150 protein-coding genes, 1 tRNA gene and 1 pseudogene are annotated in these 173,913 nt (G+C 49.8%); 100 read left to right on the top strand and 52 right to left on the bottom strand.

Translation table 11 applies throughout. The annotated features are described in order from the left end of the window. The 3 genes from J3B89_RS16980 to J3B89_RS16970 all read left to right on the top strand — a co-directional run. Positions 1-620 (top strand): copper resistance D family protein (locus J3B89_RS16980; protein WP_215398804.1); only part of this gene is annotated, 620 nt, incomplete at its 5' end. 38 nt (positions 621-658) lie between these two features. Continuing rightward, complete coding sequence (locus J3B89_RS16975; RefSeq protein WP_215398802.1) at positions 659-1,144, top strand: YybH family protein; 486 nt, start codon at positions 659-661, stop codon at positions 1,142-1,144. Between the two features lie 20 nt (positions 1,145-1,164). Further along, the gene (locus J3B89_RS16970) at positions 1,165-1,680 is read left to right on the top strand and encodes a DUF411 domain-containing protein (RefSeq protein ID WP_215398801.1); all 516 of its coding nucleotides are present in this window, start codon (positions 1,165-1,167) and stop codon (positions 1,678-1,680) included. A 66-nt stretch (positions 1,681-1,746) separates the two neighbouring features. Here the strand turns inward: J3B89_RS16970 and cueR are convergent, their stop codons facing one another. The 3 genes from cueR to J3B89_RS16955 form a co-directional block, all read right to left on the bottom strand. Further along, on the bottom strand, positions 1,747-2,151 hold the full coding sequence (gene cueR / locus J3B89_RS16965; protein ID WP_215398800.1) for a Cu(I)-responsive transcriptional regulator: 405 nt from the start codon (positions 2,149-2,151) through the stop codon (positions 1,747-1,749). Positions 2,152-2,164: 13 nt separating this feature from the next. Next, the gene (locus tag J3B89_RS16960) at positions 2,165-4,336 is read right to left on the bottom strand and encodes a heavy metal translocating P-type ATPase (protein WP_215398799.1); all 2,172 of its coding nucleotides are present in this window, start codon (positions 4,334-4,336) and stop codon (positions 2,165-2,167) included. 137 nt (positions 4,337-4,473) lie between these two features. After that, complete coding sequence (locus J3B89_RS16955; RefSeq protein ID WP_215398798.1) at positions 4,474-5,376, bottom strand: bacteriophage abortive infection AbiH family protein; 903 nt, start codon at positions 5,374-5,376, stop codon at positions 4,474-4,476. Positions 5,377-5,534: 158 nt separating this feature from the next. On the opposite strand from J3B89_RS16955, the gene avs1a reads away from it, so the two are divergent. The 10 genes from avs1a (at position 5,535) to J3B89_RS16910 (ending at position 22,325) form a co-directional block, all read left to right on the top strand. After that, positions 5,535-6,719 carry an AVAST type 1 anti-phage system MBL fold metallo-hydrolase Avs1a gene (gene avs1a, locus J3B89_RS16950; RefSeq protein ID WP_215398797.1) on the top strand — a complete coding sequence of 395 codons (1,185 nt, stop codon included), beginning with the start codon at positions 5,535-5,537 and terminating at the stop codon, positions 6,717-6,719. Between the two features lie 4 nt (positions 6,720-6,723). Further along, positions 6,724-12,507, top strand: a complete 5,784-nt coding sequence (avs1b, locus tag J3B89_RS16945; RefSeq protein ID WP_215398796.1) for an AVAST type 1 anti-phage system protease Avs1b — start codon at positions 6,724-6,726, stop codon at positions 12,505-12,507. Between the two features lie 9 nt (positions 12,508-12,516). Then, positions 12,517-12,795: an AVAST type 1 anti-phage system protein Avs1c gene (gene avs1c, locus J3B89_RS21535; protein WP_349814232.1), complete on the top strand. Its 279-nt coding sequence runs from the start codon at positions 12,517-12,519 to the stop codon at positions 12,793-12,795. Positions 12,796-12,861: 66 nt separating this feature from the next. After that, a complete protein-coding gene (locus J3B89_RS16940) occupies positions 12,862-14,082 on the top strand; it encodes an RES family NAD+ phosphorylase (protein WP_215398794.1) in 1,221 nt (406 codons plus the stop codon). Between the two features lie 241 nt (positions 14,083-14,323). Next, a complete protein-coding gene (locus tag J3B89_RS16935) occupies positions 14,324-15,238 on the top strand; it encodes a DUF4238 domain-containing protein (RefSeq protein ID WP_215398793.1) in 915 nt (304 codons plus the stop codon). 607 nt (positions 15,239-15,845) lie between these two features. Beyond that, positions 15,846-16,496, top strand: coding sequence for a TetR/AcrR family transcriptional regulator (locus J3B89_RS16930; RefSeq protein WP_215398792.1), 651 nt, complete (start codon positions 15,846-15,848; stop codon positions 16,494-16,496). 147 nt (positions 16,497-16,643) lie between these two features. Further along, the gene (locus tag J3B89_RS16925; protein WP_215398791.1) at positions 16,644-17,486 is read left to right on the top strand and encodes an alpha/beta fold hydrolase; all 843 of its coding nucleotides are present in this window, start codon (positions 16,644-16,646) and stop codon (positions 17,484-17,486) included. Then, complete coding sequence (locus J3B89_RS16920; RefSeq protein WP_215398790.1) at positions 17,479-19,734, top strand: TonB-dependent receptor; 2,256 nt, start codon at positions 17,479-17,481, stop codon at positions 19,732-19,734. Before J3B89_RS16925 ends, J3B89_RS16920 begins: the two co-directional genes overlap by 8 nt. A gap of 34 nt (positions 19,735-19,768) precedes the next feature. Further along, entirely contained in the window at positions 19,769-21,136 is a 1,368-nt protein-coding gene (locus J3B89_RS16915) for a GntP family permease (RefSeq protein WP_215398789.1), read from the top strand. 202 nt (positions 21,137-21,338) lie between these two features. Beyond that, positions 21,339-22,325, top strand: a complete 987-nt coding sequence (locus tag J3B89_RS16910) for an LLM class flavin-dependent oxidoreductase (protein ID WP_215398788.1) — start codon at positions 21,339-21,341, stop codon at positions 22,323-22,325. A 61-nt stretch (positions 22,326-22,386) separates the two neighbouring features. On the opposite strand, the gene J3B89_RS16905 is transcribed toward J3B89_RS16910, so the two are convergent. From J3B89_RS16905 to J3B89_RS21270, 5 genes are all read right to left on the bottom strand, one after another. Further along, complete coding sequence (locus J3B89_RS16905; RefSeq protein ID WP_215398787.1) at positions 22,387-24,504, bottom strand: TonB-dependent siderophore receptor; 2,118 nt, start codon at positions 24,502-24,504, stop codon at positions 22,387-22,389. A 184-nt stretch (positions 24,505-24,688) separates the two neighbouring features. Then, complete coding sequence (locus J3B89_RS16900) at positions 24,689-25,645, bottom strand: glycoside hydrolase family 16 protein (protein ID WP_215398786.1); 957 nt, start codon at positions 25,643-25,645, stop codon at positions 24,689-24,691. 150 nt (positions 25,646-25,795) lie between these two features. After that, positions 25,796-26,623 (bottom strand): kinase, encoded by an 828-nt coding sequence (locus J3B89_RS16895; RefSeq protein WP_215398785.1) that lies wholly within the window; start codon positions 26,621-26,623, stop codon positions 25,796-25,798. Further along, a complete protein-coding gene (locus tag J3B89_RS16890) occupies positions 26,620-27,990 on the bottom strand; it encodes a sigma-54-dependent transcriptional regulator (RefSeq protein ID WP_215398784.1) in 1,371 nt (456 codons plus the stop codon). The genes J3B89_RS16895 and J3B89_RS16890 overlap by 4 nt, the downstream gene beginning before the upstream one ends. After that, positions 27,987-29,486, bottom strand: coding sequence for a sensor histidine kinase (locus J3B89_RS21270; RefSeq protein ID WP_215398783.1), 1,500 nt, complete (start codon positions 29,484-29,486; stop codon positions 27,987-27,989). Before J3B89_RS21270 ends, J3B89_RS16890 begins: the two co-directional genes overlap by 4 nt. 155 nt (positions 29,487-29,641) lie before the next feature. Here J3B89_RS21270 and J3B89_RS16880 point away from each other — a divergent pair, with 155 nt between their 5' ends. The 5 genes from J3B89_RS16880 (at position 29,642) to J3B89_RS16860 (ending at position 34,633) form a co-directional block, all read left to right on the top strand. Then, complete coding sequence (locus J3B89_RS16880) at positions 29,642-30,037, top strand: DUF4168 domain-containing protein (protein WP_215398782.1); 396 nt, start codon at positions 29,642-29,644, stop codon at positions 30,035-30,037. A 117-nt stretch (positions 30,038-30,154) separates the two neighbouring features. Then, positions 30,155-31,462 carry a short-chain fatty acid transporter gene (locus tag J3B89_RS16875; protein ID WP_215398781.1) on the top strand — a complete coding sequence of 436 codons (1,308 nt, stop codon included), beginning with the start codon at positions 30,155-30,157 and terminating at the stop codon, positions 31,460-31,462. Between the two features lie 138 nt (positions 31,463-31,600). Then, positions 31,601-32,749 (top strand): PepSY-associated TM helix domain-containing protein, encoded by a 1,149-nt coding sequence (locus J3B89_RS16870; RefSeq protein WP_215398780.1) that lies wholly within the window; start codon positions 31,601-31,603, stop codon positions 32,747-32,749. Then, entirely contained in the window at positions 32,739-33,209 is a 471-nt protein-coding gene (locus J3B89_RS16865) for a PA2404 family protein (protein WP_215398779.1), read from the top strand. The genes J3B89_RS16870 and J3B89_RS16865 overlap by 11 nt, the downstream gene beginning before the upstream one ends. Before the next feature lie 167 nt (positions 33,210-33,376). Continuing rightward, the gene (locus J3B89_RS16860) at positions 33,377-34,633 is read left to right on the top strand and encodes a T6SS phospholipase effector Tle1-like catalytic domain-containing protein (RefSeq protein WP_215398778.1); all 1,257 of its coding nucleotides are present in this window, start codon (positions 33,377-33,379) and stop codon (positions 34,631-34,633) included. A gap of 17 nt (positions 34,634-34,650) precedes the next feature. On the opposite strand, the pseudogene J3B89_RS16855 reads toward J3B89_RS16860, so the two are convergent. Next, positions 34,651-35,790, bottom strand: a pseudogene (locus tag J3B89_RS16855) (acetyltransferase domain-containing protein). Between the two features lie 10 nt (positions 35,791-35,800). Beyond that, positions 35,801-37,909 (bottom strand): TonB-dependent siderophore receptor, encoded by a 2,109-nt coding sequence (locus tag J3B89_RS16845; RefSeq protein WP_215398775.1) that lies wholly within the window; start codon positions 37,907-37,909, stop codon positions 35,801-35,803. 190 nt (positions 37,910-38,099) lie between these two features. Between J3B89_RS16845 and dgt the strand changes: the two genes are divergently transcribed. Beyond that, the gene (dgt, locus tag J3B89_RS16840; protein ID WP_215398774.1) at positions 38,100-39,557 is read left to right on the top strand and encodes a dGTPase; all 1,458 of its coding nucleotides are present in this window, start codon (positions 38,100-38,102) and stop codon (positions 39,555-39,557) included. Here the strand turns inward: dgt and J3B89_RS16835 are convergent. Further along, positions 39,554-41,368 (bottom strand): alpha/beta hydrolase, encoded by a 1,815-nt coding sequence (locus J3B89_RS16835; protein WP_215398773.1) that lies wholly within the window; start codon positions 41,366-41,368, stop codon positions 39,554-39,556. The genes dgt and J3B89_RS16835 overlap by 4 nt on opposite strands. Before the next feature lie 107 nt (positions 41,369-41,475). On the opposite strand from J3B89_RS16835, the gene J3B89_RS16830 reads away from it, so the two are divergent. Continuing rightward, positions 41,476-43,545: a winged helix-turn-helix domain-containing protein gene (locus tag J3B89_RS16830; protein ID WP_215398772.1), complete on the top strand. Its 2,070-nt coding sequence runs from the start codon at positions 41,476-41,478 to the stop codon at positions 43,543-43,545. On the opposite strand, the gene J3B89_RS16825 is transcribed toward J3B89_RS16830, so the two are convergent. The 4 genes from J3B89_RS16825 to J3B89_RS16810 are packed head-to-tail and all read right to left on the bottom strand — an operon-like array spanning position 43,529 to position 48,793. Then, positions 43,529-44,983 carry a coniferyl aldehyde dehydrogenase gene (locus J3B89_RS16825; protein WP_215398771.1) on the bottom strand — a complete coding sequence of 485 codons (1,455 nt, stop codon included), beginning with the start codon at positions 44,981-44,983 and terminating at the stop codon, positions 43,529-43,531. The two genes, J3B89_RS16830 and J3B89_RS16825, sit on opposite strands and share 17 nt — an antisense overlap. Positions 44,984-45,040: 57 nt before the next feature. After that, positions 45,041-46,048 (bottom strand): LacI family DNA-binding transcriptional regulator, encoded by a 1,008-nt coding sequence (locus J3B89_RS16820; protein ID WP_215398769.1) that lies wholly within the window; start codon positions 46,046-46,048, stop codon positions 45,041-45,043. A gap of 21 nt (positions 46,049-46,069) precedes the next feature. Next, a complete protein-coding gene (locus tag J3B89_RS16815; protein WP_215398768.1) occupies positions 46,070-47,431 on the bottom strand; it encodes a glycoside-pentoside-hexuronide (GPH):cation symporter in 1,362 nt (453 codons plus the stop codon). A gap of 27 nt (positions 47,432-47,458) precedes the next feature. Then, positions 47,459-48,793, bottom strand: coding sequence for a GH1 family beta-glucosidase (locus J3B89_RS16810; RefSeq protein WP_215398767.1), 1,335 nt, complete (start codon positions 48,791-48,793; stop codon positions 47,459-47,461). Between the two features lie 157 nt (positions 48,794-48,950). Between J3B89_RS16810 and J3B89_RS16805 the strand changes: the two genes are divergently transcribed. The 3 genes from J3B89_RS16805 to J3B89_RS16795 are packed head-to-tail and all read left to right on the top strand — an operon-like array spanning position 48,951 to position 53,720. Next, positions 48,951-50,201, top strand: a complete 1,251-nt coding sequence (locus J3B89_RS16805) for a sugar MFS transporter (RefSeq protein WP_215398766.1) — start codon at positions 48,951-48,953, stop codon at positions 50,199-50,201. A 12-nt stretch (positions 50,202-50,213) separates the two neighbouring features. After that, the gene (locus J3B89_RS16800) at positions 50,214-52,739 is read left to right on the top strand and encodes a glycoside hydrolase family 3 N-terminal domain-containing protein (protein ID WP_215398765.1); all 2,526 of its coding nucleotides are present in this window, start codon (positions 50,214-50,216) and stop codon (positions 52,737-52,739) included. A gap of 3 nt (positions 52,740-52,742) precedes the next feature. After that, positions 52,743-53,720, top strand: coding sequence for a glycoside hydrolase family 16 protein (locus J3B89_RS16795; protein WP_215398764.1), 978 nt, complete (start codon positions 52,743-52,745; stop codon positions 53,718-53,720). Here J3B89_RS16795 and J3B89_RS16790 read toward each other — a convergent pair. The 4 genes from J3B89_RS16790 to J3B89_RS16775 form a co-directional block, all read right to left on the bottom strand. Continuing rightward, the gene (locus tag J3B89_RS16790) at positions 53,717-54,715 is read right to left on the bottom strand and encodes a cupin-like domain-containing protein (protein ID WP_215398763.1); all 999 of its coding nucleotides are present in this window, start codon (positions 54,713-54,715) and stop codon (positions 53,717-53,719) included. The two genes, J3B89_RS16795 and J3B89_RS16790, sit on opposite strands and share 4 nt — an antisense overlap. A 15-nt stretch (positions 54,716-54,730) precedes the next feature. Continuing rightward, positions 54,731-55,444, bottom strand: coding sequence for a SapC family protein (locus J3B89_RS16785; protein WP_215398762.1), 714 nt, complete (start codon positions 55,442-55,444; stop codon positions 54,731-54,733). Between the two features lie 83 nt (positions 55,445-55,527). After that, a complete protein-coding gene (locus J3B89_RS16780) occupies positions 55,528-58,473 on the bottom strand; it encodes a TonB-dependent receptor (protein ID WP_215398761.1) in 2,946 nt (981 codons plus the stop codon). A 420-nt stretch (positions 58,474-58,893) separates the two neighbouring features. After that, entirely contained in the window at positions 58,894-59,892 is a 999-nt protein-coding gene (locus J3B89_RS16775; protein ID WP_215398760.1) for an alpha/beta fold hydrolase, read from the bottom strand. A 218-nt stretch (positions 59,893-60,110) separates the two neighbouring features. Between J3B89_RS16775 and J3B89_RS16770 the strand changes: the two genes are divergently transcribed. From J3B89_RS16770 to J3B89_RS16745, 6 genes are all read left to right on the top strand, one after another. Then, positions 60,111-61,265 (top strand): efflux RND transporter periplasmic adaptor subunit, encoded by a 1,155-nt coding sequence (locus J3B89_RS16770; protein WP_215398759.1) that lies wholly within the window; start codon positions 60,111-60,113, stop codon positions 61,263-61,265. Between the two features lie 9 nt (positions 61,266-61,274). Continuing rightward, a complete protein-coding gene (locus J3B89_RS16765) occupies positions 61,275-64,358 on the top strand; it encodes a multidrug efflux RND transporter permease subunit (RefSeq protein WP_215398758.1) in 3,084 nt (1,027 codons plus the stop codon). Then, positions 64,355-67,423, top strand: coding sequence for an efflux RND transporter permease subunit (locus J3B89_RS16760; protein ID WP_215398757.1), 3,069 nt, complete (start codon positions 64,355-64,357; stop codon positions 67,421-67,423). Before J3B89_RS16765 ends, J3B89_RS16760 begins: the two co-directional genes overlap by 4 nt. Before the next feature lie 216 nt (positions 67,424-67,639). Next, on the top strand, positions 67,640-67,816 hold the full coding sequence (locus J3B89_RS16755; RefSeq protein WP_082694821.1) for a DUF1328 domain-containing protein: 177 nt from the start codon (positions 67,640-67,642) through the stop codon (positions 67,814-67,816). A gap of 23 nt (positions 67,817-67,839) precedes the next feature. Next, positions 67,840-68,034, top strand: a complete 195-nt coding sequence (locus J3B89_RS16750) for a hypothetical protein (RefSeq protein WP_215398756.1) — start codon at positions 67,840-67,842, stop codon at positions 68,032-68,034. Between the two features lie 79 nt (positions 68,035-68,113). Then, positions 68,114-69,763 (top strand): diacylglycerol kinase family protein, encoded by a 1,650-nt coding sequence (locus J3B89_RS16745; protein WP_215398755.1) that lies wholly within the window; start codon positions 68,114-68,116, stop codon positions 69,761-69,763. 5 nt (positions 69,764-69,768) lie between these two features. Here the strand turns inward: J3B89_RS16745 and J3B89_RS16740 are convergent, their stop codons facing one another. After that, on the bottom strand, positions 69,769-71,115 hold the full coding sequence (locus J3B89_RS16740) for a sigma-54 interaction domain-containing protein (RefSeq protein ID WP_215398754.1): 1,347 nt from the start codon (positions 71,113-71,115) through the stop codon (positions 69,769-69,771). A 195-nt stretch (positions 71,116-71,310) separates the two neighbouring features. Here J3B89_RS16740 and J3B89_RS16735 point away from each other — a divergent pair, with 195 nt between their 5' ends. The 4 genes from J3B89_RS16735 to sbcC all read left to right on the top strand — a co-directional run bounded on the left by J3B89_RS16735 (position 71,311) and on the right by sbcC (position 76,769). Further along, complete coding sequence (locus J3B89_RS16735) at positions 71,311-71,808, top strand: hypothetical protein (RefSeq protein ID WP_215398753.1); 498 nt, start codon at positions 71,311-71,313, stop codon at positions 71,806-71,808. A gap of 101 nt (positions 71,809-71,909) precedes the next feature. Next, complete coding sequence (locus J3B89_RS16730) at positions 71,910-72,449, top strand: BON domain-containing protein (protein WP_215398752.1); 540 nt, start codon at positions 71,910-71,912, stop codon at positions 72,447-72,449. A 115-nt stretch (positions 72,450-72,564) separates the two neighbouring features. Continuing rightward, entirely contained in the window at positions 72,565-73,782 is a 1,218-nt protein-coding gene (gene sbcD / locus J3B89_RS16725; RefSeq protein WP_215398751.1) for an exonuclease subunit SbcD, read from the top strand. Continuing rightward, on the top strand, positions 73,779-76,769 hold the full coding sequence (gene sbcC / locus J3B89_RS16720; protein ID WP_215398750.1) for an exonuclease subunit SbcC: 2,991 nt from the start codon (positions 73,779-73,781) through the stop codon (positions 76,767-76,769). Before sbcD ends, sbcC begins: the two co-directional genes overlap by 4 nt. A gap of 45 nt (positions 76,770-76,814) precedes the next feature. Here the strand turns inward: sbcC and J3B89_RS16715 are convergent, their stop codons facing one another. Beyond that, positions 76,815-77,561, bottom strand: a complete 747-nt coding sequence (locus J3B89_RS16715; protein WP_215398749.1) for a DUF481 domain-containing protein — start codon at positions 77,559-77,561, stop codon at positions 76,815-76,817. A gap of 2 nt (positions 77,562-77,563) precedes the next feature. Further along, the gene (locus tag J3B89_RS16710) at positions 77,564-78,388 is read right to left on the bottom strand and encodes a mechanosensitive ion channel domain-containing protein (protein WP_215398748.1); all 825 of its coding nucleotides are present in this window, start codon (positions 78,386-78,388) and stop codon (positions 77,564-77,566) included. Between the two features lie 156 nt (positions 78,389-78,544). Between J3B89_RS16710 and J3B89_RS16705 the strand changes: the two genes are divergently transcribed. From J3B89_RS16705 to J3B89_RS16695, 3 genes are all read left to right on the top strand, one after another. Beyond that, positions 78,545-78,620: transfer RNA gene (locus J3B89_RS16705), tRNA-His, on the top strand. 59 nt (positions 78,621-78,679) lie between these two features. Then, positions 78,680-79,222, top strand: coding sequence for a DUF1285 domain-containing protein (locus J3B89_RS16700; RefSeq protein WP_215398747.1), 543 nt, complete (start codon positions 78,680-78,682; stop codon positions 79,220-79,222). Positions 79,223-79,328: 106 nt separating this feature from the next. Continuing rightward, the gene (locus J3B89_RS16695) at positions 79,329-80,612 is read left to right on the top strand and encodes a metal-dependent hydrolase family protein (RefSeq protein WP_215398746.1); all 1,284 of its coding nucleotides are present in this window, start codon (positions 79,329-79,331) and stop codon (positions 80,610-80,612) included. A 30-nt stretch (positions 80,613-80,642) separates the two neighbouring features. Here the strand turns inward: J3B89_RS16695 and J3B89_RS16690 are convergent, their stop codons facing one another. The 4 genes from J3B89_RS16690 to J3B89_RS16675 all read right to left on the bottom strand — a co-directional run bounded on the left by J3B89_RS16690 (position 80,643) and on the right by J3B89_RS16675 (position 83,578). Next, the gene (locus tag J3B89_RS16690; RefSeq protein WP_215398745.1) at positions 80,643-81,098 is read right to left on the bottom strand and encodes a DUF2489 domain-containing protein; all 456 of its coding nucleotides are present in this window, start codon (positions 81,096-81,098) and stop codon (positions 80,643-80,645) included. Positions 81,099-81,100: 2 nt separating this feature from the next. Beyond that, the gene (yihI, locus tag J3B89_RS16685) at positions 81,101-81,655 is read right to left on the bottom strand and encodes a Der GTPase-activating protein YihI (RefSeq protein ID WP_215398744.1); all 555 of its coding nucleotides are present in this window, start codon (positions 81,653-81,655) and stop codon (positions 81,101-81,103) included. A gap of 53 nt (positions 81,656-81,708) precedes the next feature. Then, positions 81,709-82,359: a class I SAM-dependent methyltransferase gene (locus J3B89_RS16680; protein ID WP_215398743.1), complete on the bottom strand. Its 651-nt coding sequence runs from the start codon at positions 82,357-82,359 to the stop codon at positions 81,709-81,711. A 592-nt stretch (positions 82,360-82,951) separates the two neighbouring features. Further along, a complete protein-coding gene (locus tag J3B89_RS16675) occupies positions 82,952-83,578 on the bottom strand; it encodes a c-type cytochrome (protein WP_215398742.1) in 627 nt (208 codons plus the stop codon). A 181-nt stretch (positions 83,579-83,759) separates the two neighbouring features. Between J3B89_RS16675 and yihA the strand changes: the two genes are divergently transcribed. Continuing rightward, a complete protein-coding gene (gene yihA, locus J3B89_RS16670; RefSeq protein ID WP_215398741.1) occupies positions 83,760-84,392 on the top strand; it encodes a ribosome biogenesis GTP-binding protein YihA/YsxC in 633 nt (210 codons plus the stop codon). Between the two features lie 589 nt (positions 84,393-84,981). On the opposite strand, the gene polA is transcribed toward yihA, so the two are convergent. Next, positions 84,982-87,774: a DNA polymerase I gene (gene polA, locus J3B89_RS16665; protein WP_215398740.1), complete on the bottom strand. Its 2,793-nt coding sequence runs from the start codon at positions 87,772-87,774 to the stop codon at positions 84,982-84,984. 560 nt (positions 87,775-88,334) lie between these two features. Here polA and J3B89_RS16660 point away from each other — a divergent pair. Together J3B89_RS16660 and J3B89_RS16655 are read left to right on the top strand one after the other, a co-directional pair. Further along, positions 88,335-88,730, top strand: a complete 396-nt coding sequence (locus J3B89_RS16660) for a c-type cytochrome (RefSeq protein WP_215398739.1) — start codon at positions 88,335-88,337, stop codon at positions 88,728-88,730. Between the two features lie 261 nt (positions 88,731-88,991). Further along, positions 88,992-91,535, top strand: coding sequence for a bifunctional diguanylate cyclase/phosphodiesterase (locus J3B89_RS16655; protein WP_251372508.1), 2,544 nt, complete (start codon positions 88,992-88,994; stop codon positions 91,533-91,535). On the opposite strand, the gene rep is transcribed toward J3B89_RS16655, so the two are convergent. Continuing rightward, a complete protein-coding gene (gene rep, locus J3B89_RS16650) occupies positions 91,509-93,524 on the bottom strand; it encodes a DNA helicase Rep (RefSeq protein WP_215398737.1) in 2,016 nt (671 codons plus the stop codon). The genes J3B89_RS16655 and rep overlap by 27 nt on opposite strands. Before the next feature lie 140 nt (positions 93,525-93,664). Here rep and ubiK point away from each other — a divergent pair, with 140 nt between their 5' ends. The 5 genes from ubiK to J3B89_RS16625 all read left to right on the top strand — a co-directional run bounded on the left by ubiK (position 93,665) and on the right by J3B89_RS16625 (position 97,018). Then, the gene (ubiK, locus tag J3B89_RS16645) at positions 93,665-93,952 is read left to right on the top strand and encodes a ubiquinone biosynthesis accessory factor UbiK (protein ID WP_215398736.1); all 288 of its coding nucleotides are present in this window, start codon (positions 93,665-93,667) and stop codon (positions 93,950-93,952) included. Positions 93,953-94,192: 240 nt separating this feature from the next. After that, positions 94,193-94,648 carry a Tse2 family ADP-ribosyltransferase toxin gene (locus J3B89_RS16640; RefSeq protein WP_215398735.1) on the top strand — a complete coding sequence of 152 codons (456 nt, stop codon included), beginning with the start codon at positions 94,193-94,195 and terminating at the stop codon, positions 94,646-94,648. Continuing rightward, positions 94,645-94,860: a hypothetical protein gene (locus J3B89_RS16635; RefSeq protein WP_215398734.1), complete on the top strand. Its 216-nt coding sequence runs from the start codon at positions 94,645-94,647 to the stop codon at positions 94,858-94,860. Before J3B89_RS16640 ends, J3B89_RS16635 begins: the two co-directional genes overlap by 4 nt. A gap of 22 nt (positions 94,861-94,882) precedes the next feature. Continuing rightward, the gene (locus tag J3B89_RS16630; RefSeq protein WP_251372506.1) at positions 94,883-95,803 is read left to right on the top strand and encodes an arginase family protein; all 921 of its coding nucleotides are present in this window, start codon (positions 94,883-94,885) and stop codon (positions 95,801-95,803) included. A gap of 798 nt (positions 95,804-96,601) precedes the next feature. Beyond that, positions 96,602-97,018: a hypothetical protein gene (locus J3B89_RS16625; RefSeq protein WP_215398733.1), complete on the top strand. Its 417-nt coding sequence runs from the start codon at positions 96,602-96,604 to the stop codon at positions 97,016-97,018. Positions 97,019-97,045: 27 nt separating this feature from the next. On the opposite strand, the gene J3B89_RS16620 is transcribed toward J3B89_RS16625, so the two are convergent. The 7 genes from J3B89_RS16620 to J3B89_RS16590 form a co-directional block, all read right to left on the bottom strand. Next, entirely contained in the window at positions 97,046-97,399 is a 354-nt protein-coding gene (locus J3B89_RS16620) for a hypothetical protein (protein WP_215398732.1), read from the bottom strand. A gap of 35 nt (positions 97,400-97,434) precedes the next feature. Next, on the bottom strand, positions 97,435-98,370 hold the full coding sequence (locus J3B89_RS16615; protein WP_215398731.1) for an SPFH domain-containing protein: 936 nt from the start codon (positions 98,368-98,370) through the stop codon (positions 97,435-97,437). A gap of 37 nt (positions 98,371-98,407) precedes the next feature. After that, entirely contained in the window at positions 98,408-98,854 is a 447-nt protein-coding gene (locus J3B89_RS16610; RefSeq protein ID WP_215398730.1) for an NfeD family protein, read from the bottom strand. Between the two features lie 144 nt (positions 98,855-98,998). Then, a complete protein-coding gene (locus J3B89_RS16605; protein ID WP_215398729.1) occupies positions 98,999-99,910 on the bottom strand; it encodes an ABC transporter ATP-binding protein in 912 nt (303 codons plus the stop codon). Then, entirely contained in the window at positions 99,907-100,734 is an 828-nt protein-coding gene (locus J3B89_RS16600; RefSeq protein ID WP_215398728.1) for an ABC transporter permease subunit, read from the bottom strand. Before J3B89_RS16600 ends, J3B89_RS16605 begins: the two co-directional genes overlap by 4 nt. A 197-nt stretch (positions 100,735-100,931) precedes the next feature. Next, a complete protein-coding gene (locus J3B89_RS16595; protein WP_215398727.1) occupies positions 100,932-101,279 on the bottom strand; it encodes a RidA family protein in 348 nt (115 codons plus the stop codon). 166 nt (positions 101,280-101,445) lie between these two features. Next, positions 101,446-102,261: a YggN family protein gene (locus tag J3B89_RS16590; protein ID WP_215398726.1), complete on the bottom strand. Its 816-nt coding sequence runs from the start codon at positions 102,259-102,261 to the stop codon at positions 101,446-101,448. Positions 102,262-102,578: 317 nt separating this feature from the next. On the opposite strand from J3B89_RS16590, the gene J3B89_RS16585 reads away from it, so the two are divergent. From J3B89_RS16585 to J3B89_RS16570, 4 genes are all read left to right on the top strand, one after another. Beyond that, positions 102,579-104,420 carry an assimilatory sulfite reductase (NADPH) flavoprotein subunit gene (locus tag J3B89_RS16585; RefSeq protein WP_215398725.1) on the top strand — a complete coding sequence of 614 codons (1,842 nt, stop codon included), beginning with the start codon at positions 102,579-102,581 and terminating at the stop codon, positions 104,418-104,420. Beyond that, a complete protein-coding gene (cysI, locus tag J3B89_RS16580; protein ID WP_215398724.1) occupies positions 104,420-106,141 on the top strand; it encodes an assimilatory sulfite reductase (NADPH) hemoprotein subunit in 1,722 nt (573 codons plus the stop codon). Before J3B89_RS16585 ends, cysI begins: the two co-directional genes overlap by 1 nt. Continuing rightward, positions 106,125-106,886: a phosphoadenylyl-sulfate reductase gene (locus J3B89_RS16575; RefSeq protein ID WP_215398723.1), complete on the top strand. Its 762-nt coding sequence runs from the start codon at positions 106,125-106,127 to the stop codon at positions 106,884-106,886. The genes cysI and J3B89_RS16575 overlap by 17 nt, the downstream gene beginning before the upstream one ends. Before the next feature lie 86 nt (positions 106,887-106,972). After that, on the top strand, positions 106,973-107,731 hold the full coding sequence (locus tag J3B89_RS16570; protein ID WP_215398722.1) for a substrate-binding periplasmic protein: 759 nt from the start codon (positions 106,973-106,975) through the stop codon (positions 107,729-107,731). Here the strand turns inward: J3B89_RS16570 and J3B89_RS16565 are convergent. Further along, a complete protein-coding gene (locus J3B89_RS16565; protein ID WP_215398721.1) occupies positions 107,713-108,096 on the bottom strand; it encodes an META domain-containing protein in 384 nt (127 codons plus the stop codon). The two genes, J3B89_RS16570 and J3B89_RS16565, sit on opposite strands and share 19 nt — an antisense overlap. 201 nt (positions 108,097-108,297) lie before the next feature. On the opposite strand from J3B89_RS16565, the gene ahpC reads away from it, so the two are divergent. From ahpC to J3B89_RS16515, 10 genes are all read left to right on the top strand, one after another. After that, entirely contained in the window at positions 108,298-108,864 is a 567-nt protein-coding gene (gene ahpC, locus J3B89_RS16560) for an alkyl hydroperoxide reductase subunit C (RefSeq protein ID WP_215398720.1), read from the top strand. A 227-nt stretch (positions 108,865-109,091) separates the two neighbouring features. Continuing rightward, positions 109,092-110,636: an alkyl hydroperoxide reductase subunit F gene (gene ahpF, locus J3B89_RS16555; protein ID WP_215398719.1), complete on the top strand. Its 1,545-nt coding sequence runs from the start codon at positions 109,092-109,094 to the stop codon at positions 110,634-110,636. A gap of 230 nt (positions 110,637-110,866) precedes the next feature. Beyond that, the gene (gene cysG / locus J3B89_RS16550; RefSeq protein ID WP_215398718.1) at positions 110,867-112,288 is read left to right on the top strand and encodes a siroheme synthase CysG; all 1,422 of its coding nucleotides are present in this window, start codon (positions 110,867-110,869) and stop codon (positions 112,286-112,288) included. A gap of 11 nt (positions 112,289-112,299) precedes the next feature. Further along, entirely contained in the window at positions 112,300-113,211 is a 912-nt protein-coding gene (gene cysD / locus J3B89_RS16545) for a sulfate adenylyltransferase subunit CysD (protein WP_215398717.1), read from the top strand. Further along, positions 113,211-114,665, top strand: coding sequence for a sulfate adenylyltransferase subunit CysN (cysN, locus tag J3B89_RS16540; RefSeq protein ID WP_215398716.1), 1,455 nt, complete (start codon positions 113,211-113,213; stop codon positions 114,663-114,665). Before cysD ends, cysN begins: the two co-directional genes overlap by 1 nt. Continuing rightward, positions 114,665-116,386: an SLC13 family permease gene (locus J3B89_RS16535; RefSeq protein WP_215398715.1), complete on the top strand. Its 1,722-nt coding sequence runs from the start codon at positions 114,665-114,667 to the stop codon at positions 116,384-116,386. Before cysN ends, J3B89_RS16535 begins: the two co-directional genes overlap by 1 nt. 13 nt (positions 116,387-116,399) lie before the next feature. Next, a complete protein-coding gene (cysC, locus tag J3B89_RS16530) occupies positions 116,400-116,999 on the top strand; it encodes an adenylyl-sulfate kinase (RefSeq protein ID WP_215398714.1) in 600 nt (199 codons plus the stop codon). Continuing rightward, positions 116,996-117,757, top strand: a complete 762-nt coding sequence (cysQ, locus tag J3B89_RS16525) for a 3'(2'),5'-bisphosphate nucleotidase CysQ (protein ID WP_215398713.1) — start codon at positions 116,996-116,998, stop codon at positions 117,755-117,757. Before cysC ends, cysQ (J3B89_RS16525) begins: the two co-directional genes overlap by 4 nt. 45 nt (positions 117,758-117,802) lie before the next feature. Further along, on the top strand, positions 117,803-118,498 hold the full coding sequence (gene rsuA / locus J3B89_RS16520) for a 16S rRNA pseudouridine(516) synthase RsuA (RefSeq protein ID WP_215398712.1): 696 nt from the start codon (positions 117,803-117,805) through the stop codon (positions 118,496-118,498). Positions 118,499-118,644: 146 nt separating this feature from the next. After that, positions 118,645-119,631, top strand: a complete 987-nt coding sequence (locus J3B89_RS16515; RefSeq protein ID WP_215398711.1) for a catalase family peroxidase — start codon at positions 118,645-118,647, stop codon at positions 119,629-119,631. A 137-nt stretch (positions 119,632-119,768) separates the two neighbouring features. Here the strand turns inward: J3B89_RS16515 and J3B89_RS16510 are convergent, their stop codons facing one another. Further along, positions 119,769-120,011, bottom strand: coding sequence for a DUF1289 domain-containing protein (locus tag J3B89_RS16510; protein ID WP_215398710.1), 243 nt, complete (start codon positions 120,009-120,011; stop codon positions 119,769-119,771). A gap of 608 nt (positions 120,012-120,619) precedes the next feature. On the opposite strand from J3B89_RS16510, the gene ilvG reads away from it, so the two are divergent. The 13 genes from ilvG (at position 120,620) to J3B89_RS16445 (ending at position 135,076) form a co-directional block, all read left to right on the top strand. Beyond that, positions 120,620-122,275: an acetolactate synthase 2 catalytic subunit gene (gene ilvG, locus J3B89_RS16505; RefSeq protein WP_215398709.1), complete on the top strand. Its 1,656-nt coding sequence runs from the start codon at positions 120,620-120,622 to the stop codon at positions 122,273-122,275. Next, a complete protein-coding gene (ilvM, locus tag J3B89_RS16500) occupies positions 122,272-122,526 on the top strand; it encodes an acetolactate synthase 2 small subunit (protein WP_215398708.1) in 255 nt (84 codons plus the stop codon). Before ilvG ends, ilvM begins: the two co-directional genes overlap by 4 nt. A gap of 51 nt (positions 122,527-122,577) precedes the next feature. After that, on the top strand, positions 122,578-124,428 hold the full coding sequence (gene ilvD / locus J3B89_RS16495) for a dihydroxy-acid dehydratase (RefSeq protein ID WP_215398707.1): 1,851 nt from the start codon (positions 122,578-122,580) through the stop codon (positions 124,426-124,428). Positions 124,429-124,618: 190 nt separating this feature from the next. Next, positions 124,619-126,187 (top strand): threonine ammonia-lyase, biosynthetic, encoded by a 1,569-nt coding sequence (gene ilvA / locus J3B89_RS16490; RefSeq protein WP_215398706.1) that lies wholly within the window; start codon positions 124,619-124,621, stop codon positions 126,185-126,187. A 206-nt stretch (positions 126,188-126,393) separates the two neighbouring features. After that, the gene (locus J3B89_RS16485) at positions 126,394-127,602 is read left to right on the top strand and encodes a methyl-accepting chemotaxis protein (RefSeq protein ID WP_215398705.1); all 1,209 of its coding nucleotides are present in this window, start codon (positions 126,394-126,396) and stop codon (positions 127,600-127,602) included. An 11-nt stretch (positions 127,603-127,613) separates the two neighbouring features. Beyond that, on the top strand, positions 127,614-127,982 hold the full coding sequence (locus tag J3B89_RS16480) for a response regulator (protein WP_215398704.1): 369 nt from the start codon (positions 127,614-127,616) through the stop codon (positions 127,980-127,982). Positions 127,983-127,993: 11 nt separating this feature from the next. Beyond that, entirely contained in the window at positions 127,994-128,320 is a 327-nt protein-coding gene (locus J3B89_RS16475; protein ID WP_215398703.1) for an STAS domain-containing protein, read from the top strand. A gap of 18 nt (positions 128,321-128,338) precedes the next feature. Further along, entirely contained in the window at positions 128,339-130,525 is a 2,187-nt protein-coding gene (locus tag J3B89_RS16470; protein ID WP_215398702.1) for a chemotaxis protein CheA, read from the top strand. 13 nt (positions 130,526-130,538) lie between these two features. Continuing rightward, entirely contained in the window at positions 130,539-132,164 is a 1,626-nt protein-coding gene (locus J3B89_RS21415; RefSeq protein ID WP_215398701.1) for a methyl-accepting chemotaxis protein, read from the top strand. Between the two features lie 12 nt (positions 132,165-132,176). Next, positions 132,177-132,683: a chemotaxis protein CheW gene (locus J3B89_RS16460; RefSeq protein ID WP_251372505.1), complete on the top strand. Its 507-nt coding sequence runs from the start codon at positions 132,177-132,179 to the stop codon at positions 132,681-132,683. A 36-nt stretch (positions 132,684-132,719) separates the two neighbouring features. Then, entirely contained in the window at positions 132,720-133,520 is an 801-nt protein-coding gene (locus J3B89_RS16455; protein ID WP_215398700.1) for a CheR family methyltransferase, read from the top strand. After that, a complete protein-coding gene (locus J3B89_RS16450) occupies positions 133,517-134,005 on the top strand; it encodes a chemotaxis protein CheD (protein ID WP_215398699.1) in 489 nt (162 codons plus the stop codon). The genes J3B89_RS16455 and J3B89_RS16450 overlap by 4 nt, the downstream gene beginning before the upstream one ends. Then, the gene (locus J3B89_RS16445; RefSeq protein ID WP_215398698.1) at positions 134,006-135,076 is read left to right on the top strand and encodes a protein-glutamate methylesterase/protein-glutamine glutaminase; all 1,071 of its coding nucleotides are present in this window, start codon (positions 134,006-134,008) and stop codon (positions 135,074-135,076) included. Here J3B89_RS16445 and J3B89_RS16440 read toward each other — a convergent pair. Both J3B89_RS16440 and J3B89_RS16435 read right to left on the bottom strand, forming a co-directional pair. Continuing rightward, entirely contained in the window at positions 135,061-135,390 is a 330-nt protein-coding gene (locus tag J3B89_RS16440; protein WP_215398697.1) for a nucleotidyltransferase domain-containing protein, read from the bottom strand. The two genes, J3B89_RS16445 and J3B89_RS16440, sit on opposite strands and share 16 nt — an antisense overlap. Next, the gene (locus J3B89_RS16435) at positions 135,368-135,784 is read right to left on the bottom strand and encodes a nucleotidyltransferase substrate binding protein (protein ID WP_215398696.1); all 417 of its coding nucleotides are present in this window, start codon (positions 135,782-135,784) and stop codon (positions 135,368-135,370) included. Before J3B89_RS16435 ends, J3B89_RS16440 begins: the two co-directional genes overlap by 23 nt. Before the next feature lie 138 nt (positions 135,785-135,922). On the opposite strand from J3B89_RS16435, the gene J3B89_RS16430 reads away from it, so the two are divergent. Both J3B89_RS16430 and J3B89_RS16425 read left to right on the top strand, forming a co-directional pair. Further along, complete coding sequence (locus J3B89_RS16430; RefSeq protein ID WP_215398695.1) at positions 135,923-136,573, top strand: hypothetical protein; 651 nt, start codon at positions 135,923-135,925, stop codon at positions 136,571-136,573. After that, the gene (locus tag J3B89_RS16425) at positions 136,557-137,042 is read left to right on the top strand and encodes a DUF2269 domain-containing protein (RefSeq protein WP_215398694.1); all 486 of its coding nucleotides are present in this window, start codon (positions 136,557-136,559) and stop codon (positions 137,040-137,042) included. The genes J3B89_RS16430 and J3B89_RS16425 overlap by 17 nt, the downstream gene beginning before the upstream one ends. 39 nt (positions 137,043-137,081) lie before the next feature. On the opposite strand, the gene J3B89_RS16420 is transcribed toward J3B89_RS16425, so the two are convergent. Together J3B89_RS16420 and J3B89_RS16415 are read right to left on the bottom strand one after the other, a co-directional pair. Then, a complete protein-coding gene (locus J3B89_RS16420) occupies positions 137,082-137,378 on the bottom strand; it encodes a type II toxin-antitoxin system RelE/ParE family toxin (RefSeq protein ID WP_215398693.1) in 297 nt (98 codons plus the stop codon). Further along, the gene (locus J3B89_RS16415; protein ID WP_215398692.1) at positions 137,368-137,622 is read right to left on the bottom strand and encodes a type II toxin-antitoxin system ParD family antitoxin; all 255 of its coding nucleotides are present in this window, start codon (positions 137,620-137,622) and stop codon (positions 137,368-137,370) included. Before J3B89_RS16415 ends, J3B89_RS16420 begins: the two co-directional genes overlap by 11 nt. A 162-nt stretch (positions 137,623-137,784) precedes the next feature. Here J3B89_RS16415 and J3B89_RS16410 point away from each other — a divergent pair, with 162 nt between their 5' ends. The 5 genes from J3B89_RS16410 (at position 137,785) to J3B89_RS16390 (ending at position 139,620) form a co-directional block, all read left to right on the top strand. Then, entirely contained in the window at positions 137,785-137,994 is a 210-nt protein-coding gene (locus J3B89_RS16410) for an alternative ribosome-rescue factor A (RefSeq protein ID WP_215398691.1), read from the top strand. A gap of 53 nt (positions 137,995-138,047) precedes the next feature. Further along, positions 138,048-138,236, top strand: a complete 189-nt coding sequence (locus J3B89_RS16405) for a hypothetical protein (protein WP_215398690.1) — start codon at positions 138,048-138,050, stop codon at positions 138,234-138,236. Positions 138,237-138,247: 11 nt separating this feature from the next. Next, the gene (locus tag J3B89_RS16400) at positions 138,248-138,547 is read left to right on the top strand and encodes a type II toxin-antitoxin system RelE/ParE family toxin (RefSeq protein ID WP_215398689.1); all 300 of its coding nucleotides are present in this window, start codon (positions 138,248-138,250) and stop codon (positions 138,545-138,547) included. Next, complete coding sequence (locus J3B89_RS16395) at positions 138,525-139,112, top strand: DUF1240 domain-containing protein (RefSeq protein WP_215398688.1); 588 nt, start codon at positions 138,525-138,527, stop codon at positions 139,110-139,112. The genes J3B89_RS16400 and J3B89_RS16395 overlap by 23 nt, the downstream gene beginning before the upstream one ends. A gap of 166 nt (positions 139,113-139,278) precedes the next feature. After that, entirely contained in the window at positions 139,279-139,620 is a 342-nt protein-coding gene (locus tag J3B89_RS16390) for an FKBP-type peptidyl-prolyl cis-trans isomerase (RefSeq protein ID WP_215398687.1), read from the top strand. Between the two features lie 57 nt (positions 139,621-139,677). On the opposite strand, the gene hslO is transcribed toward J3B89_RS16390, so the two are convergent. Beyond that, the gene (hslO, locus tag J3B89_RS16385) at positions 139,678-140,526 is read right to left on the bottom strand and encodes an Hsp33 family molecular chaperone HslO (RefSeq protein WP_215398686.1); all 849 of its coding nucleotides are present in this window, start codon (positions 140,524-140,526) and stop codon (positions 139,678-139,680) included. Between the two features lie 9 nt (positions 140,527-140,535). Then, positions 140,536-140,949, bottom strand: a complete 414-nt coding sequence (gene hslR / locus J3B89_RS16380; protein WP_215398685.1) for a ribosome-associated heat shock protein Hsp15 — start codon at positions 140,947-140,949, stop codon at positions 140,536-140,538. Positions 140,950-141,118: 169 nt separating this feature from the next. Between hslR and gspC the strand changes: the two genes are divergently transcribed. From gspC to J3B89_RS16320, 12 genes are read left to right on the top strand one after another with little or no spacing between them, the layout of a single operon-like run. Next, entirely contained in the window at positions 141,119-142,063 is a 945-nt protein-coding gene (gene gspC / locus J3B89_RS16375) for a type II secretion system protein GspC (protein WP_215398684.1), read from the top strand. Positions 142,064-142,090: 27 nt separating this feature from the next. Beyond that, positions 142,091-144,208 (top strand): type II secretion system secretin GspD, encoded by a 2,118-nt coding sequence (gene gspD, locus J3B89_RS16370; protein WP_215398683.1) that lies wholly within the window; start codon positions 142,091-142,093, stop codon positions 144,206-144,208. After that, complete coding sequence (gene gspE, locus J3B89_RS16365; RefSeq protein ID WP_215398682.1) at positions 144,208-145,719, top strand: type II secretion system ATPase GspE; 1,512 nt, start codon at positions 144,208-144,210, stop codon at positions 145,717-145,719. The genes gspD and gspE overlap by 1 nt, the downstream gene beginning before the upstream one ends. Then, positions 145,719-146,942 carry a type II secretion system inner membrane protein GspF gene (gene gspF, locus J3B89_RS16360; RefSeq protein ID WP_215398681.1) on the top strand — a complete coding sequence of 408 codons (1,224 nt, stop codon included), beginning with the start codon at positions 145,719-145,721 and terminating at the stop codon, positions 146,940-146,942. The genes gspE and gspF overlap by 1 nt, the downstream gene beginning before the upstream one ends. Before the next feature lies 1 nt (position 146,943). Continuing rightward, positions 146,944-147,399, top strand: a complete 456-nt coding sequence (gene gspG, locus J3B89_RS16355; protein WP_215398680.1) for a type II secretion system major pseudopilin GspG — start codon at positions 146,944-146,946, stop codon at positions 147,397-147,399. Continuing rightward, on the top strand, positions 147,399-147,998 hold the full coding sequence (gene gspH, locus J3B89_RS16350) for a type II secretion system minor pseudopilin GspH (RefSeq protein ID WP_215398679.1): 600 nt from the start codon (positions 147,399-147,401) through the stop codon (positions 147,996-147,998). The genes gspG and gspH overlap by 1 nt, the downstream gene beginning before the upstream one ends. Beyond that, positions 147,995-148,363, top strand: a complete 369-nt coding sequence (gene gspI / locus J3B89_RS16345; protein ID WP_215398678.1) for a type II secretion system minor pseudopilin GspI — start codon at positions 147,995-147,997, stop codon at positions 148,361-148,363. The genes gspH and gspI overlap by 4 nt, the downstream gene beginning before the upstream one ends. Further along, positions 148,356-148,979, top strand: coding sequence for a type II secretion system minor pseudopilin GspJ (gene gspJ, locus J3B89_RS16340; RefSeq protein ID WP_215398677.1), 624 nt, complete (start codon positions 148,356-148,358; stop codon positions 148,977-148,979). The genes gspI and gspJ overlap by 8 nt, the downstream gene beginning before the upstream one ends. Beyond that, complete coding sequence (gene gspK, locus J3B89_RS16335; RefSeq protein WP_215398676.1) at positions 148,976-149,962, top strand: type II secretion system minor pseudopilin GspK; 987 nt, start codon at positions 148,976-148,978, stop codon at positions 149,960-149,962. The genes gspJ and gspK overlap by 4 nt, the downstream gene beginning before the upstream one ends. Then, positions 149,959-151,146 (top strand): type II secretion system protein GspL, encoded by a 1,188-nt coding sequence (gspL, locus tag J3B89_RS16330; protein ID WP_215398675.1) that lies wholly within the window; start codon positions 149,959-149,961, stop codon positions 151,144-151,146. The genes gspK and gspL overlap by 4 nt, the downstream gene beginning before the upstream one ends. After that, positions 151,143-151,613, top strand: a complete 471-nt coding sequence (locus tag J3B89_RS16325) for a type II secretion system protein M (protein ID WP_215398674.1) — start codon at positions 151,143-151,145, stop codon at positions 151,611-151,613. The genes gspL and J3B89_RS16325 overlap by 4 nt, the downstream gene beginning before the upstream one ends. A gap of 8 nt (positions 151,614-151,621) precedes the next feature. Next, positions 151,622-152,365 (top strand): type II secretion system protein N, encoded by a 744-nt coding sequence (locus J3B89_RS16320; protein WP_215398673.1) that lies wholly within the window; start codon positions 151,622-151,624, stop codon positions 152,363-152,365. A 17-nt stretch (positions 152,366-152,382) separates the two neighbouring features. Here the strand turns inward: J3B89_RS16320 and yrfG are convergent, their stop codons facing one another. Then, a complete protein-coding gene (gene yrfG, locus J3B89_RS16315; RefSeq protein ID WP_215398672.1) occupies positions 152,383-153,054 on the bottom strand; it encodes a GMP/IMP nucleotidase in 672 nt (223 codons plus the stop codon). Positions 153,055-153,113: 59 nt separating this feature from the next. On the opposite strand from yrfG, the gene nudE reads away from it, so the two are divergent. The 4 genes from nudE (at position 153,114) to J3B89_RS16295 (ending at position 158,183) form a co-directional block, all read left to right on the top strand. Beyond that, positions 153,114-153,713 (top strand): ADP compounds hydrolase NudE, encoded by a 600-nt coding sequence (gene nudE, locus J3B89_RS16310; RefSeq protein ID WP_215398671.1) that lies wholly within the window; start codon positions 153,114-153,116, stop codon positions 153,711-153,713. Then, the gene (gene cysQ / locus J3B89_RS16305) at positions 153,691-154,521 is read left to right on the top strand and encodes a 3'(2'),5'-bisphosphate nucleotidase CysQ (protein WP_215398670.1); all 831 of its coding nucleotides are present in this window, start codon (positions 153,691-153,693) and stop codon (positions 154,519-154,521) included. The genes nudE and cysQ (J3B89_RS16305) overlap by 23 nt, the downstream gene beginning before the upstream one ends. 252 nt (positions 154,522-154,773) lie before the next feature. Continuing rightward, positions 154,774-156,375: a phosphoenolpyruvate carboxykinase (ATP) gene (gene pckA / locus J3B89_RS16300; RefSeq protein ID WP_215398669.1), complete on the top strand. Its 1,602-nt coding sequence runs from the start codon at positions 154,774-154,776 to the stop codon at positions 156,373-156,375. A gap of 188 nt (positions 156,376-156,563) precedes the next feature. After that, a complete protein-coding gene (locus J3B89_RS16295) occupies positions 156,564-158,183 on the top strand; it encodes a methyl-accepting chemotaxis protein (RefSeq protein WP_215398668.1) in 1,620 nt (539 codons plus the stop codon). Positions 158,184-158,243: 60 nt separating this feature from the next. On the opposite strand, the gene J3B89_RS16290 is transcribed toward J3B89_RS16295, so the two are convergent. The 4 genes from J3B89_RS16290 to J3B89_RS16275 form a co-directional block, all read right to left on the bottom strand. Next, the gene (locus J3B89_RS16290; protein WP_215398667.1) at positions 158,244-159,266 is read right to left on the bottom strand and encodes a CNNM domain-containing protein; all 1,023 of its coding nucleotides are present in this window, start codon (positions 159,264-159,266) and stop codon (positions 158,244-158,246) included. A gap of 121 nt (positions 159,267-159,387) precedes the next feature. Beyond that, positions 159,388-161,238: a choice-of-anchor I family protein gene (locus J3B89_RS16285; RefSeq protein ID WP_215398666.1), complete on the bottom strand. Its 1,851-nt coding sequence runs from the start codon at positions 161,236-161,238 to the stop codon at positions 159,388-159,390. An 85-nt stretch (positions 161,239-161,323) separates the two neighbouring features. Continuing rightward, positions 161,324-161,563, bottom strand: a complete 240-nt coding sequence (locus J3B89_RS16280; RefSeq protein ID WP_215398665.1) for a YheU family protein — start codon at positions 161,561-161,563, stop codon at positions 161,324-161,326. Beyond that, positions 161,560-162,561 carry a hydrolase gene (locus J3B89_RS16275; RefSeq protein WP_215398664.1) on the bottom strand — a complete coding sequence of 334 codons (1,002 nt, stop codon included), beginning with the start codon at positions 162,559-162,561 and terminating at the stop codon, positions 161,560-161,562. Before J3B89_RS16275 ends, J3B89_RS16280 begins: the two co-directional genes overlap by 4 nt. A 52-nt stretch (positions 162,562-162,613) precedes the next feature. Here J3B89_RS16275 and J3B89_RS16270 point away from each other — a divergent pair, with 52 nt between their 5' ends. The 4 genes from J3B89_RS16270 (at position 162,614) to J3B89_RS16255 (ending at position 168,459) form a co-directional block, all read left to right on the top strand. After that, positions 162,614-163,114, top strand: coding sequence for a hypothetical protein (locus J3B89_RS16270; protein WP_215398663.1), 501 nt, complete (start codon positions 162,614-162,616; stop codon positions 163,112-163,114). Between the two features lie 157 nt (positions 163,115-163,271). Continuing rightward, entirely contained in the window at positions 163,272-164,843 is a 1,572-nt protein-coding gene (locus J3B89_RS16265) for a GMC family oxidoreductase (RefSeq protein ID WP_215398662.1), read from the top strand. Positions 164,844-164,904: 61 nt separating this feature from the next. After that, positions 164,905-166,923 (top strand): amidohydrolase family protein, encoded by a 2,019-nt coding sequence (locus tag J3B89_RS16260; protein WP_215398661.1) that lies wholly within the window; start codon positions 164,905-164,907, stop codon positions 166,921-166,923. A gap of 138 nt (positions 166,924-167,061) precedes the next feature. Then, positions 167,062-168,459, top strand: coding sequence for a sensor domain-containing protein (locus J3B89_RS16255; protein WP_215398660.1), 1,398 nt, complete (start codon positions 167,062-167,064; stop codon positions 168,457-168,459). Here the strand turns inward: J3B89_RS16255 and J3B89_RS16250 are convergent. Further along, a complete protein-coding gene (locus J3B89_RS16250) occupies positions 168,456-170,057 on the bottom strand; it encodes an NAD(P)/FAD-dependent oxidoreductase (RefSeq protein ID WP_215398659.1) in 1,602 nt (533 codons plus the stop codon). The two genes, J3B89_RS16255 and J3B89_RS16250, sit on opposite strands and share 4 nt — an antisense overlap. A gap of 393 nt (positions 170,058-170,450) precedes the next feature. Here J3B89_RS16250 and fdxA point away from each other — a divergent pair, with 393 nt between their 5' ends. Beyond that, on the top strand, positions 170,451-170,777 hold the full coding sequence (fdxA, locus tag J3B89_RS16245; RefSeq protein ID WP_215398658.1) for a ferredoxin FdxA: 327 nt from the start codon (positions 170,451-170,453) through the stop codon (positions 170,775-170,777). 9 nt (positions 170,778-170,786) lie between these two features. Here the strand turns inward: fdxA and J3B89_RS16240 are convergent, their stop codons facing one another. The 3 genes from J3B89_RS16240 to J3B89_RS16230 form a co-directional block, all read right to left on the bottom strand. Continuing rightward, positions 170,787-170,927: a DUF3149 domain-containing protein gene (locus tag J3B89_RS16240; protein WP_215398657.1), complete on the bottom strand. Its 141-nt coding sequence runs from the start codon at positions 170,925-170,927 to the stop codon at positions 170,787-170,789. 100 nt (positions 170,928-171,027) lie between these two features. Then, a complete protein-coding gene (locus tag J3B89_RS16235) occupies positions 171,028-171,504 on the bottom strand; it encodes a TIGR02444 family protein (protein WP_215398656.1) in 477 nt (158 codons plus the stop codon). A 14-nt stretch (positions 171,505-171,518) separates the two neighbouring features. Continuing rightward, entirely contained in the window at positions 171,519-173,426 is a 1,908-nt protein-coding gene (locus tag J3B89_RS16230) for an ABC transporter ATP-binding protein (RefSeq protein WP_215398655.1), read from the bottom strand. A 103-nt stretch (positions 173,427-173,529) separates the two neighbouring features. Between J3B89_RS16230 and J3B89_RS16225 the strand changes: the two genes are divergently transcribed. After that, the gene (locus J3B89_RS16225) at positions 173,530-173,736 is read left to right on the top strand and encodes a YheV family putative zinc ribbon protein (RefSeq protein ID WP_092790180.1); all 207 of its coding nucleotides are present in this window, start codon (positions 173,530-173,532) and stop codon (positions 173,734-173,736) included. Positions 173,737-173,913 lie beyond the last annotated feature (177 nt).

Genomic DNA, 173,913 nt, shown 5'->3' with positions numbered 1-173,913 from the left:
AGATGGTTTGGCAATCGGCAATGCGCACCCAGCTGCTTTTATGGTTATGCGGTTATGCAGCGCTGTGGCTTTGGGCCCGGCGCGTTAAACACAGCGGCAACACGGTGAGCATTGCGCTTGTTAGCCTGGCTGCGTTTTTGCTGGCCGGCAGTTTCAGCCAAACCGGCCATGTGGCCAGTTTGGCAGGCCTGTGGCAGTTGTTACTGACGCTGCATGTGCTGGCAATAGCGGCCTGGGTAGGCTCCTTGCTGCCGCTGTGGCAAAGCTGTTACCGCTTGGCACCAGACAGGCTGCTGGCGCTGATGCAGCAGTTCGGTCAGGTTGCGCTTTATCTGCTGGTATTGCTTATCAGCTGTGGCGTGTTGATCTTACTGCAACTGCTTGACCCACTTAGCCAGTTGTTTGTAACCGATTATGGCCGTTTGCTGCTGTTTAAGCTGATGTTGGTCGCGGCCATGTTACTGCTGGCCGCCTGGCATAAATTTAAGCTGGTCAACGCGCTGGCGAAGCATCAGAACAGCCGCTTGCTGGCACGGTCTATTTTTATCGAAATGCTGTTGGCGCTATTGGTTCTGGCAACCAGCAGCAGCTTTACCACTGTGGTGGGCTTAGCACATTAAGCCTGCTTTATTCTAATAATTACAACAGGATACCTAATATGTTTCGCAATAAAATTCAAACCTTTTCTGCCATCAGCCTGGGCCTGGCGTTGCTATGCCCCGTTAGTGTGCAGGCGCACGGCAATGAAAAGCATGCCGCCCCGGCCTTGTTTGTCGGCGAAAGCACCGCTGCCGCTCAGGCGGTAAAAGCGTTTCATCAGGCGTTACGCGCTGGTGATGCCAATGCTGCCCGCGCCATGCTGGCAGATGACGTACTGATTGTCGAAGGTAATGGCGTAGAGCGCTCGGCAGATGAGTATGCCAGTCACCATATGCTGGCCGATATGAAATTTATGGCGGCGGTACAGGTAGAGGCGCTGGAACATCAGACCAAGGTGCTGGGCAAGGTGGCCTATTCGGTTAGCCGCAGCCAACTGACTGGCGACTATAAAGGCAAGCCGGTTGACGTTATCAGTAAAGAAACGCTGGTGCTGGTAGATAACGGCGACGGTTGGAAGATCGTGCATGTGCACTGGTCGCACTAAGGCAACAGCGGGAGAGCACTATGAAGTTAACTCTGATAGCGGCAATGCTGGCAGCCACTGCGCTATTGGCTGGTTGTAAAGACGCCGGCCCGGCTAAACCGGAAACTACAGCTTTGTCCGACAGTGCTGGCAATGCGGCAGCACTAACCCTCACGGTATACAAAACGCCAAGCTGCGGTTGCTGTAAAAAGTGGGTATTGCACCTTGAACAGCAGGGAGTGGTTGCACACACGAAAAATTATGATGATTTAAGTGGCATTAAAGCCCGCTACGGTATCTCACCACAGTATTATTCCTGTCACACCGCCGTATCGGAGCAGGGCTATGCTTTTGAAGGCCATATCCCTGCTAAATACATCCGGCAATTCCTCGCTGAGTCGCATCCGGATGCGATTGGCCTGAGTGTACCGGCGATGCCGCTCGGCTCACCGGGCATGGAGGTCGAAGACCGCTTTATGCCGTACGACATTCTGCTGCTAAACAAAGATGGCAGCGCCAGCGTCTACGCCCACATCAGCGATGCTTCGATGCAGTAGCCAATAATAGGCGCTTAAAAAAACACCACTTTTAAAGTGGTGTTTTTTTATTGAAGCACGATAATGTCAGCCGGGTTTCGCCAGTTGCTGCAAGATATGGCAATGTGGGCTGCCATCGCCCCGGCAGCTGTCGGCCAGCGCCGTCAGCACCTGCTGCATATGCTGCAGCTCGGCAATTTTGCCGGCAATTTCATCCAGGTGTTGCTGAGCCAGCTGTTTTACCACCCGGCTTTCACGCTGTGGGTCTTGCCATAATGCCAGCAGCGACTGGATATCGTGTAACGAAAACCCCAGGTTGCGTGCCTGACGAATAAAACGTAGCTGGTTAATTTGCTCACTGTTGTAAAGCCGGTAACCGGCATCAGTGCGTGGTGATTTTCTCAGCAAACCGGATTGCTCATAGTGCCGGATCATTTTGGCGCTTAAGCCACTCTCTTTTGCCGCATCACCAATGGTCAGTAAGGTCGCCATTTGCTGCTCCTTGTTAAAAAGACATGCGTTGCAAACGCAGGGCATTGGTTACCACCAGCACACTGCTACAGGCCATGGCAGCACCGGCGATAACCGGGTTTAAAAAACCCAGTGCGGCCAGTGGAATACCAATGGTGTTAAAGGCAAAAGCCCAGAACAAATTTTGCTGAATATTACGGTAGGTTGCACTGGCGAGCAGCAGTGCTGTCGCAACCAGTTCCGGGTCGCCACGCATCAGCGTAAATGCAGACGCACTGACCGCAACATCGGTACCTGTTGCCATCGCGATACCTAAGTCAGCTTGAGCCAAAGCAGGGGCATCATTAATGCCATCGCCCACCATCGCTACTTTATAGCCTTGCTGCTGATAGGCCGCTACGGCTTGTGCTTTACCCTGCGGCAGCACTTCGGCGTTAAAGTTATCCAGCCCCAGCTCTTTGGCAACATACTCGGCGCTGGCCGCTGAATCACCCGTTAACATGGCAACCTGAATACCGGCAGCTTGTAATTTATGTACCGCATTTTTTGCCTGGGCTTTGGCTTTATCGGCAAAACACAGCAAACCGAGTAATGTCGTGCCCTGAGCAGTTTTCTCTGCCAGCCAGGATACCGAGGCGCCCGGCACTGCGATAAGGTCTTGCGGTAATGTCAGCCCCATCTCTCTCATCCAGCTACCTGAGCCCAGCATTACCGCACGGCCTTTGACGTTAGCTTTCACGCCTTTTCCGGCCACTACAGCAAAATCCGATACTGCCAATAAATCGACATTGTGGTTGATAGCATAGCTAACAATTGCTTTGGCCAGTGGGTGTTCGCTGTACTGTGATAACGCATAGGCCAGTGCGGCCAACTCAGTTTCGTTGTTAAGCGCATTCAGCTGCGTTAATACGGGTTTACCCTCGGTGAGGGTGCCGGTTTTATCAAACACCACATAATCAATTTTTGTCGCCTGCTCCAGCGCGACAGCATCTTTCACCAAAATACCCTGGCGCGCCGCTGTGCCGGTACCGGCCATAATGGCCGCCGGAGTGGCCAGACCCAAAGCACAGGGACAGGCTATAACCAATACCGCTACTGCATTAAGAATACCTTGCTGCCAATCGGCAAACGCCAGACCCCAAATCAGCACGGTGGCTAAGGCGACCAGTAATACTACCGGTACAAAGATACTGCTTATCTTATCCACCAGGGCTTGCACTGGTGCTTTCGCGCCCTGAGCCTGCTCTACCAGGCGGATAATTTTTGACAAGGTGGATTCTGCACCTAAGGCGCTGGCCTCGAACTCCAGCCGACCATCGAGATTAACCGAGCCGCCCGTCACTTTATCGCCAGAGGTTTTATGCAGCGGCACACTTTCGCCGCTGATTAGTGCCTCATCCACGTGGCTGCTGCCCTCTGTCACTATGCCGTCGGCCGGTATCCGTTCTCCTGGCAGCACCTGAATGCGATCACCTTTGAGCAGCTCAGCCGCTGCAATACTGTGCCAGCTATTATTGCGCCAGACCCTTGCTGATGTCGGTTTTAAGTTTTCCAGTGCTTGCAGCGCATCGGTCGTACGCCGCTTGGCGCGTTTCTCCAGTAACTTACCCAGCAGTACCAGGGTTAATACTGCCGCGCCACTTTCAAAGTACAGGTGTGGTGCGCCATGATGCCCATCAAAGCTGTACCACAGATAGAGCGATAAGCCATAAGCGGCACTGGTACCCATTGATACCAGCAGGTCCATATTGCCGGTGCCCGCTTTCAGTGCATGCCAGCCGGCTTTGTAAAAGCGCGCGCCAAAGTAAAATTGTACCGGTGTTGCTAACAGCCATTGCCACAAGGCAGGCAACATCCAGTCGGCACCGAACAGCATGCCCACCATCGGCAATACTAACGGCAGGGTGAGTAAGGCAGCACCGATCACTGGCCAGCTGTCACGCTGATAAAAACGTCGTGGTTGAGCAGGGGAATTTTGAGCCTCAGGCGAAGCCTGGCTGAGGATCAGCTCATACCCGGCATCGGCAACGGCCTGTTTCAGGGCGCGGTCTTCTGTGGCGGGTAACAGGGTCAGGCTTACCTGCTCTGTAGCCAGGTTTACTGAAGCGCTTAGCACACCAGACACCTTTAACAGGCTTTTTTCCACCCGGCCGGCGCAAGACGCACAGGTCATACCCTTTACCGCAAGTTGTATTGTTGCTGCCATATCCGTAACTCCGGGTTGAGAAATGTTATCAGGCATAACAAGGCTAAACCTTACCATTATGGCAAGGTCAAACAACTTTCAAAAAAATTTTTCCATGTAAAAATATGGGGTATATGCCTTGCTAAAAGAAACTATCGTCAAAGATTCTCCCACTGCACAGGTGTTACTCTGTTTGCTTCGACCCCAAAAGACGTAAGCAACTGATGTTTTTCTGCCCACTCCTCAGGTGTGCGCACAGCAATATACCATTGTGCAACAGCGATAGACGGTTGCTCACGCAATGCTTGGAAATAAGCACCATCGACTGTTGATAATGAGTGTCCGAGTACAATTACTTGGTCAATCGAGTTCAGTGCATCAAAAGACCGACTGTGCTGTGAAATAATCTCTTCAGAGTTTTTGAATGTAGCTGAGAAATAGTCGTCGATAATACTATTAGCCTCGATCTGTCTGGTATCTACTTCTTCGATGTCCGAACGATCATTCAGCGAGCGTCGTAACTGAGGGGACCATGCGTGTCCTAAGACAAGTTCATCCTGTGGCTTTGCAGCGCAACCATGAATGAACAGTACTTGTTCAGTGTTAATACCATAGAGTGTACTTAAGGTATCAGTGTAATTGAATGTGAGGTATAGCGCTTGTTGCTCTAGTTCCAATAGACGACGAGTGAAATTGTCGCGTGTCGGGATAGGTAGTTTACGTACCCATATAGAGAACTGCCTTTGCAGATCGGCTGATAGTCTTTGAACAACATTACCCACCTCATACTGAAAATCGTGGTGCCCAGAGTCGCTCCAGTCATCAGCTCCATAGGAAGCCATGAAGTGTCCAAGGTTTTCTGTCAACATGTCTGCATCCAGCTTAGCCAGAGCATTCTCGAGATCACACCAATTTTCCCCAACAGGTAAATACTCCTCCACATCTCTGTATACATCCAGATCGGCTGATTGCATGTAGTGCCTGAATTCCGCCAGGCTGGATGGGATTCCGTGCCACAGGTCAAAACCATTACCGATCACATAGAGTTTGGAAGAAGGCATTGCGGATTCTCTCGGTTTTGCTAGGTTATGTGTATTATTTGTCAGAGGCAGCGTGCATTTTTAGATGCCTTATTTCAACTGTGCTGTTTGGTCTGGATTTTTTCTTAAAACAAAACATGTTAAACATGCAGTAACAAATGGTAGTAAGCGGGAAGTTAATGATGAAAATTAAGATGTATCCTGCCTGCAATGGAGATGCGTTTCTGATTAAAGCTGCTAGGTCAAATATACTTGTTGACGCAGGTTATGCACAGACATTCGACAACTATATCTCGACTGATCTTCTGGACCTTTCATATAAAGGAGAGAAATTAGACCTTGTCATCGTTAGCCATATAGACGCAGATCATATTTCCGGAATCATAAAGTTTCTTTCGATCAATGGAACTTCTGCAGTTCCCAAATTAATATCTATTGGCGATGTTTGGCACAACAGTTTGCGCAGCTTGAGCTCAGCGGAGCGTTCTGAAATCAACGCTTCCGATCGAGCCATATTGAAAGCGATATGTCAGCGCGGGCACCCCATCCCAAACATGTTGCCAAAGCCAGGGGCTACAGAAATTAGTGCACGACAAGGCAGTTCGCTTGCTTCGTTGATCCATCAAGGAGGCTATAAATGGAATTGTGGTGATGGGACCTCACGCATCAAGCAAGATTTTACAAAGGTACACCATTTTTCAGGAGGCTCGGTACGTGTGATTGGCCCCCGACAAGAACGACTTGATGGACTCCTTAAGTGGTGGAAAAGACGTTTACTACAGATAGGTTATAACGGCCCCACAGGACCTGGTGAAATAATTGACGATGCATTTGAATTCATCTGTGAACATGCTGCCGAAGCTACGGTGTTATCTCCCACACCTCTTTCCGCAGGCGGTCGCAAACTGCTGGAGGATGTCTATGAGCCGGATGTGTCAATCACTAATGGTAGTTCTATCACAGTTATTGTTGAGCTTGACGGTGTTCGCGTGTTAATGCTGGCTGATGCTTGGGCAGAAGACGTCATTGACGCTCTTCGTGTTCTTCAATCACAAGGAGACTCGATGATGTTTGACGCTATCAAAATCTCGCATCACGGTAGCCTACGTAACACCAGTCCAGAGTTACTGAAACTTATTGACGCCCCTGTTTACATGGTTTCCTCAAATGGCACTGGACATGGACATCCTAATGTTGAAGTCCTTACAGCGATTGTTGATCGGCCTGCAGCATTTTCTCGCACAGTCTACTTGAATTATTCAACGGACGCCTCGAGTATCCTTTTAAAGCACCAGTCTCGGAGTAAAACACCATTTACTGTGCATGAGAACATGACGGATTGGATCCCTATCGGAAGGACCTAAAAGAATGATGGACGCTCAAATTAAAAATGCTACATGTCAGATTAAATGTGGCGAAGCGTCGGGGACCGGTTGGCTGATCTCTGCCTCTCAAGTAGTCACAGCTCGCCACTGCATCGATGAGGCTATCGATGGCGATATACAAATTGAGGTTCAGTTTGAGATTGGTGGCGTTGCACAGCATCTCACTGCTGCATTGGTCGATGATGACAAAGCTCTTGATGTATGTCTACTGCTGCTGGAACGTGAAGTAGATATTGCGCCAATGGTAGTGGATGCGGCCATCCCGGTTGAAGGAAGTAGGTTCTCTTCGTTCGGTTTTCCGGTGGCGAAACTTTCCGTGGGACACAGGTTTGAAGGGGAAATTTCGCGAATTCTTGAAAGCCCAAAATTAGGAATAGATCTTGATCTCCAGGTTGAAGGTCCCGGGCAGCTTAGCAGCTATGAGGGGATTTCTGGAGCTGCGCTCATTTGCAATGGCTCATGTCGAGGCATGTTGCGACTTGCGATTGATAAGTCGCTTGCTGCTGTATCGATAGCGAGGATAGCTGAGTTTTTGCATAAGAACTCTATTGCGCTTGGTGATATCTCTGAGGAGCGCATTAGTGACTGTACGTTTGCCCCTCGTGAGGAGTTTACACAAGCATTCGATGCTCTAATTAGCAACGTGGTTGGCGGATACGCCTTCATCGAAGGCGCCCATGGCATTGGCAAATCGACTTTTTGCGAAACTTATCAACCGTCACTACAAACGATTGAACATTTCGGGACCTATAGCTTCACAACTCAAGATGTCGGAGCGAATTCAATGCATTTGGCTCAACCAGAGGTGTTTTTCGACTGGCTGAATACATTGGTCTCATCGCACCTTCCTGGTCAGGCAATGCGTGCTTCTGAAAAACGTTATCCAGAATTGATCGCAGGAGTAAACGAGTTAATAAATCTGTTAGCTCAAGCGTATTCATCTCAAGGGAAGATAGGAGTTGTTTTTTTAGACGGCATTGATGAAGTTTCGAAGCTTGGCCAGGGCATCCTTGAAAGGCTAGTGGGACTACTCCCCTCGAGAATGCCAACGGGTCTGATATTTGTTATCTCGGCTCCTAGTTATGTAAACCTATCCGCCGCTTTAGGATCTCGGCTGACAGGCCAGGCATGTATCAGAATGCCTGGTTTGGAACGTAATGCTTCGCGAGCGTTTTGTGCGAGTGCACTTTTACCTGAACGTTCGAGCGATCAGACCATCAGGATAATTTGCGACAAAGCCCAGGGACACGCTCTCTATCTTCGCTATCTCATCGACTTGGCAAATGGTGGCGTCGACGACGCTCAATTAACAGCTTTGCCCTTGATAGATGGCAGTATTCGCAACTATTACGAAACGCTATGGCCCCAACTTCTGGCCGACTCTGAAGCTGTTAATCTGCTGGCTGTTGTCGCACGTTTAAGATGGGGAATTTCGACGGAGCAGCTTGCCGACATATTGAATGACGCTGAACGGTCGGTTCTGGTATCAACGATTTCCCGTATTCAGCATCTTTTACTTCGTAGGGATGAAACAACGATCTATCATGCTTCGTTTACCGACTTTCTTACTGAGAAGACCGCAGTTCGTGAGCTAGATGTTCAGCATCGTCTTACAAACTACTGCTTCGCACATCCAAAGAGCAGGTACGCTATACTAAATACCGTATATCACGGGCTCAGAGCTGGCCCTGCTGAAGAAGCACGAGCCATCGGCAACTGCAGCCAGCAATGGGTCGACCGGTGTGTGATGCTGGGTGCCAAACCTGATACTTTGCTTGGTGATGTCCACGAAGTTTTAGCCGCAGCTGCAAAACAAGGAAGTTTGGTCGAGGTTGTTCGAATCCTTCTTCTTACCCAGCGGATCCAGTTTCGATATGACACTTTATTTGCACTTTCAGCCGATCTTGCTGTCGACGCTTTGGTTGCCTTGGGTAAGACAAAGGAGGCATTACAGCATGCTGTGCGCTATGGTCGCTTAATCATTCCGGTACACCAGACCTTGCGTTTAGCGCTTCAGCTTATGAAAGCTAGCAAATCCGACACAGCGCTGGATATTCTCGACAAAGCCGAAGCAGTCGTCGAAAGACAACTCTCAGGCGAAAAGTTAACTATTGGTAATTTCATAAAAGTTTTTAAGCTAAGAACGCAAATTCTGCTTTTGCGCGGACGCGCAGGTGATAAATCAGCCATGCGTGAATTACCGAATTTTTATGGAATGTCTATCGACGCGGTTCGTAGTAGCGTAGAGGATGAAAAAATTTGTAATGATTTATTGTCCGATATGACAACCTATTTCAGCGGTAGCATGGCGTGTTTGGCGGGGAGATACCTACCCTTGTCTCTCATGCGCAAATATTATTCTGGTTCAAACGTTAAGCTAAGCCAGATGCTCCTAGGTATTTTGGAGAATTATCAGTTTTTTTGCTCTTATTTCGATGTTGCGCACAACCATCGTTTGCTCAGCGCAGTGTTCTCTGACCTACAAACATTGGTCGTTGAAACCCCTCAAGAGCAGGAACGTTCCAGCCTTGGCGCCATTGATGCACTTGTGTCGTTAAAAGCACCCACTTCGATTGTTCTCAACTTAACTGGGTCTATGGATAATTTAGGGCCTATACAATTTGTTGCTGAGGACAACATCAACATGGATGCAGATAGCTTTGCCTCCGGAATGGCGCAATGGCGTCTTGCCTCTCTTTTGGACAAAGAGTTTCCCTGTCCAGTGACTTCGGAAATCCAGATCTCTGAATGGCGTGAAGGTGTTGAATCAATTTGCAGAGCATTGGCGTGGTGTGAAGGAGCCGCGAGGCGGGCTAAGGAAGCTGGCGATGGTATTAGCCTGAGTTCTGTTTGGGCAACTTTTGGGCAACACGTTTTAAAGCGGCTTCGGTTTACACTGGCACAGCGCTCTCAGTGGAGTGACAGCTATGCCTTGCCAGAAGCAGTTTTCCCTGAAATATATGAGCACTTGACAGTCTTCGTGATGGAGGTATTTCCTGAACACCTCAACCATGTATTGTCTTTCATCGAAGCGCAATTCGAAGTGCAGTGTGGTCTTTATTCTGAAGGCTTCAGATCCATTTTGGCCAAAGTTTTCAAGCGCCTCACCAAACTAATATTGGAAGAAGAGATTGAAGATCAAGCATACGCTCTGTTAAAGCGTTGGCGAAACTTCGTTCAATCGAACGTCAAGAACCGTCACGAACTAGTTCCAGAGCTGTTGGCCATCATTCCTTTTTTTGTACGATTAAATGCAGCAGAAGATGCGCATCTTACGTATCAAACCGCTTTGTCATTTTCGATGGGACCGAGTTGGTACAAAGAAGATCAGTTGAGTCTCATGACTGGTGTTCTTAAACTTGTTCCTCAAGGCGAGCCCTTGGAATCCGGTATTCTGTCGCGGATAGCTGGCTGCTTGGAAATCGCCAGTGGAGAAATGACTTTTCAGCGTTTTGTCCGTTATGATAAGGCTGACCTCCTTGGTATTTTGTGCCAGCGTGCAGATTATCTGAAAGCGGTTCGCTATTTTATGCGCCAGTCGTGTGGGTCAGCGGAGCAATTGTTGGCTGAAGCTACAGAGAGTGTGATTGATCGGATTTCTCCTCTCAGAGGGATGCGGTTTCCGGGCGGTGCCATAGATGAACAGGATGCATTGTATCGCATGTTAAAATCGGCTGCGCCCGCTGCCGATTGGCCTATTTACTGGGCCCTCCTGGAGATCTATCAGTACGGGGACGCACGCCATCTCCAAGAATCTGCAAAGTTATATGCACACTTAGCAGCGCAGGCAAAGGGGGAGCGCGGTGCACATACTCTTATGGTCGAGCGATTGAGAATTATCTGTGAAGATGAGTTTGATAGCGAGCAGCGTGCTGAGTTTGTATCAGTATTTCAGGATAACTTGCCTCCAGATCTACTTCAGTCATTCGAAGAAATTTTAGATGAAGCGACTTTCTCAACAAAAGAAACTTCGCGATTCGATTTGCCTCATAACAATGTTTCAGATTGTTCTGAGGGAGGCGAAGCTACTTTGGACTCTTTTGTAATACCAGGAATGTTTGGCTCGCAGGCCTCCAGTCAAGAGTCCGAAGAAGCGCTTGCACGAGCCGAGAGACAGCTTGCGAGAGGTAATTCGTCAGCGGCTCGGGCCGAAGCTGTCAAAGTGCTTGAACATTCTCAGCAAGGCGGTTGGTCGATTTGGAGCGATCTTTCGCCTGTTGCGGACAGAGCGGAAGCAATTTTGCGCGATGGAGCTATATCAACTGACACTATAGTAAAAGCCTACGCCCCTCTCATCCTGGCTGAGCGCTACGCGGATAAATGGCAACTTGCTGCATATCTAATTAAGACTGCCGCGATTATTACAACGCAAGAGGAACGAGCCAAGTTACTTCTATTGGCTGTTGAGCATATTGAAACAATTGTCGGCGACATCGAGTCAAAGCAGAATGAATATCAGTTTTTAGAAGAGTCACCAGTAATTGATGAACCTTTAAACCTTATAGAGCTTATCCTGACTGCTGTTGAACATCCAAAGTGGTTTAGGCGGGATAAAGCTGCCGAACTGATTCTATGGTTGCTTGATACGCATCCTCAATACATCCCAGTTATAGGTCCTAATGCTTTCACAATGGTAAGCGGAAATCTACCGGATGTTCTCTGCGGTATGCTCGACCATCTTTCGACAAAAAATGCCGTTCGTCTTTGGGAAAAGTTGGCGCCCGCTTTAGATTTAGACAAAATTAAAAGTAACTGCAGGCATATAGGTCGTCTTGCAGTATTACTACGCATTGCCGAGCGAGCAGCAAAAAAAGGTTCAGAAACAGGAGAAATGACGAGGGAGCTAGTGAGTGCGGTACTTTCACAAACACGCCTAGATGCCGTTGATGTTGAAACCCCTTCCCAAGCGCAATGCCCGGAATGGGCGTTAACCTGTGAAGAAGAGTGGCAAGAGCTTACAGTGATGGGGCTTGCAACTGATGAACTAGTTGAACGAGCAAATACCGCTATCAAAGAAGCATGCGCACCTTTATCTATCGAAACTAGCATTGAGCTTGAACAACTTTTAGCTGAAGGCTTTAGCGATCACGCCGACCATCCGCTGGGGAGGTGGAAAGCTAAAGTTCGCTACGCGCTACAGGTTGCATTATTACCTTCTACCACGATGAGGCTTTTATCCCGTGTCACCCAGATTTTCAGCAACTGCAACCCCTCACCGATGGCTGATCTCCGTATTTTTGGTTTCTCGTCACCTTCGACGGCATGGTTGGCTGCGTTAAATGGTGCGCAAGGTGGCTTTATGCCAACAAGAGGCAGTGAGGTTTATGTCGATTTCTATGAGCGTGTGTGGGTCGGAAACCGTTATCGAAGTCTCCGTTTGACAATGTTCTTTTATCGCTCAGGCGAGCGACCTCTGCCTCCCACCTCAACTACAGATTTCCTGTCCACACAGCTGCCGGCATTAAAAGGAACTTCTGAGAAGGAAACATGTGCAATAGTGGACTTTAGATATGTATTTTTTGGAGGTTTTACACCCGCTATTCCTTCAGACGCCCTCATGCGAATGACTCGTGCTACAGGCGATGACTTAAATTGTGCACATTGGCGAGTCGGTAGAACATCTTTAAGCAAAGGTGGTGGGCCTTTACACGAAGGCTGCTTCTTGGCAATCAAGCATAGCGCACTACGTTTGCCTCAAGGCATTGAGGTAGCTTGGGTGTATGAGCTAGACGGGCAACAACGCGGAATTATTAGTCAATCTTCGTGAGGCACTGTTATGTACCCCAAGATCCAACAAATGGATACACCAAAAACCCGGGCGGAGTTTGAGCTCCGATTTCACCATTTGAGAGAGGCACTAAAGAACGGAAAACTGAGTTTTCCACCAGGCGTCGGTGAGAGCTTGTACAGATTACAATTACTCCCAAATCGCCGGCTTAACTTTCTCAGTGTTGATGAAACCGCTCGCCTGCAAGCAAACATGATGTTTCAGCTCCCTAGTTTTCAAGACGTACTGCAAGGCAGAGAAGAGCAAAACTTGCCTTCCGAAGAATGATTGCAACACTTATGTTAGGTGTTTCAGTACAATTGTGGCCTTTTTAAGGTTGTGGATAGTTTTAGAATGAATAAATATCTGAAAGATCTTTTCTATGAGAAGAGACAAGAGGAAATTCAAAAGTCTGTTGGTGTCGTCTGTGAAGAATGCAATCAAAAAGCATACTATTTTAATACCAAAAATGCTGATTTTTTTTCTGTAAAGTGTTGTCTTATATGTTCGAAAGAGAAAGAAAAAGGCATTCTTTTAGAGGATTTTCTGTTTACGCTAACACGTAAAATCAACAATCATTACGAACTGATTCAAAACGATTCCTCTGAAACTGCAACGGTATCGCTTAAGCAAATCCTGAAACGATTCACTTATGATAATGATCTGTTACTCGAAAAACTCGCTGACTTACTGTGCCAAGATAGCAACTCTTTTTACCAAGTAAAAGGACTCTATAGAAGTAAAGTAGATGAAGCATTTATCGAGAAATGTAAAAAAGAAGCCATTGAAGAATGGAATCAATTATCCAAGGATCTAAAGCACAACCGTCGTTTCACTCATGTAGAAGCTTCCCGCTTTTATGAGCGTTTGATTGAAGCATGTATGCATACACTGGAAACGACAGAAGAGTTCAATTCAGCCTTGAAAACAATAAAAATGGGAACTGTTTTCTATCGAGGGCGTTTAGTCAAGGATAACTTCCACAGAGATCTCTTATTATCGAATCCAGGACAAGAACTTTGTGCACCGCCAGATTATCTCGCAACGAACAGCAGAATGAGTCCACCAGGAATATCGTTTATGTATATGGCGAGGGACCCTGAAACTTCAATAGCTGAGCTTCGTCCTTACGTTAATGACACCATTGCAATTGGGGAGTTCGTCAGCACCAAGGAATTTAAATTTTTCGATTTTACGCTTCTGGATAAATTAAAACACGGAGACGCTAATATTCTCGATGATCCCAAAAATGACAAATATTTTCAAAAAAGGTATCTATTGAGTTCCCTTCATGAACTGATTTCCAGGCCATTCAGGGCGACCGATACCAGTTATATAGAGACTCAGATGTTTGCAGAAACTATTCGTAATTACAGGGATGGATTTTTCGATGGCATCATATTTGGGTCATCACAGCGAGATGGAGGATTAAATTATGTTCTGTTTGGCGATTACTTAAAGGATGACAGTAAAGGTGCCTTAACTAGAGATTATCATGTGAAATTTAACGACAAATCGGGGATTCAGTTTTACCAAGTGCTAAAAATGGAAGCTGTCACAAAAAAAATGAATTAGCGGCAAGATAATGTTTTGAGCAGAACTTCGCTTGAAACTACTGAGCATCAATACAGAAGCGTTACTGAATTTTACCTATATATTAACCCAATAAACGTAACAATTTCACCTAATAATTGCTGCATGGCTCAGAACGGTCCGCTCCATGTGAAAAGTCTGGTTTGCAATACGATTTATCCAGAAAAAACCGTTAATTTAGATCGTTTAACAAGTGCGAAAGGCACCTAATAAAGTTGAAAATATGAGCGAAAATGAACCTAAGAACCATCACTACATACCGCAACACTTTCTTAAAGCGTGGACCAACGATAAGGGGGAACTAGTTAGATATCGCGTCATACAAGCAACAGGAAAATTTGAAATCAAATCAGTCTCTGTCCGCAAGACAGCGTCACAAGAACATCTCTACAGGATGAATTTCGAAGACGGATCATTCGAAATTGAGTCCACGATAGTTACTCCGCTCGTGGATGAAGAAGGGCATAAAATCATAAATCTCGTCAGGGGCGAATCCTTTTCTGCTCTTGACAATGAAAGTAAACGTAAGCTTGCTATCTATATTACTCAGCTAATAGCGAGACACCCTGACACTATAAAGCTCATGGATATGAGTAGTCGTTTAGAGGAACTTAGAACGCAACTTAAATCAGAAAAAAGCGGTAGTGATGAGTCTGTAGATGACGTAATCAATTATTTCAAGTCATCTGACACCCTCGGTGTGATGCCTCTAGCGTATTTTTTACAGAATGAATCAAATCCTATTCTTGATAAACCATTCTCGGAAAGTCTGATGAAAGCTCATACAAAGGAATACATATTTGAGACTCCCGTTCTTCTGTGTTCAGACTATCCCGCAGCAAACTGGGGAAATTTCGATGACTATATTTTTTGCGTTCTTGCAATAAGTCCGACTAAGGCTATTATCTACTCTAGCCATTCCAATATTGATGTGTTCGATATGGTATCGAGCAACACCCTTATTCGCATGATTAACTTATATTCTATTGCCAAAGCAGACGCTGCTTTTTACATTGATGATACACAAAAATTCTTTGTTGAAAAGCATTTAGGGTGGGCAAAAAAACATTCAGATTTAAACGCACAAAAGGAATATGTAGGAAAGTGTGTTGCCGAATGGGAGTCGTTTCAACAATAATTACAGATGTGTATTGTCTTGAAAGGCTCTCAAAATTGGTGAATGTGCTTGGTTTTATTGTCATGAAAAATCATCAAAAGTGTGAGAGAATGGCATTGTAAAATGTAAAGTCATCGGGCTCTTTTGTGCCTTTTAAGGGTAAATGTAAAGTCGTTTAGAGTTTTAGAGGGTGTCTTTACATTTTAGGTTTAGTTCGACGGGTCAAGGGGGAAGCATACTGATTTCCTTAGATATTTGTCTTTACATTCTAATAAGTGTAATAGTCCCGTTTTGATACCGGCTTTTAAGCGTTGTGTAAAAAGGCTCTGTTTTTGCAGGGCCTTTTTTATTGCAGTTTGTCTAACCCGTGAAAGCGCTGCGACTGACCTCATTGCCGCTATCGGCTTATTGCATCCGATGATCGGTGTGGTGGCCATGATAGCCGGTTCGCTGTCAGTGATTGGCAGGTCACTGTTGTTAAAACGGCAATTTTTATCGACGAAAAAACATCCGGCTGCCGTGGCACAGTAAAGGATCACTGTATAGGGGTGCTTGGTTTTGTCCGCCACTCATGTTTAAATGGACGAATGATTCCGATTAACGGTGTTACACCACCCCTGGCCCTGTTATGACAAGTTCTGCCCTTCCCGGCTTTACACTGCTGACGGCGTTGCCGGAGCCGACCCAACTGCGTAGCCAGCAAGCCCAGCAGCGCTTACTGGATGCCGGCGAACAACTGCTGGCTGACAATGCGTTTGAAGAAGCCAGCGTAACGCAAATTGCCGGACTGGCTTCCTCTTCAGTGGGGACCTTTTATCGTGTGTTGGGAGATAAAGACACCTTATCTTTGTTATTGCTGCAGCGTTTTTTTCAAACTACCGTCAGCCTTATTGAACAGCTGACCGCGCCTGAGCAATGGGTAGCCAGGCCGCTGGCCGATTTTGTGCAAACCCTCACCGCCAATTTAGTTGATGTGTATCAGGGACGGCGCGGCGTGTTACGGGCGCTGATTTTACGCGCTTCGCGTGACAGCGCATTTCGCGACAAGGTACATCAGCTGAACGAATATATTGCTGTACGGATTGTCGCTGTATTCCAGCATCATCAGAGCGAAGTACATCACCCCCAACCACGCAAAGCCATGCAAGCCGCAGTGCATATTGTGCTTGGTGCGCTAAACCAACATACCATTACCGGCAATCTTGGTCACCTCAGCAGCAGCGAAGTGGTAGAAGAGCTCAGCCGCATTCTGCTGGCCTATCTTGATATTCATGATTAACCTTTACTTTATTTAGCACTTTCATAGCTTTAATTAATACACAGCATGGCTTGATTGTTTTTTATACGAAAACAGTTGAAATCGGAATCATTGTTCCATATGCTAAATCGGAATTAGAATACCGATTCCGAAATGCGCGGAGCCAACATGCCTGTATTACAGTATCAAAACCGCAGTGTGCATTATTTACAGCAAGGACAAGGCGAAGCTGTACTGTTGTTACATGGTTTGGGCTCTTGTGCTGAACACTGGTCGGCTCAAATGGCGGAGCTAAGCCAACACTATAACGTGATTGCCGCCGATTTTCGGGGACATGGCCACAGCAGCCCAAGCCGGCAGCCGTTTACCATGCAGCAATTGGCGGCAGATATGCTGGCTTTATTGCAACATCTGAATATTGCCCGCTGTCAGGTTATTGGTTTTTCGCTCGGCGGCATGGTGGCGTTTGAGCTGGCATTGCTGGCCCCGCAGTGCATACAGAGCCTGGTGATCATTAACTCCGGGCCACAATTGGCGGTACAAGGCTGGCGGTTGACACTGCTGTTGTGGTTCCGGCTGGCGGTGATCCGCTTCCTTGGTATGCGCCGGTTGGGGCAGATTATTGGTGCTAAGTTATTTCCGCAGGCTGAGCAACAGCATTTGGTCGCGCAGTTTGCCCGGCAAATGGCCCTGACCGATAAGCGCAGCTACCGTCACACCTTAGGCGCCATCAGCCGTTTTTCCGTGCAGTCACAGTTAGACCGTTTAGTGTTACCGGTACTGGTGATTGCCGCCGATCAGGATTACAGCCCGGTTGCCAGCAAGGCTGCTTTTGTCAGCCTGCTGCCAGATGCCGAATTGATCGTTATTCCAAACTCTCGCCATGCAACACCATTAGACCAGCCCGACGCGTTGAATACACAACTGCTGAGCTTTCTGGCAAAAGTGGTTAAACCCGGCTTGAGTGTAGCCAGCAACACTAAAGTCTCCGGGGGAGATCAACATGCATAAAAAACTCAGATTAACAGTATTAAGTTTAAGTATGGCGGCAATCTGTAGCCCAGCATGGGCGCAACAAGCAGAACCGCTGGTGGCAACGGAACCCGAAATAGAAATTATCATTGTAACGGCCCGCAAAAGAGCCGAAACACTGCAAGATATTCCGCTGGCCGTTACCGCAGTCAATCAAGCGGCTATAGAACGCAATGCTATCAGCACCTTAGCCGATATTCAGGCTCAGGTACCGTCGTTAACCATCTATGCTGCGCGCGGCACCAGCTCCACTGCTACCGCTTATATCCGCGGTGTCGGCCAGTCCGACCCGTTGTGGGGGGTAGAACCCGGCGTGGGTATTTATCTGAACGATGTTTATCTGGCGCGGCCGCAGGCTGCGCTGCTGGATATGCTGGATGTTGAGCGGATCGAAGTATTACGGGGCCCGCAGGGTACACTGTATGGCCGCAACACCATTGGTGGCGCAATTAAATATATCAGCCGTCGTCCGACTAACGATCTCAGTGTGCGCGCCGATGTTGCCGGCGGTAACTATCAGCAGCGTAATGTGCGGTTGGCTGCGTCCGGGCCGCTGCTGGACAACACCTTGTTAGCCAGCCTGGCGCTGGGCAGTTTTGCGCGCGATGGCTTTGGCCGTAATCTGCAAAGCGGGGCTGAGGTTAGCAATAAAGACCTGCTAACCGGCCGGGCCAGCTTGCTCTGGCTGGTTAACGATAGCCTGGATATTGAACTGGCGGCCGATCAGACCCGCGATAAGTCGGCTGTGCGCGGCGCTCAGCGCATGATGGTGAATCAGTTTGAGCCCTACTTCGAAGGCCTGCCGGCTATGCCGGTGAGCACGCACCGCTATGATACTGACAATGGTTTTCAGTTGCCCGGCCGTACCGATAGCAGAGGTGCCTCAGCCACCATTAACTGGGATGGCGGTGCCAACTGGCAGTTAAAATCTATCACTGCCTGGCGCGATGGTGATACTAAAGGCAGTATCGATTTTGATATGGGGCCTTATGCCATTGCGGATGTCGATGCAGATTATTTTGATCGCCAGCTGAGCCAGGAGCTGCAGGTAAATTACCATAGCGACAACTGGCAAGCGGTGTTTGGTGTTTATCTGCTGGATAGTGAAGCCGGTGGCGTGGTACGTAACCGGTTTGGCTTGCCATTTGCAGCCTTGGGTTTAGCTCCGCCACAACTGATCCCCGGCCCCATCTTCCGCCAGTTTGGTGGTAGTTCCGGCCAGGTCGATACCCGGGCGCTGGCGGTTTATGCCGATGGCAGCTGGCAACTTGCTGACAACTGGCGGCTTAGTGCCGGCCTGCGCGCCAGCCGTGAGAAAAAAACCGCCGATGTGCTGAATCAAGGCTATACCGATGACAGCTTTAGCCAACCCAGCGGCGTTGTCAGCTCAGATTTCAACAACAGCGAGTCATGGACCGATTTATCGCCGCGGCTGTCGCTGGATTACAAAGCCAGTGACGACATGCTGCTGTATGGTTCTGTTTCCCGTGGCTTTAAAAGTGGCGGTTTTAATGTCCGGGCCAATACGGTGCAGGTACCGCGTTCGGCAGAAGCCTACGACCCGGAAACGGTATTAACCTATGAACTGGGTATTAAACCCAGCTTTGACAACCGGTTACAGCTGAGTCTGGCGTTGTTTCATAGCGAGTATCGTGATATTCAGCTGAGTATTTTTACCGGCATAGATACCGATGATGACGGTATCAACGATGCATTCTTCGGTGACTTTACTAACGCTGGCAAAGGCCGTATTCGCGGTGCCGAATTTGAGTTCAGCTGGACTGCCGGCAAGGCTTTGCGTTTTTCCGGCAATGCCGCTTATTTAGATGCCAGCTATCAACAGTATTTGTCAGGCGGCGTTAATCTGGCCGATGAGCGTAAATTTACCGATATTCCCAAGCTGGCAGCCAGCCTCAATGCCTGGTACGTCTGGCCGCTTACTGCGGGCGAACTGACCGCTAATCTGGGGTTTAGCTGGCGCGATACCGTGCAGCCTGTCACCAATCAAAGTGATTTATTGCAACAACCGGCTTTTGGCTTGTGGCAGGCCAGTGTGATGTTTGCGCCCGCAGACAGCCGTTGGCGCATCGCGCTGGAAGGTAAAAACCTGGCCGATAAGCACTACCGCACTACCGGCTATGACTTACGTGACAGCGGCTTCCCTATTGTCTCTGCCTATTATGGCGATCCACGCTTAATCACAGTGCGGCTTAGTTATGCGTTCTGAATCATTACCAACAGCCTGACTGGCGGAGAGCCTTATGCCGGGAAATATAGGACTGATAGCCGCTTTGGCATTGCTGATCTGGCTGGCGCTGCGCGGTGCCAATATTCTGTTGGCGGCGTTACTGGCCGCGGTGATAGTAGCTCTAACTAACCAGCTTAGCCTGGCTGCTACCCTGACTGAGTATTTTACCTTTGGCCCGCTGGGTGCCTTTACCTTCGCCGGTAAATTTTTATTGTTGTTTTTAGCCGGCGCCATATTTGGTAAAGCCATGGCAGTCAGTCAGGCGGCCAGCAGCATTGCTCAAGCCATTATCCACTGGCTGGGGGTAAAAAATACCCTGTGGGTTACCATGCTGGTGTGTGCCGTATTAACCTACGGCGGTGTAGTGGTGTTTGTGGTGATCTTTACCATGTATCCGCTGGGGGTGGCGTTAATGCAGGCTGCCAATTTGCCGAAACGGCTGTTCTGTGCCGCTATAGCACTCGGCGCCGGAACTTTTACCATGACGGCGCTGCCGGGCTCGCCGTCGATTCATAATGTGTTGGCGGCCAGCGCATTGGGCACCGACTTATTTGCCGGCGCCACCTTAGGTATTGCTGCCTCGCTATTGATGGCGGGCCTGGGCATGGCATATTTGCAACGGCAATGGCGGCAGGCACAGCAGAATAACGAAGGCTTTGTTGCCTCGGCGCAAGATACGCAAATAGCGCAATTGGCCGCCGCGGCCGGTAATGTCCCGCATTGGCGCAAAGCATTGCTGCCCATCCTGCTGGTATTGGCGCTTATTATGTTACCGCGCATTCTGCTGATGACAGGGTTGTTCGACGCTGGCATTAGCGGCCGTTTATTGCAGTTAAGCCAGCAGCAACCTGTGCTATGGCCCAGCCTGGCGCTGCTACTGGCCACAATGCTTGCGATACTGCTGTTTCCGGTATTAAGACGTAACACTTTGCAGCTGCTTGGCAGCGGTGCCGATGATGCAATACTGCCACTGATCAGTACTGCTGCTGTTATTGGCTTTGGCGGTGTAGTCACTAAAACAGCGGGCTTTGCCAGCTTTTCGCAGTGGATCCTGACACTGGATTTACCGCCGCTGCTATCGCTGTTTGCCTCCGTCAGCGTTGTATCCGGCATTGTTGGTTCGTCATCCGGCGGGCTGCAAATTTTTCTGCAAACCCTGGCACCGCATTATTTACAACCGGGCATAACACCAGAGCTGTTACACCGCGTTGCCACTATTGCTGCAGGTGGCTTCGACTCGCTGCCACACTGCGGTGCGGTTATCGCGATGCTGATGATAATGGGGTTGAACCACAAACAAGCTTATAAAGATATTTTTGTCGTCACGGTGCTGGTACCGGTATTTGCGCTGCTGGTTTGTCTGGCTGTTTTAGCGATGTAAGCTGGAGCGGGCTGCAAATGTGCTGCAAAACAAGGCCAGGTGACCGAACTGCTATGGTTTTATAATCATGAACGGCAAACCGCTTACACCAACCGGTTAGCTACAACACGGCTCTTGAAACAACTGCGGATAACCCCCATTGCTGTTATAGTTTTATACCATTTGGTATGGAATGTTTGATTTCACGCGATGCGGAGCGCACATGATCCCTTTATCCATTTTAGATTTAGCCCCGGTGTCGGCCGGCAGCAGCATTGCCGATAGTTTTGCCGCCAGCAAAGCCCTGGCACAACACGCCGAACAGCTGGGTTACCACCGTTACTGGCTGGCCGAGCACCACAATATGCCGGGCATCGCCAGCGCTGCTACGTCGTTATTAATCAGCCATTTAGCTGCTGCCACCTCGCGTATCCGCTTAGGTGCCGGTGGTATTATGCTGCCAAACCACTCACCGTTGGTAATTGCCGAACAATTCGGCACTTTGGCAACCTTGTACCCTAACCGTATCGACTTAGGCTTAGGCCGCGCGCCTGGCAGTGATCAGGCCACAGCACGGGCTTTACGGCGGCATAAAGTGGAAACTGAAGCGCAGTTCCCGGCCGATATCGCCGAGTTGCAGCAGTATTTTGCTGCCGCCGCGCCAAATCAGGTAGTGCAGGCTGTGCCGGGGCAAGGGCTGCATGTACCGTTATGGATTTTAGGTTCCAGCCTGTATGGCGCCCAATTAGCTGCGCAGCTGGGGTTGCCCTATGCATTTGCTTCGCATTTTGCTCCGGGCATGATGCAGCAGGCAGCAGAGCTGTACCGGCGCGAATTTAAACCTTCGGCGCAACTGGATAAACCTTACCTGATGCTGGCGCTGAATGTATTTGCTGCAGACAGCACAGCAGAAGCCAAACGGTTGTTTAGCTCACTGCAACAGCAGTTTGTTAACCTTGCTCGCGGCACACCCGGCTTATTGCCGGCGTCGGTAGATAGCATAGACACTATCTGGCAGCCGCATGAAAGAGCCTATGTGCAAAGTGCGCTGGCCTGCTCTGTGGTCGGCGATGCTGCTGCGGTGCAACAAGGCATCAAGGATTTTATTGCCAGATATAACCCGGACGAGCTGATGCTTACCAGCATGATGCACGACCCGGCCGCGCGGCAACATAGTTACCGGATAGCGGCAGAGCTTATGACAGAGTAAAGCCGGAGAGCTAATAAAACGGGGCAATCCAGCCCCGTTTTGAAGCGGTTAATGTTTTATTTTAGTAACGCCAGGTTATCGTAGCCTGCCATTGCCTTGGTGCGCCGTAGTAGGCTTGCGTCCAGTACAGGCTTTCATAGTGCTTGCGGTTGGTCAGGTTAGTGGCGTTAAGCGACACTGACAGGTTTTCGTTCAGGTTGTAGCGGACAAACATATCCAGTAAGGCGTAGCTGCCCTGGCGGATGCGGATATCGGCTTCTGGTGTAATGGCGATGCTGTCCTGCCACTGCACACTGGTGCCGACAGATAGGTTAGCAATGGTCTGCGGGTAATAAACGCCAGACAGTTTTACCAGATTACGCGGTACATAGGTGCGTACCTGCTGGCCGTCGTTGCCTTCCACACTTTGCAACCAGGTATAACCCAGGCTGAGGTTAAACTGATCGGTAATGCTGCCGCTAAGTTCCAGTTCAGCGCCTTGTGACTGATAATCAAGGCCGGTGTAGGTATTAACGCCGTTAATCACTTCAACAAATTCGCCGACGTTTTTCAGATCAGCCCGAAACAGCGCGGCGCTGGCAGTAGCACGGTTATTATTCAGCAAAAATTTGACGCCCACTTCGCTGTTGTCACCTTTGGCTACGCCCAGTGCCCGAAACCCGGTATCAACAAAAGATTGCGGCGTAAAAACTTCACTGTAGCTGGCGTACAGTGAAACGGTATCGTTCAGCTGATAAACCCCGCCGACATAGGGCACGGTTTCGCTGGCGTCTGAGCTGCTGTCAACGCCATAGCTGTAGCCACTTTGTTCAACCGACATAGCTCTGGCGCCCAGCAGCACCGATAAGGCATCACTCAGGTGTAACCGTGTAGCCAGGTAAAATGACTGATGAATTTGTTTGTCCAGATGGCCTGTGGTGTAAGGATCGGTATCGTCAAATACGCCTTTGGGTGTGCTGCCATTGGCCCAGTCGGCACCCAGCACCGGGTAACCGGTTTCGTAATCGAAAAATGACTGGCCGAACAGGTCGATATTGGCGTAATTAACCCCGGCCATCAGTTCATGCTTGCGCCCTGCCAGGGTATAGCTGCCACTGAGGTAAATATCAGCAATGCGGTGTTTTTCGTCAAGCTTGTAGGCACTGGCATAGCCATTAAGGCCAAGCTCTGTTGCTTTGTCCGGCGTGCCATAGACATAAAATAGCTCGGCATCCTGCAGCATTTTATTCTGGCTCAGTAAAATATTCAGGCTCCAGTCGTCACTCAGTTGCTGGCGCAACTCGGCAAAGGTTTGAGTAGTTTTATTATCGCGGTAAGCCCAGTCGGTAGCGGTGCTGGTAGAAATAGCATAGTTAGTTGGTGTGCCGTCTGTGTAATACAGCGGCAGAGCACCGGATAAACTGCCATCTGCTTTATTGTTATTGACACTATGGCCCAGTGTCAGCTCAGTGCGATCTGTCAGATCATACTCGCCCACCAGATACAACTGGCTGGTATCGTCTGCTTTGCGGTCCAGGTATGAATCAGCCGTATCTTTGGCGGCTACTATTCTGCCGCGAAAACGCTCACTGAGGCTGCCGGAAAGATCCCCTTCCAGCCGGCGGTGGTTTTCGGAGCCGGCAGCCAGCGTAACATAGCCAAACAACTCCTGCGTCGGGCGTTTACGCAGGTAGTTTACGGTGGCCGATGGATTCGCCAGCCCGGTAACCAACCCGGCAGCGCCTTTGATCACTTCAATCTGTTCAAAAATGGCGGTGTCATAGCTGCCTTGTGATAACCCGGCAGAAAACGGCACACCTATGCCGTCATATTGAAAATTAACCACATCAAAACCGCGGGCGGTATAGTAAACGCGTTCAGTTTCTGCCTTTTCTACTGTGACACCAGGGGTGTAACTGAGTAAATCGTTCACGGAGTAGAGTGCAAAATCTTCTATTTGCGACCGGGACATGACAGTGATGGCCTGCGGTGTTTCATACACCGTAAGATCCAGTTTGGTAGCTGAACGGCTTTCGCCCTGATGGCCATAAACCGCGATAACTTCAACTGCTGCTTCTGCCGCTGAGTTATTTACAGTGCTGTTTCCGGCCAGCGCACAGGTGCTGAACGTAACAAATGAAACGGGTAGTGCAACACGCAGAGCGCGTGCCAGTACAGAAGTTTTAAATTGGCCGGGCATAGAAAATGTTCCTGAAACGTAATGAGTTATTTAGCTGCATTTCAGGCATTTTAAAGTAAGTCTTATTATCTTTAAAGGTTAATAATAATTATTGTTATTCGCATATTGGTATTGCCAGAGAGTATCTCAGCCCGGCGTGCGCGGCAGGCCGGGCTGAGAGGGTATGGCGGCAGCTATGGTTGTATTACAAACCACAAGGTGAAGGTAAGGCCGGGTTAGCTTCGGGTACGGTGTCGACAAAAAACTGCCGGCCGGCTCTTAGCTCTGCTACTTTTGCGTTAACTTCGTCAGTGCTGAGCTGAGTTTGCGGTATGTGCAGTACCCAGTCGATATCCTGCTGATACTGGCGCTGCTCTGCGGAGTCTATCGGGCCAACCGAGCCATCAGCGCCTTTGGGCATAAACCACAGGTTAAAATTAACCGACATTGGTACTTCAGGTGCTACATTGGCGCTATGTTCGCTAATCAGTTGACCATCGACAAAGTAACGCACAGCATCAGCGCTGACGTTCATTACCAGCGTACGCCAGCCGCTGTAGTCACCCTCTACCCGGCTGTATTCATTTACTTTGGTCCAGGGTTCTAACTGAAAGGTTTCCCAGCTGGTGGTCCACATTGCCGGCTGGGTATTTTCACCCCAGCCGCCATTGGGCAGATACTCAAAATCAACCTCGCTGTAGTTGGGATCCAGCGGATACTCCAGTGGGCTAATGGCATAAAATGTCTGGATCACTTCGTCGCCATCCGGCCCGTAAGTTGGTTCATTGCGGAAAAATACTCTGGCAGCATAGGTGCCATATAAGTATTTGCGGGCATGGCAAATTTGCGTATGCCGCGTGCCTTCTCCTGTACCATCGGTAACAGAGCTTAAGCGGGCTATACCAAACTGCGCCAGTTCGGGGGCCGGATGCAGGCTGACGCCGTCAGCTGACCAGACAGCACCGGCAATACCTGGGTGGCCGGTTTCTGTGCGTGCTGTCCAGCCATTAGCAAACAAGGCGTCGGTGTTGTCATAATTAAAATCATCAAACAGCAGGGCTGTAGTGTCGGCGTGCTCTGCTGAGGTTATTTGTGCTGAAGGATTACAACCCTGTAATGCCAGCATAATTGCAGTGGTTACTATTATTTTTGTTTTTGTCATTAGCTGTTCTTCCCCATAGTTTGCTGAAACCCGGCCTGACTTAAAGTAAAAGGTGTTAACCGGGCTGAGCATAAGCGCTCAAAAAACAGACTATCAGTAAATTGACAGCGCTGTCAATTTGGTTTTGGCTGGCAAAAATACTCATGGCTGTTACTGCTTTAGCCGGGGTTGCTGGTGTTTATCCAGGGCAATAATATAACTGGCCTGCTGCGGTAATTGCTGCCAACTGGCTTGGGTTAAACGCTGAAATGGCAACATAAAGCTTGTAAGCTCAGCTTCAGTCATGCCTGTCCCCCGGCGTTGCCACAGCTGTTGCTCTTGCTTCGCGCGCCAGCGGCATACGCAGTCCCAGTCGGGTGCCTGTAGCCAAATCAGTGGTGTCAGTAACTGCCAGTATTCTGCGTAAGGCCCGGCCAGCAGCGTATTAACGTAGCGTCGCCAGCGGCCATCAGTATCTGCTTTGGCTTCCAGTTCATTAACCGGGGTAGCCAGTTCTGCTTCGGTTTGCGCCGGTACGCCCAGGCACCAGCCTTCAACAATCAGAATATCCAGCGTTTGTGCCGGTAAGGCTGCGGCAGGTTCATCCAGAGCCTTATCAAATTGGGGTAATGTTACCGTTACGCCTGCCAGCACGGCTTTGGCATCGGCCAGAGCCTGCGTAATATTATGCGTACCCGGCACACCGCGCTGTGCCAAAAGTGGGTGTACATTTGCTGCCAATTGCCGGCGCTGTGCTTTACTCAGGTAGTAATCGTCCAGCGATACGGCTGCAGCGCTGCAGCCGGTTGCACTAAACATTTGTACCAGCATAGCCGCCAGCGTACTTTTGCCGCTGCCCTGGGCACCGCTGATACCGATAACCAGCGGGCGTGGCAGGTTCTGCAATGTGCTGAAAAGTTGCTGTAGCAGTTGCCGGTAAGCTTGTTCTGCTTCCCGGTTAAGCTGCAGTGGCTGTAACAGTGCATTAAGCTGGCTCATTGTTGCCCTGCCTGTTGTTCTTCCAGCCAGCGGTACAGCGTGCGGCGGGTAATGCCGAGCATTTCTGCTGCTTGCTGCTTGTTGCCATTGGTATATTGCAGTACCTGGCGCATATAGTTGTGCTGTACCTGTTGCAGGCTGGGCCAGCTGGTGTCGCTGGCTTGCTGCTCCACCGCTGATTTGCCCTGGTAGCTGACAATACGCTCGGGTAAGTCGCCGGGGGTTATTTCATGGCTGACAGCGAAGGTATAGGCCCGCTCCAGTGCATTTTGCAGTTCGCGCACGTTACCGGGAAACGGATAACGGTACAGGCAGTCCAGTGCATCGCTGCTGATACTGTGGACATTCGCCGGTTGTTTTTGCTTTAACTGCGCCAGAAAATGCTGCGCCAGCAGCTCCAGGTCGTCGGCACGCTCCCGTAGCGGTGGTATATGCAGCGTAAAGGTTTCCAGGCGGAAGAATAAATCTGCGCGAAACTGGCTGGCTTCAACTAACTGTTCTAAATTTTGATGCGTGGCGGCAATAATGCGTACATCTACTGCGATTTCGTCATCGCCGCCTACCGGGCGCATACGGCCTTCCTGCAATACGCGCAGTAATTTGGCCTGCAGCAGCAGGGGCATTTCAGCTATTTCGTCCAGCAGCAGAGTGCCGCCATCGGCCTGTTTAAACAAGCCGGCCCGGCTGCCTCTGGCACCGGTATAGGCACCTGCTGCATGGCCGAAGAATTCACTTTCCATCAGCTCGGCCGGAATACCGGCACAATTTACGGCAATAAAAGGCTTGGCTGCGCGCTCACTTTGCTGGTGCAGTGCCTGTGCTACCAGTTCTTTACCGCTGCCGCTTTCACCCAGTATTAATACCGCTCCCTGTGCTTTGGCTATGCGCTCAGTTTGCTGATACAAGCGGCGCATAGCCCGGCTTTGGCCAATCATGCCAGCCGGCCCTTGCTGGCTGCTCTGGCGGTATTGTTGCACTTCCTGTTGCAGTGCTTTATGTGCCAGTAAGCGCTCAACACTCAGCAGCAGGTGTTCTAAATCCAGTGGTTTAGTAAGAAAGTCATCGGCACCTTGCTTTAATGCCGCCACGGCCTGACGCACAGTGCCAAAAGCGGTGATGAGCAGCAATGCCGGTGGCTTAGGTTGCTGCCGTAAGCGCTGCAACAATGCCATACCATCAATACCCGGCAGGCGGATATCACTGATGACCAGATCCGGCGTTAAATCTGCCTGTTGTGCCAGTAAGGCTTCTGCACTGTCACAGGCCGCTACCTGATAGCCATGGCTGGTTAGTTCTTCCTGCAGCAGCTCCAGCAGTGCCGGATCGTCTTCCACTACCGCGATACGATAAGGTGAGGCATTTTTCATATGTTGGCCTCCGGTTTGGCTGCTGTTTCTGTCTGTAATGGCAAAGTGATACGCACGCTACAGCCACCTTGTGGCCGGTTCGACAATAACAGTTTGCCCTGATGTTCCAGCACAATTTGCTGCACTATAGCCAGCCCCAGCCCGGTGCCGCGGCCCTGCGCTTTGGTGGATACAAACGGCGATAACAGCTGCTCGGTACTAAATTGCGGTGGTAAGCCGGCGCCATCGTCCAGCACACTGATGGCCAGCTCACCAGCGTTTACTTCAACCTGCACCAGCACACTGCTGGTAGCGGCCTGCACGGCATTGCGCAGTAAATTTACCAGCGCCAGTTCCAGCCGCCCTGCGTCACCATACAGGCTTACTTTAGGGCAAGGTTGTTGCAGCTGCGGCTGTGCATCTTCAGGTTGCAATTCAAAGCTCAGGCTGTGAATGGCTTGCTGTAATAATTCGGCTACCGACAGCAGCTGGCGCTGCGCTACCGGCGTGTAGGCAAATGCCTGTAACTGCCGTACCAGTGTACTTAAGCGCGACACCTGGTTACGCACGGCCTGCAACTGGCGTTCTGTGTCTTCATCATTGTGCTGGCGTAGTACACGTTGTACGCGGCCGTCAATTACCGTTAGCGGGGCGCCCAGCTCATGTGCTACGCCACTAACCAACTGGCCGATAACTGCCATTTTTTCCTGCTCTTTCAGTTGTTGGGTTAGCTGTTGCTGTTGCAATTGTTGCTGGCGTAGCTGTTGTTCAGATTGCTGCATACTGTCGAGCATAGTATTTAAGCCCCGGCTCACTTCCTGTAATTCTGCCGGGCCGGACAGCACCGCCCGGTGCTGTATTTCACCTTGTGCTACCCGGCGCATACTGCCCAGTAATTGCCATAAATAGCGGCCAATGGCCTTGTTATGGCCAAAACGGATAATTAAAAAACTGAGCAGAGCCAGTGCGCCCCAGCTAAGCCAGGCCAGACGGGACAAATGGGTTAATGATTGTTCAAAATCACTGGCGCGGCGGGTAATTTGCAGCAGGCCATGAATGCGGCCACTGCGATCGGTAACCGGCATAAACTGTGAGTACAATTGCCAGCCGGACACCACGCTATAAGATTGCTGTTGTTCACCGGTGCGCACGGCTTCAGAGGCTGCCAGCGATCGGGTTAAGTCGTTGTCGGCCAGCCCGGTCGATGCTACCAGCCTGCCGCTGGTGTTATAAACGGCCGCGCCATAAATTTCATTAATAGCAAACACCGATTCCAGATTCGCCAGTATCGCATTGCCATCGCCGTTCAGCAGGGCGTCGCTAATGGGGGTACGAATGGCGCGGCCAATCAGCTCCAGGTCGCTGCGTAAGCTCTGGCTTACCATGTCGTGGGTAAAACTAAGACCAAAGCGGATGGCCAGGCCCGACAGTAATAACATCGGCAATACCACATAGCAGAACAAACTGTGTTGCAAGCTGCTTTGCGGCCAGCGCAGTATACTGGATAGTTTTGTCACAATGCCTCCTTTGGTGTGTCATAAGTATACACAAGCCTGGTGCTGTAGCCGAATTTTAAACGGCTTGTTGGTTTTATTTGTTTAAAATCAATATCTTGAAAGTTGGCATGTAATTGGCAGTAGCAATGCTGAATTCTTATCAGAGGAGACTCTTTATGCGTAAAACGTATTTAGCCGCTATTCTGGCTGGCCTTACTTTATCTGGTGCCGCGCTGGCACAACAAACCGCCACAGAGACACCTGCTCAGGCTGCAGCAGCGCAGCAACGTACCGTAGATTTGAGCGATGCCAATCTGCTGAAGTTCAGTGTGGCGATGGATTCCATCCAGAAGGTTGGTGCAGAGTATGAAAGTAAGTTTCAGGCAGCCGAAACGCCGGAACAAGCCCAGCAAGTGCAGCAAGAAGCACAGGCTGAAATGGTAAAAGCGGTGGAAGCGGCAGGTTTAACTGCCGATGAATATAACGCCATCGCCCAACAGGCACAGCAGGATGAAGCCCTGCGCAACAAAATTCTCGCTATGGCAAAAAACCCTGCTTCAAACAAGGGCTAAGCCAGGCAGAACCCCTGGGTAAACCTGCCAGCCAGGCCGGAGCTGATCCGACTGGCTGGCAACCTTTCACTTTTCGCGTTAGGCTGCATATACATTCTGTTGATTCAGAGAGTTGCCATGCTAAACGCTGCTGCTAAACCTCTTGTTAAACTGGTTGAACGCTACCTGCCTGACCCTTATATTTTTGTGCTGTTGCTCAGCATAGTAGTATTTGCCGCGGCAATATTATTTGAGCAGCAAAGTCCGCTGGCAGTTTTAGGCTATTGGGGTGACGGCTTCTGGGGCTTGCTCAGTTTTTCTATGCAAATGCTGCTGGTGCTGGTTACCGGTTTTATGCTGGCCAGCACACCGCTGGTAAAAGGCATACTGGATCGCCTGGCGGCACTGGCTAAAACTGCCGGCCAGGCCATTTTGCTGGTAACGGTTATTTCATTGCTGGCCAGTTGGATTAACTGGGGTTTTGGCTTAGTGGTGGGGGCATTGTTTGCCAAAGCACTGGCCAGAAAAGTAAAAGTGGATTATCGCTTGCTGGTAGCCAGTGCTTACTCGGGTTTTGTGGTGTGGCATGGCGGGCTGGCAGGCTCGGTACCGTTAACTATTGCTACGCCAAATCACTTTAGCGAAGCGCAAATAGGCATTATTCCCACCAGCGAAACCATCTTTGCCGGTTTTAACCTGTTATTGGTGGCATTGCTGTTTATTGCCGTGCCGTTGGTAAATTACTTAATGCTGCCCAAAGCCGGTGACAGTGTCTATGTTGACCCAGCTAAACTGCAGGAGCAGGCCGCGCCTGATAGCGGTACTACGCGCCCGGCAGATAGGCTGGAAAACAGCATGCTGTTGGCGCTGCTGGTAGGTTTTGCCGGTATTGCCTATTTAGTGCAGTATTTTGCTAAGGGGGGCGGGCTTAACCTGAATATTGTTAACTTATTGTTTTTGTTTCTTGCCATTGTGCTGCATGGCACACCAAGGCGTTTGTTGCATAGCCTGCAGCAGGCCATTGCCGGCGGTGCCGGTATTGTTATTCAGTTTCCGTTTTACGCCGGTATTATGGCTATTATGGTGCAGTCCGGCCTGGCGCAGAGTATGTCGCAGTGGTTTATTAGTTTTTCCAGCGCTGAATCGCTGGCGTTCTGGAGCTTTATCAGCGCCGGTATTGTGAATATTTTTGTACCCTCCGGTGGCGGCCAATGGGCGGTACAGGCACCGGTAATGCTGCCCGCTGCACTGGAGTTGGGTGCCGATGTTAGCCGCATTGCCATGGCAGTAGCCTGGGGAGATGCCTGGACCAATCTGATCCAGCCATTCTGGGCCTTGCCTGTGCTGGCTATCGCCGGTTTAAAAGCAAAAGATATTATGGGCTTTTGTCTGGTACAACTGGTTATTACCGGCGTTATTATCAGCCTGGTGTTAAGTTTTGCCTAAGCTGGCAGTGCCAGCTCAACTTACTTCTGGTTATAATTTTTATAAATGATAATCGATATCAATCACAATCATGGTTGATAAGCATTCCTATTAACATTAATATATACGGCTTGAAGTAAGGTACGCGGGTGCTAACAGATGGCAAAATTCAGTAATCGTTTCTGGTTTCAATTACATGGCTGGTTTTCACTACCGATATGGCTGATTTTCTGCTTTGTTTGCCTCACCGGCACTATTGCTGTTTTCAGCCATGAACTGACGTGGCTAACCAACCCTGCTTCGCGCGCGACAAATCCGGATAACTTACCGGCCAGGCCGGTAGCCGAACTGGTAGCAACGGTACAGCAAGCCTACCCGACTGCTGATGTTGGCACAGTAATGGTATTTGAACCTTATCTGGTTAATGCAGTAGTTTTTACCGATCACGATAAGCCGTTTGCTATTGCTTATGTAAACCAGTACAGCGGTGAAATTCAGCAGGTAAATGAGGGTATTACTTTTATCGGCTTTATGCGCAGCCTGCATGGCTGGTTATTATTTCCCTGGCCGGGCAGCTACAGCATAGGTTATTACCTGGTGTCGGCAATGGCCATAGTGATGCTGGGGGCACTGATCACCGGCCTGGTGATTTACAAAAATTTCTGGCGCAGTTTTATCCAACCCAAAATCCGTTTTAATCAGGGCAAAAAAACCATACTGACCGATTTACACCGGTTGGCCGGGGTGTGGTCAATCTGGTTTTTAATGCTGATGAGTGCGACCGGCCTGTGGTATTTGGTGCAGGCGGTAATGTGGCATGCCGATATTGATATAGAGCCGCATGCGCCTATTGTTGCCATAGCCGATATGCCGGCTGAGCAGAGTACACCGCCTGTTAGTTTTGCTGATGCGATGCAAATTACCAAACAGCGTTTCCCGGATTTTCGCCCCAGCTACCTGATGCTGCCAGAGCATAACCGCGGCATGTATACGTTGATGGGCGGTGGCGACCATATTTTTTATGATGAGCAGTCTTATAACCTGAGTATTAACCCCTGGACCGGCGAGATTGCTCACGAGAAATCACCGCAATCAATGACGGCATTGCAAACGGTAATGCATATTGCTGATCCATTACACTACGGCACTATTGGCGGCATCTGGACCAAGGCTATCTGGTTTTTGTTCGGTTTGATCTTGTCCGGCATGTCGATCACCGGCTTTATGATTTGGGGCAGCCGCACCGTTAAAGCGGCGCGGGCCAGCCGTAGCAGCGAAGCATTGCAGGAGATTAACCATGGCGCGTAGTAACAGCGTGTGGCAGCGGCACAAATACAAACTGAATGGCCTGGTGCTGGTATTGCCATTCTGGTTTTTATATCAGTCACTTACGCCGGAATTCCCACCTGCCTGGCCAGCACAGCAAGTAGGACAATTTGAAATTGCACCTATGCCACTAAACCTGAAACCACCTTATGCCCATCACGATGAGTATGTAAAAGATTTTATGCTGATGTTCGGCCAGGGCGATGTCAGCGATATTCGCCAGGGTTATGTCAATATTGGCCCGGAGGCACTGCCAATTGAAGAACTACAACAAGGCGATGAAGGCATTTTACACGGCAGCCGGCATGGCCAGCATGTGCATGCGATAGCGCCAAAGCAGTTTAGCGCCACGGATAAACTCTGGCTGACTATTGAAACCTGGCAGGGCGAACAACTGATCAGCAGCTGGGAGTTGCCGCCTGCACTGTTAACCCATAACTGATTCTGCCAAACCTATATTACCCCGGCAGTTAAAGCATGGTAGCGCCGGGGTAGCGTTGTACATTTTCTGTTCATTTTTGACTATACTCTCTGACTCAATCCGGCGCAGTTATCGTGTAGTAAGGTCGCAGTAAGATATGCCGTTTTTCTGAATTAAGGAGAACAGTGATGGCGGCTTCGAAACGGATAATAATTTGTTGTGACGGTACCTGGAATGAGCCCGATGATATTCCAACCAATGTAACCAAACTGGTACGCAGTATTAAGCCCACGGCTAGCGATGGTATACATCAGGTGGTGTTTTATGATGAGGGTGTTGGTACCGGCGGCAGAATAGATAAATTTATAGGCGGTGCCTTTGGTCGCGGGCTGGAAAAAAACGTACTCGATTGTTACCGCTTTTTAGTACACAACTATGAGCTGGGCGATGAAATATATTGCTTTGGTTTTAGCCGCGGCGCTTATACTGCCAGGGCTTTTGTCGGGTTAATACACACCGTTGGCCTGCTGGAAAAAGACCAGCTTGATCAGATGAGACAAGTATACAAATACTATCGCACCCACCCGGAACAGCGGCCACAAACTCAGTATTATGACAACTACCGGCCAGAAATCCGGATGGTAGGCGTGTTTGATACCGTTGGGGCGCTGGGGGCGCCCACGCCACTTCTGGGTAAACTGACCCGCGGCTGGGTGGGCTTTTTTAATACTCATATTTGTGAGCAGGTAAAGCATGCCTATCATGCGCTGGCGTTGGATGAACGGCGGGCGCCGTTTCAGCCTGATTTATGGACCGGCAGCTTAAAAAGTGATCAGTATATGGAGCAATGCTGGTTTGCCGGCGTGCATTCTGATATTGGCGGCGGTTATGAAGAGTGCGGCTTGTCTGATATTCCACTGCAATGGATGCTGATTAAAGCCTGTGCACTGGGGCTGGAATTTAATGACGAATACCTGTTAACCCTGTGCCAGCCCGATTTACATATGCAGGTGCACAACTCTTATTCGTACAGTTACAAATTACTGGAAAAATTGGGCGCGGGTGAATCGGTGCGGCGTATTTATGGCGATCCGGCTAACCCACCTATTAATGTCAGTATTCACGATAGCGTGTATCAGCGCATAGCGAGTGGTAAATACCGGCCACTAAACCCTGATTTTCCAACTGCCGACAAAATGGCCGATCGGCGCAAGCAAATCCGCTATATGGCTACCGATACACCACTGGCACAGCTGACGATAAAAGAGTTTGCCACTCACTGTCAGTTGCTGGATTTTAGCGCGGCTGGCGGTGCACGTATTCAGTACAACGGTGAGCTGAAAAAAGGCGACAGCGTTAGCTTTGCAAGTGAACGCTTTGGTAGCAGTACTGCGCAATGCGTGTGGAAAAAAGGCAACCAGTACGGCCTGCAGTTTGTTGCCTGAGGCCTGAAAGTTGCCTGTTACAAATAACGCAGCCAGGCCTTTTTGCTGCTGTGCTTGTACTGGCTGAACCATTTGGTGGGCCAGTACAGCAATACGGCCAGTACTATACTAATCAGCCAGATCAGGCTTAACTGGTTTACACCAAACAATGCGCCCTGATTAGGGCCAAATACCGCCATACAGAAGCTATATAACGCCAGTAGCACATATAAATGCAGAATGTAGAAGAACATTGGCACCGAGCCAAAGGTTACCAGCACCTGAGCGGCTTTATTGTGCCAACGTTCCATTTGTGCCAGCAGCAAAAACATCGACCCTAATGTCACCAGTAAAAAATGCAGTGACGGTGGATACTTGGTAAAGTTTAATATTGCCATCAGGCATTCTAACGCTGAGGCCTGCAGCTGCCAGGGTAGGGTTTCGCCATAGATATTAAAGCCGCGCAGCAACACCAGCAGCGCTAAACAGGCTGCGCCAAGGCGTAGCAGCCAGCGCCGCCTTGTTGTGGCTGCCATTGTATACAAAGGCCCGGCGACATAACCCAGCAAAATTACACCAATCCATGGCAGTACCGGGTAGCTGGCCCTGATATTTAGCCCGTCGCTTTGCAGCAGGTAGTTGCGGTCATGCAAGATAGTCCACAGGCTGTAACCCCACTCGCCGGGCATAAAGTTAATTGGTGTTAGTGCATTATGGCCAAACACAATTAACAACCCCAGCACCGCCAATACGCGGTACGGCAGTGCCAGCATAGCAGCCAAGGCCAGCATACTTACGCCAATGGCCCAGATTACCTGCAGCCAGATGGTATGGTAACTGCCCATCCATGACACGGTAATAACGGTGATTTCCAGTGCTATTAAAAACAGGCCGCGTTTAAAGAGAAAACCACGGGCAGAGCGCGGTGCTCCTTGCGCCGGATGCGCATATAGTCAGGCCGATAAACCGGTCAAAAATACAAACACCGGTGCACAAAAATGCGCGGCAAGGCGGCTGAAAAACAGCCCTGGATCGGTAACGCTAATGTCCATCGGATCAGATACTTGTACATGATAATAAAAACGCTCACGTACATGATCCAACAGCATGATCAGGATCACCAGGCCGCGCATCATATCAATAGCGTCTATGCGTTTTTTTACTAAAGGCGTTGTCATAATTTTACCTTCAGAACCGGTAGCGGATACTGGCCTGATAGTTCAGCGGCTCGCCCGGTACTGTCCACAATTCGTTATACGAGTTATGCACATAGTGGCGGTCGAACAGGTTATTAATATTCAGCTGAGCGCTAAGCTGTGGCGTTAATTCCATACTGGTAAACAGGCCAACCAGTGTAAAAGACGGTAGCTGATAATCCGGGTTTACTGAGTCGCCCAGCCGGCTGCCGACGTAGTGCAGCCGCACCCCTGCTTTGCCTTCTTTACCTGCCATTTGCAGTAATTGGGTTAACACCAGGCTGGCGTTGTGTTTGGGCACATTAACCAGCCGGCTGCCATCGGGCACCTGGCTACCCCAGTCGGCGTTTAGTGCCTCGCCAACGGTTCTGGTGTCCATAAAGGCGTAGGATAAGTCGGCATACAGGTTGTTGTTCAGGTGGCTGTGTATATCCAGCTCAATACCACGGCTGCGCGCCCTGCCTAAAGTAGCCTGAAAGGTAGCATTAAGCGGATCTGAGGTCAGAATATTGGATTTTTCTGCATCAAACAGCGCCAGAGTGCCCTGGGTAGTGCCAAAGCTAAATTTGGCGCCCACTTCAAACGACTCACTTTCTTCCGGTTCAAACATATTACGGTTAAAGTCGGTGCCGCTCAGGGGCACAAAACCTTCAGAGTAGTTAGTGTAAAACGTTAATCCCGGATGATGTTCGTACACTAAACCTAAGCGGGGGCTAAGCCGGCTAAACTGCTGGCTACTGGAAATGTCAGACACCAATTCAGTTAATTCCTGCGTAATGCGGTCAAACCGTACCCCGGCCGACAAATGCCAGCGTTCGGTTAAACGCAGATGATCCTGCACATATAAGCCGACACCGTGCTGGGTTTCGTCGTTAATATATAAACTCACCGGCTCAGGTGCAGTACTGCCGTACACCGGCTGGTATATATTCAGGCTGTAGCTGCCCGCCGGGCCACGGTATCTGTCGAGCCGGGTATACAGGCTGTAGTCAAACGCATCAGCACCCAGCAGCACATGGTGTTTAATACCGCCCAGCTGTACATTGCCGCTTAGCTCTGTTCGCAGCGTTAAATCTTCAGAATCGTAATCGCGATAGCGCCGTTGCCGGGTCAGGGTTTCTCCGTCAGTAAACAGGCTCTGGCGGCCGACAGCCAGTTCTGCATCAGACGAATAGCCCTGCAGCGCTGATTCACGATAGCCAACACCGGCCAGTAAGGTCCAGCCCTGCCATAGGGTGGTATCCAGTGTTAACTGGTGGCCGGTGGCATCAACCTCGGTAGGGCCGTCGTCGGGTTCACCCAGATAGCGCGAGCGCGGTAAGGTACGCAGGTTATTGTTCAGTACCAGCAAACCGCGGTCAAACAGTTGCTCTTGCTTGAGGTATTCAAATTCATAATTGAGCGTGGTGTGGTCATTAACCAGATAACTGACCGACGGTGTAAAGACGGTTTTTTTATTGCCGACATAATCCCTAAAGCTGTCGTAATCCTGCACAGCACCATTAACCCGGATCGCCAGTTTGTCGTTAACGCCGTTGGTGTAGTCGCCTTCTAAGCGGTATTGATCAAACTTGCCGGCTGATAGCTGCAAGTAACCTTGCTGCTCAAATTGCGGCTTCTTGGTAATAATATTTACCGTACCGCCGGGTTCCGAGCGGCCAAACAGCGCAGAGCCAGGCCCTTTCATAATTTCAATATATTCAACATTGGATAAATCGCGGTTGCCGCTAAAGCCCCGGCCGGCGTTAAAGCCATTTAGCAGGTAGCCTGATGGCATATTTTCATTACCCGGAAAGCCGCGGATAGAAAAGCTGTCCCACAGGCCACCACCGTTATTTTGCCGCGCAATGCTGCCGGATAAATCCAGTGCCTGCTGAAAACTACTAATGCCATTGTCGGTCAGCAGTTCCAGGCTAAGGGTTTCCATTGCCTGCGGCTGCAACCGCAGTGGCACATCACCGCGATAGGCCTGCTTATGGCGCACACTGATGTGCTCGATAGCGCTCTGTTCAACACTGGCCTGCTCAATGCCAGCTTGTGCAGCCACGTTGGCTGCAGTGGCAAACAGAAGAAAATACGGTAGCGGAGTTATCGGTGACATAGCGATCTTATTACTACGACAAAAAGATGTTATAACATAACATAAATGCTCAGGGGATGCAGCCGGTTTTAACGTTGAAATATACCGGATTACCGTGTCACGGCGGAGATTGCAGCATTATAGTTTCACCTTTACAGGCTGCAGGCTTTTGCGCCACACTGTGCCAATTGGTGCAATACCGGATACCTTTATGGATTTTTGCAATAAAATCAAAGCAGATCGCCCGTTGCAAAGCAGCCGCAGTGATTTACAAAGCGCGCTGGAAAGTGATCGTGGCCGTATTATCAACTCTGCAGCTGTGCGCCGCTTACAGCAGAAAACCCAGGTATTTCCGCTGGAGCGTAACGCCGCTGTACGCAGCCGTTTAACTCATTCGCTGGAAGTGCAACAAAGCGGCCGCTTTATTGTGCAGTCGATATTCCGCCTGCTAACACCGCAGCAACAGGCAGAATACGGCTTAACTGAGCTGGAGCGGCCAATGGAGTCGCTGGTAGAAATGGCCTGCCTGCTGCACGATGTCGGCAACCCGCCGTTCGGCCACAGTGGTGAAAGTGCTATTAATGCCTGGTTTAGCGACATACTGCCTGAACTGACCCGGCACCATAAGCTGCAGGACAATGTTTTATGGCAGACACTGTGTACCGAGCTGGCACAGTTTGAAGGCAATGCCCAGGCCATTCGGCTGGTGCACAGCTTACAGCGCATGAACCTGACGTATGCGCAAACTGCCTGTATTTTAAAATACACCCGCTGCGCTACCGCCTCCAAGCCTGATAAGCAGCACAGCCTTGGTTATTTGCAGAAAAAGCCGGGATATTATTTTTCTGAGCAGCCGTTTGTTGACCAACTGTGGCAAGAGCTGAACACCGCGCCGGGCTGCCGCCACCCGCTGACCTATATTATGGAGGCGGCAGATGACATTTCGTATTGCCTGGCTGATATTGAAGATGCAGTAGAAAAAGGCTTATTCAACCTTAAAGAGCTGGCCCACCAGCTTAACATTGCCTTTGCTGAGCTTGAGCCGCGCGGCCGCTTAATCACTACCCAGCGTGGTGGTAGCGCCAGCTTTTCTGCACTGATTAAAGCCGCGCTGGACAGCGCTGAGGCTGAGCCGGTAAATACCGTTTCGACGTTTTTTATCAGGTTGCGTGTCATGATGATACACCCACTGGTTCGCCATGCAGCTGGCCAGTTTATCAGCAATATTGCTGAGGTGTATGACGGCAGGTTGAACCGCGCCCTGCTGGAGGATGGCAGCCAGTACCATGCTATTACCAGCACTTTTAAACAGGTTGCCCGCCAGTTTGTGTTTAACCAACCCGAGGTAGAAACACTGGAATTGCAGGGCTTTCGTATGATTGCCGGTTTGCTCAGCAGCTATCAGCCATTGTTGTTGTTATCACGTGCCGATTTCACTGCTGTACTGCAAAACGATGGTTATCATTTAGCCCAACAGCAACGGCTGGCACACCGGCTACCAAACAAGCATCTGGCGGCCTACCAGCTGGCTGTAGCGCAAGTGGCCCCGGACGACAACGCACTGGAGCTGTACTACCGCTGCCGTTTATTGCAGGACTTTATCAGCGGTATGACTGACCATTTTGCCTTTGATGAATACCAGACGCTGGTAAATTGTTACAGCGGTTAAGGCAGTCGCAGCTCTTTAAATAGCCATTCCAATGCCTGTTTGATTTGCTCTGGTTGTTGCACCGGCACCAGATGGTCGCTATTACTTAGCGCAATATATTGGCCATTTGACAGCAACGCTTGTTCTGAACTCCATGCACTACCTTCCTGTTGCCACAGGCGCAGTGCTTCAGCCAGTTCAGGCTCATCTTGTGCCTGCTCTATTTGTTGTTGTTCAAAGTCACTATCAATAATGCTAACGGGTACTGCAGACACCATTGGTAGTTGGGCATAGCTGTCCAGATCAGCAATATAACCGGCTATTTCAATTGCCCGCGCCTGTTGTTGAGGGATCAGTAAACGTAGCTGCATGATTTGTTCAAAGTAGGTCCAGTCCATTTGCACATCATGTTCAGCCACTAATTGTTTTATTTCGCTGTATTCTATTTCCAGCTTTTCTTTTGTTCTTTCTGTCCAATTTCCTGCGGCAAGATGTGGTAGTAATGCTGGTAGGTTTGCAAGATACCAGTCCGCCGGATAACCCTGATACAAGCTTAGTGAGTGTGGTAGTGGGATGTCGGGGTCGATATACAGCATGGCTTTGATATCAAACTGCTGCTGATGTAACTGATAAAACCAGCGTGCACTTATACTGCTACTGGAGAAAGTAACTAATGTCAGTTGGTTTTCTTGTAACTGCTTTAATATTAGTGCCATATCATCCGCAAAACGGCGATAAGATAGCTCCTCTGTATTACTACTGTAGGCGTTTCCCAGCCGGTCAATACTGTACACCCTGTATTGCTGTGCCAGTAATGGCTGTAGTGCAGCAAACCATGCGCTGTCGCTGTGATAGTTATAATTAGGCCCTGCTAACAATACTACCGCTGGCCCGGGGTTATTCAGTCCCATAGCACGAACATGGAATTGTCCCTGCTCAGTTGTTACTAACTGAGAGTGCTCAGGTAACTCAGGTTGTTCTACTTCAGCAAAAAACTTCAGAACCCGATGGCTGGTGTCAAAACCAGCGAACTGCCAGGTATGACCGCCTCCTTGCACACTGTATAGCTGAAACTTTTGTGTACCATTATGATAACTGGTTAGGTGAGTATGGGGGGCAACCTGTGTTTTATGTAATGCATAAGGCAAAGCATTGTTTTTCCCTGCCATTAAAGCTATTGCATCCGTAGAGCTAATCAACCCAAAGTTGTGGTGGACCATACCGGTATAGGGCAGAACTGAGTCGTCAGTACCATGCACCATCATCAGGGAAACAGCTGTTGAAGGTGAGCAACTTGAAGCCAGTTGAATTGACATTGGCGCCGCTACCACGGCTACAGCTTTAAACAACTGTGGTAGGTTACATGCTAGGTTTTGTACAAAAAGTCCGCCTTGAGAATAGCCTACGGCGTATACTTCACTTGGTATAACTTTATGGTTGCGTTGGATATCAGCGATAACTTTTGAAGTGAAACCCAAATCGTCCGCTCCCAGCCGATGTGCAATATTGCAGTTACAACCTTCATTCCATTCCACTTGCTCGGAATCTGGATAAGCAACAATATATTCATTGCTGATTTGATCAAAGTAGGTGAATGATTGCATATCTTTACCATTGCCACCTGAGGGATGAAACGCCAGCAGCAACTTGTAACTATTTACAGCCTGATACCCTCTGGGTAATGCTAACCAGTAGTTTCGGCCGTTAAGCTTTACCTGCTGTAATTGGTCTACAGACGTTTTTCCGCCTTGATTTTGTTCAGAAGACTTGCAACTTGCCAGGCCCAATAGCAGCATGATTAACCAAATTGTTATTATTGTTTGACGTTTCATGTTGGTTTCCTGTTAACCTGAATACAGGCCAAGCTTAAGCGGCCAGTAGTATTTTGCCGTGGCCGTTCTTATGATGATTTTGTGATGAAAAGCTTACCGGACATTCTATGACGATATTTTTAGCTCCTATTAGCCATTGGCAGCTGGGACCGCTTTACTATGATGCCAGTCAGCGGCAGTTAGCCGATACAAAGCAGCAACTTTATCTGGAGCCAAGACAACATCAGCTGTTAATGTGTTTTCTGCAGACGCCTGGGCAGGTGGTTAGTCGCGATACTCTGATCATGCAGGTATGGCAGGGGCGCATTGTCAGCGACAGCGCTATTAATCGGGCAGTATCTTTACTACGTAAGGCGTTTTCCCGGCTAGACAACACTCACAATTATATTGAAACCCTGCCTAAACTGGGCTACCGCCTTCAGTTACCTGTGGAGATGGCAGCAGGCGAAACAAGTGTCAGTACTAGACCTATGATTAAGCTTTACCGTGCACCGGTGTTGTTGGTTCTAGTGTGTCTGATGTTGCTATTTATGGCGATGCTTCGACCAAAATCATTGGAACATTCTGAAGATGTCATGTTACTTCATATACCTTCGGTTCCGGTAACCAGTTTTAATGGTGCTGAATTTCATATAAGTATCGATCGTGCTGGTACCAAGTTGTTATATCATCGGACTACTGATAATAGTCATACCCAGCTTTGGTTACACAACACCATAACAAAACAACATCAGGCGGTTTCAGATCCATTGGAAGATATACGCTATGGCAGGCTGAGCCCGGACGGCAATCAGATTGCATATGTCCGTTATGATGATCAGCAGTGTCAGTTGATACTGCTGCATTTACCTGACGATGTATCTCCTTTGCAGGATTGTCCGTTAGATAGCGTGCCACAACTGATATGGCAGGGGGATAGTCGGGCACTTTACTACAGGCAGCGAACTAACAAAACACAGCCCTATCATATTTTCAGGTTATCGCTAAATAGTGGAATCAGCAGGCAACTGACATTGACTGCAGTGAATTATACAGGTGAAGGTGATATTGCCCTCGCCTTGTCAGAAACGACTCAGCAATTGGCAGTGCTGCGCTACAACACGGCCCACAGCAGAACGTTGTTGTTATTGGACAGCGAAAGTGGTGCGGTGCAGCAGCAACACCAGATCAACCTTGCTGTAAGTCAGCTGTACTGGCACGGTGAACGGTTGCTACTGATTGCTGGTAGTAACCTATATCAGTTTACACCGCAGCAATTCAGCCTGCAGTTGATATATCGGGCGGCGCTGCCTATTAATTCAGTAGCATTAACGGCCGATCAATTGTACTACAGCAGTAACGAGAGGCGGGCTAGTATCTGGCGTAAATATTCAGATAGCAGCTCCGGCGCGGTGATTGAAAGCTCACGTATCGACAGCTTGCCACGCATAGCACCAAATGGTTCAACACTTGTATTTTTAAGCAACCGAGGCGGCCATTACCAGATTTGGCAACAACAGCAAGAACAACAGCCCGCTGTGTTGGCTGAGTTACCCGGAGAACCTGCTTTTGCGCGTTTTAGCTGGCACCCAGACAGTAGTCGGCTGCTGTTGGTAAAAGATGGCGCTGCGTATACCATAAGTGTGCCTGATGGTGTAGTGAAGAAAATATTACCAGCTCATAGTCAAATTGCTGTAGCTGATTGGGATGAGGAAGGCGCAGGACTGGTATATAGCACAGTTCGTGATGGTGACTGGCAACTCTGGCATTATGACCTGAACCAGAAAACTGAAAAATGGCTGCTTGCCACAGATGGATACAGTGGTCGTATCTGGCAGGGCCAGCTGTATTATACCCGGTATCATCAGGATGGATTGTGGCGCATGAGTATAGCAGGTGGTGAGAGTGAGCTGCTGCTGCCCAATCTGGACAAAATTAACTGGCTGAACTGGCAATTGACAGAGGGGCGCGTTTACTACTATCAGCCGGGAAACGGTATTTACCGATACGATATTCAAACCTCACAGCAAGAAAAACTGATGGCACAGACAGGCCATTTTGCACACCACTATAGCGTGTATAACGATCAGATTTATTACGTTAAGCTTGAGCCTGCTCAAGGCGATATCTTTCGTGTTGCACTGAGCAATACAAATAAATTAAAACAAAATCAGGAGAAAATTACCCGCGCCCCTTGAGGCGTATCAGCCAGTCGGTCAGTTTGGTTGCCAGCTTGCCATAGGGCGGCAGCAACATGCTGACGCTGTTAAAGGCGCCCTGATAAAATACCGGCCGCAGTTTACTGAAGGTTAAAAAGCCCTCGTAGCCGTGATAATGCCCCATGCCACTGCTGCCGATGCCACCAAAGGGTAAATCGTGCTGGCCGACGTGCAAAATAGCGTGATTAACCGTTACGCCGCCTGACATAACCTGTTCAAGATAAAATTGCTGTAGTGCTTTATCATGGCTAAACGGATAAAACGCCAGTGGCCTTGGCCTGGCGTTAATATAGTTAACCACTTCGGTTTTATCGCGGTAGGTTTTTACCGGTAGCAGCGGACCGAAAATTTCACGCTGCATAACCAGCATATCGTCGGTAACATTAAACAGCAGCGTAAGCGGAAATTTGCGCAGCCCCGGTGCAGTAGTTTGCCCTGGCATCAGGTTTACTGCTGTGGCGCCTTTGGCAATGGCATCGTCCAGTGTGTGCTGTAAGCGCTGGTAGGCGTGCTGATCAATAATGGCCGTGTAGTCGTTATGGTTAATGTCGGGGTAGCGCTGTGCCACCAGTTTTAACGCCAGCCCGGTAAAAGCCTGCTCGCTGCCATGCGGCAAAAACAGGTAATCGACGTTGGTACAAATTTGCCCGGCGTTAAACGCCTTGGCCCATAAAATGCGATCGGCAGCTTTATGCAGCGGGAAATCCGGCGCGACAACGGCGGGCGATTTTCCGCCCAGCTCCAGCGTTACCGGGGTCAGGTTTTTCGCTGCGCTGGCCATAACCGCCTTGCCGGTTTGTGCTGAGCCGGTGAAAAACAGATGGTCGAACGGTTGGGCTGAAAAAGCCGGGCCGCTGCCGTTGTTGTCGCTAAAAAACTGCAGTTTGTCGGGCGCAAAGTATTTTGGCGCCAGCTTAATCAGCAACTGCGCCAGCTGGCCGGAGTTTTCTGACATTTTCACCATAGCGCGGTTACCGGCGGCAAAAATAGCGACCAGCGGCGAAAATGCCAGCATAATTGGGAAGTTCCACGGTACTATCACGCCAACCACCCCCAGCGGTTGCGGTAGCACTTTGCAGCCTGAGGTTGGAAACAACAAAGGGTCTATATGGCGCCGCTGTGGTTTAAGCCATTTTTTCAGCTGCTTTTTCGTGCGGCTGATATCTTCCAGTACCATTAAAATTTCAGAAAAACGGGTTTCAAACCGGCAACGGCTGCCATAATCGGCATTTACTGCTTCAACCAGTGCCGCTTCGTTGTCACTTATCAGCGCCGCCAGTGCGGTTAAATCGGCAATGCGTTGCTGATAACCGGGTACCGGATTGGCATGGTAGGCTTGCCGTTGCAGTGTTAAAGCCTCTGCAAACAGCGCAAAGGCAGTGTGTGTGATTGCGCCGTTCTCAGCAGGCAGATGCATGGTTAACTCCACAAAAGTAATACAAGCCAGAATGCAGGTTTAATGCCCGTGCCCGGTTTAACCTGCGGCTATACTGCTGGCTGAATCACGGCATACCAGCACTGGCTGAAATACATTTTTTAGTTGTAAAGCCTGTTGCTGGTAGATGTTTTTTAGTACCCAGCGTGCCGCCATACGGCCCATTTCGCCGATAGGGTAATCAATAGTGGTGAGTTTGGGGTAAATGTAGCGTGCCAGGATCAGGTTATCAAAACCAACAATAGATAAGTCTTGTGGTACATTCAGGCCTTGTGCACGTGCTACTTCCATAGCGCCGGCCGCCATCTCATCGTTGGCACATACCAGTGCCGTAAAGGGTATGCCTTTAGCCAGTAGCTGTTGCATGCAGGCGCTGCCGCTGCTGTCCTGAAAGTCACCTTCGGCCAGTAAGGCCGGGTTAAAACTCAGGCCATACTCTGCCATGGCGCGCAGGTGGCCGTTATAACGATCTTTAGCATCGCTTTTCCACATTGGGCCTGCCATATAGGCCAGTTGCGTATGGCCTTGCTGCAACAATTTCTGTGTTGCCAGATAGCCGCCCAACTCATTGTCCAGGCTGATACAATTATCTGCCAGTTGCGGGATAAAGCGGTTAATCAGTACTACAGGCATATTGCCACTGGCCAGTTTAATCAGATAATTGTCGGACACGGCTTCAACATGCAAAATCAGCGCATCACAGCTGCGGCTGATTAAAAACTCAATACCGTCTTTTTCGCTGGCTTCTTCGCTGTGGCCGGCGGCAATAATAACGTGCTTACCGGCAGCGCGGCATTCGTTCTCAATACCACTTAACATTTCACCATAAAAAGGGCCATGCAGCTCGGATACCAGAATGCCCACACTGTTAGAGCGGTTTGACGCCAGCGATTGCGCAATAGAGTTGGGCCGGTAGCCCAGTTGCTCCATAGCCGCCAGCACTTTATTACGGGTGGTTTCGCTGACGCGGGCGTTATTATTCATTACCCTCGATACTGTTGCCAGCGATACCCCGGCTAATTCTGATACTTGGTATATGGTTGCCATTGCCTGCCTGCGTAATAACTTTTATGCAGTTACTCTAGCATGCTCAGGTGCTATGCCACCAGCTCGCAGCGCCAGCTGATGGTGGATATCAAGCACCCGTGGCCCGGTTAAGCGATACCGGCTCATCACTACGGCTACCAGTATCGAGCCAATAGCTGGCAGTACGGTAAAGCTGAGCAAAATGCCTTGTTGGGTGGTTGCAGTTTGTGGCACGTCAGCCTGATAGCCATACCCGGCCAGTAACCAGCCTGCCAGTGCACCACCTAACGCCAGGCCGAGTTTAATAAAGAATACGATAGACGAGTACACCAGGCCGGTAATACGGATACCGGTTTTATAGTGGCCGTAGTCAACAGTATCGGCCATTTTTGCCCACAACAGTGGCGTGGCCATTTGTAAAAAGAAGCCCCAGAGAAAATACAGTGCAAATGCCAGCACCAGTTGCTCGCTGCCGATAAAAAAGCTTAGTACGCAAATGGCAGCAGAGATTAATTGCAAACCAATATAGGCTTTTACTTTATCTACATAGCGACTAAGCCATTGGGCTACAGCGCAACCGGCAATGTTGCCGATCATGCCCAGCGTAACAAAAGCGGTGATTAAGTCTTCCCGGCCTAAAAAGTATTTTACGTAGTAAATGGCCAGTGTAGTACGCAGTACCATGCCGGTAAGCAGAAAAAACGCAGCGACACACAAAATACGCCACTGATCATTTTGCCACAGCGAAGCAAAACTGCTGCGCAGTGTAAGCTGCTGATCCACCGGCGCCTGTACCCGTTCCCGTGTGCCGGCAAAGCAGAGTAAAAACAGCGCCAGGCCCAATATGCTCATGGCGGTGATGGTAAGCTGGTAACCTTTGGCATTATCGCCATTACCGAAAAAGTTAACCAGTGGCAGTGTACAGGCAGTAACCAGCAAGCCGCCAAGCATACCAAACACAAAACGGTAAGATTGCACCGACACCCGCTCGGTTGGATCTGCAGTTAATACACCACCGAGCGCAGAATACGGAATGTTAATGGCGGTATAGGCCAGCATCAGTAAAGTATAAGTGGCAAAGGCATAGATAACCTTACCGTTGGCAGATAAATCCGGTGTGGTAAATGCCAGCACACTGCAAAGCGCAAATGGCAATGCCAGCCACAGCAGATAAGGCCGGTACTTACCGTGGCGGCTTTTGGTTTTATCTGCCAGGGCGCCCATTAGCGGGTCGGTTACCGCATCAATAATGCGTACCAGCAAAAACATGCTGCCTACTACCGCCGGTGAAATACCAAAAATATCGGTGTAGAAAAAGGTTAAAAACAGCATTACTGTCTGAAACACAATATTGCTGGCGGTATCGCCAAGGCCGTAGGCCACTTTTTCCCGTTTTGTCAGCATGCTAACCCCGTGATAACTGCTTTATTATTATTTTTTACGCCCGGCGAACACGTCACGCAGTGCTATGGCGCTGTCTTTTAATGTGCGCTGTTGTGTAGCGTAATCGACATAGACTATACCAAAACGTTTGGCATAGCCTTCGGCCCACTCAAAATTGTCCATCAGGCTCCAGGCAAAATAGCCATCAATGCGCATACCGGCAGTAATGGCAGCTTCTGTGGCTTGCAAGTGTTGTTCAAAATATTTCACCCGTTGTGTGTCGTGCACCTGGCCAAGGTGCATGGTGTCGGGTATGGCGGCACCATTTTCGGTAATATACACCGGTGGCAGTTTATAGCGCTTATGTATTGCCAGTAATATTTCGGTTAAGCCCTGCGGATAAATTTCCCAGCCCATATCGGTTAATGGCGGCGTGGTAGGCGGTACATCACTGAACCAGCCTTTACTGTTAGCGCGATACACGGTGCGGGTGTAGTAATTTACCCCCAGAAAATCCAGTGGCTGGGCAATAATAGCCATATCGCCGTCTTTAATTTGTGGCTGCTCGGTTGCAGGCAGTTGTTGCAGCAGTGCCGGATAACAGCCTTCCATTAACGGCTGCAGGTACCATTGGTTGTGGTACTGATCGGCCATATGAGCAGCACGGATATCTGCTTCACTGTCGCTGGCGGCATGGCAGGGGCTGAAATTCAGTACTATGCCGTTAAGTGCCCGGGGCGCGTTTTTTTGCAATACCGGCATGGCTAAACCATGCGCCAGTAATAAATGGTGTGCTACCTGACGGCCTTGCTGACGGTTTTGCACGCCCGGGGCATGAATACCGGCTTCATAACTTAAATAAGCACTGCAAAATGGCTCATTTAATGTGGCGTAAGAATACACTCTGTCGCCAAAAGCCCGGCTAACAATATCGGCATATTCTGCAAATTTATAGGCAGTGCTGCGATTAAGCCAGCCGCCGTTGTCTTGCAGGTACTGCGGTAAATCCCAGTGATACAGCGTAACAAAGGCTTTGATATTGCGTTCGTTTAGCGCATCCAGCAGTTGCAGATAAAAATTCAGCCCGGCCTGGTTTATGCTGCCGTCGGCATGTATTACCCGGCCCCAGGCGATGGAAAAGCGGTAAGCGTCTACACCCAGTGCAGCAATAAGCTCGACATCTTCCTGCCAGCGCGCGATATGGTCGCAAGCTATAAGGCCATTTGAGCCGTCTTTAATCCGGCCGGGTTGTGCACAGAAGGTGTCCCAGATGCAGGCCTCGCGGCTATCGGCGGCACCTTCAATCTGAAACGAGGCAGTGGCAACACCAAACACAAAGTCGGGTTTTAGCAGAGGTGAGCTGTGGGCTAAGGTTATTTTCATCGGTTTTGCTATCTTCCGGTCGTATTGTTACGGGCTGCTGAGCGACAAAAATTATTGCCAACAGCGTGATATATGCTATAAATGAAAGCGCTTACATCATACTAGACGGCGACAACGCACACGTCAATCAAAAACATAAAACATCGGGGAGGACAAGATGGCTGTAACACCAACGCTTAGCGAGGCTACGCCAGAGGCAACATCAGGCCAGATTAATTACAGATTTGCTTTGACATCATTAACCACATTATTTTTTATCTGGGGTTTTATTACCTGCCTGAATGACATTCTGGTACCTTACCTCAAAGGCTTGTTTGACCTGACATACACGCAGGCATTATTAATTCAGTTTTGCTTTTTCAGTGCCTATTTTGTTGTCTCTGTACCCGCAGGTATGCTGGTAAGCCGTATTGGCTATCAGGCAGGTATTGTTACCGGCCTGCTGATTGCCGGGGCCGGTTGCCTGTTGTTTTACCCCGCAGCCGCCGCACATTACTATCCGCTGTTTTTGATTGCGCTGTTTGTGTTAGCCGCCGGCATTACTATTTTGCAGGTGGCTGCTAACCCCTATGTCAGCGTGCTGGGCCGGCCGGAAACGGCTTCCAGCCGTTTAACCATGACGCAAGCCTTTAACTCACTGGGTACCACTTTGGCACCCTTTTTTGGTGCCTGGCTTATTTTTGGCGGTATGGAGGCACCGAAACCGGGCGAAGTAACCGAATCTACCGTGCAAATGCCCTACCTGCTACTGGCTGCGGTGCTGATTATAATGGCACTGATTTTTGCCTTTTTGCGCCTGCCAAAACTGGGTAAAAAAGATGCAAATCTGGATATAACCAGTGGCTCGGCCTGGCGTTACCGCCATCTGGTGCTGGGTGCTGTGGGTATTTTTGTTTATGTCGGTGCCGAAGTGGGCATTGGCAGTTTTCTGGTCAGCTTTATTACCCAGCCTGATATCAGCAGCCTGGATGCACAAAAAGCGTCACATTATATTGCCTGGTATTTTGGTGGCGCTATGGTGGGCCGTTTTATCGGTGCTTATGTTATGCAATATATTGCCCCCGGCAAGGTGCTGGCGTTTAACGCCGTGTGTGCAGTGATCCTGCTGGCGCTGACTATCAGCAGCAGCGGCAGCCTGGCGATGTGGGCACTGTTGCTGGTGGGCTTATGCAATTCCATTATGTTCCCGACTATTTTCAGTCTGGCGATTCACGGTTTAAAGCAACATACCGGCCAGGGCTCCGGCATTTTATGTCTGGCAATTGTTGGTGGTGCAGTACTACCGCTGGCGCAGGCGCGGCTGGCTGATGTGGTCAATGTGCAGATCGCCTTTATTATTCCTTTGCTGTGTTATGTATTTATTGCCTGGTACGGCGCGGTTGGCAGCAAACCGCGTGCTGTGGCGTAACGGAGAGCCGCTATGACATTTCGCCTAAAACTTTCACTACTGAGTATAAGCTGTGCTGTTATTTTGACAGCTTGTAGCAAGGCACCAACAGAGCCTGATACCGTGACAGATAACACCGCTGCCATCTGGCCAGAATTACAGTTACCGGTAGCCAAAGATGCGGCTATTGAGCAGAAAATCACCGACATTATGGCGGGCATGACGTTACAGCATAAAATTGCCCAGATGATCCAGCCGGAAATCCGCGATATTACCGTGGAAGATATGCGCAAATATGGCTTTGGCTCATTTTTAAACGGTGGCGGCGCTTTTCCAAACGACAACAAGCATGCCACCCCTGCCGACTGGATCGCGCTGGCTGAGGCAATGTACCAGGCATCAATAGACGACAGCCTGGACGGCAGCCGTATTCCAACCATGTGGGGTACCGATGCTGTACACGGCCATAACAACGTAATTGGCGCCACATTATTTCCGCACAATATTGGCCTGGGTGCGGCAAATAACCCGGCATTAATTGAGCAAATAGCCAAAGTAACGGCCCGTGAAGTGATGGTTACCGGTATCGACTGGGTATTTGCACCTACGGTTGCGGTGGTGCGTGATGACCGCTGGGGCCGTACCTATGAAGGTTACTCGGAAGATCCTGAGATAGTACACGATTATGCCGCCGCTATTGTTACCGGTTTACAGGGCGCCGCAGATCAGGATTTTCTTGGCGATGAGCGGGTGATCAGCACCGTTAAGCATTTTGTCGGCGATGGCGGCACCGTGGGCGGTGATGATCAGGGCGATAATATTGCCAGTGAGCAAGAGTTGTTCAGTATTCATGCCCAGGGCTACGTAGGTGGCCTGCAGGCTGGCGCACAAAGTGTTATGGCGTCATTTAACAGCTGGCACGGCAGTAAAATTCATGGTGATAAATACCTGCTAACCGATGTACTGAAAACCCGCATGGGCTTTGATGGCTTTGTAGTAGGTGACTGGAACGGCCACGGCCAGATCCCCGGTTGTACTAACGACAATTGCGCCCAGGCCGCACTGGCCGGGCTGGATGTCTATATGGTGCCAACGGCAGCCTGGAAACCGCTGTACTATAACCTGATTGAGCAGGTCGAGAGTGGTGTTATTCCGCTAAGCCGGATTGATGATGCAGTGCGGCGTATTTTACGCGTAAAACTGCGGGCCGGTTTATTTGATAAACCCAGCCCGGCTAACCGGCCGTTGTCGGGTAAAACTGAACTGATAGGCTCTGCTGAGCACCGCGCTGTAGCACGCGAAGCCGTGCAGCAATCACTGGTGTTACTGAAAAATAACGATGCTATTTTGCCGTTAAATCCTAAACAGCATATTTTGGTAACAGGTGAAGGTGCCGACAATATTGGTATGCAGTCAGGTGGCTGGACTATCAGTTGGCAGGGCACCGGCAACACTAACAGTGATTTCCCCGGTGGCAGCTCAATTTATGCCGGTATTAAACAGGCGGTAGATGCCGCAGGCGGCAGCACCGAGCTAAGCGCAGATGGCAGCTACAGCAATAAACCCGATGTAGCCATAGTGGTATTTGGTGAGCAACCTTATGCCGAAGGCAATGGCGATTTAGACAACTTAGAGTATCAGCGGGGTAATAAAACTGATTTAGCCCTGCTGCGTAAACTCAAAGCCGACGGCATTAAAGTGGTGTCGCTATTTATCAGTGGCCGGCCGTTATGGGTAAACCCTGAGTTAAACGCCTCTGATGCTTTTGTCGCCGTATGGCTGCCGGGCAGTGAGGGCGTAGGCGTGGCCGATGTGGTTATGGCGAAAGCAGACGGCAGTATTAATGTCGATTTTCGCGGTAAATTGTCATTTAGCTGGCCTGCTACAGTACAGCAAATTGTCAACCGCCACGATGCCGACTATCAGCCGTTGCTACCATATGGTTTTGGCTTGCGTTACGGTGATAAGAGCACGCTGAGTAACACTCTGGAAGAGCAGGTAGATACCGATACAGTGCTGGATGATTTAGTACTGTTTGAACTGGCAGTAAAAGCGCCCTATCAGTTGTTGCTGCAAAGTGGTGGTGAGACCCAGGCTGTGGTTAGCAGCGTACAGCAGCAGGGTAATATTGCCGTGCGAACTTTTGATAAAACTGTGCAGGAAGACGCACGCCGTTTTGCTTTTAGCGGTGAGGCAAAGGTAGCATTAACCAGTGCATTTCCGGCCGATTTACGTTCATACCAGGAAGCTGGCAGTGCGTTGGTGCTGCAGCTAAAACGCAGTGGTGCAGTGCCTGATAGTGTTATGCTGGGTATGGACTGCGCACAAGGCTGTAGCAGTGCACTGAATATAGCCCCGCAGTTACAGGCCATGGCAGATGAAACCTGGCAGACAATTAGTGTCGATTTAGCCTGTTTTGCCCGGCAAGGCGCTGACTTCAGCCAGATTTTCACGCCGGTATCATTAGCCACAACAGCGCCGCTGGTGCTAAGCTTGGCTGATATACGGCTGAAACCTGCGGTAGCAGGCGACGCCACTATTTCCTGCAGCGGAGACTAAAATATGCGTCGTTATCTCGTTACCCTGCTTGCCAGCGCCGTGCTGGCAAGTTGCAGCACTGTGCCACCAAAGCCCACTGAGCAAAGTGTGGCACAGCATCAGCCTGATGCAGTTGCCAGCGCTGACTGGCAACTGGTGTGGCAGGACGAGTTTAACGGCAATAGTATTGATCTGAGCAAATGGAGCTTTGAGCAAAACTGCTGGGGCGGTGGTAACGACGAACAACAGTGCTATACCAACCGGCCGGAAAATGCCTATGTCGATAATGGCGTGTTATATATAGTGGCACGCAAAGAAACCTTCACCGGCCCGGCGTTAAATGAAGATGACCCGGATTTCAGCCCGCATCAGCGTAAAACGCTGCCTTATACCTCAGCACGCTTACGCAGCAAAGGTAAGGGTGACTGGTTGTATGGCCGTTTTGAAATCCGGGCAAAATTACCAACAGGTCAGGGTAGCTGGCCGGCAATATGGATGCTGCCAACAGACTGGTTGTACGGCCCCTGGCCGTTATCCGGTGAAATCGACATTATGGAAGCGGTAAATCTGGGAACCATTTCTGATGAACCCAGCGCGCTTGCTGATGACCCTGAGCGGCGTATTTACGGCACCTTACATTACGGCGAGCCCTGGCCGGATAATGTACACAGCGGCCAGAGTTATAAACTGCCCAACGGCCAAAGCCCGGCCGATGCATTTCATACTTACGCGATAGAATGGCAGCCGGGTGAAATTCGCTGGTATGTTGATGATGTGTTATACGCAACGCAAAAAAGCAGCGAATGGCACACCGGTGCTGTAACGTTAAAAACGGCCCTGCCGCGGCATGCACCTTTTGACCGGCCTTTTCATTTGCTGCTGAATTTAGCGGTAGGTGGCAACTGGGCCGGCTCAGTGAATGAAACCGGCATAAACCCCAGCGCTTACCCGCAAAGCCTGCAAATTGACTATGTGCGGGTATATCAGCGCCAGCAACCCTAACGGTTTAACCGGCTCAGCAGCATGGCACGTAGCTTACGTGCCGTTTGCTCCAGCATCGGCCCCAGTATGCCGCGTTTATCTGCCGGTAAATGTGCGGCGGTATCGTCGTTGGCATTAAACACATAGTGCTCAAACTGTTGCTGCCAGATTTTACGCTGGGCCGGTGGTAAGTCACGTATGCTTAGCATGGCATGCAGCAATGCGTCGGTGGGTAAACCGCAGTAAGCCGGGGTTTGCCGCCACCAGTAGTTAATCAGTAAATTCAGATCACTTAAGCTGTCTACCTGATGCCACCACATTGAAGGGATAAAAATGGCATCGCCGGCACCCAGTTCGGCCGTGAGCGCATGCTGCAGGGCCTGACGAAAGCGTGGATAGCGGGCAAAATCCGGCTGGCGAAAATCTACCATGCTTACAGGTTGTCCGGCGGGGGTGAATTCAAGCGGGCCTATATATAAGTTGGCTATTTGCTCAGGTGCAAAGAGGGTAAAACGCCGCTGCCCGGCCGCTACACAGGCAATGTTGTCCGGCACGTCATAATGCGCAACCACATGGCTACGGTTACCCAGCCAGACGCTGATCAGCGGATTAATGTTGTCCAGTGCCAGCGTGTTTTGTGCTGTTAGCCCCGGTACACAGTAATCTGCGGTAGTTGAGCCCATATAAAACACCGGCGCATTGTCTTGCCCGCTATGCTGCAGTATGCTGCTTAGCACACTGTTAAGTTTGGTCTGACGCTGCTGAAAATTAAACCCGGTCAGGTCATCATTATAAAAAAAACGGCCTTTTGCTGCGGGCTCTGCAAAAAATGCCTGCACCGGCACATCCGCAACAAAACTTTGCAGATAGGCTGCTGCCGCGGTATCAGATTGCTGTGCCTGCTGCACCAGCGGCCAGTGTTGTACCAGGCCACGTAGTACCAAAGGTGTGGTGCGATTTGCCAGTAAGCTACTGATATTGCCACCGGTGTAATCTGCTTCGTCAATTGCCTGCATGTTTAACTCACCTGATTATGCCTGCATCATAGTCAGCATTTTGCTGATATTGGCCTGCGATGCCAGCAGCAGATAAATAGCTTCCAGATAACCGTGCTGGTGCAATTGCTGTAATTGTGCTGCGTTTAGCTGGCTAAGCTGCTGCCGGTCAATATTATATAAACCGCCAACTTTATGCACCGCGCCCTGATAACTCAGTTCCAGCGTCAGGCTTTGCAGCAAATTTAACTGGCTTAACATGGCACAAAATGCCTGATTAGCCAGGTGCCCCTGCTGGATATGTTGCAAAACAGTGCTGATATGTTCCAGCAACGGGCTGTTACCACCGTGCGGTAAAAATACCGCTTCGCCTTGCGTTAAACTAACCCGCGGGTGGTCCAGATCTATACATACCACCGGTACCTGTTGCGGTACACCGTTATGCAGCTGCTGCTGAAAGCCGATTAAAAATGGCTGGCGCTGTATACTCAGCGGTATATAACCACTTTGCCAGCTATCGCCCTGTAAAAACAGATTTTGGCCGGGCTTTACACCCAGTAATACCACCGGCTCAAAGTTATTCAGCTCCGTATTGTGGCGGAAAAACAGCGGATACCAGCTTTGCAACTGCATAAATTCACTGATAAAGGCCGTGCTAAGGCTGACATTGTCGCCGTAAGCGCTGCCACTTTGGGTAATAATTTTTATATCTTTATGGCTGATATTGTCCAGCACAGCGTGGTTGGCCATTATCTCTCCCTGGGTTTTGTGCTGATAACTAACAAAAAGCCGCTTATCACAGCGGCTTTCTGGTTTAGTAAAAGACGTGCTGTTTAAAAGGTATAACGTACGCCTAAATTGTAACGGGCACCATACTGATATCCGCGCAGGAACTGCTCCGGAAAGCGCACATAGGTACGCTGGGTTTCTTCGGTAATGTTTAACCCTTCTACAAATACCGTCAGGTTGTCGGTTACGGCATAATTTACGTTAATATCCCATTGCCCATACGACTCGGTAAATACCGGCGCCTGATGCTGATCAAAACCGGTAAGAAATTCGTCACGCCAGTTATAAGATACCCGTACCGACAAGCCATAATTTTCATAAATTAATGAAAGGTTAGCAGAATCGCTTAAGCCGGGTAGTGCAAACTGGTAACCAATAGCATTGCGATCCGCTTCAACATCACCATATACAAAGGTAGCATTAGCCTGTACACCGAAACCTGTTTCACCAAACATATGCTGTGCAGCTAACTCCCAGCCCCACAGATTAGCAGTTTCGACGTTAGTGTCACGCGCAACAGAGAAGATGGTCAGCGGATCATTTTCATCGCCGGTAATCGGAGTACCTTGCGGTGTGCCCTGGTTTGCATTGATACGGTCATGAATAGCCTGATCCGTAGGTTGCAAACCTTCTGCTACCAAATCAGCTATAGCTTGATCTGCGCGTGGGCCAATAAAGGGGTCACGGATGCCCGCCAGAGTTTCCTCAGTAGTGGTATTGACCAGAAAGTTTTCTACCTGCTTACGATAGTAACCCACAGATGCATAACTGCCCGGCTGGTAGTAATACTCCAGCGATAAATCGATATTGTCGGCGGTATAAGGTTTTAACGCCGGATTGCCAACAGACACTTTACGCTGGCCCACTTTAGGGTTGCCTGCAAAAGTGGTAGTAGAGCGCAAAGCTCCCACCGGTGCCCGTGTTAACGAACGGCTGTAAGAAAAACGGCTAATCAGATCATCAGCAATCTCAATGTTCATATCAACATTAGGCAGGAACTCACGGGTTTTACCGTTACCTTCAGAGAAAGTACGGTCGGTAGCATAAGTATAAGCCCACTCGTTGCCGTTTACCCACTGCATGCTGACTGCCGGGCGTTCTAAACTGTTTGCAGTAGCATCGGTTTGCTCGTAACGCAAGCCTGTGGTGATATTCACCGGCATACCGTTAAACTCGGTTTCAAACCGGGCTTGGGTATACAGTGCAACAGTCTCTTCTTTTACTCTGTGGTCATCATCAATCGGGCCGGCGCTAAATACACCACCTAATTCTTCTGGCCAGCTGCAGGCGCCAATGCCTGCATCCGGGTGGTCACAATCAATCCCTTCGGCGATATTTACAATATCGTAGAAGTCAGCCATATAGAAATAATTAATCTTCTTATCGCGGCCACCACCAGAGAACTTGTCAAGTAAACCGCTGGTATCAACGCGGTAAAACATATCGTCCGGATACCAGTCAGCTGACCACAGCCACCAACCTGCTGCCAGTTGCCCAGAGTAAGCGTTGGTAGAGCGGAATGACATATCGGTATAGGTTGCCCCAAAGTCAAAACTGACCAAAGCGCTGTCACTGCTATTAAGCCATTGGCCTTTTAGCTGCAACTGGTCCATTTTGTTTTTGTCTTCATTTTTGCTGACACCACCAAATAATGAACCCATATCCTGGGGCAGCAGTTCTGGCTGACCGCCTGTAAGCGTGAAGTCGATTACCGGAATACCACCAGAGGTAAAGTTAGCGGTTTTTGTTTCAAGATTGGCCGTTGGGTTGTCGCACCAGTCACATGAAGTGTTACCAATAATCATATAGGCATCATGGCCAAGGCCTGTGCCCATACTTACTGCTTCTGAGCTGTGATAATCCAGCTCCAGGCTTAGGGCATCAGTAACCTGCCATTCCAGATTCAGACCAAGCGATTTATTCTCGCTGGCAGAGCCATTGCGGTTCAGGTTAGTGGCATAGTCGCCATTTACTTCTGTCATATTAACGTAAGTGCCGTTTTCATTAATAGTGGCGCTTTGTACGTTACCGCCGTTATTAAACCAGACACCAAAGCCTACCCGTTCTACATCCAGTTCAGTTTTTGAATAGGTGTAATCCAGTGTGGCTTTAAATTTATCGGTTGGTGCAAACTGCATAACCAACTGGCCGTTGGTACGTTTACGGTCATTATCCAGAATTTCGTAACCGGCATTTTGCGGATACCAGGTATTGCCATCAGCACGCTGGTTGTTGTCGGTAAGCTGCAGGTTAGGCGAGTTTGACAGATCGACATTGGGGATCCAGTTATCTACGGCCATACCTTCAGCGCGGTTGTTACGCTCCTGCACAGAGCCTGACAGCAAAATACCAAATTTCTCATCAGCGAAGGTGTTGCTGAAAATGGCAGACACTTCCGGTGTAAAATCGTCGCCAACCTCGTTAGAGGTATCATGTACGGCTTTTACGCCAACCGAAGCTTTCAGGCCCGGGTTGTCCAGGGGTCTTGCGGTAGATATATTTACCGTGGCACCAATACCGCCGCTGGGCACGTCGGCGCGGGCGGTTTTATGTACTTGCACGCCGCTGACACCTTCGGTGGCTATATTGCCAAAATCAAACGAACGGCCACCGCCGGTGGTAGGCATCTGGCGGCCATTTAATGTCACCAGGTTAAACTCAGGGCCAAAGCCGCGTACAGTAATGCGACTACCTTCGTTATTTGAACGGTCAATTGATACACCGGTAATACGTTGCAACGACTCAGCAAGGTTAGTGTCCGGGAATTTACCAATGTCTTCTGCCGTTATAGCATCCACTACCCCGGTTGACTCACGTTTAATATCCATCGACTTAGCTAAACTGCCGCGAATACCGGTAACCTGTATAACTTCAACTTCAGTAGTTTGTGCTGTTTCGTCATTCGCGTAAACAGGGGCCATAACACCGGCGCCTGTAATAAGTGACAAACTTATCGCCAGACGCGATAGTTTGAAACGTGTGTGGTTCATACCCTTTCTCCCGTGTTTTGCTGAGTGTGTAATCGTTTTAGTTATTTGGTAGCGCTTACATTTTTAATCTTGTGGTTAAAACTTATAATGTAAGCGCTTACAAAAGGTAGTTGATTAATGCCATAAGGTCAATACATCAGCAGTAAAAAGCTGCACAATATTGCAGCGCGGCTGATTCGTGTTGGTGCAGTGTGTCGGCTTGATACTGCTGGGTTGTCATTTTCTATTTTAAATACAAATGATTGCAGCTGATTGCGATGGCTTGGGAAAAATGATGCCGTTGCTCTGCGTTAGTGCTTCAGAGCATGCTAAAGCGGATCATGAGTTGTTCGATAGTTTCTGCCAAATGATATGTAAAAAGCAGCAGCTTGAAAAAAGCTGCTGCTATTAGCGTAATAAGGGGGGAAGCTTTTAATGCGCTTAGTCTGCCAGGTGCTTTAGTAACACCTGATGAAATTCCTGTTCAGCTTCTACCTGCGGCGAATGGCCCAGCTTAGGCAGTTCCACCAGCGTTGCCCGCATGGCTTTAGCAGCGGCCTGGCCCAGTTGTGGGTAGTTACCCAGTTTGGCTGCAAGCTCTTTACTGGCGCGGTTGGCGCCTGGTGCGGTGCGATCTTTTCCGCCAATAATCAGTACTGCCGGTACGCGGATATTGGCAAATTCGTGTACTACCGGCTGGGTAAATATCATCTCAAAGGTTTGAGCCTGGTTCATTGCCACTATGTTTTTACCTGCGCCTGCGTAAAGCCCGGCCTGCATATTTACCCATTGCTCATACTCTGGTTTCCAGTTGCCGTCGTAATAAAACTTCAGCTGATACGCTTTAATACTGTCGAAGCTGGTTTTTAGTTCGTTAGCATACAGGGCGTCGATAGTGGCATAAGGCACGCCTTCAGCCTGCCAGTCTTCCAGCCCGATAGGGTTAACCAGCACAATTTTTTCCACGTCGTGTGGGTATTGCAGCGCATAACGCGCGGTTAGCATACCGCCCATAGAATGGCCGATAACAACCGGCCGGGTAACGCCAATACTGTTTAGTAAACTGTGCGTATTAGCGGCTAATTGTGCCAAACTAAACTGATATCCCTGTGGCTTGCTGGATTTGCAAAAACCGATCTGATCAGGCACTACCACGCGGTAACCTTGCCCGGTCAGCACCTTAATACTGGCTTGCCAGGTGGCAGCACAAAAGTTTTTGCCATGCAATAGTACGGCGGTTTTGCCGTTAGCTGTTGTCGCAGGAGCAACATCCATATAGGCCATTTCCAGCTTTTGGCCCTGAGTTAGCAACTGGTAGTTTTTTACCTCAAACGGATAGTCAAAGCCCTCAAGCCGCGGGCCATAAGAGGTTTGGGCAAATACCGGGACCGATAAAACATAAGCCATAGCCGTGGCAACAATAGCAGTTAAAATACGCATAAATTGTTCCTGTTTTGTTTTAACGCTGTTTGAGTGTAAAGAAAAACACCGTTATTGCCTAATCTGGTACTGCAGTTAAGTTATTTAACGCGCTAAAGTAGTGTTCTGCCGAAATGCTGACAATCTTTACCTAATCTTGACGTTTACCGCGTTGAGCCTATGTTAACGCTAACTTATAGTAAGCGCGGATTTTACTCAGGTTACAGGACTTACGGAAAATGGCGTTGCTGAAGAAACCTTTGTTGGTGGCAGGTGTAGTGGTAGTAGTTGCAACTGCAGCTTATTTTCTATGGCCAAAAGCGGGCAACCCGACAGCAGCGCCAGCCAGGCAAATGAACCCCTGGGCAATGCCGGTTCCTGTGCGGGTAGTAATGGCCGATGCCGCCGATTTACGGGTACAGATAAAAACCATTGGTACGGTTACGCCACTAAATACTGTAGTAGTGCAAAGCCGGGTAACCGGAACACTGCAGAAAATAGCCTTTACTGAAGGCGACAAGGTTGCACAGGGCCAGTTGCTGGCAGAGATTGATCAGGCCGATTATCAAATTCAGCTGGCACAAGCCCAGGGCCAACTGGAACAAAATCTGGCGCAGCTAAAAAATGCTGAAGCCGATTTACAACTGTATAGCAAACTGCGTGAGCAAAGCTCTATTTCGGCGCAGCAGTACAATCAGCAGCAGGCTTTGGTTGCACAGCTCAAAGGTACGATAAAATCGAATCAGGCACAGATTGACGCAGCCAAACTGCAATTGTCTTACACCCGTATTCATGCGCCTATCAGTGGCCGTTTGGGGTTACGCCGGGTTGATCCGGGTAACCTTATTCAGGCCAATAACACCGAAGGGTTGGTCACTATTACGCAAAGCTCACCTATTGCAGTATTGTTTGCCATTCCTGAAAGCCAGTTATTGCAGGTACGCGATGCCGTACGCCAGGGTGAAACATTAACAGTGGAAGCCTGGGACAGATCTGAACGGCAGTTACTCAGCCAGGGGGCGCTTACGACACTGGATAACCAGATTGATGCTGCTACCGGTACCTTGCGGCTAAAAGCCGAATTTGCTAACGCGCAGGAAGAGCTGTTCCCTAACCAGTTTGTCAATGTAAGGCTGAATGTAGCGGTGCAGCAAGGCGCAGTTACGATTCCGCAAGATGCGGTGCAGTACGGCTCTGCCGGTAATTATGTGTATGTTATTGAGCAAAACAAAGCGCAAATTCGCCAGGTTAAACTGGGTGCCACAGATAATGGCATGGTGGCGGTGGAGGACGGCCTGCAAACCGGGGATCTGGTGGTGCTGGAAGGGCTGGACAGGTTAAGGCCGGGCCGTGCAGTTGAGGTGATTACCGACCAACCGGTTGCTGCCGGTTAAGGGGCGGTAATGAATTTATCCCGCCCTTTTATACTGCGGCCTGTTGCTACGTCGCTATTGATGCTGGCGATATTGATAGCCGGTATTCTCAGTTGGCGGCAGTTGCCGGTAGCTGCATTGCCGCAGGTAGATTACCCTATTATTCAGGTGTTTAGTTTTAACCCCGGTGCCAGCCCCGACATTATGGCGCGTACTGTTACCGCACCGCTGGAGCGGCGGCTGGGACAAATTCCCGGCTTAAAGCAAATGTCATCCAGCAGTTCAGCCGGAGCGTCGGTTATCACATTGCAGTTTGCGCTAGTGGTGGATATGGGCGTGGCCGAGCAGGAGGTACAGGCAGCCATTAACACTGCTGCGTCATTGTTGCCATCCGATCTGCCCACACCACCGGTGTACCGCAAAGTAAACCCGGCCGACGCGCCTATTCTTACGCTGGCTGTAACGTCTGACACGTTGCGCCTGCCACAGGTGTACGACTTAGTTGACACCCGGATGGCACAAAAGCTGGCGCAGCTGCCCGGCGTGGGCATGGTAAGCCTGGCTGGTGGCCAGCGCCCGGCGATAAGGGTAAAAGCCAACCCGGCCGCATTGGCCAATATGGATTTAAGCCTGGAAAACCTGCGTACCGCCATTGCCGCCGCCAACACCAACCAACCTAAGGGCAGCTTTGATGGCCCGTTTCGCTCTACCATGCTTGATGCTAATGATCAGATCCGTGATATAGCCGAATATCAGCAACTGATTATTGCCTGGCGTGACAATGCGCCGGTGCGGTTGGCAGATGTTGCCACGGTAGAGCAAGGCGCTGAAGACCGTTTTCTGGCGGCCTGGGCCAACGAGCAACCGGCCGTGCTGCTGAATATTCAGCGCCAACCCGGCGCTAATGTTATTGAAGTTGCCAACAGAGTACAGGCGCTGCTGCCGCAGCTTACCTCCACCATGCCGGCAGCGGTGAATGTAACAGTGTTAACCGACCGTACCCTGAGTATCCGTGCTTCGGTACGTGATGTGCAAAAAGAGCTGATTTTTGCGGTCTGTCTGGTGATCCTGGTAACCTTTGTGTTTTTGCGTACTATACCGGCCACCATTATTCCCAGCCTGGCTGTGCCGTTATCGCTTATTGGTACTTTTGCGGTGATGTTGCTGCTGGATTTTTCGGTAAATAACCTGACACTAATGGCACTGACTATTGCCACCGGCTTTGTGGTAGATGACGCCATCGTAATGCTGGAAAACATAGCCCGCCACCGCGAGCAGGGCGCGTCACCGATGGAAGCTGCACTTAAAGGCGCGAAAGAAATTGGCTTTACACTGATTTCATTAACCTTTTCTCTGGTTGCCGTGTTGATCCCGCTGCTGTTTATGGCCGATGTAGTAGGCCGGTTGTTTTATGAATTTGCCGTTACTCTGACCGTAGCAATACTGATTTCATTAGTGGTGTCGTTAACCCTTACGCCAATGCTGTGTGCCCATATGCTGACCGCACTACCGCCGCACGCAGATAAAGATAACCCCGGCACCATGCAGCGGGTAATTAACGCCTACGGCCGCGCGTTGCAGTGGGTGCTGCGCCATCAGCGGCTGGCAATGGCCAGTATGCTGGCAACGGTAGCCCTGACAGCCGGTTTGTATATGATGGTGCCTAAAGGTTTTTTCCCGGTGCAGGATAGCGGTGTAATACAAATTATCACCGAGGCGCCGCAGGATATTTCGTTTCAGGCTATGGCGCAGCGTCAGCAACAACTGGCGGCGAATATTTTGCAGCATGCCGACGTTAGCAGCCTGTCGTCTTTTATCGGCGTAGATGGCAATAACAACAGTATTAACAGTGGCCGTATTCTGGTAAACCTGAAACCTCATGGTGAGCGCAGTGCATCGGCGGTGCAAATAATACATCAGCTCGAGCAACAGGTACTGGCTGTGCCCGGTATTAAAGGCTGGTTCCAGCCGGTGCAGGAGCTTAGCATCGAAGACAGAGTAAGCCGTACCCAGTATCAGTTCAGCCTGAGCACGCCAGACCATGAAATGCTGAGCCAGTGGCTGCCGGATGTATTCAGTGCTTTGCAGCAACGGCCGGAGTTGTCAGAAGTTGCCCATGATTTTCAGCAGCAGGGGTTGCAGGCTTATATCGATATTGACCGCACGGCTGCTGCCAGGCTTGGCCTGACGGTGGCACAAATAAGCTCGGTATTGCAAAGTGCTTACAGCCAGCGCCAGGTTTCAACCTTGTTTACCCAGGCTAATCAGTACCGCATAGTGCTGGAGGCTGATCCGGCACAGGTTACCGGCATTGATGCGCTGGATAAACTGTACCTTACCAGTAGCAGCGGTGCCACAGTACCGTTATCGGCCGTGGCAACGGTAAGCCAGCGGCCGGCCCGGTTGCTGATTAACCAGCAGGGGCAGTTTCCGGCCATAACGCTGTCGTTTAATCTGGCCCCCGGCTATTCGCTGGGTGAGGCAGTTGCCGCTATTGAGCAGGTGCAGCAACAGCTGCAACTGCCGCCCGAAGTTGAGCTGACGTTTCAGGGCGCGGCTGAAGCATTCAGGGCGTCGCTTAGCAACACGCTGTGGTTGGTGCTGGCGGCTATAGTGACTATGTATATTGTGCTGGGTATTTTGTATGAAAGCCTGATCCACCCGGTAACCATTTTATCTACGTTGCCCTCTGCTACGGTGGGTGCCTTGCTGGCTTTACTTATTACCGGCCAGCCGCTGGATCTTATTGCAGTGATCGGCATAGTGCTGCTGATTGGCCTGGTGAAGAAAAACGGCATTATGATGGTCGATTTTGCGCTCGATGCGCAGCGTAATCAGGGGTTAATGCCTGATGAAGCAATTTATCAGGCAGCGTTGATGCGGTTCAGGCCCATTCTGATGACCACATTAGCGGCCTTATTTGGTGCTATACCACTGATGCTGGGCACAGGTTCCGGTGCCGAGTTGCGCCAGCCTCTGGGTTTAGTAATGGTCGGCGGCTTAATGGTAAGCCAGGTACTTACTCTGTTTACCACACCGGTGGTGTACCTATGGTTTGACCGCCTGTTCAGCAAGCGCAAACCGGCAATGCAGGCAGAGGCAGCCACAGTATGAATCTGGCGCAGCCCTTTATTCAGCGGCCGGTAGCCAGCTCATTACTGGCCAGTGCCATTTTACTGCTGGGTTTATTAAGCTGGCGTTTATTACCGGTGTCGCCGTTACCTGCTATTGATTTTCCGATGATCGTTGTTACTGCCAGTTTGCCAGGCGCCAGCCCGGAAAGCATGGCGGCAACAGTGGCCACGCCACTGGAACGCGCACTGGGCAGTATTTCCGGTATCCGGCGTATCAGTTCGTCCAGCAGTCAGGGCTCTACTCAGGTGCGGCTGGAATTTGAATTACAGCGCAATGTTGATGATGCCGCCCGCGAAGTGCAGGCGGCTATTAACGCAGCCCGTGGCCAGTTACCCGCGGGTATGCCGGGTAACCCGGTGTATCGCAAGTTTAACCCGTCGCAGGCACCGATAATGGCGCTGGCGCTAAGCTCAGGCCATCTGGCCGGCAGTGTGTTGTATGACAACGCTTCTACCGTGCTGGCACAAAAACTGGCACAAATTACCGGCGTAGGTGAGGTAGAGGTAAGTGGCTCCTCGTTGCCTGCGGTGCGGGTACAGCTTAACCCCGGCATGCTGGCGCACTATGGCGTGGCGCTGGATGATGTGCGGGCCGCCATCAGCAGTGTTAATGCTTCAGTACCGCTTGGCGTACTGGAAAGCGATAGCCATCGCTGGCAACTGGCCACCAGTGAAACCTTACGCCAGGCCGCCGACTACCAAAGCCTGATTATTAAATACATTAACGGTGCGCCAATCCGGCTGTCAGATGTGGCGCTGGTAACAGATTCCACCGAAAACCGTTACAGCGCCGGTTTTCACAATGATAAAGATGCGGTGATCCTGCTGGTCAGCCGGCGTACCGGTGCCAATATTGTCGAAACGATTGACGCTATTTATCAGCAGTTGCCGTTGTTGCAGGCGCTTACCCCGGCCGGAGCAGATTTAGCCGTAGTGATGGACCGCAGCCCGGTGATCCGCGCTACGCTGGCAGAAGCGCAGGTTAGCCTGCTGATCGCTGCTGTGCTGGTAGTGCTGGTGGTTTGGGCATTTCTTGGCAGTTTACGCACGGCGCTGATCCCCAGCCTCACCATACCCATATCGCTGATTGGCGCTTTTAGCGTAATGTACCTGTGCGGTTTTTCACTGAATAACTTATCGGTAATGGCACTGATTGTTGCTACCGGCCTGGTGGTGGATGATGCCATCGTGGTGGTGGAAAACATTAAGCGCCATATAGAGCGTGGTTTGTCGCCGTTGCAAGCTGCCAGGCAGGGCGTGGCAGAGGTAGGTTTTACCCTGCTGGCAATGAACCTGGCCCTGATAGTTATTTTTCTGTCCATTTTATTTATGGGTGGCCTGGTAGAGCGGCTGTTTCGCGAATTCTCCATTACGCTGGTGGCCGCAATGGTTATTTCGCTGCTGGTGTCATTAACTCTTACGCCCAGTATGTCGGCACTGATGTTAAAAGCCGCGCCGCTGGTACAGCAGAAACAAGGGCTGTTTTACCGTTTTGGTCAGGGTTACCGGCGCAGCATTGATATTGGCCTGAACCATTATCGCTGGCTGCTATTAGCGTTGGTGTTACTGTTTGCCGCCAGCGGCTGGCTGTACAGCAAACTACCCTCTGGCTTGCTGCCAGAGCAGGATACCGGCCAGCTGAATGGTTTTGTGCGCGGCGATGATGGTGCTTCATTTCAGATGATGCAGCCCAAAATAGAAGCGTTTCGTCAGTTTGTTCTGCAGGACCCTGCCGTAGCTGATGTTACCGGCTCCAGTGGCGGTACCAGTGGTGTCAGTAATTCATGGATGCGGGTGCGGTTAAAGCCGCTGGCCGAACGCCAGGTATCTGCCCGCGCTGTGGTTGACCGGCTGCGGGCTAATGCCCCTAAAGTGCCGGGCGGCATTTTGTTTATGAATGTTGATCAGGATATCCGCTTGTCTTCACCCTTTAGCCGCAGCGATTACGAAGTACAGCTGCTATCCGACGATCTGGCATTACTGCGCCAGTGGGGCAAAAAAGTTGGCGAAAAACTACAGGAGTTGCCAGCTCTGGTTGATGTGAACACGCCGGGCGGCGAAGATGCCCAGCAAATTGAACTGCATATCGACCGTGAAGCAGCACAACGGCTGGGTGTTGATATGCGTACTGTAGCGACTTTGCTAAATAACTCTTTCTCACAGCGCCAGATTGCCACCTTATATGATCAGCAAAACCAGTACCGTATCGTAATGGAACTAATGCCCGGCTACACCGCCCAGCCAGAGGTGTTGCAGCAATTGCAGGTTATTACCAGTGATGGCAGGCAAATACCGCTATCGGCCATTGCCAGTTACCGTTATGGTCTGGTTAATGACAGAGTGCAGCACGACGGCCAGTTCGCCTCTGTTAACATCGGCTACGGCCTGGCGCCGGATACCACGATGGAGCAGGCATCAGCGGCCATCGATCAGGCACTGGCAGAGCTGATGGTGCCCGGAGCCATTCATGCGATAAGTGGCGAGAACCAGCGCAATGCTATGTTTAAAAGCAGCGATCAAACCTGGCTGATTATCGGCGTGATAGTAGCGGTGTATCTGTTACTGGGTATATTGTACGAAAGCCTGCTGCAACCGCTGACTATACTGTCAACTTTGCCCTGTGCCGGGCTTGGTGCACTTTTGGCGCTGTATCTTACCAACAGTGATTTTAACTTAATTGCGCTGCTGGGCCTGTTTTTACTGATTGGCATCGTTATGAAAAATGCCATTTTACTGGTCGATTTTGCTCTGGCAGCTGAGCGCACCCAGGGGTTATCGCCCCAGGAAGCGGTTGCGCAGGCTGCCCGGCAGCGGCTGCGGCCTATTTTGATGACAAATTTTGCTGCGCTGCTCGGTGCTTTACCATTGTTGTTGGGGGTAGGCGAAGGCTCTGAGCTGCGCCAGCCGCTGGGTATTACCATAGTAGGCGGTTTACTGGTAAGCCAGATCCTCACGCTTTACACCACCCCGGCGGTATATCTGCTGATCAGCAAGTGTCGCAAAAGCCCGGTGCGCGCTAATGTAGCATCATCTGCAGCAGGTTAGGTTGTTACCAGACAGCCGGAGCCTGCGATGGCTTTTTTACCGGTCAACCGGTAAATTTTTCTGCATGGCGTTTATATAGCTGTTTTAGGTTTTTGCCATATTTCCTTTAAACTATTAAATATCAATAACATAACATGCACTCTAAAAGCTGGCATGTTACTGGCTATATTCCTACTGACAATTGACCCTGTGCATATCGCACATAAGGAGAACATTATGTTGGGCTGGGCATTAACATTTCTGATTATCGCGCTTATTGCCGCTGTGCTGGGCTTTGGTGGTATTGCGGGTGCAGCTGCAGGTATAGCTAAAGTTATTTTCTTTATCTTTATTGTGCTGTTGGTTATTTCATTATTAGCAGGTGCTTTACGCGGTAAATCGCCAAGGTTGTAAGTGGTAAAAAGAGGAAAAACAGTATGACAATAACTAACATATTATTCCGTTTGATGCTGGTAACAGCACTGGTATTTTCTGTCGTAGCATGTGAAAAAAATAATGCTGAAGAAGCCGGTGAAAAAATTGATGAAGTGGTTACTGACGTAGGTAACAAAGTGGAAGACTTATGTGAGGATGTCAAAGACAAAGCGGATGCTAAAGACAAAGATTGTTAAGCATATAACGTAGCCGCCACGAGCGGCTACGTTGGTTTTATTTGTCAGGAAGGCAGCTTTGTCAGGAGTACAACCGGCTATGAATATTGCTCTGTACTATGTGTTGCTGGCATTACTGTTGGCTGTAGCCAGCTGGTTTGCATCCTACCTGCTGTTCCAACTGGTTTTAGCCTGGGCTGCGCTGTCGTTTCTGGTGGTCAGTTCTGCTTACTGGTTAAATACTGCAACAGTATTTCGTAAACGCGGTAATGGCAGCTTGCCCTGGTACAGCCGCTGGTTATTTATTCCTTTCTTGTTTAGTGCCAATCTTTATAACGTGCTGGCCAGGCGCCGGGATAAAGTACCACCAATACAGCGGGTTAGTGGTGGGTTATATCTTGGAGCCCGTTTAACCGCCGCCGATATGGAGCAGTTACACGCTGAGCAAATAACCGCTGTACTGGATGTCACTGCCGAATTTGCCGCGCTGGACGGGTTAAGTCAGTCAGATGACATCAGCTATCTGAATATTCCGGTGTTGGACCACGCCAGCCCCAGCCATACCCAACTGCAGCAGGCAGTAAACTGGCTACAACGGCAACGGCTTGAGGGCCGTAAAGTGCTGGTGCACTGTGCGCTGGGGCGTGGCCGTTCGGTGCTGGTACTGGCTGCCTTTTTACTTAGCCGGCATAACAGCCGCAGTGCCGATAAAGCGGTAGCACTGATCCGGCAGGTAAGGCATACGGCCCGGCTTAATAAACATCAGCTGACGGCGCTGCGGAAATTTACCGACAGTTACACTGAGCAAGGCCAGCAGCCGGTATGGTTAATTGCTAATCCCGCTGCCGGTGGAGGTAAGTGGGCAGATGCCGAAGCTGAGGTTGTTGATTTACTCTCGCCTTTTATGCGGCTAAGCCTGCATGCTAGCAGCGAGAACTGCACAGCGCGGCAACTGGCACAGCAGGCAAAGCAGGCTGGTTGCACTATGGTTATTGCTTGCGGTGGTGACGGCACGGTTACCGAGGTTGCTTCGGTGCTGGTTGGCACTGAGATCCGTTTAGGCATTATTCCTCTGGGTACCACTAACGCTCTTAGTCATGCGCTATGGGGCATAAGTTCTAAGTTAATGCCGTTGCGTTCTGCTTGTCTGAATATTATTGAAGGCCAGAGCCGCGCCATAGATACGGCACGCTGCAACGATAAATTAATGTTGCTGTTAGCCGGCGTGGGCTTTGAACAGCAAATGATTGAAGCGGCTGACCGCAGCAGCAAAGACCAGCTGGGCCAACTGGCGTACCTGAATGGTTTATGGCAGGCGGTACAGGCGAATCATATTCAGCAGCTGTTGGTGCAATTTGATGCTCAGCCCGAACAAGCGTTAGATACCGCCAGTCTGGTAATAGCCAACGCGGCGCCACTGACAACGTTACTGGCCCAGGGGCACGGTGCGCCTGATTTAACTGATGGCAAACTGGATATTACCTGGCTTACGGCCGACCACGCCAATCAGGCCGACAACAACGCGGTACTGGGCCTGGCAGAGCTGGCGCTGGCAGGCTTAACTAACATCAGTCTTAATGCGGTTAGTCAGCACTGTAGTGCCCGGCGGGTACAAATTCGCCGGCAAGACGGACAACAGCTGCAGTATGTTATCGACGGTGAGCTATACAGCGACACCGTATTGGATATCAGTGTTGTTCCGGCGTCATTACAGGTAATGTTGGCTGACAGCCAACAGGGAACTGGCTGAGGTGCCTACTGTTCAGTTTGTTGATACTTTTCCAGTTTGTTGTACAGCGTTTTCACACTGATCCCCAACTGTTGCGCGGTATCGGTTTTATTACCGGCATTTTGTTCCAGCGTATTTAAAATCGCGGCTTTCTCCAACTCTTCCAGTGATACACCGCAGGGCACCTCTGTCAGGCACTGCTCATCGGAATCATCTGTAAGTGTTTCTAACAGCAAATGTTCGGGTAAAATTTGTTTATCTGCCAGAATATAAGCCCGCTCTATTGCATGTTTTAATTCGCGTACATTGCCAGGCCAGGTGTGCTGGGCTATCAGGTGTAATGTTTCAGCGGCCAGCTCTTTTTGCTGCTGCTCTTTGGCATTACGGTAAGCCAGAAAATGTTGCGCCAAACCGCAAATATCATCGCCGCGGTCACGCAGTGGCGGTACATGTACCGGAAATTGTGCCAGGCGGAAATACAAATCTTCCCGCAGTGCGCCTTCTGCAATAGCTTGTTGCGGATCGCGGTTTGTTGCCGCCACAATACGCACGTTAGCCTGGCATACTTTGTCACTGCCCACCGGGCGGTACTCACCACTTTCCAGTACCCTTAATAGCTTAACTTGCTGATCCAGCGGCATTTCCGTTATTTCATCCAGAAACAGGGTGCCACCTTCTGCCTGGGTAAACACCCCTTTATGCTCGCGCAGGGCGCCGGTAAAAGCCCCTTTGTTATGGCCAAACAATTCGCTGTCTACCAGCTCGGGGCTTAGTGCACCACAGTTAACAGCTACAAAAGGCTGCTCGGCACGGTAACTTGCTAAGTGTAATGTGTTGGCAACTAACTCTTTACCTGCACCACTCTCGCCAGTGATCAGGACGTTAGCTTCCGTTACCGCTACTTTACGTAAAGTGCGGTATAGTTTGAGCATAGAGCGCGAGGACCCCACCAGCAAGCCGAACTGATCTAATGCACTGGCACTGGCTTTTGCCTGTTGCCGGCTGGTGCTGAGCTGTTCGTAAAAATCCTGCAAAATATCGAGAATACAGGCCATATCCAAAGGTTGGCGAAAATGATAACCGGCCCCGCTGCGCATCATCTGATCCAGTACCGGATCGGGGCTGCCGTCGCTAACGACAATAAAGTCGATTTCTGTCAGTAATTTACTATTAAGTAGCCGTTGATAGTCGGCCTGGCTGTGTTTATCTGCCTGAATAAACGCCAGTTCACAAGGTTGCTGCTGTAATTGCTCAGACCAGGGGGCAGAATCGCTGCTTCTTACTACCACGAAGCGGCGCACAGCGGGAGACTGTAGTAGCTGGGTGGCTAGTCCGCTGTCCTGCACATGCAGAAATAAACGTGGTTGTGTCATCTGTCAGATCTCAGTTGCGATATATAACTCTAAGCCAGCACTGTAACTTTAACAATGTGGATGGGTAAAACTTACCAGTCTTTATTACGGCGAGATGGTGTATGCAGAAAATAATTAGCTGAATCATTACATTAAACCTTGGTATATGAATTGAATATGAACTGTGACCGCTAAAACCGCACAGGAGGTACCCTTATGCAGTATGCAGGTTCAGCAAAGTCAGAATACGCAGAAGAAGAAAGAATTTTATCTGGCGTTTATGCTGTTTGTGTTGCAGCACAACAATTCTTCCACCAGGCAGCGCAACAAGTCACCGACAGCAATCTGCGTTATAAATTTCGTGAACTGTCAAACATGCATGAAGCAACCGCACAGCAGCTACCTGCAACAGCAAAACAGCAGGGCATACCACAGGATTACAGCAGTGAGTTGGCCGCTGTGCAGTTTTGGTACCTGCACCAGCACGCAGCGTTGCATAGTCAGCCGGTGGTGCAATCTGTGCTGACTGAACTGGCCGGTTTATTGCTGCAACAACTACACGCATTAAAGCAATTGATCCGGGCAGTGCACAACCGCAGAACTAAAGTAACGCTGGCGCACTTATCTGCGGCATTGCAAATGGCCAGCGATCAGTTACAACCATTGCTGCAAGTTTTACCGGTTAGCAGGCAAAATCTACAAACAAAAAATTAACATAGTATGAATGGTAAAATAATTTCAATATAAAACATATGCTTAATTGTTGGCATCAAACTAGCATTAGTTATATCGTCTCAACAAAAAGGAGCGACAACATGAAACGTACAACTTTAGCAATGACGATGGCTCTGGCATTCACCACCGCAACAGTAGCGGCAAATGACTGGAAAGACGGTGCCAAAGATGCGTGGATTGACGGAAAGGCCGAAACAACATTACTGTTAAACGGCAATCTGAATTCGTTTGATATTAATACTGACGTTAAAAACGGTAAAGTTACTTTAACCGGTAAAGTAAAAAGTGACGTAGATAAAGCCTTAGCGGAAGAGCTGATTGAAAATCTGGATGGCGTAACTGGTGTAGATAACCAGCTGACAGTAGTTAATTCTGGTCAAACCGCTGGCAGTAAAGACGGTAGCGCCCTGAAAGACGCTAAAATTGCTACGGTAGTTAAAACCCGTTTGTTATTTGAATCAGAAGTCAGTGGCACTTCTATCAATGTAGACGCTGATAACGGCGTGGTTACATTGCACGGTGAAGTAGATTCTGACGCTGAAAAAGATTTGGCGGTAGCCATTGCGAAGAACACCTCTGATGTTAGTCGTGTAATCGACAAACTGCAGGTTGCCCGCTAGTACATTTGCAGCAGTAAATAAAAAGCCGATCTGAGCCTGCAGGCCAGATCGGCTTTTGCTGTCTGGTACAGTATCCGGTATGCTTTGCCAATGATTTCCCCGGCGTTTTTCCGCTATGCGTATTCTGCACACTTCCGACTGGCATCTGGGCCAGCACTTTATAGGCCGCAGCAGGTTAGCCGAACATCAGGCGTTTTTAGCCTGGCTGGTACAACAGGTAACTGAGCTCAATATTGATGCCATTATCGTCGCAGGTGACATTTTTGACACCGCCACGCCGCCCAGTTATGCCCGTGAACTCTATAACCAGTTTATTGTTGAGCTGCAGGGCAGCGGTTGTCAGCTGGTTATTCTGGGAGGTAACCATGATGCTGCTGCAGTGCTGAATGAAAGCAAAAACCTGCTGCAGTATTTAAACACCAGGGTATTTGCCAGCAGCAGCGATGATTTGGCCCGGCAGTTGGTTGTGCTGCATAATCAGCAAAAACAACCTGCTGCGTTGTTGTGCGCCATACCTTTTTTGCGCGCACGCGATCTATTGCAAAGCCACAGCGGCCAAAGCGCCCGTGACAAACAACTTAGCCTGCAACAAGCCATAGCACAGCATTATCAGCAGCTCTATGCACTGGCGCAACAATACAATACTGAGCAGCAGCTGCAGTTGCCCATTATCATGACCGGGCACCTGACCACCGTGGGTGTTAGCACCTCAGAATCGGTGCGTGATATTTACATCGGTACGCTGGAAGCCTTCCCAGCGGATGCATTCCCGCCGGCCGATTATATTGCGCTTGGCCATATTCATCAGAGCCAGCAGTTAAAAGCTGCTACCGACATCCGTTACAGCGGCTCGCCGATAGCACTGAGCTTTGATGAAGCCAAAGCACAAAAGCAGTTGTGGCTACTGGAATTTAACGAAGCAGAAAAAACCGTTACCAGCCTGCCGGTGCCTTGCTTTCAGCCTTTGTGCAGTATTAAAGCCAATCTGGCCGATGTGCCGGTAAAAGTGCAGCAGGTGCTGCAGGGTATTTCTGACGGCAGTACCTTGTGGCTGGAGCTGGTGATCAGTGAAACGGATGCCTATCTGACAGATTTACAACAAAGAGTTGAGCAATTATTGCAGGGCTTACCCGTGCAGTTACTGCGCTTACGCCGCCAGCGCAGTAACCAGGCGGCTGGTTTAACTGCACCGGTTCAGCAAAGTTTATCTGAATTAACACCACAGCAGGTATGGCAAACCCGGCTACAAACCGAAATGCTGAGCGATGAGCAACAGCAGCAACTGACCATACTGCACCGTCAGGTGCTGGCTAAAGTGACAGGCACAGCATGAAAATTTTGTCAGTAAGGCTGCAAAATCTCAACTCACTGCGCGGCGAGTGGCTGATAGATTTTCGCCTGCCGCCTTTTAACCAGAGTAATATTTTTGCCATCACCGGCCCTACCGGTGCCGGTAAAACCACCATACTGGATGCCATTTGTCTGGCGTTGTATCACGAGACACCGCGGTTAAACACCTCTGCTACCAATAATGAACTAATGACACGCCATACCAGTGAGTGTCTGGCCGAAGTTGAGTTTGAGGTTGCCGGGACAGGCTACCGGGCGTTTTGGAGCCAGCGTCGCGCCCGGGGCCAGAGTGATGGCAAGCTACAGGCTGCTAAAACCGAACTGGCGAAACTGGACGGCACTATTCTGGCAGAAAAAACCAGCGATAAACTGCGCCTGGTTACCGAAATCACCGGGCTGGATTTTGGCCGCTTTACTAAATCTATGTTGCTGGCGCAGGGCGGCTTTGCCGCTTTTCTTAATGCCAATGCCAATGAGCGGGCTGAATTGCTTGAGGAGCTTACCGGTACCGATATATACGGCCGTATTTCACAACAGGTATTTAATGACTGTCGTGAGCAAAAAAGCGAGCTGGATCTGCTGCAGGCCAGAGCCGGTGCGGTAGAGCTGCTTAGCGAAGAACAACAACAGGCTCTGAGTAGCGAGCTTTCAGCGGTAAAAAAGGCACTCACAGAGCAGCAACAGGTTGTAGCACAGCAACGTAAAGTGTTGGCCTGGCGCGAACAACTTAATAACGCTGAGCAAGAGCTGCAGCGCGCAGAGCAGGAAGTGCAGCAAGCGCAGGACGCAAATGCCGCACACCAGAATGAACTGGCCCGGCTAAGTGCCTATCAGCCAGCCAGTAAATTGCTGCCCTTGTATACCGCTATGCAGCAACTGCAGGTACAACAACAGCAATACCAGCAACAGCAGGCAGCACTGGCACAGCAATTAACCGCTGGCAGCCAGCAACAGGCCAATCTGCTGTGGCAGGGGTTGCAGTTCCTGAAACAACAGCAGCATAGTTTTGCCCAACAGACGCAGCAGCTTACAGAACAACAGCAGTATACCCGGCAGCAGCAACTGATACTGACAACGCAGTTAGCCGCTCTTGGCAGCCAGTTGCAAGAGTTAGACAAGGCACTAAGCGGTGCCGGGCCAGACAGCTTGCGCCAGCAGCAACAGCAGCGTCGCGAACAGCAATATCAGCTGCAGCAATTGCAGCAAAAATTACAACAACAAGACAAACTGCAGCAAAAAAGTACAGAATTACAGCAGCAATTAAATCATTCCTCCGCGGCGCTGGAGCCGGTAACTGCGCAGTTAGTCATGCTGCGCCAGCAATATAAAACACTGACAGAACAGCTCAATGACAAAAAACAGCTGCTGGCCCAACAACAGTTGATTATGCAACTGTCTGAGCATCGTTCCCGGCTGCAACCAGATCAGCCCTGTCCGCTGTGCGGAGCCACAGAACACCCTGCCGTTGCTGAATATCAGCAGCTTAACAGCTCTGTTGCCGAACAGCAGCTGCTGGCAAAAGAGGCAGAACTTAGCCAGACACAACGTCAGGGCGAGCAGCTTAATAAGCGTGAATCAGCGTTGCAGGCAGAGCAACAACATTTAACCCGGCAACTTGCGCAGCTGGATGCCGAGCTGGCAGAGCTAAAGGCTGAAATTAGCCGGCAGGCTGAGGGTAGTTCGCTGGTAACTGTTAGTACGCAGCTTGATGCCATTGCGGCAGAGCTCAGTAAAAATGAGCAACAGCTGCGCCAGCTTGAACAACGGCAGCTGCAGCGCCAGCAAGTAAAAGAGCAACAGCAGCAGCTTGAGCGGCAACTGACAGATAATCAGCATCAGTTGCAATTATGGCAGCAACAGGCATTGCGCTTAGATGAGCAGCAAGCTGAGCTGGCAGCACAGCAAGAACACTGGCAGCAGCAATGGCAGGCTATGGCAGCGCAAACTCAACCGGTATCAGCACAAACCACAGTAACTGAGCTGGCTACAGTAACAGCGGCTTTGCAGCAGTTACAACAGCAAATGCAGCAGTGGCAGGGCCAGCAGCAAGTACTACAGCGTCAACAGCAGGGTATAGCCGCAGAGTTGCTGCAGGCTGCGCAGCAATGGCAGCAAGTACTGGCTGGCAGCAGCTTTACTGACGAAGCGGCATTTAAAGCCGCTTTGCTCAGCGAAGCCGAGCTTAGTGGCTTGCAACAATTGCAGCAGCGCTTACAGCAAAACGAAATCGCCGCCAAACGGCTGCAGGCCGACTGGCAACAACGGCTGCAGCTTATTGCACAGCAGCAGTTGTCGGCCTTATCAGCCAGTGAGCTGGCCAGCGAGCTGCAGCAGCAAGAAGCACAAGTGCAGCAAATGACAGAACAACTCGGGCAACTGCAACAGCAACTTAATAGCGATGCCCGGCGCCGCGATAGCCAGCAGCAGTTGCTGCAGGATATTGCCGCTAAACAACAGCAGTATGAATACTGGCAGCGGCTGAACAGCTTGATTGGTTCAGCAGATGGCGCCAGGTACCGGCGTTTTGCCCAGGGGTTAACCCTGCAGCAACTGGTTGTATTGGCCAACCGCCAACTGGCGCTGTTACATAACCGCTATCAACTGGCCCGTCACACAGAGGCCGAGCTGGAGCTGGTAGTGCTGGACACCTGGCAGGCTGACAGTTTACGCGATACCAAAACGTTGTCGGGTGGTGAGAGTTTTCTGGTCAGTCTGGCATTGGCGTTGGCACTGTCAGATTTGGTCAGCAGTAAAACCCGTATTGACTCGTTGTTCCTTGATGAAGGCTTTGGCACCCTGGATGCTGACACGCTGGACAGCGCATTAAGTGCATTGGATAACCTCAACGCCAGCGGCAAGATGATTGGCATTATCAGCCATGTTGAAGCGTTAAAAGAGCGGATAGCAGTGCAGATAAAAGTAGAAAAACAACAAGGCCTGGGCTATAGCCAAATTCGTGTTGTCAGTTAAGCAGCTGATAACGTAAAACAGCCCGCCAACAGGCGGGCACAGTGATTAAAACGAATACACCAGAGTCAGAGACGTTTGAGTATCAGTACTTTTTTTCCCCTCCGGTACGTCTGAGTCATTTTGTACCAGAAAGGCGGCTTTCATCTGCAGTGCGCCATTAATTTTGGCCAGCAATGAGGTTTCTGCGATAGAGCGGGTATTGTCGTCACCGTATTCTACGCTTAATGTCTGGGCGAAACTGGCTGATTCACTGATTGTCCATTTGAACGATGCAGCACCGCGGACAATCAGGCCATTTTCCGTTTCACCGGTAGAGCGCTTGCCAGTGAAATAACCCGGACCTATTTCCATGTCCAGTGATTTATCTTCAACGTTGTATACTCTGGTGCCATAACCGACCGCCAGGGTGGTGTATTCGGTATAAGCACCAAATTCGTCATCCGTATAAGAGCCAAAAGCAAACAGCTTGTCGAATTCGCTTTCCAGTTTGTAGGCCGTTTTTGCCGAAATCATATAACGCTCTGCCGATTTTTGCGTGAATTTGTCGCCGTTGGCATCGGTCTTTTCATCTTCTTTAAAGAAGGCACTGAAAATATACTGGTTGCTCCATTGCTCCAGCTCTTGCTTGGCATCAATCTTACCGGTAATAGAGGTACCAACAGTATTACCTGAGGTAGTAATGGCACCCAGCTCGGCAGAAGTGGTCCATACTTTGCCGGTAGCTGCTGCATCATGTGCCTGAGCCTGCACACCGACTGCTACCACCAGTGCCAGAATTGAAAAATACTTCATACTTACTCCTGCTTGTCTTTTTTGATATGAACGTCCATCTGCGGGAATGGAATGCCAATACCTTGCTCATCGAAAATCAGTTTTACTTTTTCCAGCGTGTCCCAGTATACACCCCAATAATCGGCCGAATTTACCCATGGCCTTACATTAAGGTTAACTGAAGAGTCAGCCAGCGCTGCTACTTTCACTGTAGCGGCCGGTTCCTGCAGCACCCGCTCATCATTTTTCAGAATATCTTCAAGTATCTGTTTAGCTTTGCGTAAGTCAGAGTCATAACTGATGCCAATCACCAGATCAACCCGGCGCCGTGGTTCAGCTGAATAGTTGGTGATAGGCCCGCCGGTTATCTGCGCATTGGGTACTATGACCCTTTTGTTGTCAGGCGTGCGCATCATAGTCTGGAATATTTCAATTTTATCCACAGTACCGCTGACGCCACCGGCATCAATGAAATCGCCGGATTTAAACGGCCGGAATAAAATAATCAAAATGCCGGAGGCAAAGTTGGCCAAAGAACCCTGTAATGCCAAACCAACCGCTAAGCCGGCAGCACCTAAAATGGCGATAAAGGAGGTGGTTTGCACACCAATTTGTGATAATGCCATCAATACCGTGGCAATCAGAATAATGGCGTAAATCAGGCTTGCTATAAACGCCACTACGGCTTTGTCTACCGAGCGCGCCACCAGTGTTCTCTCAATAAAGCGTGAAATCGCCCTTGCCATCATGCGGCCAATGTAAAAAATAAAAATTGCGGCAATAATCTGGATTAGATAGCCCAATAAAACTTCGTGATTCTCTTCAAATAACTGGGTTATTTGCTCCATAACACTCTCCTTTGCTGGCGAAAATGGCAAAACGGCAAAAGGATACCACAGAATAAAAGCGGGCCAAATGAAAACGACAACAAGTTGTTAACTGATTTCCTGCCTGAAAAGGCTTGGTGTTGAAAAAAAACTTAGTTAGAATAACCGCCCGCAACGGTGACTGTAGCTCAGTTGGTAGAGCCCCGGATTGTGATTCCGGTTGTCGTGGGTTCGATCCCCATCAGTCACCCCAGCTTCTCTTCTGCTGCTAAGCTTGTTTCATCATTAACCTAACTACAGGCTTTGTTAGCTATGACTGATCTGTCTGCTTTACAGCGCCAGCTTAACCAGCCAGGCCTGGCGCCGGTGGAAAGCTGGAACCCGCCGTTTTGCGGTGATATTCCGCTGCATATCGATGCACAAGGCCAGTGGTTTTATCAGCACAGCCTGATCCAACGCCCGGCTTTGGTGAAACTTTTTGCCTCGGTATTAATTTGCCAGCATGGCGAGCACTTTTTGCAGACGCCGGTAGAAAAAGTGCGCATCAGTGTCGCAGATGCACCGTTATTAATTACCGATTGGCAGTGGACAGATACCGTCACAGGCCCGGCATTGCTGCTGACGACCAATCTGCAACATCAGCTGTTGCTAGGTGCTGAATACCCGATGATCGTCAGGCCGGATCCGCAGCAGCAATTATTGCCTTATATCCAGCTATGGCATGGTTTGCAGGCGAAGCTTAGCCGTAATGTGTATTATCAGCTTAGTAGCCAGGCCAGGCCGGTGTATTGTGATGGCCAGCAACACTTCCAGTTAAAAAGCGCCGGCTATCCTTACACTTTTGCTATTGTTTAACCCTACGCTGGTCGGCTAAAACCGTTCGCCCGTCTCAAGCTGGTTGTTCATTGCTGCGATAATGCTATCACTGAAGCGCAACTTCTACTTAAAAGGCACTAACAATATGAATAAAACGCCCATTGCTATGCTCATCGGCACCTTATGTATCAGCCCCATCACCAGTGCTGCTACGTTGATCCACGCTGGCACGCTTATTACCGCTGAAGATAAAAAAGTACTTTCTAATCATACTATTGTGATAGAAGAGGATAAAATTACCGCTATTGAAGCCGGCTTTCGTAACCCCACTGCTGCAGATCAGGTTATTGACCTGCGCCAGCATACAGTAATGCCGGGTTTAATGGATATGCACACGCATTTCTACAGCCAGTTCAGCCCAACGGTGTACAGCGAAGGCTTTACTATGAACGAAGCTGATTACGCCCTGCGCGGCGCAACCTTTGCTGAAAAAACCTTAATGGCCGGTTTTACCACTGTACGCGAGCTGGGAGACAATCACCACATCAGTAATGCCCTGAAAAAGGCCATTGCCAAAGGTTATGTTAAAGGGCCACGTATTTTTGCTGCCGGTAAATCAATTGCTACCACCGGCGGCCATGCTGACCCTACCAATGGTGTGGCCTATGCATTAATGGGTGACCCCGGCCCCAAAGAAGGCGTAGTTAACGGTGCTGATGAAGCCCGCAAAGCAGTGCGTCAGCGCTATAAAGAAGGCTCTGATCTGATTAAAATTACTGCGACAGGTGGTGTGCTCAGTGTAGCGAAAAGCGGCAGCAACCCGCAGTTTACTGACGAAGAGCTGGCGGCTATTGTCAGTACTGCCAACGACTATGGTATGAAAGTCGCTGTACATGCGCACGGTAAAGAAGGCATGGAGCGGGCAATTAAAGCCGGGGTACATTCTATCGAACATGGTACCTATATGGATAAAAACACCATGGCGATGATGCGCAAACAGGGCACCTACTTTGTGCCAACTATCAGTGCCGGTAAATGGGCAGCTGAAAAAGCAGCTATTGCGGGCTTTTTCCCCGAGCTGGTACGGCCCAAGGCGGCAACCATTGGCGCTAAAATTCAGCAAACCTTTGCCGAGGCATATAAAGCCGGAGTGAAAATTGCTTTTGGTACCGATGCCGGAGTGTATGAACACGGGGAGAACTGGCGCGAGTTTATTTATATGACAGAGGCTGGTATGCCGATGCTGGAAGCCATTCACAGCGCCACTATTGAAGGCGCGCGTTTACTTGGTGTAGCAGATGAACTGGGTAGTATTAAAGCCGGTAAAATTGCCGATATTATTGCCGTACCGGGTGATCCGCTGCAGGATATTCAACAGATGGGTAAGGTAAGCTTTGTGATGAAAGCCGGCCAGATATACCGGCAGTAGAGCTACACAGCCATTAAAACGCCAGCCGGTTCAACCCGGCTGGAAGCGCTGCAACAGGGCGGCAGTATCTGCCAGAATAAAATCTTTTAAGTCTTGCTCCGCTTTTAGCCTGACTTCATCCTGCTGGCGGGTAAGCACTTTGTCCTGTTCTTTGCGGGCTTTGTGGGTTGGCATATCTTTAACCACCTGATACATCTGGTGCAAGCCAGGATAAGCAATCACCGGATCAGGTTGGCGCTGAGGCACCAGATGATCCAACAATACCCACAGCCGTAAAGCGCCTTCCGATAATTCACACTGTTGCTCCAGCATGGCTTTACAAATCAGCGTTATGCTGTCACGCAGGTACTGTTCTTTTTCGCTCTTTTGTTGCTGTTGTTGCCGGTTTTGCTGTTGCAACTGCCACAGCAGGCTGCCGGCATAAAACGCCAGGGCTGCTACGATCAGGCTGCCAACAATAATTACCACTACCAGAGTACTGCTCAATATTAATCCTCGTCGCCCAGTAAGTCTTTACGCCAGTCTTTACTCTCAAAAGCTGCCAGCGGATCAACAATAGCATCTTCTTCGTCTTCTGTTAAACCGAGCTGCTGCAATAGTTGCTCCAGGCGTGCGGTTTTAGCGTTAAAGTACTTAGCGTCTTTACCCGTCAGCACTTCGTTGTTTTCAACCCGCTCCAGCAGTTGCTGCAAATGGCTGTCATTTTCAATCAATGCCAGTTCCTGCTCTGCGGTTAATTCTATTGCTTTTACTTTTGCCAGGCGGGCTTTGGGTTGTAACAATGGTTGGATCACAACCGGCTGCTCTGCTACAGGCACCAGAGCTATGGGCGTTTTGCTGCCAATACGTTTGTCTTTTTTGGTGGCGCCTTTAGCCGCTTCAGCTGTTTTCGCCGGCGCAATACTGTTGCGGCTGCCAGATTTAAGGCCTGCTCCCTTTTTTTTGGTTTCTTCTCTGGGCTCGCGGGTTTTGCGGGCATCTTCCGCAGACAGATGGCGTAAACCATTAGGGCCAGCGGAACGGGTTTTTTTCTGACGAGTCATGTTTGTTACCTGTAAAAAAGGGCGCACATTTTAACCAGTTTTGCACTGAAACACTAATGCTTTGTGCGCTGCAGAATAACTACATCTTTATCAGCAAAGTTCAGGCTAAAACCATCGCGTTGGGCTAAGTAAGTAAAAGTGTATTCAGAAAAAAAACTAACGTGGGTGGGATCCAGTTTGTAGTGCCAGTCAGCAAAAGCGGTCGCTGTGGTATAGCGTTTGGTCATAATTGCCAGGGTGCCTTGCGGCTTGAGCAAACTAAGCCACAGTGCCCACTCGGTTGCGGGCCGGAAAAAATGCTCTATTGCTTCGCTGCAACTGATAAAGTCATATTTTTGCTGTAATACCGTTTCGTCAGCCGCAAAATAAGGGTCCCATACCGACATATGCTGACCGGCTTCGCTCAGCATTTTGGCCAGTAACGGGCCGGGGCCGCAGCCAAAATCCAGCCCGCTAAGCCCTGTAGCCGGTAAGGCAGCCAGCAATGGCCTGGCCAGACGCTGTAAAAAGTGGCGATAGCCCGTGTCGTTAATATCATTGTTGTGCAATTGATATTGCGCCAGTTCCTCTTCAGCAGACAGCAGGCTGACACGATCAGCAAATACCAGCTGACATTGCCGGCACTGGTAGTAACATCGGCGTTTATCTTGATGAAATAAGTCACTGTGCAGGTGTAAGCACAATGGGCATGCAGTGTCGGACATAATGCTATTGTTGAATTCAAAATAAAAGAAAAGGCGATAAGATCACTTATCGCCCTGGATATGCTTGTGTCAAATGGACACTTCTCTCATTCGCTGTCATCATCCTGATGCTGCTGCAACGCCCTGTCAGTGTGTTCCCTTTGTTATTTTGGCTTTCCGTACCAATTATTTATTCTTTACGATCATCCTGATACTTTCGTAATCATCCCTGCGCGTGAATCACGCAGCACATCATCCAGATGTGTTTATTAAGGCACCGCGCACTTACGTACTGGTACAAACCCTTCCTTGCGACGAATCCCTGTTTTTTTCAGTTACAAAATGTAACAGGTGGTAATTTACTCTGATCTGCTGATATGGCAAGACATTGCTGCAAAAAAAAGCATGTTTTTCTCTGGGGTTTAAAATATGTTATTTATTTTCATTGCTTTAGCGCTGTTTTGCTAAATTGGAAAAGTTCCCTAAAATTATAATGCGGGCGTTTTTCCTACAGTGTTTGTGAGATATATCTCACAAATTGCGGCTGAATTAAGTAGCAAAAACCGGCGATGAACGCCGGTTTTTTTGCGATTATCTGCGTAAAACAGTGTAATTAATGTAAGCCGCCAAGATACTGAGACAGTACGTCGATATCATCGTCAGTTAATTTTTTCGCGATGTCCTGCATCATACCGTTGAGGTCATTAGTGCGCTGGCCACTGCGGAATTCCTGCAGAGTAGTTTTCAGGTAAGTAGCATGTTGAAACGATATCTTCGGGAAGCCGCCTAAGCTGCTACCTGAACCACGTGGACCATGGCAGGCAATACAGGCTGCAATGCCGCGATCTGCGTCACCACCGCGATAAAGTTGTTCGCCGCGGGCAATCACATTCTCCGGAGTCGTACCCGACTTCATTTTTTGCGACGCAAAGTAGGCTGCCAGATCTTTCATGTCCTGATCAGACAGCGATGCGACCATACCAAACATAATACTGTTGTTACGCCCTTGTTTGCCTCCGGTTTCCATGCCTTGTTTGTACTGGCGTAACTGCTTATACAGATAAGGGGCGTGTTGTCCGGCAATTTTCGGATACATATCAACCGGGCTGTTGCCATCGGGGCCATGACAGGCCGCACAGGTAGCAGATTTAGCTTTACCTGCTTCGGCATCACCGTCAAATGCATGGGCTGTTCCGATTAGACCGAATAACAGCGTCAGTGGAAGTAGAAGTTTTTTCATTTTTTATCCGTCTCTGTCCGCATTAAACCGCCAGCATACTGGCAACCAAGAGTAATAACCTTAATTTTTATGCCTATTTTACACGAAACTGCCCAAAGTAAAATCCCATACAGCGCGCAAAAGCTTCTGCCGATCTGCCAGATCCGCTACAATGGCATCAAATTATTCGCCGGAGAAGGCAGTGTACAAGTCAAAAATCAATTATCAGCAAACTACTTTTTTAACCAGTGCGCCTGATATCAAAGCATTACCGGCAGACGAAGGCATTGAAGTTGCCTTTGCCGGCCGTTCAAATGCCGGTAAGTCCAGTGCGTTAAATACGCTGACGCGGCAAAATAGTCTGGCCCGCACCAGTAAAACTCCCGGCCGTACCCAATTGATTAATACCTTCAGCCTGGATGGACAGCGCCGGTTGATTGATTTACCAGGTTATGGTTTTGCCAAGGTGCCACTGGCGGTAAAAGAGAAATGGCAAAAATCTCTTGCCGAATACCTGATAAAGCGCACCAGTTTAAAAGGTTTGGTGGTGCTGATGGATATCCGTCATCCGTTAAAAGATTTAGATCAGGATCTTATTCACTGGGCAGTGGAAAGTGAGCTACCGGTGCTTATTCTGCTAACCAAAGCCGATAAACTGGGGCCGGGGGCAAGAAAGAAAACCTTGCTTGAGGTACGTGAAGCAACACTGGCATTTATGGGCGACATCACGGTGCATGCATTCAGTTCACTGAATAAACTGGGGTTGCCAGAGCTGGAGCAAGTGCTGGACCTGTGGTATGGCGTGGCAACAGATACCGAGACGGCCGCGCAGTAGGCTGCAGACATAAAAAAACCGACACTCGGAAGTGTCGGTCATAGCAAACGGGGAGAAGCTATAATTTCAAATCAACAGGGTGTCTTATCGCTAAGACAACTTCATTATACAGCAAATTTTTATTGTTTGAAGTATTTGCTCTAAAAAATCTAATAAATTTTCATTTTAGTGGGTGTGCCGTTACTCAGTAACCATTTTTCTGTGCTGGTATTATCGGCAGGTGGTAGCCGGGTTGCTGGTTTTTCAGGCAAAAAAAACGCCCCACTGCAAGCAGTGGGGCGGCTAAATAAGCCTACTTTCATTCGCTGGAGCCCTAAAGCTCTGGCACTGAAAGATAGAACATCTTACCTCTGTACCCTACGCATCAAATTTTAACCAGCCAGCTTAATAAAGCAAGTTCTTTTTGTAATAAAACTACAAAAAATGCTCGTTTTTCGCTCTTATTACCATTTTTGGTAATTTAATTACCTTTTTGCGCAGTGCTGAGCATAAAAAAGCCCCGCCAGGTGGCGGGGCTGAAAAGTGTACACAGGAGAGATGAATAACTTAACTATAACCTCAGACAGGTGCTTACGTAATTAGTTCAATATTAATGTGCTTCGTCCCAATTATCTCCGTCACCCGCTTCTGCCAGCAGCGGCACATCCAGGGTTGCTGCCGTTGCCATCAGTTCAACTAACTGCTGCTTTATCTGGTCAACTTTGTTGGCATCTACTTCAAATACCAACTCATCGTGTACTTGCATGATCATGGCGGCCGCAGGCTGTTTTTGCTGTTGCAACCAGTTATCTACCACTATCATGGCTTTTTTTATAATATCGGCAGCGGTACCCTGCATCGGGGCGTTAATTGCCGCCCGCTCTGCACCTTTACGCCTGGCCATATTCTGTGCATTGATCTCTGGCAAATATAAACGGCGGCCAAACAAGGTTTCAACATACCCCTGCTCATGGGCTTGCTTGCGCGTACGCTCCATATAATCAAGTACACCCGGAAAGCGTTCAAAGTAACGATCAACGTACTGTTGTGCTTCTGCACGGCTTACGCCAAGTTGTTTAGCTAAACCAAATGCTGACATACCGTAAATCAGGCCAAAGTTAACGGCTTTGGCACTACGGCGCTGATCTGAGGTGACATCGTCCAGTTTAACGCCAAAAACTTCTGCTGCCGTAGCACGGTGAATATCACGGCCCTGGGCAAAAGCATCCAGCAGAGCCTTATCTTGTGACAGATGCGCCATAATTCGCAGCTCGATCTGAGAGTAATCCACGGCAACAATTTTTTTCCCTTCAGGGGCAATAAATGCCTGCCGGATACGCCGGCCTTCTTCAGTGCGGATAGGGATATTTTGCAGATTAGGATCGGTTGAACTTAAACGGCCTGTTGCTGCAACCGCCTGATGATACGAGGTGTGTACCCTGCCTGTTACCGGGTTCTGCATTTTTGGCAGCTTGTCGGTATAAGTAGATTTAAGCTTACTTAAACCCCGGTGCTCGGTAATCAGCTTAGGGAATTCATATTCCAGTGCCAGTTCTGCCAATACGTCTTCAGCGGTAGAGGGGGTGCCGGTTGGGGTCTTTTTCAGCACCGGCAGTTTCATCTGTTCAAACAAAATTTCCTGCAATTGTTTGGGTGATGCCAGATTAAACGGTTTACCCGCTTGCTCGTAAGCCAACTGCTCCAGTTCAGCAATACGGCTGGCCAGTTGCTCACTTTGTATTGCCAGTAACTTGCTGTCGATCAATACACCGTGGCGTTCAATCCGCGATAAAATATCTACCAGCGGTATTTCAATATCCTGCAACACAGTAACCAGGCCGGTATCCTGCTGTAGTTGCGGCCAAAGTGTCTGGTGCAGTTGCAGGGTAATGTCAGCATCTTCTGCGGCATACCGGGCGGCTTTTTCCAGTTCTATCTGGTTAAACGTCAGTTGTTTAGCGCCTTTGCCGGCAATGTCTTCAAAGCTGATGGTTTTACGGCCTAAATACTTCAATGCCAGGCTATCCATATCATGGCGCGAGGCCACGGAGTTCAGCACATAGGATTCAAGCATCGTATCAAAGCGCACACCTTGTAGCCTAATGCCGTAGCGCGCCAGTACACTTTGATCATACTTCAGGTTCTGGCCCACTTTGGCTTTGCTGTTGTCTTCCAGCCAGGGTTTAAGCTGTGCCAGCACCCAGTCGCGGTTTAACTGCTGCGGAGCGCCGATATAATCATGTGCTACCGGCACATACCAGGCTTCACCTGCTGCAATGGCTACTGACAACCCAACGAGTTCTGCCTGCATATAATCCAGGCTGGTGGTTTCAGTATCAAAAGCAACCAGTTCGCAGCGGTTCAGTTGTTGCAGCATACTATTAAAAGCTGCTTCATCCAGTACAGTAAGGTAGGTATCAGGCGCCGGGTTACCTTCGTCTGGGGGGCTGTTAGTCTCATCGCTGCTGGCAAACATATCAGCTTGTGCGGCACCGGTTTGCGGTTTGGCCGCTGCAGGTTCATTGCTTAATACTTCACTTAACCAGCGGCGAAATTCGCACTGCTTATATAACTCGGCCAGTTGCCCGTTATCTGCCGTTTTAATCATTAAGTCTGTCAGCTGATAAGGCAAGTCCACATCGGTTTTTATCGTTGCCAACTGATAAGATAATTCCAGTTGTTCACGAAATTCTTCCAACTTTGCTTTCATGGTTTTGGCGCCACGAAAACTTAATTCAGCTACCTGATCCAGTCGCTGATAAATCTGTGCAATCGAGCCCAGCCCCTGCAGTAATGCGGCGGCGGTTTTTTCACCTACACCAGGCAACCCCGGAATGTTATCCACTTTGTCGCCCATCAGCGCCAGATAATCAATAATCAGCTCAGGACCGACGCCAAACTTGTCTGTGACACCCTGCGGATCAAGCAGGGTGTTGGTCATGGTATTAATTAAAGTGACATGCTCATCCACCAACTGCGCCATATCTTTATCGCCGGTAGAAATCAGCGTATGGCGGCCTTGTGCACTGGCTTGCCGCGCCAGAGTACCAATAACATCGTCAGCCTCTACACCACTGACGCACAACAGCGGCACCCCCATGGCTTCTATGATGCGGTGTAACGGTTCGATCTGGCTGCGCAGGTCATCCGGCATTGGGGGGCGGTGTGCTTTGTATTCACTGTACATTTCGTTACGAAAAGTGGGGCCTTTAGCATCAAATACCACAGCCATTTGTGTGGGTTGATACTGGCGCAGCAAACTTTTCAGCATATTAACTACACCATAAATAGCGCCGGTGGCTTCGCCCCGTGAGTTAGTTAAATGGGGTGGTGAATGATAAGCACGGAACAAATAAGACGAGCCATCGACCAGGATCAGCGGAGTGCCGGAGATAGAAACCATGGGTAGTAATATCCTGCAGAAATAAAGTTATAGCATGCCACAGCGCGTGCTGTGCTGCCAGTAATACGGTGTTGTGGTTCAGGATGATAAGCTGTGGATAACTTTGTGCAAAACATAGCCGAACAAACCATGCCCTTTAATCAGGTATAGTTTGGTTTTGTTTTAATGTTTTGTTTTATAAAGAAAAAATGGGGTTTATCGCAGCGCCCATATTACTATTTTCTAATTTTTATTTTGTGGAAAAGCTTTTCCATGTTAACCAGGCACTTCACAAAGCTGCAGAAGAAATCGTGAATTACCGGCCGAATAGACTACCACAAACCTGGTGGATTCAAAGCAAAAATATTAAATAATTTAGCTTTAAAAGAACGTCTGCAAGGAACAAAAAAGCATATAGCAGATCCGCCAATATTTGTTGCAGATCTGGCGTCAGGCTGGTAATAACAGCTTACTTTATTGCGCATTTATAACTGCGGCTATTGTTGGGGCTTCCCCTTGCTGTGGCTTGGGGGCTATAATGCCTCAAATTTTGTGCGGCTTTTACCACAGGAACCCAGTAGATGAAAAAATTAACTCTCGCTTTCGCCTTGTTGTTAACAACAGTGAGTGTCAATGCCAGTTCGGATGCGGATAAAGAAGCGCTGGCTAAACGTCTTGCTCCTGTTGGTCAGGTTTATGTAGCTGGAGCTGCCGCTGCATCTGACGCCGGCCCATCAGGCCCGCGCAGTGGTGAAAAAGTATATCAGACTGCTTGTTTTGCCTGTCATGGCACCGGCGCACTGGATGCACCGAAAAAAGATGATGCCGCCTGGAAATCGCGTATGGAGCAAGGCTTCGATGTTATGCTTAAACACGCCATAGAAGGTATTCGCAATATGCCTGCCCGTGGCACCTGTGCCGATTGTTCGGATGATGAAATTGCCGCCGCTATTAAGTTCATGACCGACGGCGTATAACAAGTGCATTGTCATACTAAGGCCGCTTAATGCGGCCTTAGTTGTTTTTATCTGCACAGAAAATAAATTAGCCTAAGCAATTGTTAATTAGTGCCGGTCCGGCTCTTCCATGTGGTTAAACTTTGTGCATAATGAGTCGGTCAAAAATAAAGTTGGCCATCTGCAACTGGCCATATAAGAATCGTATCAGCGTTGAAGGGATCAACTAAACTGAATAAGCGTTTACGTCAGGCTGAAATCAGGTTGCGGCGCCTTAGATTATTGGCGCAGCGCTATAAGCAAGCCTATATCATTCAGGGCGCATTACTGCAGCTATCTGAACTAGCCAGTACTATCAGTGATATGCGGGAGTTTTATCCGGCTATTCACAGGATGGTATCTGAACTGCTGCACGCAGAAAATTTCTATGTTGTTTTCTATAACAGTACTACCGAACAATATTTACCGCAGTACTTTTCGGATGAAAAAGATCAACAGATCATTGCACAGGTACCCTCAAGTGCCTTTTCAACCGGTTTAACCGGTTATGTGGCCCGTAGCGGCAAAGCGTTAATGTGTGATAACCAGCAGTTTGAGCAACTGGTGCTTGACGGCCACATTCAGGCACAGGGTTCACCCTGTGCGCACTGGCTGGGTATACCCTTGTGCCGTGGCGAGCAGGTTATTGGTGTAATGGCTATTCAGTCGTATAACGCTGAGCATTTATATACCGAGGCCGATCTGGCATTGTTCAGCAGTATTGGTGGTCACACTATTACTGCACTGGACAGAGTAAAAAGCCGCGAATTGCTTGAAGACACCGTACGCCAGCGCACACAGCAACTGCAAAGTATTAACCAGTCATTGCAAAAAGAAATAAAAGAACGTACCAGCGCTGAACAACTGCAGGTGGCGTTGTACCGTATTTCTGAACTTACTGCCAGCAGCAGTGATATGAACAGTTTTTATCGTGCGGTACATCAGGTGTTGTCTGGTTTGATGCATGCCGATAATTGCTATATTGCCTTGCTTAGCAGTGATAGAACCAAACTCAGCTTCCCGTTTTATATTGACCAGTATTCACCACCGGCGCGTGAACGGCCGCTAAGCCGTGGTTTTACCGAGTATGTAATACGTTGTGCCGACGTAAAACTAATTAACGCCGATACCGCCGAAAAACTGGTGGCCAGTGGTGAAATATGCCGGGGTGTAAACGGCCCTGCCTCTACTGTGCGCTATTCTACCAGTTGGCTGGGGGCACCGCTGGTGCTGGATAAACAGGTTATTGGCGTTATTGCATTACAGTCTTATGAAAAAAGTTATTGTTATTCAGAGGCTGAGCTGAATATTCTGCGCTTTGTATCGCAGCATATTGCGGTGGCGATTCACCGTAAGCAAACAACCGAGCAGCAAAAGCGTCACCAGGAAGAGCTGGAGCGTAAAGTATTTGAAAGTACCCGCGAGCTGCGTCAAACCAATCTGTTTTTACGGTTGCAGGTAGAAGAGCGGAAAAAAGCTGAGCAAAAGTTGTTTTACGAAGCCAATCATGACGCCTTAACCGGGCTGGCGAACCGGCAGATGTTTTTGCAACAGCTCAAACAACAATTTGCGCTGAGTAAACGCCAGTCGCAGCTGAAAATAGCTCTGTTGTTTATTGATCTGGACCGCTTTAAGCTGATTAACGACACCCTGGGGCATCATATTGGTGATGCATTTCTGGTTGAGGTAAGTAAGCGCCTGCAAACCACAGTTCGCGAGCATGATCTGGTTGCGCGCCTGGGTGGTGATGAATTTGTGGTGCTGCTCACCAGTCTGGCTGATGAAGTGGATGCTGAAGAAGTAGCCGAGCGTATTATTGAAATGATTCGCCAGCCATTCTTATTACACGGTCAGCCAGTGCACTCTGGTGCCAGTGTTGGCATTGCCCATTTTAGCCATGAACACAGCAAAGCTGAAGCCTTACTGCGGGACGCCGATGCTGCTATGTATCAGGCCAAATCGATGGGACGCAACCGCTTTGTCATTTTTAATGAAACTATGCGTGAGCAAATGCTGCAGGCCCTTAGCACCGAGCAGGTTATGATGCAGGCGTTAGAGCAACAGCAGTTTACTGCCGTATACGAGCCGGTGCTTTGTGGCCAGGCGCGTAATTTAATGGGCTACGAGTTGCATGCGCAGTGGCAGCATCCGCAACTGGGCACCCAGTATAACTTTTGCCAGCATGCGGCCCAGGTGGGTATTTTACCGCAAATTGAACAACTGTTGCTGCAACAGGCTTGCCGCCAGCTAATGCTAAGTGAAGCCAGCGCTGGTTTGCTGACTGTGCGCCTTAGTGTGCAGCATCTGCAACAACATGACTTGTATGACGCATTAAAGCGGCAACTGGCAGGGGTAGCGGAATTACACCGCTTGTGTCTGGCGTTTTCAGAAGCTGACTTACTGCAAAGTGGTAATGCTGCAACAGTGCAGCATAATCTGCAGCAATTAAAACAGCTGGGTGTGCGGTTGGCGCTGCACAACTTTGCTGCCGACATGGCGCCACTGAGTTTATTGCTGCAGCAGCAGTTTGATTTTGTCAAACTGGATGCCGCTTTTTGCCGCCAACTGGTACGCAGTGAACAAAAACGCCAGTTACTGCAAATGCTGCAGTCGCTGGCGCTGAGTTACAAATTCCGCTTACTGGCCGATGGGGTTGATAACGCCGATTTACTCAACCTGCTGCTGGCTGAAGGTTGCTGCTTTATGCAGGGCAAATATGTATCTGAGCTGTTGTCGGCGCAGGAGTTAAGTACGACACCGTCAATTGTTTTTCAGCATCTGGCGTAAGCGTTCAATATGCGCCTGGCCAGTTTGCTGGCGCTGCTCGGCAGTTTTTACCGGTGCGGCGCTTTGCCATTCCAAATCGTCCTGCGGTAATTCATATAAAAACCGGCTTGGCTCGGGCCGTACAACTTCGCCAAACTGGCGCCGCTCTTTGGCGTAGGTAAACATAAGCTCGCGCTGGGCGCGGGTAATGCCCACATAAGCCAGCCGGCGTTCTTCCTCAACGTTATCTTCGTCTATGCTGACCTGATGCGGCAAAATACCCTCTTCCATGCCCACCATAAACACATAAGGAAACTCTAACCCTTTAGAGGCATGCAGCGTAAGCAACTGTACCTGATCAGCGTTATCCTCCTGCTCCTGGCGCTCCATCATATCGCGCAGCGTCAGGCGCGTTACTACTTCGGGCAAGGTCATTGGTTCATCGTCATCTTTGCCCTGCAGCATTTCGCTGATCCAGCGGTATAGCTCGTTAACGTTTTTCAGAGCCATTTCAGCCGCTTTGGGGCTGGGGCTGGTTTCAAACAGCCAGGCTTCGTAATGGCTCTGGCGAATTAAATCGCGTATCGCTTCAGCCGGGTCGGCGCGCTGCACATTATCGGCAATGCCTGTAATCCACTGGGCAAACTGTTTCACCGCATTATGCGCTCTGGCCGATAAGTGCATTGACAACTCACTGTCGCAGCAAGCCTCAAATAAACTGACTTGTTTTTCATTGGCCAGGTTACCTATATGCTGCAAGGTAGCGGCGCCAATTTCGCGCCGTGGCACATTAATAATACGCAGCAGAGCGTTATCGTCGTCCTGGTTTACCACCAGCCGCAAATACGCCATTACGTCTTTAATTTCACTGCGCGAGAAAAACGAAGTGCCACCGGAGATTTTGTATGGAATGCGGTTGGTCATCAGCGCTTTTTCAAATAAACGCGACTGATGGTTACCGCGGTACAATAAGGCATAGTCGCGGTATTGGCTGCGGTTAATAAAGCGGTGTGAAATAATCTCGGCCACTACTTTTTCCGCTTCGTCTTCCTCATGTTTACAGGGGACCACTTTTAGCGGCACGCCATAACCGTTCTCGCTAAACAGCTGTTTTTCAAACTCGTGCGGGTTGTTGGCAATTAAAATATTGGCAGCTTTTAAAATACGCTCGGCCGAGCGGTAATTTTGCTCCAGCTTAATTACATTTAAATTGGGAAAATCGGTTTTTAACAGTACCAGATTTTGTGGCCGTGCGCCGCGCCAGGAGTAAATAGACTGGTCATCATCGCCCACCACAGTAAAACGCTGGCGCTCACCTACCAGCAATTTCACCAGTTGGTACTGGCTGGTGTTAGTGTCCTGATATTCATCCACCAACAAATACTGAATTTTTTGCTGCCACTTTTGCCGTACCTCGGCGTTATGGGTAAACAGCAAAGTGGGCATTAAAATTAAGTCATCAAAATCCAGTGCATTGTAAGCAGTTAGCTGCTGGGTGTATTGCTGGTAATAATTCGCAAAGCTGATGCTTTGCGCATCCTGTGCTTGAGCAATGGCTTTGGCAGGCAGCGTCAGCTCGTTTTTCCAACTGCTAATCCGGCTTTGCAGCGCGCGCAGTATGTCTTTATCGCCGTGAATATCGTTTTCGCTCAATTCCTTTAGTAGCGCCATACTGTCCTGATCGTCAAACAGGGTAAAGTTGGCTTTATAGCCGATATGGCGGTATTCCTTTTTCAGAATTTCCAGCCCCAGGGTGTGAAAGGTAGAAATAGTCAGGCCGCGGGTGGCGGTTTTCGGTAGCTGATGGTTAATGCGCTCGCGCATTTCGCGGGCGGCTTTATTGGTAAAGGTAACCGCAGCAATATGCCGGGCCGGCATGTCGCATTCCTGGATCAGGTAGGCAATTTTATTAATAATTACCCGGGTTTTACCACTACCGGCACCGGCCAGCACCAGGCAAGGCCCGGAGATAAATTTAACGGCAGCATTTTGTTGCGGATTTAACTTCATTCACTCACCCTTACACTAAGGCTGGCATTGTAACGAAATTTGCCGCTAAATAGCATTCGTGATTATGGTTTTGGCCTGTAGAATAAGGCTTACGGTACAGCATAAGGTCGCAAGTTACTGATGCGATACAGGAGAGCAGCATGATAGACCCGAAAAAAATTGAAGATATTGCCAAGCAAATTGGCAACGCCATTCCACCACAGCTACGCCAGTTTGCCGATGACGTTGAAACCAAGGTAAAGCAGGTACTGCAAAGTAAGCTGGCCGATCTGGATTTTGTCAGCCGCGAAGAGTTTGACATACAGCGCCAGGTATTACTACGCACCCGTGAGAAAGTAGAAAAGCTGGAACAGCAACTCGCTGCTTTACTGGCCGAGAAAACCCAGCAGTTTGACACCAAAGAACTGCCATCGTCTGATCAGCAGTAATGACATACCGCCGAGCCATTAACGGTTTGGCGGTCAATCAACATTCCTGGTTCATCTAATTTGCTAATTTAGTTCGCAGATTTGTCGGCGTCTGCGTCCCTTAGCAATACTGGCGATCAGTAATTAGCCTTCTTTGTAATTATTTTACTTATTTGTTATTTTTTTGGCTATATTGATTTACATTTGTATTTTTTATGATCTAGTATGCCGTTATATTTTTTATATCTGGAGACAGAAAGTATGGCGGGCATCGAATTATTAGAAGATGTATTGCTGGAAGCCGGCAGTATTAACAGCTTTTTTGGCCGACAAATTCCAGTAGACCTTTGGCGGGCGCGCAAAGTCAAAAGTGATGTTCCGCTATTTGAGTTGGTTGAAACTGAAGAAGAGCGCAGTCGCGGCGCACCGCGTAAGCCCGACATAACTATCAAAAACGACTGGGTTTATGTACGCAATCGTCCCCGGGGGATCAGCACATTCGACAGACCAAATATCTTTAAAGGGCAATGGGAGTACTATAAGCTACCGGCTGGCACTGTGCTGCCCAAAGGTTTGGTTGTTGTTCGAGATTCTTATAATCCATTATTTAAAGCGACACACCACACTATAGCGCCGGAATGCGATATGCCATTGTTTCGGTTTAAAATACTATTAAATCAGTTGGCGCAGCAAGTTGAACAGAGGGAGGCGATATGATTCAAATAGATGAGGACTGGCTAGCAACGATTTTATGTGGGCTGGAAGATGCCATCAAATACAATGATGGTTTGCGCAATAGTCAAACGGTAAAAGATGTCGAGGATATTGAAGAGTGGTTGTTGCAGCTGTTTCAGTGCAAGGAATACCTGAAAGATCAAATTGACCATTTACCGCATTTAAAGCAAAAACTGGCGAAGTATCTGCAATAGTAATTATTGCCAAGCAGAGTGAATGTCGGTGAAAATTATTTACCATGACAATTACAATATCGACATTGGCTTACTTAAGTTCTTACATCCGTTTGATGGTATGAAGTTTGGAAAAGTCGTGGCGCAACTTCGGCATGAAAAGCTGATAGATATTGTCGAACCAGCTCAGTGTATTCCTGAAGCGGCAGTAAATAATTTCTTTAGCTCGTTGACGCGCAGATTGGTGTTACATAAACGCCCTGTGCTTGAAGCACTGGAAGCGCCTTATATTCCCCTGCTACCCTATTCATGGTTGGATAAACGTATACTTTTGCCAATGCGCTGGGGAGTAGCTGGTACTCTGGCTGCGGCACAATCAGCATTAAGTGGAGTTGACGCGTGGAACCTTGCCGGTGGTTACCATCATGCTAACCCGCACAGCATGGAAGGTTTTTGTATTTACAACGATATAGGTATTAGCTACCAGCAGCTTATCGCCAGCGGCGAGTTAACTGCAGATGACAAAATACTGATTATCGATATCGACGCCCACCATGGCAACGGTAATGCCCGTACTTTTATCGACAATACCAATGTAACTCTGCTGGATGTTTACAACGCCGATATCTATCCCAACACTCCTGTTAGCCGTCAAAGGGTTGATATAGCAGTACCGTTACCTACGGGCACCGGTGGTGAGCTCTATCTGAATAAACTCAGCGCGGCATTAGAGCAGCTAAGCAGCGGCTATAAACTCGCTTTTGTGGTAGCCGGTACAGATGTTCTCGCGACAGATCCACTTGGTGGCTTATCTCTTAGCGTGGCCGAAGTAGCACAAAGCCATAGGCTGGTGTACCAGTGTTTAAAAGCGCTGCATATTCCAACGGTGTTTTTAGGTGGAGGCGGTTATGGCAAAGATAGCGCAGCAGCGATAGTGGCGGGGATTAGAGAGGTAGCGGGTTGATAGTGGTTAATGTTACTGATTTTATATGTTTTCTTGCTCAATAATCCCCCCTACTTGTTAGCGACAAAATTTAGCAACCTTGTTACACGGGTGTTCTATAGTTAGTAAATTTACATGCTTAGGACGCTAAATATGAAACTGTCACATAGAAAAAATGTACAAGGGAAAAATTCAGGTTTTCGCCCAAATGAGCAACGGGGAATGATGCTCATTAGTCAAAAAACTGGTGCTAGAGTATGCGTAGTAGACCCTGTTAGTCTGGGCGCCTTAGCAATGGCTACCATCGGCGCAGTTTATACTGTCCGCCAATACAAGCTAGCTCGCCAAGCCGCCAATTCAAGTCGATGTGCACACATCCACTCTGCAACTAAAAAACAGTGTAAGGGGGCTTTAGTAACAAATGACGTGATAGATGTAGAGGGCATAGATTACTTAAGACGGATATGTGAATTTGGACATCAGACGCTTAGGAGAACTACAAAGCCTGAATGTTGATTAATCAAGAGTATGTGGGGCAATATTAATTACTAATATCCGCGCTCTAAAAGCTATACTTAATGCTGCCACTCTGTTCAGCTTAACTTGCGCAACGAACAATCCCTACTTAACGTCGGTGTACTGCAAACCGGCGACTATGCCGATATAGCGGCCGTAAGAGGCTGTCCTCTTGAGCAAATTACCCTGCAGTAGGAAATTTCGGTGGTGATTAAAGGCGAGGAGCTGGCTTTTTGTATCAACGAACGTTACAACGTCGCGATAGGTGAATGAAGTTTCTTAAATTAAAAAAGGGGATTGTCTTTGGGCGTAGGTACGTACTTAGAAGACTTGGATTGCGGAGGCCAGCTGTTGGTTAGAGTAGATTCTTGGAGTATTAATTACAATTTTCAAGGTCCGGATAACAGATACAAAGGAACTTCTTTAATAATTTCAGGCAATGAAATTGATACTTATATTCACGCTTACAAAAATAATTGGCTTGAGTATGAAAAGTTAAAAATAGCAATGCCACCTGATACTGAGCTCACAAAGAAAGGTGAAATGAATATGACAATTCGGATCGGGGGATATTGGGAAGGCGTTTGTATATATGATTACTTCATGCCCCTCAGAGCAAAGCTAGATCTTGACAATATTCTTAGTAACTATATTTATGCTAAAAGCCGGGCTAAGGCAGTTCAGGACATTTTGATTGGTCTGAGCCAAAAGCCAGTTTAAAGCTGGCTTTGGGTTAACGACAGTTATTTACACCAGCAGTTGCTGGCGCAGGTAGTCGTATAGGCGGCGTTCTTTCTGTGCTTCTTCGCCATCACTTTGCATAATTTTCTTAGCGGTATCCAGCGCTTTTTGTTTATCGAACATCAGCGCGTCTTTTAGCCCTGCCAGGTAAGCTTCGGTTTTATCAGCACGAATAGCTTCGCGCACATCAGCCATGGCCTGGCTTTGTACAGCGGTAATGCTGTTAATACCATCCCAGCTTAGGTTATCGGCTATTTCGTCAACCAGCTCCTGCTCGTTCAGACGAATTTTACCGTCTATGCGATACATCATAATTGCCAGTTTCAACAGTGCTTCGTTAAACGCTTGTTGTGTCGCCATGTTCTTTTCCTTTTGGCTAAAACCGTATGTTAGTGTTACTTCTTCGGCTGGGCGATTTTTAAAATTTCGGTTAAACCGGCTACTGCGCCGCCGATATTGGCCAGCTCGGCAGGTACTATCATAGTATTGTTGGCTTTGGCCAGGTTGCCGAACTCTTTTACGTATTGTTCAGCTACGCGCAGGCTTACTGCTTCTTGTCCGCCCGGGTGGTTAATGGCTTCAGCAATCTGGCGGATACCTTCGGCGGTGGCGATAGCGATAAGCTCAATTTCTTTAGCGCGGCCTTCGGCTTCATTAATCTGGCGCATTTTGTCACCTTCAGACAGGTTGATTACTTCCTGCTTCTGGCCTTCAGATACGTTAATCATGGCCTGGCGCTCACCTTCTGATTTGGCAATAGCGGCCCGGCGCTCACGTTCGGCGCGCATTTGTTGCTCTAATGCGTCTTTAATACTGATTGGCAGCTCAATATCGGCAATTTCGTAGCGCAGCACTTTTACACCCCAGGGGGCTGCGGCTTCGTCCAGTGCTTTTACGACTTCTTCGTTAATTTTGGCGCGCTCTTCAAAAGTTTTATCCAGATCGGTCTGGCCGATAACCGAACGCATAGTCGTTTGTGCCAACTGCGCTGAAGCGTAACGGTAGTCATTAATACCGTAACTGGCTTTGTGCGGGTCTATAACCTGCAGGTATAAAATGCCGTCAATACCTACCTGTATGTTGTCCCGGGTTACACAGGTTTGGCGCTGCACGTCGATCACTTCTTCTTTTAAGCTATGGATATAGGCTACTTTATCGACAAAAGGGATCAAAATATGAAAGCCTGAATCCAGCGTGCGTGAGTACTTACCAAGGCGTTCAACAACAAAATTGCTTTTTTGCGGTACTACGCGTGCGGTTTTAACAATAGTAATAACAACGGCGATGGCGAAACCGGCCATTAAAATAGTGTTTATATCGATAGTTTCCATCAGATTTACTCCTTAAACAGATGGTTATTTACAGAAATTAGTTTGGGTTGGTGGCAGACACCACCAGTTTGATGCCGTGATTGGCCACAACAAAGGCAACATCACCGGCTTTTAGCGCATCGGCTGACTCGGCATCCCACTGCACGCCGTTTAACACCACGCGCCCGGCACCCTGGTGAAAATCGCTGTGTACGGTAACGCGGCGGCCAATATCATCAGCCAGCCTGGACGGTTGCTCTGTGCGGTCGGCAGTATAACCAACAAACCAGCGTTTACAGCGACCACGGGCAGTAAACAGTAATACCAGCGATAACACGCCGAACAATAAATACTGCACGCTGTAGCTTTCAATCAGGCCGAAATTCAGCAATAAACCAACAATAATGGCGGCAATGCCGAAAAATACCGCAACTATGCTGGTGGCCATAAGCTCAGATAAAATCAGCACTATGCCAACGATGATCCAGATGGTAGCAATACTCACTTATTTTGCTCCGTAACAATTGTTATGCTGCACATTAACGTAAGGCATACAAAGCGGTCAATCTAATACGTAATTGCTTTGTAACAGCATTTTACGCCGTCGGCACCAAAGCTATACAGCCCGGTGCCGGGGTAATGTAAATGGCTAAACCGGAGTAAACAGTTTTTGCTCCAGGGTTTGGCCTTTGGTGAGGTTGCGGTAGCGCCAGCCATTGGCAGCTAAGCATTGCAGCACGGCCAGGTCAAAATCGGCATTGTGCTGCGGGTTATAGCTTAGGACCAGTTCTCTGCGCTGGGTGCAGTGCAGATCAATTAAGCCGGGCAGTTGGCGCAGGGCCGCGCTGATGGCGTCGCTATTGTCCTGCTCTAAGTGCAGGGTTAGGTGTTGCAACTGCTGTACGGTATTGTCGCTGTTGCTGTGTTGTTTTAGCTGGCCATTTTCCAGATACAACACGTTATTACACAGTTGCTCCAGCTCAAAAATATTATGCGAGCTAATCATAAAGCTAACTTCGCCACTTAAGCGGCTGATCAACTGGCGAATATGCAGTGCGTTTACCGGGTCCAGCCCGGCGGTGGGTTCGTCCAGCAGCACCAGTTGGGGGGCGCCGATAAACGCCTGGGCAATAGCTGCCCTTTTCCGCATGCCGTGGCTTAGTGCGCCGGCTTTATGCTGTAGTTGCTCTGTCAGGCCTACCAGTGCCAGCACGCGCTTGCTTTCTTCGCGGGCGGTTTTACTGCTTAAACCTTGTAAGCGGCCGTAAAAATCCAGTTGTTCGCCAATGCTAAAGGCCGGATCAAACTGGGCATCTTGTGGCAGGGCGGCAACCTTACCAAACAACGCGCTGCTGCCGGCTTTATGGCCGAAAATGCGGGCGTTGCCGCTGTCCGGGCGCAAATAACCACATAAAATGCTGAATAAGGTGGTTTTACCGGCGCCGTTGGGGCCAATAAGCGCGGCGACATCGCCCTGGTGTAATTCAAAACTAAGTTGCTGCAGCACAGTTTTGCTGCCAAAGCGCTTTGCCAACTGCTGGCACTGAATAATGGTGTTCATAGGGCTTTCCTTGTTAACAGCACTGTGGCGCCGCTGAGTAGCACCAGTGTTTGCAGCAGCGGCAGCATGGCATACTGCAGGGTTTGCCAGCCTTGCATCGGTAGCAACTGCATGACTTGGGTGCCGGGCATATAGCCGAGTAAAAACAAGAAATCAGGAAAGTAAAACACAAAGGAGCTAAGCAGCACAAAGCCCAGCCCCAGGCTAACAATGGCTAAGCTTACCGCAAGGCGGGATGAGCGCACCATGGCAGAGAAACAGCTCATTAATGCCGTAAAAGGCAGTAACACCAGTAATAAATTAACAGCAATAACAGCTGCGGCGTTTAGCATGGCCAGGGTTAAACCGCCTTCACGCCAGGCTGCCAGCGACAAAGTGGCCACCAGGGAGAGCAATATTAAGCAGCTTTGCACCAGCATCTGGCCGCTAAAACGGCCCAGTACTATGCTTAACCGGCTGCTGCGCAGTGCCAGCAAGCGTAGTGTGCCGCGCTCTAAATCACTGCATAGTTGGTTAGCGGTAAAAAATAAGCACAGCAGCGGCAACAGCAATAAACTGAGGATCCAGTATATTGCCAGCTCTGGCACGGGCCAGGCAAACAGCTGGCTTAAACCAAAAGCACCAAAAACATCGCGAAACATTTGCTGAAAGCCTTCACTGGCAATCAAATCGCTGGCGGGAGCTATGGCATAACGCAGCAGAAAAAACCACAACACCGCCGTAGCGGCTAATGTCATCAGGCCACGGCGGGTTAGCCACAGGCGGCGTAGCTCAAAACCGGCGTACAGCCCGGCGTGTTGCAAAGTCATTATAAGTTTTGGCATAGCCGCTTCCTGTGCATGGTGTTATCAGAGGTTTAACAGTTAATGCTAAGCAGCAATAGTGCCAATTATTTAATTGTTAAAAATCATTACTTTATGTTTTTAGCCGTCGGTCTTTGGCGCATGTTTGCCAAACAATAAGCGAATTTAACCACTAAAATGGCATTTTCAGCGCCTGTGTTTGCCATAACACGGATGTATTATTGTGCGGCGATAATTTTAATTTCAATTTTCCAGCCCGGATCTGCCAGTTTAGCCTCAACAGTGGCGCGGGCCGGTGCCTGCCCCGGTGCTACCCAGTTATCCCAGGCCAGGTTCATTGCGGCATAATCGGCCATATCGGCCAGGTAAATGGTAGTATCAACCAGTTTGCTTTTATCGCTGCCACACTGGGCTAATAAGGCATCAATTTGTGCCAGCACATCTTCTGTCTGTAAGGTGGCATTGTCGCTGGTGGTAGACGGCACCATACCGGCGCAAAAAATTAAACCGTTAACAATTACCGCTTCAGAATAGCGGCTGGCAGGTAAAATACGTTGAATGGTCATCAGTTACTCCTTGATCTTTTGCGACAGGTTAACCTGAAGCACAGCTTATAACCAGTCAGAGTAGTATCGGCAGCAGGTAAAAAAAGACGCGCTGTCAGGATGAGAGCAGCGCGCCAAAGTCGTGGTTGGGAGGTACACGAATTCTTTTGTCAGTTAAATACGAGGCTCAGTTGTACAGGTAAAACGCCGTGCTGTTGTGGCTGTTTGTTTCAATTAAATCGTATTGCTGCATTTGCGGTATCGCCTGCTGAATCTGGCTTTCCAGCACATCTAAGGCTTGCAGGTTGCTGCACATGGCATCGCCACGTTGTTCCAGCGCCTGGGCTTTAATGTCCATCCGCGCTTCTAAATCTTTACCAAAGCGTTCCATGCGTTCGCCAAAGGCTTGCATGCGTTGCTCAAAGTTGCCTTCGCTACTGGTCATGGCTTTACCCACCTGCATTAAAATACTGCCCATCGAGTTGGTAACGGCTTCTTCAATGGCTTGCTCGAACTCGGCACCAAAGGCGTCATCCAGGTTGTCAAAGCGGCTGCCGTATATGTTGATATTCTCGCCACTGTGTACAACGATGTTGCCGGTGCTGGTTTTAATGTTGTCCAGCGCTTTTTGCAACGCCGGATGCTGCTGCAATGAATCACCGGTTAGTTCAGTTAGCACAGAGTCAACGGCATCGGCCGCCAGTACCAGCGCATCTTCTACCAGTGCTACGGTTTCCAGTGCTTGTGTGCGGACCCCGGCCTGATACTCGCGCAGTAGTGCCTGAGTATTGCTGTCGGTGGTAACAGCTTTGCCATCCAGCCACAGCTGGCCGTTGTTATTAATACGCCACAGTTCAGTGCTGCCATCTTTCATGCTGACCAGCTGGCTGCTGATAGCCAGGTCTTTATCAAATTTAATGTTACAGCTGTGCCCGTCATGTGCCATCACGGCAGTGCTGATGCTGGTTAATATAAAACTGCCGGCAATAAGTAAGTTTTTCATTTTGGTTATCCTTTAGGCTGTTAGCCGTTGTTAATCACGCCAGAACTATTACGAAGTTAGTGCTTACAACGTTAATACTTACAAAGTTAATGCCAATGTTTAAGTCGATGTTATTTATAAAAAAGTTTGAATGTCGCAGCGAAATGTTTTTCCGTGCTTAGCATTTTTCACTATTTTTTGGTCTGTTTATCAGCACTGCGGTATAGCAAAGTGGCCGTTTTTAATTACTTATTGGAATAAAGAAGAGAGATCCATTCTTTTACTGATATACATATAGATGGCTAAAATGGCTGTAATCATTGTGTGCAGGATGTTTTATGCTTTTATCTTCGTTAGTAGCGCAGGCCAGTCCGTTGTCTGAGCAGCAGGTAAGCCAGCTGCAGGGCTTAGTAAGCCAGTTAAACCCTATTCAGCAAGCCTGGGTTAGCGGTTATCTGGCGGCCAGTGCCCAGCTTGCCGGGCAGTTGGCCGGGCAATTAGCTGGCGCGGCCACAGGCGTACCGGCTGCGGCCAGTGCCGGCCTGACCATTTTATTCGGTTCGCAAACCGGTAATGCGCGGCATCTGGCAGAAGCCTTAGCCAAACAAGCGCAGGGTAAAGGCATAGTGGCTAAAGTGGTCGATATGGCCGAATACAAAACCACTCAACTGAAGAATGAGCAATATCTGGTTATTGTTACTTCTACCTATGGCGAGGGCGAACCGCCGGAAAACGCCATTGGCCTGCATAACTTTTTATTTAGCAAAAAGGCGCCCAAATTAGCCGGGCTGAAATATGCCGTGCTGGGCCTGGGTGATACCAGCTATGAGTTTTTCTGCAAAACTGCGCAAGACTTTGATCAGCGCTTAGCCGAGCTGGGAGCCACCTCTGTACTGCCGCGCATTGATCTGGATGTCGATTACCAGGCGCAGGCTGATAGCTGGAGCAGCGAACTGGTTACTAAGCTGGAGCCGGAGCTTAAAGCTGCTTCTGCCCCGTCAGCACAGGTTATTGCCTGGCCCCGCGTGGATTCGCCGGGAGCAGACACAACCACAGATACCGCCAGCCAGTACAGCAAGCAACAGCCATTTGCCGCCGAGCTGTACACCAACCAGAAAATTACCGGCCGTGATTCAACAAAAGATGTGCGCCATATCGAAATTTCACTGGCCGGCAGTGGTTTAACTTACCAGCCGGGTGATGCGTTGGGTGTATATTTCAATAATGATCCCGAGTTAGTGCGTGAACTGCTGCTGTTAACGGCTATTGCCCGTGATACGCCGGTTGCGCTCTCTGATACCAGGCTAACCATAGAACAGGCATTAACCGAACAACTGGAGTTAACCCAGTCGTATCCGGCTTTTGTTGAGAAATACGCTGCTGCCACCAACAATGTGGCTTTAACCGCGCTGGCCGCCGATAAAGCTGCACTGCGCGCTTACATTAACGAGCGGCAGATTATCGACATAGTGCGCGACTATCCGGGCTTGCTCAGTGCCCAGCAGTTGGTGGATGCACTGCGCAAGCAGCAACCACGGTTATACTCTATTGCCTCAGCCCAGGCCGAGGTAGAAGACGAAGTGCATTTAACTGTCGGTGTGGTGCGCTACGACGCTTACGGCCAGCCGCATCTGGGTGGTGCCTCCGGCTTTTTGGCACAGCGCCTGGCTGAGGGCGATAAGGTAAAGGTGTTTATTGAGCACAACCATAACTTCCGCTTACCGGCTAACGACGACACACCGGTAATTATGATTGGCCCCGGCACTGGCATAGCGCCGTTTCGCGCCTTTTTACAACAGCGTGATGCCAACGGTGCCGCCGGCAAAAACTGGTTATTTTTCGGCAACCCGCATTTTACCCAGGACTTTTTATACCAGCTGGAACTGCAGAATTACCTCAAGCGTGGCCTGCTAACTAAGCTGAACGTAGCCTTTAGCCGCGATCAGGCGCAAAAAGTGTATGTGCAGGACAAACTGCGCCAACACGGCCGCGAAGTGTGGCAATGGTTACAAGACGGTGCCCACCTGTATATTTGCGGTGACGCCAACCGCATGGCGAAAGATGTGCAACAGGCCTTACTGGATATAGTGCAACAATATGGCGCTAAAACCGCGGAACAGGCGCAAGCTTATTTAGACGAATTACGTGTCGCAAAACGTTATCAGAAGGATGTGTATTAATGAGCCAGTATCCAATTAATCCAGATTTAGTGGCACCGGGTGCACTGTCTGATAACGAGCGTTTAAAAGCTGAAAGCCAGCATTTACGCGGTACTATCGCAGCCGATCTGAAAGATGAGATCACCGGTGGTTTTAACGGCGATAACTTTATGCTGATCCGTTTTCATGGCATGTATCAGCAGGACGACCGTGACATCCGTGCTGAGCGTACCGCACAAAAGCTGGAGCCGTTGCACAACGTGATGCTGCGAGCCCGCATGCCGGGCGGTATTATTACGCCACAGCAATGGCTGGCGATTGATAAATTTGCTGCCGATAACACTATTTATGGCAGTATTCGCTTAACCACACGGCAAACTTTTCAGTTTCATGGTGTGTTAAAGCCGCATATTAAACCAATGCACCAGTTTTTAAACAGCATTGGCATCGACTCTATTGCTACTGCCGGCGATGTTAACCGCAATGTGCTCTGTACCTCTAACCCGGTGGAATCAGAACTGCACCAGCAGGCGTATCAATGGGCGGCAAAAATCAGCGAACATTTACTGCCGAAAACCCGTGCTTATGCCGAGATCTGGCTGGATGACGAAAAGGTAGAAACTACCGAAGTAGAGCCAATTCTTGGTGATACTTATTTACCTCGTAAGTTTAAAACCGCAGTGGTTATTCCGCCGCATAACGATATCGACGTACATGCTAACGATTTAACTTTCGTTGCCGTAGCCGAACATGGCCAACTGGTGGGCTTTAACGTGCTGGTAGGCGGCGGTTTAGCCATGACTTTTGGTGATAATGCCACTTACCCGCGTATGGCTGATGATTTGGGCTATGTTGCACTGGAACACACGTTAAAAGTGGCTGAGCATGTGGTAACGGTGCAGCGTGATTACGGTAACCGTTCCAACCGCAAAAATGCCAAAACCAAATATACCATCGACCGCATTGGCCTGGAGGCGTTTCGCGCTGAAGTAGAAGCCCGCACCGGCGTGGCTTTTGCACCTGTAGTGCCATACAGCTTTACCAGCCGCGGTGATCGGATCGGCTGGGTAGAGGGTATCGACGGCAAACACCACTTAACCCTGTTTATTGAAAACGGCCGGGTACTGGACTTCCCCGGCAAGCCGCTAAAAACCGGCTTAGCGAAAATTGCCGCTATTCATCAGGGTGATTTGCGCATGACGGCGAACCAAAACCTGATTATTGCCGGGGTGCCGGCGGCACAGAAAGCCGAAATTGAAGCTATTGCCCGCAGCCATGGCTTAATTGATGACGGCCACAGCGAGCAGCGCAAAAACTCGATGGCCTGTGTGTCTTTCCCCACCTGCCCGTTGGCAATGGCCGAAGCAGAGCGTTATCTGCCGGAATTGGTAACCAAGGTAGAAGCCTTGCTGGGCAAACACAGTATTGCCGACGAACACATAGTACTGCGCGTTACCGGCTGCCCGAATGGCTGTGGCCGTGCGATGCTGGCCGAAGTAGGCCTGGTAGGCCGTGGCCCGGGCAAATATAACCTGTATCTGGGCGGTAACCGCGAAGGTACCCGTATTCCGCGCCTGCTGCTGGATAATGTCGGCGAAGCCGATATTCTGGCCACGCTGGATGGCTTAATTGGCCGTTGGGCCACAGAGCGTAGTAACAGCAGTGAAGGCTTTGGTGATTTCGTGATTAGGGCCGGTGTCATAGCACCGGTAGTGGTGCCAAAAGATGACTTCCATAGCTAAAGCATCGCGTACAGATTACAGCGCTATTCTGCAGCAGGATGATGCTACGCAGCGCGCCTGGCTGGCTGAGATTAACCATCATCTTACGCCGCTAAGCGCTGCCGAACGGGTACGCTGGGCGTTGCATAACCTGCCGCAAAACCCAATGCTAAGCTCCAGCTTCGGCATTCAGGCGGCGGTGATGTTGCATCTGGTAACACAGCAACAGCCGGATATCCCGGTAGTATTAACCGATACCGGCTATTTATTTGCCGAAACCTATCAGTTTATTGACCAGCTTACCGAGCAACTTAAGCTGAACCTGAAAGTATACCGTGCCCGGTTAAGCCCGGCCTGGCAGGAAGCACGCTTTGGTAAATTATGGCAAAGCGCCGAGGGCATTAAGCAGTACAACCAGCTAAATAAAGTAGAGCCGATGCAACGCGCCTTGCAGGAGCTGAATGTAGGCAGTTGGTTTACCGGCCTGCGCCGTAGCCAAAGCAGCAGCCGCGCCGATAAGGCGATTGTTGAGATCAGCCGCGGCGTGGTGAAAATTCAGCCGATTATCGACTGGAGCAATAAAGATGTGTTTTATTACTTAAAAGAACACGGCTTAAGCTACCATCCGTTGTGGGAGCAGGGGTATGTTTCGGTAGGCGATACTCATTCTACACAAAAGCTGGAGCTGGGTATGAGCGAAGAAGACACCCGCTTTAACGGCTTTGGCCGCGAGTGCGGCCTGCACGTAGATGGTGATGGTATTTAACCTTACCCTGAGAAAAAACTGATGTTACTTTTGTTCAGTCTCTGCCATAGTCACAATTAATCGTGTTGCTGAGGCAGAGTTAGGGTATGCGGAAAATCTGGTCAGGCTTGGTTGTTGTCATGTCAGTGTTTTTAACTGCTGCTGCACCTGTGGATACTAAGCTGACCATATACACTGAGCATTTCCCGCCATACAGCTATCTGGCCAGTGACACCGTTACCGGCCTTAACACTGAACTGGTAAGGCTGAGCTGCGAAAAAGCAGGCTTAAATTGTAATTTCTTACTTTACCCCTGGTTGCGCGCTTATGAAGCGGCGCAAAAAGAGCCGGCAGCAGCCGTTTATTCTACCTCGCGCAATGCACTGCGCGAGCCACTGTTTAAATGGGTTGGGCCGCTGGCGCATTCACATGCCAATATGTACCGGTTAAAAAGCCGGCCTGATATTAACCCTGCTACACTGGAAGAGGCAAAACGCTACGTGGTGGCGGTCGCGCGGGGCGATGTGTATGAACTGTATTTAAAAAGCCAGGGTTTTGAGTACGGCGTTAATTTGCTTGGCCTTACCGCCAAGGCCGATGCTGTAGGTTTATTTTTGCAGGGCAAAGTGGATCTGCTGATAGGCTCGGAGCTGATTTTGCCGGTGTGGCTGGCAAAATATAACGAAACTCTGGACAGTATTGAGCCGGTGCTGGATTTATCTGTTGTGGGGGCAAATTATTTAGCACTGAACCTGGCGGTACCAAACGAAACGGTTGAAAAACTACAGCTCGCATTAGACGAGCTGTATGTCAACGGCGAGTATCAGCGTTTAATGCAGCTTTATATTCACAACAACTCAAACTGATATTCAGTGTCATCTTTACGTAATGTCATCACATTATTGTTAAACGTTACTTTGGGTCTGCTTTGCAAAAAGCTGCTAAATGCTTGTTCGCGCTGCATTATGGGTTCTGAACATGCCATCATGGTACCGGCCAGTTGAGAAACCACCAAACTGCCCTCATCTATGCTGTAATTGCCAATCATGTTGTTGCAACCGGTAAAACCTGTCAGGCGGTTGTCCTGCAGGCTAAGGCGCAGCGGTTTGAGAGTAGTGTCGTTGTTTAGTTGCTGGTATTGGCCTTGCGGTAAGCTTAATTGCTGGCAGGCGGTAACTAACAGCAGCAGACAGCAAGCTGCAACAGTACAGATAAAATGCTTAGTAAACATAACAGGCTCCTGATGCGTTTTGTGACTAAAGCACAATGCCATAGTGTAGCTAAGCGCAGGCTGAACAAGCAGCAAAAAATATTTTTCATCAAAAAAAGCGATTAAATTAATTTGTTTTATTCGTTTTGATAACTGATTGCAGCACGGTACACTGGCTGCAGTTGAAACATTACCTGTGAACCAACCTAAAGGAGTAAGACTATGTCTTCTATTATCAACACTAAAATCAAGCCGTTTAAAGCTACTGCATTCCATCAGGGTAAATTCGTACCGGTTACTGAGCAAGACTTAGCAGGCAAATGGTCAGTTGTCGTATTTTACCCGGCTGATTTCACGTTCGTATGCCCGACAGAGTTAGGCGACCTGGCTGACTTCTACGCTAAATTCCAGGAAATTGGTGTTGAAGTGTACTCAGTATCTACTGACACACACTTCACGCACAAAGCATGGCACGATGCGTCTGAAACCATCAAAAAAATCAACTACCCGATGATTGGCGACCCAACAGGTACCATCACCCGTAACTTCGGTGTAATGATTGAAGAAGAAGGTTTAGCACTGCGTGGTACTTTCGTAATTAACCCTGAAGGCGAAATCAAAGTTGCTGAAATCCACGACTTAGGTATCGGCCGCTCAGCTGCAGAACTGTTCCGTAAAGTACAGGCTGCACAGTATGTTGCTAACCACGATGGCGAAGTATGCCCAGCTAAGTGGACGCCGGGTGAAGCTACTCTGGCTCCATCACTGGATCTGGTTGGTAAGATCTAAGTAATGCAACAAGCTGCAGTTAATGCAGCGGGATCTGGTTACAGCCTGCCTTAAGAAGCTGTAGCTCAGCTTCCCTCTGCCAAACTCCGGTTTGGTATCCGGGCAGGCAACACCTGCCCGGCTTACCCCAAAACTGAATACTCACAGTCTGTTTTACAGGCTGAGGCTTTGTAACGCTGATTTTTTATCGTCTTATTATTTACCCAGTTAATTTTCCGGGAGTTTTTATGTTAGATACTAACCTGAAGCAACAATTAAAAACCTATCTGCAGAACCTGAAAACCGAGGTTGAACTGGTGGTATCTTTAGACGAGAGCACCAAAGCTGCTGAAGTAAACCAACTGGCTACCGACATTGCTGAGTTGTCTGATTTAGTGTCATTGCGCCGCGATGACAACGCCCTGACACGCAAGCCCGCCATGCTGGTGCGGTCGGTGGCTAACGACACCCATATCACCTTCGCTGGTGTGCCGCTGGGCCATGAGTTTACCTCTTTAGTGCTGGCGTTGCTGCACTCAGGTGGCCATCCGATTAAAGTGGCTGCCGATACTATCGAGCAAATCCGCCAGCTACAGGGCAGCTTCGCCTTTGAGACCTATGTGTCATTAAGCTGCCAAACCTGCCCGGAAGTGGTACAGGCGCTGAATATTATGTCGGCGATTAACCCCGGCATTACCAACGTAATGATCGACGGTGCCATGTTCCAGCAGGAAGTAGCCGACAAAAACATTATGGCTGTGCCATCAGTGTATTTAAATGGCGAGTTGTTTTCACAAGGTGCCATTACACTGGAAAAAATTATCCAGAAACTGGATATAAACGCGGAAAAACGCCAGGCAGAAGCGCTGAAAAACAAAGCTGACTTTGATGTGCTGGTAGTGGGCGGTGGCCCGGCCGGTGCGGCAGCCTCTATCTATGCTGCCCGTAAAGGCTTAAACACCGGCATTGTTGCCGAGCGTTTTGGCGGTCAGGTTGCGGATACTGTCGGTATTGAGAACTTTATTTCGGTACAGTACACCGAAGGGCCAAAGTTGGTAAGCAGCTTAGAAGCCCATGTGCGCGAATATAACGTTGATATTATGAACAACCAGCGCGCAGTGCGCTTAAGCAAAACCGGTAAGGTACAGCTTGAGTTGCAAAACGGCGCCGTGCTGAACAGCAAAACGGTAATTTTAAGCCCTGGTGCGCGCTGGAGAGAAATGAACGTACCCGGTGAGCAGGAATACCGTGGCAAAGGTGTGGCGTACTGCCCGCACTGTGACGGCCCGCTGTTTAAAGGCAAAAAAGTAGCTGTAATTGGCGGTGGTAACTCGGGTATTGAAGCGGCTATCGACTTAGCCGGTATTGTTGAACATGTTACCGTGCTGGAATTTGCTGCTGAATTACGTGCCGATGCGGTACTGGTGAAAAAAGCTAACTCCATGGCCAATATCACCATTATTACCGAAGCTCAAAGCACTGAGGTAACCGGTGATGGCAGCCGTGTAACCGGTATTAACTATACCGACCGTAAAACAGGTACAGCGCACCATGTAGAGCTGGCAGGTATCTTTGTGCAGATAGGTTTGGTGCCAAATACTGAATGGTTGCGTGGTGCGGTGGAATTATCACCGCGCGGTGAAATTATTGTCGACGAGCGTGGCCAAACGTCGCTGCCTGGTGTGTTTGCTGCCGGTGATGCTACTACGGCACCGTACAAGCAAATTATTATCGCCATGGGCTCTGGTGCCAACGCCGCCCTGGGTGCTTTTGACTATATGATCCGCCAGTAAGCGGATAGCGTAACAGTTTAGCTTCACTCTCTCTGTAGCTTTAACGGCAACTTCGGTTGCCGTTTTTTTTGCCGCCTTATAATGATGTTTACTGTAATTCCACTTATTACAATCTTGCCATTAATTCCTTTTAGTTATATCTGAGCGTAATTAACTATTTTATAAAAGCCATACAGACGGCTATGCTGCAAACTTGAAATTCAAGTAGCAACCTGACAGCAGGAGCTGGTGTGCAGTACTTACCCTTATTTGTAAAGTTAACCGATAAACCGGTGCTGATTGTTGGCGGCGGCTCGGTAGCGCTGCGCAAAGCCGGTACTCTGCTAAGCGCCGGTGCCAAACTGACCGTAGTAGCGCCACAATTTGCTGCTGAGTTTGTGCAGTGGCAGTTAGACGGCAAAGCTGAGCTGATCAATGGCTATTTTGAACCGGACCTGCTGGATGGCAAGTTGCTGGTTATTGCCGCTACTGATAACGATGCCATTAACGCTGCGGTATATGAGGCCGCCACCGCGCGCAATATGCTGGTGAATACTGTAGATGACCAGCCCAAATGTGGCTTTATCTTTCCGTCGATTATTGACCGCAGCCCCATTTTAATTGCTATATCCAGCTTTGGCACCGCACCGGTGCTGGCGCGGCGCTTGCGCGAAAAACTCGAAACCTTATTGCCACAGCATTTAGGGCCATTGGCCGAATTAGTTGGCCGCTTTCGCCACAAGGTAAAAGCCAAAATCCGCGGTTTTGCTGCCCGGCGGCAGTTTTGGGAAACCGTATTTGATTCAGATGTGGTGCGTGATGTGCAGGCAAACCAACTGGAAAAAGCCGGGCAACGCTTACAGCAACTGCTGGATGAGCCACAGCAACAAGCCGGTGAAGTTTATATCGTCGGTGCCGGCCCGGGCGACCCGGAGCTGCTCACGTTAAAAGCATTACAACTGATGCAACAGGCCGATGTAGTGGTGTACGACTATTTAGTGTCGGCACCCATTATGGAGCTGGTGCGGCGCGATGCCGAACGCATTTGCGTCGGCAAAAAAGCCGGCGATCACTCTGTGCCACAGCAGGATACTAACCAACTGCTGATTGATTTAGCCCTGTCTGGCAAAAAAGTTTGCCGCTTAAAAGGCGGTGACCCCTTTATTTTTGGCCGTGGCGGTGAAGAAATTCAGGCGTTGATACCACACCATATTGCCTTTCAGGTAGTGCCGGGTGTTACTGCCGCTGCCGGCTGTGCGGCTTATGCCGGCATACCGCTAACCCACCGCGATCATGCGCAAAGTGTGCAGTTTGTTACCGGCCATTGCCGGGCAGATGGCAGCGAGCCGGATTGGCACAGCATGAGTAAAGCCAACCAGACACTGGTTATTTATATGGGGCTAATGAAAGCAGCCCATATCCAACAGCAACTAATGAGTGCCGGGCGCAGTGGCCGCACACCGGTCGCCATTATTGAAAATGGTACCCGCAGTGATCAGCGGGTAGTTACCGGCAGCCTGGAGCAACTGGCGCAACTTATCGCACACCACCAGCTCGGTTCACCAGCTTTGCTAGTTATTGGCGAAGTGGTAAGCTTGCAGCAGGACTTACATTGGTTTGGTAAGCGGCCGCAACCTGCGGTGTTTAACCAGGCCATTACCCAGATGGAATGAGGATCATAAACATGTCTGAAGTAGCAGGCACTTTGTCACATCTACAGCAGCTGGAAGCGGAAAGTATTCACATTTTCCGTGAGGTGGCCGCCGAGTTTAAAAAGCCGGTAATGCTGTATTCAATTGGTAAAGACTCGTCAGTATTACTGCATTTAGCCCGCAAAGCCTTTGCGCCGGGCAAAATACCGTTTCCGTTGTTGCACGTTGATACCAACTGGAAATTCCGTGAGATGATCGAGTTTCGCGATCGCTTAGCCAAACAGTACAACTTTGAGCTGCTGGTGCATAAAAACCCGGAAGGCTTAGCAATGAATATTAACCCTTTTATTCATGGCAGTGCTAAACACACCGATATTATGAAAACTCAGGGTTTAAAACAGGCGCTGAATACCTACGGCTTTGACGCGGCCTTTGGTGGTGCACGGCGCGATGAGGAAAAATCCCGTGCTAAAGAGCGGGTGTATTCATTTCGTGATAAGCACCACCGCTGGGACCCGAAAAACCAGCGGCCGGAACTGTGGAATATCTACAATGGTGCTATTAACGAAGGCGAAAGTATCCGCGTGTTTCCGCTGTCAAACTGGACAGAGCTGGATATCTGGCTGTATATCCTGCAGGAAAATATCGACATAGTACCGCTTTATTTAGCTAAGCCGCGGCCGGTTGTTGAGCGCAGCGGCACCCTGATCATGGTAGACGATGACCGGATGCCGCTGGAACCGGGTGAAACACCGCAGTTAAAGTCAGTGCGCTTCAGAACTCTGGGCTGTTATCCGCTGACCGGTGCTATTGAATCTACCGCCGATACGCTTGAAGGCATAGTGGAAGAGATGCTGCGCGCCCGCACATCAGAGCGCCAGGGCCGGGTGATTGATCAGGATCAGTCGGGTATGGAATTGAAAAAGCGCGAGGGGTATTTCTAATGTCAGCATCTTCGGTTACCTCGTTAAACGAGCAATTAAACAGCCTGGGCATTCGCGGCTATTTACAGCAGCACCAGGACAAAGGCTTACTGCGGGTACTCACCTGTGGCAGTGTGGATGATGGCAAAAGCACCTTAATCGGCCGCCTGTTGCACGATAGCCAGCAACTGTATGATGATCAGTTGGATGCATTAAAGCGCGACCATAAAGGCCGTAACAGTGATGGTGAGCTTGAATTGGCAATGCTGGTGGACGGCTTGCAGGCTGAGCGTGAGCAGGGCATTACTATCGACGTGGCCTACCGTTATTTCTCTACTACCGAGCGCAAGTTTATTCTGGCCGATACTCCCGGCCATGAGCAATACACCCGCAATATGGCCACCGGTGCATCCACCTCAGATGTCGCCATTTTGCTGATCGATGCCCGTTACGGTGTACAAACGCAAACCCGGCGCCACAGTTTTATCTGCGCTTTGCTGGGTATTAAACATTTAATTGTTGCCGTTAATAAAATGGATATCGTCGGCTACAGCGAGCATATTTATAATACTATAGTGCAGGACGTGCAGGCACTGATGGCGCAATTACAGGTACCAACGGTAGATGTGGTGCCGATCAGTGCGCTAAAAGGCGAGAACATTTTAGCGCTGTCAGCCAATATGCCGTGGTACACCGGCACAGCCTTACTGCCACTGCTGGAAACCCTGCCAATACCGCAGCGCGGTGGAGCCGCTACCCGGTTCCCGGTGCAGTATGTTAACCGGCCGGATCTGGATTTTCGTGGTTTTGCCGGCACTTTGGTCAGCGGCCGTTTAGCTGTTGGCCAGGCTGTTACGGCGTATCCGTCGGGCAAAAAAAGCACCATTAAGCAAATTGTCAGCTTTGCCGGTGAACAACCTTCAGCCCGCGCTGGCGAGGCGATTACGCTGACACTGAGCGACGAAATTGATATCAGCCGTGGCGATTGGCTGGTGCCGTCAGACGATACTGTTAACCTGAGTAACCGGGCCCTGGCCTATGTAGTGTGGTTTAATGAACAGCCGCTGCAAACCGGCCGCCTGTACGATTTAAAACTGGCTACGCGTAAAAGCAGTGTCAGCATTAACCGGCTAAACCATAAGGTAAATATCAATACGCTGGCGCAGGAAGCGGCAGAGCAGGTAGCAATAAATGATATTGCACTGGTAGAGCTGGAGTTAACCGAAACTCTGCCGTTGGATACCTTCAGAACCCAACCCGGTACCGGTAACTTTATTCTGATTGACCGCTTAACCAATGCCACAGTAGCGGCCGGATTAATTCAGAATGTGCTGGCAGAAGAAAAAGTTGCAGCCAGTAGTATCAGTGCTTTTGAGCTGGAACTGAATGCGCTGATCCGCAAGCATTTCCCACACTGGGGCGCGCAGGACGTGCGCGAGTTATTTAAGGCAGGGTTGGATAAGGAAGAACAATAATGCCGTATCAGCAGTATGGTGTCATCGCCCTGCTACTGGCGTTAGTGGCGGGGCTGGTGCTCAGCAAACGCTCACCGGCGCAGTGGTTTGGCGGTGCCCTGCTGCTGAGTTATTTGCTTGGCTGGTTACCGCTGGAAAGCGCGTTACAGAATTTCGCCAATCCTTCACTGATTACGCTGCTATTGCTGCTATTAGTGTCAATTGGTATTGAAAAGTCGCAACTGGTTAGCTGGTTAAGCCGGGGGTTTGCCGGCAAGCGTTTAAGCAGTGTTATTGCCCGTTTAAGTTTATCCAGCGCTTTGATGTCGGCTTTTATTAACAACACTGCGGTGGTGTCTACGCTGATGTCATCGCTTCGGCATCATAACCATTTTGCTGCGTCAAAATTGCTGTTGCCGCTGTCGTACAGCGCTATTCTCGGCGGCATGCTCACGCTGATTGGCACCTCAACCAACCTTATTGTTAATGGTTTTGTTGAACAAAGCGGTGAACCGGCGCTGGGCTTTTTTGACTTTACCCTGCTCGGTGTCCTGGTGTTGGCCGCCGGTACTATTGTATTGGTGATCGGCAGCCACTGGCTGCCCGACAACAGCAAAAACGCCAGCCAGGCTACGCCGTATTATCTTACCGCCCATGTGCGTAGCGACAGCCAGCTAATTGGCAAAAGTGTAGAGCAAAACCAGCTGCGTGAGCTGCAGGCACTGTTTTTGGCAGAAATTCAGCGTGGCCCACAACGTATTTGTCCGGTAACGCCGGAAACGGTAATCGAAGCCGGTGACGAGCTGCGGTTTGTTGGCGATCTGGACGCGGTATCGCGCTTACAACAGTTTCCTGGTTTAGAATTACTGCGCCAGGATCAACAGCAAGGTGAATTACTTGAAGCGGTACTTAGCTACAGCTCGCGTTTAGTGGGTAAAAGTTTAAAACAAATTCGCTTTCGCCATGAATACGATGCGGTGGTGATTGCTGTACGCCGTGGCCATGAACGCCTGCAGGGCGGTTTAGGCGATTTGGTGTTGCATGCCGGTGATGTATTAATTTTATCTGTCGGTAAGCATTTTCCCGGCCAGCATCAGCTTAGCCAGGAGTTTATTTACGTTAATGGTTTAGCCATTTCTACGCCGTTATCAAAAAAGCGCAGCCATTGGGTATTGTTCGGTTTTGTCGCTGTGCTGGCGTTGTCTATTTTCGATATAGTGCCGCTGATTAAAAGCCTGCCGGTGCTGCTACTGGCTTATGTTGCCGGTGGCGCGGTAACGGTAAATGAAATTAAAAACCGTTTTCCGCTGGAGCTGTGGCTAATTGTCGGCTCGGCTATTGGCCTGGCACAACTGATGATCAAAACCGGCGTGGCCGGGCAGGTAGCTGCTGGTTTGATTACGCTGGTAGATGGCAGTGGCGCTTATGGTGCATTGATCGCTGTATTTATTGCTACCTGGCTGTTTACCGAGCTGGTTACCAATAATGCCGCCGCCGCGCTGACGTTTCCTATTGCCTATGCGATCGCACAAAACCTGGGGGTGGACCCGGTGCCATTTTTTATGGCAGTAGCCTTTGGCGCTTCAGCCAGTTTTATTTCGCCGTTTGGTTATCAAACCAACCTGATGGTGTATTCGGCCGGTAATTACCAGTTACGGGACTATATTCGCCTCGGCGTACCGATGGCCTTGGTTTACAGTGCGGTAGTGTTGATATTTTTACCGCTGATTTATCCGTTTTAAGTGATGAAGAGCAATGACACATAACGATATTAAATGGCAACAGCATGATGTTAACGTCGCGCAGCGTCAGGCTTTATTTGGCCACCAAAGTGCAGTGATTTGGTTTACCGGCTTATCCGGCTCGGGCAAATCCAGTGTGGCCAATGCGCTGGAGCAGGCGCTGGCCGCACAGGGCAAGCATACTTATTTGCTGGATGGTGACAATGTGCGCCACGGTTTATGCGCCGATTTAGGCTTTAGCGCCGAGGACAGAACGGAAAACCTGCGCCGTGTTGGCGCAGTAGCAGGCTTAATGGTTGATGCCGGTTTGTTGGTATTAAGCGCCTTTATTTCGCCGTACCGTAGTCAGCGCGAACTGGTAAAAAGCCTTATTCCGCCGGGAAAATTTATTGAAGTGCATATCGCCACGCCGTTGGAAGTATGTGAGCAGCGCGATGTAAAAGGCCTGTACAAAAAAGCCCGCGCCGGCGAAATTAGCCACTTTACCGGTATTTCTGATCCATACGAAGCACCCGAAGCTGCCGATTTGGTGTTGGACACCTCAGTAACATCGCTGGAAGATAGCGTGCAGCAGTTGCTGGCGTTGTTAAAGCAAAGGGAGATTATCCGATGAATTATTTGCCCGCCATTATCGACATAGCAGAACAAGCCGGTCAGGCGATCCTGGCAGTATATCAGCAAGACAACGCCGCCTTTAATATCACCGGCAAAGCCGATGACTCACCGTTAACAGCCGCCGATTTAGCTGCCCATCAACTCATTGTTAAGGCGTTAACGGCACTGACACCAGAGCTGCCGATTTTGTCAGAAGAAGCGTCTGACATCAGCTGGGACATCCGCCAGAGCTGGCAGCGCTACTGGCTGGTTGATCCGCTGGATGGCACCAAAGAGTTTATTAAACGCAACGGCGAATTTACCGTTAATATTGCGCTTATTGATAATGGTGAGCCTGTACTGGGCGTAATTCACGCCCCCGTGCTGGCTAAAACCTACTACGCCGCTAAAGGCGAAGGCGCTTTTGTTAAAGCTGCCGGCGAGACCCGTGCCATTCAGGTTGCCAAGCCTGGCAATAGCATACGGGTTGTTGGCAGCCGCAGCCACCCCAGCCCGGATCTGGCTGGTTATCTGGCGCAATTTTCACAGCACGAAATGGTGCCGGTGGGCAGCTCATTAAAGTTCTGTTTAGTGGCTGAAGGCAGTGCCGATGTGTACCCGCGCTTTGGGCCCACTATGCAATGGGACACCGGCGCCGGCCATATTATTGCGCTGGAAGCTGGCGCAAGGGTCAGCTTCGACGGTATTGTCACTAAGGTGTATCAACGCGAAAACCTGCGTAACCCTAACTTTATCGTGTCGGCAGTTAACGACTAACATCAGAAAATTCGTTACACTAAACGTAATTACTATGGGTGAATTATGCGTTTAGACAAATTTATATGTGACTGCACCGGCTTAACCCGCAGTCAGGCCGGTAAAGTGATCCGGCAAAAATTAGTAACAATAAACGGCGAACTGGTAAAGCAAGCCGCGCTGCAGGTAAAAGACAGTGACGTGGTGTGTCTTGATGGCGAACAGTTGCAGCTGATTGGCCTGCGCTACTTTATGCTGCACAAGCCGGATGGTTATATTTGCTCTACTGACGACCCGGATCACCCGACGGTATTTACCTTAATGGATGAGCCGCTAATTGAGCGGCTGCACACCGTCGGCCGGCTCGATTTAGATACCACCGGTTTAGTGTTAATCACCGATGACGGCCAGTGGTCACACCGCATCAGCAGCCCGAAACATCACGTGGCCAAAACCTATCGTGTCTGGACAGCAGACCCAATCCCTACAGCAGCCATTACGCAATTTGCCGAGGGTGTAATGCTGCGTAACGAGAAAAACGTCACCTTACCCGCCGAACTGGAAATTATCAGCGAAAACGAAGCCCTGCTTACCATTCACGAAGGCCGTTACCATCAGGTAAAACGCATGTTTGCCGCCATTGGCAATAAGGTTGAGCGGCTGCACCGTGAGAAAATCGGCGGCCTGCAACTGCCGGATGATTTGGCGGAGGGTGAATACCGTGAATTAAGTGCTGAACAGTTGCTACTGCTTAAAGAATAAAATAATACATCTTTCTTGCTCTCTGTTGCTGAACAACCGGATAAAAAGCAGCTGAATTTTCCTCCGACGCAGAAATATTTTCCGGCAAATACCTGTCCTGTATTGCGATGCGTAATCTGGTTACGTGCTAAATACAGGACTTTTTTATGCCCGCTTTTCAATTTCGTAAACTGGTGTTGTCGGCTGCCGTAATGGCAGTTTGGCCCTTAGCAGCACAAACTGCACCAGCACAGCCAAATGATTTTATCGACGTGTTTGCCAAATTATCCGGTGAGCACAAAGGCTTGCGCAAAAATCACAGTAAAGGTGTTTGCGCTGTCGGCGACTTCACCGCCAGCAAAGCGGCAACGGCCTACTTTGATGCCGATCTGTTCAGTGGTGAAACGCTACCGGTAATTTATCGTTTTTCTTTGCCGGGTGGTAACCCGTTGGCTCCGGATTATGCCGGGGTTCCACGCGGCTTTGCGGCGCAATTCAGCCTGAAAAACGGCACTAAACATAATATCGCCACATTAAATGTACCTGTGTTTGCGGCTAAAGATCCGGAAACATTTTTAGGTTTGTTACAGGCATCGGTACCGGGTGCTGACGGTAAGCCCGACATGGCAAAGCTGACAGCCTTTAAAGCTGCCCATCCGGATACCAAACCACTGGAGCAGTGGCTAGCCAGCCATCAACCACCTTTTAGCTATGCCACTGCTGAGTACTTTGGCATTCATACGTTTTATCTCAATAGCAAGCAGGGGGAAAAAACCAAGATCCGCTGGCATTTGCAACCGCACGACGGGGTAAAAGGTTTGACGGAAGCCGAGATTGCTGAGAAAAAACCTGATTTTCTGCATCAGCGTTTAGCTGAACGTTTGCAACAAGGCGCGGTGAGTTTTGACTGGATAATCAGTTTTGGCGAACCGGAAGACGCAGTAAATGATCCCTCGGTACAATGGCCAGCACAGCGCAAAACATTAAATGCCGGTATGCTTAGACTTACTGCCAGCGGTGATAACAGTTGCGATAATATTAATTTTGACCCTAATGTATTAAGCCGTGGCTTTAGCGCCAGTGACGATCCGGTGTTAAGAATGCGCTCGCCGGCTTATGCTATTTCATTTGGTAAACGGTTAAGTGGGCAGTAATTGGTCTATTGGCAGGGCGCTGATCGTTACAACACCCGCTCTGGCTCGCCACAGCAACTCGCCCTGATGCCTACGGCAGGGCTCAGACACTCTGTGGCGACCAGTTCGGGGTTCTAACGCGCGCTGATAGTTTACGCTTAAAACAAATCCAGCGACTCGCCGCTCTGCGGTGAGTCTGTGTGCTTTTTCGCTTTGGCATTTAACCTAGCCCGGCGCTGGGTTAACAACTTTAGAATATGGGCGCGTTCTTCCACCGGTTTCAGGTGCCAGTTAAAGCGCTCATCGCGTGAACGCAAACAGCCAATGCAGTAGCCGCGGCTGTTGCTTTGGCACACACCGATACAGGGATTGGGCAGGTCAAACAGCTCTAACTGATCCACAGGCCACCACGCAGACTAACGATTAACTTAAGTGTACGTTGTGAACGCCATATCGCGCAAATGGCCTTTTGCACTGGCTTTGCAGCGTAAACCGGCTTGCCCTAAAACAACCGTTGACGGCATGGATGCCGGACAAATTCGTCAGGAGCGAATTTGAACAGCTTTGCTGGTCCGCAGGATAAACTTCATGGATGAAGTTTATAATCGAGCCTACAGGGACGTATTTACGGCGTGTTGTTGTGGGCAAACCGGTTTTAAGCCTTTGTGCATAGTGGCCGATCCGACTATTTTTTAGCAAATCAGAAAAACCTGTTGACTTCAGACTGATAGACGGCTATTTCTATTAGCCAATTGCGCTGCTAAAAAGCGCTGAATAACAAATACAGATTTCAACCAAGCAGATAAGTAAGAATCAAATTATGCGTTTAGCTACTGTTCTGAACATTATTGTCCTCGTGGTCGTGGTGATTATTAATCTCCGCGGGGGCGGTGTTTTGGAAAAAAAGTAGCGTAAAAAGCGAATTCCAACAAAACCCCCGCTCCGCAAGGACCGGGGGTTTTGTCGTTTCAGGGCGTTATAAAAGTTAATCAGGGCAAGAGGACAGAACATGAAAGGCGCAGAATTGGTACTACAGGTGCTGCAGCAACACGGGGTCGATACCATCTTCGGCTACCCCGGCGGCGCTATTATGCCGATTTACGACGCGCTGTATCAAAGCGACATCAAGCACTACCTGTGCCGGCATGAGCAGGGTGGCGCTTTCTCGGCCATTGGCTATGCCCGCGCTTCCGGCAAGGTTGGCGTTTGTATGGCCACCTCTGGCCCCGGAGCAACTAACCTTATCACCTCGCTGGCCGATGCCATGCTGGATTCGGTGGCGGTAGTGGCCATAACCGGCCAGGTATCACAAGCGGTTATGGGCACCGATGCGTTTCAGGAGATAGATGTACTGGGTTTAAGCCTGGCGGTGACCAAGCACAGCTTTATGGTGCGCAGTGTCGACGAGCTGGCTGCCACCTTACATGAAGCTTTTGCGATTGCGCAAAGCGGTCGCCCGGGCCCGGTATTGGTAGATATCCCTAAAGATGTGCAGTTGGCTGACATCGACTATCAAGCCGAATTTAACGCTGCGCAGCCAGCCGCGCCAATTTATACCTCACTGGCTAATGCCGCCAAAGCGCGCTCATTAATCGCGGCAGCGCAAAAGCCGATGGCCTATATCGGCGGCGGCGTGCATATGGCCGGTGCAATGCACCAGCTGCAGCAGTTTTTAGCCGCTAACCCAATGCCTTCTGTTACCACCTTAAAAGCCATGGGCTCGGTAGCCAAAGATAACGAGTATTACCTGGGTATGTTGGGCATGCACGGCACTCAGGCGGCGAATTTGGCGGTACAGCAGTGCGATTTACTAATTTGTTTAGGCGCCCGTTTTGATGACCGGGTTACCGGCAACCTGCAAAAGTTCGCGCCGCAGGCCAAGGTGATCCACGTTGATATTGATCCGGCCGAAATTAACAAGGTGCGTTTTGCCAATGTCGCGCTGCTGGGCGATATGAAACAAATATTGCCGGCAATGACGGTGGGCACAAACTGCGCCGATTGGCTGGCGCAGTGTGCGCAGTTAAAGCAGCAATACGGCTGGCGCTATGATCACCCGGGCGAGCGCATTTACGCGCCGCTGATGTTAAAGCAGTTAAGCGAGCGGATGCCGGACAACAGCGTAGTGTGTTGCGATGTGGGCCAGCACCAGATGTGGGTGGCACAGCATATGCGCTTTAGCAGCCCGCGTAATCATTTATCCAGCGGCGGCCTGGGCACTATGGGCTTTGGTTTGCCGGCGGCGATCGGTGCTAAGTTAGCCCGGCCGCAAGATACGGTCATCACGGTATCAGGCGATGGCTCTTTTATGATGAACGTGCAGGAGCTGGCTACCATCAAGCGTTTTCGCTTGCCGGTAAAAATTGTCATAGTCGATAACCAGCGCCTGGGTATGGTGAAACAGTGGCAGCAGCTGTTCTTTAACGAGCGCTACAGCGAAACCGATTTATCCGACAACCCGGATTTTGTCGCATTGGCTGCCGCCTTTGCCATACCGGGCCACTGCATAACGCGTAAGGACGAAGTAGAAAGCGCGCTGGAAGCCATGTTTACCTGGCCAGGGCCTTATCTGTTGCATGTCTGTATTGACGACAAAGACAACGTTTGGCCGTTAGTGCCGCCGGGTGCGGCGAATGAAGAGATGATCACGGAGGCAAAAGCATGAACCACGTATTGAATATCACCGCCACTAACACCCCGGCTGTAGTCGAGCGCTTGCTGCAGGTTACCCGCTATCGCGGCTATGAATTAGCCGGCTTGCAGCTGACACCACGCAGCGATGCCAAAAGCCTGAATATTACGCTGACGGTCAGTGGTGATAAGCCAATTCACTTATTAACCAGCCAGTTGCATAAACTGTACGATATTCAGCAACTGGAACTGGCTGGCAGTGAGCTGGCAGTGCTGAGCGCGTAACGCTGATTTAACCCTATACTTTTTTATTTACCGAATACACGGAGTACCGCAATGCCAAAGTTAAGATCCGCCACCGTTACCGAAGGCCGCAATATGGCGGGTGCCCGCGCACTGTGGCGTGCCACCGGCGTAAAAGACACCGATTTTGGTAAGCCGATTATTGCCGTAGTGAACTCATTTTGTGAGTTTGTGCCGGGCCATGTGCACCTGCGTGATTTAGGCAAGCTGGTGGCGAAAAGCATAGAAGATGCCGGCGGTATCGCCAAAGAATTCAATACCATAGCTGTAGATGACGGCATTGCCATGGGCCATGGCGGTATGTTGTATAGCCTGCCGTCACGCGAGTTGATTGCCGATTCGGTGGAATATATGGTGAATGCCCACTGCGCCGATGCCATGGTGTGTATTTCTAACTGCGACAAAATCACCCCCGGCATGTTAATGGCGGCGATGCGCTTAAACGTACCGGCCATTTTTGTCTCCGGCGGGCCGATGGAAGCGGGTAAAACCAAGCTGTCGGATCAAATTATTAAGCTCGATTTAGTGGATGCCATGGTATCGGCGGCCGACCCTAAAGTAACCGACAGTGACAGCGAGCAAATTGAGCGCAGTGCCTGCCCCACCTGCGGCAGCTGCTCCGGTATGTTTACCGCTAACTCGATGAACTGCCTGGTAGAGGCTTTAGGCTTAGGCCAGCCAGGTAACGGTTCGCTGCTGGCGACTCATGCTGATCGTAAACAGCTGTTTGTCCAGGCCGGTTTCAGAATAATGGAGCTGTGCAACCGCTGGTATAAAAACGATGATGCCAGCGCCCTGCCGCGCAGTATCGGTAATAAAACCGCCTTTGAAAACGCCATGATGCTGGATATCGCTATGGGCGGCTCAACCAATACTGTGCTGCATTTACTGGCGGCGGCGCAGGAGGCTAATGTCGATTTTACTATGGCCGATATTGACCGCTTATCACGCATAGTGCCGCATTTGTGCAAGGTGGCGCCGTCAACGCAAAAGTACCATATGGAAGATGTGCACCGCGCCGGTGGCGTGATCGGCATTTTAGCCGAGCTAAACCGGGCCGGCTTGTTAAACCCCAATACGCCGCATGTGTCCGGTAGCTCGCTGGCGGCGGTGCTGGAACAGTGGGATCTGAAAACCAGCCCGTCTACTGACGTGCAGCAGTTTTACGCCGCCGGCCCGGCCGGGATCCGCACTACCCAGGCCTTTTCACAAAACTGCCGTTACCCCAGCGTGGACGATGACCGCGTAGCAGGCTGTATCCGCAGTAAAGAACACGCTTATTCACAGGACGGTGGCTTAGCTGTGTTGTTTGGCAACCTGGCACCGCAGGGTTGTATTGTTAAAACCGCCGGGGTAGAAAAAGAAAACCTGGTATTTAGCGGCCGCGCCCGGGTGTTTGAAAGCCAGGACGATGCGGTAGAGGCGATATTAAAAGGCAAGGTAGTGGCCGGCGATGCGGTAATTATCCGCTATGAGGGCCCGAAAGGCGGCCCGGGTATGCAGGAAATGCTGTACCCCACCAGCTACTTAAAATCGATGGGCTTAGGTAAAGCCTGTGCCTTGATTACTGATGGCCGGTTCTCCGGCGGCACCTCGGGGTTATCGATTGGCCATGTGTCGCCGGAAGCCGCCAGTGGCGGTGCTATCGCGCTGGTGCAGGAAGGCGACAAAATTGAGGTTGATATCCCCAACCGCAAAATTGGTATTGCTATCAGCGATGACGAGCTGGCTCGCCGCCGTGTGGCGATGGATGCCAAAGGCAAGCAAGGCTGGAAGCCGGAGAACCGGCAGCGGGTGGTGAGTTCGGCATTGAAAGCTTATGCCCTGCTGGCAAGCAGTGCTGATAAAGGCGCGGTAAGGGATTTAAGCAAGCTGGAAGAATAAACAGCAAGACTTTAGGCGATGGGCAAGGTGTGCTCTTACAGCAGCGGCAGGGATGCCGCGCAGGCTGAAAGGGCACAGGGATGTGATCCTTGAAGGCGGCGAAGAAAGTATTTCCTTGGCGCTGAGTTTAAACTTGGGTCGCAGGCTTCGACCACAAAGAAAGTAGTAGAACCAAACAACCGGAGCAACAATGAACAACCTGGCAACAGTACAACCAGCGCAGACAGATACCGATTTGATGCAGCAGTATCTGCGCGAAATTCTGCTGTCGCCGGTATATCAGGCCGCGGTAGAAACGCCGCTGGATGCCATGAGTAAGCTGAGCCAGCGGCTGGGCCATAACGTGCTGTTAAAGCGTGAAGACAAACAGCCGGTGTACTCGTTTAAGCTGCGCGGTGCTTTTCATAAACTGCATAAAGTAAAACAGCACAGCCCCAATGCCAGCGTGGTATGCGCGTCGGCCGGTAACCATGCCCAGGGCGTGGCGTTATCAGCCAGCAAACTGGGGCTTAATGCCACTATTGTTATGCCCATCACTACACCGGAAATAAAAGTTGCGGCGGTAAAAGCGCTCGGCGGCAATGTGGTGCTGCACGGCACTGCTTTTGATGAAGCCAACAGCTATGCCATTAACCTGGCCAATACCGAAGGTGCTATTTATATTCCACCCTTTGATGACAGCGACGTTATTGCCGGCCAGGGCACGGTAGCTAAAGAGCTGCTTAGCCAGCATAACCAGCTAAATGCGGTGTTTATTCCGGTCGGTGGAGGTGGTTTACTGGCCGGTATGGCGGTGTATATCAAAGCCATACAGCCGAATGTCAAAGTAATAGGTGTTGAGCCGGAAGACGCTGCCTGCTTAAAAGCCGCTATGGCCGCCGGGGCGCCGGTAACGCTGGAGCGGGTTGGCTTATTTGCCGATGGTGTTGCGGTAAAGCGCATCGGCAATGAAACCTTTAATTTGGCCAAACGCTTTTGCGATGAAGTGGTTACTGTTAGCAGTGACGAAATCTGTGCGGCAATAAAAGATATCTTTGATGATTTACGTGCGGTGGCCGAACCGGCTGGCGCGCTGGCACTGGCAGGCTTAAAAAAATACAGTCAGCAGCTGAAAAACAGCACCTTAACTAAACCCCAGCAGTTTGCTGCAGTGTTAAGCGGCGCCAATTTAAACTTTGATACGCTGCGTTATGTGTCTGAGCGCTGCGAGCTGGGCGAGAAAAAAGAAGCGGTATTTGCCGTAACGATTCCGGAAGAAAAAGGCAGTTTCCGCCGCTTTTGCCAGACGCTGGGTGGGCGCGCGATAACCGAGTTTAACTACCGCTACGCCAGTGACCACAAAGCACATATCTTTGTTGGCATTAAACTACGCCATGGCCAGCAGGAACTGAATACGGTAAAGGAATTACTCAGCAAAGCAGGTTATGACTATCAGGACTTATCCGATGACGAGCTGGCCAAGCTGCATGTACGGCATATGGTCGGAGGTATGCCGCCGCGTGAGCTGAAAGAACAGGTGTATCAGTTTAACTTTCCGGAATACCCGGGCGCGTTAATGAATTTTTTAAATACATTGGGCGAACACTGCAATATTACCCTGTTTCACTACCGTAACCACGGCGCCGCCACCGGTGATGTACTGGCCGGCTTTGAAGCCGCCAGCCATGATGATATTGCCGCTTATTTGGATAAACTGGGCTATCAGTACCAGCAGGTCAGCAGCAACCGCAGCTACCAGACATTTTTAACGGCAGGCTAGTCAGTTACCTTTAGATGTGATGTCACATTTTTGTTTCTGTTAACTTGACGGCGTTAACTATGTTGCCCAGACTTAGTTTGTGTGTTGCTTAGCCGCTTTTTCCGTTTTCCTGCAGTTTAAATCTGCTTATTAACAATAACAGCGGTTATCACTAATCTTGCAACGTCGCCGGATACTGCTGTTATTTGTTAACAAGGGTCCTGTTAATGCTGAATGATAATCTTGGCTCTGTTATGAGTCAGCCAGATGCTATGCCCTTTTACTGGCCATTATTGGCACTGCTGCTGCTGGCGTTGGTTCTGATGCTAAGCCTGGCTGGTGTATCGCTGTTATCACTGCTCTGTGCCGGTGTGTTGCTGGCCGCTACAGCTGGGGGGCTGGTATGGACCCGCCGCACAGTACAGCGGCAATGGGCGGCAACGCAACACAGTGGTAATACACAGACGCAGGCAGGCAGTAGTGCGCGACATGCCGCTTTTAGCCGCAACTTAATGCAGTTGTTTTTACAGGCTATGCCCATCTGGACCAAGCAAATTGAAAGCTCGCGCAGCCAGACCGAAGAGGCCATCGTCGCGCTCAGTAGCCGCTTTTCCGGCCTATATACCAAACTGGAACAGACGGTTGCCGATGCTGAAGCGGCCCAGACCAGCGGCGGCAAAAGTGGCGCCTTAAGCGTGATGACGCAAAGCCAGAGTGAACTGACCCAGGTGATCAACTCACTGAAACTGACCCAGCGCAGCCGCGATGACATGCTGACACAGATAACGAAATTGACCGACTACACCGGTGAACTCAGAACCATGGCGACCGAAGTGGCGGCAATTGCACAGCAAACTAACCTGCTGGCTCTGAATGCCGCTATAGAAGCTGCCCGCGCCGGAGAGGCTGGTCGCGGTTTTGCCGTGGTAGCCGATGCAGTGCGCACGTTGTCGAGCCAGTCGAGTGAAACCGGCCAGAAAATGTCGTCCACCGTCGATATTATTAACGCCGCCATTACCAAAGTAGTACAAGTGGCCGGCAGTGCCGCGCAGACTGATGCGCAGTCTGTTAGTCAGTCTGAAGCCAGCATTCAGCAGGTGCTGGATCGCTTCGCCACAGTTACAGAGCAAATGTCAGCTTCGACAGCGCAATTGCAGCAGCAAAATAATGATATTCGCCATGAAATTTCGGCCGTGCTGGTAGCGCTGCAGTTTCAGGACCGGGTTAGTCAGATTGTGTCTCATGTACGCGACAACATTACAGCGCTGCACCAGTATTTACAGCAATGTGAACAGGATCCAGAGCAGCGGCTAACGCTTGATGCCAAAACCTGGCTTAAGCAGATGGAGCAAACCTATGCCACTGACGAACAAAGGCGCAACCATCATGGCCACTCAGTCGCCCCGGCGCAGCAGCAAGACATTACTTTCTTTTAGGAGGCACCCCGATGGCAAAAACGGTAATGGTAGTTGATGACTCCAGCAGTGTGCGGCAGGTAGTCAGCATTGCGTTAAAAAGCGCGGGTTATGACGTTATTGAGGCCAGTGATGGCAAAGATGCACTGGCCAAGCTGACAGGCCAGAAAGTGCACTTGATGATCAGTGACGTCAATATGCCGAATATGGACGGCATTACCTTTGTCAAAGAGGTAAAAAAGTTACCGGCTTACAAATTTACACCCATCATTATGCTGACTACCGAATCGCAGGAAGCAAAAAAGCTTGAAGGTCAGGCTGCCGGTGCCCGGGCCTGGGTCGTGAAACCGTTTCAGCCAGCACAAATGCTGGCCGCTGTATCCAAGCTGATTCTGCCTTAACAGGAGCGGGTATGACTATTCGTAGCAGTATGTTCAATGAAGTGCCACTGCTGCATATCGAAGGCGAGATGACAATCTATACCGCCGCCCTATTGCAGCAACAATTACAGCTATACATTGGGCAGTATAGCGAGCTGGAGCTGAATTTATCGCAGGTCAGTGATATCGACAGCGCCGGGCTGCAGTTACTGATGGCGGCTAAACGGCAGGTCACCAACCAGGGGGCTGTACTGCGGTTAACCGGCCATAGCCCGGCCGTGCTGGAGGTGTTTGATCTGTGCAATATGGCAGCGTTTTTTGGGGATCCACTGATTATACCGGATGTCAGCCATGGTTGAAGCTAACTGGAGCCGGCGATGAGCCTTAATCTAGATCAGGCCCTGCAAACCTTTATTGCTGAAGCCTACGAATTATTAGAGGAAATGGAAACTTGTCTGTTGCAGCTGGAAAATAACCCGGCAGACCTGAATGCTATTGGTGCCATATTTCGCGCTGCTCATACCATTAAAGGCTCTGCCGGCTTGTTTGGTCTGGAGCCTGTCGTCAGCTTTACCCATGTTGTGGAAGATGTATTAGACAGGCTGCGCGCCGGTGACATTGCTATCAGCCGTACGCTGATAGCGCTGTTGCTCGAATGCGGCGATCATATTCATTATCTGGTAGATGTGGTGGCGGTGCGCTCGCAGCAGCCTGATGCCGCAGCAACAGAGCGCGAAGCAGGCCTGCGCCAGCGTTTACAGCTATACCGTCAGACCTCGGTGAGTGAAGCTGTCAGCGCCAGCCCAGGCGTTAGTGCTGTACGCCAGGAAAAGGACAGCAGCTTTGATTTATGGCATATCTCAGTACGGTTTGGTACAGAAGTGCTGCGTAATGGCATGGACCCGCTGGCATTTTTACGGTATCTGAACAGTATCGGCCAGATTGTCCGTATTACCACGCTGGCCGATAGCCTGCCGGAACTGAGCCAGATGGATGCCGAGAGTTGTTATCTGGGTTTTGAAATAGACTATCAATCTGATGCCAGCAAAGCCGCCATTGCCGATGCGTTTGAATTTGTCCGGGACGATTGTCAGCTGCATATTTTGCCACCGCACAGCAAAACCGAGCACTACATAGAACTGATAAAAAACTTGCCGGAGCAGGCCACTTTACTGGGCGAATTGCTGGTGGCCAGCGGGGCCCTGACACAGAAAGAGCTGGAAGACGGCTTACAGCAACAGGTTGATGCTGAGCTAAAGCCGGCTACGCCACTGGGTGAAATTCTGATAGAGCAACGCTCTGTAGAGCCCGAGTTGGTGCAGGCAGCACTGGAAAAACAAAACCAGATCCAGGAACACAAAAGCAAAGAAAGCCGCTTTGTGCGCGTGCAAGCCGACAAGCTTGATGAACTGATAAGCCTGGTTGGCGAACTGGTCATCGCCGGCGCCGGAGCCAACCTACTGGCAAAAGCCAGTCAGGATGAAACGCTCTATGAAGCCACGTCAACCGTAACAGTGCTGGTAGAGCAAATCCGCGATGGTGCCTTGCGTCTGCGGATGGTGCCCATTGGCGATACCTTTAACCGGTTTCAGCGCGTCGTGCGCGATGTCAGCCACGAGCTGGAAAAACAGATTGAGCTGCAGATCAGTGGTGCCGACACTGAGCTGGATAAAACCGTGGTGGAAAAAATCAGCGATCCGCTGATGCATCTGCTGAGAAACGCTATGGATCATGGCATTGAGTCACCCGCAGCCAGGCAGGCGGCCGGTAAAAGCGCGACCGGCGTACTGAAACTGAACGCCTATCATGACTCTGGCAGTATTGTTATTGAAATTGCCGATGATGGTGCTGGCCTGAATACTGAACGGATATTACAAAAAGCCCGTGAGCGCGGTTTAGTAGCCGCCACAGCGCAGCCGTCTGAGCAGGAAATTTATAACCTGATTTTTGAACCGGGTTTTTCCACTGCCAGTGCCATTACCAGCCTGTCAGGCCGTGGCGTTGGCATGGATGTGGTAAAACGAAATATCACAGCCTTGCGTGGTTCGGTAGATCTGAGCAGCGCGCCAGGCCAGGGCACTAAGGTCAGGATCCGGCTGCCGTTAACATTGGCCATTATTGATGGCTTTCTGGTTGGCGTTGGTGATGCCAGCTATGTGGTGCCACTGGATATGGTGCAGGAGTGTATTGAGCTGGCCGGTGACAGCAAAGTTGCAGCCGAGCCCCGGCATTATATAAACCTGCGTGGTGAGGTGTTGCCGCTGGTGTTTCTGCATCAGCACTTTAATACCGGTGGTGGCCAGCGGCGGCGGCAAAATGTGGTGGTGGTAAAAAATGCTGATCAAAAAGCAGGTCTGGTGGTAGACGAGCTGCAAGGCGAGTTTCAAACGGTCATTAAACCGTTAGGTAAATTATTCAGTAACTTACGTAGTATCAGTGGCTCCACCATATTGGGCAACGGCAATGTCGCATTAATTCTTGATGTGCCATCGTTAATTCAGCAACTGGCGCAACAGCAGGTCCAGCCAAGGCTGGCATCGCAGACACCTGCACTGCGCAACTAAAAGGTAGAGAAAAATGAACTGGTTTTATGACTTAAAAATTGCCACTAAGTTGATCGCCTCATTTCTTGCTGTGCTGACATTAACGGCTTTTATTGGCCTGTTTGCTATCACGCAGCTGGCTCAGGTGAATGAGTCAACTACTGAAATAGCCCAGAGCTGGATGCCGTCAATGCGTGCAGCGCAGGGCATGCGGTTTTATGCTGCACAATACCGCTTGCGTGAGATGCGTCACATTCTGGCAGATACGGTAGCAGAGCGCAGCCAGATTGAGCAGGAGGCTGCGCAAGTGATCAGAGAATTTGACAGTCGGCGCCAGACATATGAAAACCTGCTGGCCAACGCTGATGAGCGCCGCCTGTACGACCTGCTGATAGCTCACTGGAATAAGTATTTAAGCCAAAGTAATACGATGCTGGATATTTCACGGCAAAACAGAAACGAAGAAGCCAGAAGTATGCTGGCCAATGAGCAAAAACAGCTGTTTGATCTGTTGGCAGCTGATATTCAGCAGATGGTTCAGCTAAATGACGATGGCGCCAATGCAGCGAATGCACGCGGCGACAAATTGTATGACGGTGCGCGGCTGGCGATTATTATCGCGCTTATTGCGGCATTGTTAGTTGGCATGGCGCTGGCGTTGTTTATTTCGCGCATTATCTCCGGGCCCCTAATCAGTGCTTCTAAAGTTGCTGCTCAACTGGCAGAAGGCGATTTAACGGTGACGATTGATGTTAACTCAAAAGATGAGACCGGCATTTTAATGCGCTCAATGCAGAATATGGTTGCGAAACTGGGCCACATTATTGGCGAGGTAAGAAACTCGGCCGACAACCTGGCCAGTGCAGCAGAAGAAGTTAGCGCCACTGCCCAGGCTATGAGCCAGGCTACCAGCGAACAGGCCGCCAGTGTGGAGGAAACCAGCGCCTCGATTGAACAGATGAGTGCCAGCATTAATCAAAACACGGAAAACGCCAAAGTTACCGACGGTATGGCCAGTAAAGCGGCGGCAGAAGCCACAGAGGGTGGTGCTTCGGTGCAACAAACCGTGGCCGCAATGAAACAAATAGCACAGCGTATCGGTATTATTGATGACATTGCCTACCAAACTAACCTGCTGGCGCTGAATGCCGCTATTGAAGCTGCGCGGGCAGGCGAACACGGCAAAGGTTTTGCAGTAGTTGCGGCAGAAGTGCGAAAACTGGCAGAGCGTAGCCAGGTGGCTGCGCAGGAGATTGGCGAGTTATCAGGCAGCAGCGTTGAGCTGGCAGAAAAAGCCGGCCGACTGCTGGATGCAATGCTGCCATCTATTAACAAAACCTCCGATCTGGTGCAGGAGATCAGTGCGGCCTCAGAAGAGCAAGCGTCAGGCGTTGGCCAGATTAACGCCGCAATGAATCAACTAAACCAGGTTACTCAGCAAAATGCCTCAAGCAGTGAACAACTTGCGGCAACATCAGAAGAAATGAGCAGCCAGGCGGAACAATTACAACAGGCAATGAGTTTCTTTACCGTCGACGCGACCATTAGCAGGTCACAGCCTGCACCCGTAACAAAGCCGGTTAAGCCCAGGTTAACAGCAGCGCCAATAAAAGCACGTGTTGCAACCACGCCCTCTGAAACCGAATTTACGCGTTTTTAACCGGAGGTAGTGATGGCCACAATGATGACTACCCGTCAGCAGGCGGTGCCACCGGAAGATGCCCAGTATCTTACCTTTACACTGGGAGGGGAAATGTTCGCTATCGGTATTTTGCATATTAAAGAAATACTGGAATACGGCAACCTGACCACAGTACCGATGATGCCGGCATTTATCCGCGGGGTTATTAACTTACGTGGCGCGGTGGTGCCGGTGGTGGATTTATCAGCCCGTTTTGGCCGGCCTTCATCTGAGGTGAGCCGCCGCAGTTGCATTGTGATTATGGAAGTTGAGGTAGATGCTGGCGCTCAGGATGTTGGCTTGCTGGTTGATGCGGTATCTGCCGTGCTGGAAATACCGGCCAGTGAAATAGAACCCGCACCAAGCTTTGGAGCGAGGATCCGCGCCGATTTTATCAGTGGTATGGCTAAGGTAAACGGTAAATTTGTCATTGTGTTGAACGTTAATAATGTGTTGTCGGTGGATGAAATGGTGCAACTGGCCCAGGTAGCAGAATAATTCTCCGGCCGGCCTGTGGAACAGCAGGAGTAGAAAATGGAGGTGGTGCTTAACGATACTGAGTTTGAGCATTTCCAGCGCTGGCTGCATCAGGCGGCGGGAATTAAACTGACGCCGGCTAAGAAAGCACTGGTGGCAGGCCGGTTATTTAAACGGCTCAAGCATTTTCAGTTAGCCAGTTACAGCGACTATTTTTTCTTGATCAGCAGTGGCGAATTGCCGTCGGAGCTGCAGGTAGCACTGGATTTACTGACCACTAACGAAACGTATTTTTTCCGCGAACCCAGGCATTTCGACTTTTTGCAGCAGCAGATCCTGCCAGCAGCCAGGACTGCCCGTTCCTTCCGGATCTGGAGTGCTGCCTGCTCCAGCGGCGAAGAGCCGTACAGTATAGCGATGACGCTGAGCGAACAGCTGACTATCCCGTGGCAATTACTAGCATCCGATATTAGTAATCAGGTGTTACAGCAGGCGTGCTCGGGTCATTATCCGCTGGCACGTGCTCAGCATATCCCCCGGCCCTTACTGGTGAAATATTGTTTAAAAGGCACTGGTAATCAGGACGGTACCTTTCTGATTACCCGGCAGTTGCGGGAGAAGATCCACTTTATGCAAATTAATCTGATCGAACCGTTCCCTGATATTGGCGAGTTTGATGTTATTTTCTTAAGGAATGTGATGATTTATTTTGATCCGCAGACTAAACGTAAAGTGGTGGCTCATATGCTACCCAGATTAAAACCAGGCGGTTACTTTATTGTCAGCCTGTCGGAAAGCCTTAACGGTATTACTACCGCGTTGAAGCTAGTCAGCCCGTCGGTATACCGAAAACTATGACAATCGCGATGCCGCAGAGTGAGATTTTTTTACAGCCCGGCGAGTTTTATTTTGGCCAGGCCCCCGCGCGCATCCGCACCTTATTAGGTTCGTGCGTAGCCATTACGCTGTGGCACCCTCAGATGCTGCTTGGTGGTATGTGCCACTATATGTTGCCACGGCGCAGCTGCCATCAGCATGGACTTAGTGGCAAATATGCCGATGAAGCAATGCAGTTGTTTCAGCAACAGGCGCATCATTACGGCACCCGTTTGCAGGAATATCAAATTAAACTGTTTGGTGGTGGCAATATGTTCCTGCCTGCCAACTACTCTGCTTATGCTGACGTGGCGCTGCATAATATCACTGCAGGCCATATGTTACTGGCACAGTATGGCCTGACACTGACAGCGCAGGATCTGGGACTAACGGGGCACAGAACAGTTATTTTTGATCTGACCGACGGCCATGTGTGGGTTAAACATCAGCGGCTGCAGGAGAGTTAAATGGCATTAAAAAAAATCAAAGTGATGCTGATTGACGACTCTGCCGTCGTACGCCAGGTATTACAGGCGCTGCTGGATAAAGAGCCTGATATTCAGGTCAGTGGTGTGGCGTCTGATCCGCTGTTTGCGATGGAAAAAATGCAGCGCGACTGGCCCGACGTTATCGTACTGGATATTGAAATGCCCCGCATGGATGGCATTACTTTTTTAAAGAAAATTATGCACGAGCGGCCGACACCGGTAGTAATTTGTTCATCCCTGACAGAAAAAGGCGCCGAAACGACGATGCAGGCGCTGGCGGCCGGCGCGGTAGAAATTATTACTAAACCCAAAGTAGGGTTAAAAGGCTTTTTACAGCAGGCATCAGCCGAACTGCTGGCAGCGGTACGCTCGGCTGCCCAGGCCCGGGTAAGAAAGTTGTTCAACACAACTACGCCGGTGCCGGTAAAACTCAGTGCAGAAGCGATACTGCCGGCAGGCAGCTCCGCTATGGCACAGACAACGGAAAGAATCATTGCTATCGGTACCTCTACCGGCGGTACCCAGGCACTGGAATACGTGCTGACAGCGCTACCCCGGGTGTCACCGGGTATTGTTATTGTGCAGCATATGCCGGAAAAATTTACTGCCTCGTTTGCAGAGAGGCTAAACATGCTGGCCCAGATTGAAGTGCGTGAAGCGCGTAATAATGATCGGGTAATGCCTGGGTTGGCGCTGATTGCTCCCGGCGGCAAGCATATGGTATTAAAACGCAGTGGCGCCTTTTACCAGGTAGAGGTTGTCGACGGCCCCCAGGTTAACCGGCACCGGCCTTCTGTTGATGTGCTGTTTCGCTCCGTAGCCCGTTTTGCCGGCAAAAATGCGGTGGGTATTATTATGACCGGTATGGGCGATGACGGTGCCCGCGGCTTAAAAGAGCTGCATCAGACCGGTGCCCGTACCTATGCGCAGGACGAAGCCAGCTGTGTGGTATTTGGTATGCCAAAAGAAGCGATTAAACTGGGCGCGGTAGACCATACCATACCGCTCAGTGACATCGCGCAGGTCATTGTCAATTATAGCGGCCGTTGATACAGCACCTTACCAACGCGCGCTATATGCGCCAGCAGGTCTGCACTTTCGATGTCTTGTATCCGGCTGATATCAAAGCTGTATGGCAGCAATGTATCGTCCAGTGCTGTCAGAAGTTGTAGCAGTTGCTGATGGCTAAACTTTGAGCCAACAATTGCCAGGTCAATATCTGAGCCGGGCCGGTAAGTACCCATAGCCCGCGAGCCATATAATACAGCTTGTTCAATTTGGGCATGCTGTGCCAGACATTGGCGGATTTGTTGTAATGCCTGCTGGCTTAAACCATAGCTTTCAGCCGGCATTTTGCTGTTCATTTAATACCTGATACAGTGCGACGAAAGCCGGGTAATATCGCTTTAAAACATCATCAGCGACAGCGTTGGCGGTGTCCTGGTTATAAGTATGTGAGGTTAGCGCCCGGCTTTTAATCATATTCATCCATAGCTCACCGTCGCTGATTAAGCCCCGGCTAAACGCCAACCGGATTGCATCGCGTGAACCCTGAATATCGGTTTCGCCCTGAAACTGATAAAAATCTTTAATACAGTTCCACGCTAATTCGTAGTTGTACTCAAATGCCTGAATCAAACCCTGCTGCTCCAGCTTGGTAAGCTTGCGTTGCTCTGCCAGCGCAATAGCGTCACTCAGTTCAGCCAGTGCTTTGGTGAAGTTTGCTAACCGTTGTTGCCAGCGTATATCGGTGTTCATGCCCTATCCTGATAATGATGCCGGGTTTATTGTAGAGTGGAAGTGCAGCAACAACAACCTTGTGGTGGCTTAGCAAAACTTTTCACTTGAATCCAGCAGCAGGTAAGATAGCAACTTCTCTGCTATGGACAAACCGCTATGCCAAAACCGTATTACTTTTACACTACCTTGCTGATTGCACTGCTGATCTTTATTGCCTGCTTAATGATGAATGGCCCGATGCGGCCGGGGCTGCCGGTAGGCGATGATTTAGCCACCCGGCTGGCGTATATCAACGCCAATCTGACGTTATGGCAATGGGGTTGGCTAAGCTGGATGGCCGCCGCACTTAGCTTGCTGGCATTTGCGGTGATGTTGTCAACCGAATTGCAATCGGGGGCGCCGCGCCAGTATGGCGTATTGCTGGTGGCGCTGGGTATGGCACCGGATCTAATGGCCGAAACGCTGTACGCTTTTGTTATGCCGCAAGTAGCGGTTACCGATATTGCCTTGCTGCAGTTTATCGACAACCTGGCCATGCACCTGACCGGCTTTCTCGGTAACGGCCTGTATAACCTGGGTGGTATGTTGTTAACGCTGGCGCTGTTAAAGCAGCAACCGGCGCTTAAGTTGTGGCTGTATCCCGGCATAGTGGCCTGGCTACTGGGGTTGGGGTTATCCGTTAGCATCGCCTTGCAACAACTAAAGCTGGCTGAGTATTTTACCGCCGCCAGCATGGTGCTAAGTACATTATGGTTTGTGCTGATAGCCTGGAAATTATGGGGAAGCAGCAATGTACGCCGCGCTTAAAGTATTGCATTTGGGCTCGCTGATCATGTGGTTAGGCCCTGCCATTGGCTCCTGGTTGGTGCTGCGCTATATGCAACAGCAAGAAGGCGAACTATCGCCTGCCACCGCTAAAGTATACCGGGTGTTTTTCTGGACTATTACGCTGGAACATATCGCCCTGTGTACTTTGTTGCTCAGTGGCGCAGCCATGGCATTTCACTACGGTTTTATTGCTATGCCCTGGTTGCAGCAAAAGCTGTGGCTGGTGCTGTTACTCATAGTGCCGCTGGAAATTGTCGATATTTGGTTGGGTAACTGGAAGGTGAAAACGCTGACTGAAAAGCGCAGCAGAGGTGCAGCACTGAGCCAACGCGAACAGGCGATGGTTAGTTTTTACCACAAAGGTTTTACCAACCTGGCACTAATTACCCTACCGGTTACGGTGTTGGTTATTATGTGGCTGGCAGTGTCGAAGCAAACTTTATGGTAAGGCGGGTAAAACGCAGTGAAACTTTTATTGAGCAGCCCATTAAAGGTGTGCCGGATAATCCATTGATTTATGCAGGATGCGAATTACCGCTATACCAAAATCTGTTGGCCGGTAAAAAATAACATGAGAATCACAGGCTCTGGCGCGAAGGTTAGGGCTGATAAAAGTACAACTTTTACCAACAGAAGGGTTTGCCAGCAATACCTGAAAAATGTTGCTGATTTCTCTGATATAACGCTCAGCCACACTGTCTCCCCATACAGATCCACTGTAACGATATATCGCCGCCAAATCGGCATCAGCTTGTGGTGTAAGCCGGACGGTTTTAGTTGGCATCAACCGGTTGTTTCATCCGGCTAAGAAAGTTATCGACATCCCAGTTTGCCGGTTCCCCGCTTTGCTCACCTTCGGCAATCAGCCGGCGTAACTGCGCTAACGTAGAGTTGGCAGTGTGCTCCTGCAGCAAACGTAAACCAGCGCGGACCACTTCGCTTTGATTGTGGTACCCGCCGCTGGCAATCAGGTTCTCAATGAATTGCCCCAACTCTTCGCTGGGCTGAAAGGTAATAGTACGGGCCATAATCAGGTCACTTTGTAAGTAAAATACTTACAAAGTGTAGTCACGCAGCGTGGTACTGACAAGCTGAGTTTTGCAATTTCCGTTTCACACGGAACTTACCGCCCTTGCTAAGGCCCAAGAGCGCAGTTACACTTTGCGCGTTTTTTCAACAGGAGAACCAAGATGAGTAAACCAGCGGCAACCGAGCATGGCCGCGGCGAAATCCGCGATAATGCGATTAAGGCCTTAGTCACCAGTAAGTTGTTTCAAACCAGGGTGGTTAAGGCAAAAAAGGGTAAAGGGTCCTACAACCGAAAAGGGCGTAATTCAAAAGATTACGCCCTTGTTGTTTTGGTAAGCCGCTGCGTTAAACAACATACCGTTGCTTTTTAATTGCTTTTCACCCGCATCCGGCCAACAATTACTACGTTGAAGGAGATGCAACCATGCCAAGCCCGCTTAAAAAAGATGACGCCCATAAACTGATAGATAAACTACCCGCTGATGCCACCTGGGACGATCTGATGGAGCAGATTTACGTGCGCCAGGCGGTAGAAAACGGTTTACGTGACAGCGAACAGGGCAAGTTGCAATCTGTGCAGGAAATCCGGCAAAAGTACGGCTTGCCTGAGTAAGAGTGAACTAAGTGAAAGTACTTTGGTCTGCAAATGCTGCAGAACATCTTGATGCTATTTTTCAATACATAGCTGCAGACTCAGCAGTTTATGCACTTAAAACGGTTGATGAAATAACACGTCGCTCTGAGCAAATCGCCCAACATCCTTTGTCCGGCAGAATTGTGCCTGAGTATAATCTGGCGCAAATTCGTGAGGTGCTATACAGGGATTACCGGATTATTTATTACATCAAACCTGATCAGATTGAAGTACTAGCGGTGATCAGAAGCCGAATGCATTTAGCCGATGAATCAACGTTCAATGCTTAAAGATTTTATTGCCCTGCTGTTTTTCGGTATTTTGCTGATCGCAGGCAGTTGGACATTACTCTATTCATTGCAAACACAATTCGCTGAGATTTCCAGCGCCAAGCCTCTTATTGTATTGAGTAGCTTTTATGGCTACTTGCCCGGTGCTTTAGTTGCTCTGGTATTTATGCTCAGCTATGCCGCTAACAGACTGTGGCGCGGGCTATGCAAACAACCGTTACCCGCTGACAACGGTAAAACTACTGCAATAGGTGTGTTGGCCGGCTTAGTGTTGGTAGTTATCGGCAGTTTTGCCATTAACAGTTACTGGGACAACAAGGCAAAGTACGCCGGATATCAGCCGTGCCCCGTGTTAACACTGTTAACTAACCGGGTAACGATAACGGCATGGAGCAAAAACGAAGCCTTGTGTTTTGATAACGATACACGTCGAATTATTGTGCGCGGCACATCAGATGAAACAGCACAATTGGCGCAGCACCTGACTGCCAGAGAAAAGCAGCAACAGGCAAAGCAGCGCTTTTTACAGCAAGAAGCGGAAGGCAAGCAGCAAATTAATCCGTGATATAGCCTAAGAGATGTTTCAAACCCAAGTGGTAAAATCGAGAAAGGCAAAGGGTCCTACAACCGAAAAGGGCGTAATTTAAAAAGTTACGCCCTTGTTGTTCCTGCACATCGCCATTAAATATCTCGCTATAATACCGGCATTAATTTTATCTAAAGACCAACCCATGCAACCCGAAGTAAAAATTGAAGACCTTATCGAAGGTACCGGCAAAGCCGCTGAGCGCGGGGCGTTGATTACTGCGCATTACCGTGGCTGGCTGGAAGATGGCACTGAGTTTGACTCGTCATACAAACGTGGCGAGCCGTTTCAGATAGTGCTGAGTAATAACCGCGTGATCCAGGGCTGGATATTGGGTCTTAAGGGTATGAAAACCGGTGGTAAGCGCAAGCTGTGGGTACCGGCTGCGCTGGCCTATGGCGAGCGTCAGATAGGCACTATGATCCCGGCCAATAGCAATTTGTTGTTTGAGATTGAACTGCTGGAAGTACTAACGCGGGATGACTAAGTAGCAAAAACATAAAATGAAATAACAGCCGCCGCTATAGCGACGGCTGTTGGCATACTACATTTGCTGTAGTAAGACGGTTAAATCGGCCGGACTAAAGTGGTAGGTGGTATTGCAGTATTCGCAGTTAATATCCAGTTTACCTTCGGCGATATGTTCGTTAATCACGTCGCGGCCCAGGCTGATAATGGCTGAGGCGCATTTCTCTTTTGAGCAACCACAAACAAAGCTGACGGGTTGCGGGGCAAACAGCTCTACCTCTTCCTGATGAAATAAACGGTATAGCAGTTGCTCTGCAGGCAGGCTGAATATTTCGTCTTGGGTCAGGGTATCGCTTAACACCACTAAATCTTCAAAATCAGCCTTAGCTTTTTGCTGCTCAACCGGCAGTACCTGCAGCATAAAGCCCGCTGCGCGGCAGTGTGCTGCTTGTAAGTCAGTGTACAGGTATAACCGGGTGGGCAATTGTTCTGACTGGGCAAAATAAGCTTCCAGCGTGCTGGTTAAACTGTCACCACTTAACGGGATAATGCCCTGATAACGCTCGCCCTGTTTTGGCGTAATGGTTACCAGCAGATAGCCCTCACCAATCAGATCGCGAAAGCTGTCACCGGAAATTTCTGCCTGCATCCTCACTACACCGCGAAACTGCTGCAGATCAGTGCCATTTACTGCAGCAAAACGTACCGGGCCATCACCCTGAATTTGTACGGCTATATCACCATCCAGTTTCAGCGTAGCAGTTAACAGGCTGGTAGCTGCAACCAATTCTGCTAATAACTGTTTTACCGGCAATGGGTAATTATGGTGCAACAGCATTTGGTCCAGGCTGTCGGCCAGTTGCACCAGTTCGCCGCGTACGTTGCGGTTTTGAAATAAAAAGCGGAATAAATTATCTGAATTCATGCTGTTCTCTTACTGCTGCGATTTTAATAAAAGCAGCTTACGCCGCTCTTTTTTATCTGGTTTGGTCTCCGGATGCGGTGCAAACAAGCTGTTGGTTTTTCTCAGCTCGGCCCGTTTTAACCGTTGCTCTATGCTGTCGGCGGTTTCTTCGTACAGTTGTTGCGCCAGCGGTGCGGCCAGGCGTTTTTCCGACAAACCCAGCACTACTACCACTTTTTCATCAGTGCCCTGTGGCAGGCGCACTGTAGCACCGGTTTCTACTGTTCTGCTGGCTTTGCAGCGTTGACCATTATAATGTACTTTACCGCCTTCGATCATCTCTTTGGCCAGAGCGCGGGTTTTATAAAAACGGCAGGCCCATAGCCATTTATCTAACCGTAATGTTGTAGCGGTATCCTGCGCGGGTTGTTTTGCTGACGACATAATTTACACTGTATGGCCGAACTAAGATCGCCATTATAGTGCCAAAGCAGGCTAAATGGCGTTAGATACGAAAAAAACATGGTTAATACCTTGTAAATTTCAGTGCTGGCCTTGTTGGCTGGCAGACAACTGGGTAAGATAAATTTCTCTCTTAAAGTAGAAGTGTGCAATGAAGCCGTTATTAGACACGCAGCAGTTAGTGAGACAACTACAAAAAGTGCCATTAAACAGGGTGCAGCAGGTGCTGAACCTGGTTTTGGTTATTGTACTGGCATGGCTGTTGGCACGCTTTAGCTGGCAACTGGTGCCAGTACCTGAAAATAGTGCTTTACCACCGGCTGCGGGCCCTGCTGCAGTTAAACAAAGCGGTGGTATTAGCCTGGCGGCGTTAACCGGTTTTTCGTTGTTTGGCAAAGCCTCTGCAGTGCCGGTAAAACCGGCCACACCGGTAGTGACCGAAGCGCCAAAAACCCAGCTAAATGTTAAATTAACCGGTCTGGTAGCGGTGGGCAGTAGCCCGAACCAGGGCAGTGCCATTATTGAAAGCCGTGGCAGCGAAGCAACCTACGCGATTGACGATACCATTGAAGGTACCAGTGCGGTGTTAAAACAGGTGTTGTCAGACCGGGTGTTACTGCAACAAGCCGGACGCTATGAAACCCTGATGCTGGATGGTTTTGAATACACCAAAATTGCGCAGGCTAATGCCGGCCTTGGCCGCGCCGATGAACAAACAGACGAACCAATAATGGATATGGCACCGGCACCAGAACCTATGGAAATGCAGCCATTGCAGGTAAGTGAAGACCTGGATTTACGGCGCGACGAGCTGATTGCCCAGCCAATGAAATTTTTTGATTATATCCGGGTGTCGCCACAGCGGGATAATGGCCAACTGGCAGGCTACCGCTTAATGCCCGGCAAAGACCCGTCTTTGTTTACCCAGCTTGGTTTGCGGCCGAATGATTTGGCGGTAGAAATTAATGGTATTAGGTTAAATGATATGCAGCAGGCAATGAACGTAATTAATGAATTGCGCGATGCCAAAGAAGCGGCAATAAAAATAGAGCGCGATGGCGAGATCAGGGATATTCTGGTTAATCTGTCACAATAATTATTAAAACTAATTGGTTATAAATTAATGAAATCAGGGCAATTTTCTTTATTCTCCCGCCGTTCGCTGGCCAGTTTGCTCGTGGCGGCTGCGCTCACAGCCGTTGTGCCTGGTGTTACTGTTGTAGCACAGGAAGAGGTGATGTATTCGCCTAACTTCAAAGGCACCGATATTAATGAGTTTATTAATATCGTCGGTATGAACCTGAAAAAAACCATTATTGTTGATCCGCAGGTGCGTGGCCGTATTAATGTACGCAGCTACGAAATGCTGAATGAGAAGCAGTATTATCAGTTTTTTCTTAACGTGCTTGAAGTATACAGCTTTGCCGTAGTGGAAATGGAGAATGGCGTATTAAAGGTTGTGCGTAATAAAGACGCCAAAACCAGCAATATTCCGGTGGTAACCGATGATGCACCGGGCCAGGGCGACGAAATGGTTACCCGGGTGGTGCAGGTGCGCAATGTCTCGGTACGCGAGTTGGCACCATTACTACGCCAGTTTAGTAACCAGGCCGGTGGCGGCCATGTAGTCAACTACGACCCGTCTAACGTAATTATGATGACCGGCCCGGCCGCCGTGGTAAACCGGCTGGTAGATATTATTCAGCGGGTAGATAAGGCAGGCGATCAGGAACTGGAAATCGTCAAACTGCAATATGCTTCTGCACCTGAAATTGTACGTATTCTGGAAAGTATTTATAAAAGCCAGGGCCGTGCTGAACAACCTGATTTTCTGGTACCGCGTATTGTGGCTGACGAGCGTACCAACAGTGTAATTGTCAGCGGCGAATTGCAGGCGCGCCAGCGCGTGATTGAACTGGCAAAACGGCTGGACAGCGAGCTGCAAACCAGCGGTAACACCAGGGTGTTTTATTTAAAATACGCCAAAGCAGAAGAGCTGGTGCCGGTATTAAAAGGCGTAAGCGAATCTATAGTGGCTGAAGTACAGGGCGGTAGCGGTGCAGCCGGAGCGCAAGGCGGGCGCAGTGCCGCCGCCAATAGCGGCCGGTCTATCAGCATTGAAGCCCATGCTGATAGTAACTCGCTGGTGATCACGGCCCAGCCGGATATGATGCGCTCGTTAGAAGAAGTGCTGCGCCAGCTGGATATCCGCCGTGCCCAGGTGCTGGTTGAAGCCATTATTGTTGAAGTATTTGAAGGCGATGGTACCGACTTTGGTGTGCAGTGGCTTAATGCCAATGGCGGCGGCACTAACTTTAATAACGGTAATACAATACCGATTATTAATGTAGCCGGTGGTGCTGCGGTGGCTTCACAGGTTACTCGCGGCTCTACAACAACAACTATTGTTGAAGGTCGTGAAGTCATCACGACTGTCCCTGATTCCAATCGGGATTATTCAGCATTAGCAAATGTACTGAGTGGCTTAAATGGCGCTATGGTGGGTTTTTATAATGGCAACTGGGCTGCTATTTTACAGGCTGTACGCACCAGCACTAACTCTAACGTACTGGCCACGCCGCATATTACTACTATGGATAACCAGGAAGCCTTCTTTCTGGTAGGCCAGGAGGTACCGGTAATTACCGGCTCTACCACCGGCTCTAACAATACTAACCCGTTCCAGCAGGTAGACCGGCAGGAAGTGGGTATAAAGCTTAAAGTTACGCCGCAAATTAATGAAGGTGATGCGGTGCAGTTAACCATCGAGCAGGAAGTGTCCAGTATTGGTGGTGCTACTGCGGTGGATATCACTATTAATAAGCGTGAAATTAAAACTACCGTTATGGCCGATGATGGCGCTACCGTGGTGCTGGGCGGTTTAATTGACGAAGATGTGCAGGAAAGTGAGTCTAAGGTGCCAATTTTGGGCGATATCCCTATTTTGGGGCATTTATTTAAATCGACCAGCGTAACCAAACAAAAACGTAACCTGATGGTATTTATTAAAGCCACCATAGTGCGTGAAGGTTCGGCGATTTCCGGTATTTCTAAAACAAAATATAACTATATCCGTGCCGAGCAGTTAAAACGCGAGGAAGAGGGCATTCGCTTAATGCCAAACACCAGGCAGGTAGTATTGCCCGAGTGGGATGACTCTTTAACCCTGCCACCTACTTTTGATGATTATATGAATAAACAGCAACCACCTGCCGGTATTGAGCAAGGGAAGCAAGACTAATGGACACGCTGGAAGCAGAACAGGTAAAACCTGCCAGCAGCCGTATCCGTCTGCCGTTTGGTTTTGCCAAACGCCATGGCGTCTTGCTGAAATTGCAGGCTGATGAAGGCTGGCGGCTGTATATTCATACCGCCACCACAGCCGCTGCCGTGCTAGAAGTGCGGCGTATGCTGGCAGAGCCGTTTCAAATTCAGCGTTTATCGGCGGTAGAGTTTGAAGCTATGCTGGAAGCCAGCTACCAGCGCGACTCCTCAGAAGCACAGCAACTGATGGAAGATATTGGCAACGAAGTAAACCTGGCTTCGTTGGCTGATGATATTCAGGAAAGCGAAGATTTACTGGAAAATGAAGACGACGCGCCTATTATCAAGCTGATTAACGCCATGCTGGGTGAAGCCATTAAGCTGGGGGCGTCCGATATTCATGTGGAAACCTTTGAAAAAGCGCTGATAGTGCGTTTTCGGGTAGACGGTATTTTACGCGAAGTGCTGCGGCCAAACCGGCGCCTGTCCAGCTTGCTGGTATCGCGTATTAAAGTAATGGCCAAGCTGGATATTGCCGAAAAGCGCGTACCGCAGGATGGCCGGATCAGCCTGCGTATTGCCGGCCGGGCGGTAGATGTGCGGGTGTCTACCATGCCGTCCAGCCATGGCGAGCGGGTTGTTATGCGGTTGCTGGATAAAAACAATTCACACCTCAATTTAGCCGACCTTGGCATGACGCTGTCGGTACAACAGGCATTTTCGCAACTTATTTTAAAGCCGCATGGCATTATTCTGGTTACCGGCCCTACCGGCTCGGGCAAAAGTACAACCTTGTATGCCGGTTTAACCGAGATTAATACCAAAGATCGCAATATTCTTACCGTAGAAGATCCGATTGAATACGAGCTGGAAGGCATAGGCCAAACCCAGGTTAATACCAAAGTGAGCATGACCTTTGCCCGCGGTTTACGCGCTATTTTGCGCCAGGACCCTGATGTAGTAATGGTAGGTGAAATACGCGACCTGGAAACCGCACAAATTGCGGTGCAGGCCAGTTTAACCGGCCACTTAGTGTTATCTACTCTGCATACCAATACTGCCGCCGGTGCCATTACCCGGCTGGAAGATATGGGCGTAGAGGCATTTTTATTATCATCCAGCTTACTGGGCGTACTGGCGCAGCGCTTAGTGCGTACTTTGTGCACTCACTGTAAAGAAGCCCATGAGCCGGATAAAGAAGAGCGCAATCTGCTGGGTGTAACCAAAAAAGAAGGCGTGCTGATCTACCGTGCCAAAGGGTGTGATCAATGTAATTTTACCGGCTACCGCGGCCGTACCGGTATTCACGAATTGCTGCTGGTAGACGAACATATCCGTGAGCTAATCCACAACGGCAAGGGTGAACAGGCTATTGAAAAATATGTGCGCCAGCACAGCCCCAGTATTCGCGCCGATGGTTTTAGCAAAGTGCTCAGCGGCGAAACCACGCTGGAAGAAGTGCTGCGTGTAACACGTGAGGATGTATAGTGCCGGCCTTTGAATATCAGGCACTGGATGCCAGAGGTAAAAACAGTAAAGGTGTACTGGAGGCCGATAATGCCCGCCATGCCCGTTCGTTATTGCGGGAGCAAAAGTTAACACCGGTTAGTGTGGCGCTGGCGTCACAGCAGGAAAAACTGCTGGCATCGGGTAAACAGTGGTTTAAGCGTAGTATTTCTGCCTCTGAATTGGCATTGCTTACCCGTCAGCTTGCCACACTGGTAGAAGCGGCCTTACCTATTGAAAGCGCATTGCTGGCTGTTGCCGAGCAATGCGATAAGCCACGGCTAACCAATATGATGATGGCCGTGCGCTCTAAGGTGGTGGAAGGTTATAGCCTGGCAGAAGGCCTGGCCGAGTTTCCGCACGTGTTTGATCATCTGTTCCGTTCTATGGTGGCTGCCGGGGAAAAATCCGGCCATTTGGATCAGGTATTAAACCGCCTGGCCGATTACACCGAGCAACGCCAGCATATGCGCAGCCAGATTTTGCAGGCTTTGCTGTACCCTATCATTCTTACCTGTTTTGCTGTGCTGGTGATATCAATTTTGCTGGCAGCGGTGGTACCAAAAATTGTTGGCCAGTTTGAGCATATGGGCCAAACGCTGCCCGGCACTACGTTATTTTTAATTGCTGCCAGTGACTTTTTACGCGCTTACGGCTTGTTTGTCCTGGTTGGCTTTATGCTGGCAATAGTGTTATTTAAACGGGCGCTGTTAAAGCCAGCGTTTCGTTTTCGCTGGGACGCTCTGGTACTAAAAAGCCGCCTTATCGGTAAGGTGACCAAAGGGCTGAATACCGCGCGCTTTGCCCGCACTTTAAGTATTCTTAATGCCTCGGCAGTGCCGTTACTGGAAGCTATGCGCATTAGTGCCGATGTGCTGAGCAATACTTATATGCGCCAGGCAGTAACAGATGCTACCGCCAGGGTGCGTGAAGGTACCTCACTGAAAAACGCGCTGGAGCAAACCAAGCTGTTTCCGCCAATGATGCTGCATATGATTGCCAGCGGCGAAAAAAGCGGCCAGCTTGATTCAATGCTTGAACGTGCAGCCAATACACAGGACCGCGAGTTCGAAACTCTGGTAACAGTATCGTTAAAAGTATTTGAGCCGGTGTTGGTAGCAGTAATGGCCGGTATGGTGTTATTTATTGTCATGGCGATTTTGCAGCCGATTTTAGCGTTAAACAATATGGTAGGTGGTGGTTAATATGTTAAGGCAACACAAATTCAGACAGCACAGCGGCTTTACGCTGTTAGAAGTAATGGTGGTTATTGTTATTCTGGGCATTATCGCCAGTATGGTAGTGCCGAACCTGATAGGTAACCAGGAAGCTGCTGCACGGCAAAAAGCGATAGTGGATATTCAGCAACTGGAAAGCGCGCTGGATATGTACCGGTTACGCAATGGCTTTTACCCCACTACAGAACAAGGCATGCAGGCACTGGTTACTGCACCAACTTCACAGCCGGTACCGCGTTCATTTCCGGACGGTGGCTTTATCCGCCGCTTACCGAAAGACCCATGGGATGAAGATTACATTCTGATAAGCCCGGGCCAGGTAGGCCGTATTGATATCTTAAGTAAAGGCCCGGATCGCACTGCCGGTACTGATGATGACATCGGTAACTGGAACCTGGATGCCAACGGGAATTCAAACAACTAATGCCCTCGCTGCCAGCTGTTCAGCGTTGTCGCTCTGGCTTTACCCTGGTTGAGGTGATGCTGGTGATGTTGCTGATTGGTTTGCTGGCTACCACAGTGGTAATGAATTTCAGTGGTGAATCACGCGAAGAACGGTTGGAAAAAGAAGCTGAGCGGTTTCAGCAGTTATTTCAGTTTGCCGCAGAAACCGCCATGTTAAAGCAGCAGGAATGGGGGCTGTATGTGCTACCAGATCGCTACGGCTTTTTATACTACAACAACAGTGAAGGTAAATGGGCAGAGGCCAATGAACCGGCCGGTTTACGGCAATATAAATTACCGCGTGATATTGCCTTAAAGTTGGAGCTGGAGGGTTTGCCCGGCGAGGAAACCAACTTGCTAAGCCAGCTGGACTGGCAACTGGATGACGACGACAGGCAAACCGGCGAAGACAGCAAAGTGCCGGTATTGCCACAGGTATTTGTGCTGTCGTCGGGCGAAATCAGCCCGTTTCAGCTGTTGCTGATCGAAAGCTCTGATCTGACACCACTGTACAGTGCAATATCGACCGACTTTGCCATACCGCTTACCCGCACGCCGGTATCTGCGGAGCTGCCATGAAGCGTAATGGCTTTACCCTGCTGGAATTGCTGGTTGCCATGGCCATTTTTGCCACTGCCGGTATGGCGATTATGCAGGCCAGTTCGGCCCACATTCGCAGTTTAAGCCAGTTAGATGAGTTAACCGTAGCCAGCTATATCGCCAATAATCAGATGCAACTGGCGATGTTGGAAACCGAGTGGCCGGGTAAAGAAAAAGATCAGGGCCAGGTAGAAATGGCTAACCGCAACTGGTTATGGCAGCAGCAACTGAGCAGAGTACCGGATGAAGATTTACGCCTGATACAGATTAGTGTCAGCCTGGCAGAATCACCGGATCAGGTGCTGTTTCAGTTACAAAGCTACAGGGGCAAACCCAGTGGTTAAGGCAAACAGCGGCTTTACCTTTATTGAGATGCTGCTGGCCGCTGCCATTTTCGCTTTGGTGGGGCTGGCGTCGGTAGCGGTACTAACCAGCGTAACGCAAAGTGATGAGTTATCGCAGCAGGCCAGCGAACGGTTGGTGCAATTGCAGCGCACTATGCTGATGCTGGAGCGTGACTTTATGCAAATCAGCGTACGCCATGTGCGTATTGATGGCGAAGCCGCACAAAAGTCCCGCTTGTTTGGCGAAAAGTTTTTACTGGAAAGCGAAGACCATGGTGTCAGCTTTGCCCGGCAGGGCTGGCGTAACCCTGGCATGATTTTGCCACGCAGTGAAATTCAAACCGTTGCTTACCGGCTGCAGGAAGGTACCTTACAACGCCTATTTACACTGTACCCGGACGCTGTAACCGGCACTCAGCCTAAAGTGCAGCTGCTGCAAAGCGGCTTATCCGGTTTTGAAGTGCACTATCTGCAGGGTGAAGAATGGCTGGAGCGCTGGCAGGATGCGAATTTCCCTGCTGCGGTGCGTATTACCCTGATAGATGAACACCTTGGCCGCTTAGAGCGTATATTTATGCTGCCCGACGCTGCAGTTGCCGCAGGAGCAATAGAATGAAGCCGCATAAGCAAGCCGGCGTAGCGCTGGTTGCGGTATTAATGATTATTGCCATCGTAGTAGTGATTGCGGTAAATATGACCGGCCGCCTGCAGCTGCAGCTACAGCGCCAGCAAAATATGCAGCAGCAACAGCAGGCATTTTGGTATGCAATGAGCGCCGAGCAGTTTGCCCGTGTACTGCTGGCGCGTGAGCTGGCCGGGCAGGAAACGGTAAACCTGTCGCAAAACTGGGCGTTGGCCGGTGCTACTTTTCCGGTAGAAAATGGCACCATAGCAGGCGATATTACCGATTTACGCAGCTGTTTTAACTTAAATGCGCTGCAAAATGTTACGCCGCAAAGAGGTGGCAGAATAGAGCAAAGCGCGGCACAAAAAGCCTTTCAGCGCTTACTGGAGCTAAAAGCGGCAGAGTTATCTATGCCGGCAGAGTACCTTACGGCGCGGCTGGGCGACTGGCTGGACGAAGACAGCCTGCTAAGCACGGCCGGCAGTGCCGAAGATGATGACTATGCCGCACTGCGGTTTCCGTATTACGCTGCTAACAGCCTGATGGCCAGCGTGTCAGAGTTGCGGGTAATACTGGATATAACACCGGCAGATTACCAGTTACTGGTGCCTTTTATTTGTGTGGTGCCGGAAGATAACCGCTTATTACTGAATGTAAATACACTGACCGAAAACACGGCGGTGTTGCTGGCAGCGCTGATCCCTGAACTGACAGAGCAGGCAGCGCTGGATATTATCGCTAACCGGCCGGAAGAAGGCTTTGCTACATTGGAAGAGCTGTTTGCCACCGCCGAACTCAGTGCGATTACCGTACCGGAAGAGGCGAAAAGTATGCTGGCACTTAAATCAGACAGTTTTCAGCTAACAGCGACAGCGGCCTATCTGGAAAGCGGCTTTGTATTAACGTCGGTACTTAAAATAAATGATAATAATCAGGTCAAAGTATTGGCCCGGCGATTTGGAGGCCAGGGGTGAGTGAACAGTTGGTGATCCGGCTAGGTAGCCGGGCAGAACAAAGCATCAGTTGGCTGGTGTGGGCCAGCCATAATCAGGAAGTGATCGCCAGCGGCGAACTTAGCGGTACTGAACAGCTGCCGGAACTGGCCGTGCGGCTGGGTACCAGACCGGTGGTGGCGCTGGTACCGGCGTCAGATGTAGTGCTAAAGCAGGTAAATCTGCCGGGTAAGCCTAACCGGCAATTGCTGCAGGCACTACCTTATATGCTTGAAGAAGATCAGGCCGAAGACATTGAACAGCTGTTTCTGGCGCTGGGTGACGTAACGCACCACGACGGCCAGTACAGCCAGCAAGTAGCGGTATGCCAGCACCAGCGGTTGCAGCAATGGCTGGACGCATTGCAAAGCGCCGGTTTTACCGTTAGCCGCATGGTGCCCGACGCTTTATTACTGCCCGAGCAGCAGCTACCCGCCTGCATTCAGCTACATGAGCAGTGGTTGCTAAAACACAGTAGCTGGCAGGTTGCCGCCATTGATGCTGCCTGGTGGGCAGATTACCTGCAACTGGCAGCTTTGCCAATGTTAACCAGTTACAGCCCCTGGCCAGCAGAGCTGATGCAGCCGCATCAACTGGCAGAGCCTGAATTACCGTTAGCCCTGCTGGCCAGCCAGCTAAGCCAGAATAGCTTTACGCTGCTGCAGGGTGAATACAAACCCAAGCGCCAGGTTAACCGGCACTTACAGCTATGGCGCAGTAGCGCTATTCTGGCCGGTGCTTGTTTAACCCTCTATATACTGCAACTGGGTTTAACTAACTGGCAGTTAGGGCGGCAAAGTGCGGCACTACAACAACAAAGCCTTAGTGTATACCAGCAGGCCTTTCCGAATGAGCGGGTGGTTAACCTTAACCTGCAAATGCAGCAAAAGCTTGCTGCTGTGGGAGGCAGTAATGAACAAAGCTTTCTGGCGTTACTGGACAGCCTGCAACAACAACTGGCAAAAGTGCCGGATATCAGCCTGGAAAACCTGCGTTTTGATGGCAAACGCGCCGAGTTGCGTTTTCAGGCGAAAGGCGAAGGTTTTCAGAGTTTTGAGCGTTTAAAAACAGCACTGGAACAGGCTGGTTTTATTGTTGAGCAAGGCGCGCTGAGTAACGACGGCGGCAAGGTGCAAGGCAGTGTCGCGATGCGGGGCAAAGTATGAAACAGCAGTTTTTAACCTGGTGGACAGGGTTACAACAACGCGAACAACGGCTGGTTGCCGGAGCTGCAGTAGTGGTGGTACTAGGTTTGTTTTACTGGATGTTATGGCAGCCGCTGCATCAGGCCCGTGAGGTACAGCAACAAAAAGTGCAAAGTGCCCAGCGCCAGCTTAACCAGCTACAGCAATTGCTACCGCAGTTAAAAGCGGCTTCGGTTACTACTGCACGCAGTGGTGGCAGCCTGGCACAAATTATCAGCAACAGTGCGCGCAGCAGTGGTATTAGTGTTAGCCGGATGCAACCACAAAACGAACAGCTAACACTGGTGCTGGAAGACGTTAGTTTTGAAAAACTATTAAGCTGGCTGCATGCGCTGCAGTATCAGCATGGTGTAAAACTGGTAAATTTAGACGTAGCCACTGCTGATTCACCCGGCATAGTGCGGGTGCGGCGTATGGTAGTGGAGTAAGCAAAGCTATGGCAAAAACCAAACTTATTGTTATTGGCGTAAGCTGCTATTTAGTGTTTACTTTGCTATTAACGCCTGCCAGCTGGTGGCTAAAACTGGCACCGCTGCCAGCCCAACTGCAGTTAGGTGCTGTGTCGGGCACTTTATGGCAGGGCGAAATAGCCGGTTTACGTTATCAGCAATTGCAGTTTGACAACCTGCAGTGGTCATTAAGCCCCTGGCGCTTATTTACCGGCAAGCTGCAGTTTGAACTGCAAAGCGGTAGTGCACAAAACCCGGCCCAACCTTATGTAAAAGCGACTGCCAGTTATGGTTTTGGCGGCGGCGCTTTGCAAAACAGCCTGCTAAAGCTGCCGGTAGCGCAGCTAGTGCCCATGTTACCCTTGCCATTGCCGGTAGACGCCAGCGGCGAGCTGGTGCTGGATGTGGCAGAATTTAGCCAGGGCCAGCCCTGGTGCAAGGCGTTAAACGGCCAGGCCAGTTGGCAGGATGCCCGCTTACAAACACCAACCGGCACCTGGCTTGACTTACAAAGCCTGTTTGGTGAATTAAGCTGTGCTGATGGCACTGTAGTGCTGACAACCGACGGTGCTAACCGCCTGGGGCTGGATATTAAAGCCGTAGTTAATGCTGAGCAGTTACTGGTAAACGGTACGCTAAAGCCCGAGGCTGATATGCCCGAAGAAGTGCATCAGGCGATGCAGTTCCTCGGTAAACCCGATGCACAGGGCCGTTATCGGATCAGTTTCTAAGCTTTGAGCTTATTGGTTTAACTGCGGTAGTTACGAATATCATCCAACAGTACGGTGTAGTCGGTAATGGCCGGGAATTCGGTAATTTGCCGGCTTAATTGCTGGCTGTCGGGGTTGGCTACGGCAAGTAAATGCTTAATACCAAAATTCTGTGCCGCTGTTAAAATTGGCAGGCTGTCGTCAACAAACAAGGTGCGCTGCGGGTTAAAACCAAGCCGTTGCTGTAGTTTTTGCCACAGCGCCCAGTTTTCTTTGGTAACACCAAATTCGTGAGTAGAGATCAGTGTGTCGATATAACTGGCCAGCTCAGTGCGCTCAATTTTAAGCGATAAACTATCCGGGTGGGCATTGGTTACCAGAGCTATCTGACGGCCACTTTGTTTTAACGCGGTAAGAAATTCCGGCACATCGGCACGCATAGCAATTTTATGCATGACTTCGCGCTTTAACTCGTTAATCGGCAGTTGCAGGCGCTTACCCCAGTAATCCAGACAATACCATTCCAGTTTACCGGTAAGCTCGGCGTACTCGGCTTTTAATTGTGCTTCTGCATTAGCAACAGTAATACCGCTAATCTCGGCCCAGCGCTTGGGCAAGTGCTGCAGCCAGAAGTAATTGTCAAAGTGCAGATCCAGCAAAGTACCGTCCATATCCAGCAGCACGGTATCAATTTCAGCCCAGTTCAGCATAGGTTTTTCCTGTTAATCGTTTTATAGTAGCAGCATTGGATTGTACCAGAGGTGACAGCATGGCGCAGCGGCAGGATGACAAACACAGCAACAAGCAAAAACCTGAAATTTTAAGTACAGATATTGTTGCGCAAAGCCGCTTATTTAAAATTGAACAACTGGAACTGATGTTCAGTAATGGCGAGCAGCGCACCTACGAGCGTATGCGTGGCAGTGGCCGGGGGGCGGTAATGATTATTGCCTGCCCTGATGCGGAACATTTTTATCTGATCCGTGAGTATTGTGCCGGCACCCATGATTACCAGCTGGGCTTTCCCAAAGGTTTGATTGATCCGGGTGAAGATATCATCACTGCCGCAAATCGTGAGCTAAAAGAAGAAATTGGTTTTGGTGCGCAGCGTTTTGTGCAGCTGAAATCGCTGGCCTTAGCCCCCGGCTATTTTAATGCTACAATGCATATAGTTCTGGCCTTTGATTTATATGCACAAAGCCTTGAAGGTGACGAGCCCGAGCCACTTGAGTTGGTGCCGTGGGCACGGAAAAACAGCGAAGCTCTGTTACAGCAGGCCGATTTTACTGAAGCCAGAAGTGTCGCCGCTCTGTTATTAGCGCAGCAATATTTGGAAGCAAACCCGGATGTTTTTAAGCAGACTGCTTGACCCTGTTAAATCTGCGGCCAGAGAAGCCGGCGCAGAGCTATGGCAGCTATATCAAAGTGGTGATTTTCAGCAACAGCAAAAAGCCGATTTAAGCCCGGTAACCTCAGCCGATCTGGCCGCCAACCGTATTATCATTAACCGCTTGTCTGAATTGACCCCCGATATCCCGATTATTTCAGAAGAATCCCATCTTATTCCGCTGGCACAGCGCCAGCACTGGCCACGTTACTGGCTGATTGACCCTATGGATGGCACGCAGGAGTTTGTCGCAAGAAGCGGTGATTTTGCTGTCAGCATTGCGCTGGTTGAACATGGCTGGCCAGCGCTTGGTGTTATTTACTGGCCCAAAGAAGATATTATGTATTACGCCAGCCGGGGAAATGGTGCTTTTAAACAACGACGCAACCTGATTAACCGGATGCGGGTTAACCAGCATCAGGCCGGGCAAACCCTGAAAATAGCTGTTAGCCGGCGCCAGCCGCTGCAACCTATAGTCGATTTACTGCAAAGCCAGCATGATGTTGAATATATTGCCCTGGGCAGCTGTTCGTTAAAAAGCTGCCTGGTGGCAGAAGGTAAAGCCGATTGTTATATGCGTCTGGGCCCTACCGGCGAGTGGGACACCGGTGCAGTACACGTTATTGTTGAAGAAGCAGGCGGTAAAATTCTCGACAGTGAATTTACCCCATTAAGCTACAATCAGCGTGATACTTTGGCAAACCCTGACTTTATGGTAATGGGGCAAGCCAGCATTCCGTGGCCCAAATTAATTAAATCCCGGCCTACCGAACGCAGCCTTACCGCTTGATGCTGAAAGCTTTCGGTGCGGGTTACGAAAGGCTGAAAAATAGTACGTTGTTAAAACAATCGAGTTGTCAAATCCAGAGCTGGCGCGGTTTTTAGCCAAATCAACGCATTTTCCGGCTATCTTTTATTCTGGCAAAACGCTATTATGTAGCTGGGTTTTTGCACAGAAAAACAGCATATTGTGACAAAAATACCGAAAATTAAGTCCGCCAGAGACTGCACCCTTACCTACAGTACCCTTAGGAGTTACATCATGTCCGATCTGGATCTGGGCCAATACGGCATCACAGATGTCACGGAAATCGTTTATAACCCTTCGTATGATCAGTTATTTGCGGAAGAAACCCGCAGTGATTTACAAGGCTATGAACAAGGCAAACTGACTACACTGGGCGCGGTTTCAGTTGATACCGGTATCTTTACCGGCCGCTCGCCAAAAGACAAATACATAGTGCGCGACGACACTACACGCGATACTGTGTGGTGGTCTGATCAAGGTAAAAACGACAACAAAGCCATTACACCGGCAGTATGGGCTGATCTGAAAGCACTGGTAACCACCCAGCTTTCTGGTAAGCGCTTGTTTGTTGTCGATACTTTCTGTGGCGCCAACGCCGATACCCGTTTAGCTGTGCGTTTTATTACCGAAGTGGCCTGGCAGGCGCATTTCGTTAAAAACATGTTTATCCGCCCTACGGATGCCGAGCTGAAAACTTACAAGCCAGATTTCATTGTTATGAACGGTGCCAAATGCACCAACCCCAATTGGCAGCAGCATGGCCTGAATTCAGAGAATTTTGTTGCTTTTAACCTGACTGAACGTATTCAGCTGATTGGCGGTACCTGGTATGGCGGTGAAATGAAAAAAGGTATGTTCTCTATGATGAACTACTTTTTACCGTTGCAGGGTATTGCCTCTATGCACTGCTCGGCTAATGTGGGCAAAGACGGCGATGTCGCAGTATTTTTTGGTTTATCCGGCACCGGTAAAACCACCTTGTCAACCGACCCCAAACGCCAGCTGATTGGCGATGACGAGCACGGCTGGGATGATGACGGCGTATTTAATTTTGAAGGTGGCTGCTACGCCAAAACCATTAACCTGTCGCAAGAAAATGAGCCGGATATCTACAACGCCATTCGCCGCGATGCGCTGCTGGAAAACGTAACCGTATTAGCTAACGGTGAAATTGACTTTAACGATGGCTCTAAAACTGAAAATACCCGGGTGTCTTACCCGATTTATCACATCGATAATATTGTTGCGCCGGTGTCTAAAGCAGGCCATGCGAAAAAAGTGATTTTTTTAACCGCAGATGCCTTTGGTGTATTACCACCGGTATCTAAGTTAACCAAAGAACAGGCCAAATACCATTTTCTGTCGGGCTTTACTGCCAAGCTGGCCGGTACTGAGCGCGGCATTACCGAGCCCACTCCCACTTTTTCCAGTTGCTTTGGCGCGGCGTTTTTAAGCCTGCATCCAACTAAATATGCTGAAGTATTAGGCAAGCGTATGGCGGCATCAGGCGCTGAAGCTTATCTGGTAAATACCGGCTGGAATGGCAGCGGTAAGCGTATTTCTATTAAAGCTACCCGAGCCATTATCGATGCCATTTTAGATGGCAGCATTGAAAACGCCGAGTTTGTGCAGCTGCCGTACTTTAATCTGGCAATGCCAACTGTGCTGCATGGGGTGGATGATGTATCTATTCTGGATCCGCGTAACACTTATGCTAACGCAGCTGAGTGGGAGTTGAAAGCTAAAGATTTAGCCAAACGTTTTGTCGATAACTTTGTTAAGTTTACTGATAATGACGAAGGCAAAGCTTTAGTGGCTGCAGGCCCGCAGCTGTAGTTTTTCATAAATTTCTATCAGGCCGCTTATGCGGCCTTTTTTTATACTTCCGCTTATGCTGTTGTCGCAAATATCCTGCTACTATGTGCAACAGTATTATCATTAGTAGTTTAGAATTAGATTTGCTAGGGTAACTAGTAAGTAAGCCCTATTTGCAGTGCATCATAATGTGGCAACAGAGGTAACCGATGTTAAGAACAATTTCGATCCAGAAACGGCTGCTGGTAGCTTTCGGTGCGCTGGCACTGTTGCTGGCGGCAACAGGCTTATTTAGTTTGCAAAGTTTGTCTGCTGTGCGTACGCAGGCTGATTTACTGGAAACCAATATAATGCCGTCTATCAATGCGGTAAATGATGTTAAAATCAATATCACCAGCGCCAGAGCATTAACACTGCGCTTATTGCTGACGTTAGATATTCAGCAGGAAGGCCCTACTATTCAGGCAATTACTGACTTAAGAGAGGCAGTAAATAAAGCCGAAAAGGATTATGCGGCATTTATATTTACACCGGAAGAGCGCAAGCTGTACAACGATTTTGGCAGTGTTAAACAGCAATACTACGAGTTACAACAACGATCTATAGAATTACTCTTAAAAGATGAAGTGGGTGCAGCAACTGATTTGCTGGATCAGATGAACCCATTAACGGACCAGATTAACAGTATTTTACAGCAACTCACCGATTTGAATCAAAAAGCAGCAAATGACGGCAGGGCTATGTCTATAGCAACCTATGATACTGCGGTATGGGCGGTTAGTGTGCTTATTGTTATAGCCGTTATAATTGCGCTGCTGATAGCCATTTTTATCTCCCGCAGTATTAATCAGCCGCTGGCGCGGGCGGTAGTATCTGCACAGTATATTGCTGAAGGTGATTTAACCCAGCACGTTGCGGTAGAAGGCAGTGACGAGCTTACGCAACTGGCTACAGCACTGGCGCAAATGCAGCAAAAGCTGCGTGATGCTATCAGCCATATTGCCAGTTCATCCAGCCAGTTGGCGTCAGCGGCAGAAGAGCTGAATGTGGTTACCGACGAATCTGCCAAAGCACTGCAATTACAAAACGATGAAGTACAACAAGCTGCAACCGCTATTACCGAGATGAGCTCAGCAGTTGATGAAGTAGCCGGCACAGCAATGAAAACCTCTGAAGCCTCATCGCAATCGGCTAATCTGGCTAAAGATGGCACGCAAAAAGTTGTACAAACCCGTAGCGTGATTGAAAAAATGAACGCCGATGTGCGTCAAAGCACCACCGTTATTAATACCCTGGCCGATAAAGTATCATCTATTAACCAGGTACTGGAAGTTATCCGCAATGTGGCTGACCAAACTAACCTGCTGGCGCTCAATGCTGCCATAGAAGCCGCCCGTGCCGGTGAGGCCGGCCGTGGTTTTGCTGTAGTAGCCGATGAAGTGCGCAGTTTGGCGCATCGTACGCAAACGTCAACCGGCGAAATTGAGCAGATGATTCAGCAAGTGCAGTCATCTGCCAAAGAAGCGGTAAATGCCATGCAACTGATTAGCGGTAATGCAGATAACGCACAGAATGTTGCCAAGGCTGCTGCTGATGCGCTGGAGTTGATAGCCGAAAATATTCTGGCTATCAGCGATCAGAATCATGTCATCGCCGGGGCTGCAGAAGAGCAGTCCAAAGTAGCGCGCGAAATAGACCGCAACATAGTAACCATTAGCGACTTAGCTGCCCAGACTGCAGCCGGTTCTAACCAGACAACGGCGAGCGCATCAGAGCTATCGCGCCTGGCAATTGAACTGAATACACTGGTAAGTAAGTTTAAGGTGTAGCATTTTTGCAGTAACAAAACAGGCCGCAATTGCGGCCTGTTTTATAGGAAAAAATGATAGCTAGTCTTCTGACAGGTTTTTCATTTTGTGTTCCCAGCGGCGTTTGGCAAAGCGTCGCATATTAGGGATATCGTCGGTTTCATCCATAATGGGCTGGCCGATAATAGTTTCAATCACATCTTCCATTGTTACCAGGCCCAGCCAGGTACCGTATTCGTCATAAACTAAACACATATGCTGGCGCTCGTGCATCAGTTGAGCCATCAACTGCTCGGCGCTCATTTTGTCTGATATCACTTTGACCGGTTTCATCAAATCGGCCACGGTTTTCTGGTCGGTAATGTCAAGCATATCGTAGCGAAAGGCGATACCCATTGGCGCTTCGTCTTTATCCAGTACCGGGTAGCGTGAGAATTGCCCTACCTTTACGCGTTCAGCAAATTTTTCCAGCGGCTCATCGGGACTGGCGGTTTCACACACGGTACGCGGTGTCATAATGTCGCGCACTTTAATATCGTGTAAATCAAGGATATTGGCGATAACGCGCTGCTCGTCTTCATCCAGCTTGTTTAGCTCACGGCCGAGAACTGTCAGGGCTTTAATTTCCTGGCGTAAGTCATGCTCGTGATGACCACCACCAAACAGCTTCATGATTTGATCTGATAGCCAGATAAATGGCTTTAACAGTGTAATCATGCCGTTAAGCATAAAAGGCAGTATCGGTGTCAGTTGCGGCCAGTAACGTGCGCCTATGGTTTTAGGCATAATTTCTGACAGCACCAGTATAAGAATAGTCATTATCGCAGAAGCAATACCCAGATAACCGTCACCAAATACTATCGTAACCTGGGCGCCTACACCGGTAGCACCTACCGTATGGGCTACCGTGTTTAGCGTTAAAATAGCTGCCAGCGGCTGGTCAATCTTATCTTTTAACACTTTGAGCTGTTCATACAGCTTAGGCCGGGTTAATTTTTGCTGGGCAATATAACTTGGGGTAATCGATAGTAAGGCTGCTTCGAGGATAGAACAGACAAAGGATACCGCTATTGACAGAACGACAAAAGCAATTAAAAGGCTCATACAGGTTGGTTACAACACTCCGTTTTACTAAGACAGTGGCAGTATAAAGGTGGTGCTACAAAAAAGCGAGCCACACGCTGATAGTGTGACCCGTTTTTAAACGTATTTTTCAGGCAAGATATTAGTAAGTTAAATCAATCTGATATATTGCCGTGGTGCCGCTGACTTCATTACCGATAATCAGGAGTGGTTTACCGTTAGGTGAGTTTTCTGCACTAACAAAAGTAATGCCTTCTGGCCCCAGATCACCGGCATTCGCCAGTGTGGTGCCGGGGTTGGCTGTCGTCCAGTCTTCACGGGTATTGAGGTAATCAACAAAAGCAGGAGCTGTTGGTGTACTGATATCAAATACCATCACGCCGCCCATGCGCTCTAAGCCAACAAAGGCGAAGGTTTTCTCACCAAAGCTGCCAATCGCTAAAGCCTCCGGTTCTGGCCCTTTGTTATCGCTGCGGTTACCAAAGCTGCTGCCGGCGCTGTGGTTAGAGTTAAAATAGTCAGCACAGGCAATATCGCGGGCACTGCCAAGTTTGCACTCGCTACTTGCCAGGTGCTGTTCAAAGAAATCGCCTGAGTCCCATACCAGTTCTCCAGCGGCAGACCAGATAGCAAAAGAGCGGCCACCATAGGCATATACCTGGTCGTACATCAGGCGGTCACCGTTTTCGTCTTCAACGCCGTTGCTGTTAAACAGCACCGGATTGCCGTTGGCGTCTTTACGATAGCCGTCGGTCCAGGCCACGGTTAAGCGGCCCAGCACATCATCTTCACGGCAGTTACCAGGTTCACCAGGCTCTGCACCGCAATAGGCAAATACTTCCGGGTTGAGTAAAGCACCCGCCGCCAGATTAATAAGCTGTGGCGGCATATCTTCGCCGACACGACGGGCAAAACCGCTTTTATGGAACAGGTGTTTAAAGCGGATTTCTTCAACAAAGCCCTGGCTGGCATCGCCATTCCAGTATGCCGGGTTGGTTTCTCCCCAGGCACGGGCGTCGCCTTCATTGGCGGTCACAATATAGGTAGCACCGTCTACGGTGTAACTGGCGATAGTATCTGGCTGGTACATGCCCACCACACCCGGCCAGCGCGCAATATTTATCTCGCTTTGTGTATCGCTGGCGGCAATGCCATTGCCATCAATACCATGATCTTTGTAGCCCAGTGGCAGAATATCGGTAATGGTCGCGGAGGCAATATCCAGTACGGCCAGAGCATTGTTCTCCTGCAAGCTAACCCAGGCCGTTTTGCTGTCGGCCGACACGGTAATGTATTCTGGCTCTAAATCCTGCGCTACGCTGGCATTGGGGCCAAAAATACGCACGCCAGCAGTTGTCAGCTCAGCTTTTTTGCTATTAAAGGTGCGAAAATCTGCTGTGGCAGCAAACAACACATCCGGGTTGCCAACATTAATTACGCTGACAGAGCCTTCGGGGTCTATTTGATAGTCGTCACTGGGCTCGCCTTCGTTGGCTACCAGTATATAGTTGCCATCCGGGGTAAAGGTCAGCATATCCGGCAGGGCGCCTACCTCAATACTGTCGCGCAGGCTCAGATCTGCTGCGTTATATACCGCAACAAAACCACGGTCTGTTTTCGGGCTACTTTCAATTGCCAGCGCCACCAGGCCATTATGCACCGTTACGCTGTTAACTACGGCATTTTCTGCTATTGCTGTAGCGCTGATACTATCAAGATATACCGGGTTTTGCGGGTCAGTCAGGTACAGCACATCCACTACACCGGATTGCGCATTAACCACAAAAGCGCGTTTGCTATCTGGGTCGTAAGCGGTAATTTCAGCGGCACTAACCAGATACTCGCCACTACTGTGGCGACCTAACAAACTTAAGCTTAATGTTGTAGGTGTTTGCACAACAGGTTCAGTGACAACAGGTTCCGTGTTATCAGATGAATTACAGGCGCTAAGCACTGCCAATGCCAGTGCGCTTAACAGATAACGGGTTTTCATTATGGCTTGTTTCCTAAGGGTTAGAATACTAGCCCTTTAACATAAACAAGAAAAATGAAAGAGTTATGGCAGTTTTATGTCCTAATTATGACGTTTGGCTGTGCTCTTGCTGCAAAAATAACTGCTTTGGCATCAGGTTAATGCTTTCATGTAGTTCAGAATACACAATCACAGTTTCGCCACTTTTTAGCTGGCGTTTTACCGTGGCGACTTTTTCTGCCATTGTTATTTCATGCTCGCCATAATCGGTGCCTTCGCGCAGTACATAGTATTCGATCAGGTTATTTAGCGTATCTTCAGCGATGTCGGTATAGGGAATAATCATATGGCTAACTGCTCAATAATAAATTGTGGAATACGCTGGTTTAACCAGAATCTGGGTTTTAACAGGCTGCCATAAACAAAACCGACATGGCCGCCGCCGCTGGTTAGCTCGTAGTGAATATGCGGGCTTAATTCGCCTGCTTTGGGGATCACTTCATCGCTTAGAAATGGATCATCTTTGGCATGAATAATCAGCGTGGGTACGCAAATATGGCGTAAAAACGCTTTGCCGCTGGCTTTCTGGTAGTAATCCTGTGCATTTAAAAAGCCGTGAATGGGTGCGGTATAGTATTCATCAAACTGCTCAATGCTGCTAAAACGCCGTACCTGCTGCGGCGTTAGCGGCAGCGGAAAATCGACAAATTGTTCCAGTTTGCGTAAAGTACTGTGTTTTAGCCGCCCCAGCAAATAACGCTGATATAACTTACTGCTGCCGGTATTAATGCGCTTAGCACAGGCCGACAGCGATAGCGGCGGGCACACGGCAACGGCGGCTGATAACGGGTTTTGCCCGGCCTGTTCGCCGCAGTATTTCAGCAATACATTACCACCCAGCGAATAACCTACTGCCACCAATGGCCGGTTCGGGTAACGGCGCCTGACTTCAGTTATCACCAGTGCTGCATCGGCAGTATCACCACTATGATAAGCGCGGGGCAGTTTATTGGGTTTGCCGTTACAACCACGAAAATGCAGCAATACCGCTGTCCAGTCCAGCGTGTTGCATTGGGCCAGCATCGCCTGAATATAATGGCTGTTAATATCACCGGCTAAACCGTGCAGTAAAATAACTATGGGGGTATTGTTGCTGCCGGTTTTACTATGTAGCCAGTTTAGCTGTACTTCATCGCCATCTGGCAGGGGTATTGTTTCTGCTTCAGTGTTCAGCCGGTGTTTCGGGCTTAAATATTTGGCAAAAATGGTTTGCAGATGCGCATGTTTAAGCCACCAGGCAGGCTGAAACGGTGGAGGGCTTACTGGTCTGATCTGGTCTTGCAAAGTAGCGTATCCTGATAAACAATAAGTGAGTTTTTACTGCAGGCGCAGCACTATGGATCGGCGGCAATTTATTTTATCTGGCATAGCCTTAGGTACTGCAGCCAGCTTAGGCATCGGTAGCATAAGTTGGCAGCGCAGCCTGCAGCAGCATCATAATGATAACCGCGATCTGGTACTGTCTGCTTTGTTACCTGCGTTATTGTACGGTGCTTTGCCACAGGAAGCGACCTTAGCCAGTATTGAACTTAGCCGTACTAAAACCGCTATTTCTGACTTTATGCCGTTTTTGCCGCAGCGCCAGCAGCAGGAGTTACATCAGCTATTTAACCTGCTGGCCAACGGGGTAACGCAACTGGCATTAACCGGCCATCTCACTGCCTTAGCACAACTTTCGATCAGCCAGCGTTTGCAGTTGCTAAACCAATGGCGTGACAGCTACCTTGGCTTATTGCAGCAGGCTTATCATGGCCTGCGCGAACTACTGTACGGAGCCTACTACGGCCAGAGTGAACACTGGCAAGCGCTGGCTTATACCGCGCCAAGGTTTAGATAAGTTAGACAGATGGCACGACAAGTTGGGACAAGGTGTTCTTACGTAGCAGCGGCAGGGATGCCGTGGAGGCTGAGACAGCACAGGGATGTGCTGTCGAAGGCGGCGAAGTAAGAATTTCCTTGTCGCAACTATTGCAGCAGATTAATGAGATAAATACATGATGACTCACCATCTTGATGCCAGCCAGTTTACGCAGAACCGGCAGTTTGTAGCGGATATCGTTATTATCGGCTCCGGCGCCGGTGGTGGTATTGCTGCAGAACAACTGGCGCAGGCTGGCTTTAACGTGCTGCTGTTAGAAGAAGGCGCCTATTACAGCCGCGATGATTTTATCATGCAAGAGCGCTGGGCTTACCCACAGTTGTATCAGGAAGGAGCTGCGCGTAAAACCCGCGATCAGGCCATTGGTATTTTGCAGGGCCGTACTGTCGGCGGTTCTACCACCGTGAACTGGACGACATCAATTCGCACACCAAAGCCAACATTAGATTATTGGCATGCTGAATTTGGTGTCAATTTTAGTGGTGATAACGATTTAACCCCTCATTTTGCAATGGCAGAGCAGCGACTGAATATTCAGCTCTGGCCAGTGCCACCCAATGCTAATAACGCCAAACTGCAGCAAGGCTGCCAAAAGCTGGGCTGGCAGTACACGGTGATTAACCGCAACGTTAATGGTTGTGCCAATTTAGGTTACTGCGGTATGGGCTGCCCGATTAACGCCAAACAATCAATGCTGGTAAGTACCATTCCGGCTGCGATGGCGCTTGGTGCCACGTTAATTTCGCGTATTTCCGTACGCCAGCTGCACTGGCAGGGCGATAGCATCACAGGGCTGGACGCCGTGCCGGTCGATCAGTATTTTCAGCCGCGCAGCGATGTCCGCATTCACATTAAAGCTAAACATTATATTGTTGCCGCTGGTGCCATTGGTTCACCGGCGTTATTGCTGCGCTCAAAGGTGCCCAATCCGTCTGGCCGTTTAGGCAAGCATACGTATTTACACCCGACAGTGATTTCCGGCGCTTTGTTTGAAGAGGCTATTAACGGCCACAGCGGTGCGCCGCAATCAATATACTCTGATCAGTTTGTCTGGCCGGATAACAGTGATAAAGCCGGTTATAAACTGGAAGTACCACCGTTGCACCCGGTGTTAATGGCCACCAGGTTAACGGGCACCGGCGGGCAACATGCCGCGCTGATGCAACAATTTAACCATTTACAGGTCACTATAGCGCTGCTGCGCGATGGTTTTCACCCGCAAAGCCAGGGAGGCACGGTACAATTAGATCCAGCACAGCAACCGGTGCTGGATTACCCGATCAGCGATTATCTCTGGCGGGGCATGCGCGAAGCCTTACTGTCGATGGCTGAGTTACAATTTGCTGCCGGGGCTAAACAGGTACTGCCAATACATCACGATGCCAAACTGTATAACAACTGGGGTGAAGCAAAGCGCGCGATACAGGCGTTGCCAATGCAGGCGCTTAAGCAAACTGTGGTATCAGCCCATGTAATGGGCGGCTGTAATATGAGTGCCAGCGTGGCAAAAGGTGTGGTAAACCAAAATGGCCGGCATCATCAGTTGCACAACCTGTCGGTATTCGATGGTTCTATCCTGCCAACCAGCCTGGGTGCTAACCCGCAGCTAACTATTTATGCGTTGGTATGGCGCAATTGCCAGCAGTTAATCACCAGCTTGCAGCAAAACCACAAATTCGCCAGTTGATCCTGCCTTAATGTTAAGAGCTGCTATAGTTTCTGAGTTTATTTCCTGATAAGGACACACCATGAAACTTAGCTCTATATTATTCTGCAGCCTGATATTGTTGCATTGCGCCGTGCTTAATGCGGCGGAACACAAGGTTGTTAATAAGTTATATTCCGAAAAAGGTGAGGCCGGTGAGCAGGTTATTACCCGACAGGAAGACGGTAACTATAGCGCATCGCTTAAAATGAGCTGGAACAACCGGGTGGTTACCGTTAACGAAACACTACAGGTTGATGCCAAAGGGGTACCCATAGCGTTTTCTGCCAGCGGTACTTCGGTTTTTGGTGCGCCAATAGCTGAGCAATTCAGCCTGGTTGATGGCGTGGCGCGCTGGTCCGGCAATAAAGATGAAGGCATGCTGCAAACTGGCGAACAACGCTTTTATGTGCCCACTGATGAAGCCGGGGCAGCCAGCCATGTGCTGATGAAAGCGTTAATGGCATCGCCAACCCGTTCGGTCGATTTATTCCCCGGCGGTACAGCCAGGCTGGATGCGCTGAAAACCGTTACAGTAAGCAACGGCAACAATAGTAAAGAAGTGACGTTATACGCCATCAGCGGCCTGGCGTTTAACCCATCCTTTGGCTGGTTTGATAAAGATGGCCACTATTTTGCCCAGGATTTCAGCGGTTTTATGCGGGTGATCCGCGAGGGTTTTAGCCTGGATAATTTTGCTGAGCTGACAAAAATACAAAAACAGGCCGAGAATGACTATCTGGCCGATATTGCCAAACACCTCAGCTATAGCTACAGCACTGTGTTGCTACAAGGCGGTAGTGTGGTAGATGTGCTTGAGCGTAAAGTGCTGCGCAATACCGACGTACTGCTGCAAGACGGCAAAATAACGGCGGTAGCAAGTGGCCTGACCGCCCCGGCCGGAGCAAAGGTGCTGGATGCGCGTGGCAAAACTATCATCCCCGGCTTGTGGGATATGCATGGCCATTTATCGAAAAACGATGGCTTACTGAATATTGCCGCCGGGGTTACCAGCGTGCGCGATATTGGCAACAGCCATGACAATATTATGGAAATTGCCGGTTTATTTAACAGCGATCAGCTGATTGGCAACCGGGTATACCGCGCCGGCTTTTTTGATAAACAAAGTGAATATTCAGCTGGCTTGTCGGTAAAATCCTTACAGGAAGCGCATGAAAAAATAGACTGGTTTGCTGATAACGGTTATTTGCAAATAAAGATCTACAGCTCAATTGATCCCTCCTGGGTTAAACCTATTGCTGAGCATGCACACCGCCGTGGCATGCGTTTAAGCGGCCATATACCCGCCTTTATGACGGCGCGTCAGGCAGTAGAGCAGGGTTTTGATGAAATTCAGCATGTAAATATGCTGTTTTTAAACTTTCTGGCCGGCACTGAGATAGACACCCGTACCCAACTGCGGTTTTCGCTGTTAGGCGAAAAAGCGGGCAGCCTGGATTTAGCCGGTAAACCGGTAACGGATTTTATTAAGTTGCTGGCCGACAAACAAATAGTGGTTGACCCTACCGTCGCTACTTTTCGCAGTTTGTTACTGGGGCAGAATAAACAAATTGACCCGGAATTTGCCGCTATTGCCGAGCATTTACCACTTGGTGTTGTCAGGCAGTTAAAAGGTGCGTCAATGAATGTCACGCCAGAGCTGCAACCGGTATATCAAAAGTCGGCCGACGCTATGCTGAAAATGGTTAAAAAGCTGTATGACGCCGGCGTGCCAATAGTACCCGGCACCGATCATATTGCCGGTTTTACTTTACACCGTGAGCTGGAACTGTATGCCCTGGCCGGTATACCGCCGTTGGATGTACTGCGCATTGCCAGTTATGAACCGGCGCGGCTGGTCGGCGCGGCGTATCACAGTGGCTCAATCAGCGTGGGCAAAGATGCCGATTTACTGCTGATAAACGGCGACCCGACAACTAATATGGCCGATATCCGCAAAGTGGCTATGGTATTTAAAGGCAAGCACTACTACAAACCGGATGAACTCTATCCGGTGCTCGGTGTTACACCTTTTACCAGCCCGGTCGCGTTTAAACCTTAATTCATGCAGGGTGCTGGCGCACCCTGTTGCTTTGCAATATTAGCTTTATTTTATGTAAACCGGCCTGTGCCACCTGATATCCTTGCCGAACCATGCTAAGGTTTAACCAATCCTCTGTTGTAGTAGTTTCGCAGTTTTATGAATACTGACAGTTACAAAGCCCTTAGCCAATATATTGATTTACTGCTGGATGCCATCTGCGTAGTAGATAAAGATGGTCGGTTTGAGTTTGTCAGTGCCGGTGCGGAACGTATTTTTGGTTATACCCCGCAGGAAATGCTGGGCAGGCCAATGATTGAACTGGTACACCCGGATGACAGAGCCCGCACCTTGCAAGCGGCCAGTGAAATAAATGCCGGTGCGGTAAAAGTAGACTTTGAAAACCGCTATATCCGCAAAGATGGCCAGACAGTGCATTTGTTATGGTCAGCCCGTTGGTCAGAAACCGATAAACGCCGTGTAGCAGTAGCACGCGATATTACCCGCAGCAAACAAACTGAAGCGCGCCAGGCGGCAATTTACGCTATTTCAGAAGCTGCCTTCGCCAGCGACGACCTACCTGCGTTATATCGCAGCATTCAGCAAATTATTGCCGGTTTAATACCCATGCGTTGTTTTGCTATTGTACTGCCCGATGTTAACAACGGGCAGCTGGGCTTTGTTTATACCTCGGTGGCGCAGCAAACAGCTGAAGCGGCTGGCTGCGATATACTGGCATTATGTGCCGAGGTAGTAAAACGGTCTGAAACAGTATTAGTTACCGGCGATAACCAGGCCGGACTGCCAGCAAAATTACAGCAACTGGTAGCCGGTGCCGAAATAAACTGGCTTGGTGTGCCGCTAAAGTCGCACAGCACTGTAATGGGCGCTTTAATGCTGCAAAACAGTACTGACGCGCCCGGCTACAACCATAGTGAAATGGAATTGCTCGAATTTGTTTCAGTGCAGGTGGCGGTAGCCATAGAGCGTAAGCAAATGCTTGACCGGCTGCACCGCAATGCGCTGTATGATCAGTTAACGCAATTGCCAAACCGTGAACTGTTTTACGACAGGTTGCAGCTGGCACTGACGACGGCCGAGCGTGAACAAAGCCAGTTTGCCTTGTTATATCTGGATTTAGATAAATTTAAACAGATTAATGACAATTACGGCCATCATACTGGTGACGAATTACTGCAACATACCGCCCAGCGGATACTATGTTGCTTGCGTAGCAGCGACACTGTAGCCCGCTTTGGTGGCGATGAGTTTGTTATCTTATTGCAGCAAATAGATAATGAAGATTTGGCTCTGCTACTGGCAGAAAAAATCCGCCAGGCGTTAAACCTGCCTTTTAATTTATCTGGCACCGCTTTGCAGGTGTTACCCAGTGTTGGTGTGGCTTTGTATCCGCAGCACAGCAAAGAAGCGCAAACATTAATACTCAGTGCCGACAATGCCATGTATCTGGCGAAAAAAGCCGGCGGTAACAGAATAATGCTAAGCGAAGCTACAGCAGTAAAACACCGGGTTTCTGTGCCCTCTGAGCCCGTTTAAGCCAGCATTGCCAGCGCTACAGCCTCAGCTACTTTAATGCCGTCTATACCGGCCGATAAAATACCACCAGCGTAACCGGCACCCTCACCGGCAGGGTACAGGCCTTTAATATTAATGCTTTGGTAATCTGTGCCACGTTTAATACAAATGGGTGACGAGGTGCGGGTTTCTACGCCGGTTAATAAACCATCGGCTTTGGCAAAGCCTTTAATTTGTTGGTCAAATGCCGGTATGGCTTCACGAATAGCGGTAACGGCGAAATCCGGCAGCAACTGGGCTAAATCAGTCAGGGTGATATTGGGTGTATAAGACGGTTTAACATCGCCAAGCCCGGTAGAGGGCTTACCAGCCAGAAAATCACCAATCAGTTGCGCCGGGGCAAAGTAGTTTTCTCCGCCGAGTTTAAATGCCTGCTGCTCCAGCTTACGCTGCAGTGCAATGCCAGCCAACGGGTGGCCGGGGTAGTCACGCTCTGGGTCTATACCGACGACAATAGCGCTGTTGGCATTACGCTCGTGGCGTGAATACTGGCTCATGCCGTTGGTGACCACGCCGCCGGGTTCTGACGCAGCGGCTACCACAGTACCGCCGGGACACATACAAAAGCTATAAACGCTGCGGCCGTTGCTGCAATGGTGTACTAATTTATAATCGGCGGCGCCTAAAATCGGGTTACCGGCATTGGGGCCAAAGCGGCACTCGTCGATCATTGACTGCTCATGCTCAATCCGAAAGCCGATAGAAAACGGCTTGGCTTCAACATACACGCCTTTGTCATACAGCATCTGAAACGTATCACGCGCGCTATGGCCCACCGCCAGCACCACGTGCTTGCTGTATAACTTCTCACCGGTAGACAGTGTTAAGCCGGTTAACTGGCCATTGTCGATATGCAAATCATCGACCCGGCTGCTAAAGCGAATTTCTCCGCCCAGCTCAATAATTTTGGCGCGCATTTTTTCTACCATCGCCACCAGCTTAAAAGTACCGATATGCGGCTTGCTAACATACATAATCTCGTCTGGTGCACCGGCGGCAACAAACTCGCTCATTACTTTGCGGCCATAATGTTTCGGGTCTTTTACCTGGCTGTACAGTTTGCCATCGGAAAAAGTACCGGCGCCGCCTTCACCATACTGCACGTTTGACTCGGGGTTTAATTCTTTACCGCGCCAAAAACCAAAGGTGTCTTTGGTGCGCTCGCGTACTTCTTTGCCGCGTTCTAAAATAATCGGTTTAAAGCCCATTTGCGCCAAAATCAAGCCGGCAAATAAACCACAGGGGCCCAGGCCGATTACAATGGGGCGCTCGCTTAATGTGGCCGGAGCCTGAGCGACAAATTTATAACTGGTATCGGGTGACGGTTTTACATGCTGATCTTTGGCAAATTTTGCCAGCAGTGCCGCTTCGTTATCTACCTCGATATCCAGGGTGTAAATAAGCTGAATATCGGTTTTTTTGCGTGCGTCAAAACCGCGCTTAAACACATGAACGCTAAGCAGTTGCTCTGGTTTTAGTTTAAGTTTGGCTACAATAGCGGCATTAATAGCATTTTCATCATGGTTTAACGGCAGTTTTATTTCGGTCAGGCGCAGCATAGGGGTTCCAAATCGGTGTCATTGCTGCCCAGCAACAGGCGGGCAGCTCACAAGATTAGGCTATTTTACGCCAAGCCTCGGGTTATGTCCGTATTCGTTTGCGGCAGTTATGTAGAAAAGTCGGTCTTTGAGCTTCGATACGAACAGGTTTGCCCACACCAACGCGCCGTAGACCCTTCCCTGGGGGTTCGATTATAAACTTCATCCATAAAGTTTATCCTGCGGATCAGCAGAGCTGTTCAAATTCGCTCCCGGCGAATTTGTCAGCATCCTGGCCTGCAACGGTTGGCTTAGGGCAAACCTGTTCTCACTTAAGCCCTGGTTGGCAGATAGTTGTTTTTTTAGCACGCTGCAGTATGATCGCCAGCCTGAAACATTAGGAACCAATACACTATGGCCTTTGTGGTGCTGGATAACTGTATAAAATGCAAATACACCGACTGCGTAGCGGTATGCCCGGTAGACGCATTTTTTGAAGGGCCCAACTTTCTGGCCATCGATCCGGTTATTTGCATTGATTGCGGCCTATGCGAGCCGGAATGCCCGGCCAATGCGATAGTGCAACAAGACAAAGTGCCGGCAGAGCAACACGGCTTTATTCAGTTAAATGCCGAACTGGCTGCGCTGTGGCCCAATATCCGCGAAGTAAAACCGGCGCCAGCAGATGCTGATAGCTGGAATGGTGTACCGGATAAACTGCAGTATCTTGATGTAGGTTAACGTTGTGCTTTATTTATTGTCTGGCTGTTCGTGCCCGACCTTATACATAAAGTACACGGCGTAAAAAATACATAAGCCAATCACAATAGCCAAACCGGTAAAAGAGATAAAAATTACCGGATCGTTTAAAAATTCCTGCCACAGGTTCATAACCTTGCCCTCTTGCTGTGTTGTTATGGCAAGTGTAGGCAAAGCAATAACCGGACTAACTGATACAGATCAAAGATCAGCCGCTGTGCGGGCTTAGGTGTTAGTAAGCTTGACGCAGATCAACTATTTGCGCGGCTAGTATATCGCTGTTTGCGTTGTTATCAGTATTAAGCTGGGCTAAATACAGCTCCAGCAACGGGGAGGCTTGCTTGCTTAGCGGCGGGCAGTGTTGCAGCAGCAACTGTTGTTCCAGTTGCTCCAGTGTTAGTTCGGCCTGCAACAAGGCCTGCTTTAATGTTTGCTGTTGTGCCGGTGTTATCGCGGCAATAGCGGTATTTTTACGCAGTGCACGCAATGGCTTGGTAAACTGTGCACTAAAGTTGTTTAGCTGTGCTGCCAGTTGCTGCAGCTCAGTAGCACTTAAACTAAGTTGCTGCTGTTCTAAGTAGCACAGCAACAGCAGCAGGTTTACATTTGCGCCCAGTTCATCCTGCCATTGCAGGCACAGCGGTTTAACCTGCGGATACAGTTGCAGGCTAAACTGCCACAACTTGTCTGGTGTAATGGCTTCAGGCATTTTTTCTGCCGCTGTTAAGCATTGCTGCTCCAGAACTGCACAGTTTTTTGCTCCAGTTCGTCCTGGGCCATAAACCAGTCTTCTTCTGTGCTGCTTAAGCTACTGCTGGCTGCGGCCTGTTTAGCCAGCAGTTCTGTTAGCTCGGCCTTACGCTTGGCGTCGTATATATCCGGATCGGCCATTTTTTGCTCAATGGCGGTCAGTTCGTTGGTCAGCTTTTCTTGCTGTTGTTCCAGTTTTTCTATTTTTTGCTTTATCGGCCGCAGTAAATTGCGCAGCTCGGCTTCCAGCCGCTTTTGATCTTTACGTACCACATTACTGCTAACAGCAGCATCAGCCTGGGCGGCATTGGCTGTTTGCCGGGCGTCTTGTTGCAGCCATTGGTAATAGTCGGCTAAATCTCCGTCAAACGGTGCTACACGGCCATTAGCGACTAAATAAAACTCGTCGGTACAGCTGCTAAGCAGGTGGCGGTCGTGCGATACGATAACAATAGCGCCTTCAAACTCCTGCAGTGCCATCACTATGGCTTCACGCATATCTAAATCAAGGTGGTTGGTTGGTTCATCCAGCAGCAACAAATTAGGCCGTTGGTAAACGATCAGTGCCAGTACCAAACGGGCTTTTTCGCCGCCGGAAAATGGTGCACAGGCTTCCAGTGCTTTATCGCCGTGAAAGCCAAAACCGCCTAAAAAGTCGCGCAGCTTTTGCTCGGGTACTAACGGGTCTAACCGCACCAGATGTTGCAGCGGTGAATCCTGCGGCCGCAGGGTTTCCAACTGATGCTGGGCAAAATAACCCAGACTTACGCCATTGGCGTACCATACTTCACCGCTTTGCGGCACCATACCACCAGACAAAAGCTTAATTAGCGTAGATTTACCGGCGCCGTTGCGGCCAAGTAAACCAATACGGCTGCCTGGCAATAACTGGAATTTAATCTGGCTTAAAATAATTTTGTCGGCATAACCGGCCTGTACGTTTTCCATTTTTAGTAATGGATTAGGTAGCGCTTTGGGCTCACGAAAACTGAAGCTAAAGGGGGAATCAACATGCGCCGGTGCCAGCATGGTCATGCGTTCCAGCGCTTTAATGCGGCTTTGTGCCTGCCGGGCTTTGGTGGCCTGGGCTTTAAACCGGTCGATAAATTTTTGCAGGTGCGCCACCTGGCGCTGCTGCTTGTCAAAGTTGGCCTGATGTTGCGACAACTGCTCGGCGCGCTGGCGTTCAAACTGGCTGTAGTTACCTTTGTATAAGGTCAGCGTTTGGCGTTCTATGTGCACGATATTGTCGGTTACTGCATCGAGAAAATCGCGGTCATGGCTGATTAGCAGCAAGGTGCCCTGATAGTTACTCAGATATTTTTCCAGCCACAATACGGCGTCTAAATCGAGGTGGTTGGTCGGTTCATCCAGTAACAGCAGTTCGGCGCGTTGCATTAATGCCCGTGCCAGGTTTAACCGCATACGCCAGCCACCAGAGAATGATTTTACCGCCTGCTGTTGTGCTTCACCGCTAAAACCAAGGCCGTCGAGCAAAATACCGGCTTTGGCTTCAGCGCGGTAGCCATCTAAGGCTTCAATTTGCAGGTGTATTGCGGCTAAATCACTTTCGCTGCAGCCGGTGCGCACTTTTAATAATAACGGAAACAGCTGCTCGTCGCCTTGCAGTACATAATCCATCGCGCTGCAATCAAGTGCTGGTGTTTCCTGGGCTACGGTAGAAATATGCCAACTGGCCGGAATGCTGACAGAGCCTGCGTCGGCGTGCAGTTTATTTTGCAGCAGGGCAAACAAGCTGGATTTACCACAGCCGTTTGCACCAACAATTCCCACCTTTTGCCCCGGAAATACGGTAAGATCGGCGCCCTGAAACAAACATTGAATACCGCGGCGCAATTCGACCTGTTGCAGTTGGATCATGTTTTTTCCTGTGTACTGAATTGGGTTGCTAATTTACCCGTATAACCGCAACAAACCAAGACTTGCCGGATAAAATTGCTGCCACTGAGAAATGAGATACAAGATGACAACACGTAAAAAGAAACGTTTTATTGCCGGTGCCAGCTGCCCGAAATGCAAAGCGATGGATACGCTGATGTTGTTTTTGGAAAATAACGTAGAAAAAGTCGAGTGCGTGGAATGTGGCCACCAGATGGTGCAGCCCGAAGCGCAGATAGCCAAAGCCAGCCGCGCCGCCGAGCAGGTTATTGGCGTTTTTAAGCCGGAATAACGCAAGCAAGGTTAAATTTTGCGAGAACAGGGTTGCCCACACCAACACGCCGTAAACCCTTCCCTGGGGGCTCGATTATAAACTTCATCCATGAAGTTTATCCTGCGGATCAGCAGAGCTGTTCAAATTCGCTCCCGGCGAATTTGTCAGCATCCTGGCCTGCAACGGTTGGCTTAG

This window comes from Rheinheimera oceanensis (genome assembly GCF_018831085.1).
GTDB lineage: Bacteria > Pseudomonadota > Gammaproteobacteria > Enterobacterales > Alteromonadaceae > Alishewanella > Alishewanella oceanensis.
This window is presented reverse-complemented; position numbering and strand designations above follow the sequence as displayed.

Excerpts from the sequence above, each read along its gene's own strand:
- J3B89_RS16790 (WP_215398763.1), bottom strand. The coding sequence starts at position 54,715 with ATGCAGGCAATTGACGAAGCAGATTACACCGGTGGCAATATCAGTAGC.
- J3B89_RS16750 (WP_215398756.1), top strand. The coding sequence starts at position 67,840 with ATGACAATAACTAACATATTATTCCGTTTGATGCTGGTAACAGCACTG.
- rsuA (WP_215398712.1), top strand. The coding sequence starts at position 117,803 with ATGCGTTTAGACAAATTTATATGTGACTGCACCGGCTTAACCCGCAGT.
- J3B89_RS16955 (WP_215398798.1), bottom strand. The coding sequence starts at position 5,376 with ATGCCTTCTTCCAAACTCTATGTGATCGGTAATGGTTTTGACCTGTGG.
- J3B89_RS16475 (WP_215398703.1), top strand. The coding sequence starts at position 127,994 with ATGACTATTCGTAGCAGTATGTTCAATGAAGTGCCACTGCTGCATATC.
- J3B89_RS16515 (WP_215398711.1), top strand. The coding sequence starts at position 118,645 with ATGCCCGCTTTTCAATTTCGTAAACTGGTGTTGTCGGCTGCCGTAATG.
- avs1a (WP_215398797.1), top strand. The coding sequence starts at position 5,535 with ATGATGAAAATTAAGATGTATCCTGCCTGCAATGGAGATGCGTTTCTG.
- J3B89_RS16570 (WP_215398722.1), top strand. The coding sequence starts at position 106,973 with ATGCGGAAAATCTGGTCAGGCTTGGTTGTTGTCATGTCAGTGTTTTTA.
- J3B89_RS16860 (WP_215398778.1), top strand. The coding sequence starts at position 33,377 with ATGGCGGCTTCGAAACGGATAATAATTTGTTGTGACGGTACCTGGAAT.
- J3B89_RS16395 (WP_215398688.1), top strand. The coding sequence starts at position 138,525 with ATGAATCAACGTTCAATGCTTAAAGATTTTATTGCCCTGCTGTTTTTC.
- avs1b (WP_215398796.1), top strand. The coding sequence starts at position 6,724 with ATGATGGACGCTCAAATTAAAAATGCTACATGTCAGATTAAATGTGGC.
- J3B89_RS16895 (WP_215398785.1), bottom strand. The coding sequence starts at position 26,623 with ATGAGCCAGCTTAATGCACTGTTACAGCCACTGCAGCTTAACCGGGAA.
- cysD (WP_215398717.1), top strand. The coding sequence starts at position 112,300 with ATGTCTGAAGTAGCAGGCACTTTGTCACATCTACAGCAGCTGGAAGCG.
- J3B89_RS16575 (WP_215398723.1), top strand. The coding sequence starts at position 106,125 with ATGACTTCCATAGCTAAAGCATCGCGTACAGATTACAGCGCTATTCTG.
- J3B89_RS16595 (WP_215398727.1), bottom strand. The coding sequence starts at position 101,279 with ATGACCATTCAACGTATTTTACCTGCCAGCCGCTATTCTGAAGCGGTA.
- J3B89_RS16585 (WP_215398725.1), top strand. The coding sequence starts at position 102,579 with ATGCTTTTATCTTCGTTAGTAGCGCAGGCCAGTCCGTTGTCTGAGCAG.
- ahpC (WP_215398720.1), top strand. The coding sequence starts at position 108,298 with ATGTCTTCTATTATCAACACTAAAATCAAGCCGTTTAAAGCTACTGCA.
- J3B89_RS16615 (WP_215398731.1), bottom strand. The coding sequence starts at position 98,370 with ATGGAAACTATCGATATAAACACTATTTTAATGGCCGGTTTCGCCATC.
- J3B89_RS16235 (WP_215398656.1), bottom strand. The coding sequence starts at position 171,504 with ATGCCTGAAGCCATTACACCAGACAAGTTGTGGCAGTTTAGCCTGCAA.
- J3B89_RS16450 (WP_215398699.1), top strand. The coding sequence starts at position 133,517 with ATGACAATCGCGATGCCGCAGAGTGAGATTTTTTTACAGCCCGGCGAG.
- J3B89_RS16535 (WP_215398715.1), top strand. The coding sequence starts at position 114,665 with ATGCCGTATCAGCAGTATGGTGTCATCGCCCTGCTACTGGCGTTAGTG.
- ahpF (WP_215398719.1), top strand. The coding sequence starts at position 109,092 with ATGTTAGATACTAACCTGAAGCAACAATTAAAAACCTATCTGCAGAAC.
- J3B89_RS16260 (WP_215398661.1), top strand. The coding sequence starts at position 164,905 with ATGAAACTTAGCTCTATATTATTCTGCAGCCTGATATTGTTGCATTGC.
- J3B89_RS16800 (WP_215398765.1), top strand. The coding sequence starts at position 50,214 with ATGACATTTCGCCTAAAACTTTCACTACTGAGTATAAGCTGTGCTGTT.
- J3B89_RS16940 (WP_215398794.1), top strand. The coding sequence starts at position 12,862 with ATGAATAAATATCTGAAAGATCTTTTCTATGAGAAGAGACAAGAGGAA.
- J3B89_RS16900 (WP_215398786.1), bottom strand. The coding sequence starts at position 25,645 with ATGACAAAAACAAAAATAATAGTAACCACTGCAATTATGCTGGCATTA.
- gspG (WP_215398680.1), top strand. The coding sequence starts at position 146,944 with ATGTTAAGGCAACACAAATTCAGACAGCACAGCGGCTTTACGCTGTTA.
- ubiK (WP_215398736.1), top strand. The coding sequence starts at position 93,665 with ATGATAGACCCGAAAAAAATTGAAGATATTGCCAAGCAAATTGGCAAC.
- yrfG (WP_215398672.1), bottom strand. The coding sequence starts at position 153,054 with ATGCTGAACTGGGCTGAAATTGATACCGTGCTGCTGGATATGGACGGT.
- J3B89_RS16830 (WP_215398772.1), top strand. The coding sequence starts at position 41,476 with ATGACGATATTTTTAGCTCCTATTAGCCATTGGCAGCTGGGACCGCTT.
- J3B89_RS16780 (WP_215398761.1), bottom strand. The coding sequence starts at position 58,473 with ATGAACCACACACGTTTCAAACTATCGCGTCTGGCGATAAGTTTGTCA.
- ilvA (WP_215398706.1), top strand. The coding sequence starts at position 124,619 with ATGAACAACCTGGCAACAGTACAACCAGCGCAGACAGATACCGATTTG.
- gspE (WP_215398682.1), top strand. The coding sequence starts at position 144,208 with ATGGACACGCTGGAAGCAGAACAGGTAAAACCTGCCAGCAGCCGTATC.
- J3B89_RS16910 (WP_215398788.1), top strand. The coding sequence starts at position 21,339 with ATGATCCCTTTATCCATTTTAGATTTAGCCCCGGTGTCGGCCGGCAGC.
- gspH (WP_215398679.1), top strand. The coding sequence starts at position 147,399 with ATGCCCTCGCTGCCAGCTGTTCAGCGTTGTCGCTCTGGCTTTACCCTG.
- J3B89_RS16485 (WP_215398705.1), top strand. The coding sequence starts at position 126,394 with ATGCTGAATGATAATCTTGGCTCTGTTATGAGTCAGCCAGATGCTATG.
- cysQ (WP_215398713.1), top strand. The coding sequence starts at position 116,996 with ATGAATTATTTGCCCGCCATTATCGACATAGCAGAACAAGCCGGTCAG.
- pckA (WP_215398669.1), top strand. The coding sequence starts at position 154,774 with ATGTCCGATCTGGATCTGGGCCAATACGGCATCACAGATGTCACGGAA.
- J3B89_RS16960 (WP_215398799.1), bottom strand. The coding sequence starts at position 4,336 with ATGGCAGCAACAATACAACTTGCGGTAAAGGGTATGACCTGTGCGTCT.
- J3B89_RS16920 (WP_215398790.1), top strand. The coding sequence starts at position 17,479 with ATGCATAAAAAACTCAGATTAACAGTATTAAGTTTAAGTATGGCGGCA.
- J3B89_RS16230 (WP_215398655.1), bottom strand. The coding sequence starts at position 173,426 with ATGATCCAACTGCAACAGGTCGAATTGCGCCGCGGTATTCAATGTTTG.
- J3B89_RS16590 (WP_215398726.1), bottom strand. The coding sequence starts at position 102,261 with ATGAAAAACTTACTTATTGCCGGCAGTTTTATATTAACCAGCATCAGC.
- J3B89_RS16320 (WP_215398673.1), top strand. The coding sequence starts at position 151,622 with ATGGCAAAAACCAAACTTATTGTTATTGGCGTAAGCTGCTATTTAGTG.
- J3B89_RS16930 (WP_215398792.1), top strand. The coding sequence starts at position 15,846 with ATGACAAGTTCTGCCCTTCCCGGCTTTACACTGCTGACGGCGTTGCCG.
- J3B89_RS16700 (WP_215398747.1), top strand. The coding sequence starts at position 78,680 with ATGACTGATCTGTCTGCTTTACAGCGCCAGCTTAACCAGCCAGGCCTG.
- ilvM (WP_215398708.1), top strand. The coding sequence starts at position 122,272 with ATGAACCACGTATTGAATATCACCGCCACTAACACCCCGGCTGTAGTC.
- J3B89_RS16770 (WP_215398759.1), top strand. The coding sequence starts at position 60,111 with ATGGCGTTGCTGAAGAAACCTTTGTTGGTGGCAGGTGTAGTGGTAGTA.
- J3B89_RS16225 (WP_092790180.1), top strand. The coding sequence starts at position 173,530 with ATGACAACACGTAAAAAGAAACGTTTTATTGCCGGTGCCAGCTGCCCG.
- J3B89_RS16710 (WP_215398748.1), bottom strand. The coding sequence starts at position 78,388 with ATGGAGCAAATAACCCAGTTATTTGAAGAGAATCACGAAGTTTTATTG.
- ilvD (WP_215398707.1), top strand. The coding sequence starts at position 122,578 with ATGCCAAAGTTAAGATCCGCCACCGTTACCGAAGGCCGCAATATGGCG.
- J3B89_RS16460 (WP_251372505.1), top strand. The coding sequence starts at position 132,177 with ATGGCCACAATGATGACTACCCGTCAGCAGGCGGTGCCACCGGAAGAT.
- J3B89_RS16630 (WP_251372506.1), top strand. The coding sequence starts at position 94,883 with ATGTCGGTGAAAATTATTTACCATGACAATTACAATATCGACATTGGC.
- J3B89_RS16905 (WP_215398787.1), bottom strand. The coding sequence starts at position 24,504 with ATGCCCGGCCAATTTAAAACTTCTGTACTGGCACGCGCTCTGCGTGTT.
- J3B89_RS16620 (WP_215398732.1), bottom strand. The coding sequence starts at position 97,399 with ATGGCGACACAACAAGCGTTTAACGAAGCACTGTTGAAACTGGCAATT.
- J3B89_RS16285 (WP_215398666.1), bottom strand. The coding sequence starts at position 161,238 with ATGAAAACCCGTTATCTGTTAAGCGCACTGGCATTGGCAGTGCTTAGC.
- J3B89_RS16250 (WP_215398659.1), bottom strand. The coding sequence starts at position 170,057 with ATGCTGCGCCTGACCGAAATAAAACTGCCGTTAAACCATGATGAAAAT.
- J3B89_RS16735 (WP_215398753.1), top strand. The coding sequence starts at position 71,311 with ATGCAGTATGCAGGTTCAGCAAAGTCAGAATACGCAGAAGAAGAAAGA.
- J3B89_RS16785 (WP_215398762.1), bottom strand. The coding sequence starts at position 55,444 with ATGGCCAACCACGCTGTGCTGGACAATATCAGCCATAAAGATATAAAA.
- J3B89_RS16675 (WP_215398742.1), bottom strand. The coding sequence starts at position 83,578 with ATGAAAAAACTTCTACTTCCACTGACGCTGTTATTCGGTCTAATCGGA.
- J3B89_RS16255 (WP_215398660.1), top strand. The coding sequence starts at position 167,062 with ATGAATACTGACAGTTACAAAGCCCTTAGCCAATATATTGATTTACTG.
- J3B89_RS16835 (WP_215398773.1), bottom strand. The coding sequence starts at position 41,368 with ATGAAACGTCAAACAATAATAACAATTTGGTTAATCATGCTGCTATTG.
- J3B89_RS16970 (WP_215398801.1), top strand. The coding sequence starts at position 1,165 with ATGAAGTTAACTCTGATAGCGGCAATGCTGGCAGCCACTGCGCTATTG.
- J3B89_RS16730 (WP_215398752.1), top strand. The coding sequence starts at position 71,910 with ATGAAACGTACAACTTTAGCAATGACGATGGCTCTGGCATTCACCACC.
- J3B89_RS16270 (WP_215398663.1), top strand. The coding sequence starts at position 162,614 with ATGGATCGGCGGCAATTTATTTTATCTGGCATAGCCTTAGGTACTGCA.
- hslO (WP_215398686.1), bottom strand. The coding sequence starts at position 140,526 with ATGAATTCAGATAATTTATTCCGCTTTTTATTTCAAAACCGCAACGTA.
- J3B89_RS16745 (WP_215398755.1), top strand. The coding sequence starts at position 68,114 with ATGAATATTGCTCTGTACTATGTGTTGCTGGCATTACTGTTGGCTGTA.
- gspC (WP_215398684.1), top strand. The coding sequence starts at position 141,119 with ATGAAGCCGTTATTAGACACGCAGCAGTTAGTGAGACAACTACAAAAA.
- J3B89_RS16660 (WP_215398739.1), top strand. The coding sequence starts at position 88,335 with ATGAAAAAATTAACTCTCGCTTTCGCCTTGTTGTTAACAACAGTGAGT.
- J3B89_RS16455 (WP_215398700.1), top strand. The coding sequence starts at position 132,720 with ATGGAGGTGGTGCTTAACGATACTGAGTTTGAGCATTTCCAGCGCTGG.
- cysQ (WP_215398670.1), top strand. The coding sequence starts at position 153,691 with ATGTTTTTAAGCAGACTGCTTGACCCTGTTAAATCTGCGGCCAGAGAA.
- J3B89_RS16265 (WP_215398662.1), top strand. The coding sequence starts at position 163,272 with ATGATGACTCACCATCTTGATGCCAGCCAGTTTACGCAGAACCGGCAG.
- polA (WP_215398740.1), bottom strand. The coding sequence starts at position 87,774 with ATGGTTTCTATCTCCGGCACTCCGCTGATCCTGGTCGATGGCTCGTCT.
- nudE (WP_215398671.1), top strand. The coding sequence starts at position 153,114 with ATGGCGCAGCGGCAGGATGACAAACACAGCAACAAGCAAAAACCTGAA.
- J3B89_RS16820 (WP_215398769.1), bottom strand. The coding sequence starts at position 46,048 with ATGGCAACCATATACCAAGTATCAGAATTAGCCGGGGTATCGCTGGCA.
- J3B89_RS16640 (WP_215398735.1), top strand. The coding sequence starts at position 94,193 with ATGGCGGGCATCGAATTATTAGAAGATGTATTGCTGGAAGCCGGCAGT.
- J3B89_RS16430 (WP_215398695.1), top strand. The coding sequence starts at position 135,923 with ATGCCAAAACCGTATTACTTTTACACTACCTTGCTGATTGCACTGCTG.
- J3B89_RS16605 (WP_215398729.1), bottom strand. The coding sequence starts at position 99,910 with ATGAACACCATTATTCAGTGCCAGCAGTTGGCAAAGCGCTTTGGCAGC.
- gspD (WP_215398683.1), top strand. The coding sequence starts at position 142,091 with ATGAAATCAGGGCAATTTTCTTTATTCTCCCGCCGTTCGCTGGCCAGT.
- J3B89_RS16635 (WP_215398734.1), top strand. The coding sequence starts at position 94,645 with ATGATTCAAATAGATGAGGACTGGCTAGCAACGATTTTATGTGGGCTG.
- J3B89_RS16880 (WP_215398782.1), top strand. The coding sequence starts at position 29,642 with ATGCGTAAAACGTATTTAGCCGCTATTCTGGCTGGCCTTACTTTATCT.
- J3B89_RS16795 (WP_215398764.1), top strand. The coding sequence starts at position 52,743 with ATGCGTCGTTATCTCGTTACCCTGCTTGCCAGCGCCGTGCTGGCAAGT.
- gspK (WP_215398676.1), top strand. The coding sequence starts at position 148,976 with ATGAAGCCGCATAAGCAAGCCGGCGTAGCGCTGGTTGCGGTATTAATG.
- J3B89_RS16740 (WP_215398754.1), bottom strand. The coding sequence starts at position 71,115 with ATGACACAACCACGTTTATTTCTGCATGTGCAGGACAGCGGACTAGCC.
- J3B89_RS16470 (WP_215398702.1), top strand. The coding sequence starts at position 128,339 with ATGAGCCTTAATCTAGATCAGGCCCTGCAAACCTTTATTGCTGAAGCC.
- cysC (WP_215398714.1), top strand. The coding sequence starts at position 116,400 with ATGACACATAACGATATTAAATGGCAACAGCATGATGTTAACGTCGCG.
- J3B89_RS16325 (WP_215398674.1), top strand. The coding sequence starts at position 151,143 with ATGAAACAGCAGTTTTTAACCTGGTGGACAGGGTTACAACAACGCGAA.
- cueR (WP_215398800.1), bottom strand. The coding sequence starts at position 2,151 with ATGGCGACCTTACTGACCATTGGTGATGCGGCAAAAGAGAGTGGCTTA.
- J3B89_RS21415 (WP_215398701.1), top strand. The coding sequence starts at position 130,539 with ATGAACTGGTTTTATGACTTAAAAATTGCCACTAAGTTGATCGCCTCA.
- J3B89_RS16865 (WP_215398779.1), top strand. The coding sequence starts at position 32,739 with ATGGCGCGTAGTAACAGCGTGTGGCAGCGGCACAAATACAAACTGAAT.
- J3B89_RS16870 (WP_215398780.1), top strand. The coding sequence starts at position 31,601 with ATGGCAAAATTCAGTAATCGTTTCTGGTTTCAATTACATGGCTGGTTT.
- yihI (WP_215398744.1), bottom strand. The coding sequence starts at position 81,655 with ATGACTCGTCAGAAAAAAACCCGTTCCGCTGGCCCTAATGGTTTACGC.
- sbcC (WP_215398750.1), top strand. The coding sequence starts at position 73,779 with ATGAAAATTTTGTCAGTAAGGCTGCAAAATCTCAACTCACTGCGCGGC.
- J3B89_RS16890 (WP_215398784.1), bottom strand. The coding sequence starts at position 27,990 with ATGAAAAATGCCTCACCTTATCGTATCGCGGTAGTGGAAGACGATCCG.
- J3B89_RS16420 (WP_215398693.1), bottom strand. The coding sequence starts at position 137,378 with ATGCCAACTAAAACCGTCCGGCTTACACCACAAGCTGATGCCGATTTG.
- J3B89_RS16295 (WP_215398668.1), top strand. The coding sequence starts at position 156,564 with ATGTTAAGAACAATTTCGATCCAGAAACGGCTGCTGGTAGCTTTCGGT.
- J3B89_RS16695 (WP_215398746.1), top strand. The coding sequence starts at position 79,329 with ATGAATAAAACGCCCATTGCTATGCTCATCGGCACCTTATGTATCAGC.
- cysI (WP_215398724.1), top strand. The coding sequence starts at position 104,420 with ATGAGCCAGTATCCAATTAATCCAGATTTAGTGGCACCGGGTGCACTG.
- J3B89_RS16425 (WP_215398694.1), top strand. The coding sequence starts at position 136,557 with ATGTACGCCGCGCTTAAAGTATTGCATTTGGGCTCGCTGATCATGTGG.
- sbcD (WP_215398751.1), top strand. The coding sequence starts at position 72,565 with ATGCGTATTCTGCACACTTCCGACTGGCATCTGGGCCAGCACTTTATA.
- avs1c (WP_349814232.1), top strand. The coding sequence starts at position 12,517 with ATGTACCCCAAGATCCAACAAATGGATACACCAAAAACCCGGGCGGAG.
- gspI (WP_215398678.1), top strand. The coding sequence starts at position 147,995 with ATGAAGCGTAATGGCTTTACCCTGCTGGAATTGCTGGTTGCCATGGCC.
- J3B89_RS16480 (WP_215398704.1), top strand. The coding sequence starts at position 127,614 with ATGGCAAAAACGGTAATGGTAGTTGATGACTCCAGCAGTGTGCGGCAG.
- J3B89_RS16755 (WP_082694821.1), top strand. The coding sequence starts at position 67,640 with ATGTTGGGCTGGGCATTAACATTTCTGATTATCGCGCTTATTGCCGCT.
- J3B89_RS16410 (WP_215398691.1), top strand. The coding sequence starts at position 137,785 with ATGAGTAAACCAGCGGCAACCGAGCATGGCCGCGGCGAAATCCGCGAT.
- hslR (WP_215398685.1), bottom strand. The coding sequence starts at position 140,949 with ATGTCGTCAGCAAAACAACCCGCGCAGGATACCGCTACAACATTACGG.
- J3B89_RS16415 (WP_215398692.1), bottom strand. The coding sequence starts at position 137,622 with ATGGCCCGTACTATTACCTTTCAGCCCAGCGAAGAGTTGGGGCAATTC.
- fdxA (WP_215398658.1), top strand. The coding sequence starts at position 170,451 with ATGGCCTTTGTGGTGCTGGATAACTGTATAAAATGCAAATACACCGAC.
- J3B89_RS16290 (WP_215398667.1), bottom strand. The coding sequence starts at position 159,266 with ATGAGCCTTTTAATTGCTTTTGTCGTTCTGTCAATAGCGGTATCCTTT.
- J3B89_RS16825 (WP_215398771.1), bottom strand. The coding sequence starts at position 44,983 with ATGCATCTGCCTGCTGAGAACGGCGCAATCACACACACTGCCTTTGCG.
- J3B89_RS16405 (WP_215398690.1), top strand. The coding sequence starts at position 138,048 with ATGCCAAGCCCGCTTAAAAAAGATGACGCCCATAAACTGATAGATAAA.
- J3B89_RS16280 (WP_215398665.1), bottom strand. The coding sequence starts at position 161,563 with ATGATTATTCCCTATACCGACATCGCTGAAGATACGCTAAATAACCTG.
- J3B89_RS16600 (WP_215398728.1), bottom strand. The coding sequence starts at position 100,734 with ATGCCAAAACTTATAATGACTTTGCAACACGCCGGGCTGTACGCCGGT.
- J3B89_RS16680 (WP_215398743.1), bottom strand. The coding sequence starts at position 82,359 with ATGTCCGACACTGCATGCCCATTGTGCTTACACCTGCACAGTGACTTA.
- J3B89_RS16805 (WP_215398766.1), top strand. The coding sequence starts at position 48,951 with ATGGCTGTAACACCAACGCTTAGCGAGGCTACGCCAGAGGCAACATCA.
- J3B89_RS16565 (WP_215398721.1), bottom strand. The coding sequence starts at position 108,096 with ATGTTTACTAAGCATTTTATCTGTACTGTTGCAGCTTGCTGTCTGCTG.
- J3B89_RS16715 (WP_215398749.1), bottom strand. The coding sequence starts at position 77,561 with ATGAAGTATTTTTCAATTCTGGCACTGGTGGTAGCAGTCGGTGTGCAG.
- ilvG (WP_215398709.1), top strand. The coding sequence starts at position 120,620 with ATGAAAGGCGCAGAATTGGTACTACAGGTGCTGCAGCAACACGGGGTC.
- cysN (WP_215398716.1), top strand. The coding sequence starts at position 113,211 with ATGTCAGCATCTTCGGTTACCTCGTTAAACGAGCAATTAAACAGCCTG.
- J3B89_RS16935 (WP_215398793.1), top strand. The coding sequence starts at position 14,324 with ATGAGCGAAAATGAACCTAAGAACCATCACTACATACCGCAACACTTT.
- J3B89_RS16975 (WP_215398802.1), top strand. The coding sequence starts at position 659 with ATGTTTCGCAATAAAATTCAAACCTTTTCTGCCATCAGCCTGGGCCTG.
- J3B89_RS16435 (WP_215398696.1), bottom strand. The coding sequence starts at position 135,784 with ATGAACACCGATATACGCTGGCAACAACGGTTAGCAAACTTCACCAAA.
- J3B89_RS16815 (WP_215398768.1), bottom strand. The coding sequence starts at position 47,431 with ATGCTGACAAAACGGGAAAAAGTGGCCTACGGCCTTGGCGATACCGCC.
- J3B89_RS16915 (WP_215398789.1), top strand. The coding sequence starts at position 19,769 with ATGCCGGGAAATATAGGACTGATAGCCGCTTTGGCATTGCTGATCTGG.
- J3B89_RS16440 (WP_215398697.1), bottom strand. The coding sequence starts at position 135,390 with ATGAACAGCAAAATGCCGGCTGAAAGCTATGGTTTAAGCCAGCAGGCA.
- J3B89_RS16445 (WP_215398698.1), top strand. The coding sequence starts at position 134,006 with ATGGCATTAAAAAAAATCAAAGTGATGCTGATTGACGACTCTGCCGTC.
- J3B89_RS16390 (WP_215398687.1), top strand. The coding sequence starts at position 139,279 with ATGCAACCCGAAGTAAAAATTGAAGACCTTATCGAAGGTACCGGCAAA.
- rep (WP_215398737.1), bottom strand. The coding sequence starts at position 93,524 with ATGAAGTTAAATCCGCAACAAAATGCTGCCGTTAAATTTATCTCCGGG.
- J3B89_RS16925 (WP_215398791.1), top strand. The coding sequence starts at position 16,644 with ATGCCTGTATTACAGTATCAAAACCGCAGTGTGCATTATTTACAGCAA.
- J3B89_RS16810 (WP_215398767.1), bottom strand. The coding sequence starts at position 48,793 with ATGAAAATAACCTTAGCCCACAGCTCACCTCTGCTAAAACCCGACTTT.
- J3B89_RS16845 (WP_215398775.1), bottom strand. The coding sequence starts at position 37,909 with ATGTCACCGATAACTCCGCTACCGTATTTTCTTCTGTTTGCCACTGCA.
- J3B89_RS16875 (WP_215398781.1), top strand. The coding sequence starts at position 30,155 with ATGCTAAACGCTGCTGCTAAACCTCTTGTTAAACTGGTTGAACGCTAC.
- J3B89_RS16240 (WP_215398657.1), bottom strand. The coding sequence starts at position 170,927 with ATGAACCTGTGGCAGGAATTTTTAAACGATCCGGTAATTTTTATCTCT.
- dgt (WP_215398774.1), top strand. The coding sequence starts at position 38,100 with ATGGATTTTTGCAATAAAATCAAAGCAGATCGCCCGTTGCAAAGCAGC.
- J3B89_RS16765 (WP_215398758.1), top strand. The coding sequence starts at position 61,275 with ATGAATTTATCCCGCCCTTTTATACTGCGGCCTGTTGCTACGTCGCTA.
- J3B89_RS16775 (WP_215398760.1), bottom strand. The coding sequence starts at position 59,892 with ATGCGTATTTTAACTGCTATTGTTGCCACGGCTATGGCTTATGTTTTA.
- J3B89_RS16760 (WP_215398757.1), top strand. The coding sequence starts at position 64,355 with ATGAATCTGGCGCAGCCCTTTATTCAGCGGCCGGTAGCCAGCTCATTA.